The following is a 227652-nucleotide window of genomic DNA, read 5'->3' as shown; positions in this document are numbered from 1 at the left end:
CACTCTTCCGCGCGCTCCTGCGCCTGCGCAAAGGTCACCATCGGCTCTTCACCCCTCGGCCGAGACCGGGACGGCCTGCGCGAAGCCGCCGTCCACCATCAGGTTCGCCACTGTCTCCAGCTCCGGTGGATTCCCCGCGAGCCGCTCCAGGAACGCGTCGAAATCCTCACCGCACGGCAACAGCAACCGCTCCACCCGCTCCGCCGGCGGCCACGCGTCCTGGTCGCGGGCATCGTCGTACGCACAGAACCAGACCGTGCCGACACCGCCGCCCTTCACCTTCACCGCGACGATCCCGCCCTGGACGAAACCCACGCCCAGGTAATCCTTCGTCAGATGGTCCCGCAGACACTTGTTCACGTACACCAGGTCATTGACAGCAGCCTCGTCGCGCACCGTGAAGAACGGCTGGTCCACCAGCAGGCCCAACTCCGCGTCCAGCGCGGTACCGACCGGCGCGCAGCCACCCGCAGCCTTCAGGAACGACCGGTACGCGGCGGGCAGCCGGTACCCCAGATCCTCCTCGGCACCCAGAACCAGCTGCTCGCCCACCGCCACCGCACCCCTGGGCAGCCCGAAATGGACCGGCCGGGTGTCCTGCAACGGACGCGTACCCCGCTTGTTCTGGTCGACGGCCGCCGTCGCGAGCCCGCCGTGATGCCGCAACAGCGCCTTCACCTCGACCGGTACGAGTTCCAGCCGCCGCGCACCGGGCACGTGGTGCCAGGTCCAGCCGTGCGGCGTGGCAACAGCCGGGATCGTGTCCCACAACTCGTGCCCCGAAGCCGCCAGCGCGGCATTGGCCGACACATAGTCGGTCAGCCTCAACTCGTCGACGCCGAACCCCTCCGGAGGCTCCGCGATCTCCGCCGCCGCGCGCGCGTACGGCGAGAAATCCGGAAAACCGTTCCCGTCCACCCGCACCCCGCGCGGGTGGCGCGCGGCCCGGACCGGGTCCGGGAAGCTCACGAGCTGCCCGGCATAGGCCGCGTTCGGTGGCGCGGCTTGCTGCCCGAGCCGACCTGTCGTCATGGCGGTTGCCCCCTGCTGCGAATGGCGTGGAACGGACAGCCTATGCGGTGGTGCAAGAGGCGGTTCCGCCCCGTCACCGCACAGTCCGGCCCCCGTCCACCGACGTAACGGACGGTCACGTTCGAGTGACCCGCAGCCGACACACCACCCCGATCACAGGCCCCAGCTTCCCCATCCGGCGCCCCATTTGGCAGGCTGACCCCGCAACACGGGGGCGCGACACCAGCGGCAGCCGCCGCGGGGGTGGGAGGGGCAGCACGACCATGCACACCGCACAGACACCGCACACGCCACAGACAGCAACGTCACCGCAGACCGGAGCGCCGTCACCGCACACCGGGCCCGCCGGCGACCCACGCCTGCGCTGGAGCAGCACCGAAACCCGCCCGCCCGAACTCCGCCACCGCAGAGACGGCATCCTCCCCACAGTCGCCGCCGCACTCTCCGTCCGCGGCGCCGACACCCTCACCTCCACCGCGGGCAAGGCCGACCAGCCACCCACACTCCACCCGCTGGTCCACGACTTCCTCACCACCCTCACCAGCGGCCAGCGCGAACGCTTCACCGGACGCTGCCCCGAAGCGATCCTGCTCTCCCGCCACCTCACCGCCGTAGAAGGCAACCGCTCCAAACGAGCCTCCCGCAAGCCCCTCACCAACGGCGAGGCCCGCCGCACCCTCAAACACGCCAGAATCACCGCCCGCCACATCCGCGAGGACGGCGACCCCCTCCACGGCAGCTACGCACCCCCCTGCCGCTCCTGTACGGCGATGCTCGCCCACTTCGGCGTACGCGCAGTCGACCCGACCACCGAGAAGGGCTGAACCACCGCCGATGCCGCCGCACCCGCAGGACGCGCCGGACGCACCCGCCGCCACCAGCACCCGCTTCCCCGACACCGTGGACACCACGCTGCGCGAAGCCGGCTGGCTGCCCGGCCGCTGGGACATCCGGGGCGCCGAACAGTGGGCCGACACCCTGCGCGCCCACGTCTCACCCGCCGGCCACCAGCACGCGGTCTTCCCCGCAGCCGTCGAGGCCTGGGCCGAATTCGGCGGACTGCGCATCACCGGCCCCGCACCCGGCCGCCAGACAGCCCCCGCCCCGGTCCTGATCGACCCGCTCAGCGGCCTCCACCTCGCCCGCACCCTCGCCGACCTGGGCCGCGCACTCGACACCGAGATCGCCCCGCTCGGCGACGAAGGAGACGGACGGGCGCTGCTCGCCATCGACTCCGAAGGCCGCGTCTACAGCATCGACCACACCGGCGACTGGTACCTCGGCCACGACATCGACCAAGGCCTCATCGCCCTCATCACCGGACTCCAGGCAGTCAGACTGGGCTCGGGATAGAAAAAACACCGGGACCGAGGAAAGAAGCCACCCATCAGGCCCGTTCGGCCGGCCGCCGCTCCGGCAACACCGCCGACACCCGGAACCCCCCGGCCTCCGTCGGCCCCGACACGAAGACCCCGCCCAGCGCGGTCACCCGCTCCCGCATCCCCAGCAGCCCGTTCCCCCCACTGGGCAACCCGGCATCGGCCGCACCCGCGTCCGAAGGACCGTTCTCGACCTGCAGAGCCACCTCGGCCCCCCGATGCGCCAGCCGCACCCGGGTCTTCGCCCCGGCAGCATGCTTGTGCACATTCGTCAGCGCCTCCTGGACCACCCGGTACGCCGTCTGCTCCACCAGCGCGTCATACGCCCCGGCCTCGCCCTCCACCAGCAGCTCCACCACCATCCCCGCCGCCCGCGACTGCCCCACCAGCACATCCAGCGCATCCAGACACGGCCCGTCCTCCACCGCCGCCGCAGCAGCCGCCGCAGCCGCCACCCCGACCGCCGCCAGCGGCACCGCCGCCGGAGCCCGCACCGGCTCACCCGAGCGCAGCACCCCGAGCATCTCCCGCAACTCGGTCAGCGCCTGCCGCCCCATGTCCCCCACCAGCGCCGCGTTCTTCGACGCCTTCGCCGGATCCTTCAACGCCACCGCCTGCAGAGCCGCAGCGTGCACCACCATCAGACTCACCCGGTGCGCGACCACATCGTGCATCTCCCGCGCGATCCGCGTCCGCTCCTCGGTCCGCGCCCACTCGGCCCGCTCCTCGGCACGGTCCGCCAGCAGCGACAGCTCACGCTCCAGACTGTCCGCCCGCTCCCGCAGACTCTCCATCAGCCGGCGGCGCGCCCCCGTGTACAGCCCGAGCAGCACGGGCGGGGCCGTCAGCCCCAGCGACATGAAGACGGACCCGAGCACGACGAACAGCGGCCCCGGACTCCCGTCCTCGGCCCCCACACCGTGCCGCAGCCGCACGAACGTCACGATGAGCGTGCCGAGCGTCGCCATCACCGTCAGCGCACCGGTCAGCCGGCGCGGCACATCGGACGCGGCCAGCGTGTAGAGCCCGACGATGCCCATCAGGAAACCCATCTGGGCGGGCGTGGTGGCGACCGACACCAGCACCACACCGATCGGCCACCGCCGCCGCAGCACCAGTACGAATCCGGCCAACAGCCCGAACACCACCCCGAACGGCACGGGAAGCCCGGCCTGCCCGGAGAAATCAACACCCTCCAACGCACACTCAAGAGCCGAGACGACACCCAGCCCCACATCCAGCACGGCACTGCGCCGCCGTTCCCACCACCACCAGCCCCGGGTGGTCAGCCCCGTGGCCGTGGCGTCGTACGCCCCCGTTGCGGTCATGGCCACCAGCGTACGGGCGGGCGCACCCCTGCCCCACGAATTCCGATGTGGGAGGTTACGCGCAATACACCCGGATCACTCGATCCAGTGAATCGAGCAGACTTTCGAACCGGACGTCCGCATTCCGGACGAAGCTGTCCCTGTGACCGATATCCGCAACAAGAACAGCAAGTACTCCGACTTCGAGGAACTGCGCGAACAGGCGATCGCCCTGCGCCGGGAGGGGCTCAGCCTCCGCCAGATCCGGGATCGCCTGAAGATTTTCAACAACGACATCCTGCAGCGCCTCGTCAGGGGCGAGCCCGCCCCGGAATGGACGAAGCGCCCCAACGCCAAGGACGACGTACGGGCGAAGGCGCGGGAACTGAGGCTCCAGGGGATGACCTACGACCAGATACAGCTGGAGCTGGGGTGCTCGAAGAGTTCGATTTCACTGTGGGTTCGGGACCTGCCGAAGCCCGCACCTCGCTACACGGACGAAGAGCGCCACGCCCGCATGAACGCGGGCCTAGCCCAACTGCGCGCCACACAGGATCAGGAACGTCAAGAGACCAAGCGCTCCGCTTCAGACGCGATCGGCCGACTCTCCGATCGGGAGCTACTCATCGCCGGGGTCGCGCTCTATTGGGCCGAAGGCGCAAAGGACAAACCGTACCGGCGGAGCGAAGTCCTCCAGTTCATCAACAGCGACCCCAACGTGATCAAGCTGCACCTCCACTGGCTCGAACTCCTCGAAGTACCCCGCGACCGGATGCACTTCCGGGTCAGCATCCACGAATCGGCGGACGTCGCCGAGGCCGAGAGGTTCTGGGCCGACCTGGTAGGCATGGATGTCTCCGTCTTCAAGAAAGCGACCCTAAAGAAGCACAACCCGAAAACGACACGGAAGAACACAGCTGAGACGTACCGAGGCTGCCTGGTCGTCTACGTCACCAAAAGCGCCGAGCTGTACCGTCGCATGGAAGGTACTTGGTACGGCATAGTATTGGGTGCCGATCAAGCGGCCTGACCTTATGTCCGGTTTAGCTTGATTTCATCCCCCATGGTGTAATCAGGCAGCACTGCGAGTTTTGGTCTCGTATGTCCAGGTTCAAATCCTGGTGGGGGAGCAGCACAGCGCGGGGCCTGACCTACTTGGTCAGGCCCCGCCCCCATTTCCACCCCCCGGCCCCCCGGTATTCTGCGGGTATCCACCCACCCGCACCCGAAGGGCACCAACGTGAGCGCCACTCCCCCCCAAGGTCTCGGTTCCGCGCATACAGGGGGAGAGGCTCCCTCGGCCACCGCCGCCGCCGTCGTCGTTCTCGCGGCCGGTGCGGGCACCCGGATGAAGTCGGCCACGCCAAAGGTCCTGCACGAGGTCAGCGGGCGCTCGCTCGTCGGTCATGTCGTCGCCGCCTCCCGTGAGCTGGAGCCCGAGCAGCTCGTCGTGGTCGTCGGGCACGAGCGCGAGAAGGTCCAGGCGCATCTCGCCGAGTCCGACGCGGACGTACGGACCGCTGTGCAGGTCGAACAGAACGGCACCGGGCACGCCGTCCGTACCGCCCTCGAAGAGCTGGGCGCGGCTCCCGAAGGAACGGTTCTCGTCGTCTGTGGCGACACCCCGCTGCTCACCGGGGCGACCCTGGCGGCGCTCACCGCCACGCACACCGCCGACGGCAACGCGGTCACCGTGCTGACCGCCGAGGTTCCCGACGCGACCGGGTACGGGCGAATCGTGCGCGATCACGCCACCGGTGCGGTGATCTCGATCGTCGAGCACAAGGACGCTTCCGAGGCGGAGTTGGCGATCCGGGAGATCAACTCGGGGGTGTTCGCCTTCGACGGGCGGCTGCTGGCGGAGGCGCTGGGCAAGGTGCGCACCGACAACAGCCAGGGCGAGGAGTATCTGACCGATGTGCTCGGCATTCTGCGGACGGCCGGTCACCGGGTCGGGGCGTCGGTCGCCGGTGACCACCGGGAGATCGTCGGGATCAACAACCGGGTGCAGCTGGCGCAGGCGCGCGCCCTGTTGAATGCCCGGTTGCTTGAGCGGGCGATGCTGGCCGGGGTGAGTGTGATCGATCCGGCGTCGGTGTTCGTCGATGTGTCGGTGACTTTCGAGCCGGATTCGGTGATCCATCCCGGTACGCAGCTGCTGGGTACGACGCATCTGTCCGAGGGTGCGGAGGTCGGCCCCAACTCGCGGTTGAACGACACCGTGGTGGGTGCGTACGCGAGGGTGGACAACACGGTGGCGGACGGTGCGGAGGTCGGTGAGCACGCGACGGTGGGTCCGTACGCCTATCTGCGGCCGGGTACGCGGCTCGGTACGCGGGGCAAGATCGGGACGTATGTGGAGACGAAGAACGCCACCATCGGTGAGGGTTCGAAGGTGCCGCATCTGTCGTATGTCGGTGACGCGACGATCGGTGAGTTCAGCAACATCGGTGCCGCGAGTGTCTTCGTGAACTATGACGGACAGGACAAACACCACACAACGATCGGGTCGCACTGCCGGACCGGTTCGGACAACATGTTTGTGGCTCCCATCACGGTCGGGGACGGTGTCTACACCGCTGCCGGCTCCGTGATCACGAAGAACGTGCCGGCCGGTGCACTGGCCGTCGCCCGGGGCCAGCAAAGGAATATCGAAGGTTGGGTGGCCAGGAAGCGGCCGGGAAGTGCCGCCGCGCGGGCCGCTCAGGCCGCCTCTGAGGAGCCCGGTGCCGAAAGCTGACCGGAAACACGTGCGTTCATCTGCGCGTACCGTGATAGACGCATGCTCGGCTCATGGGCCGGGACTCCGGGATACGCCCCCGTACATACCGCCGGCTGGCTCGCCCAGCAGCGATCAACACGTCTGAGGAGACTGTGCTGTGACCGGGATCAAGACGACCGGCGAGAAGAAGCTGATGCTCTTCTCCGGCCGCGCCCACCCCGAGCTGGCCGAGGAGGTCGCGTCCCAGCTGGGGGTCGACCTGGTGCCGACTAAGGCTTTCGACTTCGCGAACGGCGAGATCTACGTCCGCTTCCAGGAGTCGGCCCGCGGCGCGGACTGCTTCCTGATGCAGAGCCACACGGCTCCCATCAACCAGTGGATCATGGAGCAGCTGATCATGATCGACGCTCTGAAGCGGGCCTCGGCCAGGAGCATCACCGTGATCGTGCCGTTCTACGGTTACGCGCGGCAGGACAAGAAGCACCGTGGCCGTGAGCCGATCTCGGCCCGGCTGATCGCGGACCTGATGAAGACCGCGGGTGCGGACCGTATCCTCACGGTCGATCTGCACACCGACCAGATCCAGGGCTTCTTCGACGGCCCGGTGGACCACCTGTTCGCGCTGCCGATACTCGCGGACTACGTGGGTGCCAAGGTGGACCGTTCGAAGCTGACCATCGTCTCGCCTGACGCCGGCCGGGTGCGGGTCGCCGACCGCTGGTGCGACCGCCTCGGCGCGCCGCTGGCCATCGTGCACAAGCGCCGCGACAAGGACGTCGCCAACCAGGTCACCGTGCACGAGGTCGTGGGTGAGGTGAAGGGCCGCGTGTGCGTCCTGGTCGACGACATGATCGACACGGGTGGCACGATCTGCGCCGCCGCGGACGCGCTGTTCGCGAACGGTGCCGAGGACGTCATCGTGACGGCGACGCACGGTGTGCTGTCCGGTCCCGCCGCGGACCGTCTGAAGAACTCCAAGGTGAGTGAGTTCGTCTTCACGAACACGCTGCCGGACCCGGACAATCTGGAGCTCGACAAGATCACGGTGCTCTCGATGGCGCCGACGATCGCCCGCGCGGTGCGCGAGGTCTTCGAGGACGGCTCGGTCACCAGCCTCTTCGAGGAGCAGGCGTGACAGCGGTCTGAAAGATCGATTTCTGGGACGGCCTCCCCGCCGGGTAGACTCACGGAGTTGCTCGGCGAGGGAGGCCGTACTTATTGGTACGGGACTCCGTTATCGACGCGCTCTTCGTAGCAGGCCGCGATACGTGGCCGGGTGACCCATCCTTTTTCGTCACCTCCGAGGAGTGCCACATGGCTGAGGTCAAGCTCACCGCTGAAGTCCGTACCGAGTTCGGCAAGGGCGCTGCCCGCCAGATCCGTCGTGAGAACAAGGTTCCCGCGGTCATCTACGGCCACGGTGCCGACACCGTGCACATCACCCTTCCGGGCCACGAGCTGATGATGGCGCTCAAGACCGCGAACGCGCTGCTCCGTCTGGACATCGAGGGCCGCACCGAGCTGGTCATCCCCAAGGCGATCCAGCGTGACGCCATCAAGCGCAACCTGACCCACGTCGACCTGCTCGCGGTCAAGCTGGGCGAGAAGGTGACGGTCGAGGTCTCGGTGCACGCCGAGGGCGATCTGGCGCCGGGCGCCAACCTGCTGGAGTACGTGCTGAACACCCTGACCGTCGAGGCCGAGGCCACTCACATCCCCGAGTCGGTCACCGTCTCGGTCGCGGGCATGGACGCGGGCGACTCGATCCTGGCCAAGGATGTTCCGCTGCCCTCCGGCACGACCCTTGCGACCGACGAGGACGCCGTGGTCATCCAGGTCGTGTCCGCGCAGGCCGAGGAGCCGGCCGCGGAGACCGCTGAGGCGGCCGAGGGCGCCGAGGCCTGAGCCTCGCGCTGATTTCCGCCGGCTTGTTCCGGCGGTCCGGGGTCTGCTGCCCTGAGTTCCCGGAGTGTGCTTGAAACCGCCGTCCGTGCCGCAAGGCGCGGGCGGCGGCTGGCTGTTCACCGGCTTCGCCGGCCTGCCGGCTCAACAGGTGGCCGGACACGTGCAGAGGGAGACGTGCAGATGACGACGCCCGACCCGACCGCTCCCTGGCTCGTCGTGGGCCTCGGCAATCCAGGCCCCGACTACGCGGCCAACCGCCACAACGTGGGTTTCATGGTGGCCGATCTGCTCGCCGAGCGGGTGGGGGGCCGGTTCAAGGCGCACAAGGCCCGCGCCCAGGTCGTGGAGGGCCGGCTGGGTCCGCCGGGTCCTGGGGGCACCTCCCAGGCCCTTAAGGCACTGGGGGACAACCGGCGGGTGGTGCTGGCCAAGCCGATGTCGTACATGAATCTTTCCGGTGGCCCGGTCACGGCGTTGCGCGATTTCTACAAGGTGGGGACGGCGAACATCGTGGCCGTCCATGACGAGCTGGACATCGAGTACGGGACGCTGCGGCTGAAGCTGGGTGGCGGGGACAACGGCCACAACGGTCTGAAGTCGATGACCAAGTCGCTGGGTCCGGACTACCACCGGGTCCGGTTCGGTATCGGCCGTCCGCCGGGCCGGATGCAGGTCGCGGATTTCGTGCTGAAGGACTTCTCGTCGGCGGAGCGCAAGGAGCTGGGGTACTTCGTGGAGCGGGCGGCGGACGCGGTGGAAGCGCTGATCATCGAGGGCCTCGACCGGGCGCAGACCACGTACAACTCCTGACGCTGTGGCCGGTGCGGCTCCTGGTCCGGCTCCCGATGGGTTGACCTGGCGTGGTCCCATGGCCAAGGATCGCGCCCCATGAAGCGGAGTGGTGGCGTCCTGCTGTACGCACGCCGGGCAGCCATGGGCTGTGTCGCGGTGCTGATCCTGGTGGCCGGTTTCTGGTCGTCGTGGGGTACGGCGCAGCATGTGATTCTGGCGAAGGGCCGTGATCACGGGACTCTGACGGTCGCCTCGTGTACGGGCGATACGTGCTCGGGGCCGTTTGTGCCGTCGGCCGGTTCGGCTGCGCACAGTGGTCTTGTCATCGACAAGTCGACGGCTGCGGAGAAGGGTGAGCGGCTGCCGGTGGTGGTCCGTCCGGGGAGCGACGAGGCGATCAGGACGGGCTGGGCGGGGGCGCTGCACGCGTGGGTGCCGCTGGGCGGTGCGCTGTTGCTGGCGGCGCTGGTGATCGGGGGCGGGCTGCGGATGACGCGTACGGCGTGGGCGGTGGGGACGGCGGGTGCGGGGCTGCTGGTGGCGGCGTTCGTGGCGCTGTGAGCAGTTCCCCGGTGTGCGTGGCCGCTGTGAGCGTTCCCCGGCGACCGGGGGCCCGGGGCGACGCGCGCCCGGGCCCCGGTCCCCGGTCCCCGGTCGGAGGTCACCCTGTGTTGCGCAGGCCCGCCGCGACTCCGTTGACGGTGAGCAGCAGTGCCCGTGCGAGTGTCGGGTCCGCCTCCTCGCCGCGTTCGGCCGCTGCCCGCTGGCGGGCGAGCAGGGAGACCTGGAGGTACGAGATCGGGTCGAGGTAGGCGTCCCGGATGGAGAAGGTCTGCTGGAGCGCCGGGTTGGTGTCGAGCAGCTTCTGGCCGCCGGTGATGCGGAGCACCTCTTGGACGGTGAGTTCGTGTTCGGCGCGGATGGTGTCGAAGATGTGCTTGAGCTCGTCCGGTACGAGGGTGTCGACGTAGTGGCCGGCGATCCGCAGGTCGGTCTTGGCGAGCGTCATCTCGACGTTGGAGAGGAAGTTGCGGAAGAAGTGCCACTGCTCGTGCATCTCGTCGATCACGGTGCCGGGGCCTGCCTCGCGCAGGGCCTTGAGGCCGGAGCCGACGCCGAACCAGCCGGGGACGATCTGGCGGGATTGGGTCCAGCCGAAGACCCAGGGGATGGCGCGCAGTCCGTCGAGCGAGACGCCCGAGCCGGGCCGGCGGGAGGGCCGTGAGCCCAGGTGCAGGTCGGCGAGCTGGTCGACCGGCGTGGAGGCGAGGAAGTAGGTCGGCAGGTCGGGGTCTTCGACGAGCTTGCGGTAGGCGGTGTGGGCGGCGTCGGAGACGACTTCCATGGCCGCGTCCCAGCGGGCGAGTGCTTCATCGGACTGGCGGGGCGCGGTGTGCAGTGCGGAGGCCTGCAGTGTCGCGGCGACGGTGAGTTCCAGGTTCTCGCGGGCGAGCGCGGGGACGAGGTACTTGTCGGAGATGACCTCGCCCTGTTCGGTGACCTTGATCTCGCCTTCGAGGGTGCCCCAGGGCTGGGCGAGGATCGCGTCGTGCGAGGGGCCGCCGCCGCGGCCGACGGTGCCGCCGCGGCCGTGGAAGAGCCGCAGCCGTACGCCGTAGCGGTGGGCGACGTCGCGCAGTCGTCGCTGGGCGCGGTGGATCTCCCACTGGCTGGTGGTGATGCCGCCGAACTTGGAGGAGTCGGAGTAGCCGAGCATGACCTCCTGGACGTCGCCGCGCAGGGAGACGAGGCGCCGGTAGGAGGGGTCGGCGAGCATTTCGTCGAGGATGACGTCGGCTGCGCGCAGTTCGTCGGTGGTTTCCAGGAGCGGCACGATGCCGATCTTGGCCCAGCCGCCGTGCAGGTCGAGGAGTCCGGCTTCGCGGGCGAGTACGGCGGCGGCGAAGACGTCGTCTGCGCCCTGGCACATCGAGATGATGTAGGACTCGATGACTTCGGGGCCGAAGCGTTCGAAGGCCTGCTTGATGGTGTGGAAGACGCCGAGTGTCTTCTCGCCTGCCGCGTCGAGCGGGGCGGGGCTGGGGGCGAGTGGGCGCCGGGACCTGAGCTCCTTGGCGAGGAGCTTCTGGCGGTATTCGCGGGGCATGTCGGCGTAGCGCCAGGACTCTTCGCCGAGCCGGTCGAAGAGCTGGCCGAGGGCGTGGTGGTGGGCGTCGGCGTGTTCGCGTACGTCCATGGTGGCGAGCTGGAGGCCGAACGCGGCGAGGGTGCGGATGGTGCGGTCCATCCGGCCGTCGGCGAAGAGTCCGCCGCGGTGGTCGCGGAGCGAGGCCTGGATGAGAGTGAGGTCGCTGAGGAGTTCGGAGGTGCCGAGGTAGTCGCGGCCGGTGCGGTGCGGGGTGCCCTTGGCGAGGCGTTCGCGGGTGTTGACGAGCTTCTGCCGGATGCAGGTGGCCTTGAGCCGGTAGGGCTCCTCGGAGTTGAGGCGCTTGTAGCGGGGGCTGATCTCGGGGAGGCGTTCCAGGTCGAGCTGGAGGGAGTCCAGGAGTTCCTGGGTGGCGCCGGTGTAGCGGATGGAGTTGGAGAGCAGGCCGCGGAGGTAGTCGATGAGCTCGATGGCGTCGGTGATGCCGTGTTCGTGCTGGAGGATCAGCACGTCCCAGGTGACGGCGGGGGTGACGTTGGGGTTGCCGTCGCGGTCGCCGCCGATCCAGGTGCCGAAGCTGAGGGGGCGGGTGCCGGCGGGCAGTTCGACGCCGACGCGCTCCAGTTCGGCTGCGAGGTCCTCCAGGACGTCGCCGACGGCCCCGGCGTGCAGTTCGTCAAGGTAGTAGATCGCGTTGCGCGCTTCGTCCGCGGGTTCGGGCCGTACGACGCGCAGTTCGTCGGTCTGCCAGATGAGGTCGATGCTTTCGGCGAGCCGCAGGTCGTGGCGGCGCCGGTCGGCCTCGATGACGGGGGTTTCCAGGAGCTCGGCGATGCGGCGCAGCTTGTTGAGTACGGAGCGCCGTGCGGCTTCGGTGGGGTGCGCGGTGAAGACGGGCCGTACGTTGAGGTTGCGTACGGTCGCGCGCAGGTGGTCGGGGTCTGCGTCCTTGAGCCGGTCCGCGGTGCGGGCGAGGAGCCCGCCTTCGGCGGCCCGTACGGCGCGCATCTCGCGGCCGCGGTGGACCTGCTCGGTGACGTTCGCCAGGTGGAAGTAGGTGGAGAAGGCGCGCACCAGCTTGGCTGCGGTCTCCAGGCCGGTGTCTCCGAGCAGCGCGGCTGCTGCTTCGCCGTCCTCGCGGGTGAGGGCGCGGACGCGCTCGACCAGTTCGAGGAGTTCGGGGCCCTCCTGGCGTACGAGGGTCTCGCCCAGCAGATCACCGAGGCGGCGGATATCGGCGCGCAGCTCGGGGCTGGCGGTCGGGGTGGGGGTCAGGTCGGCACTGCTCACAGGTGCGGCTCCTTGCAGTGTTGGCACGACTGGCAAAGGGGTCTGGGTGTCATTCCCAGAAGTCACAGAACGGACCGCGCTGTCCGACGACACGCACACAGGATAGGTGTCCGGTTGTCCGGCTCGCCGGGGCGTCCACGGCCCTCTTGCCGCGAGGCTGCTCGCTGACATACTTACGAGGCCGTAGGTTACGGAACCGTAGCCGGGCATCAGCCGCATTCCTCACCCCACGGGGGACGTCCCTTATGACCATTGGTCCCGATTTGATCGATGACGCCCAGACCCCGACCGGTCCCGTAATCCCGCGCGCCACACTGGGCGGGGACAGTAAGGGTTCCGTCGAGCAGTTCGGTCTGCTGCTCTTCATCATCGTGCCGTTTCTCGCTCTGGTCGCGGCGGTGCCGCTGGCCTGGAGCTGGGGCGGTGTGAGCTGGCTGGATCTGGGTCTGCTCGTGGTGATGTACTACGTCGGTTGCCACGGCATCACGATCGGATTCCACCGGTATTTCACGCATGGTTCGTTCAAGGCGAAGCGTCCGCTGCGGATCGTGCTGGCCATGATGGGTTCGCTGGCGGTCGAGGGGCCGCTGGTGCGCTGGGTGGCCGATCACCGCAAGCATCACAAGTTCTCGGACGCGGAGGGTGACCCGCACTCTCCGTGGCGGTACGGCGAGACCTTTCCGGCCCTGCTCAAGGGGTTGTGGTGGGCGCACATGGCCTGGATGTTCGACGAGGAGCAGACTCCGCAGCACAAGTACGCCCCGGATCTGGTCAAGGACCCGGTGATCCGCTGGATCTCGCGGAACTTCATCTACTGGACGGTTGTGTCGCTGGCGATTCCGCCGCTGGTGGGCGGTCTGGTGACGATGTCGTGGTGGGGCGCTTTCACGGCGTTCTTCTGGGGTTCGCTGGTCCGGGTGGCGCTGCTCCACCACGTGACCTGGTCGATCAACTCGATCTGCCACGCGGTGGGCAGGCGGCCGTTCAAGTCGCGTGACCGCTCGGGCAATGTGTGGTGGCTGGCGATCCTGTCCTGCGGGGAGTCCTGGCACAACCTGCACCACGCGGACCCGACGTCCGCCCGGCACGGTGTCCTGCGGGGCCAGCTGGATTCCAGCGCGCGTCTGATCCGCTGGTGCGAGCAGCTGGGCTGGGCGACCGAGGTGCGCTGGCCGTCAGCTTCGCGGATCGACGCACGGCGCAAGAGCGAGCTCACAGAGACGGCATGATGGCAGACGTGGCGATCGAAGGCAGCAGTACCAGCGGTAGCAGGAGCCGCCCGCCGGCGGCCCGGCGTGCGCGCCGGGTCCGTATGACCGGGAAGGAACGCCGCGAGCAGCTGCTGGACATCGGCCGCACCCTCTTCGCCGAGAAGGGGTTCGAGGGCACGTCGGTGGAGGAGATCGCGGCGAAGGCCGGGGTCTCCAAGCCGGTGGTGTACGAGCACTTCGGCGGCAAGGAGGGCCTGTACGCGGTGGTGGTCGACCGGGAGATGCGTCAGCTGCTGGATCTGGTGACGGGTTCGCTGACGGCCGGCCATCCGCGTGAGCTGTGCGAGCAGGCGGCTTTCGCGCTGCTCGACTACATCGAGGAGTACACGGACGGTTTCCGCATCCTGGTGCGGGACTCGCCGGTGGCGCAGTCGACGGGTACGTTCGCGTCGCTGATCAGCGATATCGCCACCCAGGTGGAGGACATCCTGGGGATGGAGTTCAAGGCCCGGGGCTTCGACCCGAAGCTGGCGCCGCTGTACGCGCAGGCGCTGGTCGGCATGGTGGCGCTGACGGGCCAGTGGTGGCTGGACGTCCGCAAGCCGCCGAAGGCGGAGGTGGCGGCGCATCTGGTGAACCTGGCGTGGCACGGCCTGGACGGCCTGGAGCCGAAGCCGCGGCTGATAGGGCACCGGAAGGGGTGATGGCCCCGGCCGCGCTCCGCAGGCCGTGGATCACCCGTTGTGATGACTTATCTGATTTCCGGCCGCTAACGTGGTGGCACAGGCAGAGAATCCCGCCTATGGGAGGAACCATGACCGCCGAGCCGCTCGCCGGGCACAGCTTCCGCTGGCCCGTGCCGCCCCAGGACGGATACACCGTGGACGACCTGTTCACGCTGCCCGGCCTCCCGCCGCACACCGAGCTGCTCGACGGGAGCCTTGTTTTCGTGAGTCCACAGCGGGATTTTCACAGCACCATGATCGACCTGCTTATGACGGGCCTGCGGCGTACTGTGCCCGGGCACTTGAAGGTCCGTCGGGAGATGACTGTCGTCCTGGACCGCCGCAACGGTCCCGAGCCCGATATCTCCGTCATCCGGGCCAGTGCGGTCACCGGCCCGGAGCAGACCAGCTTCGAGGCCGCGGACGTTCTGCTCGCCGTCGAGGTCGTCTCCCCCGACTCGGAGGCCCGTGACCGCGACACGAAGCCGCGCAAGTACGCGGCTGCCGGCATCGAGCACTTCTGGCTGGTGGAGATAACCGGCGAGAGCAGGCATCCGGTGGTGAGGGTGTACGAACTCGACCCGGTGACCAAGGCGTACGCGCTGACCGGTATCCACCACGACCAGCTCAAGCTCGGCGTCCCGTACGACCTGGGCATCGACATCACGACGGACGCGCTCGCCAGGCTCTGACCAACTCCTGGAAGGTGTCAGGGCCTGGTGATGTCCTCGCCGATGGCGAAGCCCTTTGCCGGGCCCTCCTGGATCACCGCGTCCGTGCCGTACGGGACGCGGTGCTCGTCCGTGTAGACGGCCTTCTTCGCGTCGGGCGAGGTCAGCAGGACGACCGTGCCGTCGCCGTCGTGGTCGTCCACCATGATGTAGAGCGGGATGCCCGCGCGAGCGTACTCGCGGCGCTTGCGGATCCGGTCCCGCTGCTCGTTCTGCCGGCCGGGCGAGACCACCTCGATGACCGCTGTCACTCCGGCGGCGTCGACTCCGAGGCCGTCCTCGTCGGGGATCTCGTCCAGGTCAGCCGGGGCGATGAAGATGTCGGGCACCCAGGACTTACGGCGGTGGATCACGTTGGCGTCCTGGTGAGGTACGTAGTCCTCGCCCGTCAGATGAGCGTCGAGCGCCCGACGGATGCGGCTGATGAGCACGGCATGACGCCGGCGGCCAGTAGGTGACACCTCGATGGACCCCTCGATGATCTCGGCCCGGTAGCCCTCGGGGAGATCCATGGCTTTCCACGCCTGCCAAAGGACCTCGTCCAGGTCGGAGACCGGGTTGTCGTCCACAGCCGGGGAAACCTCGTGTGCGAGAGCGGTCATCGTGAAGCACCTCCTCCATCAGTGTGGGCGCGGGCGCCACTGCGGCACAAGCGACACCGCCAAGCTGGGCACCTCAGCACCCCGGCGACACGGAACGCGATGTGATCACCCGAAAGGCTGACATGCGGGGAGGGAGAAGACCGTCAGGCCACCCGCTCCAGGAACTCGATCCGGTTACCCGCCGGGTCCCACGAGTAGAAGCGGCGGTGGCCCGGCAGGTCGGTATCCCAGACGATCTTCGCGCCCCGGGATTCCAGCAGCTGCCCGTACGCCTCGATACCGGTGACGCGCAGCGCCGGGTGGGCCTTCTCCGAGGGGCGGTGGCCCTCTTCCATGCCGAGGTGCAGCTGGACAGGGCCGGACTGGAACCAGCAGCCTCCCCGGGCGGCGAGCGCCGGGGGCTTGGGGATCTCCGTCATGCCGAGCACCCCTGTGTAGTACGCGCGGAGTTCGTCCTCCGTGCCGGGCGGGGCGGCGAGCTGGACGTGGTCGACGGCGGAGATCATCAATTCCTCCTGTGGGCGACAGCGAAGACGCGGCGGAACGGGAAGACCGTGCCGTGCGGGCCCCGCGGGTACGCCTCACGGAGCAGGTCGCGGTATTCGGTGAGGAAGGCGGCTGCCGCCTCCTCGTCGTCGGCGAGTGCGGTGAGGACCGGGCGCAGGGCGGTGCCCTTGACCCAGTCGAGTACCGGGTCGTCGCCGCTGAGGAGCTGGAGGTAGGTGGTTTCCCAGACGTCCGTGGTGCAGCCGAGGTCTGTGAGGCGGGAGAGGTATTCGGTGGGCTCCAGGACTGCTCCGGCGCGGTCGCCGACGCCGGAGAGCCGGGACTTCCAGCGCGGGGATTCGCGCAGTGCGGCGAGGATGGTGTGGCTGGGCGCGGTGAAGTTGCCGGGCACCTGGAAGGCGAAGGTGCCGCCGGGGGCGAGGGCGTCAAGCCAGTCGGGGAAGCGGTCCGCGTGGCCGGGGACCCACTGGAGCAAGGCGTTGGAAACGAGCAGGTCGTACGGGACGTCGGGGGTCCACGTGGTGGCGTCGGCGTGGGCGAAGCCGAGGCGGGGGCCCGCGTGCTGCTGGGCCTGCGCCAGCATCTGCGGGGAGTTGTCGAAGCCGGTGATCCGGGCGTTCGGCCAGCGGTCGGCGAGCAGGGCGGTGACGTTTCCGGCGCCGCAGCCGAGGTCGGCGATGGTGGCCGGGGTGCCGGGGACACGGCCCAGGAGGTCGAGGAAGGGGCGGGTGCGATGGTCCGCGTGGCGCAGGTACTGCTGCGGATCCCAGGTGGGTGCGGTCATGGGATCAGCATTCCCCGGAAAATCTCTTGATGTCAAGATAGTTGTCATCGAGAGAGTTGTTGCCGAGATAGTTGATACCAAGAGACTTCACGTCGACAGACCCTCTACACTGATCCACATGGAGGATGAGGTCGACCGGCTGGTGGCTGCGTGGCGCCGTGAGCGCCCTGACCTCGACGTGGAACCGCTTGAGGTCCTGAGCCGGGTGTCCAGGCTGGCTCGCCATCTCGACCGCGCCCGTCGGCTCGCGTTTTCTGAGCACAATCTGGAGCCGTGGGAGTTCGACGTGCTGACGTCGCTGCGCCGCGCGGGCGACCCGTACCAGCTCTCCCCGGGACAGCTGTTGACCCAGACCCTCGTCACGTCGGGCACCATGACCAACCGCATCGACCGGCTCGCCACCAAGGGACTCGTCGAGCGGCTGCCCGACCCCAGCGACCGGCGCGGGGTGCTGGTCCGGCTGACCGACGAGGGGCGCGACCGGGCCGACCAGGCGCTGGCCGGGCTGCTCGCCCAGGAGCGCGCCCTGCTCGCCGAGCTCTCGCGCACCCAGCGGGGTGAACTGGCCAGCCTGCTACGCCAGTTGACCGCCCCGTTCGACAACATCCCCGGGTAGGTCGGCCGGGCCCACCCCCGCGCGTCTCGCCAGCGCGACCGCGGCCAGTGTGGAGTGCACGCCGAGCTTCCCCAGCACGTTCTGCATATGCGTACGGACGGTGTGCGGGGAGAGGAAGAGCCGCTCCGCCACCGCCTTGCGCCCCAGGCCCGCGACCATGCACCGCAGCACCTCGCGCTCCCTGGGCGTCAGCGCCTCGACCAGCAGCTCGCCCTCGGAACGGTTCCGGTCGGCCGCGGTCAGCTCCCGCAGGACGCCGGTGAGCAGAGCGGGCGGCAGATACGTCTCGTCCCGCAGGACGCCCCGGACCACCGCGAGCAGGCGCTGGAGCGAACAGTCCTTGGCGACCCACCCCGACGCGCCGGTCCCGAGGGCCTGCGCGGCCCGGCGCGGGTCGTCCCGCGCCGCGAGTACGACGGTGCGCAGCGCGGGCCGGGCCGCGCGCACCGCGGCGGCCAGCGAGATGCCGTCCGCCGGGGGGCTTTCCCCGACGCCCGGGGCAGCAGCCGGGCGAGCGCCCCACCCCGCGGCGACGCCGAGATCGGCGTCGACGAGCAGTACGTGGAATGGGCGCCCGTCCGCCGCGGCCCGGTCCAGGCAGTGCAGCGCGGCCGGCCCGCTGCCCGCTGCGATGACCTCCACATCGGGTTCGGCGGCGAGGGCCGCGGCGAGCGACTCGGCGAAGATCCGGTGGTCGTCGACGACGAGAACACGGATATGACCCATATGACCCATAGAAACCCCCACGCCCGCGCACCGGCCCCCACCGGTGGCTCTGATTCAGCGTACGGGCGTATACCGGGCTCGTCCGGTGATTGGCGAACACCGGTGGGTGACGGGCACCGGTGGCCGCGTACCTCAGGACTTCCGGCCCGGCTCCCTCTGCCACCTCGATCGGTGCTGGATCGAGGTCGGGCGGCCGTTTCAGGGCGTGATGAGGATTCCGACGCTGGAGCCGCCGACGGTCGCGCTCGCGGTGATCTGGCCCGACGCGCTGACGCCTGTGCCCTTGTCGACCGTCATGCCGGCGGTGGCGGCGAGAGTGGTGAGATCGACCAGGCCGCTGGTGTTGTTCTCCGTGAAGCCCACGGCGGGGCTGCCGATGGACCCCACGATGTCGTCGTTGGGACCCACATCGGATCCTTCGCTGTCGCTAGGGATCACCGGCGCGGGAGGCGACCCGCTGAAGAACCGGGTTACGCCGGTGAGCCCGCCTCCACCGTCCGAGGTTCCGATGATCGTGCCGTTGTCGTTGATCCCGAACGCGCTGCTGTTGCCGAGGAAGCTGCCCGGATTGGCGGGGTCGGGGAGCAGAGTACCGAGATCCGCCAGGAAGCCCGATCCCGCCGTGCTGAGGAAGGCGCGCTCGACCGGGGTTCCGCTCGTGTCCAGAGAGTTGCTGACGCCCACGACGTCACCTTGACTGTTGATGCTCGTGGCCCGGCTCGTATCGGTCGTTCCGGACGCCCCGGCAAGGACCAGGGCGCCCAGATCAGTCATGGACGCCGTTGTGGGATCGAAGAGGAAGGCGTGCTCTGAACCCGTCGCGGAATCCGAAGCCCCCACGATCTGGCCGTTGTCGTTGATGTGGAGCGCTCGGCTGTTTCCGACGAAGAACCCGGGATTGCCGGGGTCGGGAATGAGGGTCCCCAAGTCCTGGATCCCCGCCGAGGTCCACAGGACAGCGCGGGTGACCGGGTTTCCGGAGGCGTCGAGCCCTTCGGACTCTCCGCAGATCACCCCGTTGGCGTTGATCGAGCGGGCTCGCGCCTTCCCGGGCGCACCTACTGTCGGCAGCGCCGGCAGCTGGGTCGGTGTTCCGGTCGTGCCGTTGGGCTGGGTGGGGTTCCAGACGTAGGCGAAGACGGTGTCTTCCTGGCCCACGACGGAACCCGTGGCGTTCAGGCCGTTGGCTTCGCTGATTCCGGTGACGGTTGCGGCGACCAAAGTGGTGACAGTGGCCATGGCTGTTCTCCTCCTGGTGTCCGAGGGTCAGACGTTCACAAAGGTCAGACGTTCACAGGAAGGGGGATGGCGTCCACGAAGACCGTGCGTTCGGTCAGTTCGACGGAGACGTCGATGTCCATGCGGTTGGCGGGAACGCTCTCCACCTCGCGCACGACCACCCGCAGCCGCCCGGCCCCCGGCGCGCGCGAGGGCGTCCCGGTCGGCGGACCGGCAGGCACGGGGGGCAGCGGCGTGAGTGTCTCGTTCAGTGTTCCCTCGACCTGGCACCCCGGGACCCGCGTCCAGGCCGGCAGGCCCGCCGTACCGGGGTCCGCCGCCAGCGAGGTGAGCTGGACGGAGTCAGCTCCCGCGCCCGGTTGCTCGGTGTACGCCTCCAGCGTGGCGATGACCCGGTTGACTGCAGGGCCTTGGGGAGCGAGGCCCGAGAGCGTCACCAGGACTCCGTCTGGGCCGCGTTCGAGCCGTAGGGCCCGGTCGGGCAGGAGCTGCACCAGGGACGTGCGCACCACCGTGGACAGCTCCAGCCCCGCCAGGCTCTCCTCCTGGTAGCGAGCCAGGGCCAGTTGCACGAACGGGCTGTACGAGGACGCGGCCACTCCCGGCAGGACCACATCGCTGAACCAGTGCCCGCCTTCCTCCGCCACCGGGAACCCCACCACGTCCACGTCGAGGTCGGGCCGGCCGGCGGGGTGGACACTCTTGGCCCCGGCTGCCTGTGTGACACACGACGAGGTCCGCACGATCCCGGACGGTCCCGGCGTGGACCACAGCGGATCTCTGGCCGTGCAGGTCAGCAACTCCGGGACCGTCAGCACGGGATCGCCGACGCCGGCCGCGTCGGGGCACACGACCAGGGCGAGCCTTTCGCCCTCCCCGGTCGTGAACCAGGGGCGGGCGAGCTCGACCCGCAGCCTGTCTCCGAGCCTGGTCCGTTCGACCACGTCCCATTGGTCGGGCACCTCACCTTGCCACAGGAAGGCGGGGCGCACCGAGAGGACCTGGGGCGGTACCGGCCGGGCCGAACTCGGCACACTCACCGGCCCCAGGGTCTGCGTCCTGACGAAGGCGTCGTCGGGTTCCTCAGCCGCGAAGAACTGCCGGAACCTGGTGACGGCGGTCATGTTGTAGCTCACCCGCCGGTGTCGCGTGTCGCCGAACTCGTGCCTGATCGTGGCGAGTTCGGAGTCGCGACGGCCGATCGCCAGCGAGGGGAGCCCCTGGGACATCTGCTGCGGGGCGGTGCTGTCGTTCACCTCCTGCCAGGAGGCGACGATGTCGAGTTGTGCTGTGCTCCCCGCATCGAGGGAGAGCAGCGGCGCCTGGTCGTGTGCCAGCACGGCGAAGGGATCTCCTTCGTTGCGTACGGGGGCGAGGTCGCCGTCCGGCGTCTGCAGCGGATGCCGTACCGCGTGGACCAGGGTCACGACATGGGGTGGGGTGACCATCGGGTGGCGGCCGTTGAGGACCGCTGATTCGGGCGAATCGTGGTCGCCGGGCGGATCCGGGACCGACGGGTCGGAGAGCCAGTTCTTGATCACGAAGTTGTCGAGGTCCTGCAGCTTCAGGTACGAGGCCAGCTCCACCGTGACCTGTCGTCCGGGGGCCAGGGCCAGCAAACCATCGTCGTTGGCCCAGCGCAGTTCAGGATCGCTGCCGGCGGCGCCCGGGACCAAGCGGAGTGACTTGGCGGCGAAGTTCGGCCATACGCCGGTCCAGTCCCTCGTGTCCGTCATCTGGTCGTCCTGCCCGGTCGGCTGTTCGCGTACGAAGTACACGGCCACGCCGGCGGCGAGCGGTTCCGGCAGTCCCGGGCCGTCCGCCTGCACGGCCCGCTGCACCAAGCCCGTCGTCTCCTCGTCCGATCCGTCGAGTCTGCCGTGCTGCTCGGCCAGATCGACGGTGGTGCGCGGTGGCAGGAGCGTGCGTTCGGCATTGTCCACGTAGGAGGTCGCTCCGAGATCACTGCGGATGACCAACTGGTCGATGCTGCCTCCGGGGCCCAACGCGTCCGGGTGGACGACCGGCTTCCCGTCCGCCCCGGTGACCACGAGGCCGTCGGGGGGTGGAATCTGCGGTGCCGGGAGCGGCTCATGGCGGGCGTACGGCGTCAAGTCGCTGAAACAGCGGTCTGCGGAGGGGTCATCGTGTTCCAGACCGCCCCCGGCGATGTCGGCGACGCGCAGCCGCACGCTGTACGACGTGTTGAAGCGCAACTCCGGCAGCGAGCCCGGCACGGGTTCGAACTGCCATGAGAAGTCGAAGGGAAGGGCCGGTGCGGGGTTCGGGGCCGGGGGCAGGGGTGCGCCCAGGGCCGGGCGCGGCACCGCCAGGCTCCAGCCGCTCCAGCGGCTGACGACCTCGTCTGCGCGCAGCTCGCCGGTGCGCTCGTCGCGGATGGCGGCGTTGGCCTTCACATGCCCTTCCTCAAGTTGCTGCGGACCGATCGGGTTCTTGTTGAGGAAGTACGTTGCGTTCCGCCGGCACAGTGACAGCGAGTCACCGGCCCCATGGAGCCTGACGTCCATCCGGTATCCGAGCACCAGGTCGTCCGCGGTCAGCGGGGGCCCGTCGCCGAGGTCGTCGCGCGCCGCGTTGGCCCGCGCCGCGTCGGAGCGCGCGGCGAAGTGCTCGGCTCGGTCGCGCCGCATGAGCAGCAGCCCCGCCGATCGCAGGGCGGGAAGCGTCGCGTCGTTGGCCGGCGGGGTCTGCCCGTCCGTCCTGTCCGTTGCGTAGGTGCGTGCGGCGTCCCGCAGCCGGCTCACGGCACCGTCGATGTCCACGGTGGCCACCTGCCAACGCGGATTCCCGGCCGGGTCCTTCACGTCCAGGTCGACCAGGCCTGAGCTGATCGTCGCGGTCGACGCGGGCAGGAACAGTCCGCTGTCGAGTTCGTAGGCCGTCCACGGCGAGACCACCTCGGGAGCGATCGTCGAGGCGGGCCAACGGACCCGGACGGCGCCCGGGGCGGTCGGGGTGGCGGGCGGCAGGCCCTTGTCGCCGGTGCCGAGGGTGAGTTCCGCGATCAGGCCGAGCTCGCGCAGGACGGCCGGGTGCTCGCGCAGCAGGGCGACAGCGCGGTGGAAGTCCATGGCGCTCCGCCCCGTGCGCGGCGGCGAAGGAGCGCCGTCCGAGGCGACCCCGTCGGGGGAGCCGACGTGCCAGGACGCCAGTTGGTCGTGGACGACGTCGGGTGTGGCGACGGCCTTGGCGGAAGTGGCATACGTCTTCTGGATGTTGTCGTGCTGCACCGTGGAGGGTTCGACGGTGGGCGGGTCATAGGTCGGCGGCTGCTGCCAGCCCCGTACGTCGACGGCACTGAAGAACTGCTGCCACACGTCTGAACTGCCGCTGCCTACCAGCGTGTACGGCACCTCACTGCCGCTGCCGTCGGGCCGACGCACCTCCACCGAGAGCTCCGCGTGGCCCAGCACCGCCGGCCAGTCCGCCAGCCCGTTGTCCTTGAGCGTGCCCTCGGTCAGTTGCGGGACGATCAGGATGCGCAGGGTGGCCTGCCCGCCGGTGACCGCACCGCCGGGCACCGCGATCCACAGCAGTCGACTCATGGGGTCCTCCGGTCGGTGAGTGCGTCCCTCGGGGTGGGGGCGAAGGCGGCTCGATAGGCCGTCCACGAAGCGGCCAGGGACGCCAGATCGGCGTCCTCCGCGTTCGGCGCGTCCGCGGCACGTGCCTGCGTCGGCGGCTCGGTGAACGCTCCGCCCGGCGGGCGCAGCCCTCCGGGCTCGCCGGCTACGGGCCTGGACGGTGGCGGGGGAGGCGGGGCGGGGTGCGCGGCGTTCGGATCACCTGCGAGGACCCACACCCCGCTGTCCAGCTCCACCGAGTCGGAGTACAGGGTGAGATCGATGTCGATCACGAGGGTGGCCCGGCCGGACAGCACGTTGGTGGTGTCGTCGTAGGCCAGTGTCACCACCAGTTCCACGGACACGGAGATCAGGCCCAGCACCTCGACTGTTCCACCAATACGGAAGAACCCGCTCAACTTGGCCTCTCCGCCGGCCAACTCGTAGCGCACACCCCCCATGGCGTGCACCTCGCCCCGGGCTACGCCGAAGTCCACGCCGACGACCGCCCCGAAGTCCAGCGACGCCTCCAGCCTCCGCAGCCCCGACTTGTCCATCTCCAGCTCGACGTAGCCGCCCCCGCCGAAGGCCATCACGCTCAAGGTGAAGGGGTGCTCGCGGCTGGCGAAGCCCAGCATCACCGAGACGGGCCGCCCGTCGAAGGGCACGAGAACCGCGGCCCGGAAAACCATCCCGTTCATCACGAAGACACCCGTCTCCACCGGAGGTACGGGGAGTTGGTAGCTCGCGACGATGTCCGTCCCGGTGACTTGGATGTCCGGACCGGCCTTGCCGAGGTCCACGGCTTCCTGGAGCTTCTGCAGGAGGAGGAGTTGGCCCTCGAAGGCGGCGGTCACGTGGTTCACGGCCAGGTCGGGTGCCTTCCCCGCGACCTGGCTGTACTTCAGCTCTCCGAAGTGCAGCGTGAGCAGCGCAGCCGCGCCTGGGGGCATCTCCAGGTCGAAGTCCGTCACGTCGCACGTGGTCGTGACGCTGTCCGCCGAACGCTCCACGGTGAGTTCCAGTTTCGACTGGGGTCCGCCTTTGAACGGGGGCTTGTCCTGCAGCGTGAGGTCGCCCCAGGTCATCTTGGTCGTCGGTGGTGTGTGGGTGAGGTCCGAGAGGATCTGTGGAGGACCAGTCAGTCCCGAGACCACGTCCCGCAGGTCGAACCCGAGCAGGGTGGCGCCGTCCGCGAGGACGTCCTTGGGGTCGGACGTGGTCAGCCCGGCCAGCTGGACGGGCCCGTGCTTGCGGGAGATTCCGTCGGCGACCAGATCGGGTGTCACCAGTCCGCCCGAGCGGTCGGCGACGCCCGAGAACGTGATCGGCAGTGTGCCTCCGGCCACCTCCAGCACGGCGTCCACCGCATCGCTTCCCTGCGCCAGGTAGTCCTTGGAGTAGGACAGAGCAGTGTCCTTCGCGTACTGCGCCAGGACCGCCGGAGGCTGGGGCGCGTCGCCCATGATGGTGCGCAGGGCGGGCATGCCGACGCGGACGCCCCAGGCCTGGGCGGCGGCGGATTCCGTAGCCGTCGTCGCGGCCGGCGGCAGCGCGTAAGGGTCGGGATCCGGCGTCCCGAGCCGGGGCCGGAAGGTGTCCTCGACGGGGTCCGGAACGCCGGCGATGTGGAGGGCGTGAACCTCGTGCAGGTCCCCCGGTGCCGGTGTGGCGGCGCCGATGAGGTCGACCGTGACGCCGGGGAGTTCGACGATGCCCTGGAGGGAGCTCTCGTAGGCACGGATCACCTCGCACTGTGCGGAGAAATCCCGCAACGAGGTGAACGCCGGGTAGCCCGATCCCCGGGGGAACCGCACATCGGCGTAGAAGACCAGCGGAAGTTCGAAGTGCACCTCTCCGGCGGCGCCTTGGCACCGGACGGGGAAGCGTATGGGCTCGCTCTCCTCGCCGGTCTGCCTGAGCGGCCAGAAGTACAGCGGCACGGGACGTGTCGCCGGGTGCTGCTCAGCAGCCTGGATCTCCGCGCTGAGCTGGTCGGTCGTGGCGATCTGGCTGAGGTAGTCGGCCGCGTCGCTGCTGCCGGGCGCCATGTCCTCGGCTGTCGGCGTGCCCGGCTGCCAGCCCATGTCCCCGCCGTAGATCCGTGCCCTGAGAGTCCTCATCCCGTAGTCCGCCTGCGCGAGTTCCTGCTCCAGTTCTTCGACATCGGAGGCCGTGCGCTCGACGGAGTGCCAGTCGGCTTCGAGGTCCGTGAACCGCAGGGTGGTGATCTCCACGTCGGAGAAAGGGAACGCGCGGGCGGCCTGGGGATCGCTGGGGGCGTGTCTGACCGGCTCGGTGACGGTGAGGATCTGCTGCGTGACCAGCTCGGCGGGCATACCGGAGCCGGGATCCACGACGCGGCGGGTGATCCGCTCGTACTGGGCGCGATGCCCCAGCGGGAACAACACGCCATGTTGCACGGTACGGACCACTTCGTCGCGGCCGAGCACCGCTTCGTGGTCCCAGCCGAAGGTTTCCCACTGCTGGTGGACCGTCAGAGAGCCCCCGAGAGAGCTCAACTCCAACCGCTGCGTTGCCGCGGGGTCGCCCTGCTGTGCGATGGTCAGCCGCTCCGCGACCGACAGGGGCGCCGTGAACTCGTCTGTGTGGGACGCGAGTTCGACGTCGAGGGGGCGCAGGGCGAGCCCCGCGTCTGAACCGTCGTCGGCCCGGCCGACCGCCAGCAGGCGGCTGCGCCAGAGCCCGACGGCGCCGACGTCGGTGGCGACAGGTTGCGAGCGGTGGTCGGATACGACGCCTGCGGCGCTGTCGCGGCTCTCCGGCGCCGACAGCAGCCGCCACGGCAGTTCGACCGCCGAGTCGTCGGGCGTCCACTGGCCGTCCGAGCGGGCCAGCGCGGTGCACACATCGAGCACCCGCTCGGCTGTGGGGTTGACGACGGTGCCGGCCGGCACCGAGAACGCCAGCTGGCTGGGCCCTGCCAGGCGCCCCTCGTTGAGGTCCTGGGGGCTGCCGATCGCAGGCCGGGTCTGTTCGCCGATGTGCTGGGGCGGAAAGGTGAGCACCAGCCGTGCGTTGTCATCCATGGAAACGAGCTCGGTTCCGCCGCCTGTGCGGCTCGCCTGCTGCTGGAACCCGGAGAACCGCACTCCCAGAATGACCAGGTCATCGGGCCGCACCAGAAGGAACTGAGCATCGGGTAGCCGAGGCCCCGGGGGAGGCGGGCGCGCCGGCAGGAGTGAGGCATCCAGCTGCTCCGAACCCCAGGTGACCGCGTCCGATGACCACCAGTGCAGCAGCGGGCCCGCAGCCGAGCGAGCGAAGACGTCGAGCCGGTCCGGGCCCCACGACACCACGCTGGGACATCCCAGGATCTGGTCCGAGCCGAGACGCTCCGGCCCCTCCCACACCTGCGAACCGGAGTTGAAGCGCCAGTGCACCGGGAACCCGTCCGTGTCACGGGCGAAGACGTCGACGTGCTCCGGCACGCGGGTCACGGCGACCGGGCCGCAGGCAAGTTGGCCTGCGGCGTTGTTCTCCGGCCCGAACCACCGTCCGCCGTTCCAGCCCCAGTGCACCCACCGTCCGTCCGGCTGACGCCCGATGATGTCGAGGCGCTCCGGTCCGAAGGACGCGACAGCCGGCGCTCCCGCCAGCTGTCCGCCCATGTCGACCGGAGCGGTCCACGCCTGCGCGTCGTCGGTCACCAGACCGGAGAAGGTGGAGCGCTGCAGTTTCCCGGAGTCGCCGGGGTAGAACACATCGAGCAGGTTGGGGGTGCGCGAGACCGCGCCGAGTTCTGCTCCGACGCCCACGATGTCGGCCCTGTGCGACCGGGTGCCCGGCGAGAAGCTCCAATGCCGCAACGCACCCTCGACCGAGGCGGAGAACAGCTCGTAGCGGTCCGTAGTAATCGGCAGGACCACCGGATCGTGACTGACCCAGCTGACTTCGATCTCCTCAGGCTCCCAGAAACCCTCGGCTGAGCTACGGCTGTAGAGGCCGTGATTCAGGTCGCTGTCCAGCTCAGTGACGAACAGGTGCAGGGAGTCGGGCCGCAGCGCCATGCCGACCGGAGCTGACAGCAGGCGGCCGCCCATGTTCTCGAACTGCCAACTGCCCTGGGCGTACTGCCAGTGGTGGAGGGAGGCGTCGTCCGCCCGGTAGAAGACATCGAGCAGTTGGTCACCCCCCGACAGGGCCGTGGTGTTGGCAAGTCTGGCGTCGGAGGGTGTGCTCACAGCTCCTCCTCGCACCTATGTGCGGCATCGGGATGGAAGAGGGAGGGTCGGCTTGTGTCCCCGCGCAGCGGCGAAAACCGGTGCGCGGGGTGCGTGCCCCGTTACGGTGCGGCGAGACCGGAGCCCGCGGCGGCGTCGTCGATGGCGCACGGCGACGCGTGCCGTCCCGGCCTTGAGATTCCCCCGTCATCCGCGCTTCCGGTCTCACTCCACCATTGCACCGGGGGGCGCGGCCCGCATCTGGGTGGGGTTGCCGGGCCGGCCGGCATTCGGCCCGTGGTGAAGGCGCCGCCGTTGACGTGGACCGGGAGGAATACGGCTTCTCAGCTCAACAGGTACCTCAGGACAGCCGGCGCGCCCCCGCCGATGCCGTGGCGGTGAAGATCCGCGGCGCGGTGTACCCGGCCTCGGCGAACGCCTCCGTCACCGCCTTGGCCACCGCCTCCGCGTGCACCTCCTCGACCAGCACGATCGCCGAACCGCCGAACCCGCCGCCGGTCATCCGCGCGCCCAGCGCGCCGCCCGCGTTCGCCGACGCCACCACCAGGTCCAGCTCGTCGCAGGAGACCAGCAGGTCGTCGCGGAGCGAGGCGTGGCCGTCGGTGAGGATCGGCCCGACTCCGCGTACGTCGCCCGCGTCGAGCAGCGCGACCGTCCGCGCCACCCGGTGGTTGTCCGAGACGACATGGCGGACGTAACCGCGCACCTTCGGGTCCAAGAGGCCGGAGGCGCCGGAGGGCTCGGAGGGCTCGGAGAGCTTCGCGAGCGCTTCGGGCAGCTGCGCGTACGGCACGTCGCGCAGCGCCGGGACGCCCAGGATCCGGGCGCCCTCCTCGCAGCCCGCGCGCCGTTCGGCGTACGCGCCGTCACCGAGGGCGTGCTTGACCCTGGTGTCCACGACGAGCAGCCGCAGCCCCTGCGCGGCCAGGTCGAAGGGGACCTGCCGTATCGAGTGGTCCCGGCAGTCGAGGTGCAGCGCGTGGCCCTCGGCGCAGCAGGCCGACGCCGTCTGGTCCATGACGCCGCACGGCACCCCGACGAAGGCGTTCTCGGCGCGCTGCGCGATCAGCGCCAACTGGTTGCAGTCCAGCCCCAGTTCGTACAGGTCGTTGAGGGCGAGCGCGGTGACGACCTCCAGGGCGGCGGACGAGGAGAGCCCGGCGCCGGTGGGGACCGTGGAGCTGAGGTGGATGTCGGCGCCCGTGACCGGGTGGCCCGCCTCGCGCAGCGCCCAGACGACGCCCGCCGGGTAGGCGGCCCAGCTGGTGTTGGTGAGCGGTTCGAGTTCATCGGTGCGGAGCTGCACGATGCCGCCCTCGATGTCCGCCGAATACAGCCGCAGTACGCCGTCGGTGCGCCGGGAGACCTGCGCGACGGCGGTGTGCGGCAGGGCGAGCGGCATGACGAAGCCGTCGTTGAAGTCGGTGTACTCACCGATGAGGTTGACGCGGCCGGGGGCGGCCCAGGTGCCCTCGGGGGCACGGCCGTACAGCTCCTCGAAACTCATTCCTCAGTAACTCCCCTGTGTACGGACGACTCTGTCCGGTCGGATGTGCGGGCGTTCTGCGCGAAGGCCCAGGCGTCGGAGACGATCCCGGCCAGATCGGAGCGCGAGGGGGCCCAGCCGAGCCGCTCGCGTGCGGTGTCGGCCGAGGCCACGAGCGTGGCCGGGTCGCCCGCGCGGCGGCCCGCGGCCCGCTCCGGGACGGGGTGCCCCGTCACCTTGCGTACGGTCTCGATGACCTCACGGACCGAGAACCCGCTGCCGTTGCCGAGGTTGCAGATCAGGTGCTCGCCGGAGGCCGCCGCGTCCAGGGCGAGCAGGTGCGCCTCCGCCAGGTCGGCGACATGGATGTAGTCGCGTACGCAGGTGCCGTCCGGGGTGGGGTAGTCGTCGCCGTACACCGAGATGGCGTCGCGGCGGCCCTGGGCGACCTGGAGGACCAGCGGGATGAGGTGCGACTCGGGGTCGTGGCGCTCGCCGTACGTCTTGTAGGCGCCCGCGACGTTGAAGTACCGGAGGCTGGCCGCGGCCAGACCGTGCGCCGCGCACTCGCCGCTGATCATGTGGTCGACGGCGAGCTTGGTGGCGCCGTACGGGTTGGTCGGCGCGGTGGGGGCGCTCTCCCTGATCGGTACGGTCTCCGGCTCGCCGTAGGTCGCGGCGGTGGAGGAGAACACCAGCGTGCGGACACCGGCGAACCGCATCGCGGCGAGCAGCGCGGTGGTGCCGCCGACGTTGTTCAGCCAGTACTTCTCGGGGTTGACGACCGACTCGCCGACCTGCGAGGACGCGGCGAAGTGCAGCACCCCGTCGTACGAGGAGTCGAGCCACCGGGCGGCGTCCTGGATGCGGCCCTCGATGAACGTGGCGCCCTCGGGTACGGACACCCGGAAGCCGGTCGAGAGGTCGTCGAGCACGGTCACCTCGTGCCCGGCCTCCAGGAGGTGGGCGGCCACGACACTGCCGACGTATCCCGCGCCACCGGTGACCAGATACTTCTTGCTCACTTGCTCGCTACCTCTCGCAGTCGCTCGGCCGCGGTCTCCGGCGGCACGTCATTCACGAAGACGTTCATGCCCGACTCGGAACCCGCGAGGAACTTCAGCTTGCCCGAAGTGCGGCGAATGGTGAAAAGCTCAAGATGCAGGGCGAATTCGTCCCGGTTGATGCCGTATCCATCCAGCTCACCGAAGGGCGCCTGGTGGATGGCGGAGATGTACGGCGTCGGGGGCTCGCCCGCCCCTTCCTTCCGGCCGCCCGGCCCGTCGAAGATCCGGTCGAAGCGCCTCAACAGTTCCAGATACATCTGTGGAAACTCTGTGCGCGCTTCGTCGCCGAGGAAGCGCAGGTCGGGTACGCGCTGCTTCGGGTAGAGGTGCACCTCGTACGGCCAGTGCGCGGCGTACGGGACGAACGCGACCCAGTGCGCGCCCTCCAGCACCACCCGGGAGCCGTCGGCCACTTCGCGCGCGACGGTCTCGTCGAAGAGGTTCCGGCCGCCACTGCTCTCCTGGAACGCGTCGGCCGAGCGCAGCATCAGCGCGGTGCGCGGGGTGACGAAGGGGTAACCGTAGATCTGGCCGTGCGGGTGGCCGAGGGTCACGCCGATCTCCGCGCCGCGGTTCTCGAAGCAGAACACCTGCTTGACTTCGGGGAGTTCGGCCAGCTCCGCGGTCCTGTCGGTCCAGGCCTCCAGGACCAGGGCGGCCTGTTCGGGGGTGAGATCGGCGAAGGAGGCGTCGTGGTCGGAGGTGAAGCAGACGACCTCACAGCGGCCGGAGTCACCGGCGAGTGAGGGGAAGCGGTTCTCGAAGACGGCGACGTCGTAGTCCGCGTCCGGGATTTCGCTGAGCCGTCCGTCGCGGGAGGGGCAGAGCGGGCACTCGTCGGCCGGCGGGTGGTAGGTGCGCTCCTGGCGGTGCGAGGAGATCGCGACCGCGTCGCCGAGCAGCGGGTCGGTGCGGATCTCGGACGCGGTGGCGACAGGGCCGAGCGGGCGCCGGTCCACGGCGTCGCGGACCACGTCGTCCCGGCCGTCGTAGTAGAGCAGCTCACGACCGTCGGCGAGACGGGTCGATGTCTTCTTCACTCTGGCGCTCCTCGCCCACTGCTACCTACCCAAACAGAACCGCACACAACAAACCACAACTCAACAGCACAGTCAATGGAGCGGGAGCAAGCAAGAGCAAGCGCTTTCATCAGGACATACCAACCAGCCCGATCACAATCAAACAAAGAACACCAGTGAAGTGTTCATTTTTTGAACACATGGGCGTAGGTTCCGCAGCGGAAAAGTTCTGGCAACGAAGCGAGTACTCATGCAATACCTGGCTGCCGGACTCCGGCTCCCCACGAACGGGCTCGACTACACGATTCTGGCGATCTACTTCATCGTGGTCCTGGGCATCGGATTCGCCGCCAGAGCGAGCGTGAAGACGAGCCTGGACTTCTTCCTCTCGGGCCGTTCACTGCCCGCCTGGGTCACCGGCCTGGCCTTCGTCGCGGCGAACCTCGGCGCGACCGAGATCCTGGGCATGGCGGCGACCGGCGCGCAGTACGGCGTGGCCGTCGTCCACTGGTACTGGATCGGCGCCATCCCCGCCATGGTCTTCCTCGGCCTGGTGATGATGCCCTTCTACTACAAGTCGAAGGTGCGCTCCGTACCGGAGTTCCTGCTGCACCGCTTCGACAAGTCGGCGCACCTGCTGAGCTCCATACTCTTCGCCTTCTCGGCGATCCTGATCGCGGGCGTGAACCTCTACGCCCTGTCGATCGTCGTGGAGGCGCTCCTGGGCTGGCCGCAGTGGGTCGCGATCGTCGTCGCCGGCCTCTTCGTCCTCGTCTACATCACCATCGGCGGACTCTCGTCGGCGATCTACAACGAAGTGCTCCAGTTCTTCGTCATCCTCGCCGCGCTGATCCCGCTCACCATCCTCGGCCTCAAGCGGGTCGGCGGCTGGGACGGCCTCTCCAACACCCTGACCAAGAGCCACGGCCATGACTTCATGACGGCCTGGGGCGGCACCTCGATCGGCCACGCGAACCCGCTCGGCGCGAACTGGCTGACGATCATCCTGGGCCTGGGCTTCGTGCTCTCCTTCGGCTACTGGACGACCAACTTCGCCGAGGTGCAGCGCGCGCTGTCCGCGAAGAACCTCTCCGCCGCCCAGCGCACACCGCTGATCGCCGCCTTCCCGAAGATGTTCATCGTCTTCCTCGTGATGATCCCCGGCCTGGTCGCCGCCGTCATCGCCCCGAAGATCGGCACGCCCGGCTCGGACCTGACGTACAACGACGCGATCCCGCTGCTGATGCAGGAGCTGCTGCCCAACGGTGTGCTCGGTATCGCGGTGACCGGTCTGCTGGCCGCCTTCATGGCCGGTATGGCCGCCAACGTCTCCTCGTTCAACACCGTCTTCACGACGGACATCTGGGCGCGGTACGTGAAGAAGGACAAGCCCGACGCGTACTACCTGCGCTTCGGACGGATGATCACCGCGGTCGGTGTGCTGGCCTCCATCGGCACGGCCTTCATCGCCGCCAGCTTCTCCAACATCATGAGCTATCTCCAGACGCTCTTCTCCTTCTTCAACGTCCCGCTGTTCGTGGTCTTCATCATCGGGATGTTCTGGAAGCGCGCCTCGATGAAGTCCGGTGTGTGGGGTCTGCTCGCCGGTACCAGCGCCGCGATGATCAACTACTTCTGGATCTACAAGCAGGGCATCATCGCCATCCCGACCGACCAGGGCGCCAACTTCGTCTCGGCGATCGTCGGCTTCGTCGCCGGTGCGGTCGTCATGGTGCTCGTGACGCTCTTCACCGCGCCCAAGCCGGTGGCGGAACTGGCCGGCCTGGTGTACGGGACGGAGTCGCCGGACGCGCCGGAGGTACCGGCCGAAGGCGACGACGCGTGGTACCGCAAGCCGGCCCTGCTCGGCTGGGGCGCGATCGTCCTCGCCGCCCTCTGCTACCTGCCCTACTCGCTCTGATCGGAGGCACCACCATGTCTGAACTGCAGAACGAAGTCTCCGAACTGGAGAAGAAGTCCGCGACGGCGGCCCGCCTCTTCGACATCCGGCGCATCATCGGCGGACTGTTCATGGTCTACGGGATCATCGTGACCATCGCCGGATTCACCGCGTCCGACGCGGAGCTGAAGAAGGCCCAGGGGGTCAACATCAACCTCTGGACCGGGCTCGCGATGCTCGCGCTCGGCCTGTTCTTCCTGGTCTGGCTGTGGCTGCGCCCGGTGGCGCCGCCCACGCCGGATGTCACACCCGCCGATGAGAAGACGCCGTAAGCCGTCAGCTGTAAAGGCCGTCAGGTGTACGCCGTAACCCGGCAGCTGTCAGCCGTCAGCCGTTACGGAAGATCCCGCATCGGCCGACCGAGGGGCCGGACTTCACTCCCGTGAGTCCGGCCCCTCCGGCTTCTCCGGCCCTCCGGGGCCGGCCGGCCGCGAACGCACCACCACGTGGTCGAGCAGCCCGGTGCGCGCCGCGAGCGCGGCGGCCTCAAGCCGGGAGCCGACGCCTAGTTTCACCAGGACCCGCTGCACATGCGTACGGGCGGTGCTCGGCGCGATCCGCATCCCGGCGGCGATCAGCCGGGTGTCCTCGCCCTCCGCGACCCGGGCCAGCACCTCGGCTTCGCGCGGGGTGAGCAGAGCCAGCAGCCGCTGCCCCTCGTCGTCGGGCTGCGCCACGGGGTTGAGCAGTTCCGTGAAGACGGCCTGCAGCAGCTGCGGCGCGACCGCGGTCTCCCCCGCGCAGGCCTGCGCCATGGCCCGCTCGACGCCCTCGATGCGCTCGTCGTGACGTACGTAACCGCAGGCGCCCGCGGCGAACGCGGCGGCGACACCGGGTGAGTTGGGCACCGGGCCCAGCACCACCACGGCCACCTGCGGCCGTTCCTTCCTGATCCGCGCGACCGGGTCGAAGACCCCGGGCTCGGCGGGCGTGGCCGTCCCGAACAGGCAGACGTCGGGCGCCCGGCTCACCACGAGGTCGGCCGCGCCCCCGGTGGGCGCGGCCGCTGCGAGCACCCGGTGCCCGCGGAGTCTCAGCGCCGAGGCGAGCGCCTCGGCGAGCAGTCGGTGGTCATCGACCACCATGAGCCGCACGCCCATGGAGCAGTCCCCCTGTTCCCCCGAGCCGGGAGCGCTCCCGGGCCCGGCTTTCCTGCCCCGGCAAGTTACACGCTTGTCCGGTGATGCGCGCCCCGGACGGGCATAGTGCGAGGCCCAGCTACCGCCGCAAGGCGTCCCGGGCACGCCGATGGGGGCGCCCCCATCGGCGGGTGCGCCCCCATCGGGTGTCCGGGACAGGCCCCGGGCGGCCTCGGTCAGCCCGGGCCGAACGCGATAGCCAGGTAGTGCTTCTCCGAGTCCGACGTGTAGTCGCTGATGGTGTCGTCGGCCAGATAGAGCCGGCCGTCGGTGAACCGGATCTCGGCGCTGTCCGCCAGGAAGCTGGACTCGGCGCCGCGGACCGCCTCCTGGCCCGGGTTGTTCAGCAGCAGGGTCTGCTTGAGGGTGGAGCCGTCGATCGAGACGACCTGGCCGCCCTTGTTGTACGGGCCCGTCTTGTACGCGATGACGTTGGAGCCGTCCATCCGTACGGGGTAGGCCGAGTAGCCCGCACCCGCGTCGGCACGGCCCGGGACCGCCTTGCCGGTGGCCAGGTCGAACGCGACGATCTCGTTGGTCTGGCCGATCGCGCCGCCGACGCCGTCGTGCTGCTCCGTCGGGACGTACAGCCGGTCGTCGCCCACCACCAGGTCGTTGCACTGCTCGACCGTGGTGCTGTCGCACTTGCCGCCGTACTTGTCCGCGTTGGCCGGGATCCGGGCGCGCAGCTTGCCGGTCTTGGCGTCGACGGAGAAGTAGTCCGAGATGCCGCTGCCGTCGCCCGCCGTGTCACCGACGTCGGCGGCCACGACCAGCGGGTCGGTGGAGACGATGTGGGCGTACTGGACACCCGACGGCATCTTGTACGAGGAGATCGGCGCGCCTGTCTTCGGGTTCAGGTTCTGAACGCTGACCTGCGGGCTGTCGTAGTCGCCGCACTTGCGGACGGCGACCAGGGTGGTGGCGCCGCCGCCGTATCCGGCGTCCTCACACTGGTCGGTGCTGACCTTGGGCAGCCAGCGCACCTCGCCCTTCTCCAGGCCCCAGGCGGCGCCGCCGTTGGTGCTGCCTGTGGCGACGGTGTCGCCGCCGAGGGTGACCTCGTCGACGCTGACCTTGCCGTCGCCGTCCTTGTACGACTTCTGCCAGAGGAGCTTGCCCTTGTCGAGGTCGAGCGCGGCGACCTCCGAGCAGCCCCAGAACTGCTTGGCCTTCGTCGGCACCTTCGGCTGGAAGGCGATGGCCGTCTTGTCGTCCTTGCTGACGTGGCTCGTCGCGGCGCAGAGCGGGCCCGGCAGCGGAAGCTTCCAGACCTGGGACCCCGTGACCGCGTCGTAGCCGTAGACCGCGTTGACGCCGGACTTCACGTACAACTTGTCGGTGGCCCAGGAGCCGTTGACGCCGGTGACGTCGCCGACCTTCGGGGCCGGCATCTGGAAGAGCACCTTGGAGTTGGTGTCGGCGGGCACCTTCTCCTTGCCGCCGCCTCCCTTGGCGGTGTCCCCACCTGTCTTGTCGCCGCCGCCCGTCGGGCCCGCGCTCGACACGTTGGGCTCCTTGTCGCCCTTGCTGGACGAGTAGACGAAGCCCGCGCCGACGATGAGCACGATCGCGACGACCGCGGAGGTGATGATCTTCGCGTCGATACCGAACTTCCCGCCACCGGAGCCGCCTCCCAGGCTGCCGCGCGGCGGCTGCATGGGCTGCGTCGTGTACTGCTGCTGCGCCGGTACGCCGGGCTGCTGCTGCGGAAAGCCGGGCTGGTGTTGCGGCGGGAAGCCGTACGCGGGGCCGCCGGGCTGCTGCTGCGGATAGCCGTAGCCGGGCTGACCCGGCTGCTGCTGCGGGTTCGGGTAGCCGTACACCGGGCCCTGCTGGGCCCCGGCCTGCGGCGGACCCGCGGGGGGCGGGGACTGCGGTGCCGGCGGGGACTGCGGTGCCGGCGGGGTCTGCGGAGCCTGGGGCGGCATCTGCGGCGGGACCGGCGGGGTGTTGGCGGGCGGGGTGTGGGCGGGCGGCGTCGGGGCACCGTATCCGCCCGCCGGGGAATCCTTGGGTGCGCCGTACCCTCCCTGCGGGGGCCCGTTGGGGGGCTGTGGCGGCTGGGGTGGCTGTGGCGGCTGCGTCATTGTTCTGCCTTCGTGGAGGGGGAGTTGAGGATCCGGGGGCAGCTCACTTGCCGAAGACCAGCATCGTCTTCTCGGTGGTGTCGCCCCTCTTGCCCCTGACCTGGCCCGACATCAGGAAGAACCGGCCGTCCTGGTAGGCGACCAGTTTCGAGAAGAAGGAGTTCTCGATGCTGGACGTCGACTCCGGGTTCTGGAGGACCACACTCGCCTTGCCGCCCGTCGACGGGATGCTGACGACCGCGCCGCCTCCGTCGTACGAGGGCTCCTTGTACGCGATGAGGTTGGAGCCGTCCATCCGCAGCGGCAGCATCGTACGGTCGCTGCCCGCGGGCACCCGCCACTTCTCCTTGCCGGTGTTCAGGTCGAAGGCGACCACGTCGTTCGCGCCGCTCTTCACCTCGGTCGGCAGATACAGCGTGTTGGCGTCGGCCGCCGTACCGACACAGCCCTGGAGGTCACGGTCGATGATCGACAGACCGCACTCGGGCTGGAAGCTGTCCTTCGTGGTCAGCTGGGAGCGCCGCGTTCCGTCGCTCTTGAGGACGGAGATGTTCCAGGACTTCTTCTTCTCGTTGGTCGAGTAGATGACCAGCGGGTCCAGCGAGTAGACCTTCTTGACCTGCCAGCCCGCCGGGAGCGGGAACGTCCACTTGGACTTGCCGGTCGACGGGTCGAGCTCCTGCACCTGCTCGGTCGCGTCCGGCTGGCTGTTCTTGGTGCACGACTCGATGGCGATCAGCTTGGCGCCGCCCGCGAACGCGTCCGGCTGGCACGCGCCCTGCATACTCCCGAAGATCTTGTGCCCGTCGCTGACCGAGAAGGCGCTGGAGGGCCCCATCCGGCTGGCGGTCACGGTGTCACCCGCGATCGTCAGCTCCAGGGAGCTCATGATGTCGAAGGCTCCCTCCTTGGGGATCGGCTTCTTCCAGCCCCCCTTGCCCGTCTTCAGGTCGATGACCTGCATCTGGTTGCAGTCGGCACGGTCGGTGTCGTCGCTCTTGTACGCGATGACGATCTTGTCGTCGGGAGTGGTCTGGTGGGGCGCGGCGCAGATCGCGTGCGGCGTCGGCACGCTCCACTTCTCCTTGCCGTCGTTCACCCCGTACGCGGTGACCTTCTTGTACATCGCGCGCACGACGACATCGCCGCTGAACCACATGCCGTAGTTCTGGGCGCCGTCCTGCGGCAGCGCGACCTTGTTGGTCTGGAGCCAGAGGACCTTGTCCTCGCCCGCCTTGCGCCCGGCGTTGAGGTCATCGTCGCCGGAGCGCCCGTTGCCGCTGCCGTCGCCCTGGTCGACGCTCGGGGACGTGGACGGCTTGCCGTCGATGTTCTTGCTGTCGCTCGCGACCGGCTTCTTGCCGCCGCCGCCGCTGCCGACGGCGAAGAAGACCCCGGCACCGACGACGAGCAGGCCCGCGACGGCCGCGCCGATGATGACGCCCGGCTTGCCCTTGAAGGGGTTCTTGCCGCCGCCCTGCGGCGGGACCGGCCCGCCCGGGTACTGCTGCGGGTAGCCGTAGGGGCCCTGCTGCTGTCCGTACGGACCCGGCGGCTGCTGGCCGTACGGGCCCGGCTGCTGGGGCTGCTGGCCGTACGGGCCCGGCTGCTGCTGCGGATATCCGTAGGGGCCGGACTGCGGCTGCTGCGGGGCCTGTTGCGGGTATCCGTAGCCGGGCTGCGGCCCGGACGGCGGCCCCGGTGGCGGTCCCTGCGGTGGTGCGGACGGCTGCCCCGGCGGCGCCTGGGGCGGCGGCGGCATCTGCGGCGGCTGGGCGGGTGGCGGCGGAGCGCCGAAGCCACCCGGCGGAGGATCCTGCGGGGCGCCGAAACCGCCCCGCGGCGGCTGCTGGTCGGGCGGCTGAGTCATCAGCACATACCTCTTCACGCGGGGTCCACTGCCCGACCGGCCTCCCCCGCAATTCCGGTGGTTACAGCAACCGGAATGGAGCGAATCGGGTGTGGATCCCACACATCAACGTCAGTCGAGCGGGAGTTCTTTCTATCACCCGGAGAACGGCGTGAGAGGGCCCGGTCCGCCCCTGTGCCCAAGGGAGAACCGGGCCGTGACGCCCTCGTTATGCGAGCCGCGCGGCAGGGCCGGGGGCCGGACGAGCGGCCCTCAGGCGTCCTCGGCGAGCTCCAGCCAGCGCATCTCCAACTCTTCGCGCTGACCGGCCAGTTCCCTCAGCTCCGCGTCCAGTTCGGCCACCTTCCCGAAGTCCGTGGCGTGCTCGGTGATCTGTGCGTGCAGCTTGCTCTCCCGGTCGGAGAACTTGTCCAACTGCCGTTCGATCTTCTGGAGTTCCTTCTTCGCGGCGCGGCCGTCCTTGGCGGACACCACACCGGGGGCCTCCTTGGCCACGGCCTGCACGGCGGCCGGGGTCTGCGCGTCGATCACCTTGCGGCGGCGCTCCAGGTACTCGTCGACACCGCGCGGCAGCATCCGCAGGCTCGCGTCGCCGAGCAGCGCGAAGACGCGGTCCGTGGTGCGCTCGATGAAGAACCGGTCGTGCGAGATCACGATCATCGAGCCCGGCCAGCCGTCGAGGAGGTCCTCCAGCTGGGTCAGGGTCTCGATGTCCAGGTCGTTCGTCGGTTCGTCGAGGAACAGGACGTTGGGCTCGTCCATCAGCAGCCGCAGGATCTGCAGGCGCCGCCGCTCACCGCCGGACAGGTCGCCGACCGGTGTCCACTGCTTCTCCTTGGAGAAACCGAACTGCTCGCAGAGCTGGCCCGCGGTCATCTCGCGGCCCTTGCCGAGGTCGACCCGGTCCCGTACCTGCTGCACCGCCTCCAGCACCCGCAGGGTGGGCTTGAGTTCGGCGACCTCCTGCGAGAGGTAGGCGAGCTTGACGGTCCTGCCGACGACGACCTTGCCCGCGGCGGGCTGGGCCTCGCCCTGGGTACGGGCCGCCTCCGCCAGCGCCCGCAGCAGCGAGGTCTTGCCCGCGCCGTTCACCCCGACCAGACCGATCCGGTCACCGGGGCCGAGCTGCCAGGTCAGATGCTGGAGCAGCAGCTTGTCCCCGGCCCGTACGGTGACGTCCTCCAGCTCGAAGACGGTCTTGCCGAGCCGGGCGTTGGCGAACTTCATCAGCTCGGATGTGTCGCGCGGCGGCGGCACGTCGGCGATCAGTTCGTTGGCCGCCTCGATGCGGTAGCGGGGCTTGGACGTGCGGGCGGGGGCGCCGCGCCGCAGCCAGGCCAGCTCCTTGCGCATCAGGTTCTGCCGCTTGGACTCCTCGGTGGCCGCGATACGTTCGCGTTCGGCGCGTGCGAAGACGTAGTCGCTGTAGCCGCCCTCGTACTCGTGGACGGCGCCGCGCTGGACGTCCCACATCCGGGTGCACACCTGGTCCAGGAACCAGCGGTCGTGGGTGACGACGACGAGCGCGGAGCGGCGGGCGCGGAGGTGCCCGGCGAGCCAGGAGATGCCCTCGACGTCGAGGTGGTTGGTGGGCTCGTCGAGCACGATCAGGTCCTGCTCGGCGATGAGCAGCTTCGCCAGCGCGATGCGGCGGCGCTCCCCACCGGAGAGCGGGGCGATGACGGTGTCCAGGCCCTGGGCGAATCCGGGCAGGTCGAGCCCGCCGAAGAGCCCGGTCAGCACGTCCCTGATCTTGGCGTTCCCCGCCCACTCGTGGTCGGCGAGGTCGCCGATGACCTCGTGCCGGACGGTGGCCTGCGGGTCGAGGGAGTCGTGCTGGGTGAGGACGCCGCTGCGCAGGCCGCCGTTGTGGGTGACCCGCCCGGTGTCGGGCTCCTCCAGCCGGGCGAGCATCCGGATGAGAGTCGTCTTGCCGTCTCCGTTACGGCCGACGACGCCGATACGGTCGCCCTCGGAGACGCCGAGTGAGACACCGTCCAGCAGGGCACGGGTGCCGTAGACCTTGCTGACGGCCTCGACATTGACGAGGTTGACGGCCATTGGCGCTCCTGGGACGGGGGTAGATCGATCTCCCAGGGTACGGCGCCGCGGACGGGCTCTTTGCGACGCCTCCTCCCTCCGCGTACAGTTTCCTGTACGTACAACTTTCCGTACAACCCGAGGAGGCGGCCTCCGTGCGGACCATGACGTACACAGAATCCCGTGCGAATTACGCCGAAACACTCAACGCGGTGGTGGACGATCGCGAGGAGGTCGTCGTCACGCGCGCCGGGCACGATCCGGTCGTGATCGTGGCCCTGGACGAGTACGAGTCGCTGAAGGAGACGGCCTACCTGCTCCGGAGCCCGGCGAACGCCCGGCGGCTGCTGGCGTCGATCGAGCGCCTGGAGAACGACGGCGGCACAGCGCGGGAGCCGGCCGAGTGAAGTTCGTCTGGGACGAATCGGCCTGGGAGGACTACGTCTGGTGGCAGGCCCAGGACCGGAAGATCCTCAAGCGCATCAACACCCTGCTGCAGGATGTCGCACGTAACGGCAACGAGGGCATCGGTAAACCGGAGCCCCTGAAACACGGGTTTCAGGGGTACTGGTCCCGCCGCATCACCGAGGAACACCGGCTGATCCACAAGGTGGTCGGCGGAGAGGTCCGGATCGCCGCCTGCCGCTACGACTTCGGGCGCTGACCCGGGCCTCTTCAGATCGGGGACCGGGGCGGTTTCCGGTCGCTTTCGTCCCCCTGCGGAGCCGGGTCCGGGCATCGGTCCGCGGGGGAAGGACCGGGCAGCAGGAGAGTCCGCCCCGGTGGGGAGCGGTCCCGCGTGCGGGCCTGCTGTCCGGTACAGGGCCGAAAGCCGTCTTGCGCCGGAAACGGGCTGAGACCTGTGCCTTGGCGCGCTCGTGAGCTGGACATGCTGACGTCGAACGGTTCTGACGGGAAAGCTAGCTACCTCTGGATATGAGGATTCATGGCTGTTTCTGACCAGCACCTCCGGACCGGCACGATCCGCGCGGCTGAGCCGCCGGAGGACTGTCCGGACAACGAACATTCCACGGCGCCCGGGAGAGACCAGCGGCACGGGCCGTGCGGACATCAGCGCGCGCACATCACCGACTCCCTTTTCCACGGCGGTGGTTACGCCACTCCGGCGAGCCGGCGGATCTTCTGCGACCGGTGCCGGCTGCAGCGCTGGCTGCAGGTGGAAGCGGCGCTCACGTCGTGCCAGGAGCGGCTGGGGATGGTAGCCCCGGACACCGCGGCGCAGGTGGCCCGCGCGTGCGAGCCGGGCCGCATCGACCTCGCCGCCCTGGCACCCGAGTTCCGGCGTACGGGCCACTCGCTGGTGCCGCTGCTGCGCGGCCTGGAGGCGGCGTGCGAGGGTGCGTCGGGAGAGATGGTGCATCTCGGGGCGACCACCCAGGACATCCAGGACACCGCGCAGGCGCTGGAGATGCGAGAGGTGCTCGCGGAGGTGGACGCCGGGGTGCGGCGCATGGCGGTGCTCCTGGCGGGTCTCGCGGTGGAGCACCGGGACAGCCTGATGCCGGGGCGCACACACGGCCAGCCGGCGCTGCCGATCACGTTCGGACTCAAGGTCGCGAGCTGGCTGGACGAGCTGCTGCGGCACTCGGAGCGGCTGGTGCAGTTACGCCCGCGAGTCCTGACGGCCCAGCTGTCCGGTGGTGTCGGCACCATGGCGGGGTTCGACGGGCGCGGGCGCGAGCTGCTGGAGCTCTTCGCCGGGGACCTGGAGCTGGAGGTGCCCGCGGTCGGCTGGCATTCCGCCCGGGACCGGGTGGCCGAGTTCGGGACCGCGCTGGCCATGCTCACGGGCACGCTTGCCCGGGTCGCCGACGAAATACGGGCGCTGTCGCGGCCGGAGGTCGGCGAGGTGTCCGAAGGCTGGGAGTACGGCCGGGTGGGCAGCAGCACGATGCCGCACAAGCGCAATCCGGAGCGCTCGGCGCAGGTGGTGCTGCTGGCCCGGCTCGCCCGCTCCAATGCCGCACTCGGGATCGAGAGCATGGTCCAGGAACACGAGCGCGACTCGCGCGGTCTGCGGATGGAGTGGGTCGCGGTCGCCGACGTCTCGCACTACACACTGGCCGCGCTGGGCACCCTGAACGCCGTGCTGTCGGGCCTGCAGGTCGACAGCGGACGGATGGCCGCGAACGCGCGGGCCGCGGCCGAATCCCTCTGCACGGAGGCGGTGATGCTGGCCCTGGCACCGTCGATCGGCCGGCAGAGCGCACACACCCTCGTGTACGAGCTGAGCCAGCGTGCGCAGAGCGAGGGCCGGCGGTTGCGCGACTGCCTGCTGGCGGACGCCACCGTCACCGCGCGGTTCTCCGTCGCCGAGGTGGACGGGCTGCTGGACCCCTCCCGTTATCTGGGTGAGTCACGTGAGCTGACCGACCTTTCGGTGGAGCGGGCGCGGGAGTGGCTGGCGGAGCCCGAGCGGTCCGGCGCCGCCCTCGCGGAGGGCCCGCGCGCATGACGGGGCTGCTGCGTTTCGACGGGGCCCGGGCGACCGAGGCCGACACGGAGGCACACACCGCCGACATGGTCGCCCAGCGCCGGCATCTGCGCGGGCAGCTGGACGTCCGGGCCGGGCACCAGGTGCTGGATGTCGGCTGCGGGCCCGGCTATCTGATATCCGAGCTGCGCCCGGATATCGGTCCCACGGGGCGGATCTGCGGCATCGACATCAGCGATTCCATGCTGGAACTGGCCCGGGAACGGTGCGCCACCGGCTCCGCACCGGGGGTGGTCGACCTGCGGAGCGGGCGCGCGGAGCGGATCCCCTTTCCGGACGCGACGTTCGACGCGGCCGTCGCCGTGCAGGTCTATGAGTACGTCGAGGACATCGAGCGCGCTCTGAACGAGCTGTTCCGAGTCCTGCGGCCCGGTGGCCGAGCGGTCGTCCTGGACACCGACTGGGACTCGCTGGTGTGGCGCTCGGCAGACCGCGGGCGGATGCGGGAAGTACTGGAACTGTGGGAGGACCACGTCGCCCATCCGCGCCTTCCCCAGCAGCTGGGCCCTCTGCTGCGCCGGGCGGGGTTCGAGGAGGAGCCCCTGACCACGCTGACCTTCGTCGACCGGGAGCTCGACCCGGGCAGGTACAGCTACTGGCAGGTCGGTTTCATCGAGGCGTTCCTCGCCGGCCACCCCGGGGCCCGCGCGGAACAGACCCGGGCCTGGAGCGGTGAGCTCCGTGAACTGGCGGCTACGGGCGAGTACTTCTTCAGTCTGGGCCGCTACGCCTTCACCCTGCGCAAGCCGGCCGGGAACTGACCGGGAGCGGTGAGCCGGAACGGGTGATCCGGAGCAGGTGAGCTGAAGCGGTGGCCGGCCGGCCGGGCGTCGTGCCGGTCACCGCCGCCCGCGCCCGCGCGAGCCCGGGCCGGGGTGTCACCCGTGCAGGCGCTCGAATTCGCGCAGGAAGCCGGTCAGGGCCCGGACGCCGTCCTCCGGCATGCCGTTGTAGACGGAGGCGCGTACACCCCCGACCGTCCGGTGACCGGCCAGCCCCATGAGCCCCTCGGACTCGGCCAGGGCAAGGAACTCGCCCGTCAGGGACTCGTCGCCGAGCCGGAAGACGATGTTGGTGATCGAGCGGTGCTCCGGGTGGGCCGTGGGGCGGTAGAAGGACGACCGGTCGAGTTCCCCGTACAGGAGAGCGGCCTTGGCCTCGTTGGCTCGCTCAACGGAGTCAAGACCGCCCTGGTCCCGGATCCACTCCAGGACCAGGGACAGGACGAAGACGGCGAAGGTGTTCGGTGTGTTGTCGAGTGAGCGTGTCCCGGCCTGGACCGCGTAGTCGAGCAGCCTCGGCGTGCCGGGCAGGGCCCGCCCGACCAGATCGTCCCGGACGGTGACCAGGGCCATGCCGGAGGGCCCCAGGTTCTTCTGGAATCCGGCGTACACCAAACCGAACCGCGTGTGATCGATACGGCGGGACAGGATGTCGCTGGTGGCGTCGGCCACCAGCGGTGCGGGCAGATCCTGCGGAAAGTCCTTCCACCGTGTGCCGTACACCGTGTTGTTGCTGGTCAGATGGATGAACGCGGCGTCATCCGGGCAGTCGCGCGCCGCCACGGCCGGTATCCGGTCGAATGCGGTGTCCGCGCTGCCGGCGACGGTCCGCGCGGTGCCGTAGCGCGCCCCCTCGCGACGCGCCTGCTGGGCGAACAGCCCTGTCTCGACGTAGCCGGCCGCGCGGGCGGCGGACCGGCCGAGCAGGTTGAGGGGGACGGCGGAGCACTGCATCCGCGCACCACCGTGCATGAAGAACAGGTGGTGGTCCGCGGGAAGTCCGCAGAGCCCGCGGAAGAGCGATTCGACGGTGTCCAGGATGCCGGTGAACCGCGGGCCCTTGTGGCTGATCTCGACGACCGAGGCCCCGTCCTCCGCATGGGCCAGGAACTCCTCACGAATCCGCTCCGCCACCGGGCGGGGCAGTGTCGCGGGCCCGGCGCAGAAGTTGTACGCGTACCGGGGCGGCGCGGCCGGTAACACGGCGGCTGACGGGGACTGCTCGGTCACGTCGTCACATCCTCAGCTTCTCGACCAGCGCCTCGATTCCCTCGGCGCGCAGACAGGCGACGGCGTCCGTCGCGGGGTTCGTACGGTCCCGCAGACGCCGGGCCAGTGGCTCCAGCTCCTCGGCCGGCGCGGCCTTCCCCCGCCGTAGTCCTTCCTCGGCGACGGCGAACGCCTGCTGCGCCCACTGGCCGATCGGGGCACCGGCCGCCTCGGCGTCCCAGCCGTGGGCCTGGACCTGGGGCATGGCCGCACGCGACAGGGCCAGGGTCCAGGGGCGGAAGAGCTTCTCGCACTGCTCGATGTTGTCCAGCCAGCCGAGGATCATGGCCAGCCAGGAGAAGGTCTCCGGCCGGCTCATGGTGGGCAGGTGCCGGACCTCGACGAAGGTGTCGCGCCCGCCGTTGTGCAGCACGGACTCGGGGCGCCCGGCCGCCACGGCTGCGAGGACTTCCGCGACGCTGCACGTCTCGTCGAGCCGCATCCGGACGCGTACCGCGGGCCAGTAGAAGACAAGGCCCGATGCCAGGTCGCCGACCGTGCACTGCAGGGTGCGCTTCGCACCGTGGAAGTCGACGAACTCCGCCTCGCCCGCGGCGGCGAACTCAGCAGTGGTCAGCTCCACGGCCATGGGCCGGTAGATCATGCCCGCTCTGGTCACCTCGAAGACGGGCGTCGCCCAGGCGTCCTGCATGTACTGCGCCAGACCGCTGTAGAGCCGGCGGGGGAAGAGCAGCCGGTCGGCGAAGAACGGGTTCGACTCGGCCAGCTCCTGGTAGCCGCGCATTCGCAACGACTGCCAGGGCTGCACGCGTTCGCCGAACACCGCGGAGTTCGCACCCCACGCGCACAGCAGCGGCGTCATGGAGATCAGGGTGTTGCAGACCGGGATCACATCGGACAGCGGCACATCGATGTTGAACTGGACAGCGGCGAACCCCGGCCACGCGTCGGACGCGTAGTGCCCGGGGAACCGCTCGGCCTGCGCCAGCCAGAACTGGTAGTGCCCCTTGTCCGCCAGATAGGCCCTGCCCAGCGTCTCGGTACGGGGCTGGCAGCCGTGTGCCAGTACGGACAGAGCCTCCGCGCCCAGGGCTGGGAGCAGCAGGGAGTCGAGAGTGTGGTGCCACGCCGACTTGGCGGCGGCGAAGCCCTCCTCCGGCGGGAGGGCCATCTCCACCGTGCAGAATCCGTAGTCGTTGCCCACGTCCAGCGTGCCGGAGCCGCGACGTGACCTGACGCCCACCACGGTCCCGCTCGTGGCGTCGGAGTAGGTGGAGAAGCCCTCCTGCCGGGCGAGCCTCCCGAACAAGGCCTGTACGGACCGCTCGTCGGCCGCCATGCCTTGGGCGTCGACGGTGGGCAGTTCTGACTCGATGCCAATTCTCACGTTCACGTACAAGCCTTTGCTCAGTGCCGGACGGTGTCGGAGCAGAGGTTAGAGTCCGGGGGTGCGACTCACTCAGCCACGGGGAACGTTTTCACGCTTTGTAGTGACTTCGAGTCCGTCGCCCACTGCGAGCATTTGGCTCTGCGCGTCGGAGAGTCCGCTGATATGACGGCGATAGCGTGCGATCACCTCGGAATTCTTCTGCGGCACCAGCACGTTGTCGGCCACGATCAGCCCGCCGGGGCGCAGTACCGGCCAGCACGCTTCGAAGTCCCGGATGTACAACTCCTTCCAGTGGTCGAGCAGTACGAGGTCCACCGGGCCCGGAAGGGACGGCAGCAGTTCGGGGGCTTCACGGGTGGTCAGTTCCACGTGGGCGTCCAGTCCCGCGGCCGTCAGGTTCGCGCGCTGCTCGTCCTGCTTGTCCTTGTCGACCTCGATCGAGTAGAGGCGCCCGCCGGTGGCGTGCACTGCCTCCGCGAGCCACACCGTGGAGTAGCCCACCGAGCCGCCGATCTCGACGACCGTCCGGGCGCCGACCGCCCTGACCAGCGTGTTCAGGAAGAGACCGACCTCGGGGCCCACGTCCAGCATGAAGGACCCCGCACGCTCGCGCAGCGCCGTGCCGCCGGCCTCGCGCAACACTTCGAGCTGCTGCTGCTCCTTGCGGGAACGGGCTTCGAGTCCGGCCAGCACCGCTTCGGTCCGCGGGCCGAGAGGGGGAACCGACGGCTGCATCAGGCGGCCCCGAAGAAGCGGCGTGCGTTGTCGCAGAGGATTTTGCGCTTCACCGCCCCGCTGAGATCGCCCCGTTCGGTCAGGGACGTCACCGCCCCGGGGAATTTGGCATCGAAGTGCGGGAAGTCGCTCGCAAACAGAAGGTTTTCCTCCAGGCCCTGTTCCACGAGCATCGGGAGCAGCGGGTCCTCGGGTTCCACGCCCAGATAACACTGGCGCTTGAAATAGGTGCTGGGCTTCTCCGGCAGCGGTTCGCGGTCCTTGGCGAACTGTTCGACGTGGTCGTCCATACGGTTCAGCCAGAACGGGGCCCAGCCCGCGCCGGTTTCCATGAAGGCGAAATTGAGAGCCGGGTACCGCTCCATCACTCCGCCCGTGATGAGCAGCATGACGGCCGCCATGTGCTCGAAGGTGTGGCTGACCAGATGGCCCTGCATGGTGTCGTGCGTACGCTCCGTACCGATGCGGGGAATGCGGGCGACGCCGAACCCTTCGTGGAAGCAGACCGCCATCCCGTTGCTCTCGCAGAACGCCCAGAGAGCTTCGTACACCGGGTCGTCGACATTGGTGCCGGCCACGGTATTGGGCCGCAGGATGACCGTACGGACCCCGTTGACGAGTGCCCGGCGTGCCTCGTCGAGGGCGAGCACGATGTCGTGCTGGGGCAGCGCGGCGACGGGAAGCAGTCTGCTGGTCTCCGCCGAGCAGTACTCGACCGCCCAGTCGTTGTACGCCTTGGTCACCTCATGGGCGAAGGCTGAGCTGCGCAGGGCGGGCAGGAGTCCCAGGACCTTGGAGGGAAAGATGTAGGCCTGGGATATCCCTTCGCGGTCCATCGCTGTGAGGCGGTCCTGCGGGTCCAGGCCTCCGCGCCGCAGTGCGTCGAGCACTTCCACGGTCGCCGGGTCGTCGAACGCCCAGCTGCCCGGCGTGTACGTGGCCCCCTGGGTGCTGCCGAACCAGGCGGCCTGGGTGGGCTTGCCGTGGAAGGTCGCCGACGGCCCTTCGATGACGCGGCCCTCCGCGATCAGCACGTCGTCCTGGTACTGCGGCATCCATGCCGCGTACTTCTCCGGAATCCTTCCGCGCCACCACTGATCGGAGTCGGGAAGGACGATGTGGCTGTCGGCATCGATTACCGGGTAGTCATGACGGGCGACCATGGACCACTCCTAGAGATCGTCTTGCGCTGTGCGGGACATGCACAGCGATGCGTGCGCACATGCCACTCCACTCCCAGGAGTGTTCATCCGTGCACGCTGCGTTCCCAGCTCGGTAGTCCGAGATTCTTGCCTGCCCACCGGAGCAGGGGGAAGAGGGCCTTTGGCAATGGCGCATCAATGGCGCGATTGCACCCCTTGTGTCTCGGCTTGTGTCTCAGCAGCCCGGTGGTAACCCGGCGGCGACCCGGCCGTCTCCCGGGTCGCTTCGGTAGCTCAGAGGACCGTCGCCCCCGCCACTCCCGACACCGCGACCCGCGCGGACCTGCACGTCCCCGACTCCAGCAGCTCCGTCGCGATCCGCTCCGCCGCGTCCGCGTCCTTCGCCAGGAATGCCGTCGTCGGGCCCGAGCCAGAGACCAGTGCGGCCAGTGCGCCGGCCGCCGTGCCCGCTGCGAGTGTGTCCGCCAGCGAGGGGCGCAGGGAGAGCGCGGCCGGCTGAAGGTCGTTGGACAGGGCGCCCGCCAGGGCCACCGTGTCGCCGGTGCGCAGTGCGTCGATCAGCTCCGGTGACGCCTGCGGCGGACCGGCGTCCGGGGTGAGGCGGTCGAACTCGCGGAAGACCGTCGGGGTGGAGAGCCCTCCGTCGGCCATCGCGAACACCCAGTGGAACGCGCCGCCCAGCTCCAGGGGCGTCAGCCGCTCGCCCCGGCCGGTGCCGAGCGCCGCTCCGCCGACCAGGCTGAAGGGCACATCACTGCCCAACTCGGCGCACATGCCGAGGAGTTCGTCGCGCGAGGCGCCCGTGGACCAGAGTGCGTCACAGGCCAGCAGGGCGCCCGCGCCGTCCGCGCTGCCGCCCGCCATGCCGCCCGCGACGGGGATGTCCTTGGCGATGTGGATGTGCACGTGGGGCTCGATACCGCGCCGGGCCGCGAGCAGTTCGGCCGCCCGCGCCGCCAGGTTCGTACGGTCCAGGGGGACCAGGTCGGCGCCGGGGCCGGTGCAGGTGATGCGCAGGGTGTCGGCCGGGACGACGGTGACCTCGTCGTAGAGCGACACCGCGAGGAAGACATTGGCCAGGTCGTGGTAGCCGTCGGGGCGCGCGCCGCCCACCGCGAGCTGGACGTTGACCTTGGCGGGGACGCGGACGGTGACGCCTGCGGTGTTCTCCGTAGCGGCGTTCTCCGTAGCGGCGTGGGCCGTGCCGTCGTGGACTGTCATGCCTTGCCCTCCGCGGCTGTCCTGCCCTCCGCGATCCGGGCGAACTCCTCCACCGTCAGCGACTCCCCGCGCGCCTGCGGCGAGATCCCGGCGGCGACCAGCGCGGCCTCGGCCGCGGGCGCCGACCCCGCCCAGCCGGCCAGCGCGGCGCGGAGGGTCTTGCGGCGCTGCGCGAACGCCGCGTCGACGACCGCGAAGACCTCTTCCTTGGTGGCCGTGGTCGCGACCGGTTCGGTGCGGCGGACCATCGACACCAGGCCCGAGTCCACGTTCGGGGCCGGCCAGAACACATTGCGGCCGATGGATCCGGCCCGCTTGACGTGCGCGTACCAGTTGGCCTTGACCGACGGCACCCCGTACACCTTGCTGCCGGGCTCGGCCGCGAGCCGGTCGGCGACCTCCGCCTGGACCATCACCAGCGTCCGCTCGATCGAGGGGAACCGGGCCAGCATCGTCAGCAGCACCGGGACCGCCACGTTGTACGGGAGGTTCGCGACCAGCGCCGTGGGCGGCGGGCCGGGGAGCTCGGTGACCTGCATCGCGTCGGAGTGGACGAGCGTGAAGCGGTCGGCGCGGGCGGGCAGCCTGGCCTCGACCGTCGCGGGGAGCGCACCCGCCAGCACGTCGTCGATCTCGACGGCGACCAGCCGGTCGGCCGCTTCGAGGAGCGCCAGGGTCAGCGAACCGAGGCCGGGGCCGACCTCCACGACGACGTCGTCCCGGGTCACCTCGGCCGTCCGGACGATCCTGCGTACCGTGTTGGCGTCGATGACGAAGTTCTGGCCGCGCTGCTTGGTCGGGCGTACGCCGAGCGCGGTGGCCAGTTCGCGGATGTCGGCGGGGCCCAGAAGGGCGTCGGAGACTTCGGAGGCCGCGGGTTCGGATACCTCGGGTTCAGTGCTGCTCACCCGTCAAGCCTACGGCCGCGCGGAGACCCCCGGGCGCGCGCTGGGCGCGCACCCCGCCCGCACCCCCATCGCGCCCCGCCCGCATCCCTGTCGGACCCGCTCACATCCCGCTCGCACCGGACCTCACACGGTGTCGCCGTCCAGGCCGAACGCCCGGACCGTATTGGCCATGATCGCGGCGGCCAGTTCGTCCTCGCCGGTGTTCCGCACCGCCGCCATCGCCCGCACCGTCACGGGAATGAGATACGGCGCATTCGGCCGGCCCCGGTAGGGGACGGGGGTAAGAAAAGGCGCGTCCGTTTCGACAAGGACGAGTTCCGTGGGGGCGACGGCGAGTGCGTCACGCAGCGGCTGGGCGTTCTTGAACGTCATGTTTCCCGCGAAGGACATGAAATAGCCGCGGGCCGCGCAGACTTCGGCCATTTCGGCGTCACCGGAATAGCAGTGGAATACGGTGCGGTCCGGAGCCCCTTCCTCCGCCAGAATGCGGAGTACGTCGGCGTGGGCCTCGCGGTCGTGAATAACCAGCGCCTTGCCATGCCTTTTCGCCATCTCGATGTGCGCCCGGAACGAGCGTTCCTGGGCAGCCACGCCCTCCGGCCCGGTCCGGAAGTAGTCGAGGCCCGTTTCGCCGACGGCCCGCACCTGCGGGAGCCCGGCCAGCCGGTCGATCTCGCCGAGCGCCTCGTCCAGGGCGCTGTCCCCGCCGGCGGCGCGGGACCCCTGCCGCGACCAGCCGTCCTCATCCCCCAGCACGATGCGGGGCGCTTCGTTCGGGTGCAGGGCGACCGCGGCGTGCACGTTCTCGTACGCGGCGGCCGTCTCGGCCGCCCAGCGGGAGCCCTTCACGTCACACCCCACCTGGATCACGGTGGTCACTCCGACCGATGAGGCCCTGGTCAGGGCCTCCTCCACGGTGGTGTCCTGCATATCCAGATGGGTGTGCGAGTCCGCCACCGGTACGGCGAGCGGTGCGGGCAGCGGCGGCGCGGAGTCCTTGCTCATGGCGCCCGATCTTATGGGGCACCTCCCACCTCCTGGGGCGGGGGGAGGGCCGCCGCGCGAAGCGCGATCCGCGGTGCCAGCGGCCTACTCGCCGCGGTGGAAGGGGTGCAGCAGGTCCCGGAGCTGCCAGTGGTGGCGCTCGCCGGGTGCGGGGGTCGCCCCGCCCGCGGGCTGGGCGGCTGCCGCGGACCCGGCCCCCCGGCGCGCTGTGTCCCGGGGCGCTCCGGGAGGCACGGACGTGACGCTGCCCGCCCCGGCAGGCACGGACGTGACGTCGTCCGTGTAATGGAGCAGATTCTGCACCGATGAGACCCGCCCCGACCTCATGATGCGTACGACGTGACCGCCGCAGTTCAGACAGTTCGGATTGGAAAGCGGCGAGGGCACCCGCTCGCCGTCGGCCCGGTATACGACAAAGGCCTCACCGGAAGCATTGACGTGGTGCTCAATCTCGTACGCCTGCTCCCAGCCATGGCCACACCGCATACAGGCGAAGGAATATGCCTCATGGGCGGTGCTTTCAACTATCTCACTCATGCCAGCTCCTCTTGTCCGCGGACAAGCCTTCCGAGGGGCGATTCCGTCCCACTTCCCAGTGGACGCCTCCGGCTCCCGGAATGCATCAGGTGCTGCCTACTATTGGACCGGTTTTGGCCTGCTCGTGGCCAAAGGGCCCGTGATCACGTTGCCCGCTTTGCCAAGCGCGCGGGTCCTTTGCCTCCCGGTGGCACGGGACCACCGAGCCGACGCCGTACGGCCACTCTCCGCCGCCGCACGGGCACCGTCCGGCACAGCGCGGGACGCGCTTTTCACCGCGCCCTTCACTGCCCCTTTGCCGCATCCTTCACTGCGTCTTTCGCCGCGTCCTTCGCCGCGTTCTTCGCCGCGACCACCGCGTCGAACACCTCCCGCTTGGGCAGGCCCGCGTCGGCGGCGACCGCGGCGATGGCCTCCTTGCGCCGCTCCCCCGCCTCCTCGCGCACCTGCACCCTGCGCACCAGCTCAGCGGGGTCGAGCTCCTGCGGCCCCGCCTCGGGGGCGCCCTCGACCACGACCGTGATCTCGCCCCGTACGCCCTCCGCCGCCCACTCGGCGAGCGCCTTGAGCGGCCCGCGCTTCACTTCCTCGTACGTCTTGGTCAGCTCACGGCAGACCGCCGCCCTGCGGTCGTCGCCGAAGACCTCCGCCATCGCGGCGAGGGTGTCGTCCAGCCGGTGCGGGGCCTCGAAGTACACCAGCGTCCTGCGTTCGGCCGCGACTTCGCGGAGCCTGCCGAGCCGCTCGCCCGCCTTGCGCGGCAGGAAGCCCTCGAAGCAGAAGCGGTCGACCGGCAGCCCGGAGAGCGCCAGCGCGGTCAGCACGGCGGAGGGGCCGGGAACCGCCGTGACCTTGATGTCCTGCTCCACGCAGGCGGCGACCAGCCGGTAGCCGGGGTCGGAGACCGACGGCATCCCCGCATCCGTGACCAGCAGCACCCGCGCGCCGCCGGTCAGCGCCTCGACCAGCTCCGGGGTGCGGGCCGTCTCGTTGCCCTCGAAGTACGAGACGACGCGTCCCGTGGTCTGTACGCCGAGCGCCTGGGTCAGCCGGCGCAGCCGCCGGGTGTCCTCTGCGGCGACGACGTCGGCCGTCGCCAGCTCCTCGGCGAGCCGGGGCGGCGCGTCCGACACGTCACCGATGGGGGTCCCTGCGAGTACCAGCATTCCTGTCACGACTCCATTCTCCCAGCCCCGTGCACACCACTCTCACAGTCGGGTTCCCTACGATGGCGCGGTGACGAGTACAGCGCCTCAAGCCCTGAAGGGCCACGACGCCGGGGAACAGCCACCCGCCTGGGGGCGCAGACTGCGCCGCTTCGGGTACGCGGACCCGCGCGAAACGGGTCTGCGCGAGCGACTGGTGCCGCCGTACGCCTCACCCGGGCCGCAGCTGTGGACCGTGCTCGGCCTCTCCCCCACCTTCGCCGAGCGGCTGCTGCGCTGGTCGGCCTGGGGCGGTCCGCTGCTGGTCACGCTGGTCGCCGGAGTACTGCGGTTCTGGCATCTCGGCAGCCCGCACGCCGTGATATTCGATGAGACGTACTACGCGAAGGACGCCTGGGCGCTGATCCACCAGGGGTACGAGGGCCACTGGCCGGACAGCATCAACAACGCGATCCTGGCCAACCCCTCGCACGTCTCGGTGCCGTCCGACCCCGGCTATGTGGTGCACCCTCCGATCGGCAAGTGGCTCATCGGGATCGGTGAGCACTTCTTCGGGTTCACGCCGTTCGGCTGGCGCTTCATGACCGCGCTGCTCGGCACGCTCTCGGTGCTGATGATCTGCCGGATCGGCAGGCGGCTGCTGCGCTCGACGTTCCTGGGGTGTCTGGCGGGCGCGCTGCTGACGGTCGACGGCCTGCACTTCGTCATGAGCCGCACCTCGCTGCTCGACCTGATCGTGATGTTCTTCGTCGTGGCGGCCTTCGGGGCCCTGCTGATCGACCGGGACAGAAGCCGGGCCCGGCTCGCCGCCGCCCTGCCGGCGGGCGAGGAGGGCGGGCTGCGGCCGGACAGCGGTGTCGCGAGCACGCTGCGGCTGGGCGCGCGGCCCTGGCGGATCGCCGCCGGTGTACTGCTCGGTCTGTCCGCCGCGACCAAGTGGAACGGCCTCTACGTCCTGGTCTTCTTCGCGGTGATGTCGGTGCTCTGGGACGTGGGCGCCCGCCGCACGGCCGGCGCCGTCCGCCCGTACCGGGCCGTCCTGCGCCACGACCTGCTGCCGGCCTTCGTCTCGACGGTGCCGGTCGCCGTGGTGACGTACATGCTCTCCTGGACCGGCTGGTTCGTGACCAAGGGCGGGTACTTCCGCGACTGGGCGAACCAGCGCGCCGGGCTCTCCCCCGACCACGTCAAGCTGCCGGTGCTCGGCACGGTCCATCTCCCGCAGTTCGACATGAGCTGGGTCCCGGCGTCACTGCGCAGCTTCTGGCACTACGAGGCCGAGGTCTACAGCTTCCACGTCAATCTGACGGAGGGGCACCAGTACCAGTCGAACCCGTGGAGCTGGCTCGTGGTGGGCCGCCCCGTCTCGTACTTCTACGAGTCCCCGAAGCCGGGTGCCGACGGCTGCCCGCGGGGCGGCGAGAGCTGCGCCCGCGAGGTGCTGGCCATCGGCACCCCGCTGCTCTGGTGGGCCGCGTGCTTCGCTGTCCTGTACATCCTGTGGCGCTGGGCCTTCCGCCGGGACTGGCGGGCGGGGGCCGTCGCGTGCGGGATCGCGGCCGGGTATCTGCCCTGGTTCATGTACCAGCAGCGGACGATCTTCTTCTTCTACGCGGTCGTCTTCGTGCCGTTCCTGTGTCTGGCCGTCGCCATGATGATCGGCGCGATCCTGGGACCGCCCGGGTCGAGCGAGCGGCGCAGGGCGGTGGGTGCGATCGGTGCGGGTGTGCTGGTGCTGCTGATCGTGTGGAACTTCATTTATTTCTGGCCGCTGTTCACCGGGGATGCGATCCCGCTGAGCGAGTGGAACAACCGGATGTGGCTGAACACCTGGATCTAGCTGGGCAGACGCGTAACGAGGGCCCGACAGTCTGTCGGGCCCTCGCAGTCGTTGTCGGTCGTTAGTGGTTGTCGTAGGTCGCCTTCGGACGGCCCAGGGACGGCCCGGCACAGGCAGACCGTGCGCCGGTCTTACCAGGACGTCTGACGACGGGACTTGCTGCTGTGGTTCGCTGCCGTGTTGGAACCGAGCGCGAAGAGGGCCGCTACAGCGACTGCGTCGAGGTAGACACTCACCGCTCTTGCGACCGGCGGCCACATGACCATTAGCACGACGATGATCACGATCACCCACGGATACTGCGGGCGGTTTGACAGATGCCTTGGGGCCTGGTTCAGACTCACTGTTGAACCTCCGGGTTCGCAGCCCACCACGTAGCCCTTTCTTCCAGGGCGGAGCCGCGTGGTGGGCTTCTGCTGTTACGAGCATGGTGCCTTGCGGATGGGCCCCTGCTTTCGCCGGCAGGCGACAACAGGACCCCCTCCTGACACCCTGTGAGTCATCTCTTTCATTGCGTGCGCAATAGAAAATCAGCCAGGCTAATCTGCCCTGGTCAGGGCGCTGAAAGCGTGACGCGACCAGGTCGGGAGCCGTGCATCTACACAGGTCGGGAGGATGCACTCTGCCTGCCGGGAGTTGCACTTTGCCTACCAGAGGTTGCTCGTAAATGTGGCCGAAAAGCGTCTACTTCTGTAGGGCAATCGTCAGCAGCGTGAGGCCGACACTTACCCATCCCCATCGCTCGACTAGATCCGATTCCGTCCAGTCAGCCGTCGGCCCACGCTCTGTAGGACCGACGTGGCCCCCTAGCGTCCAGGTTGAGCGCGCCACTCTTGTGCCATCCATGTCAACCGACTGGCGTGGCTCCCATACTCTGGTCCGCACCACCAATAGGCCCTTAGAACGGAGAGTGCTTCACGGATGGGACCGAAGTCGGCAAAGGTCTACGAAGCAATCCGCGCACGGCTCGCGTCCGGCGAGCTGGCGCCCGGCGACAAGCTGCCCTCCGAACGCACCATGGTGGACGAACTCGGCATCGGCCGCACAGCCCTGCGCCAGGTACTCGCGAGGCTCGTAGCCGAGGGGGCGATCGAGGTGCGAGGGCGAAGCTCGTACCGGATCCCCGGGGGCGGCAGCGTCACCCGCCCCGAGGGACTCGCCCCGTGGAAGATCCACGGAGAACGGACCCTCTATGACAACCGGTGGGTCAAGCTCGAACTCTGGGACGTCGAGCCCCCCGGCGTAGAGCGGTTCGAGCATCACGTGGTGAAGCTCAAGCACGTCGCAATCTCCGTCGTGCTGGACGATCGTGACCGTGTGCTCCTGCTCTGGCGGTATCGATTCGTTCCACAGCAATGGGGTTGGGAACTCCCCGGAGGGATCGTGGATCCGGGCGAGAGCGCACACGAAACGGCACTCCGCGAGGTCGAGGAAGAAACAGGGTGGCGTCCGACCCACCTTGACCACGCGGTGAGTTATCAGCCGATGGTCGGGATGGTCGACTCACCGCATGAAATCTTCGTAGGCCGGGGCGCTGAGCACGTGGGAGAACCCACGGACGCGGAAGAGGCCGGCCACGTCGAGTGGGTCCCACTGGCTGACGTGCCGCGCTTGATGGCTCAGGGCGACCTCATGGGCTCCGGCACTCTGGTCGGCCTGCTGCATGTACTAGCGAACCGCAGTGGGACCCCTACAACTCCTGCGTAAGGAGATCAATACGACGGCGATGCCGTACGGATCCCGTACGGCTAGCCAGCAGCCGCGCCGCGCGCAGGTGAGTATCGACCTGGTCGTACTCACCGCGCGCCAAGTGCGCCTGTGCGAGATCGCACCGGAGCCCCGCCTGTGCTCGGACGAACGTCGGGTCTACTCGCTCAAGAGCCCCGTACAGTTCGGTTACCGCGTCGTCGTCGCCCAGCATCGCAAGGACGTTGCCGCGCCATCTTTCGAGGTGCGAGCCATTGAGGAAGATGCTCAGCATGTCGGGGTCCCGGTCCTCCGCCCCGCCCGGAATACTCGCGGCCGCGGCGTCGAGCGCCCGCCTGCTATCGACCGGCAAACCCGCGCGGGCGCACACTTCAGCCTCTGTTGAGTAGAGCCAGGCCAGCAGGCGGGGGGAGCCTTGTCGGCCAAGGATCCTCTGTGCGTCGCGCACGAGATCGACCGCCAGAGCAGGGCGGCCCGCATCGCACAGCACGTACGCCTGCTCGCCCATCGCGTGAGCCAGATACATGGGGGCTTCTGCGTCCCTGGCGGCCCTCTTCGCAACCTCGTAGTGACGCCAGGCACGCTCAACTGCGCCAGCGTCCAGCCCCTGCCAAGCCGCCAAGGTGGAGGCACCGGCCAAGGCGAGTGCCACGGGCCGACGAGTCTCCGGCAGGACAGCAAAGTTCAGCGTTTCTTCAAGCTTGGCCAAGTGGCCAGCCATCTGGTCAACAAGACCCGATGAACCCATCTGACGGTCCATGGTCCGCAATAGCTCTGTCTGCGCGTTGAACGACTCCACCATGCTGCCGCCGATGCTGCTCGCCGTGTCGATCCGGCTGAGCAAGTCGTCATAGCCGTCCGCGGCTGGCGTCTGCAGAACTGTGGCTGAGGGTCTCAGCTCATCGTCCGTGACCCCGAGAAGGCGCCGCAGGATCACTGCATAGCGGTCCGAGATCACCCGCTTGCCGTTCTCCCACTCGGAGACGTACACACGCAGACTCGCGGTCGAAGCGACATCCGTTGCGTGCTGTCTGGCGTACTGCTCGATCTCTCGGACAAGCCGCTCCTGAGACCAGCCGCGTTTTTTTCGCGAGCCCCGAAGTCCTTCACTCACGTGCCACCGCCGGGCGATAGGTGCCGTCGCTGTCCAATCCAGCATGCACTACGTCACCGCAGGTCAACAGGGGTTAACAGGCCCCGTGTTAAGCGCTGTTGGCTACCGAACACCGCCCCTTCTGGAGTCTTCTGATTAGGCGCCAGCAAGGCGGAACGGCGGTGGAACCGTCGAACATCCTTGACTCTGGTGCGCACCAGATGCTTACCTATTGGTGCGCACCAGATGGACCCCGGTCCGAACGGGCGCAACAACTGCACAGCGTGATCCACCGCAGCACGACGGCCGTGAGGACACCGGCCGAGGCGAGTGGAGACCAGCCGATCGAGACCGGGCCCGGTGTCACAACCGGGCCCCACCCCTCCGAGTGGGGGACACGCAATCGGCTCTAAAGAACCGCACGGCCACCTTTGGCTGCACGACTTCCGGGCTTCGGCCCTCCCCCGGAACGAGCAGCGCCGTGCGAAGAGGACCGAACCCGTTCCACCCACCGTCTCCGCAGCGCATTTCTGCTGCTGCGGCCGGTTGCCTCCTCCGCCCGTCCGGCCGATACGGCCGTACGGGCGGGGCTGAGGGGAGCCGGAACCGATCCGGACCACATCAAGGAGTGATCAGCATGGGACGCCGCCTCAACAACTTCACCCAGGACGAGGTCGCCGGAGGGCTCAAGACACCGCCCGAGCACCACGGCCAGCCGATGCAGAAGCTGTCGTTCGAGCCCATCTACGAGTGCAACGGGGGCAGCAACGGCTGCAACGCGTCCGTCAGGACCAACATCACGTACGAGGAGAACGAGAGCATCAACCGCCTCAACGAAATGTAGTTCCGCCAACCGCCCCGATGGTCGCAAGGCCGGGTTCGACTCCCGACCGGGGCACTCCCCTTCACCCCTTCCTTCCTCCCAGCTCAGAGGAGATCCGCCATGCCCGAAACAACGGTTGAGATCGTCTCGTTCGGCTACCTCCACGGGGCGCCGCCCGCCGCGCACCTGACCATCGACCTGCGCCACCACTTCCGGGACCCGCACGTCAGCCCGGAACTGCGCTACATGACCGCAGCGGACGAGCCGGTCCGCACGGCGGTTCTCGGCACTCCCGGTATCGCCGCCCTGGTGGAAGCCACGGCCGCCGCGGTCGCCGGATTCGCCTCCGGTCCCAGCACCGGAACGATCGTCGTCGCCGACGGATGCGCCGGCGGCCGACACCGCGCCCCGACCTTCGCCATGAGCCTCGCCGCCCGCCTTGAAGCAGCCGGGGCCAGCGTCACCCTCACCCACCGCGACATCGGTGAACCCGTCGTCCAGCGCTGACGCACACGGCTCCACAGCCCCGAAGGTCGCAGGCCGGGTTCGACTCCCCGCCGGGGCACGGTCCGCACCACGCGGACATCACACACCCCTCAGGAGAAACGCATGTCTGCCAAGAAGAACGCTGCTCTCTCCCGCCTGACCCAGGCCGCCCGTATCGACAAGCGCCTGCAGGTCCCGTCGTCCGACCGCAAGGTGCAGGCCACCGCCAGCGAGGCCGGTGCGGCGGGTGCCACCCAGAACGAGATCAACCAGGCGTACCGCGCGGGCCGTCGCTGACAGCAGCAAAAGCCCCCCTCTGTCCCACCACCCCACGAACGGCGCGCGGCCCCGGTGCTGGAACACCGGGGCCGCATTTCGGGCCGTCTCACGGCTAGGAGAACACGACCCATGGAACACATCGTCACACTTCAGGACGCTGTTACTGCGTTCGCTCCGTTCATGGAGCCGACGGACGCGGAGCTGGACGCCATCGAGCGGGAGATGCCGGCCATCCTGGCCGACGTCGATCTGCTGGATGCGCAGATCATCACCCTGGACCACGCCCCGACCGAGCTGGACCACCAGCGCATCCGCAGGGCCCGTCGGCGGGTCCTCGCCGCACGGCGCGAGCTGGCCAACCTCGCCACGGCCCGGACGGGCGGTGCGGCATGAGCAACACCTTGAGCAAGACGCAGATTGCCGTGCTGAGTGCGGCGTTCCTGCCGATGCTCGCCACGGGCGCGTTCGGCGGCGTCGGCACCTACTCCAACATCAGCGGCGCCTACGGAACCGGAACCGCACTCGGTGCCGTCGCCGCCGGCGAGGGCGCCACCGCCGTCCTGGCGCTGGTTCTGCTGGGGCTGACCATGCTCGGTCAGTCCTCTCCCCGCGTCATCCGACTCGGCTTGTGGGCGCTTCCCGCAGCGGCGGCGTCAATGGCGGCGATGGCAGCCGACGACCTCGGCACCACGGTCATCTACGCCATCACGCCAATGGGTATGTGCGTGTCGGCTGAGGGCATGGCGTTCCTCGCCCGCCGCATCGCGGTCCACACCGAGGGGCGTGACGCTGAGGGCGAGCGGCGTGCGGTCGAGGTGGTGCAGCGGCTCGCCTATCACCGGGCGCGCGCCGCGAACCACCCCGATGGGAACGTTCGCAAGCGCTCGGATCGGGCGTCGTGGCGTCTGGCCCGCAAGGTCGGATCGGGAGACACGGGCCTCGGGTCGGCGTTGCTCGATGTGCAGCGTCAGCGCGTCACGGTCGGGGCTGACGCCGCGCTCGGAGCGATGTTCCACCTCGGCCCGGACGCCCTCCCCGCCGTAGCAGCAAATGCGGAGGAATCTACCGCGACCGTGAGGATTCGGTCTACGTCTGACCAGCGTGAATCGACCCGCGAACCGATCACCGCGAAAGCCTGGGAACTGCCCCGCCCGGTGGCGGTCGGCTTCCTGAAGTCGACCCTGCCGAGCAAGCCGGTCAAGGCCATCGAGTCGACGGTGGTCCGCCCGATCGTGAAGCGTGTGGTGCCTGCCGAGTCGAGTCAGCCGCGCCGCGCCACCGGCCGTGTCCCGGAGGCCGCGAAGTCGACCCGTCCCAAGCGCACGCCGGACCAGCTGCTGAGCGAGGCCCGTGTGGCAACGGCCGATTGGCCGGACGCCAAACTGACCGCCGAGGGCATCCGCCGCACCTTGCGCACGTCCCCGGCGAATGCCCGGATGCTGCGCGAGACGCTGCGAGCCGAGCGGGCCGCCTGATGGCCATCACCCATGGCAAGTGCCTCGCCCAGCCTGAGCCGCGCTCCGCGACCCTGCCCCAGCACATCTGGCGGTGCGCCCCCGAGGGCATGGCTACCCGCCGCCAGTTACGGGCCCTGGGGCTTCGCCCGGGTGGTCAGGGGGTGCAGGCGGAAGTGATCCGGCCGCGCTACCGGCGCGGCCCGCTCGTCGCCTACCTCTACCGCATCGACCAGGCGAAACCGGTCCGGCCGATGACCTCTCGCAAGTGGGGCGCGCTCGCCCTGGCGATGCTCGCCCGCCGCACCTGCCCCGAATGCCACCAGGACGCCGGGTACTGCATCCCGTCCTCGCTCGGCATGTGCGTGACCTGCGCCTACCCCGAAGAGCAGCGCGCCGCCGGAACCCTCAACTCTGCTGAAGGAGCACGTACAGCATGACCGAGATCAGTGTGTCCGGTCCGCCTGCTGAGGCGCCGGAAGACGAGACCGCGCGGGTCCTGCCGTTCCCGCTGAAGAAGACCACCTCCGCCGCTCCGGCCACTGCGCCCGAGGTGGGGGAGGTGAAGCCGGGTGAGTGGCAGGCCGAACTCCCCGACACCGACGACCCGGACGCCGAAGGGCTCACCGAGGGCGCGGAGGTCGACCCGCCCAAGACGGTGTATCCGCCGTCCGTGGCGGAGTGGATGCAGGCCAAGGACAAGACGCGCCTGCCGGTCCTGCCGGACTGGATGAAGCTCCCCGACCAGCGCACCGCCGTCCGCAAGTGGGCAGTGCGCCACTACTCGGCCATGGTCGGCTACCACGCGGTGCGCCTGCCGACCATCTACACCCCGAAGATCCTGTGGTACTCCCCGCGCGGCGCCTGGCGCTGGTCAACGGCGGTCGGGCGGTGGGTATTCGACGCCGAAGCCAAGTCGCTGCGCCTGGCCGCCGTGGCGAGCGAGGACGCGGCGGAGTACCTGCGTCTGTCTCACCAGCGCAACGACCGCGTCCGGTTCAGGGGCATCATCGCCGGACTGGGCACGTTCATCGGCCTTGCCGCCGCCCTGACCCTGTACGTCATGGCGCCGTCCTGGCTGCTGCTGTTGGCGGTGTCCTCGCTGACCACGGCGCTCGGGGCGGTCGGTGCGCCGGCGGACCGACCGCTGATCGACCGCGCGAAGGTGACCTTCCGCAAGCGCCGCCTGTCGTCGGACGTCGTCATCCGCGCCCACGAGGCGGCCAAGCTGACGGGCAAGGATCAGAACATCTCCTTCCCGCGGCCGATCGGCCGTGACGGCGACGGATGGCGGGTGGTAGTCGACCTGCCGTACGGCAAGACGTTCGAGGACGCGGTCAAGGCCCATGCCCGCCTCGCGTCCGGCATGGACATCGCCCCCACCCAGCTCTTCCTGGACAAGGACGAGACGAGCGGTCGACGCGTCTCGTACTGGATCGCCGACCGTGACCCGCTCGCTGTCCCGTCGGGTAAGTCGCCGCTGCTGGGGGCGACGCGGGTGGACTTCTGGAAGCCGTTCCCGTGGGGTGTGGACGAGCGCGGCAACCCCGTCATGGCGTCCATGCTGTGGATGTCGTTGCTGGTCGGGGCGGTGCCCCGGCAGGGCAAGACGTTCTCCGCCCGCACCATCGCCCTGGCTGCTGCCCTGGATCCGCATGTGCGGCTCCTCGTCTTCGACGGGAAGGCCTCACCGGACTGGCGCAGCTTCACCAAGGTCGCCCACCGCATCGGGTTCGGGATCGTGCCCCGTGACGGGTTCGACCCGGTGGAGCACCTGGTCAACTCCCTCATGGAGCTGAAGGCGGATGTGGAGGACCGCTATCACCGCCTGTCCGAACTCCCCTTGCACATCTGCCCCGAGGGCAAGCTGACCCCGGAGATCAGCCGGGACCCGAAGCTGAACATGCCGCTCACGCTGGTCGTCGTCGATGAGGTGCAGGAGTACTTGCAGCACCCCGTCCACGGCAAGACCATCCTTGACCTGCTCGTCTACCTCGCCCGGGTCGCGCCGGCGGTCGGTGTGTCTGTCCTGAACTCCACGCAGAAGCCCGACGACACTGCCTGCCCCTCCGTGCTCCGCGACCAGCACCAGGGCCGCTTCTCCCTGCGGGTGGGCTCCTGGCAGGTCTCCGACGTGGTGCTGGGCGCCGGGTCCTACTCCGAGGGCCTGGACGCCTCCAAGCTCCTGAAGTCCCACAAGGGTGTCGGCCTGCTCAAGGGCATGTCCGACGACTCGGGGATCGTGCGGACCTACCTGGCCAACGGGCGGGACGCGGAGACGATCCTGGACCGGGCGCGCGCCCTGCGCGAGGACCAGGGAACCCTGTCCGGTGACGCGGCCGGAGAGGTCAGCAAGAGCCGCAGTGCTGACGCGATCCTGGACGACGTCGCCGCCGTCCTCGGCCGCAGCGAGGACAAGGTGTGGTCCGAGACGGTTGTGGACCGCCTCGCCCAGCACAACGCCGACGCGTACGGCGAGTGGGCCGCACTGGAGGGCCGCGCGAAGGCCGACCAGCTCGCCGCCGCGCTGAAGCCCTACGGCATCAAGACGGACCAGGTGTGGGGCAAGACCGAGGCCGGTAAGGGCGCCAACCGGCGCGGTATCGAACGCCAGCACATCATCGACGCCGTCACCCGCCGTAACAAGAAGCGGGCCGAAGCCTGACCCCCGAGGTCGCTAGGTCTAGCAAGACCACTCGCTAGACCTAGCGACCTCGCTAGCGACCCAAACCGCACCTGATCAGCCCGCTAGCACCTAGCACCCCACCTGCGGAAACCCTCCAAACCGCCCGGAGAGGCCCCTCATGACCCCCATCGTGCTCGCTAGCGCCTGCCTCCTACTCATCACTCTCGGTTACACCGTCAAGTGCTGGCTCAGCCCCTTCGGTGACTGCCGGCGCTGCCGTGGCATGGGCTACGCCGTCCGCGTCGACCGCAAGGGCAGGGCCAAGCGCGGCAAGGACTGCCGCCGCTGCCAGACCACCGGCAAGCGCATACGCCTCGGCCGCCACCTCTACAACGTCAGCCGCCACACCTACCGCGCCGGCACCCACTGACCCCCGGAGGAACCCCCATGGTCATCACGATCCCGCTCGTCCTGCTGCTCGCCGCCGGCCTGCTGCTCCTCCTGCGCTTCAAAGCCCTCGGTGGCGGCGCGGCGGTGGTCGCCGTGCTCTTCGGCTTCTACCTCGCCTCCACCAACGCCAACGGCACCGTCAGCCACCTGGTCAGCGCCATCACCAACGCCATCCCGAACATCGGAAATTGAGGAGCCCGGCCATGAACGAACCCAGCGCCTACCAGCACCCCGCGACGGTCGTCGTGCACCGCCCTCAGCCCCTCGCCCTGCACGAGCCCAGCCCGTCGGCAGCCATGGACTTCTACGGCGCACGTCAGCCGGTGGTGTGGGTGCCCGACGCCTACGGCCGCATGGTCCCCATGCCCAAGCACCTCGCCCCAGCACCGGCCGCCCCCGCACAGCCGCGCGACCTCACCCCCCTCCCTCTCCTGGACCCCGTCGCGCAGCGCTTCATAGGCGCCGGACTCGGTGGCGGGGCCCTCGCGGCCGGCCTCGGCTACGGCATCGGAGAAGTCGTCAGCGCCGCCGCAGGAATCAGCGGCGGCGCACTGGTGTGGGTCGCCGTCATCGTCCTCGCCCTTCGGACCCCCATCCAGGCCATCAGCAGCGGCAAGGGCAGCACGGTCAACATCCGCAAAGCCGTCATCAAGCGCAACCGCATCTTCGGCTAGCTACGCCAAGGGCGGCCCCCGCATCTCGCCAAAGAACCGGGGCCGCCCTTGTCCACCTGCCACCAACAGACCTGTGGAGGTCACCAGCATGACCCATCCCACCGACATCCGGCGAGTGCCCATCCGGCCGCGCCTGCTCGACGCGTTCTGCTGCCAGGGCGGCGCCGGCAAGGGCTACGACGATGCCGGATTCGACGTGACCGGCATCGACAAGGACCCGCAGCCCCGCTACCCCTACCGGTACATCCAGGGGGACGCGGTCGAGTACATCCGCGCCCACGGCCATGAGTACGACGCCATCCACGCATCCCCGCCGTGCCAGTTCGACAGCGACTGCCAGCGCATCCAGGGCCGCGCCCACCCCGACCTCATCGCCCCCACCCGGGCCGCCCTGGAGTCCACAGGCCGCCCATGGGTGATGGAGAACGTCCGGGGCGCGCTGGCCAAGCTGAACGCCCCGGTGATGCTGTGCGGAGCCATGTTCGGCATGGCCACCTACCGCCACCGCTACTTCGAGACCAGCCCGGACGTCTTCCTCGGAGTACCCGCACACCCGGAACACATGGTGCGGCAGGCGAAGATGGGCCGCCCCGTACCGCCCGGCCACTACGGCCAGTTCGTGGGGAACTTCTCCGGCGTCGACCACGCCCGCCGCGTGATGGGCGTGCCCTGGATGAACCGCGACGGCATCCGCGAATGCATCCCCCCGGCCTACACCCTCCTCATCGGCACCCAGCTCCGCACAATCCGTCTGGCGGTGGCCGCATGAACGCCACCGTTCTCCCCATGCGCCGCCCCAACGGGCTGCGGGTCCTGGACCTGTGCTGCGGCGCAGGCGGCCTCTCGATGGGCTACTTCCTGGCCGGGTTCGACGTCGTCGGCGTCGACAACCGCCCCCAGCCCCACTACCCCTTCACCTTCCACCAGGCCGACGCCCTGGACTACCTGACTGTGCTCACCGCGTCCGGGGAGATCCGGGACTACGACCTGGTGCACGCCTCCTGGCCGTGCGAGCGCTTCGCCCGCGTCACCGCCTGGCGCGGCAGCCAGGAAAGCCACCCCGACCTCCTGACACCAGGGCGCCCCCTGCTCCAGGCATGCGGACAGCCCTGGGTCATCGAAAACGTCCCCGAAGCACCCCTGCGCCCCGACTACCTGCTCTGCGGAACCCAGTTCGGGCTCAACGTCCGGCGTCACCGGTCCTTCGAGACGTCCTGGGGCGGCGGCGGGGACCTGGTGGCGCCGTGCTGGCACCGGAAGTCCCTGCTCGCCTTCGAGCACAAAGGCGAGCGCGCCTACGCCGATGCCATGGGCTGCACCTGGATGAGCAGCGCCGAAGCCCGCAAAGCCGTACCCCCCGCCTACAGCCAGCACATCGGCCAGCAGTTCCTCACCCACGAAAGGCGGGCCGCCGCATGAACACCCTTCTTCTGGCTGCCGCTCTGGACGCCGCGGACCGTGGTTGGCACGTCTTCCCGCTCCGCCCCGGCGACAAGCGCCCCGCCCTGCATGGCGAGGCCGTCTGCCCGGGTCTCGGTGACTGCGCCGGGGGCCACCGCAAGTGGGAGCAGCGCGCCACCCTCGACCCGGACCGGATCCGCCGGGCCTGGTCCGATGGGCCGTTCAATATCGGCATCGCGACCGGCCCCTCTGGGCTGGTCGTCGTGGATCTCGACGTGCCCAAGCCCAACAGCAGTACGGGCACGCCTTCCGGCGTGACGACCTTTGAGGCGCTCTGCGAGCGCGCCGGACAGGCCGTCCCCGCCACATACCGGACCCGGACCGCGAGCGGCGGCCACCACCTGTACTTCACCGCCCCCGACGGGATCCGGCTCGGCAACAGCGCGGGCAAGCTCGGCAAGCTCATCGACACCCGGGCATGGGGTGGCTACGTCGTCGCCCCCGGAAGCATCGTCCACGGGGCCGCGTACGAGGTTCTCGACCCAGCCCCGGTACTTCAGTTGCCCCCGCGGCTCCTGGACGCTCTCAAGCCTCCGGAGCGCCCCGCACGGCCGGTCCGGCTGGCTGTGCCGAAGTACGGGAACCGTGCTGCCGATACCGCCCTGGAACGCGAGACAGCGGCCGTGGCCGCATCCCAAGAGGGCGGCAGAGAAGCCCAGTTGTTCGAGAGTGCGCGCAAGGTGGCCCGGTTCGTCGGGTGGGGCGACCTCACGCGCGACGAAGTGGAACAGGCATTTCAGAGGGCAGGTGAGGCGGCCGGGCTCCCGGCATCCCAGTGCCGCTCGACACTGCGCAGCGTCCTGAACTGGTCCATCCGCAACTGCCGGCCAAGGGAGACGGCATGAGCCCCCGGCCCGATTTCCCTCTGAAATGCCAACAGCTCGGACTCGCCGGACTCCCGGACGCACCCGAGCCCCGGCCCACCACGGCGCGGGCTGTCGTACCCCGAAAGTCGTCGGCCGAAGGCCGTCCCCTTCGATCTGTTCGCCCTGACCAGCAGGCGCCCACCGCCCCGGGCCAGCGGCCGCACGTGACCGCACTGCTCACGATCACCGCGCCCCCAAGCTGGTCGGCCATGCCGTCGGGGCGGTCCTGGTGCGCGTGCGGCTACGAACGCCACGCCATCGGCCGCGCCGCCACCCTCCAGCTCATTGAGAACCACACCGCGCACCGCGACCACTGCCCCCTGCTCGCCCCCGTGGAAGGGAGGAACGCAGCATGAGCACCCCCAACGAACTCGGCTCCGATCTCTGGGAAGGGTTCAACGACCTGACCCCCGAGACCATCACCGGCCCCACCTGGGACGAGCCCGTACCCCTGACCGCGCGCAGGCAACTGCCCGCCTTCCCCGTGCACGCCCTCCCCGCGTGGCTGGGGGACATGGTCGCCGGGGTGGCCGAGGAGACGCAGACACCGGCCGATCTCGCCGGGTGCCTGGCCCTGGGAGTCATCGCCACCGCCGCCGGCGGACGGGCCACCGTCTGTGTCCGCGGGCACTGGCGAGAGCCGGTGAACCTCTACACCGCCGTGGCCCTGCCCCCCGGTAACCGGAAGTCCGCCGTGTTCGCCCTGATGACCGGCCCGCTCCTCGCCGTGGAGAAGACACTCGTGGAACTGTCCGGCCCCGTGCGGGCCGAGGCGGAAACCACCGCGCGCCTCGCCAAGGCAGCAGCCGACAAGGCCGCGCAGAAGGCGGCAGGCGCCGAGCCCGGCCTACGTGACCAGCTCACCGCCGAAGCCGTCCAGCTCGCCCAGCAGGCCGACGAACTCAGCGTGCCTGCCAAGCCGCAGCTCATCGCGGACGACGTCACCCCGGAAAGCCTCGCCACCCTCCTGGCCGAGCAGGACGGACGCATCAGCGTCATGTCCGCAGAGGGCGAGATCTTCGACATCATCGCCGGACGCTACTCCGGAGCTCCCAACATGGGTGTCTTCCTCAAAGGCCACGCAGGCGACATGGCCCGCGTGAACCGGCAGGGCCGCGATCCCCAGCACATCGAAGCCCCCGCCGTCACCATGGCCCTGGCCATCCAGCCCGAAGTCCTCGACTCCATCGGCCGCGTCAAAGGCGCCGACGGACGCGGCCTGCTCGCCCGGTTCCTCTACGCCAAGCCCCTGTCCCTGGTCGGCTCCCGCAACCTCACCCCCGACCTCCTCAGCGAGGAAACCACCGCCGCCTACACCAGGACGCTCGGCGGCCTGACCATGGCACTCGCGGACTGGACCGACCCCGCCGTCCTCACCCTCAGCCCCGAAGCCGACGCGGTCATGCTCGCCTACCAGAAGGTCACCGAATCCCGGCTCGGCAAAGGCGGCAGCCTCGCCCCCGTCGTGAAATGGGCCTCCAAACGAGACGGAGCAGTCGCCCGCATCGCCGGACTGCTCCACCTCGCCGCCCACCCCGACAACGGATGGACGCTGCCGATCGAAGCCGCCACCATGGCCGCCGCAACCGAGCTGGGCGACTACTTCACCGCCCACGCACTCGAAGTCTTCGACGCCATGGGCGCCGACCCCGCACAAGAAGCCGCCCACCAAGTCCTCACCCACCTCAAAGACCAGCGCCTCACCGGCTTCACCAAGCGGGAACTCTTCCGGGGCCTCTCCCGCGGCGACTTCCCCGCCATGGCCGACCTCGACCCCGCACTGACCCTCCTCGAAGAACACGGATGGGTCCGGCAACAGCCCCAACCCCCACGCAGCGGCCGAGGACGGCCGCCCTCGCCCCGCTACGACAGCCACCCGAGCACCGCCCCGCCGCTCACCAGTGCGTGACGGAAAACCCCAACCCGCTGACAGAACTGACAGAAATCGTTGGAGCGGCCCCTGACCTGCGGTGATACCCGTTTCTGGCCTCGTGACAGAAATCAAAAGAAGTCCGACAGAAATACGGCATCCGCCACGCGCCCTCCAGCGGACGTCGCGTGACAGAAATACCCCGCAGCCATTTCTGTCAGATTTTCCGCGATTTCTGTCACGGGACCTCCAGACGAGAAAACCGCAGGCCAGGCCCCACGTCCACGAATTCTGTCAGTTCTGTCACGGGAAACCGGCCCCACCGTCCCGTAGGAGCCCCCGGTGACCACCACCCGCACCCCAGCACCCGACCCCCGCGCCACCCTCCGGGACGGCCTCCCGGACCGCTACCTCACCCCCGAAGACCTGGCCGCCATGTTCAGCCTCCCGAGCGTCGAAACCGTCTACGCATGGCGCAAGAAGCGCATCGGCCCGCCCGCCGTCCGCATCGGCCGGCACCTGCGCTACGACCCCCGCGCCGTCCGCGACTGGGTCGACACCCTCACCACAGACGACGACCTCGCCGCCTAACCCACCCCAGCCAGCAGGGGCACGACCAAACACCGGCCGCGCCCCTGCCCCGTCACACCCAGGAGCACGCCACATGGCAGGCCACATCCAGGACCGCTGGTACAAAACCGAAACCAGCCCCGACGGAAAGACGACCCGGACGAAGACCGATCGTCACGGCACGGGAATGCGGTACCGAGCCCGTTACGTCGGCCCGGACGGAACAGAGAAGAGCAAGTCATTCCCTGACAAGCAGAAGCGGCTTGCGGAACAGTGGCTCGTCACCACCGCCGCCGACATGTCGCGCGGCCAGTACATCGACCCCCGAGCCGCACGCATCACCTTTCAGCAGTTCGCTGAGAAGTGGGTGGCCACCCACACAACCGAAATCAACAGCCGGGAGGCCGCTGAGCGTCGACTCCGGCTGCACGCCTACCCGTACATCGGGAGTCGCCCGCTCGCCTCATTCCAGCCCGGCCACATCCGGACGTGGCTCGGGGAACTGGAATCCGTAGTCGCCGCCTCCTCCCATCGCCGTATCATCTTCGGCACCGTTTCGGCCGCCCTGAGTGCGGCTGTGGATGACACGCTGCTCGCCAAGAATCCCTGCCGGGCCCGGTCAGTACAGATTCCCAAAGCGAGTCCGCCACGGGTGGCTCCGTGGACATCGGCTCAGGTGTTCGCTGTACGCGCCGCTCTAGTCGAGCGCCTGCGGGCGACTGTCGATGTCGCAAGTGGATGTGGCTTGCGGCAGGGCGAGGTCTTCGGTCTCTCCGAAGATGAACTCGATTACGAAGGCGGCTGGCTCGGAGTTCGACATCAGCTCAAGCGGATCCGTGGCGAGTTCGTCTTTGCGCTCCCCAAGGGCGGGAAAGTCCGAGACGTTCCCCTGCCGAAAGCGGTAGGCGCTGCACTGCGCGCCCACTCCGAGCAGTTCCCCCCGGTCAGAGTGACGCTGCCTTGGCGCACGCCCGATGGGCCACTCGTGACAAAGACGCTTCTCTTTAGCGGAACTTCCGGCAACCACGTGCGGGTAAGTCACTTCAATGCCCACCTGTGGAAGCCTGCTCTGGCCGCTGCGGGCATCATCCCGGAACCGAAGGCGGGGGAGAAGTACGCATCGGCGTCTGAGGACGGCATGCATGCCCTGAGGCACTTCTACGCTTCCGTCCTGCTGGACGCCGGAGAGAACATCCGGGCCCTGAGTGCCTACCTCGGCCACAGCGACCCAGGTTTCACCCTGCGGATCTATACGCACCTCATGCCGAGCAGTGAGGGGCGTACCCGCTCGGCCGTCGACGCCCTGTACAAGGCACCTGCGGACCATGATCACGGCCCAGAGGCGGCCCAGTAGCCGAGCTTATGCCCTGGCCAGCGGCTAACCTGCTGGTCAAGGCGTAGAGCCCCCTCGGTAGCGAGACTTCATTTATTTCTGGCCGCTGTTCACCGGGGACGCGATCCCGCTGAGCGAGTGGAACAACCGGATGTGGCTGAACACCTGGATCTGACACCGGGACCGCACCGTTGTTTCCCGCAACTTGCCTCTGTGGTGCGGCCCATGGTCCCGGTCGGGTAACGACGCCCCGGGCGCCACCCGGGTCCCGTACGCTGCTGGACGTAACTCTGTTGAACATGTTCAAAGAGGCATGTCCAAAGGGGCTCCTGGGGAGGGGACGCAGCAGTGCGTAACGGGGTAAAGATAGGCATAGTGGGCGGGGCGTTCGCGGTGGTGGCCGGCGGGGTCGGCTACGGCGCGTACAACATCTGGAACGCGCTGGACGGTTCGCACGGCGGAGGCGACCCCACCGGGACGACCCAGGCCGCGCCCGCCCGCACCGGTCCGCCGACCGCGGACGAGATCAGTGGTGTGGCGAAGGACTTCCTCGCCGCCTGGGCGAAGGGCGACGCGGACAAGGCGTCTCAGCTGACCAACGACGCGGCGGACTCACAGCCTCTGCTGGCCGGTTACCGCGAGGACGCGCACGTCACGAAGGTGACCCTGACGCCCGGCGCGGCGTCCGGTGCGGAGGTGCCGTTCACGGTGCGGGCCACCATCTCGTACGAGGGCAGGACCAAGCCCTGGTCGTACACGTCGTCGCTGAGCGTCGTACGGGGTGTGACGACCGGCCGGGCGCTGGTGGAGTGGGACCCGTCGGTGATCCACCCGGACCTGAAGAAGGGCGAGACGCTCACCACGGGCGAGGCGGAGTCCGCGCCCGTCAAGGCCGTCGACCACAACGGCGCCGAGCTGACAAAGGCGAAGTACCCCTCGCTCGGGCCGGTCCTGGACGCGCTGCGGCAGAAGTACGGCGACAAGGCGGGCGGCAAGCCCGGCATCGAGACGTACATAGGGGCCACCGATTCCGCGGACAACACCGCCCCCGCCAGGACCCTGCTGACCCTCTCCAAGGGCACCCCCGCGCTGCTGCACACCACGCTCGACGCGGGGGCGCAGGCGGCGGCCGAGACGGCGGTGAAGAAGTTCGGCGAGTCGTCGGTGGTGGCGGTCAAGGCGAGCACCGGTGAGATACGCGCGGTCGCCAACAACCGTGACGACGCCTTCGACGCGGCGACGCAGGGGAAGCTCGCGCCCGGCTCCACGATGAAGATCATGACCGCCACGATGCTCATCAACAACGGCCTGGCCGCCGAGAAGAGCCCCATCCTCTGCCCGGAGTCGGTCATGTGGCAGGGGCAGACCTTCCACAATCTGGACAATTTCTCCATCGCCAACGGCACCTTGGAGCAGAGCTTCGCCCGCTCCTGCAACACCGCCTTCATCAAGCCGGTGGGCAAGCTGCACGACCGAGGTATCGCGGACACGGCCCTGCCGGACACGGCGAAGAAGTACTTCGGCATCGGCTCGGTGTGGAACGTCGGCATCCCGACCTTCGACGGCAGTGTGCCGCAGACGACCGGCCCCAACACCGCCGCGGCGATGATCGGCCAGGGGCTCGTCCAGATGAACCCGCTCAACATGGCGTCCGTCACCGCCACCGCCCGTAGCGGCGCCTTCCACCAGCCGGTGATCGTGCCCGGGTCGCTGCGCGAGGGGGACACGGCCACCGCACAGCCGCTGCCCGCCAACACCGCGCAGCAGCTGCGCGACATGATGCACACGACGGCGACGGCGGGTTACGGGACGGGCACCGTGGCGATGTCCGGGGTCGGCGGGTACAAGGGCGCCAAGACGGGCTCGGCCGAGGTCGACGCCCAGGGCAAGTCCAACAGCTGGTTCACCGGATTCAGCAACGACCTGGCGGCAGCCGCGGTCGTCCAGTCCGGCGGCCACGGCGGGGACGCCGCAGGTCCGGTGGTCGCAGCGGTGCTGGCAGCGGGGTCTTGACCCTCTTGACGGGTTCGCGTGGTACGTACACCGGACGTTAGCGTTACGGGCCATGAGCACTTCCGTACCCACTGCCAATGCCCGGTTCGCCGATGCGCCGCACGGACCGGACGAGGACGCGGGCGCCACCTCGGCCGATGTCCTGGAGCCCGCCGCGTGACCCCCCTGGTCATCCTCGCCGTCGTCATCGCGGCGATAACGCACGCCAGTTGGAACGCCATTGCCCACCACATCAAGGATCAGCTTGTCTCCTTCACGCTGATCTCCGGGGGCGGGCTGCTGGTCGGCGTGGCGGGCGCGCTGTTCGTACCCTTCCCGACGGCCGCCGCGTGGCCGTTCCTGCTGTTCTCGGCCGCGCTGCACGTCACGTACATGCTGCTGCTCATGCGGTCTTTCACCCTCGGCGACTTCGGCCAGATGTACCCGATCGCGCGCGGCACGGCGCCGCTCGTGGTGACCGTGCTGGCCGCGGTCTTCGTCCATGAGATCCCGAACGGATGGCAGTTGGCGGGGGTGGCGGTGGCCTGCGCCGGGCTCGTCGGCGTGGCCCTGTGGGGCCTGAAGGGATCCCGCCCGCAGTGGCCTGCGATCACCGCGGCGCTCGCCACCGGCCTGGCCATCGCCTCGTACACCACGGTCGACGGCGTCGGCGTCCGCGACTCGGGCTCCTCGCTCGGGTACATCGCCTGGCTGATGATCCTGGAGGGCATCGCCATCCCGGCGTACGCGCTGTACCGGCGCCGCGGCCGACTGTCCGCCCAGCTGCGCCCGCACGCTGCCACCGGACTGCTCGGCGGCGCGATGTCGGTGGTCGCGTACGGGCTGGTCCTGTGGGCCCAGACCCGCGCACCGCTCGCCCCGATCGCCGCGCTGCGGGAGTCGTCGATCATCGTGGGTGCGGCGATCGGCGCGCTCTTCTTCAAGGAGAAGTTCGGGGCGCCGAGGATCGCGGCGGCCGGGCTGATGGTGGTCGGTATCGGGCTGATGCTGCATACGGCTTAGCGTCTCGGTACGGCTCAGCGCCCGGACAGGCGTCGCCCGGTCAGCCTCGTCAGCAGCATCCAGGCCGCCCTCGGCCACCAGCCCGGCAGCGATATGGCGGGATACGCCGCGCCGCTGATCAGCCCATGCTTTTCGCGCCGTCCAGGGACTCGCGGATGATGTCGGCGTGGCCTGCGTGCTGGGCGGTCTCGGCGACGATGTGCATCAGCACCCGGCGGGCCGACCACTGCGCACCGGCCTCGAACCACGGAGCCTTCGGCAGCGGGTGACTGGCGCTCAGGTCGGGCAGCTTGGCGACCAACTCGTCGGTCCGGCGGGCCACATCGGCGTACTCGGCCAGGACACCGGCCAGCGTCTCACCGGGCAGCATCTTGAACTCGTCGGCCCGCCGGGCGAAGTCGGCCTCGGTCATCTTCGTGAAGTCCGGCATCGACGAAGGGCCTTCCAGAATGAAGGCCGCCCAGCCTCGCTCGACCGAGGCGACATGCTTGATCAGGCCGCCCAGGCACAGCTCGCTCGCCGTGGGAGCCAGCCCGGCCTGCTCGTCGGTGAGGTCGCGGGTGGTGAAACGCAGGAAGTGCCGCTGCTTGGCCAGCATCGCCAGCAGGTCGGCGACCTCGCCGGTCGCGGCGGGCGCCTCTGCCAGGTCCTGATGGTTGGTCGGCTCGTTGACGGTCATGAGGGTCTGCCTTCCGTTGTTCCTGTTCCTTCGGCCATGGACCACGCTAGAGGCCATAGAGGTCACCTCCTGGCCTACATCGCGACAACTCGCCGCCGGTACAAGGAAACCAAGGGTAAGGCGCTCAAGAAGCACGCGGGAAACACTCACCGCGGCGCGCGTTCCGTACGCGCACACCGCGGTGAGCGGCAGCCATCGGCTCAGCTCTGGGAGAAGAGCGTCCGCAGGGCGTCGAGACCAGCACCGTAGGTGCCGTCGCCGAAGAGCGACTCCACCTGCGGCACCACCTCGTCCGTGCCCTGGTACACGGCGGACCACCGGACCTCGGCGACGTCGGCGTGCGGGTGCACGGCGAGCGTCGCCACGAACTCGGCGACCGGCAACACCACCGGGGGCAGGAGGGCGTAGCTGTACCACCGGGCGTCTGGGTCGCGGTCCAGCAGGCGCTCACGGGCCACGATCCGGCCATCTACCGCGAAGACCCGTACGGCGCCGGGGACTGCGGGGTCCGCGTCGTCCTCGATGGTGGACGGCTGTATGTGAGGGTGCCAGTCGGCGAGGCCGCCGAAGTCGCCGATGGCCGCCCACACCTGGCCGGGGGTGGCCGCGAGCACGGTGGAACGCTCCAGCGTCCGGGGCTGCATGGATGTCTCCTCGTTACGGGCGGTCACCATGTGCGGTCACCGCGCAGGACCGCGTCGGCGCCGCCGTCGGCGAAGACGACCTGGCCGGTCACATGGGTGTTCTCGGGCGAGGTCAGCCAGGCGATCAGCGGGGTGATCTGCTCGGGGCGGGCGTAGCCGTGCAACGGCATCGGCACGGCCTGCTCGACCAGCTTCCGCATCTCGGGGTCGTCGAGCATCGGCTGGGTCATCGGCGTGACGATCACGCCGGGGCCGACGGCGTTGAGCGGGATACCCGCCCCGGCCCAGTCGTCAGTGATGGCGGCACGCCGGATCCAGCGGGAGACCGCGGCCTTGGAGGAGGAGTAGACGAGCTGCCCCTTCCCCCGGTCGACGGCCGCCCGGGAAGCGACCACGGCCGCCTCCTCGTCGCCGGCGAGTGCGGCGTCCACGATCGCGGAGTCGGTCGGGTGGACGGAGTCGATCGAACTGATGACCAGGGCCCGCGGATCGGCACCGGCGGCCAGCAGCGGGCGCAGCCCCTCCAGCGTGGCAACGGCGCCGAAGTAATTGATCTTGACGGTGAGCGGATCGGGCTGTGCGACGCCGGCGCAGGCGATGACGGCGTCGAGACGCCCGCCGTTCAGCTCCCGGGCCCGGCTGACCAGTACGGCCCGGCCTTCGGCCGTGGACAGGTCGGCGGAGATGTCGCTGTCCTTGAGATCAGCCCCGATGACGGTGTGCCCCCGCGTACGCAGGAGGGCCGTGGTGGCCTTGCCTATGCCGGAGGAAGCTCCGGTGACCAGATAGGTACGGGACATGATTCGCTCCTTCGCGTGCCCAGAAGTAAGGCGACTGCCTCACCAACGTACACCCACCATTAAGGCGGGCGCCTTACGGCCCATGACCTGCGAGAACAGGGCGGATGAGGGGATGAGGTAGGCCGCCTCACTCCGGGCGCCCGGCCGCAACCGCTTCAGCGGCACGTCCGTCCCCCGCCAGAGCGCACTCCGCCCAGACGACCTTGCCGGGCCCGACCCGCTCGCCGAATCCCCATGCGTCGGCGACCGCGTCCACCAGGCACAGGCCCCGCCCGCCAACCGCGTCCTGGTCCGGATCGGCCATGCGGGGAGGCACGGACGACGCGTCGTGCACCTCGATACGGATGCCGCGTCCGCGCTCGTCCAGCAGGAAGCGGGTCTCGATCTCCCGCCCCGGCGAGACCACGGCATGGCGTCCGGCATTGGTCAGCAGCTCAGAGAGGACGAGCGAAGCCGCGTCCGTAAGCGGCGCGAGGCCCCAGCCCTCCAGCGCTGTACGGAGTTCCGTACGCGCCCGAGCGACACAGGCGGGGTGCCGGCTCCACCGCCGTACGACTGCGCTCTCGGGGTTCCTGACGGTCGGTTCCATCACCGCACCACCACACCGTGCAGCGGGCAGGGCGGCCCGACCTCGACGCCGTGCAGGTCGAACCAAGCGATCCGGCTGTACTCCAGCCGCTCGTACGCCAGGGCGGAGAACGAGCCCAGGTTGGGCCGGAGTTGGTGGCCCAGCGGCAGATACGCCCGGCATACGAGGAGACGGCGGCGGCGGACCACGAGCGGGGGCGGCGGGGCGGGCCGCCGCCTGGCCGCCAGATTCAGGAATCGGACCGCCGGACCGACGAGACGGGCAATAAACTTGGGCATGTTGACGCTCCTGCTTGGCGTCGGCCGCGCCCCCGGACCGTTGCTGCGGTCGCGGGGGCCCCGTGCGTTCCTGTCGCACTGTGACGAATAACTCACAGCCTGTGGCTTGCGTCGCTACGCTTCTAGGGGTTTCGACCTGACAACGCGAGCTTCAAGTACAGGAGTTGGTCCACGTGTCCGGAGCACCCAAGTCGCGCTCGATCCGGCAGAAGTACGGCGAGGAACTGAGGATCCGACGCATCGCCGCCGGGCTGACACAGGAAGCGGTGAGTGAGGGGGTGGTGTGCTCGCCGACGCTGGTCAGTCACTGGGAGGCGGGGCGCCGCCTGCCCACGCCGGACGACGCGCAGAGGCTGGACCTGGTCCTGGGGACGGACGGGTTCTTCGCCCGCTGGCTGAAGGACCTCGACTCGAAATACGCGGAACACTTTGCTGCGGCAGCCGAGTTGGAGAAGCTAGCAAAAGAAATCAAGCAGTACGGGGCTTCACTCGTACCTGGTCTGCTTCAGACAGAGGCCTACGCCCGAGCGGTCCTCCGCGCGTACCGCCCGAACTACAAGGCGGAAGAACTTGACCAGCTTGTAGTCAATCGCGTTGAACGCGCGCGAATCCTCGCTGATCCGGTGGACCCCGTAATCTGGACCCTCTTGGACGAGGCAGTACTGCGGCGTCGGGTTGGTGGCCCGGCAGCCATGGCCACCCAGCTAGGCAAGATCGCGGACATGGCGGAGAACGGCCGCCTGCGTGTGCATGTGGTGCCATTCAAAGCCGGGGAACATGCACTCATGGAGGGCATGGTCTCCTTGATGAGTTTCGCTGACGCCGCGCCGGTGGCCTACGTCGAGGGACTGTGCACGGGCAGCTTGATGGACGATCCCGCACTGGTGAGCGAGTGCAGGGCGGCCTACGATCTTGTCCTGGGCGATGCGCTCTCATTCAAGGAGTCAGTGGCGCTGATCAGGGCGGTATCAAGGGAGCATGAACGTGACCAGCAGTGAGCTTGGCATAGCCGAAGCAACGGGCATGTGCAGGTGGCGCAAGTCCAGTTACAGCGGCGGCGGCAACGGCGACTGCCTCGAAGTGGCCGACGGATACGCCGACATCCCCGTCCGCGATTCCAAGAACCCTCACGGCCCGGCCCTCGCCTTCACCGCCGAAGGCTGGACCGCGTTCGTCTCCGCAGTGAAGACTGGGCGCATCACCCCGTAACGCGAACAGCCCTGGCCCGGGACCCGGTTGTCAGGGCGTTCGGTCCTGCTCTGTTCCCTCCCGGAGAGGTGCGTACATGACGACCGCCGGATCCACCGCGCCCCACGACATACCTACGCTCCTCTCAGCCATCCGCGCACGGCGCCAGGATCTCGCCGACACCGGGCTCCGGAGCGACCGGGACAACACCGATCCCTCGGGCAACCTGGCGCTCCTCTCGGAGCTGGGCGCCGCCCGCATACTCGTACCCGCCGCCTACGGCGGTCTGTGGGACGGGACGGCACTCGGCGGGATCGGCGCTTTCACCCGTGCCATCGTTGAGATCAGCGCCGGGGACGGCCCCACCGGCCAGAACTGGGCCACCACCGGGCTCGTCAGCCGCGAGATCTTCGACGAGAGCAGCGCGCTGCCCGAGGAGACCCGCAAGGAGCTGGCCGACCGGCTACTGAACAAGGGCCTGAGGCTCGTCGCGTCCAACGCCGAGACGGGCGTGAACGGCAAGGTCACCGCCCGGCCCGTGGACGGCGGTGTGGTCCTCGGGGGGACCAAGTCCTTCAACACCAACAGTGGCGGCCTCGGTATCGCCAACGTCGGATGCGTCCTGCAAGGAGAGCAGCCCGGCCCGCATCACGTGCTGGTGGAACTGGGCCACCCCGACGTCGAACTGCACGGCGACTGGGACAACATGGGCCAGCGCGGTACGCGCAGCCAGACCATCACCTATCACGACGTCTTCGTACCCGACGGCTGGCACTATGCCGCGCACACCCCGTCCCCGGCATTCCTCGGCGCGGTGATGCTCCTGCACTCCGGTCTGATGCAGGGCATCGGTGACGGCGCCCTCGACGCCCTGGTCCAGTACGTCCGCACGATGAAGCGCGGCGCGCTTCCCCAGTACGCCACCGCGGCCGATGACCCCCTGATCCTGCGGAGGGTCGGCGATCTGTCGAGCCGGCTGGCCGCATCCCGTGCGCTGTTGTTCGCCGCGGCCGACCGGATCGAGGCCGCCGACGACGACGACGTTGCCGTTACCTCGGTGGAGTGCTTCCGCGCCAAGGTCGCCTGCGTGGAAGCGTCCCTTGAGGCAGCCGGAAGTATGCACGAGGTGACCGGAGCACGAAGCACCTCGAACGCGTACCGGCTCGACCGCTTCTGGCGCAATGCCCGGACGTTCGCCTCGCACGACCCCATCGATGCCAAGAACGTCTACGTCGGCATGTTCGAGGTGACCGGTGAACTCCCGCCCCTCTCGACGCTATTCCGCATCTGATGCCGACGCTGATGCCGGTGGGCCCACGGGTGGAGCCGCTCCGGCTGGAAGTCCACCAGCATCTCGTCCCTGTGCCCGCTCCTGCCCTTCAGCGTCGGCTGCCATGCACTCGCGGAAGGAATGCTCTACCTGATGAAATTCACTGATGCCCCGCCGATTGCCTACACGGAGAGCATGCGCACGGGACATCTGATGGACGATCCGGCATTGGTCCGCGAATGTCAGACGGCTTACGATCTGGCCCTCAGCGATGCATGCCACACGCAGATTCACTGGCCCTGGCGAGGTCCGTAGCGGAGGAGCACGCACATGCGTCGAAGTAAGCAGGTCGTAACAGGCGCCACGCTCCTGCTGGGGTGGCGCAAGTCCAGCTACAGCGGCGCCTCCCAGGGCGATTGCCTGGAAGTAGCGGATGGGTACCGCCGCGTCCCCGTCCGCGACTCCAAGAACCCCCACGGCCCGGCCCTCTCTTTCCCCTCCGACGACTGGACCGCCTTCGTCTCCGCCGTGAAGGGCGGGCACCTGACCCCGTAACGCGCGCCCACCACCCCACGCCTGCACTCAAGCGGCGACGTTGAGTTTCTGCTTGGCCCGGTGGAGGAACTGGCGCGTGATCGGCTCACACCGCCGGGGTGCGAGAGCCGTGTTGAACTCGCGTACGTAGTCCTTGGCCCGGCTGGACTGGACGCGGGCGAGGAACCCACGACGTCTTCGAGGCCCCCGGCAGCCTGCACGAGGTGACCGGAGCGCGCAGCACGTCGAACACGTACCGGCTTGACCGTTACTGGCGCAACGCCCGCACGTTCGTCTCCCACGACCCCATCGTTGCCAAGAACGTCTACGTGGGCGTGTTCGAGGTGACCGGTGAACTCCCACCCCCTCTCGACACTCTTCCGCGCCTGATGCCCAGTCAGTCGTCCCGAGCGCCGCTCGCCTCTCCCGCTTGACCTGAGTAGACCTGTCTGTCTAATCTAACTGGATTAGACAGACAGGTCTACTCATGCTTCGGACGGGAATGGTCATGACGAATCGCTCGGTCGTCCCGGCGTTCAAATCGGAGCGCACCTCGGATCCGGCGCCCGCCGCCGCCGGATCCACTTCCGGATCCACTTCCGGATCCGACTCCGCTGCCGTATCCGCGCGGGGCCGCCGACTGCCGCCGAACGTGGCGCTGTACGCCCTCGCCTCGATCACCATCACGTTCCTGGCGGCCTCCAGCGCGCCGACCCCGCTCTACGCGGTCTACCAGGCCGAATGGGGCTTCGACCCGATCACCACCACCGTGGTCTTCGGCGTCTACGCGGTGGCCGTGCTGCTCGGGCTGCTGATCATGGGCAAGCTCTCCGACCACGTCGGCAGGCGGCCGGTGCTGCTGGCCGCGCTGGCGGCGCAGGCCGCCTCGATGGTCGTGTTCGCCACCGCCGACGGCGTGTCGGGGCTGATAATCGCCCGGATCGTCCAGGGACTGTCGACGGGCGCCGCGCTCGGCGCGATCGGGGCGGGGATGATGGACATCGACCGCCCGCGCGGCACGATCACCAACGCGGTCGTCCCGGGTATCGGCACGGCGTCCGGCGCGCTGGTCTCCGGCCTCGTAGTCCAGTTCCTGCCCGCCCCCACGCATCTGGTCTACCTCGGACTGCTGGCGGTCTTCGTCCTCCAGGCCGTCGCCGTCGCACTGATGGCGGAGACGGTCATCCGCAAGCCGGGGGCGCTGGCCGGCCTGGCGCCGGAGATCAAGCTGCCGCGCGCCGTACGCCGCCCGATGCTGGTGGCCGCGCCGGTGCTGTTCGCCGTCTGGGCGCTGGCCGGGCTGTACGGGTCGCTCGGTCCGTCCCTCGCACGGGAGTTGACCGGCTCCAGGTCCGAAGTCCTCGGCGGGCTAAGCCTGTTCGTGCTCGCCGGGGTGGCCGCCGTCTCGGTGCTGGTCCTGCGGAAGGCGGCGACCCGGACGGTGATGCTCACCGGCATCCTCGCGCTGATCGCCGGGGTGGCCCTCACCCTCGCCTCAATCCGCGGCTCCTCCCCCACCGGCTTCTTCGCCGGCACCGCCATCGCGGGCGTCGGCTTCGGCAGCGGATTCCAGGGCGGCATCCGTACGGTGATGCCGCTGGCCCGGCCGCACGAGAGTTCCGGGGTGCTGTCTCTGCTCTTCGTCGTCTCCTACCTGGGCATGGGGGTGCCCGCCGTGATCGCCGGGTTCCTCGTCGTCCACGCGGGCGGACTGACCGCCACCGCGCAGGAGTACGGCGTCGCCGTGATCGTCCTCGCGGCGTTCGCGTTGCTCGGACTGGTGCGCGGCGGCCGGGACGGGGCGACGGCCCTGCCGGGCGAGCGGGTCGGCGGCAACGCCTGAGGGGTGGCCTCCGGTCGGGACTCGGCCGGACTCGGCCGGAGGGGCGCGGCCGGGGCACAATGTAGACAGATCTGTCTGAAGGAGTGACCGTCATGGCGCGTGCCCAGAGCACCGCGAAGCCGTCGGCGCGTGAGCGCCTGCTCGCCGCCGCGAACGAGCTGTTCTACGCCGAGGGCGTGCAGAGCGTCGGGATCGATCGGGTCATCGAACACGCGGGCGTGGCCAAAGCGTCGCTGTACAACACCTTCGGCGGCAAGGAGCAGCTCGTCCGGGCGTATCTCGACACCCGGCATGCGGGCACCGCCGACCGGATCACCCGGGCCGTCGCGGAGCGCGACACACCCCGCGAGCAGATGCTGGCGGTCTTCGAGTCCCAGGGGCAGCAGTTCGACCGGCCCGACTTCCACGGCTGCGTCTTCATCCGCGCCGGCGCCGAGGCCAGCCCCGGCGGGCTGGTCCAGGAAGCGGCGAACGCCTTCCGCGGCTGGATGCGCGAACTCTTCACCCGCCTCGCCGCCGAGGCCGGCGCCGCCGACCCCGACACCCTGGGCCACCAGCTCCAACTCCTCTACGACGGCGCCGGCATCTCCGCCCTGATGGACCACGACTCCACGGTGGCCGCGACCTCCCGCGCGGCGGCGGCAGCCCTGATCGCGGCAGCGACGGGCGCATCCGCCGAGGCATGAGCGGCGCTCGGCACGCCGGCCGGGATCGCGAGGCTGCGTACCGGGCACCCCGCCCCGTAACGCGGGCCCGCCACCCCACGTGGAGTCCGACGCGCGCGCCGAGACGCTCCACCGAGCAGCCCGTTAATACCCGGATATGTCAGCCTTACTGTCATTATCGTCAGGCAGTCGACTGCCCCGGAGAGCCCGGGCAGCAGCCCTGAGGAGACGCTCTGATGTCAGCGGACGAGGCAGCCGCAGACCAGCAAGCCGCCCTGCTCGCAGACCCGTTCAAGCCGTTGCGGAACAGGGGCTATCTCAAGCTCCTCGTCGTCACCGCGCTCTTCGGTGTCGTGCTCTCGGCCGGTGCCTACGGTTTCCTGGTAGCCGTCCACGACCTCCAGGAGGCCGTCTTCACCGACCTGCCCCGCGCGCTCGGATTTGACAGTGCTCCTGTCTGGTGGCCGCTGCCCATGCTCGTGCTCGCCGGGCTGCTGGTCGCGCTGACCGTGCGGTACCTGCCGGGCAACGGCGGTCACCAGCCCGCCGAAGGGCTCAAGACCAAGGGCACCGCCCCCGCCGCCGAGCTGCCCGGCATCCTGCTGGCCGCCATCGCGTCCCTCGCGCTCGGTGCGGTCGTCGGGCCCGAGGCGCCCATGATCGCGCTGGGCGGTGGTGTTGCCCTCTACGCGTTCCGGCTGCTGCGGCCCGGCTCCACCGCGACGGAGCAGGGGCTCGTGGCGGCGGCCGGCAGTTTCGCGGCCATCAGTGCGCTGCTGGGTTCGCCGCTGGTGGGGGCCTTTCTGCTGATGGAGGCTTCCGGGCTCGGCGGGCCGATGCTCGGGATCGTGCTCGTCCCCGGGCTGCTGGCCGCCGGGGTCGGCTCGCTGGTCTTCACCGGGCTGGGCACCTGGGCGGGCTTCGGGGTCGGAACGCTGGTCATCCCGAACCTGCCCCACGTGGGGCGCCCCGACATCGCCCAGTTCGGGTACGCGCTGGTGATCGGGGTCGCCGCCGCGTTCCTCGGTACGGGGGTCCAGCGCGTGGCACTGCGGCTTCAACCGGGCGTGAACCGGCGCCGGATGGTGTGGGCACCGGTGATCGGCCTGGCCGTGGCGGGGCTGGCCATCGCGTACGCCGAAGGGTCCGGCAAGGCAACGTCCGACGTGCTGTTCTCCGGGCAGAGCGCGCTGCCGCACCTCCTGCTCAGCACCGGTTCGTACTCCCTCGGCGCGCTGGTGCTGCTCATCGTCTGCAAGAGCCTCGCCTACTGCGTGTCGCTCGCGGCCTTCCGCGGCGGCCCGATCTTCCCGGCGCTGTTCCTCGGCGCCGCGGGCGGGATCGCGCTGTCGCACCTTCCGGGGCTGCCGTTCGTCTCCGCCGCCGCGATGGGGATGGGCGCGATGGCGGTGGCGCTGCTCCGGCTGCCGATGACCTCGGTCATGCTGGCCACGCTGCTACTGGGACATGACGGCCTCACTGTCATGCCACTGGTGATCGTGGCGGTGGTGGTCTGCCATGTCATGTCGGCCCGGCTCACCCCGCCGGGCTAGTGCCTCGGCAGGCAGCGCTCCGTGGCGCCCTCCCAGACCGTCAGAAACGCCATTCGCAGGCATCCCGCGAGCGCCGGGTGCTCGATGAACAGAGTGGTGGTGGAGCCCGCGCCTGCCACCGGGTCGGGCATGTCACACAGCACCAGGGAAGAGTCGGCGACCACCAGCTTCAGCGGCAGTTCGGGGGTGAAGCGGGCCTGCTCCCCCGCGTCGGCGAAGCGCCGTATGTGCTCCACGGTCCCGGGGTTGTCCAGCGCGTCGCCGAGGTAGATGGCACGGACCGTGCCCCCTGCCCGGTGCAGCCGACGGACGACCTTGATGCCTTCGGCGTTCTCCTCGGGGGCGACGAACGGGGGTTTGCAGAAGGTCAACAGCTCGTGCTGGGCCTGCTGCTGGATGTCGGCGAAGCGCTCGCCGATCGCCTTCGGATCGCGCAGGATCTCGATGTAGTCCAGCGGGTCGGTGTGCACCCGCCCGTCGGACCAGACCGGCTGCAGCACGGCGGCCAGCCCCTCCGACACCCGCTCCAACCGGTCCACGGACTCGCGTTGCAGTGCCATCAGGCGGGCTACGGCCAGTTCCGGGGTGACCGCGGAATACATGGCGACCCGCCCGGGGTGGGCGGCAACGAGCCGACGCCGCACCAGTGCGTCCAGGACGTCGTAGACCCGCTGGCGCGGTACGTCCGCCTCGCGGGCCACCTCGGCGGCCGTGTACGAATCGCGCCTGATGAGAGCGAGATAGACACGTGCCTCGTACCGCGCCAAGCCGAGCGCCACCAGATCGCTGATCGGTCCTTCTTCCAACTCCATGGCAACACAAGGTATATGCCAGGGGGCACGAGTCGAGAGAAAGGCTTTACCAACGCCCGGTAGCCACTTGGGCAAGCGATTGAATAGCTTTCTTTTAGCCACCACTCATCGGGGTGGCACCAGTCGAGTGAACAGCGCCACCCTCAGGCTCCGCGGCGTTCTGTCCGGATAAATGCCTTGCCAGGTACGTTGTCATGCACTTGACATACGAGAAGACATACAACGCCCCCGGATGTCCGCCCGGACACCCAACCCCCCACGGAGGGCAGCTCCTTGAAATCCCATCGCAGAAACGGTCTGCTGCGCCGCGGCGCACCGGCCGTGCTGTCAGCGGTAGCACTCATATCCGGCGGCCTCGTTGCCGCCTCGCAGGCGTCCGCGTTCGCGACGACGGGCTCCGCGGCACCGGCATCCGCGGTGCACACGCACCGGCTCTGCTCACATCCGACCAAGCCCGGCTACATGGCGTGCAACGCCGTGGCCCGCACCGACATCAAGCAGCAGAAGTCGCTCGGCCACCACGCCGCCCCCTCCGGCTACGGCCCCAGCGACCTGCAGTCCGCCTACAACCTCCCCAAGGACGGCGGCGCGGGCCAGACGGTCGCGATCGTCGACGCCAACGACGACCCCAACGCCGAGCAGGACCTGGCCAGTTACCGGTCCCAGTACGGCCTGCCCGCGTGCACCACCGACAACGGCTGCTTCACGAAGACCGACCAGGACGGCGGCTCCAACTACCCGGCACCCGACGCCGGCTGGGCCGGGGAGATCTCCCTCGACGTCGACATGGTCAGCGCGGCCTGCCCGCAGTGCCACATCCTGCTCGTCGAGGCGAACTCCGCCAGCATGGACGACCTCGGCGCGGCCGTGAACCAGGCCGTCAAGCAGGGCGCCAAGTACGTCTCCAACAGCTACGGCGGCAGCGAGGACACCAGCGACACGCAGGCGGACGACCAGTACTTCAACCACCCCGGCGTCGCCATCACCGTGAGCTCCGGTGACAGCGGCTACGGCGTGGAGTACCCGGCCGCCTCCCAGTACGTCACCGCGGTCGGCGGCACCTCGCTCAAGAAGGACAGCAGCACGCGCGGCTGGTCCGAGTCCGTCTGGGGCACCAGCGCGGGCGGCGAGGGAGCGGGATCGGGCTGCTCGCAGTACGACGCGAAGCCGTCCTGGCAGAAGGACGCCGACTGCGCCAAGCGCGCCGTCGCTGACGTGGCGTCCGTCGCCGACCCGGCCACCGGCCTCGCGGTCTACGACACCTACCAGGCCAGCGGCTGGAACGTCTATGGCGGCACCAGCGCCGCTTCGCCGTTCATCGCGGGCGTCTACGCTCTCGCCGGCACCCCCGGCGCGAGTGACACCCCCGCCTCGTACCCGTACGCCCACACCGGCTCCCTCAACGACGTCACCAGCGGGGCCAACGGGTCGTGCAGCGACTACCTGTGCAAGGCAGGCCAGGGCTACGACGGCCCGACCGGCCTCGGTACGCCGAACGGCACCGCGGCCTTCACCAAGTAACCCGCCCCATCCGGCTCAACGCTCCCACGGGGGCGACACGGTGACCACGGCGACGTGAACACCGCACCGCGAACGCAGCGGGCCCGGACCGGCAGCCCCGGTCCGGGCCCGCTGGCACGCGGCCGGTCACCTCACGCATCTGCCGCCCGTCAGCGCAGCGAGTCCCGCAGCCCCAGGTTGCTGCTCAGCAGGCCGCCGTCCACCGGCAGCGTCACCCCGGTGATCCACGCGGCGTCCCGCGACGCCAGGAACGCGATCGCCGCCGCGATGTCGTCCGGCACTCCCACCCGGCCCAACGGGTAGTGTTTCGCGGCCTTTTCGAGGGCCGCCTCCGCATCGCGCGCCGCCCACACATCCGTGTGGATGGTGCCCGGCGCCACCAGGTTGACCCGGACCCCGCGCGGCGCCGCGTGGCCCGCGAGGGTCCGGGTCAGGCTGGTCAGGCCCGCCTTCGCCGCGCTGTACGCGTGGTTGCCGAAGTCCTGGGAGCCGTTGACCGAGCCGACGCTGACGATCGCGCCCCGTCCGCCCGCCGCCGCGAGATGCGGCATGGCGGCGCGCGAGACACGGAACGCTCCGCTCAGCGTGGCGTCCAGGTCGCGGTGCCAGGACGCGTCGTCCTCGTCCTCGAAGAGCGGGGCGTCCGGCGAGCAGGCGTACGCGTTGTTGACCAGGACGTCGAGTGCGCCGAACTCGGCCACCGCGTACGCCACCGCCGCCTCCACCGCGGACCGGTCGGTGACATCGCAGGTGAACGGCAGCGCGCCCGGCAGCGCCGCCGCCGTCTTCTCCGCGCGGTCGCCGTCCAGGTCGGTGACCAGGACGCGGGCGCCCTCGTCGGTGAGGCGGCGGGCGGTGGCCGCGCCGATTCCCCTTCCCGCGCCGGTGATCAGGACCGCGTAACCCTCGAACCGCCTCGTGGTATCCATACGCCGATCATGTCGCCGAGCGCACCGCCCTGACCAGGGCCTGGGCGCGAGGATCGGCGGTGACACCCTTCTGGAGCGCATTGGTCACATACCCCAGCGCGACCCCCGACTCCGGATCCGCGAAGCCGAGCGAGCCGCCCCGGCCGGGGTGCCCGAACGAGCCGGGGCCGAGCAGCGGGGCCGACGGGCCGTGCAGCATGAAGCCCAGGCCGAAGCGGGTGTTGACGACGAGTACGCGGTCCGGGCCGGACGACTCCTCGCTGCGGGCCAGGGCGAGGGTGGCGGGGGCGAAGAGGCGGTTGCCGTTGTCGACGTGGCCGATCATCGCGGCGTAGACGCGGGCCAGGGCGCGGGCGGTGGAAATGCCGCCGGAGCCGGGGAGTTCGGCGGCGCGGTAGGCTGGATCGTTCTCGTCGGGGAACGGCTCGATGGCGCCGAAGGCCCGGCTGGTCAGCGAGGACGGGTCCTGGTACGCGTCGCTGACGGACCGCTTCGGCTTGAGCTTGAGGCCGCTGCCGACCGGCGGCGCGGCGACGGTGCCGATCCGGCCGACGCGGTGTGCCTCCTCGGCGGGCAGGCCGACCCAGAAGTCGATGTCGAGGGGGCGGGCGATCTCCTCGGCGATCCAGCGGCCGATGGTGCGGCCGGTGACCCGCCGGACGAGTTCGCTCAGCAGCCAGCTGTAGGTCTGCGCGTGGTAGCCGTGCTCGGTGCCGGGCTCCCAGACGGCCTGCTGGGCGGCGACGGCGCGCGGGCCGGAGACCCCGTCGATGGCCTCGGCGGGGGTGAGGGGGCTGTCGATGAGGGGGACGCCGGCGCGGTGGGCGAGGAAGTGCCGTACGAGGGCGCGTTCCTTGCCGCCCGCCTTGAACTCCGGCCAGTACGTGGAGACCGGGGCGTCGAGGTCCAGCTGGCCGCGCTGGTGCAGGAGCAGCGGGACGGCGGCGGCCACCCCCTTGGTCGCGGACCTGACGACCTGGGCGGTGTCCAGGGCCCAGGGCTCGGCGCCGTCCACGTCCTTCGTACCGGCCCAGATGTCGACGACCTTGTGGCCGTCGCGGTAGACGGTGACGGCGGCGCCGCGCTCCGCACGGTGCGTGAAGTTCCGTACGAAGGCGTCCCGGACCGCCTCGAATCCGTCCGCCACTGTGCCCTGGACGTCCACCACGTCGCGCTCCCACATCTAGCTGTACGCCCGGACTGGCGTACAGGGTCCATGGTGCGGTGCGGCTCTGCCACTGAGTGCCGGGGGGGTGGGTCTTCCGTGTGACCCGGAGGGGTGGGTGTCCCGTGTGGCGGGAGGAGACGGCCTAGAGTCCGCTGCGTCCCGGCGATCTCACGGATGACCGTGCGGGCCCCGTAGAGGAAAGCAGGTCCCGCCATGCCGACCCCATCCGACCGTGCGGCCTCCCCGGCAGGGAAACCGGGCGGCACCCGGCGGTTCGCGGTGCCCGTGGTGGCCTTCGCCTTCTGGATCACGATGGTGGGGACCACCGTGCCCACGCCCCTCTACCCGCTGTACGAGAACGACTTCGGCTTCTCGCCCATCACGGTCACCGTGATCTTCGCCGTCTACGCGATCGGGGTGGTCGTCGGGCTTCTGACCTTCGGGCGGCTGTCGGACCAGATCGGGCGCCGCCCGGTGCTGGTGGCGGCGACCGTGCTGTCCGTCTGCGCCGCCGTGGTCTTCCTGGTCGCCCCCGATGTGCCGGTCCTGCTGTTCGGCCGGGTGCTCTCCGGTTTCTCCGCTGCGCTGGTGACCGGCGCCGGCACGGCCGCGCTCACCGAGCTGATGCCGGCGGACGGCAGGGTGCGCCCCGCCACGGTGGCGCTCTTCGCCAACATGGGCGGACTGGCCTGCGGCCCGCTGCTCGCCGGGGTGCTGGCCGATACGGCGCCCTCCCCGCTGCGTACGCCGTGGGCCGTCTCGCTCGTCCTCACGGCACTCGCCGTCGCCGGTCTTGCGGCCACCCCGGAGACCGTCCGCCACCGCACCGGCTTCACCTTCCGGCTCCAGCCGCTGCACGTCCCGGCGGAGATCCGCTCGGACTTCCTGCGGTCGGCGATGGTGACCGGGACCGGCTTCGCGGTGCTCGGGGTGCTCACCGCCGTGACCGGGCTGTTCCTCGGCGACGTGCTGCACGACACGAATCACACGCTCACCGGGGCCGTCGTCTTCACCGCGTTCGTCTGCACCGCGCTGGGACAGCTGCTGATCCGCCGGATCGGGTCCGGGTCGGCGCTGACCGTGGCCTGTGTGGGGCTGATCGCAGCGGCGGCGCTCATCGCGACCGCCATGGCGACCGAGACCCTGGCCGCGCTGATCGTCGGCGCAGCGGTGAACGGTCTGGCGACCGGTATCGCCATCGGCTACGGCCTCGGCACCATCACCACCCGCAGCGATCCGGAGCACCGGGGCGCCGCGGTGTCGACGTTCTTCGCGATCCTCTACACGATGCTCGCCGTCCCCTCGATCGGTGTCGGCGTACTGATCCACGCCACCAGCCTGCGGCCCGCCGGGGAGGTGTTCAGCTGCGCGGTGGCGCTGCTGGCCCTCGCCGTCCTGGTGAGCCTGGCGGCCGGCCGTACCCGGAAGGGCGCCGGCGCCTGACCGGCGGGGGCGTACCGCCTCTCGTACAGAAGGACCGGAGGCTGCGGATCCCCGACAGGCAGCGGCTCAGACCACCGCACGGGGATTGAAGCCGAACGGCAGCTCAAGCCGGTGCGCCCGCATCAGCGTCTCGTCCGCGAGGATGTCCCCGGTCGGGCCGTCGCCGACGATCACGCCGTCGCTGAGCACCACGGCGCGCGGGCACAGCTCCAGCGCGTACGGCAGGTCGTGCGTCACCATCAGCACCGTCACCTCCAACGACCGCAGGATGTCGGCGAGTTCACGGCGGGAGGCGGGGTCGAGGTTGGACGACGGCTCGTCAAGGACCAGGATCTCCGGCTCCATCGCGAGGACGGTCGCGACCGCGACGCGGCGGCGCTGGCCGTACGAGAGGTGGTGCGGGGGCCGGTCCGCGTAGGACTCCATGCCGACCTGGGTGAGCGCAGCGACGACCCGCGCCTCCAGCTCCGGGCCGCGCAGCCCGGCGGCGGCCGGGCCGAACGCGACGTCCTCGCGGACCGTCGGCATGAACAGCTGGTCGTCGGGGTCCTGGAAGACGATGCCGACGCGGCGCCTGATCTCCGCGAGGTTGGCCTTGGCGACCGGCAGCCCGGCCACCGAGACCGTGCCGGCGCCGCCGGTGAGGATGCCGTTGAGGTGCAGGACGAGCGTGGTCTTGCCCGCGCCGTTGGGCCCGAGCAGCGCGACCCGCTGGCCGCGCTCGACGGCCAGGTCGACCCCGAAGAGCGCTTGGTGGCCGTCGGGGTAGGCGTACGCGAGGCCGGCGATCTCCAGGGAGGGCGGGGCGGTGGGGGTCGTAGTCACAAGGTCCATCACAGGATCCATCCCAGCAGACAGACGCAGAGCGCGGCGACGGGGAGTGCCGCGGCGAACCGCCACTGGGCTCCCGACGCCGTCACTTCGTCGATGACGGGCATGGTCCCGGTGTATCCCCGGCTGACCATGGCCAGATGTACGCGTTCGCCCCGTTCGTAGGAGCGGATGAAGAGCGCCCCGGCCGACTTGCCGAGCACCCCCCACTGCCGTACGCCGCGCGCCTCGAAGCCGCGTGAGCGGCGGGCGATCGACATCCGGCGCATCTCGTCGGTGATCACGTCGCCGTACCGGATCATGAAGGACGCGATCTGCACCAGCATCGGCGGCAGCTTCAGCCGCTGGAGCCCGAGGAGCAGCGAGCGCAGTTCGGTGGTGGACGCGAGGAGCACGGAAGCGGCGACGCCGAGCGTGCCCTTGGCCAGTACGTTCCAGGCGCCCCAGAGTCCGGGCTCGCTGACCGAGAGGCCCAGGACGTGGACCTGGTCGCCTGGGACGACGAACGGCATGAGCACCGCGAAGGCCACGAACGGGATCTCGATGAGCAGCCGCTTGAGGAGGAACCCGGCCGGGATGCGGGCAACCGCGGTCACCCCCGCGAGCAGCACCGCGTACAGCGCGAACGCCCACATCGCCTCGCGCGGGGTGGAGACCACCACGATCACGAAGGTGAAGACGGCGGCGAGCTTGCAGTGCGGCGGCAGGTCGTGGACCGGGGAGTGGCCGTGCCGGTAGAGCTTGTGCGCGTGACCTGCGCCCATGTCAGACGGCTCCGGCGTTCGAGCCTGCCGGGACGGCCTGCGTACGGCGGCGGCGGACCGCCCAGAAGACACCGCTGCCCACGACGACCGTGGCGCCGACACCGATCAGCCCGGCGAGCCCGCCGGAGAGCCGGGCGTCGGAGATGTCCTTGACGCCGTAACCGGCGAGCGGGGAGTCCCCGGTGTGGTGCGGCTGCTCCTTGGCGTCGATGCCCTTGTCGTGGGCGACCTTCTCCAGGCCGTCGGGGCTGGCGGACGCGTAGAAGGAGACGAACCCGGCCAGTACGAGAGCGGTGATCAGCCCGATGCCCCAGATCTTGCGGGTGGACCGGGCGGACCTGGCGGCGGCCGGGACCGGCTCGGCGGCGGGCGCGTCGATGAGTTCGCCGCCCACCCGGAGCTTGAGCGGGGCGGTCAGGCCGCGGGCGCCGTGGACCAGGTCGGGGCGGACGGCGATCACGGCGCCCACGGTGAGTGCGGTGATCGCGGCCTCGCCGATACCGATGAGGATGTGGACGCCGACCATCGCGGTCAGCACCTTGCCGACCGGAACATCGGTGGTGCCGCCGAGTGCGTACATCGCGGTGAAGGCGAGCGCGGCGCACGGTACGGAGAGCAGCGCGGCGACGAAGGAGGCGGCGGTGACCGAGCTGCGGCGGCGGGGCAGCACCTTGACCAGGCCGCGGAAGACGGCGTACGCGACGACGGTCGTCACGATGGCCATGTCCGTGATGTTCACGCCGAGCGCGGTGAGCCCGCCGTCGGCGAAGAGGATGCCCTGCATCAGCAGGACGACGGAGACACAGAGCACCCCGGTGTACGGGCCGACGAGGATCGCGGCGAGCGCGCCGCCCAGCAGGTGTCCGCTGGTGCCGGCGGCGACGGGGAAGTTCAGCATCTGCACCGAGAAGATGAAGGCGGCGACCAGGCCGGCGAGCGGCGCGGTGCGCTCGTCCAGCTCACGGCGCGCGCCCCGGAGGCTCACGGCGATCGCGCCCGCGGCGATTACACCGGTCACCGCCGATACGGGGGCGTTGATGAATCCGTCGGGGACATGCATGTGGTGACTCTCTCCTCGCGATGGCGCACCGGCGGTGGTGAACCGTTCGATGATAGAGCCTTGTTGCGAATGGTTCGCAAGAGCGCCTCGGCCCCAGCTGCGGCTGCGCAGCGGTGGCCGAGCGGTGGCGCCCCTGCCAAAATATGGAACATTAGAATACAAATGGCCCTAAAGGGAACATTTGCTACATCACTAGATCAAGGGAGCGCACATGTCCCCCGCCGTCGAGGTGCCCGTACGAGGTCATGTCGTGACGGACGTCCCCGGCCAGTGGTCGGTGGTCTACATCGCGCTGCAGTACGACCCCGAGGGCGACCCCGGCGCCGTGCGCTTCCTCTTCCCCGGCGGTGGCGGCGAGTGGGTCTTCGCCAGGGATCTGCTCGAAGCCGGGCTGCGGACGCCGCGGCGCTCCGGCGACATCGGGATCTGGCCGTGCGGGCGGGCCCAGGTGGTCCTTGAGTTCTACTCGCCGGACGGGGTGACGGTGGTGCAGTTCGACAACGCGCCACTGATCCGGTTCCTGCGCAGGACCCATGCGGCGGTCCCCCAGGAAACCGAGCGGGCCGAGCGGGCCGCCCGCAGGGAAGCGCTCCGTGAGGACGCGCCCCAGGAGCAGCAGGAGGCCCCCCATGCCGTGGGGCATGGAGGGCCGCTGCGGACCTGAGTCACTCACTCAGGCGTCGATCAGCTCCCGCTGTGTCCGTTCCTCGATGTGCTTGTTCAGGCCCTCGCCCTCGACGTCCACGTTCGGCAGCGCCCGGTCAAGCCAGCGCGGCAGCCACCACGCCCGCTTGCCGAGCAGCGCCAGGACGGCGGGCACGATGGCCATCCGTACGACGAAGGCGTCGAAGAAGACCGCGATGGCGAGGCCGAAGCCGATCATCTTGATCATCGAGTCGCTGGCCCCGATGAAGCCGGAGAAGACCGCGATCATGATGACGGCGGCGGCGGTGACCACCCGCGCCCCGTGCTTGAAGCCGGTGACGACGGCCTGTCCCGGGCTCTCCCCGTGCACATACGCCTCCCGCATCCGGGTGACCAGGAAGACCTCGTAGTCCATCGCGAGACCGAAGACCACGCCCACCATGAAGATCGGCATCATCGACATGATCGGGCCGGTCTGCTGGACGCCGAAGAGCGAGCCGAGCCAGCCCCACTGGAAGACCGCGACGACCGCGCCCAGGGCGGCTACCACCGAGAGCAGGAAGCCGAGCGCCGCCTTGAGCGGCACCAGCACCGAGCGGAAGACCACCATCAGGAGCAGGAACGCGAGCCCGACGACGAGCGCCAGATACGGGACCAGCGCGTCGTTCATCTTCTGCGAGAAGTCGATGTTCATCGCGGTCGCGCCGGTGACCAGCACCGTGGCACCGGTGTCCGACTTGACCTGCGCACCCGCGTCACGGATGGAGTGGACCAGGTCCTCGGTCTTGGCCGAGGAGGGCCGGTCCTTGGGGATGACGCTGATCGTCGCGGTGTCGTGCGCCTTGTTGTAGAACGGCTGCGCCACCGAGACCACGCCGTCGAGCTTGGCGATCTTCTGGTGCACCTCGTCGACCGCGGCCTTGCCGTCGCTGACGCCCTTGACGTCGACGACCGTCGTCAGCGGACCGTTGAACCCGGGGCCGAAGCCGTCCGAGAGCAGGTCGTACGCACGGTGCTGTGTGGTGTTGGTGGGCTGCGCCCCGTCGTCGGGCAGGCCCATCTGCAGGGACGCGGCCGGGATGGCGATGGCGCCCAGGCCGATCACTCCCACGAGCAGCACCAGAACGGGGCGGCGCAGGACGACGCGCGCCCAGCGGGTGCCGCCGTTGGCCTTGGCCTCGGCGCCCGGCACCGGCGGGTTCTTCCGCGCCTTGCGTCCCACCACGCGCTTTCCGGCGAAGCCGAGCAGCGCGGGGATGAGGGTGAGCGCGATGAGGACGGCGATCACGACCGTACCGGCCGCCGCGAAGCCCATCTTGGAGAGCATCGGGATGTTCACGACGGCCAGGCCGACCAGGGCGATGACCACGGTGAGCCCGGCGAAGACCACCGCCGAGCCGGCCGTTCCGACCGCCCGTCCAGCGGCCTCCTGCGGTTCCCTGCCCTCGGCGAGTTCCGCTCGGAAGCGGGAGACGATGAACAGCGCGTAGTCGATACCGACCGCCAGGCCGATCATCATCGCCAGCGTCGATGTGGTGTTGCCCAGGTCCAGTACGTTGGCCAGCGCAGTGATCGTCGAGACGCCGATCCCGACGCCGATGAGCGCGGTCAGCAGCGGGAGGCCGGCGGCGATCAACGAGCCGAACGTCACGATGAGCACGATCGCGGCGAGCACGACACCGATGATCTCGCCGGAGCCGGTCTCCGGCATGGCCTGGAGCGCGTCACCGCCGATCTCCACCCTGTACCCGTTGTGCTGCGCCTTGTCCGCGGTGTCCTGGAGCGAGCTCTTGGTCTGATCGGTCAGCTCCATCGAGCTGACCTTGTAGGAGACCTGCACGTAGACGGTGCTGCCGTCCTTGGAGACGGCCTTCGCCTGGTAGGGATCGGTAACCGATGAGATCTGGTGCGAGCCGGAGCTCAGCTCCCCCTCGACCTTCTTGACCTCGGCCTTGTTCGCCGCGGATGTCATCTTCTCGCCGGACGGGGCCTTGAAGACGACCCGGGCGGTGGCCCCGTCGGCGCTCGCGCCGGGGAACCGCTGCCCCAGCAGGTCGAAGGCCTTCTGGGCCTCCGTGCCGGGTATCGAGAAGGAGCTTGCGGTCGCGGTGGCGGCTGAGGAGGCGCCGAAGCCGGCGAGCGCCAGCAGCGCCACCCACACCAGGGCGACATAACGGCGGCGCCGGAAGGCGAACCGTCCGAGCTTGTAGAGGTACGTGGCCACGAGGGCGTCTCCCGGTCAGGTCGGGTGGAAAAGGGCGTAAGGAACCAGCCCGACGACGAGAGCGGCGTGTCAGGTGGAGAGGTGTTCAGGTGTGTCAGGCGGTGGCCCGGATGGCGGTCACGGTGGTGACCAGTCATCGACCAGCCGTTGACCGTTGATCAGTGACTGCCTGATCAGGGATTGATCGGTGGCTGGGCGCCGAGAGCGGGGAGTACCACGGCGTCCAGATAACGGGAGAGGAAAGCCCGGTCGGCGGGCTGCTCCTCCAGCAGCTGACGGGCGACGAAGGCGCCCACCACCATGTGCGGGACAAAGTTCAGCGCGGGGTTGTCCGCACTGACCTCGCCACGCTCCACAGCGCGCTGCAACATGCGCTTGAGTCCGGTCACCTCGGGTTCGATCAGCAGCTCGCGCAGGGCCTGGAAGAGATCCGGGTTCTCATGCACGGCATGCATCAGACCCCGTATCAGGGCGGAGTTCCGCTCCATCTGGCAGTCGCCCTCGCGCGCCATCATGGACCGGAGGTCCCCGCGCAGTGAACCGGTGTCGACCTCGTCCATACGGACAGGTTTGTTGTTCCGCAGCGCCCTGGCGACCAGCTCCGGCTTGCTCCCCCACTGGCGGTAGAGGGTGGCCTTGCTGGACCGGGTACGGCCGGCGACGGCGTCCATGGTCAGGGCTTCGTAGCCGACCTCACGCAGCAGATCGAGCGTGGCCGCGTACAGCTCACCCTCGCGCTCCGGCGTCAGTCTGCTCGCCATCCCCGGCCTTCCCGAGCGAAACGGATTCGTACAGCTCGACGGTACGCCGCGCCCGAGCGAAACGACAACGTTTCGCATGTGGACTCGATCACGGTTGTCGGACCGGCATAAGGGGTCCGGTCCGAGGGCCGGTCAGAGGCGCCGTTCAAAGGTGCCGGTGACCGCGTGAGAGGTGTCGATCAGAGGTGCCGGTCCCCGGAGGGGCGACGCCACGAGTTGCCGGGCCTCCGCAGCGCGGAAAGCATTGAGGGGTGAGCCAAGCCGATGCGGGAGACGCCGCGTACCTCCGCTTCCCGAACCTCCATGGCGACCTGCTGTGCTTCGTGACCGAGGACGACCTCTGGGTCGCACCCCTCGACGGTGGGGCCGGGCGTCCCGAGCGGGCCTGGCGGATCACCGCCGACCGGACCCGCGTCGGCCAGCCGCGGTTCTCCCCCGACGGCGGACACATCGCGTACACGTCCTGGCGCAGCCTCGACCCGGAGATCCATCTGGCCCCCGTGGACGGCGGGCCGTCCCGGCGGCTGACGTACTGGGGCTCGCTCGACACCCGGGTACGCGGCTGGACGCCGGAGGGCGACATCCTGGCCGTGGCCTCGCACAACCAGCCGTTCTCGCACTTCAGCTGGGCCTACACGGTGGCCACCGACGGCTCGCCGGGAGCCAAGCTGCCCTGGGGCCCGGTCCACGACATCGCGATCGGTGACGTGGCCGGCGAGCGCCGCACGCTCCTGCTCACCGGCACGCCGCCGCACGAACCGGCCGCCTGGAAGCGCTACCGCGGCGGCGCCACCGGCCGCCTCTGGCTGCACGGCAAGCGGCTGCTCGCCGGGATCGAGGGGCATCTGGCCTGCCCGATGCTGGTCGACGGCCGGGTCGCCTTCCTCTCCGACCACGAGGGCATCGGCAACCTCTACTCCTGTCTGCCGGACGGCACGGATCTGCGCCGCCACACCGACCACGACAGCTGGTACGCGAGGAACGCGTCCACCGACGGGCACCGGGTGGTCTACCAGTGCGCGGGCGACATCTGGCTGGCCGACGACCTGTCGCCCGGCGCGGTACCGCGCAAGCTGGAGGTCCGTATCGGCAGCCCGCGCACCGGGCGGCGCGCCTACCAGATCCCGGCGTCCACCAACGTCGACGGCGTGTCCGTGGACGAGACGGGCCGGGCGAGCGCGGTCGTCGTGCGCGGCAGCCTGTACTGGCTCACTCACCGCGACGGCCCGGCCCGCACCATCGCGGACACCCCGGGGGTACGGGTCCGCCTCCCCGAAATGCTCGGCAGCGCGGGACGGATCGCGTACGTCACGGACGCGGAGGGCGAGGACGCGGTCGAGATCGCCTACATGCCGCGCGCTACCGGCGACCGGCCGCCCCGGCGGTACGCGGCGGGCGAGCTGGGCCGCGTCCTGGAGATGGTCTCGGACCCCGAAGGCGAGCAGCTGGCCATCGCCTCGCACGACGGGCGGCTGCTGCTGCTCCCGGTGGACGACGACCTGCCGGACGAGACCGTGGCCACGGCGCCGGGTGAAGCGGCGGAGGGTGAGGCCCAGGGAGGCGATCCGGCGAAGGACGCGGTGGCGGACGGTGAAGGGGCGGTCCCGCCGGGTGGTGGTGATGGTGGTGGTGCCGGTGTGGTCACCGAGCTGATCCGCTCCCTCAACGGCCCGGTGCGCGATCTGGCCTTCTCCCCCGACGGCACCTGGCTGACCTGGTCGCACCCCGGGGTCGGCCGCGCCCTGCGGCAGATCAAGATGGCGAAGATCGCCGGGCCGATGGCACCCACCATCGTCGACGTCACCAACGGCCGCTTCGAGGACGAGAATCCGGTCTTCACCAGCGACGGCCGCTATCTGGCGTTCCTGTCCTGGCGCGGTTTCGACCCGGTGTACGACGTCCACACCGGCGACCTGTCGTTCCCGCTGGGCTGCCGCCCGTACCTGGTGCCGCTCACCTCCACGACGCCCTCGCCCTTCGCGCTCTCCCCCGAGGGCCGCCCGGCGGCGGGCGGTCTCGACCCGGGCGACGACCTCGGCGACGAGAGCCCCGACGGCAGCAAGGTGCTGGTCGAGATCGAGGGCCTGGAGAGCCGGGTCACGCCGTTCCCGGTGCCCGCGTCGAAGTACTCCTCGCTCTGCCCGGTCAGCGGCGGCGGTCTCGTCTGGCTGCGCTGGCCCATCTCGGGCGCGCTCGGCGAGACCTTCGTCAACCCGGCCGACACCTCGGGCCGCCCCACGCTCGAACACTTCGCCATCGCCAGGGCCCGCAAGGCCGAACTCGTCGACCACCTGGACTGGTTCGCGGTCAGCGGCGACGGCAGCAGGCTGGTGGTCATGGACCTGGGCGAGCTGCGCGCGGTCCCCGCCACCGAGCCCGGTGAAGGCGACACCACGGTCTATCTCGACCCGCGCCGGATCCTGCACGATGTCGACCCGCCGTCGGAGTGGCGCGGGGCGTTCGACGAGGCGGGGCGCCTCATCCGCGCCTACTTCTGGGAACCCCGGATGTGCGGCATCGACTGGTCGGCGGTCCTGGCGCAGTACCGCCCGCTGGTCGAACGGGTCGCGTCCCCCGACGAGTTCGCCGATCTGCTCCGCGAGGTCCTGGGCGAGCTGGGTACCTCGCACGCGTACGTCACCGCCGCCCGCCGCAACGAGGGACCGCCGCACTACCAGCGGGTGATGGGCCTGCTGGGCGCGAACCTGGTGTGCCGGGACGGCGCCTGGGTGGTCAAGCGCATCCTGCCCGGCGACTCGTCGGACTCCAAGGCACGCTCCCCGCTGGCCGGTACGGGCATCCGCGACGGTGCCGTACTGACCCATGTCGACGGCCGCCGGGTGGACCCGCTCACGGGCCCCTACCCGCTGCTCGCCGCGGCGGGCGGCACCACGGTCGAGCTGACGTTCAGCCCGGCCGGCCGGGAGGGCGGATCGCGCCGGGTCGCGGTGGTCCCGCTGATCGACGAGCGCCCGCTGCGCTACCAGGACTGGGTGGCCAAACGGCGTGCTGTCGTACGGGAGTTGAGCGACGGCCGGTGCGGCTATCTGCACATCCCCGACATGGGCGGTTCGGGCTGGGCCCAGTTCAACCGCGATCTGCGCCTGGAGGTGTCCCGCCCCGCACTGATCGTGGACGTACGGGGCAACGCCGGCGGTCACATCAGCGAGCTGGTGGTCGAGAAGCTCACCCGTACGATCCTCGGCTGGGACCTCACCCGCGACGCCCAGCCCGTCTCGTACGCGTCGAACGCGCCCCGGGGGCCGGTGGTCGCCCTCGCCGACGAGGCCACCTCGTCCGACGGCGACATGATCACGGCGGCGTTCCGGCTGCTCGGAATAGGCCCGGTGGTCGGCCAGCGCACCTGGGGCGGTGTGGTCGGCATGACCGGCCGGCACCGCCTCGGCGACGGCACGGTGATCACGGTCCCGATGAACGCGGCCTGGTTCAACACGTTCGGCTGGTCGGTGGAGAACCACGGCGTGGACCCGGACATCGAGGCCCTGCGCACCCCGCTGAACTGGGCGGAGGGCCGCCACGGCCAACTGGACGACGCGGTCTGGACAGCACTCGACCTACTGGCAGCGAAGCCGGCGGCGGAACCACCGGACTACACGGAGGTCCCGGACAAGAGGCGACCTGAGCTGCCGCCGCGGAATTCAAGCCCGTCCGGGGGCGCCTCCCAGCGGTAGCTGGGGGAGATTGAGAACCGCGGGTCCGGGGGCAGCGCCGACGTGCACACCACCTGCACGGCCCCCACCGCACACCGCACCGCGAAAAAGCGCGCCCCCCAGTGGGGGACGCGCCCTCTCACAACTCGGCGTCAGGCGTCGAACTGGTCCCGGACCTGGTCCGCCGAAGCCTGGCCCCGCTCCCGCCGCGCCCGGTCCGCCACGTTCCCGCCGCGCTCGTTCATCTCGTCGTCGGGCCGGGCCAGACGCTCCGAAGCCTCGTCCTTCGCACCGCCCATCGGCTGCTTGCCCTGGTCGGCGAGCTTCTGTGCCTTGTCCTTGAACTGGTCCTTCATACCCATGAGGTTCACTCCCGGTGAAGTGTGAGGGGGGTGGAGGGCTGTGTCCTCCAGGCCTCGACCAGACTTACACGGCGGAACATTCACCGCATTTCGATCAGTTACGCTCCGTGCGCGCCTTCTCGTCCGCCACCCCGCCCGCGCCCACCAGCCCCCTGCTGATCCCGGCGAGCCGCGGCTCGAAGCGCCGCATCTCGCGCTGGCCGACCGTGCCGATCAGCGCGGGCAGGTACCCGCGTACGGACTGCATCCCGCGCAGCCACCACTGCGCGTACACATGAGAGGACCGCCGCTCGACCCCGGCCACGATCCGGTCGACGGCCGGGCCCAGCGGATAGGTGCGGTTGCTCGGCCACGGCAGCCGCTGCCGCAACTCCCGCATCACGTCGTCCTCGTCCGCGCCGCGCACCATGTCCGTGTCCGTCCAGGACAGATAGCCGACGCCCACCCGCACGCCCTTGTAGCCGACCTCGGCCCGCAGGCAGTGCGCGAAGGCCTCGACGCCCGACTTGGACGCGCAGTACGCCGACATCATCGGCGCGGGCGTGATCGCGGCCAGCGACGCGATCTGCAGGAAATACCCGCGGCTCTCCATCAGCACCGGCAGGAACGCCCGCGCGGTCACCGCCCCGCCCACCAGGTTGACCTCGATGACCCGCCGCCACGCCTCGGGGTCCGAGTCCACGAAGGGTCCGCCGGACGCCACCCCGGCGTTGGCCACGACGATGTCGACCTTGCCGAAGCGCGCCTTGACCTCCCGCGCGACGGCCGCCATCGCCGCATGGTCGGTAACATCGGCGTACCAGTGCGCGCTCTCGGTGTGCAGCCGCCCGGAGACCGCCTTCAGCTCGTCCGGTTCCAGGCCGACGAGCGCCACCTTCGCACCGCGCGCCGAGAGCTTGCGGGCCAGCAGCTCACCGACCCCGCGGGCGGCTCCCGTGACGACCGCGACCTGGCCCTCCAGGCTGTTCCTGCTCATACGGCCTTCTCCTTGTCCGTTCGCCGGCCGGCGGCCGGCTCCACCGGTACATGTGCGGCGGCCAGTTCACGCAGCAGCGCGCCGACCGCTTCGGGGGCTTCCACGGGGGTCATGTGCCCGACACTCGCCAGCTCGGTGAGTCCGGTGCAGTGCGGCAGCGCGGCGGCCAGCGCCCGTGCGTGCACCACCGGGGTGAGCCGGTCGGCCGTCCCCGCGACCACCGCGGTGGGTACGGTCAACTCCCGTACGCCGGCGTCCAGATCGAGCCCGGCGAGCACGTGCGACCAGGCCACCCGCGCCGCCCGGGGGCAGGCGTGCACGATACGCGCGCAGGTGGCCACCCGGTCCGGGGCCGAACCGGGTCCCATCGTCGCGTACTTGAGGATCCGCTTCGACATGGGCGTGACCGGCCCGAGCGGGGCGCGCGCCCCGAGTACCGCGCCCGTCAGCCGGGTCCGCAGCCGTCCGGCCCGCAACGGCAGCACGGTCGAGTCGGCGATCAGCCGCGAGCTGCCCGTACTGCACAACAGCACCGCCGCCGCGTGCTCCCGGAACCGGGGCCGCCCCGCAGCGGCCATCATGGTCATCCCACCCATGGAGTGGCCGCCGAGCACGGCCCGTTCACCCGGGGCGAGGGTGGCGGCGAGCACCGCTTCCACGTCGTCGGCCAGGATGTCCGTGGTGTAGCCGCGCGGGTCCGCGCCGGGCGTACGCCCGTGCCCGCGCTGGTCGTACACCACCACCCGGTGATCCGTCGCGAGCTCGCGGACCTGGGCATCCCAGAACCGGGTCGAGCAGGTCCAGCCGTGCGAGAGCACCACGGCGGGGGCGCCGTCGGGCCCGTACACCTCCACATGGATCCGTGCGCCGTCAGCGGAGACGGCGGTCAGCTCCCGCCCTCCGGAGCCACTCACACCGACTCCCGGTCAGCGGCGCGGCCTTGGCCGGCGGGGTCACCGGCTCGACCGCCGGCCTGATCCGCGACGCGGTCATGGTCCCCGGTGCGCTGGCGCACCAGGGTCTGGTCCGCACCGGCACCGGCCCCCGCCCGTACGACCTCGTACTCGCCGAGATCCACCGCGCGCGTGGCCTTGCGGAACTCGGCGGTGGTACCCGGCCAGATCGTGGTGTTGCGCCCGTTGGCGTCGAGGTACCAGCTGGTGCAGCCGCCGGTGTTCCAGACGGTCCGCTTCATCCGCTCCTGGACGCGCACGTTCCACGCGTCCACCGCCGAAGGCCGGGGGTCGAGCGCGACGCGTCCGCCCAGGACGTTCAACTGGCGCATGTAGTCGGCGAGATAGCTCAGCTGGGACTCGATCATCAGGATCATCGAGGAGTTCCCGAGGCCGGTGTTGGGGCCGATGATCGTCATCCAGTTGGGGAAGCCGACTGCCGTCGCACCGCGCAGCGACTGCATGCCGTCCTTCCACGCCTCGGCGAGCGTGGCGCCGTCGGCGCCCACCACCCGCTCCGCGATCGGCATGTCCGTCACATGGAAACCGGTGCCGAAGATGATGACATCCGCCTCGGTCTCGGTTCCGTCGGACGCCACCAGCGTATTTCCCCTGATCTCCTTGAGCCCGGACGCCACCACGTCCACGTTGGGCTGCGCGAGCGCCGGGTAGTACGAGCTGGAGAGCAGGATGCGCTTGCACCCGACCCGGTACGAGGGCGTCAACTTGGCGCGCAGTGCCGGGTCCTTGATCGACCGGCCGATGTTGGCCCTGCCTATCGACTCGATCAGACCGAGCTCGTTGGGGCGCTTGGTGAAGGCGCTGACCTGGAGCTCTCGTATGCTCCACAGCAGCCGCCTGCGGGCGGCGGCGGTGAAGGGCACCTTCCCGTGCAGCCACCGCTCGGCGCCGCTTATGGCACGGTCCATCCGGGGCATCACCCACGGCGGGGTGCGCTGGAAGAGGGTGAGCCGCCCGGCCTTGGGCTGGATCGCGGGCACGATCTGGATCGCGGACGCCCCGGTCCCGATCATCGCGACGCGCTTGCCGCGCAGGTCGTAGCCGTGGTCCCACTGCGCGGAGTGGAAGACCTTGCCGGTGAACGAGTCGAGCCCCGGGATGTCCGGCAGCTTCGGGTCGGAGAGCGGCCCGGTCGCGGAGACGACCACGTCGGCGGTCAGCGTTCCCTGCGCGGTCTCGATCTCCCAGCGCAGCTCACCGGAGTCCCAGCGCATCTTCCGCACCTCGTGGTCGAGGCGGATGTGCGGCCGCAGCCCGAAGGTGTCGGCGACGTTCTCCAAGTAGGCCCGGATGTGCGGCTGGCCGGAGAAGGTGCGCGGCCAGTCGGGGTTGGGGGCGAAGGAGAACGAGTAGAGGTGGGACGGTACGTCGCAGGCGCACCCCGGATAGCTGTTGTCGCGCCAGGCCCCGCCGACCGAACCGGCCCGTTCCAGGACGACGAAGTCGGTTATCCCCTCGCGGCGCAGCCGGACGGCGGCCCCCAGGCCACCGAATCCGGATCCGATCACCGCCACTCGTACATGCTCGTGCTGGGCCATGCTGCCGCCTCCCGCAGTACCCCTGACTCTGCCAGTAATCACTGGCACCGTTGGAGAGTAGAGCAGCTTCGTACTCATGGGTAGGGGGCAGACCAAGGAAAGTGCGCGCCTGTACGGCATAGGCTTCCGGAGTGGCAGAGGAGAGAACGGGGCGCGAGTACCGCATGGAGGAGCTGGCCGAAGCGGCCGGGATCACCGTGCGCACCCTGCGCTTCTACCGCGAACGCAAACTGATCCCGCCACCGCGCCGCGAGGGCCGCATCGCCTGGTACGACGAGCACCACCTGGCCCGGCTGCGCACGATCTCGGCCCTGCTGGAACGCGGCCACACACTCAGCGGCATCGCAGATCTCGCCGCGGCCTTCGAGAGCGGCCGGGACGTCGGGCAGCTGCTCGGTCTGGCCGCCACCGAGCCGCCGGCCTGGACGGAGGAGGAGCCGGTCCGGCTCACCCCGGAGCAGCTCGCGGACTACTTCGAGGGCGAGGTCACGGCGGAGAACCTGGCGGCAGCCCTGGACCTCGGCTATCTCGCCACGGACGGCGACGACATCATCCACATCAGCCGCCGCCTGCTGGACGTCTCGGCGGCTCTGGTCCGCCAGGGCGTCCCGCTGGCCGCGGTCCTGGCGGCGGGCCACGAGGTCCGCAAACACACAGAGGCCCTCACGGAGATGTTCTCCGCCCTGGTCCACACCCATCTGCGGGACGAGGACTTCGCGAGCGCGATGCAGCGGGTACGGCCGCTGGCGAAGGACGTGGTGGAGGCGGAACTCTCGATGTCGGTGGACCGGCGGATCCGGGCGGAGAAGAGCAACCCGGAGGCGGAGTAGCGCCGGCCGCGAGGCATGAACTTCCGTCGACGGATGTTCGACGACGTACGCGAGCCACCAGATCGAACTCGCCTCCGCAACGGACGTCGTCCATCACGACTGAGGCCCGCCGCCCCGCCTGCCGCCCTCCTGGCGCAGCGGGCGGGGCCCGCGCCCGCTGCGCCCTACAAGTCGTAGACGGCCGTCACCGGCGCGTGGTCGCTCCACCGCTCGTCGTGCGTGGCGGCCCGCTCGACCCACGCCTTGATCGCCTTCGCGGCCAGCCCGGGGGTCGCCACCAGGTAGTCGATCCGCCAGCCCGAGTCGTTGTCGAAGGCCCGCCCCCGGTAGGACCACCACGAGTAGGGGCCCTCCACGTCCGGGTGCAGCCCGCGCACCACGTCGACGTAGCCCGCGCCGTCCCCGGCGAAGACGCTCGTCAGCCACTCCCGCTCCTCGGGCAGGAAGCCGGAGTTCTTCTTGTTGCCCTTCCAGTTCTTGAGGTCGGCCTCCTGGTGGGCGATGTTCCAGTCGCCGCAGACCACGACCTCGCGGCCGTCGGCCGCCGCCCGCTCCCTGAGCCCCTGGAGGTACGGCAGGAACTCCGCCATGAACCGCAGCTTCTCGTCCTGCCGCTCCGTACCGACCTCGCCCGACGGCAGATAGAGGCTCGCGACCGTCACCCCGGGCAGGTCGATCTCGGCGTACCGCCCACTGCCGTCGAACTCCGCGCTGCCGAATCCGATCTGCACGCGCTCCGGCTCACGCCGGGAGTAGAGCGAGACACCCGCGCGCCCCTTGGCCGCCGCCGGGGCGTGCACGGTGAACCAGCCCTCCGGCTCGCGGACCTCCTGGGTCAGCTGGCCGGGCTCGGCCCGTACTTCCTGGAGGCAGATCACATCGGCGTCGGTCTGCGCCAGCCACTCCACGAAGCCCTTCTTGGCGGCGGCGCGCAGCCCGTTCACGTTTACGGTTGTCACAGTGAGCATCAGGGCACCTTACCGACCCCGGTCACCGCATAGATGTACTATTCCTTGCATGAATATACGGCCGGTCCGTTACGACCACCCCGACGCGGTCAAGCTCAACGATCAGGTCCAGCTCGAATACGCCGAGCGCTACGGCGACGACGGCGATGTCACCCCGCTCGATGCCACGATGTTCGACCCGCCCGCCGGGCTCTACCTCCTGGCGTACGACGAGAACGGCAGCCCGGTGGCCACCGGCGGCTGGCGGAACCAGGACGGGGCCGGCGCCGAGGGGTACTCCAAGGGAGACGCCGAGCTGAAGCGGATGTACGTGGTCCGCGAGGCGCGCGGGCTGGGGCTTGCCCGCCGGATCCTCGCCGCCCTGGAGGAGAGTGCCCGTGCGGCCGGCCGGACACGCATGGTGCTGGAGACCGGCGACCGGCAGCCCGAGGCCATAACGCTGTATACGTCGAGCGGCTACACGCCCTGCTCGCGCTTCGGCCACTACCGGGAGTACGAGAGCAGCCGCTGCTTCGCGAAGCCGCTCGCCCGGACCGCCGGGTGAGCCGCGCCACACCGAACCACCCCGTACGGAGCCGGCCCGGCGGCGCTCAGCCCTTCAGGGCGACCCCCACGTAGAACCCGCTCCGCTCCTTCTCGGGCGCGGGGCCGTCCTGGTACCACTCGGTCGCGGTCACCAGCCCCGGCGCGACGAGATCGAGCCCGGCGAAGAACGGCTCGACCTCCGTCCGGGTGCGCATGCGCAGCGGGATGGCGCCCGTGCGGTACGCCGTCCTGGTCTCGTCCTCCAGCTCCGGATGCTGGTCCGCCGTACCGTGCGAGAGCACCAGACAGCTGCCGGAGGGCAGGGCGTCCACCAGGGTGCGGGTGATGCCGTACGGGTCCTGGTCGTCGGGCAGGAAGTGCATCAGCGCGATGAGGGACAGGGCGACCGGCCGCTCGAAGTCCAGCAGTTCACGGGCGCGTTCGAGAATCAGCTCCGGCTCGCGCACATCGGCGTGGATGTAGTCGGTGGCGCCCTCCGGGCTGCTGATCAGCAGGGCCTCCGCGTGGCGCAGCACGATCGGGTCGTTGTCCGCGTAGACGACACGGGCGGCGGGCGTGACCGCCTGGACCACCTGATGCAGATTGGGCGCGGTCGGAATGCCCGTACCGACGTCGAGGAACTGGTCCACCCCGTTCCGCGCCAGCCACCCCGCCGCACGGTGCATGAAAGCCCGGTTCCGCGCCGCGTTGGCACGCGCCTCCGACGGCAGTTTCTCGCCGACCTGCTGATCGACCGGGTAGTTGTCCTTGCCGCCCAGGAGCCAGTCGTAGACGCGCGCCGGGTGGGGCCTGCTGGTGTCGATGAGAGGCTTGTCGCTGCCGGCGGTCACGGAATGCTCCTCGGATGTCGGGTACCGGGTACTGGACATCGAGTACCGGATCTTCGAATCGCTGGGCCTCCACGGTAGTCGGGCCCGCCCGCCCGCGCCCTCCGTCAGCAGTCGTAGCGGTGGGCCTACGGCATCCCGGGGCAGGCCGTACAGACGAAGAGGTACACACCGCCGAGGCCCCCCATCACCATGTGGTGCCCGATGTCGTCCACGACGGCCGGATCGGCGTCCGACCGCAGGAACGGCTCGCGGGTCGGCACCGACCTGGCCGCGCCCGGACCGCCGGCCGTGGGGCGATGGCCCGGGCCGGCGTCCGGGCAGGGTCCCGCCGTCCGGGTAAGACCGCGGAAACGACGAAATCCCGGCCGGACGGAAACCGTCTGACCGGGATTTCATGAACCGCTCCGGGATGAACCGGAGACGATCCTTGCGGTGGACCTGTGGGGATTTGAACCCCAGACCCCCTCGATGCGAACGAGGTGCGCTACCAGACTGCGCCACAGGCCCTTGCAACGAGTGAAACTTTAGCACCCCTGCCGGGGTGCTCGGAAATCCGCTCCCCCGCTGGTCACGGTTGCCCGCCCCGGCCGGGTCACTCGTTGGCCGCGCGCGGCCGGTCCTCGTCCTCGTACTGGTCGAAGAGGGGCGTACGCCCGCGCTCGCGGGGGCGGCGGGCCGCCGGGTTCTGCCGGTCCCGGGCGGCGGCGGCAGGGTCCGGGAGATCGTCGGCTGCCGGCTCGGGCACGCTGGACGAGCGGGCCGAGCTCCACGTGTCGGGGGCTCCCAGGTCGATGCTGCCCGGCGCCCGGGGCGCGACCGGTGCGGTGACGTACGTCGGCAGCGGTACCGGGACGGGCTCCCAGCTGTCGCCCCGGCCCCGGCCGCGCTCACGCTGCTGGTCGACCCACTCCGCGTGGTCCGTCTGCTCGACCAGGGCGCGGCGGCCGGCCTCCTGCGCGGAGACTGCCGGCGCGGGCTCGGGCTCGGGGTGGCGCGCTTCGGCGTCCGCGCGCTGTTCGGCCGCGCCCGCGCCGGGGCGGCGGGAGCGGTTCTCGCGCAGCCGCTGCGCGGCGGCCTCGGCCCTGCGCCGGTCCATCGTGAAGGCGAAGCGGCGCCGCTCGTGGGTCCGCAGGTACACGATGTACGTGCTCAGCAGCACCGCGGGCGCGGCGGGCGCCCAGAGGAAGCCCAGGCCGCCGACCGCTGCGACGATCGCGCCGAGGGTGAACGCCACGAAGAGCAGCACGGTGGTACGTCTGCGGCGGGCGAGCACTTTCAGCCGCCGGGCGCGCTCGGCGGCCGGGCCGTCGGCGGGACCGGTACGGCGCGCCTTCCGGGCGGGCCGCTCCTGGCGGGCCACCGGGGCGACCGGCTCCTCCGAGGACATGGCGAAGGACCGGACGTCGACGGAACTCGGGGAATCCGTCGCACTGTCCGGCACCACATCGTCGGGAACACCTTCACCGGCTGCGCGCTCCTGAAGCTCCCTGGCGTACCGGCGCTCCATTCCCGCCCGTCCGGACAGCAGCCGGATGGCGGTGCTGAAGCGTTCCGTCGGACGGGCCTCGTTCAGCTCGTCCTGCCTGCGGAGCCACATCGGCACCAAGTAGGCGGCCCAGGCCCCGACGATGACTGCGTAGATGAGGCCACTACTGCTCACCCTCACACCGTAGAGGGGTCCGCATGGGGCCATCTGCCAATTGGCCCGGTGTGTCGCACGATCCGGCTGATATCTCGAACTTTTTTTGTGATTGTTCGGATCAACAGTCGCCGAATGTGGGCGCGTTCACTTCGGACGATGCCCGATTGGCCACCCATTTCGAACACTTATTTTATTTAAGGGGTCTTCCGGCCGCTCCCGGACTGCGTCCGGAACGCTCCCCGGAACAGCCCCGGACAGCTCGCGAACAACTTCACGGCAGCTTCGGTGTCGTCCCCGGACGCGCCCGGCGCCACCTGTTGAGCAGCCCGTCAGGGACTTCTTCGGCGGTCAGCGCGAAGACCAGATGGTCACGCCAGCCCCCGTCGATGTGCAGATAACGCGGCCGCAGCCCCTCCTCGCGGAATCCGAGTTTCTCCACGACCCGCCGGCTCGGCTCGTTCTCCGGGCGAATGCAGACCTCCATGCGGTGCATGCCGACGGTGCGGAAACAGTGGTCGACGGCGAGCGCCACCGCGGTCGGCATGACGCCCCGCCCGGCGACCTCGCGGTCGACCCAGTAACCGACATGGCCCGAGCACATCGAGCCCCAGGTGATCCCGGCCACCGTGAGCTGCCCGACCAGCCGTCCCTGGTACTCGATCACGAAGGGCAGCATCCGCCCGGCGTGCGCCTCCGAGCGCAGATGGCGGACCATCTGCCGGTACGTGGGGCGCTGCGCGACCGGGCCGCCCGGTGCGGGCGGCGGAACGGTCGCCTCCCAGGGGCGCAGCCAGTCGCGGTTGCGCCGGTTCACCTCGCGCCAGACCTTCTGGTCCCGCAGTTTTATGGGGCGCAGGGCGATGGGGCCTTCTGCCAGTTCCACGGGCCACGGTGAGAGGTTCAGCTCATGCTCCCGGCGGGTCTGGGGTGGTCGCCGCCCCGGATCTGGTCCACGGCATGCACCAGCAGCCGTTCGAGTACGGCGAGTCCGTCGCGGACGCCGCCGGTCGAGCCGGGGAGGTTGACGACGAGGGTCGTGCCGGCCAGCCCGGCGACGCCCCGTGAGAGTGCGGCGGTCGGGACCTTGGCCAGGCCCTCGGCGCGGATCGCCTCCGGGATGCCCGGGATCTCGCGGTCGAGGACGCGCAGGGTCGCGTCGGGGGTGCGGTCGGTGGGCGAGATGCCGGTACCGCCGGTGGTGACGATGACGTCGTACGCCGCCGCGACCCCGGCGCGCAGCGCCTGCTCGACCGGATCGCCGTCCGGGACGACCTGCGGGCCTTCGACCGTGAAGCCGAGGCCGTTGAGCGCCTCGGCGATGAGCGGGCCGCCCCGGTCCGCGTAGACCCCCGCCGACGCGCGGTTCGACGCCGTCACCACGAGCGCGGTGTACGGCCGTGGCGTGGGCGGGGTGGTCGGCGTCGTCATGCTCCGGTCCCCTCCGGGTCCGCGCGGCGGTACGTGCCGGACTTGCCGCCCGTCTTCTCCTCTACCCGGACGTCGGTGATGACCGCTCCCTTGTCGACCGCCTTCACCATGTCGATCACGGTGAGCGCGGCGACCGTGACGGCCGTCAGCGCCTCCATCTCGACGCCGGTCCTGTCGGTGGTCTTCACAGTGGCGAGGATCTCGACCGCGTCGTCGGCGACGGTCAGGTCGAGCTTCACCCCGGAGACCGCCAGCGGGTGGCAGAGCGGGATCAGATCAGGGGTGCGCTTGGCGCCCATGATGCCCGCGATCCGGGCGGTGGCGAGGGCGTCTCCCTTGGGGACGCCCTCGCCCCTGAGCAGTTCCACGACGCGCGGCGAGACGAGAACCCGTCCTGCGGCGCGGGCGGTGCGGGCGGTGACGTCCTTCTCCGAGACGTCGACCATGCGGGCCGCACCCACTTCGTCGATGTGCGTGAGCCCTTGCTGCGTACTCATTGCTGTGGTGCTCCCGGTCAGGCCTGTGTGGTCAGACACGGTACCGCCACGGCGGCCCCCTCAGCCCAGGAGGACCACTTCCAGCTCCATGCCGGGCTCGGCAACGGAGGTCTCCTCGGGGATCACGAGCAGGCAGTCGGCATGGGCGAGAGCCGCGATCAGATGCGAGCCGGAGCCCCCGACGGTGGCGACGGTTCGCTTCTCCGCGTCGTACCGGCCGCGCAGGAACTGGCGCCGTCCGGCGGGCGAGCTGATCGCCTTGCCGGTCTCCAGGGTGGCGCGGACCGTCGGACGGCGGACGTTCCTCATACCCATCAGGGCGCGGATCGCGGGGCGCACGAACAACTCGAACGAGACATAGCTGGAGACCGGGTTGCCCGGGAGCGCGAGCAGCGGGGTGTGGTCGGGGCCGATCGAACCGAAGCCCTGGGGCTTGCCCGGCTGCATCGCCAGCTTGCGGAAGTCGATACCGCTGCCGTGCTCGTCCTCGTCGCCGACGGACGACAGTGCCTCCTTCACCACGTCGTACGCGCCGACGCTGACGCCACCGGTGGTGACCAGGAGATCGGCCCTGACCAACTGGTCCTCGATGGTGGCGCGCAGTGCGTCGGCGTCGTCGGTGACCGCTCCGACGCGGTACGAGATGGCGCCCGCGTCCCGGGCCGCGGCGGCCAGGGCGAAGCTGTTGGAGTCGTAGATCTGGCCCTCGGCGAGCACCTCGCCCGGCTGGGTCAGCTCGCTGCCGGTCGACATCACGACGACGCGCGGGCGCGGGCGGACCCGCACCGCGCCCCGGCCGACCGCGGCGAGCAGCCCGATCTGCGGCGGGCCGAGCACCGTACCCGCTTCGAGCGCGAGGTCGCCGGCGCGGACGTCGCTGCCGCACTCGCGTACGTGTGCGCCCGCCTCGGCCTGGCGGTACACGCGGACCTCGCCGCTCGCGCCCTCGGGTGCGCCGCTCGCGGCCCGCATGGTGGTGGCCGCTCCCCCGCCGGTGCCGCCGTCGGTCCACTCGACCGGTACGACGGCCTGCGCGCCGGGGGGCAGCGGGGCGCCCGTCATGATGCGGGCGGCCTCGCCCGGCCCCACTGTGGGCAGTTCGGCCATTCCGGCCGCCACGTCCCCGATGACCGTGAGGACGGCGGGGAACTCCTCGCTCGCACCCTCGACATCGACCGCGCGGACCGCGTACCCGTCCATCGAGCTGTTGTCGAAGGGCGGCAGCGAGACCTCGACCGTGACGTCCTCGACGAGCACGCAGCCCTGGGCGTCGGGCAGTTGCAGCTCGATCGGTTCGAGGGGGCGGACCGCCGCGAGGATGTCGGCCAGGTGCTCGTCCACCGACCAGATCGGGGTGTTGCTCACGTGCTACATCTCCTCGGTGACATAACGGCGAAGCCAGGCCTTGAAGTCCGGGCCCAGGTCCTCACGTTCGCATGCGAGTCTCACAATGGCACGCAGATAGTCGCCCCGGTCGCCGGTGTCATAGCGGCGGCCCTTGAAGACGACACCGTGCACCGGGCCGCCGGCCTTCTCGTCGTGGGCGAGCTGCTGGAGGGCATCGGTGAGCTGGATCTCGTTGCCGCGGCCGGGCTCGGTCTTGCGCAGTATTTCGAAGACGGCGGGGTCCAGGACGTAGCGGCCGATGATCGCGAGATTGCTGGGGGCATCGGCCACGGCGGGCTTCTCCACCAGATCGGTGACCTTGACCACGTCCGACTCACCGGTCGGCTCCACGGCCGCGCAGCCGTACAGATGGATCTGGGCCGGCTCGACCTCCATGAGGGCGATCACACTGCCGCCCTCGCGCTCCTGGATCTCCACCATGCGGGCCAGCAGCGGGTCGCGCGGGTCGATCAGGTCGTCGCCGAGCAGGACCGCGAAGGGCTGGTCGCCGACGTGCGGGGCCGCGCACAGGACGGCGTGGCCCAGTCCCCTGGGGTCGCCCTGGCGGACGTAGTGGATGGTCGCGAGGTCGCTGGACTCCTGGACCCTGGCGAGCTTCTCGGCGTCACCCTTGCGGGTGAGCGCCGACTCCAGCTCGTAGTTGCGGTCGAAGTGGTCCTCCAGCGGACGCTTGTTACGACCGGTGATCATGAGTACGTCGGAGAGACCGGCCGAGACGGCCTCCTCGACGACGTACTGAATAGCCGGTTTGTCCACCACGGGCAGCATCTCTTTGGGAGTGGCCTTGGTGGCCGGCAGGAACCGGGTGCCGAGGCCTGCTGCCGGAATGACAGCCTTGCTGATCCGGGGTGGCAACTGAGTCATACGCAGCACCATATCCGCTGGCTTCGCGGCGGAAGATGATGCTCCGGTTAATAGGTCCTCATACCCGAGGTAACGACAGGATTGCGAACTTTCCATGGTGCCCGCAAACTTCGACAAAACATCTCTGCGACGGCAACTCCTGGCCGCACGCGCCCTCCTGTCCCCCGATGACGTGCGATCGGCCGCCACGGTCCTCGCCGGGCACGCCGTCGCACTCCCGGAACTCGCGCGGGCGCGCACCGTCGCGGCCTATGTCTCGGTCGGCCGTGAGCCGGGCACCCGCCCGCTCCTGGACGCGCTGCGCGCTCGCGGGGTCCGGGTGCTGCTTCCGGTACTGCTGCCCGACAACGACCTCGACTGGGGCGCGTACGAGGGCGCGGACTCGCTGGTGCCCGCCGGGCGCGGGCTCCGTGAGCCGGACGGCGCACGGCTCGGCGTACACGCGGTACTCGACGCCGACGCCGTCCTGCTGCCCGGACTCGCCGTCGACGGGCGCGGGATGCGGCTGGGGCGCGGCGGCGGAAGCTACGACCGGGTGCTCGCCCGGCTCGCACGGGCGGAAGCGCACCCCGCCCTGGTGGTGCTGCTGTACGGCGACGAGGTGGTCGCACGGGTCCCGGAGGAACCGCACGACCACCCCGTACACGCGGTGGTGACCCCGGAAGGGATCCGCCGCTTCAGCGGCTGACCGCCCGGGTCACGGCTTGAGCACCAGGGTGTCGACCGTGCTCCTGTCCACGGCGCCCTTGCTGAACGACCAGTTGAGCAGTTCGCCGTTGGCCCACTTGTCCGTCTGGTCGGTGTAGTGCGCGCTGTACGCGTGCCCCGACTCCCCGGTCAGGTTGATCCACTGCGACTTGTCCAGGTCCTTGAGGTTCACGACCATCCGCATCGAGGGGACCCAGACGACGCCGTACCCGCCGGCCGCGTTCCAGCCGGTGGCGTCGACCGCCGCCTCGCCGCCGCCCAGGTTGAACGGGCCGCGGTTGAGCACCCGCTTGAGGATGCCGGGGCCGTCGGTGCCGAGCGTCTGGTTATTGAGCATCAGCTGGTGCAGCCGGCCCCAGTTCCAGGTGTCGACGTCCTTGCCGAGCTTGGCGGTCAGCTCCCAGCGGGCGTCCTTCATGGCCCGCCCGAGCAGCTCGTCGCGGTTGTGGGTGGCCTTGTCGAGACGGGTCTTCGGTGTCTTCCACCAGTCGCTGTCCGGCTTGTCGAGCAGCTTGCGCACGACCTCGAACCAGCGGTCGCCGCCATCCGGCTGAGCCGAGTCGGCCGAGCGCTCACCGCACTCCCGTACCAGCTTGTTCTGTTTGTCGGCGGGACCCGCGGCGCTGTCGGCGGGCGGCACATTGAGGCACTGGCCCTCGACCCGCAGCTCCTTGGGCAGCTTCTCGCCGAACGCCAGCTTGAGGACGTTGCGCCAGACCGCGTTGAAGTACGCGGCCGCCGCCGAGTCCGACTCCTGTGTGTAGTCCCAGCCTTCGAGGAGCTTCTGCGCCTGGCGGACGTACGGGTCCTTGATGTTCAGCTTCAGCAGCAGCGGGGTCAGCAGCTTGGCGATCTCGCTGCTGTTGTCCAGCTGCATCTTCTGCATGTCCTCGGTCGAGATCTTCCCGCCGTCCTTGGTCTTCGACTCGATGAGGTCGGTGATCCGCCGGCTGCGGGTGCCGTAGCCCCAGTCATCGGTGATCAGGTACGGGTACTTCTTCGGGTCGATCACGGCCTGGTTGGCGGTGACGATGTAGCCGCGCTTCGGGTTGTACTCGTAGGGCAGCTGGCCGAAGGGGATCGTGCCCTTCCAGGCGTACTTGGGGTCCCAGCCCGGAGCGGGCATCGTGCCGTCGTCGCCCTTGGAGCGGATCGGGATGGAGCCGGGCGCCTGGTAGCCGATGTTGCCCTTGGTGTCGGCGTAGATCAGGTTCTGTGAGGGGACGTCGAAGTTCTTGGCGGCGGCCCGGAAGCCGGTCCAGTCCTTGGCCTTGTCCAGGTCGAAGACCGCGTCCATCGAATTGCCCGGCTGGAGCGCGGTCCACTTGAGGGCCACCGCGTAGCCGTTGCCGCGGTCCGGGGCGGCCGAGGTCACGGGCGCCGTCTGGCCGACCTTCGCCAGTTCGGTGTCCCGGTCGGAGACCAGCGGGCCGTTGTTCGTCTCGCGTACGACGATCTGCCGCGACTTGCCGCCGGCGACCTTGATGGTCTCCTCGCGGGTCCTGAAGGGCTTCTCCTCGCCGTTGTACAGATAGCCGTTGTCGGTGACCTTCTCCAGATAGAGGTCGGTGACATCGGCGCCGAGGTTGGTGAAACCCCAGGAGATGTTCTGGTTGTGGCCGATGACCACGCCGGGCATACCGGAGAAGGTGTAGCCGGCGGCGTCGTAGTGGCAGCTGCTGGAGATGGTCCGGCAGTGCAGGCCCATCTGGTACCAGAGGGACGGCAGTTGCGGCGCCAGGTGCGGGTCGTTGGCCAGCAGCGGTTTGCCCGTGGTCGTCAGATCGCCGGATACCACCCAGGAGTTGGAGCCGATGCCGCTGCCGCTCGGGCCGAGCAGCGTCGGGATCTTGTCCAGGGTGTCCGAGAGCGAGGAGAGCTGCGACTGCATGCCCTGGACCGCGCCGGTCGCGGTGTCCGAACCGCCCACGGCGCCGCCCGGCTTCGCGTTCTGGTCGAACTTCCCGGTGACCGGGTCGATGCCGCCCTGCTGCACGATCGGCTTGTTCCGGTTGTACGGGTAGGACGGGTACAGGTCGCTGATCTGCTGGGTGCTCAGCCGCGAGGTCATCAGCGACCGGTCGATCTCGTCCTGCATATTGCCGCGCAGGTCCCAGGCCATCGCCTTGAGCCAGGCCACCGAGTCGACCGGCGTCCAGGCGTCGGGCTTGTAGTCGTTGGTGAGGTTCAGGGCCGCGTACTCGACGGAGATCTGCTTGCCGTCCTTGCCCTTCAGGTACGCGTTGACCCCGGCCGAGTACGCCTGGAGGTTCTTCTTCGTCTCCGGCGACAGCTTGGTGTCGTACTCCTGCTGCGCGACCCGGTGCCAGCCGAGCGTGCGCAGGAAGGAGTCGGTCTTGACCTGGCCCGATCCGAACATCTCGGAGAGCCGGCCGGACGTCATGTGGCGCCGGACGTCCATCTCGTAGAAGCGGTCCTGGGCCTGGACGTAGCCCTGCGCGCGGAAGAGGTCGGCGTCGGTGTCCGCGTAGATCTGCGGTACGCCGTAACTGTCCCGCTTGACGTCGACGTTGCCGGACAGGCCGGGGACCTTGATCTCACCGGTCGTCTGCGGAAGGGACGCCCGCACGGTGCTCACACCCCAGTACGCCCCGTACCCGATACCCGCGACGAGCGCCAGCACCACGACGATCACGATCAGCCTGGCGCGATGCCCTTTCTTCCTACGGGATTTCGTGCCGGGATTCGTGCCGGAAGGGGCGGCTGTGGTGGTGGCGGCGGGCATCGCTGTCCTTCGAGGGGCAGTGTGGTCTGTAGGTCCGACGGAGCGCTGGAGCAACCATAGGCGCAGCGCCTGTGCGTTAAGGACGCGGTATCCCCGATGGCATCGCACACGTAAGCGAAGCGTCAAGGAAGCGTCAAGGATTAGGTAGGGTAACGAAGTAACTGCAGGTGTACGAGGGAAGGAACGGCCACTGACTGTCCACCATCTCAACGAGCTCCTGCTCATCTGCTCGCTCGTCCTGCTGATCGCCGTGGCCGCCGTGCGCATCTCGTCGCGCAGCGGCCTCCCCAGCCTGCTGCTGTACCTCGGCATCGGGATGGCGATAGGCCAGGACGGCATCTTCAACGTCAAGTTCGACAACGTCGAGATGACGCAGGTGATCGGCTACGCCGCCCTGGTCGTGATCCTCACCGAGGGTGGCCTGGGCACCAAGTGGAAAGAGATCAGGCCGGTCCTGCCGATGGCCGTCGTGCTGTCGACGGTCGGCGTCGCGGTGAGCGTCGGGATCACCGCCGCCGGCGGGCACTACCTGGTCGGCCTCGAATGGCGCCAGGCCCTGATCATCGGCGCCGTGGTGTCGTCCACCGACGCCGCCGCGGTCTTCTCCGTGCTGCGCAAGGTGCCCCTGCCGGCCCGGATCACGGGTGTACTGGAGGCCGAGTCCGGCTTCAACGACGCCCCGGTGGTGATCCTGGTCATCGCGTTCTCGACGGCAGGGCCGGTCGACCACTGGTACGTACTGATCGGCGAGATCGCCCTGGAGCTGGCGATCGGCGCCTCGATCGGCCTCGCCGTCGGCTGGCTCGGATCGTGGGGGCTGCGCCGTGTCGCGCTGCCCGCTTCCGGCCTCTACCCGATCGCCGTGATGGCCATCGCGATCATGGCGTACGCGGCCGGTGCCATCGCGCACGGCAGTGGATTCCTCGCCGTCTACCTCGCCGCGATGCTGCTGGGGAACGCCAAGCTGCCGCACTGGCCGGCCACCCGCGGATTCGCCGAGGGGCTCGGCTGGATCGCCCAGATCGGGATGTTCGTCCTGCTCGGGCTGCTGGTGAGCCCGCACGAGCTGGGCAGCGACTTCTGGCCCGCGGTGATCGTGGGCCTGGTCCTGACGATGGTGGCGCGGCCGGTCTCCGTACTACTGAGCCTTGCGCCGTTCCGGGTGCCGTGGCAGGAGCAGACCCTGATGTCGTGGGCCGGGCTGCGCGGAGCCGTGCCCGTCATCCTGGCGACCATCCCGATGGTGTCCGGCATCGACGGCAGCTCCCGGGTCTTCAACATCGTCTTCGTGCTCGTCGTCGTCTACACCCTGGTGCAGGGGCCAACGCTCCCCTGGCTGGCCAGGAAGCTCAGCCTGGGCGAGGGCGCCGACGCCGCGGCGGACCTGGGCATCGAGTCGGCGCCGCTGGAGCGGCTGCGCGGGCATCTGCTGTCCGTGGCGATCCCCTCGGAGTCCCGGATGCACGGCGTCGAGGTCGGCGAGCTGCGGCTGCCCAAGGGCGCCGCCGTCACCCTGGTCGTCCGGGACGGCACGAGCTTCGTACCGCAGCCCTCGACGGTGCTGCGGCGGGGGGACGAGCTGCTGGTGGTGGCGACCGATCCGGTGCGCGACGCGGCCGAGGCACGGCTGCGGGCGATCGGCCAGGGCGGAAAGCTGGCGGGATGGCTCGCAAGTAGCGGTACCATGAACCGATCGGCTTGACCCGATTGACTTGATTGACCTGATTGACCAACTCTGCCTGATGCAGAGCTGGCGCGACCGTATGGCGGTCGAGGCACCCACCGTCGCGGTGCGTGCGCGGTATCCGCGCAGGTGTTCCGCACGACGAAACGGCCCGGCCTACCGCAGTTCCGCGCAAGAGGACAGCTCTCGGCAGCTCCCGTACGCATGCCTCCGTATGCCCGTACGACAAGGGGAGCGCGCTACCAGGCGGCAGAAAGGCCAGGCCGTGGTGTCCACGGTCTCCGAGACCCGTCCGGGGTACGGGCAGTTGTTGCGCACACCTGGCGCATGGACGTTCCTGCTGCCCGGTTTCGCCGCGCGGCAGCCCTTCGCGATGCTGACCATCGGCATTGTTCTGCTGGTGCAGCACACGACGGGGTCGTACGGCAACGCCGGCATCGTCGCCGCTGTGACCGGTGTCTCCATGGCGCTGTTCGCGCCGCAGAGCGGCAAGCTCGCCGACCGGCTCGGCCAGCGCGCCGTGCTGTTCCCCGGTGTCCTCGTGCACGCCGCTTCGGTGATCACCCTGACGGTGCTCGCGCTGGCGGGCGCCCCGCTGTGGGCGCTGTTCATCGCCGCTGTGCCGACCGGTGCTTCGGTACCGCAGGTCGGCCCGATGGTCCGGGCCCGCTGGGCCGCGAAGCTGGAGGGCTCGCCCCTCATGTCGACGGCCGCCGCCTTCGAATCGGTGACGGACGAGTTCACCTTCGTCATCGGCCCGGTGCTGACGACCGCGCTGTGCACCGGGATCCACCCGGCGGCCGGGCTGATCACCGAAGCCGCGCTGACCATGATCGGCGGCCTCGTCTTCGCTGCGCAGCGCCGGACCCAGCCCGCCGTCCGCGTACGTGACAACGGCCACACCTCCGAGCGGCATGTCTCCGCCCTGTCGGTGCCCGGCGTACGGGTGCTCGCCGTGGCGTTCCTGGGGATCGGCGCGGTCTTCGGCGGCATGCAGGTCTCGCTGACCGCCTTCGCCGAGGAGATCGGCCAGCCCGGTGTGAACGGTGTGCTGTACGGGGTCTTCGCCGCGGGCAACATGCTCGCGGGCATCGTCTGCGGCGCCGTCGCCTGGAAGATCGCCCCGAAGTCCCGGCTGCTGATCGCGTACACCGCGCTGGCCGTCACCGCGTCCGGACTCTGGGCGATGCACACGGTGCCGCTCATCGCGGGACTGGGACTGCTGGTCGGACTCTGCATCGCACCCGCGCTGATCAGCGGATACACCCTGGTGGACACCCTGGTGCCGACTTCGGCTCGTACCGAGGCCTTCACCTGGCTGACCGGTTCGGTGGCACTGGGACAGGCCGCGGCCGTCTCGGTGGCGGGCGAGCTGACCGACGCGTTCAGCTCAAGCGCCGGGTTCCTGGTGCCGATGGGCGGGACCGTACTGGCGCTGCTCACACTGCTGGCCCTGCGGTCGCGGCTGACGCCGCGCGACGCGGGACCGGGGGCGGAGCAGGGCTCCGAAAACGACACCGGGCGGGACGCCGGCCGCGGCTTCAAGCGCGGCACAGGGCGTGGGATCGGTCACCGAGTGCCGGTCTCAGTGGACTGATCCAGCGGAATACGTCACTATAGAACGTCGTTAGCACTCACTGAGTGAGAGTGCCAGGAGGAGCAAGTGCCGACCTATCAGTATCAGTGCACCGAATGCAGCGAGGGCCTCGAGGCGGTGCAGAAGTTCACCGATGACGCCCTGACCGTATGCCCAAGCTGTGATGGACGCCTGAAGAAGGTGTTCTCGGCGGTCGGCATTGTCTTCAAGGGCTCGGGTTTCTACCGGAACGACAGCCGTGGCTCCTCGTCGAGCAGCACGGCGGCGTCCTCCAAGCCCGCCGGTTCGTCGTCGTCCTCGTCGGATTCGTCCTCGGGCTCTTCGGGGTCGTCCGGTTCTTCGAGTTCGTCCGGCTCCTCGGGTTCCGACGCGAAGGCGGGAGCCTCGAAGTCGGCCGGCTCGGCATCGTCGGCATCGTCGTCGAGCAGCTCCTCCAGCGGCAGCTCGGCCGCCTGATACCGGTTTCCCGGAAGCCCCGCCGTCGTCCGACGGTGGGGCTTTCGGTGTGTCCGGGGCGCGTCCGGAGCCCCGGATAGTGTGACCGGCATGGTGAATGTGGCGAACTCGGCAGACCAGGCAACCGCGGGAGACACCGCGGTCCCCACAGCGGACATCGGGGTCATCGGCGGCTCCGGCTTCTACTCCTTCCTGGAGGACGTGACCGAGGTCGCGGTGGACACCCCGTACGGGAAGCCGAGCGACTCCCTCTTCCTCGGTGAGATCGCCGGGCGCCGGGTGGCGTTCCTCCCCCGGCACGGGCGCGGCCACCATCTGCCCCCGCACCTCATCAACTACCGGGCGAACATCTGGGCGTTGCGGTCCGTGGGTGTACGGCAGGTGCTCGGCCCGTGCGCGGTCGGCGGGCTGCGGCCGGAGTACGGGCCGGGGACGCTGCTCGTACCGGACCAGATGGTGGACCGTACGAAGGCGCGCCCGCAGACGTACTACGACGGCCAGGCGCTGCCGGACGGCAGCATTCCGAACGTGGTGCATGTATCGCTGGCCGACCCGTACTGCCGTGTCGGCCGCAAGGCCGCCCTCGCGGCGGCGCGCGGGCGGGAGTGGGAGCCGGTGGACGGCGGGACTCTGGTCGTCATCGAGGGGCCGCGGTTCTCGACCAGGGCCGAATCGCGCTGGCATGCGGCGATGGGCTGGTCCGTGGTGGGCATGACCGGGCACCCGGAAGCAGCCCTCGCCCGCGAACTGGGGCTCTGCTACACGTCGATGACGCTGGTCACGGATCTGGACGCGGGGGCCGAGGCAGGAGATGGCGTCTCCCACGACGAGGTGCTGATGGTTTTCGCCGCCAATGTGGACCGGCTGCGCACGGTGCTCTTCGACGCGGTGGCCGGGCTGCCTGCGGAGCAGTCGGATGAGTGCCACTGTGCGCGTGCGCTGGACGGAGTCGACCCGGGGATCAAGCTGCCCTGAGGGGGTGGGCGCTGCGGGACGGGCGCTGTCGGGTGGGGTGGGCGCTGCGGGACCGGCGGCTGATGCGGGGGGCGGAATGACCTGGGGAAGGCCGCGGGGGTGAGTGGGTTGTCCACAACTCGCGAGTAGTCCACAGCTCTCAGCAGGATGTCGCGGAACGCCGGATCGTGGGAGGAGCTCGCCCAGACTCCTCTTCACCAGGCGGTGGTTGCCATGATCCCCATGCCCGTACCGGTCGTGTCCGCGCCCGAGCCGCGCGGAGTGCCGCCGTTCGCCCCGCTGCGGGTGCACCCGGGACGGCACCGTATTCGGCGAGCTCTGGGGCGATGGCGCCGGACGGTGGTGGCGGGGCTGGTTCTCGCGGCTGCGGCCCTGGCCGCCTGGGCGCCACGCGATGCGGGGGGCGCGGAGCCCCCGGCCGGGGTCCGGGCCGACGCGCCCGCCAGGGTAGAGCCCCGGGCCGGTGCCGGGTCGGACGGTGCGGCGGAGGTGCGGGCCCGCGCGCCGGGCGCCCCTGCGGCCTCGGACCGCCCAGCTCCGGTGTCCGCTCCGGTACGGATTGCCGACGCGGCGACCGTGCGGCTGCTGGCCCCGGGCGACCACGTCGATGTCATCGCGATCGATGACGCCACAGCCGGTGACACCGCACCCGACGGCGCTTCGGTGGGGTCCGGTCCGCCGGGAAGGCCGCGGGTGGCGCGGGTGGTCGCTACGGGCGTCCGGGTGGCCGACGTGCCGGATGCGGGCGACACGGGCGGCGATGCCTCCCCCGAGACCGGAGCCCTCGTCGTTCTCGCTGTGCCCCGCTCGACGGCGACCGCGCTGGCGGCGGCCGGAGCCACGTCGAAACTGGAGGTCACCCTGTGCTGAATGCGGGTGCTGAGTCCACGATCCCTGGCGCCAGGTGCGGGTCAGATGTGGTGCGGCGGCTTCTCGTCGAGGAAGCGGGCCAGATCCGATGCGCTGCTCCCGGCGGACGACTGGTCGCCCCAGCCGTGGTCCGTATCGTCCGGGGACTGCTGGTCGAGCGGATCGTCGAAGACCAGCTTGGACACCGGCTTGGACACCGGCGTAGGGGTGGTGGTGGGCTTCGGCCCGGACTCCGGCGGCGTCGCGCCGGAGGGGGTCGCGGAGTCGCGGTCCTCGTCGTCACGGGGGGCGGCGCCGGAAGCGGGGGCAGTGCTCATACGGCAAGGGTACGGCGCCCGGCCGCCGTACCGCTCCGCCTGCCCCCCAGGGCCTGCGCCACATCCCGCGCCGGAGGGGGTCGCGGAGTCGCGGTCCTCGTCGTCACGGGGGGCGGCGCCGGAAGCGGGGGCAGTGCTCATACGGCAAGGGTACGGCGCCCGGCCGCCGTACCGCTCCGCCTGCCCCCCAGGGCCTGCGCCACATGCGGGAGGCAATGGGGCTCGGCCGGGAGCCGGAGCCGGAGCCGGGGCCTGGGAGGGGAAGGGGCTGCCGGGGGTGCAGCACAGGCAGCAGTGGTCCCATGGGGGGCATGACCGCAGCAGACCGCCAGTCAGAGCGCCGCGTGGACACGGCCCGTACAGCCGGCTCGCACACCACACCCGCACGCCCATCCCCCGGCATCGGCTCGGACTCGGACCCCGACCAGTCACCCCCGGACTCAGGCTCGGACTCGCTCACCGACGTGGACGGGCTGCGGGTCGGGCACGCGCGGGTCCCCGGTGAGCGTGCGCTGAGTGGCACCACTGTCGTCCTGGCTCCGCCCGGCGGCGCGGTCGCCGCCGTGGACGTACGCGGCGGCGGCCCCGGCACCCGGGAGACGGACGCCCTCGATCCACGCAATCTGGTGCAGCGCGTGGACGCCGTCGTACTGACGGGCGGCAGCGCGTACGGGCTGGACTCCGCTGCGGGCGTGATGGCCTGGCTGGAGGAACAGGGCCGCGGTTTCCAGGTCGGGCCCGACCCCGCCCAGGTAGTACCGGTCGTCCCCGCCGCGTGTGTCTTCGATCTGGGCCGCGGCGGCGACTGGCGGGCCAGGCCGGACGCGTCGACCGGACGCGCGGCCGTGGAAGCCGCGGCGGACACGGCGCCGGGCACGCCGGTCGAACAGGGCAGCGTCGGCGCCGGTACGGGCGCGGTGGCCGGCGGGCTCAAGGGCGGCGTCGGCTCGGCGAGCATCACGCTCGCGTCCGGCGTCACCGTGGGCGCCCTCGCCGTGGTCAACGCGGTGGGCTCACCGGTCGATCCGCTGACGGGTGTGCTCTACGGCGAGTACGGCCTGGGCCGGCCCGAATACCCCTCAGCGGCCGTCCACGAGGCGGCGCAGCGGCAACTGGCTCTGGCGCGCGAGCGCAATGCGCGCCCCCCGCTGAACACCACCATCGCCGTCGTGGCCACCGACGCCGAACTCACCCGCGCCCAGGCGCAGAAGCTGGCCGGAACCGCACACGACGGCCTTGCGCGTGCCGTGCGGCCCGTCCATCTCCTGCACGACGGCGATACCGTCTTCGCACTTGCCACCGGCACAGGGCATCGCCCCGACCTGAGCGTCCTCAACGAAGTGCTGGCCGCGGGCGCCGACGCGCTGAGCCGGGCCGTGGTCCGCGCCGTCCGGGCGGCGGAGTCGGTGGAGGGCCCGGGCGGATGGTTCCCGGCCCACCGCGACCTGTACGGGGCAGGGGCGGAAACCGACCGGACCTGACACAGCATCTACTGACTTACCGGACACGTGAGTTGGTGGGGCGCCCGGGAATTTTCCACACGCCCCCTTCGTTTTGCCGAACGAAGGCCACGTTGTCAGACCCAGGGGCTACGTTGAGTTCCGACCTCATGACTTGCCGCGACGGCCTGGAGTGACCTTGAGCCATTCGCATGAGACGACCGAGGAGCACCTCGCGCGACTCCTCGGCCGCGCACTGAACGCTTTCGAGCTGCCCGATGCCACCGTCGAGCGGCTCGGCTCCGCGCTGGCGCACAGCACAGCGCTGCACTCCTCGCACCACAGCTCGGGCGCCGGGCTGCACCGAGAGACGTACCGGCACACGTTCCTCCTCGCCGACGGCACCGATCTGGCGCTGTGGGAGCTGGTGTACGAGACGGGTACGGGGGCGGGCCCGCAGTACGAGCTGTATCCGGGCGAGGCGGAGGCCAGACTCGCCGTGACCCGGATTCGCGGGGCGGACGCCGCCGCGATGTTCCCGGACGACGATCCGGAGGACGACCTCGGGATCCTGACGGCGCTCCAGTCGGCGCCGCCGCCCGCGGTGGCGAGGACGTATGCGGCCGACCGGTCGGCCGATCACGCCCGCCGGGTGCTGCGCCGCGCGGAGAACCCGGACTGCCCCGGTGAGGACGTCGCCCGGCTGCTGCGTTCCGCGTTCGCCCATCAGATCAGCCAGGCCCTCGGCAGCCAGTGCCGTTTCGAGAGTGTCGGCCCCGCGGCCTTCACCCTCTACGAGCACGCCTTCCTGCTGCTCGACGGCCAGGAGATCAGCCTCTGGGAGGTGGAGCACACCGCGACGCCCGACGGGCGCCATATGTGCGAGGTGTATGCGTCACAGAGCGAGGCCCGCACGGCGATGGAGCTCCGCGCCCGCGTGCGCTGAGACCCGCACCACGGGGCTTCGCCCGCACCGCAAGGCCTCGTGCCGCCGAGCCTCGCTCGCGCCGTGCAGGGCTCAGTACCGCAGGGCCCAGGCCCACAAGGCCCAGTACCGCAGGGCCAGTACCGTAAGCCCGAGCGCCTCGGCGTCCCCCGCGGGCCCGGGCGCTCACCCCGTCATCGGTCGGCTGCCTCTGTTCCCGCCGCGCGGCCCAGCCGGGCCCCCAGCTCCGCCAGGTACTCCACGAGCTCGGGCGGGTGGTGCACGGTGAACTCCGCGTCCACCACCGTGAGTCGTAGCCCCAGCCACTCCAGCGAGTCCGCCACCGGGGCTCTGAGCCGGCAACGCCGTTCGCCCAGCACCTCGGGTGTGCCCATCACGTTCGGCAGCCGGGCCGCCACAAACTCCGCCGGGGCCTCGAAGGTGACGTCGAGATCCACCGAGGGCTGGCGCCGCGAAAGCGACTGACTGACGAACTCCGCCGCATCCCCCACAGGCAACTCACGCGGGACGAACCGCGCCCCGGTCGCGAAGGGCCGGCTCACCCGGTCGACCCGGAACGTACGCCAGTCCTCGCGGTCGATGTCGTACGCCACGAGATACCAGCGGCGCCCGGTGGAGACCAGCCGGTACGGCTCGACCAGCCGCTTCGTCTCCGTACCGTTCCCGGCGCGGTAGCCGAAGCGCAGCCGCTCGGGCCCGGTGGCCGCGCCCGCGATCACCGTCAGCGTGTCCGGGGCGACCGTCGCACCGTCGCCGCTGGTCAGCGGCATCGTGGCGGCCTGGAGTGTGGCGACCCGGTGGCGCAGCCTGGAGGGCAGCACCTGTTCCAGCTTGGCCAGGGCCCGTACGGAGGCCTCCTCGATGCCCTCGACCGCGTGCCCGGCCCCGGCGCGCAGCCCGACCGCGATGGCCACCGCCTCTTCGTCATCGAGGACCAGCGGCGGCATGGCCTTGCCCGCCACCAGCCGGTATCCGCCCTCGGCCCCCAGGGTGGCCTGGACGGGATAGCCGAGGTCGCGCAGCCGGTCGATGTCGCGCCGGACCGTGCGCCTGCTGACGTCGAGGCGCTCGGCGAGTTCACCACCGGGCCATTCGCGCGGAGTCTGGAGCAGCGAGAGAAGGTGCAGCAGCCGTACCGGAGTGTCCGTCATGCCAGTCAGGATGCCTGGGAAGTGGGACATAGATTGACCTATATGCCAAGTTGACTTCCCCGCATGATCCCAACTCCCCAGCCCACCAAGCTGGACGCACAAGCTGCGCAGAACGCGCCGGACGTACAAGACCCGCAGCCGGCCCAGACGGCGCGGGCCGCGCAAGCCTCGCAAGCCGCCCAGGCAGCTCAGGCATCACAGGCCGCGATCAGGGCGGACCGTCGCAGATGGCTGGCTCTCGCCATCGTGATGACAGCGGCCTTCATGGACCTCGTCGACGTCACGATCGTGAACATCGCGATCCCGTCCATCCAGAAGGACACCGGCGCCTCGTTCGGCCAGATCCAGTGGATCACCGCCGGTTACGCGCTCGCCTTCGCCGCAGGGCTGATCACGGGCGGCCGGCTCGGCGACATCCACGGCCGCAAGAAGCTCTTCCTCATCGGGATAGGCGGCTTCACGCTGGCCTCCGCGCTGTGCGGCTTCGCCGCCGGCCCCGAGCGCGACCGGGCCCGCCTTCGTCCACGCGTTCATGGACTCGCTGTGGTGGGTGGCCGGGGTACTCGGCGTGATCTTCCTGCTGATGTTCGCCCTGCCGAAGCGGGCGCCCGCGGCCGGCGGGGCGGACGGGGGCAGCGGGACGGACGCGTCAGCCACCGGCAGTGGGAAGGGCCGCGACAGGACCATCGAAGGGGACTCCAACTCAGGGGACTCCAACGCAGGCGAGGCGCCCAGGGAACCGGCGTTCAGCAGCGCCTGAGCGGACGGCCGCCGGTCTCGGAGCCGGCCCCCAGGTCAAGCAATCGCCGGACGGCGCCTCAGCAGGCGTCGTCCGGCGGTTGGGGTTCTGCCGATCGGGGTCCCGGCGGTCGGGGCCGGAACAGCAAAACTGCGTATCCAGTAGCCGGGTGACCATGCGGGCAGCTCACGCCGCCGCGTCGAAGCCCACATCGTCGGCCATCTTCTTCAGTTCGAGCAGCGCGTGCTTCTCGATCTGACGGATCCGCTCACGCGTCAGCCCGTGCTCCTTGCCGACCTCGGTCAGCGTCCGCTCCCGGCCGTCGTCGATGCCGAAGCGCATCTTGATGATCGAAGCCGTGCGGTGATCGAGCCTGCCGATCAGTTCGTCGAGCTCCTCGCTGCGCAGCAGCGTCATCACGGACTGCTCGGGCGACACCGCCGACGTGTCCTCCAGCAGATCACCGAACTGGGTCTCGCCCTGGTCGTCCACCGGCATGTTCAGGCTGACCGGGTCACGTGCCCAGTCCAGCACATCGCTCACCCGCTCCGGCTTGGTGTCCAGCTCGGCGGCGATCTCCTCGTGCTCCGGGTCGCGGCCGTGCTCGCGGTTGAATTCGCGCTGGACACGGCGGATCCGGCCCAGCTCCTCGACCAGGTGGACAGGGAGCCGGATAGTGCGGGACTGATCGGCTATCGACCGGGTGATGGCCTGCCGGATCCACCAGGTCGCATACGTCGAGAACTTGAAGCCCTTGGCGTAGTCGAACTTCTCGACCGCGCGCACCAGACCCGCGTTGCCCTCCTGGATCAGGTCGAGAAGCGGCAGACCTGCTCGCGGATAGCGGCGGGCCACCGCGACGACCAGTCGCAGGTTGGACCGGATAAAGACGTCCTTGGCGCGCTCCCCGGCGGCAACCAGCGCCTCCAGCTCGTCACGCGAGGCCCCACCCGCCACACTCTGCACGGAACCGTCGAGGATCCGCTGGGCGTACACCCCGGCCTCGATGGTCTGGGACAGCTCGACCTCCTTTTCGGCGTCGAGCAGCGGCGTACGTGCTATTTCGTCGAGGTACATGCCGACCAGGTCGCGGTCGGCGATCTCCCCGCCTACGGCGCGAACGCTGCTTGCCCTGTCGGATCGACGGGCGACGGCACGGGTTGCCATGCGTGCTCCCTAACGTGAGTAACGTGATGAGGTCGCGAATCAGTGGCTTGGTCAGGACTCGGCTTGGTCAGGACTCGGTGTGGTGCAGAACACCCTCTCCGGTGCCCTGCATCTGATGGAAACAACGACTGGAATCCGGACAGAATTCCCATGACCCGCTCTCTTTTTAGTGATCATGCAGTACCCTGTCCGGCCACCAAGGGAGAGCAGATGCTTTCGCAGCGTACGGAAACGCAGGTCAGGCCCGGCAAGGAGGCGGATCTCCAGGGCCTCACCGACCTCTACAACCACTACGTCCGTGAGACTGCGATCACATTCGACACGAATGTCTTCACCCCCGAGGAACGCCGTCCCTGGCTGCTCTCCCACCCTGAAGACGGGCCACACCGGCTGCTGGTTGCGCAGGAGGTACCGTCTGCCCGGATTCTGGGGTACGCAACCAGCAGCGCGTTCCGGCCGAAGGCCGCGTACGCCACCTCCGTCGAGGTGACCGTGTACTGCGCCCCCGACGTGGCCGGGCGCGGGATCGGCACGATGCTCTACAAAGCGCTGTTCGAGGCGCTGAGCGACGAAGATGTTCACCGGGCGTACGCCGGTATCACCATGCCCAACGAGGCATCAGCCGCACTGCACGCACGCTTCGGCTTCACGCCGGTGGGCACGTACCGCGAGGTGGGACGGAAGTTCGGCGTCTACCACGACGTCACCTGGTACGAGAAGGAGCTCGGCGGGAAGTAGTCCGGCGGAAGCAGCCGGGCGGGAAGCAGTTCATCGACAGTCCGGCGGAAGCGGCCCGGCGGCAATCCACCCGGGGCCCGGCGGGCAGGGCCCCGGCCGCCCCCTATCCGAACTGCACCGACCGCTTCGCCAGCCCCATCCAGAAGCCGTCGATCACGTCGCGCCGGCTCTCCAGCCCGTCCCCCGCCGCCCCGAGCGTCACGAACAACGGCGCGAAGTGCTCGGTACGAGGGTGGGCGAGCCGCCCTGACGGGGACTTGTGCTCGAAGTCGAGCAGCGCGTCGATGTCACGCCTCTCCAGCGCCTCCCGCCCCCAGGCGTCGAACTCGGCGGACCAGCCGGGGGTGCCCTCGTGCCGCAGCGCGGCCAGGTTGTGGGTGAAGAAGCCGCTGCCGACGATCAGCACGCCTTCGTCCCGCAGCGGTGCGAGCCTGCGCCCGATCTCCATCAGCTTCCGCGGGTCGAGCGTCGGCATGGAGATCTGGAGTACGGGTACGCCTGCGTCCGGGAACATCTCCACCAGCGGGACGTACGCACCGTGGTCGAGGCCCCGGTCCGGGACGTCCTGGACCGGATGACCCGCGCCGCGCAGCAGCTTCCGCACGCTCTCCGCCAGCAGGGGCGCACCGGGAGCGTCGTACCGGACCCCGTAGTACCGCTCAGGAAATCCCCAGAAGTCATAGACCAGGGGCACGGTCTCCGTCGCACCGAGCGCCAGCGGGGCGTCCTCCCAGTGCGCGGAGACCATCAGAATGGCCTTGGGGCGTGGCAGACCGGCGGACCAGTCGGCGAGCTGGCCAGGCCAGACCGGATCGTCGGCGAGCGGGGGCGCGCCATGGGAGAGGTAGAGGGCGGGCATGCGCTCGGGGGCGATGGCGGGCATGGGCGACAACTCCATTAATTGAAGTCTCAAGCATGTACTCGGGATCAGACCTTAGCCACATCTAGTTTAATATTCAAGAAAGAGTCGTACAGTGGAGCACATGACCTCGGCACCGCCCCCTGACGAACCGCGCTGGCTCAGCGAGGACGAGCAGCGCGTCTGGCGCGCGTACCTCCACGCCACCACGCTCCTGGAGGATCACCTCGACCGCCAGTTGCAGCGGGACGCCGGGATGCCGCACATCTACTACGGGCTGCTCGTGAAGCTCTCCCAGGCGCCCCGGCGGCGGATGCGGATGACCGAGCTGGCGATGGACGCGAAGATCACCCGCTCCCGGCTCTCGCACGCGATAGCGCGACTGGAGCGGAACGGCTGGGTGCGCCGCGAGGACTGCCCGTCCGACAAGCGCGGCCAGAACGCGGTTCTGACGCCCGCCGGCACGAAGGTGCTTGAGCGGACCGCGCCCGGCCATGTCGATGCCGTACGGCAGGCACTGTTCGACCGGCTCTCGCCCGAACAGAGCGGCCAGCTCGGCGAGATCATGCGGGTGTTGGCCGAGGGGCTCCAGCCACAGGATGAGGACGCGGATCTGCCCTGGCTCCGCTGACGCCTCCACTGCTGGGACATCCTGCGGAACCAGGGCAGACTTTCCGTAACCGGGACCGGGCAGACCTTCCGTGCCGGCGCGACCCGGTGACCCGGTGACCCGGTGATTCAGTGCGCGATCACCGGGATCCGCACCTCGTCCTCGACAGCGTCGGAGTCCGCGGAACCGGAGCCCGAGGCCGTCGGAGTGACCGAGGGGCGGCCTGCGTTGATGAACGTCAGCGCGATGACCGAGGCGATCGCGAGGATGCCGACCGCCACCCAGATCGCGTTCGTGTAGCCATGCACCAGCGCCTGGGCCTGGACCAGCTTCGGGTTGCCGCCGGCCGCCGCGTGCCCCACGAGGTACGCGGTGGTGGCGGAGGCGGCGATCGTGTTCAGCAGCGCCGTGCCGATCGCGCCGCCCACCTGCTGCGAGGTGTTGACCATCGCCGACGCGACACCCGCGTCACGCGGTGCGATGCCGTGCGTGGCGAGCGACATGGCGGGCATGAACGCCGTACCCATGCCGAGACCCAGCAGCACCACACCCGGCAGGATCACCGTGGCGTACGAGGAACCGACCTCGATACGGGTCAGCAGCAGCATCCCGACGGCCGCGACGGCGAAGCCGGGACCCATCAGGAACCGGGCGGGCACCCGGGTCATCAGCCGGGCGCCGATCTGCGTGGAGCCCGTGATCATGGCGGCGACCATCGGCAGGAAGGCGAAGCCGGTCCTGACCGAGGAGTAGCCCTGCACGACCTGGAGGTAGTACGTCAGGAAGAGGAAGAGACCGAACATCCCGATGATGGCCAGGCCGAGCGAGGCGTAGATGCCACCGCGGTTGCGGTCGGCGACCACACGCAGCGGCAGGAGGGGGGCCTTGACCTTCGACTCGACGGCCACGAACGCTCCGAGCAGGACGACGGTGGCGACGAACAGGCCGATCGTGACCGGGTCGGACCAGCCGTTGGACGCGGCGCGCGTGAAGCCGTACACCAGCGAGACCAGACCCGACGTGGAGAGCAGGACACCGGGGATGTCCAGCGGCGAACGGTTGCGCCCGCCGACGGGCTCACGGATCACGAAGTACGCACCGAGTGCGGCGACGGCCGCGAACGGGATGTTGACGAAGAACGTCCAGCGCCAGTCCAGGTACTCGGTGAGGAATCCGCCGAGCAGCAGGCCCACGGCGCCACCACCACCGGCGATGGCCCCGAAGATGCCGAACGCCTTTGCGCGCTCCTTGGCATCGGTGAAGGTCACGGCGAGCAGCGACAGCGCGGCCGGTGCGAGCAGCGCGCCGAAGACGCCCTGCGCGGCGCGGGAGGTCAGCAGCATCGCCTCGTTGGCGGCGGCGCCGCCGACAGCGGAGGCCGCGGCGAAGCCGAGCAGCCCGATAACGAAGGCCCGCTTACGGCCCCACAGGTCGCCGATGCGGCCACCGAAGAGCAGGAGCCCGCCGAAGGCGAGGGCGTAGGCCGTGATGACCCACTGCTTGTTGGCGTCCGAGATGCCCAGGTCGACCTGGGCGTGCGGCAGCGCGATGTTCACGATCGTCGCGTCGAGCACCACCATCAGCTGCGCCAGGGCGATGAAGACGAGTGCCTTCCAGCGATTGGGGTCAGGGAGCGATATGTCGGCGTTTTTCGGTATGGATTTTGACATTGATGTTGACATGGCGGTGGCCACCTAGGGGTGCGGAGAGGTCAGAACGGAAGTCGACAGAGCCCGCGGGCGTGCGTCTCGCGGTGTGCGTTTAGCAGGCGTGCTTTCAGCGGGTGTGCTTTTGGCGGGTGTGCGCTCCGGCGGGCGCCTCAGGCGCGTACGCGGGCGTCAGGCATCGAGGTCAGGCGTGCATCGGGCGTCCTGTTCAGGCGTCGTGATCAAACGTCGAGATCGAGCATGGTGTTCAACGGCGTGCAGGCTTCGGTGTGTTCGGGGTTCACAGCGTTCGTTCAGGCTTCGCTGTGTACGTTCAGGCTTCACTGCGTACGTTCAGGCTTCACTGCGTTCAACCGTCGGTGCGATCACGCGTGGAGCCCGGGCATTACGGCTGCGTCACGACGGACGACGCAGGTCTTCAAGAGTCGCCGGTGACCCAGGAAGTACCGTCCGCGCCGAGGCCTGAAGCCCGTCGAGGAACAGCTGCAGATGCCGGTGGACGAAGCGGTCGAGACCCAGACAGCCCGCGCCCGGCAGTGGCCGGGTGAGCTGGGAGAGAGCGACGAACAGATCCCCGACGGCGACATCGGAGCGCAGTTGCCCTTCCTCGCGCGCACGGCCCATGAGGTCCTCCACGGACTCCGCGAGCCGGTCGCGCGCCGCCATGATCTCCGTGTCCGCACGGTCGAAGCCGTCGGAGAGCATCGGGCACAGCGCACCGATCTTCTCTTCGGCAGCCGCGTGCACAAAACGGCGGAGAGCGGCGAAACTGTCGGGCTCTTCGGCGATGGCCGCCTCCACCTGGTCCGCGACGCGGGCCATGACGGAGAGAACCACATGCCGGAAGAGTTCGATCCGGTCGGGGAAGTTGCGGTAGAGCGTGGCGTTGCCGACGCCGGCCCGGCGGGCGATCTCGTCGAGCGGCACATCAGGCCCGTACTCCACGAACATCTCACGCGCGGCCGAAACGATCCGCTCCCGGTTGCGCAGGGCGTCGGCCCTGATGCGCGGCCGGTCGGCGGTGGCGGTTTCCACGGCGCTCCCTTCCCTTTCCCGATCTGGTTCTGGTTCGTTCCCGGTTCCGGTTTTCGTTCTGGTACCGGTTTGTTCCGGTCCCGGGTTCGTTCCCGGACTGTTCTGGTTCCCGTAACCGGGGAGGGTCTCCCCGGTTCTCTGTGACACCGGTGCAAACGGGGAAACGGTCCCCAGTTATTTCCCCCGTCGCATGTGACCCGCATCACGCCCCGAACGTCCGGAAATGTCCCCGATCGGCCCACCCAGCGCGCGCCCCCGCCTCGCCCGACACAGGGTGATCGAACGAGTGCAGCTCGGAACCGTCGGCTGCCGCGGCCCGAAGGCGAAGGCATGCATCAGACCCGCCCCAGGTCGAGCGGCAGCCCCTCCGGCCGTTCACGGCCCCCCCGCTGCCGGATACGATCCCCCCGCCGTCCGCTGGCCGTCGTCACCCTCGCCGTGCTCGCACTGGCCGCGCTGACCTCGGGCAGCACCACTCTGATCCAGCGGACCCCGGCGGGCGGCCCCGCGGCCACCACCGGCCGGCTCTCCGTACGCGCCGATCACGGCGGCTCCGCCGTAACGCTCGGCCCGTGCCGGATCGGCGGCGCGCTGGGCGTCCAGATGTCCGAGGGACTGCCCACCGCACCGGGCTACGCCCGCTCGACCGGCTCCATCCACGCCCTCACGCTCATGGTCGACTTCCCGGACGCGCATGGGTCCGAGCCCCCGATGAAGCGGTACGGCGAGTTCTTCCCACAGACCTCGAACTGGTACCGCACCAGCTCCTACGGGCGGCTCGACTACCACCCCGAGGCCCCCGTCAAACGCTGGCTGCGGATGCCGTCGCCGTTCAGCTCGTACGGAATACAGCGGGGCTCCCCGTACCAGCCTGGCTACCGGCGGCTCGCCCAGGACATCGTGAGGGCCGCCGACCAGCAGGTGGATTTCCGCAAGTACGACCTGATCAATGTGCTGGCCACGCCGAACGCGGGCCCCTCCGCGCTGGACACCGTGCTCTCGGTGACGTTCTCCGGCAATGACGAGGCGCCCGTCGCGGACGGCGTCAAACTCTCCAACATGTCGTTCATCTACAGCCGCCAGGACGACGGATCGGGTTCGTACAGCCACACCGGCTACCGCGTCCTGCCGCACGAGAACGGGCACACCTTCGGCCTCCCCGACCTCTACACCTCCAGCGGCGGCGGCTCGGTCGGGCACTGGGACATCATGTCCGAGGACTGGGGGGCCAACAACGACATGCTGGGCTGGCACAAGTGGAAGCTCGGCTGGCTGGACGACGACCAGGTCAGCTGCGCCTCGACACCCGGCACCCATGAGGCGGCGCTCTCCCCGCTGGAGACGCGGGGCGGCACCAAACTGGCGGTGATCCCGATGTCCGAGTCCGCCGCCTATGTGGTCGAGGTACGGACCCGGGCGGGCAACGACGACGCGGTGTGCCGCCCGGGGATCCTCGTCTACCGCGTCGACGGCGACGTCGACACCGGCCAGGGCCCGGTCTCCGTCCGGGACAGCACCCCGGACAGCGGCGGCTGCACCCTGCGCGCCAATGTGCAGGCGGAACTGTCGGACGCCCCGTACTCGGTGGGCCAGACCTTCACCGACGCGGCGCACGGGATCATCATCAACGTCACCGGCAAGGACAAGGCCGGGGACTACCGGGTACGCATCACCCGCTCCTGAGTCGCTCACCCCCAGCCTCCCCGGCGGATCAGCCGACGGGGATCAGACAGCCGACGGATCAGCCGGCCCGCGACACCTGCTCCTGGACGGGCCCGCGCAGCTCGCGCTTGAGCACCTTGCCCGTCGCGTTGCGGGGCAGCGGCTCCGCCCGTACGAAGACGTACGCGGGGACCTTGAAGGCGGCCAGCGACTCCCCGACGTGCGCCCGGAGCGCGTCAGGCGTGGCCTCGCTCCCGTCCCGCAGCTGCACCACGGCGGCGACCTCCTCGCCGAGGACCGGGCGCGGGACCCCGAGCACGGCCGCGTCGAGCACATCGGGATGCGCGTGCAGAGCGGCCTCCACCTCGACGCAGTACACGTTCTCGCCGCCCCGGACGACCATGTCCTTGATCCGGTCCACGACGCTGACCCGCCCCTCGTGGACGGTCGCGAGATCCCCGGTCCTGAACCAGCCGTCCTGGAAGGCGGCCGCGGTGGCCTCGGGGGCGTTCCAGTACCCGCGGACGAGTGCCTGGCCGCGCAGCCAGAGCTCACCGACCTCTCCGTCACCCAGCGCCCGGCCCGACCGGTCGGCGATGCGCACCTCGGTGGCGGGCGTCGGACGGCCGACACTCCCGGGGTGGGCGCGGTACTCCGCACCGAAGTTCGCCAGTACGCCCCCGCTCGTCTCGGTCAGGCCGTATCCGTTCCGGGGCTCGATCCGCCCGCCGTGCCGGGCCACGACAGTGCGTACGAGGTCGGGCGGGGCGGCCGCGCCTCCGGTGCTGAGCATGGCCAGACTCTCCAGGCCGTCGCCGCTGCGCTCGGCCGCTTCGAGCAGCTGCAGCGCGGTGGCGGGGACGCCCGCGTAGTACGTGACGCCATGCGTGCGGATGACGGTCAGGGCCTTCTCCGCGTCCCACTTCCGCATCAGGACGAGGGTGCCGCCCGCCGACATCGCGGCATAGACGCTGGTGAAGGCGGCCACATGGAAGAAGGGGAAGGTCATCAGCGCCACGGGCGCGGGCCCCTGACCGGGAACCGCGCCGCGCGACAGGGCGGAGGCGGCAGCGTGGTAGAGGGGGTTCATCATGGCGCCGACCTGCGCGAGATGCGTCGCCACCGCACCCTCGGGACGGCCCGTGGTGCCCGAGGTGTAGATGATCGTGGCGTCGTCCTCGGGGCGGATCTCCACATCGGGCGGGCCGAGGGCGGGATCGGCGGCGGGCAGCTCGTCATAGCGCTCGAACCGCTCGTACGGGCTGGGAGCCGCAGCTCCGGACGGACCCGGCCCCGTGCCGTCGGCCCGGCCCGGTCCCGTGCCGTCGTAGTGGAAGGCGACGATCCACGGCCGCACACCCCCGTTCGGCTCCGCCTGCCGCCCGGCCCACGGCAGGACCCGCCCCAGCCGCTCACCGTCGACCAGCAGCACGCGGGGCCGGCAGTCGTCCAAGGCGTACGTGAACTCGTCCTCGGTCCACCAGGCGTTGAGCGGTACGGCCACGAGCCCGGCCAACTCGGCGGCCCAGAAGGCGATCTGCCACTCGGGGTGGTTCCGCATCGCGACCACCGCGCGGTCACCCGGCACGAGCCCGTACACGTCCACGAACCGCCGGGCGAGCGCGGATGCGGCGGCGAAGAACTCGCCATAGGTGTACGTGCCGCTCTCGGCGACGAGGAACGGCTGATCCCCGAAGGCCCAGACGGCTTCGACGAACTCCCGCAAGGTGCGGGGCCCACTCGCGTACACCGGAGAACCGTCCTCCGCAGCGACCACGGCGAAGGGAGCGCCGGGGGCACGCAGCGCGGCTTCGACGGCGGCGGGGTCGGCGACGGAAGCGGCGGCGGTAGCGGGAGCAGGGGCAGCGGCCTGGGCGGCGGGGTCGGGGGAGGCGGTGGGGGGCTCGGTCTGCGGCACTGAAGACCCTCTCTAAGCGCTTGCTCAGTCCCCTGGGACGCTAGGCCCGCATCTGCACGGGGTCAAGAACACGCACTCTCCTCTGCCGTCTTCAACTCCGCTCAACGTGCGAACCAGGAGCATCCCGCATGGGCCGGAAAGGGCAGGGCACAAGAATCCCAGCAGGCCGCAGGCGGAGAGCGGCGACGGAATGACGCATTACACGGCCGTCCAGCAGGGACTCCGACAGGGACTCCGACTGGGACAGCGCCCGAAGGACCGATATGAGGCCACGAGGCCGCAAGCAGAATCCGAGACGAGCGAACCGGAGGCCGACCCAAGGGACAAACAGGGACAAATATCCACATCCATCCTCTCAACTGCCCTGAGGTGATTGAAGCCTCGGCATCCGGGCAGGAGCGGACATTGAACGGGGTCCGCTACTTGGGGAGGCTGAACAACATGACGCAGATGTCCGCGCCTGCCGCCACGACTGAGTCGGCGCCTGCTGAACCGGCGACTGCCGAGTCGGCATTCACGGCTGCCGCGTCGGCACCGCCGGAGGTAGGAGACCTGCCCTGGATCGAGGACGCGGGGAAGGTCGCACCGAAGGACGCGCGAACGCTTTCCAAAATCTTTTTCGACCAGCTCCAGGTCCTCGAAGAGGGCACGCACGAATACCAGTACGCCCGCAACACCCTTATTGAGATGAACCTTTCGCTGGTGAGGTTCGCGGCGAGCCGCTTCCGTCACCGGGGCAGCGGCGAGATGGAAGACATCAACCAGGTCGGCACCATCGGTCTCATCAAGGCCATCGACCGGTTCGACCTGTCTCGCGAAGTTGAATTCACCACATTCGCCGTTCCTTACATCGTCGGCGAGATCAAGCGCTTCTTCCGCGACACCAGCTGGGCGGTCCATGTACCGCGCAGGCTCCAGGAGTTGCGGGTCGAGATCGCCAAGGGGAAGGAACACCTGGCGGTCGAGCTCGACCGCGACCCGACCGTCGCCGAACTCGCCGAGCACCTGGAACTCACCGAGGAGGAGATCGTCGAGGGCATCGTCGCGAGCAACGGCTACACCGCCGGCTCGCTGGACATGCCCAACGAGTCGACAGGCGACGGCCAGGCCACCAAGAGCGGCCGCACCTTCGCCGACGTCCTGGGCGAGGCCGACCCGGCGATGGAGACGGTCGAGGACCTGCACGCCCTGGCACCGCTGCTGAGCAAGCTGGACAGCCGCGAACGCCGCATCGTGGAACTGCGCTTCGGCGAGGAGCTGACCCAGTCCCAGATCGGCGAGAAGCTGGGCATCTCCCAGATGCACGTCTCCCGCCTCCTGTCGCGCATCCTGAAGAACCTGCGCAGCGGAATGCTGGTCGAGGAGTAAACCCGCACGAGGACCCAGGAGAGCGGGGCGTGGCATGCCGGCCGGTCACAAGCCCGGGCGGCCCGCGCACACCACGCACCGCACACTGGGCCCGGGGCCATACCCGGGGGCCCAGGGGCGCTCCCCTCACCGTACGGGCCTAGTCACCGAACGACCCGCGGCCGGCGACGGCAGGACGCACAAGACCGGCCGAGTCGGCATCCGGTACCCTGTCGGGGTCGGTCGCTGGCCGACGGCTCGCCTTCGTAGCTCAGGGGATAGAGCACCGCTCTCCTAAAGCGGGTGTCGCAGGTTCGAATCCTGCCGGGGGCACCAATTCAGAGGGCCCCACATACCCATCTCGGTATGTGGGGCCCCTCTGACATCTACAGCTGACATCAACGAGCGCAGTCACTGCACGGCCGGGTCGCCTCCTGAGCCGGGCGGTCCATGGGGCTCATGGCTTCATGTGGGCATCGCAGAGCGCCGACCCGGTCGTCTGCGCGATCGTCTTCGCCGCCACCGCGGTCCTCGTGCTCGTGCTGAGCCGGTTAGTGAGGCGGGCCAAGGAGGTCGTCAAGGCGGCCCCGCCCATGCACCATCACCACCACCACCACTACAGCGGGCCGGTCACTCAGGACTCGCGGATTATCACCACGCGGACGAGCGGGGAGATCGACAGCACCCGTGACCGGACGGGTCGCTGAGTGGTGATCCGTCCTCGATTCGTACCGATCTCTGCGAAAAGTAAGTAAGCGCCCCGGGATAGCTGTACGTTCACCATCCCCCCACATCGCCATCACGAGAAACACGCGAGGGGAACCCCCATGTCTCAGAACGACCCGAACCAGCCTCGGCAACCGCAGTGGGGTGCCCAGCAGCCAGCCCAGCCGCCCCAGTGGGGGCAGCAGCCCAATCAGCCGCAATGGGGGCAGCCCGGCTATCAGGCGCCCCCGAAGCCGCCTAAGAAGCACACCGCCCGGAACGTGGTCATCGGCTTCGGTGGAGTCCTCGTCGTCCTCATCGTCATCGGCGCCGCCATCGGCGGGGGTGGCGGTGACAAGAAGAGCGATACCGCGAAGGACGCACCGGCGCCCGTGGCTTCGAAGTCTGGGGCGGCCCCCGCGAAGAAGGCTGATGCGAAGCCCGCGGCCAAGCCGAAAGCCAAGCCCGCCGAGAAGAAGAAGGTTTCCGACGTCGCCACGTTCAAGGTCTGGGGGAACGCCCCGGCCGGCGCCCTCGGGCCGATCGACATCACCTACGGCAGCGACACCGAGAACATTCAGGGCCATGGCGTGCCGATGACGAAGACGCTGAAGGTCAGCAAGGACGCGATGTACTACAACGTCACCGCGCAGCTGCAGGGCAGCGGAGATATCCACTGCTCCGTCACCATCGGCGGCAAGACGAAGACCGCGCACGCGCAGGGCGGCTACAACATCTGCTCAGCCCAGCTGTCGGGCGGGCTGTTCGGCGGCTGGTCGTAACCACCGGACCTGAGACCCGGACCTGAGACCGGCCCCGCTTGCCCCCGGCGCGGCACTTCGTGGACGAATACTCGCCGGCCTGACATCACCAACCGACATCAATCCCGCCGGACGGCAACGAACGGGCAGGGCGGCAGCTGTCCACGTCGGCAGATGCCTACGCCAGCAGATCGATGAGCCGTTCGCGGACGTTGTCCTTGCGCGTCTCCGGGTGCGGCACCAGCTTCTCCCGGTCGGCGGGGTCCCGGGCGAGGGCGTGCAGCCGTCCACCGCTGCGGGCCAGCACCAGGTCCCTGCTGCTGCCCGCGGTCTCGGCTGATCCCTGCGCCGTGTAGTCGGTGACGGTGATCAGCGCGGAGCGCTCCGACGCGGCGAGCACCGCCTCGGTGTCCGCTGACTCGTCGGGGTCAGCCGACGAGCCTCGCGGCAGCCACTCGGTGAGCACGTTCAGGGCCTCTTCGAGCTTGTACAGGCCCAACTGGTGGACGCCGAGCGCGTCGATGCGGACCATGAGACAGATCCGCTCGGGCTGGGGGAGCAACAGGATCCGCCACGGCTCCCCCGGACCCGACCCGGTCGTCCGGGCATCCAGCACCTTGCGGGCCCTCTGCTGGAACGCCACGGCGATGCCCAGGTCTCCCTGTACCTGGACCTGCTCGCCCGTATCGCCCGCCAGCAGCAGTTGGCGTGCCGCGAGCGAGCGGACGGCCTCGGCGATCACGTCGTCCGACGGCCTGGCCTCCAGGAAGTCCACGATCGCGTCCACGGCGGTGAGCTCCGCGATGGTGTACGCACCGAGCAGCACCGGTCCCGTGTTCACCAGGTTCACCACGGCCGACACCAGCCCCGAAGGGACGGACGCCTCCCCCGCGTCCGACGGCTTCCCCGCGTCCGCCGATGTCCCCGCGTCCGACGGAGTCGCAGGCGGAACATCGCGCTGATCGTCGTCGCTCATGACGGCCCTCCCGTCTGCAGCAGTCCCACCGCAGGCGGCACACGGCTCTCCCGGAGAACCGCGGCGGCGCTGCGTGAGAGGGTCTCGGTCACCCACACCCCGGAGTTGCCGAACAGCCCACGGCCCGCCCTGCCGGACAGTGACTGTCCCAGCTCACCGGCCAGGTCCTGCCGGTCCGGGGGCGGGAACCGGGCCGCCAGATCCGCGGAAACGGCAGTGACGTCGTCGGCTTCCTCGATCCGGTGCAGCGCCTGGGTCAGCAATCGCGCGACCGGAGGCGTCAGCGACGTCGGCACAGCGAGGAAAGGCACCAGATACATCGGGCGCCGCTCGGTCATCCGGGACAGGCCCCAGGGCCCGACATTGCTGCGCGTGATCCGGTAGACCACGTAGTCCATGAGGTGGCGGAGGTCGCTCACACTGGGCAGCTTCCGCCCGCCGAACGCGGCCGGTGTCTTCTCCAGCTGTACCCAGGTGCCCTGGGCGGTGCGCCCGTGCAGCTTCTCCCGCACCACGTCCCCGCGCATTCCGATGTCGGGGTAGAGCGTCTTGTCGATGTCACGGTGGTGGCTGGACAGCCGCTCGTGACTGACCTTGGCGAACCGCCAGTCCTCGTACAATTGAGGGTCGTCCACCAGCACATGGCCACCGCACAGCACGTCGTGCAACTGGGGCACCTGCAGCCCGTGGCGCTCCAGATCCGAGAGGATCGCCGCCTCCTCCGGGCTGAGCCGGCGAGCGGCCGCGACCAGCCCTTTCCGGTACGCCCCTGCCCGCGCCGTGATCTCGATCATGAGCCGGACCCGGGTACGCACCTCATCGGCCCGCCGGTCACGCGCACTGTCCGAAGCGGCCCCGCCGGGCCGCCTCAGGTGCGTAATCGCCGCCAATGAGTGCTTTCGCTCCACTTTGCCAGTACAGCACGGCAGGCCAGTGCACGCACCGGCTCAGCGGATCCCCGCGCGTACACCCGGCCCGGGGGGTGCGGCTGCGGCTGCCCGGTACCTCGCCCTGTGGTCGTTCGTGGGTTCCCACACCTGTCTGCATCCCGTGCAGTACCAGCGCCATCCGTCCGGGATCTTCGGCCCCGTGGTGCTGGTGTCCTTCCACAGCGGACGGGTCTCGCGGCAGTGGGGGCATTGCGGCGGTTTCGGCACCATGGGTAACTCCTCGGCTCACCGCTCAGCCTTGTGCCTCGGGCGCGGTGCGTCCTGCGGACTCGCCGCTGCCACCCGTACGGGCTACGGGGACCCCCTGCGTACTCAGAAGGGAGCTGTGGCGAGAACTGTGCCGCAGGAACGAGTACGTCTTGGTTCCGGCCTGCAGGAGGTTCGCGCACGCAAGCGCTGCCCACAGGCCCGTCAGGCCGTACGTGTCGGCCACCGGCACCGCCAGTGCGGCAAGTACCCCGAACCACACCGCCGTTGACACCAGACTCGGGCCCGTCCGTCTGAGGCCGACCAGGGCGAAGCCCGCCACGGCCTGCAGTGCGTCCGCGACCACCACCGCGATGACCAGGGGAAGCAGCCTCATCACCTGGTGACTGAGCGAGGCGTCCGTCGTGAACAGGCCCACGACAGGGCCTCGCAGTACCAGCAGCGCCGCTCCCAGCACGGTGACCGCGCTCAGCGCCACCCTGCCCCCCGCCCCCACACTGCGGCGGATCCTCCTGAGGTCACGCCTGGACGCGTAGTCGGCGATCAGCGGGACCGTGGACTGGCCGACCGCGACCGCCGCGGTGAAGATGACGTTCACCATCGACTCCGAGACGCCGTGCACGGCCGCCGCGTCCGTACTGATCCGGGCCGCGGCGAACGTCAGCACGCCCAGCACCGAGAACTTCACCAGGACCGTGCCGCCGAGCGGGACGCCCACCGCGGCCAGCCGCAGTACACGTCGCGGTTCGGGACGGCCGGGGTGCAGCGGCCGGCCCGCCAGTACCGTGCGCCGGCGCAGCGCGAGTTGGTTGAGGCCGGTGCTGATCAGGCTGGAGGCGACCATGGCCACGCCCGCGCCGGTCAGTCCATGGCTCGGGAGCGGGCCCGGGCCGCCGACCAGCAGAATCGACAGCGTGACGGATACGGCGGTTCCCACAAGACCCGAACGCATCACTTGCGCGGAGTGGCCGAGCGCGACCAGGACCGATGTGGCCGACCCGCCGACGGCCATCAGCAGCACACTGCCCGCCAGCAGCCAGGGCAGCAGCCCCAGTTGGTGGAGTACGGCGGGCTGTACGCCCCAGAGCCGGCCGATGAGCGGGACCGAGGCGACCACGGCCGCGCACAGCCCGCCGACCGCGAACGCCAGCCACATCCCGCTCCGTACCAACGGCAGCAGTTCGTCCGGGTCCTCACGGTGGGGCGTGATGAACGGCATCACCCCGCGCAGCGCCCCGGCCACGGTGGCGGTGGCCGGCCCGAAGACCGCCACCGCCACCGCGAACGCGGCCAGTGAGGCAGTCGCGTGCCGGCCCAGCAGCACTGTGTCGACGAGCGAACCCGCCGACGCCACCAGGGTGGTGACGTAGAGCGGAGCTGCGGTCCTCGCGATGGTCATGAACGCGCTGCGGTGGTGGCTCACATACGGGGATCCTGCCACTCAACGCGGCAGGGGGCGCGGAACATCACCTCGGGGGCAGCCCAGCGTCAGGGATGCCCCGAGTCGGGACGCCCCGGCGTCAGCTGCTGGCCGGGCCGCCCGCGGGCAGGGTGTCCTTCAGTTCGTCGGGGCACGGTGTCCCGCGCGGCAGTTGGTAGGGCGAAGCCAGGTGGTAGACACCGGCCTTCGGGGCGAGCAGTTCCGTCCACTCGTCGCCGTCCGCGTCCTTGTCCGCCTTCACCAGGCAGCCGTGCGTGTTGGCGAAGACCTTCGGCTGGCCCTCGTCGCGCCCCTGGGATGCCTGCGTCTCCTGCGGTGGCTCGACGCTCTTGCCCTTGTCATCGACCAGACCCAGCCACGGCGAGTACGGGACCCGGATCAGCACCCGGCCCCGCTTCCGTACCCGGACGGTCACCCCACCCTCCTCGGCGCGCTCCACGGTGCCCGGCGGGTCGGCCATCGGCGTCGGCCGGTCGACTGCGAACAGTTGCCAGTTGTCGTCGGCCCAGAGCCGCTTCAGATACGGCAGCCCGTCCTGGACGAGCTTCTCCTCCTGGCCCGCCCCGCTGTCCGGCGCGCCCTTGGGCAGTACGACGTACCGCACCGCCCAGCGGGCCAGCCAGGAACGGTAGTTGACGGAGTCGAGCGTGTCGTCGTAGAAGAGCGGGTTGCGCTCCATGTCGGCCTGGCGGTTCCAGCCGCGGGCGAGATTGACGTACGGGGAGAGCGCGGAGGCCTCCCGGTGGCTCTTGGCCGGGACGACCTCGACCCGGCCCTTGTCCGCGCTCCTCTTCTGGAGCTGGTTGACCAGCGGGGCCAGTTCCCGGGTCCAGGAGGCGGTGGGGGCGGTGCGCACCACGTCGTCGACGCTCTTGAAGCCGATCCACACATTGAGCCCGGCGAACGCGATCACCAGCGCGTACCACTTGCGCGAGTTCGGCACCGTGTACGGCAGCGCCGCGAGCAGCACCACCCCCGCGAAGAGCATCGGCAGCCGGGAGATGTTCGAGCCGATCTCCGAGTTGATCAGCCAAGTGAGCACGACCCCCAGCGCGTAGACCGCCGCGCCCGTACGGACCGTGCGCCACTCCTTCGGGACCAGGAAGAGGACGAGCACCCCGTACAGCAAGGGGAGCGAAGCCGTCCCCACCGACATCGGCTGGGTGCCGGAGAACGGGAACAGCCAGGCGGACAGCGCGACCACGGCGACCGGCGCTAGCCCCAGCGCGTAGGCGCCGGGCCGCCGCTTGTTGAGGAAGAGCGCGGCGGCCACCACGCCTAGGAAGAGCCCGGCCACGGGACTGCTCGCGGTGGCGAGCCCGGCGAGCGGTGCGGCGACCCAGGCTTTCGCCCAGCGGCGGGCGCGCCAGCGGTACGGCCAGCAGAAGACCGCGGCCACCGCGCCCAGCGCGAACATCGTGCCGAGGCCGAACGTGACCCGGCCGGACAGCGCGTTGCAGAGAAACGCGAAGTCGGCGGCGAGCGCGCACAGCAGCGGATTACGGACGGCTCGCAGTCGCACGAGGATCAGCGCGGTCAGCGCGGCCGAGACCGTCCCGGCGATCATCATCGTCGTACGGACACCGAGCACGGACATCAGATACGGCGAGACCACGCTGTACGAGACGGGGTGCATCCCGCCGTACCAGGCGAGGTTGTACGCGGACGCGGGATGGCGGCCGACGAACTCGGCCCAGGCGTCCTGCGCCGCGAGGTCGCCACCGCTGTTGGCGAAGAAGAAGAACCAGAGGATGTGCGCGACGGCGGCCACGGCGGTCGCGGTGAGGACGGGGCGTGCGGCCAGCCAGGTCCACGGCATCCGGTCCGATGGCCGCTGCCCCGGCCCGTCGCCCCGTGAGAGCAGGCGGGTGCGGCCCCCGGCACGGGGGCCCCCTCTGCCTTCTTCACGTGTCGGGTCTGCTGTGGTCACCAAGGCTCGCTCTCCTGCGAAGGAGGACGCAGTCCCCGCGCCCAGAGTTGCCCAGCGACGCTAACACGTACGAAACGGGCTGCCGCCGCCGGTCGTGAAGGCCGGCGACGGCAGCCCTGATACTCACTCGGACGCCTGGTCAGGTGCCGGAGCGGGCGTCCGGCCGGACACCCGGTCGGCTGCCCGGCCGGGGGCCCTGCCGGGTGCTCAGCCGACGCGGGTCAGCTTCGCTCCGAAGCCCGGCTCGGGGAGATCCTTCTGGAGGGCGACCGGGGCGGAGACCTTGCCCGGGCCGGAGCCGACGGTCAGCCGGCCCACGACCGTCCCGGCCTTCGCCGAGTGCGGAATCGACTTGCTGTTGCCGATCTTGATGTCGACCTTCAGGCCGGCCCAGCCTGCCGCCTCGAAGTCCTTGGTGGCGACGACCGGGGTCTGCCCGCCGAGCCCGTCATCGACATACCCGACGACCTGCCCCTTCTTCACCACGTTGTGCGAGGTGAGGGCGGACTCGGTGGCCAGCAGCGCTGTCTTGCTCACCGCGTTCACCGTGTCGATGATCGGCGTCTTGTGCTGCGAGAGGATCGCTCCGACGATGTACTGCGTCGTGCCGCCGACCTTCTGCTCCGCCGCGAAGAGCAGGCTGGCACCTGCGTTGGTGGTGGAACCGGTCTTGATGCCGAGCGAACCGTTGTAGGGCACCAGATGGTTGTAGTTGCCCCAGGTCTTGCCCGACGGGTCGGTCCAGCTCGGGAGCTTCGTGACGTCCATGAGCGCCGGCATCTTCACGAGCTCCTGGCCCAGCTTCACCTGGTCGGCAGCCGTGCTGACCGTGGACGCGGTCAGCCCCGAGGGGTCGGTGTACTTCGTCTGCGTCATGCCGAGCTTCTTGGCGGTGTCGTTCATCTTCTTCACGAACGCCGCTTCCGAACCCGCGTCCCAGCGGGCGAGCAGCCGCGCGACGTTGTTGGCCGACGGGATCATGATCGCGCTGAGCGCGTCCTTCTCGGAGAGGACGTCGCCCTTCTTGATGGTGTTCAGCGTCGACTCGTTAGCGCTCTTGTCGTAGTGGCCTTCCTTCTCCGCCGTGGCGTCGACCGGAATCGACGCGCCCTTCGCACCGGGCTTCATCGGGTGGTCCTGCATGATCAGGTAGGCCGTCATCGACTTGGCCATACTCGCGATCGGCACGGGCTTCTCGTCACCGAAGCTGTCCACGGTGCCGAGCCCCGCCACGGAGATCATTCCCTGGCCCTCGCCCGGCCAGGGCAGCGAGACCTTGGACCCGCCGAAGGAGTACGACGGTGCCGCGGTCAGGGTCAGACCCGGGTCGGGGAGCGGACGGACTGCCTGTACGACTGCAAAGATGATCAGCAGCAGGACCACCAGCGGTGTCCAGATCTTGAACCGGCGGACGACGGTGCGGACCGGGGTCTCCGGCGGGGCCGGCTTGTTCGTCAGCTCGGCGAGCAGGTCGAGCGGCGGCTTGGGCGGCAGCGGCTGCTGCCGGGTCGGCTCGACGATGCCCGGCTGCGTGGCACCGGCACCGCCGACACCGCCGACACCGACACCGCCGGCACCGGCTCCGCCGGCCGCTCCGGTGGCACCGGGGGCGGCGCTGCTCGCTGCCGGGATCTCGGCCGGGGGCTTGGCGGGCGACGGGACCGGGGCGGGCCTCTTCCGCTCACCGGGTACGTCGTCGGGCCGCAGCGGCACGAAGGTGCTGCGCTTCAGGGTGGTGGTGGGCTGGTCGACCGGGCGGGAAGGGACGCGGAAGATGCCAGTGGGCTGATCGACGGCCTCGTCGGCGGGCTTCGGGGCGGCCTCCTGACCGTCCTTCGCGTCATTCTTCGGGGGCTTCGCGCCGCCCTTTTCGCTGTCCTTCGCGCCGTCCTTCGCGTCGTCCTTCGGGGTGGGCTTTGCGTTTGCTACAGCAGGCTTGGCTTCCGGCTTCGCGTCGGGCTTGTCGGCTTCGGCCTCCACTTCGGCCTCTTCCCCGTCGGCGCCGGGTCCCGCGTCGGCCTTGGGTTCAGCCTTGGGTTCAGCCTTGGGTTCAGCCTCGGCGGCACCCTTGTCCTCGCCGTCGGAGTCGGCACCAGCACCACCGGGCGCCTTCGCGCCCCCGCCCGACGTGGCCGTGAGCGTGTCCGTGACCGTTCCGGTCGCCGTGTCGTCCGGCGCCTCGTCGGAGGCCACGTCGCCGTTCACCTCGGCGGGGCTCTTCGCGCCGCCTGGAGCGCCCGTGTGCGCCTCCGCGCCCTCCGGGGCGCCGTTGGGTGCATCGGGCACGGATTCGGCCCCGGAGGCGCCCTGAGCGTCCTCACCCGTCGACCTCGCGTCCGGATCCGCGTCACCCTCGTCGCCCGTCTCCGGCGTGTCGGCGGGAGTCGGGAGCTTCACGTGGGTCGCCGAGGCGTCCGCAGCACCGTCCTCACCGGATGCACCGGCCGCGCCGGATGCACCGGACACGCCGGCCGTACTGCCCGCGTCGGCCGCATCAGCCGCGCCACCCGCGTCCGCCCGATCCGGCGCCCCCGACGGCTCGCCCGCCGGCCCATCCGCCGGGTCGTCCGCCGCCGCGACCCACGCGGCCACCGCCTCACGCAGCCGTGCGTCGCCCGACTGCGACCCGGACACCGCGCTCGCTTCCGGATCCGGTACCGAGCGGAAGACCGCAAGCCTCGGATCGCTCGTATCGGGAGCCGTTCCCTCTGACGACTTCCGCTGCTCCGACTTGTCGGGGGACTCGCCCGCCACCGATGCCTCCTGGATACGCCGCGCGGGATTTCCCGCCTGTCCGAACCATCTACCAGTGTCCTGTGTGGGCGCTTAACCGCTGCACTGGACGAGAACGACATACATCTAGATTCCGGTACAAAACACCCAGGCGCCCTCGACAGACCAATGTGAGAGGGGTCACCCTGTCACTCATCCACGCGGGGAGGCATGGATGGGCAGGAGCCGCAGAACGATTCCGGAAGAGCTTCTACTGCTCGCTCTGGACCCGACCACGGGTACCACAGCGCAGCCGCAGTCGCTCGACCTCGGCCTGGCCGGAGCACAGCTAGTAGAGCTGGCTCTGGCAGGACGGATAGCCCCGGACGGGGATCGTATCGCCGTGGTGATGGCACGGCCGACAGGAGATCCAACACTGGACTCCGCACTGGAACTGCTGCGCAGGCGCGGCAGCCCGGTCCGGGCAGTGCACTGGATCGGCGGGCCCCGGCTGGGGCTCCGTCAGATTTACCTCGCTCATCTGGAGCGGTGCGGCATGGTGCATGCCGTGGCGGGCCAGATGTGCGGAGTGCTGCCGACGACTCGCTACCAGGCGACGGAGACAGCGATCAGCCGGGATATCAGGGCCCGGCTGGACAGTGCGATCCGCACCGGCGTACCGCCGGACCCGCGGACCGCGGCGCTCGCCGCGCTCGCTCACGCAGTGGGGCTCGGCAAGCACCTCTACCCCGGCAACGAGGGGCGCTCATCACGCTCCCGCCTCCGGGACTTGATCAGGCATGACCCCATGGGCGGTCTCGTGGCGCACGCGGTCATGGACGTTCAGAACGGTGCGGTGGCACAGCCGCGCCGTGCCGCACCGGCACCGGGCAACGCCGCGCCGATGCAGTCGCACCACGGGCCCATGGCCCGCGTGGCGGCGCACTGAGCCCAGCCGCACCGGGTGAGCTCAACCGCAGTACGAGCACCAGCATGAGCACCAGAGCCGCCGCACCGACGTCCCAAGGACCCGGTTCGGGAGCCGCAACACAAGCGCGCGGGGCCGGCACGTCGCCGGCCCCGCGCGCTCACTCTCTGGCCATTTCCCAGCGCAGCGCGTTGCATTGATGGCAATCTGCTGAGCAGTAAGACCTACCGGGCACATCGCGGTAGGGCTCAGCACGTTCAAAGCCGGAGGTGCAGTTCCCGTGGCGTCCAACGTCAATCCCACTGTCAGGCGGCGCCGGCTCGGCCAGGAGCTGCGCAGGCTCCGTGAGCTCAAGGGCATGACGGCCGAAGAGGTCGCCGAGCGCCTGCTCGTCTCCCAGTCGAAGATCAGTCGCCTGGAGAACGGCCGCCGCTCCATCAGCCAGCGCGATGTCCGCGATCTCTGCGGTGTGTACGAGGTCGAGGACCACCGGATCGTCGATTCGCTGATGCAGATGGCCAAGGACTCCCGCCAGCAGGGCTGGTGGCACGCCTTCGGCGACATCCCGTACAGCGTCTACATCGGCCTGGAGACCGACGCGGCCAGCCTGCGCGTGTACGACCCGCAGGTCGTCCCGGGGCTGCTGCAGACGAAGCAGTACGCCGAGGCCCTCATCGCCGGCGCGCTGCCGGAGACCGCCGTGACCGACATCGAGAAGCGGGTCCAGGTCCGGCTGCGCCGCCAGGAGCGGGTCAGCGCCGACGAGTCCCCGCTGCGGCTCTGGGTCGTGATCGACGAGTCGGCGCTGCTCCGGGTCATCGGCGACAAGCAGCTGATGATCGCCCAGCTGGAACACCTCGTCGAGCTGTCCCAGCTCCCCCATGTCACCGTGCAGGTACTGCCGTTCGCCGTGGGGGCGCACCCCGGCATCAACGGCCAGTACGCCATTCTGGAATTCCCGGACGCGGCGGACTCCAGCGTGGTCTACATCGAGGGCGTCACCAGTGATCTCTATCTGGAGAAGGCGCACGATGTGCAGAAGTACAGCGTGATGTACGAGCACTTGCGCGCGCAGGCCCTCAACGTGGACCAGACGCGGCAGTTCATCATGGATATCGCCAAGGGTTACGCGCGCTGAATAGCCGAGATGTCCGATTCCTGAATTCGGAGTCGGCACGGTACACCCCAGCGGCCCCGGAGCGGAAGACTGAACCGGCATAAGCCATCCGGTCGGGTGAACGGCCGTCTCGGACAGTGGAGTTCGCGAGTAGCGTCGATCACGCCACCGAGAACGGCGGCGCACACGACCACTGCAACCGGAGCGAACATGGCAATTCAGCAGGGTGCGACCGAGACCTGGACCAAGTCTTCGTATTCCACTGGAAACGGTGCATGCGTCGAGGTCAAGTCACCGCTCACTCAGGCCATCGCCGTGCGGGACTCAAAAGTCGCCGACGGCCCGTCGATCACCTTTGTTCCCGCTTCGTGGAACAGTTTCGTGAGCGAAGTGGGCCAGGGCGCGTTCACTCTCGACTGATCCCTGGGTCCCGTGATCACCCCGATCGTGAACGATCAGGACCAAGAGCCCTCTCGACTGGATCGCCGTCCCGGCCGAGGGGGCTCGGCTCTGACCGGCCGCCGTACCCGCCCGGTCAGCGCAGCTGGTCGGCGTGGACGTCAGCGCAGCTGATCGACGTAGCGGTCGGTGCCCGGCACGGTCGGCAGGAATGGCGCCACCAGCTCCACCCGTCCCAGGCCGCTCTCGGTCAGGTCGCCGTCGAGCCCGGTGAAGCGCTCTTCCCAGACCTCCCTGGGGTCTGCCTCCAGGAACCAGAGCAGCGTGAGCCGGGTGTCGATCCCCTCCACCTGCTTCACGTACGCCATCCGGTCGCCCGGCAGCGGTGTCGGCCGGAAGAGCGTCACCATCGCCGCCGGCCCGCCCGAGAGCCGCTTCGGCAGATGCTTCGCCCGCAGCCACTCCAGCAACTCGGCGCGCTGCTCGGGGCCTTCGGCGTCGATCACCTCGACGACCAGGCCCGCGTACGGATGGTCGAGCGCGTGGAAGTCGCGGGGCCCGGCGGCCCCGTCCCGGTAGACCGTCGCCTCGTGGTCCTGGAACGCCGTGAAGACATGCGTACGGTCCTGGTAGACCCGGCCGTCCCGGTTCAGCCGCTTGTTGATCCCGACGGTCCACTTCATGTGCTCGTCGTAGCGGCCCTCGGTCACCCAGTACGTCGTGATGTAGCAACCGGCCGTCACCGGCTGGGCGACCGCCGATTTCTCCGGGTAGCGCAGTTCCCGGAGTTCCCGGGTGGCGACCCAGCGACGCCCCGAGTACATCCAGGGCATCGCCATGGCACCGGCGTAGAAGTGGTCGTCCTCGTACCACCGGTTGTACGCGTACTCGTGGCCCGGATGGGGCTCCACCATGGTGATCAGGGCGTGGCCGGGCCGCACCCCGTAGGGCCCGACCGAAGCCAGCTCGCCGTACACCTCGCTCCGGGTGTCAGGGCCCGTACTGCCGCCGCCCGTACCCTCATCGACCGCCGCGCTCCCACTTTCGGCCCGTGACTTCTCACTCATCCGCGCCCCGCCCTTCCCTCTTCCTTCCACCACTGGACGGACCTACTCTGACGTTCCGTCAGGAAAACTGCCAGAGTCCGGAGGGTCCCACCATGGAAAGCCGTCCCACGGAGTCCCGACCCACGGAACCGCGGGACGCGGCGCTCGCGGGGAAGACCGTCGTCGTGTCCGGTGTCGGGGCCGGGCTCGGCCACCAGGTGGTCGCGGCCGTCGTACGGGACGGAGGCAACGCCGTACTCGGCGCGCGTACCGAGGCGAACCTCGTGAAAGCCGCCGCCGAGATCGACCCCTCGGGCACCCGGACCGCCCTCCTGCCCACGGACATCGGCGACGAGGCGCAGTGCGACGCGCTCGCCGCGCTGGCGGTCGAGCGGTTCGGCGGGATCGACGGGGTGGTCCATGTCGCCGCCATGGACGGCTACTTCGGCGGGCTCCAGGATGCCGACTTCGCCTCCTGGCAGCGCGTCATCGACGTAAATCTGCTCGGTACGCTGCGGATGACACGGGCCTGCCTGCCCGGGCTCAAGGCGCGGGGCGGGGCGGTCGTCATCATCGGGACACAGTCGGCGGTGGCCGCACCGTCGGAGGTGCATCAGGCCGCGTACGCGGCGTCGAAGGGCGCGCTCACCTCAGCCATGTACTCCATGGCGCGCGAGCTGGGGCCGCACCGCATCCGGGTCAACTCCGTGCTGCCCGGCTGGATGTGGGGTCCGCCGGTGCAGGCGTTCGTCCAGTTCACCGCGCACACCGAGGGCGTCCCCGAGGCGGAGGTACTCAGCCGACTGACCGGCCGGGTGGCCCTGCCCGAGCTGGCGACGGACGGCGACGTGGCGGACGCCGCGATCTTCCTGACCTCCGACCGCGCGCGGGCCATCACGGGCCAGTCGCTGCTGGTCAACGCCGGTGAACTGATGCGCTGAGCCGGCGCACTGAACTGACCTACTGAACAGCCCAGTCGGGCCTCCTCTTCTCGACCGCACGGGACCCGCATCCCGTGCGGTCCTGCCGTTCTGCCTCCGTGTGACTGCCGCTGGCGAAGTGCCCGCTCATGGTGTGGCCCCCGTCACTCCGAGAGCAACGGGTCCGGGAGTCAAGAGGACGTAAAATCGTTCTGCTTACTGATCTGCGTTCATACTTGTGATCGCTGACACCCTTGACCAGCCCTTGGCACAGAGGGTTCAATCCGTGAAGTCCCCGGTCCCGCACGGGGACACCGCCCGATCGACGTACTGGCGAAGCGTTTCCCGTTCATCGCGGTTCATCGAGATGAACTCAGTACAGGCGGACCCCTGGAGGGGGCACATGAACAGTCTCGACTGGACCGTGCTCATTGGTTACTTCGGCGTGATGATCGCGATCGGCTTCTGGTCCCACAAGCGTGTGGACAACGTGAGCGACTTCTTCACCGCCGGCGGCAGAATGCCGTGGTGGCTGTCGGGCATCTCCCACCACATGTCCGGCTACAGCGCGGTGATGTTCACCGGGTACGCCGGAATCTCGTACCAGTACGGACTCACATCCATGGTCACCTGGTCGCTCCCGATCGCCATCGGCATCGGGATCGGCGCGAAGCTCTTCGCGCCCCGGCTGAACCGGCTGCGCTCCCGGCTGCACGTGGCCTCACCGCTCGAATACCTCAAGGACCGCTACAACATCCAGACCCAGCAGGCGCTGGCCTGGTCCGGGCTGCTGCTGAAGATCGTGGACGTCGGCGCCAAGTGGGCGGCCATCTCCACCCTGCTCTCCGTCTTCACCGGCATCACCATCACCCAGGGCATCTTCATCACCGGCGTCATCACCGCCATCTACTGCACGGTCGGCGGGCTCTGGGCCGACGCGCTCACCGAGCTGGGGCAGTTCATCATCCAGTTGATCGCCGGTGTCGCGATGCTGGTCGCCGCCATGGGCAAGCTCGGTGGCTTCAGCGCCCTGTGGACGATCTGGGACAAGCTCCCCAGCGGCCACTCGGACCCGACGGCCGGCCCGTACACGGTGACCTTCCTGCTGGCGTATCTGTTCATCAAGACCTTCGAGTACAACGGCGGCATGTGGAACCAGGCCCAGCGCTACATGGCCACCGACTCCGCACGCTCCGCGACCCGTTCGGCCACGCTCTCCTCCCTTCTCTGGCTGATCTGGCCCGCCGTCCTCTTCTTCCCGATGTGGTGCGCGCCGCTGCTGGTGCACGCGCAGAAGCCGGACGCGTCGGACTCGTACGCGCTGATGACCGAGTCGCTGCTGCCGCACGGGCTGCTCGGGCTGGTCGTCGTCGGCTTCTTCTCGCACACGATGGCCATGTGCTCGTCGGACGCCAACGCCATCTCCGCCGTCTTCACCCGGGACATCGCCCCGGCGATGTTCCGGGCGGCCCGCGAGTGGAGCAGCCGCACCGGGCTGCTGGCCGCACGGATCTCGACGCTCGGCTTCCTCGCCCTGTCGATGGCGCTGGCGACCCAGATCAACTCGCCGACGTTCAAGGACATCATCTCGGTCGTCATCAAGTGGGTGGCCGGTCTGATGGGCCCGATCGCGATCCCGTTCATGCTCGGCCTGCTGCGCCCGTTCCGGAAGTCCGGGCCGACGGCGGCGCTGGTCAGCTGGGCCGCCGGGCTGCTCGCGTTCTACTTCACCAACTACCACCTGGACGGGTCCACCAACACGGATGTCGCCCTGGAGTGGCAGGTCTCGCTGCCGCTGGCGGTCTCGCTGGTGCTGTACATCCTCATCGGCTTCGTCAAGCCGGAGGACACGCCGGAGCGCGACGCGATCATCGCCAAGGTCAACATGGACGGCGATGACGACGGTGCCGGCCACGGTGGGGCGGCCGCGGCCGTACCGGCGCAGGGTGGCGCGGCAGAAGCGGAGGCGCTGGGCCGGCACGAGGGCGCGGACGGCTGACGGCTGTTGGCTGTTGGCTGACGGGGGGCGCGTCGGCCGGGCGTACGTCGCGGTTCCGGGCGTACGCCCGTCGCGGTTCCGGGCGTACGCCCGTCGCGGTTCCGGGCGAACGTACGCCGATGTGCGGGCGTAAGTACGCGCCGATACGGGTCCGCCCGACCGTCAGCCCCTCGGGTAGCGGGTCAGCCAGGCCGGTGTGGTGAGTGCCGGGCTGTGCAGCGCCGGCCCCTGGGTCATCTCCATCGAGAAGTCGTCGGCGAGCTGGAGCATCGTCGCACGTCCCTCCAGCTCCGCGACCCAGCCCGGCGGCAGCGCGGTCTCGCCGTGCAGGGCGCCCAGCAGACTGCCGCAGATGGCGCCGGTGGCCTGGGACGGGCCGCTGTGGTTCACGGCGAGGCGCAGCCCATGGCGTACGTCCTCGCCGACGAGGGCGCAGTACACCCCGATCGCGAGTGCTTCATCGGCCAGTTCGCCGTCGCCCAGCGACTCCACCCGTGTGGGGCTGGGCATCCCCTGGCGTACGGCGCCCAGCGCGTGCTGGAGGGCGTCGGTGACCGGCTGGTGACCGGGGTGCGGGGTCAGCTGCCCCAGCGCGTGCTGCACCGCCGCGTCGAGGCTCTCACCGCGCGCGAGCCCGTGCACGATGACGGCGTACGCCCCGGCGCTGAGGTAGCCGGTGGGGTGGCCGTGGGTCTGCGCGGCGCACTCGACGGCCAGTTGGAAGACCAGACCGGGCTCCCAGCCGACGAGCAGCCCGAAGGGCGCGGAACGGCTGACGGCCGACGCGTCGCGCGCCTCGGGGTTCCTGGGCTTGTCCAGGGTGCCCATCACCTCGTCGCCGAACCCGGCCAGACAGCAGCGTGCGGGGTCGCGGCGCGCGTACAGCCACTCCTCGCAGGCGAGCCAGCCGTTGTCCTTGCGGCGCTCGTCGGGCCCCCACTCGCGCTGGGTCGCCACCCACCGCAGATGGGCCCGGTACACGTCGGTGGGCGGATGCCAGGCGCCCGTGTCCCGGCGGACCTGCGCCCGTATCAGACCGTCGACCGTGAACAGCGAGAGCTGGGTCGCGGCCGTGACCGCCCCGCGTCTGCCGTACACGGCCACGAAGTCGGTGAGGCCCCCGGCGCCGTGGGCCTCGCGTATCGCGTCGAGCCCCTGCCCCGCGACCCCCGCCCCGAGCGCATCGCCGAGCGCGCCGCCCAGCAGGCATCCGCGCACCCGGCTGCGGAAGTCCTGCTGCTCGGTGCGGCCCCAGAGGGGAGTGGTTGATGCGCTCATGGCGAAGCACTCTAATTGAATCGGTTCCGGAGTGGCTCCGTCAGCCGGGCGGCCTGCGCTCGCGGACCAGCCATGGGAGCCCCCGCGACCTGCTCCTCCGGCAGCGGGGGCCCGGCCTCGGGGGCGGTATTCAGCGCTGCTGCGCCGGGAGATGGCGGACGAAGTCCAGTAGCAGGGTGCAGAACGCCGCGGGCTGTTCCAGCGGCGCGAGGTGCCCTGCGGCGGGGATGACCACAGTCCGGCCCGCGTCCAGGTCGCGGGCCAGTCCCTCGCCACCCTCGAAGAAGTCAGGCATGTCGTGTTCACCCACGCCGACCAGGGCGGGAGCGGTCAGTCTGCGCAGCGCTGCCGTTCCTTCGCCGAGCGGGTCCGGGGCCGATGACGGCTCGCCGTGGGTGAGCTGTTCGGTCAGCCGGCCGCGCAGCATACGGGCCGCGTGAGCGCGTACTTCGTCGGTCGCGCCGGCCGAGGTCCACGCCTCGACGCCGGCTGTCACCGCTGCGTCCAGGTCGCCGGCTGCGAGCGCCGCCCTTTCGGCGTCCCAGGCGGCTTGCAGACGGGGGGAGGCCGGCTGGTCGTGGGGGCGGTACCCGACGAGCACCAGACCCTCGACCCGCTCGGGTGCCGTGACGGCGGCCTGGAGCGCCACCAGGGCGCCGAGGGAGTTCCCGGCCAGGACGAAGCGGTCGGCGCCGAGGTGGTCGAGCGTGTCGAGCACATCCGTCCAGGGGGCCACCTCACGGTCGGCGGGTACCAGCGCATCGCCGTGGCCGGGCAGGTCCAGGGCGATGGCGCGCACGCCCGCCCCGGCGAGCAGCGGAAGGTGGGCGCCCCACATGGTGCGGTCGGTGGGACGGGCGTGCAGCAGCACGACGGGCCGGCCTCGGCCCGCCTCGTCGGAGGGAAGGAGCATGGCGAGCATCTTTTCTTCGGTGGAGACAGGGGGAATCGGAGAGGAGACGGGGGGAGACAGAGGAGAGACGGAGAGGGGAAAGCAGCCCGCTCACGGTGCAAAGGGGCGGCGGAGGCGGGGAGTTACCTATCGGAACTCTCCTTCCTCCGCAGGGGTGGTGGCCTGGCCCGGGGGCGCCTGACCCGTAGTGGCCTGATCCGTCGGGACCACTTCCTGTTCGGACAACCGGCCGAGCAGGACCAGGGCGTCGGCGGCGGCGCTGTCGGGTTCGGCGCTGTAGACGGAAAGGTGCTGCCCGGGGGCGCTGGTGACGGCGAGCGCCTCGAAGTGCAAACGCAGCTCCCCCACCCGTGGGTGCCGGAAATGCTTGTCCTCGTGCGTACGGGGACGGACCTCGTAGCGCGCCCACAGGCCCGTGAAGGCGGGACTGCGCACGCTCAGCTCGCCGACGACCCGCTCGATCCGCTCGTCCTGCGGGAACTGCGAGGAGGACGCCCGCAGATTGCCCACCGCAATACGCGCCGCGTGGTCCCAGTCGGCGTAGAACTCGCGCGCGAAGGGATCGAGGAAGATCATCCGCAGCAGGTTGTCGTACCGGGCGAAACCCCGGTACAGCTCACGCGCCATCGCGTTGGCCGCCAGCACGTCCTGCGCCGCCCCGACCACGAAGGCCGGCACATCACGCATGCCGTCCATCAGCCGCAGCAACTGCGGAGCGACGGTCGTCGCGGCAGCCGCCGTCCCGAAGACGGACAGACCCAGCCGGAAGAGATGGGCGGCCGCCGCGTCGTCCAGCCGCAGTGCCCCGGCGATCGCCCGCAGCACCTGCTCGGACGGATGCCGCTCGCGGCCCTGCTCCAGCCGGATGTAGTAGTCCGTGCTCATCCCGGCCAGCAGCGCCACTTCATCACGCCGCAGCCCCGGCACCCGCCGCGGCCCGTCGTCGATCAGGCCGACATCCGCCGGCGCGACCGCCGCACGACGGGCACGCAGGTAGTCACCGAGCTCGTTCTCGCTTTCCATGACGGCCACGCTAATCGCGGACGGCCGCAGGGGCGTGGGTGCGCTGCACCCACCCGGGTGTGACGGCCGGGCCCCATCCCGGGTGGCCGCAGCGCACCCTCCAACACCTGCGGCCGGCTCGCAGCGCCGGCGCTATTGACCAGTCACCGCGCCGCCGCCGACGCGGGCCGTGACCCGTGGATGTACTGGTCGGCCCAGGCGCTGATGATGTGGGCGGCTCGCTGCGCCTGTCCCCGTGCGGTCAGGAGATGGTCCGCTCCTTCGAGCGAGACGAAACTTCGCGGGTGCCGTGCCTCGCGGAAGATCTCCCCGGCGTTGTCGATGTCGACGGTGTCGTCGGTGGGTGAGTGCAGGACGAGCAGCGGCAGGTTCAACTCGCCTATCCGCTCGCGCAGACGGGCACGGCGGACGTCTTCGACGAAGGCGCGCTTGAGGACCAGGGTCCTCCCGCCGACGAACCACTCGTGCGCCCCCTCACTGAGTACGCGATCCAGGACCGCGTCGTACTGCCGCTCGACGTGGCTGGGGTCGACAGGCGCCCCGATGGTGGCGAGCGCCCGGACGCCGGTGGCCTCGGCCGAGGCGGCCAGGGCGGCGGCGCCTCCCCATGAGTGCCCCACCAACAGGTCTACTGGAGTCCCCCGCTCCGCCATCAGAGCCGCCGCACGGATCGTGTCCTGGACCTTGACGGTGAAGGAACCGTCCCCCCAGTCACCGTCCGAGTCTCCGATCCCGAGGTTGTCGTAGCGCAGCATTCCGATCCCTTCGCGTGCCAGCTGTTTGCTGACGCGCGAGGCGGCCGGCGAGTCCTTGCCGAGTGTGAATCCGTGCACGAAGAGCCCCCAGCCTCGGATCTCGCCCTCCGGCAGGTCGATCGCTCCTGCCAGTTCGGGGCCGACGGTGCTCTGGAATCTCACTTTTTCGGACATGTTGTGCTCACCTAGGCATGGACTGTTCGTGGGGCAGGGGAGACGAGGGCGACACCGGTGCTGCCGGGCGCCACGCACGTGACCGGGCAGGAGTCGTGACCGGCCAGGAGTGCGGGGAGCGCGATGCTTGTCGTTGTCGGCGCGTCACACGGCGGGCCGCTGAACGGAGGCCGGCTTCTGAACGGAGGCCGGGTTGGCCGCGAGCAGCGCGGTGATCTCATCGGCGAGGTGCGGGCCCAGCTCGCCCCAGCCGTCCTTGTAGCCGTAGACGCCGGCCAGCGTGCGGGCTTCGTAGTCGCCGTTCATGATCTCGATGTCGCCGGCCGTGATGAGCGCCGGGTGGGCGACGCCGACGGCCGCCGACACCTTCATCAGCTCCTTGCGCAGGGCGCGCAGGTAGACAGCGGCCCGGGTGGCCTTCGAGGTCGGGTCGAGACCGCGGGCCAGCCGCGGGTTCTGGGTCGCGACACCGGTGGGGCACTTGTCGGTGTGGCACTTCTGCGACTGGATGCAGCCGATCGACAGCATCGCCTCACGAGCCACGTTGATCATGTCGGCGCCCAGAGCGAAGGCGACCGCGGCGTTCTCGGGCAGGCCGAGCTTCCCGGAGCAGATGAAGGTCAGGTCGTCGGTCAGCCCCAGCTCGGCGAAGGTTCCGTAGACCCGGGAGAACCCCATCCGGAACGGCAGCGACACCGAGTCGGCGAAGGTCAGCGGCGCCGCCCCGGTGCCGCCCTCGCCGCCGTCGATGGTCACGAAGTCGACGCCACGGTCACCACGCGCCATCAGCGTGGCCAGCTCCTGCCAGAAGTCCATCTCCCCCACCGCGCTCTTGACCCCGACCGGCAGACCGGTCTCGGTGGCGAGCAGTTCGACGAAGTCGAGCATCGAGTCGACGTCGCTGAACGCGGTGTGCCGCGAAGGGGACGCGCAGTCCTTGCCGAGCGGAATGCCACGGATCTCGGCGATCTCCGGGGTCACCTTCGCACCCGGCAGCATCCCGCCAAGACCCGGCTTGGCGCCCTGGGAGAGCTTGATCTCTATCGCCTTGACCGGGGCGCCGGCGACCACTGCCTTGAGCTTGTCGAGGTTGAAGCTGCCGTCCTCGTTGCGGCAGCCGAAGTACGCCGTACCGAGCTGAAGGATGAGGTCGCCGCCGTTGCGGTGGTACGGCGAGAGACCGCCCTCCCCCGTGTTCTGCATCGCGCCCGCCAGCGCCGCCCCCTTGTTGAGCGCCGTGATCGCCGCGCCGGAGAGCGACCCGAAGCTCATCGCGGAGATGTTCACCACACTCGCCGGCCGGAACGCCTTGGCGCGCCCGCGCGGCCCGCCCAGCACCTTGGCCGATGGCAGGGGGGCCTGCGGGTCATGCGCGTCGGGCAGCGCGCCGGCGAACGTGCGCTGCTTCACATAAGCGTGACCCTGCGTGTGCTCGACGTCATTGTCGGTGCCGAACCCGAAGTAGTTGTTCTCCTCCTTCGCCGACGCGTAGATCCAGGTGCGCTGGTCACGGCTGAACGGACGCTCTTCGTCGTTGGAGGTCACGATGTACTGCCGCAGCTCCGGCCCGATCGTCTCCAGCAGGTACCGGGCGTGCCCGATCACCGGGAAGTTCCGGAGCAGCGCGTGCTTCTTCTGGACGAGGTCGCGGGCTGCCACCAGCGCCAGTGCTGTTGCGGTGGCGGCGGCGATGCTCCGGGCGCGCATGAACGTTCCTCTCGTCGATGCTCGATTCCATCGCCATGCGGTGGACGTCGTCGTGTCCTGTCGTGCCGGGCGCTGAGCGGTCGGCCCGTCCAAACGGGCTTCAGCGGGCTTCAGCGTCCGTCGGGAACACGGAACGTAATATTAGAGACCCGCATGGACGGGTCTGTGGTCAGGGTTGCCGGGCGGTCGGCGCTGGGCTGAGCCGCTACAGGCCGAATCCGCCCTGCTACGCGCCGACCGCTCCCTCCACCATGGGCGTTCAGCCGTGCCCGTTTCTCGTGGGTCCCGACGGACGCTGGATCACCGGCCAGAACATCCGGGCAACGGACGGCCTCGACTGAGACCCCGCGCACCCGGTCACTCCTTGCCCTCGATCCGCCCGCCCCTGCTGTACGCGATCCGGAGCACGTCCCCGAGCGACTCGGTGGCCCGGGTGAGCGCGAACCGTACGGCCCGCTCCCCCGCCGCCCGATCCGCCAGGACGGCACGCGAACCGGCGAGCACCACTTCCGCCGAGTCCATCTGCTGTTCCTCCAGATCGTCGGCCAGCCGGGACAGCAGGCTGCGCGGGTCGTCCGTGCTGAGGTAACACGGCATGCCCTCGGGGGTGGTCCACGGCAGCAACCGGAGCAGGGAGTCGGGCATGGTCAGCGCCTCACAGGGGGAATCGGAGGTTCGGCTCTTGGCTGAGGAGCGGCGATTACCGTTCGTGTCCCGATGATTACGTCCTGGCCCTACGCTCGGAAAGGGACGCGCGATTGCCTTCGCGCACGGCAACAGGAGGGGATCGATGACCGAACTCGCCGAGGCGGAAGAGGAGTCGGGGCGCGCGGCACTGGGACGTGCGCTGCGGTACCTGCGCGAGAAGGCCGGCCTGACGCTGAGCCAGCTGGCAGCCGAGACACGGTACGACAAGAGCTACCTGTACCGGCTGGAGGTGAGCCAGCGGCTGTCCAAGCTCGCGGTGATGGAGGACCTGGACCGGTATTACGGGACCGGGGGGCTGCTGGTACAGCTGTGGAAGGTGGCGCGGAGGGAGGTGTTCAAGGACAAGTACAAGGAGTTCATGCGGCTGGAGCTGACGGCTCAGATCATGCACAAGTTCACGCTGGGCATCCCCGGGCTGCTACAGACCGAGGCTGTGGCCCGCGCTCTGTTGTCCGGTGATCAGGAAACAGAGAGAGAAGCGGAGCAGGTGGAGGAGCAGGTCATAGCGCGCCTCGGGCGACAGCAACTGCTGTATCGCAACCCGGCTCCATCGGTCCGCATCATCATGGACGAGTACGCGCTTCGGCGCCCGGTCGCCAACCCTGCGGTATGGGAAGAGCAACTGGAGCACCTCATCGGGGTGGCGGAGTTACCGAAAGTCTCCCTCCAGATCCTCCCCCTCTCCGCAGGGGCCCATCACTTCATGCAGGGCTCCCTGACTCTGCTCTGGCAGGAAGATGGGAGCGCCGCTGCCTACACGGAAGGCAATCGGTGCGCGGAGTTGATGGAAGATCCGGCTGATGTGGCACGCGCCCGCCTGTCTTACGATCGGCTGCGAGATCTGGCGCTGCCCCCGTCCGACTCCATTGACTTCATCAAGGGCGTCCTGAAGGAGTACAGAGGATGAAGCGCACACACGACCTCTCCATCGCGACCTGGCTCAAGTCGAGTTACAGCGACGGAGGCGACAACAACTGCGTCGAAGTCACACACGACTACCCGGGCATCATCCCCGTACGCGACAGCAAGACCGCCCCCACCGGCCCGGCGTTGATCTTCCCCGGCACGGCCTGGACGACCTTCATCCAGAACGTACGGGAGGAAGCGCGGTAGCCGGTGGTCGGCAGAGCCTCGAACGTCAACCTCACGCAAAAATAAGGCAGATGCCATGGACGACCACATTCGAGAAGTATTCGACTTCATCGCCTTCACCGCCCGTCTGCGGGAAGTTGACCGGCACAACAATGCCACCTCGGCCAGGAAGGAGAGCGTGGCCGAACACTCATGGCACCTGGCACTGGTCAGCTGGATCCTGCACCGCGAGTTCGAAAGAGAATGCGGCCACTCCCTCGACCTGGAGAAAATGCTCAAGTTGTGCCTGATGCACGACCTCGTGGAAATCGACGCGGGTGACCCGTCGGCCTGGACGGCCCAGCACAACAAGGACAAGGCCCGGATCGAGGAGGAGGTGGCCCAACGGCGGTTCTCACCGCTCCCGGCCGGGCTCGGCGCCGAGTTCCTCGGCCTGTGGCACGAGTACGAGGAAGGGCAGACGCCCGAGTCCCGGCTCGTACGCGGAGTGGACCGGCTCAACCCCGCGCTGATGCGGTTCCTCACCGGTCAGGGCTGGCAGGACGTCGGCGCCGATGCTGAGGCCCTGGACCGACTCCAACTGCCCCGCGTCCAGGTGAGCGAGACCCTCACCGCCCTGTATCAGGAGATCAGGGAATCGGCAGTGGCCCACGGGATGCTCACCCCGGCGCCCTGACCGAAACCCCCGCCGGATCGCCTTCGTGAGGTTCGCCCGCCGACCGCTCAGCGCGCCGCAGCGCCGAACCACTTCGGCAGCGCGCTGAGCAGTTCCTGCTGGTCCTCGCCGACCCACGCCACATGGCCGTCCGGCCGCAGCAGCACGGCAGGCGCGTCCAGTTCCTCGCTGACGTCGGCGACATGGTCGACCCGGTCCGTAAAGCCCTCAACCGAGAGCCGGCCGGTCTGGTCCAGCAGCAGGCCGCGGCCCGCGTGCATCAGCCCGTACAGCCGGCCGCCCTTCAACTGCACGTCGCGCAGGCGGCGGCCGAGGAGCTCGTGGCCCTCGCCGAAGTCGTAACGGATCGCTGTCGCGATGAGTTTCTCGGTCAGGAGCCGGTTGACGTCGTCGAAGTCCATCAGTTCCGACACCAGTCGGCGCACCGCCTGGGCGCCCGGCTCAGTGGACATCAGCTCCATCTGGGCGCGGGTGTTGTCCAGTACGTCGGCCGCCACCGGACGCCGTTCGGCCTGGTAGCTGTCGAGCAGCCCATCCGGCGCCCAGCCGTTGATCTCGGCTGCCAGCTTCCAGCCGAGGTTGAACGCGTCCTGGATACCGAGGTTGAGGCCCTGCCCGCCGGTCGGCGGGTGGATGTGCGCCGCGTCCCCGGCCAGCAGCACGCGGCCGGTCCGGAAGCGATCGGCAAGCCGGGTGGCGTCGCCGAAACGGGAGAGCCAGCGCGGCGAGTGCGCGCCGAAGTCGGTGCCCGCGACGGCCCGCAGCTGCTGCTTGAACTCGTCGAGAGTCGGCGGGGTACGGTCCTCGGCCAGCCCATCGGCGGGCACGACGACGCGGTACACCCCGTCCTCGACCGGCCCCAGACCGAACCGGAGCTGGGTCTTGCGGACCTCGGCCATCACGGCGTCCACCGTCTCCTGCGGAGCGGTCACCTCCATCTCGCCGAGCAGCGTCTCGACCCTGGTGGGCTCACCGGGGAAACCGATGCCGAGCAATTTACGCACCGTGCTGCGGCCGCCGTCGCAGCCCACCACATAGCGCGCACGCAGCTGTGTGCCTCCCCCGGCGGCTACGCCCCCACTGCCCAGCTCGACGGTCACGCCCTCCCCATCCCCGTCTTCGGACTGGCTCAGCCCGACCACCTCGCAGCCGCGCCGGACCTCGGCGCCGAGCTCGGTGGCGTGCTCGGCCAGCAGGCGGTCGGTGATGGGCTGCGGGATGCCGAGGACAAACCCGTGGGCGGTGTCCAGCCGGCTGGGGGCCGGCTTGCGAATGGCGGCGAAGAAGCCGCCGAGCGGGTACTTCTTGCCCTCCGCGAGGAACCGCTCCAGCAGGCCGCGCTGATCCATCACCTCGATGCTGCGCGCGTGCAGGCCGAGTGAGCGGACATATCTGGCCGGCTCCGGCTCCTTCTCCAGCACGAGCACCTGTACGCCGTGCAGCCGCAACTCGGCGGCGAGCATCATGCCGGTCGGTCCACCACCGGCGACGATCACATCGATCATCAGAACCCCCAATTTCGCGCACACTGAATTCCTTGAAGCCGGATCCCCGGGTTCTGGCTTCGAGCGGCGATTCTCCGTCATGACCGGGGCCTTGCCGCAAGGCCCCCTGTGCGCTATACGTTAAGAAGGGCAAGGAGTGCGCATTCCTCCTCCCCCTCATCCCCCCTTCCTCTCCTGGCGTCGCGGGCGACCACGGACGCCCCGGACGCGAGAGCGACTACCCGCCGGGCAGTCCGACCGTCGACATCGCATCGACTCACCCGGAATGCTGGGCTTCCACTGAGCGCCGACGCCCCGTCACCCTCGCTCCCCACGCGGACCATCGATCACCGCGGGGACCGAGTGCCCGGGGTGACCCTGCTCGGCGACGCCTTCGTCGCCCGGGACGAGCAGGGCCGATGAGCCACTGAGGCGTGGCCCGCGCCTCAGTCCAGCACCGGCAGCAGCTCCGGGAGGTGCCCGTCCGAGGCGCGGGCCGCCTGCATGCGTTCCTCCGGCACCGGCCCGTACAGCGTGTTCCGGGCGCGGGCCGGGCGGCCCGCCAGGTCGGCGATGGCGATGAGGTCCTGGATCGAGCGGTACGAACCGTAACTGGAGCCCGCCATACGGGAGATGGTCTCCTCCATCAGCGTGCCGCCCAGGTCGTTCGCACCGGAGCGCAGCATCTCGGCCGCCCCCTCCGCACCCAGTTTCACCCAGCTGGTCTGGATGTTGGGGATGTACGGGTGGAGCAGCAGCCGGGCCATCGCCGTGACCGCGCGGTTGTCGCGGGCCGTCGGGCCCGGGCGGGCGATTCCGGCCAGGTACACCGGGGCGTTGGTGTGGATGAAGGGCAGCGTCACGAACTCCGTGAAGCCCTCGACCCCCTTGGCCAGCGCGGTCCGCTGGATCTCCGCCAGAGTGCGGAAGTGGCCGAGCCAGTGCCGGGGCTGGTCGACATGGCCGTACATCATCGTGGACGAGGAGCGGATGCCCAGTTCGTGGGCGGTCGTGATGACCTCGATCCAGGTCGCCGTCGGCAGCTTGCCCTTGGTGAGGACCCAGCGGACCTCGTCGTCCAGGATCTCCGCCGCCGTGCCGGGGATCGAGCCGAGGCCGGCCTCCTTCGCGGCGGTGAGCCACTCGCGGATGGACAGGCCGGTCCGGGTCGCGCCGTTCACCACCTCCATCGGGGAGAACGCGTGCACATGCATCCCCGGGACGCGCTCGCGCACGGCCCGCGCGATGTCGAAGTACGCCGTGCCGGGCAGGTCCGGGTGGATGCCGCCCTGCATACAGACCTCGACCGCCCCGACGTCCCATGCCTGAGCGGCACGGTCGGCGACCTGGTCCAGCGAGAGCGTGTACGCGTCGGCGTCCGTGCGCCGCTGGGCGAAGGCGCAGAAGCGGCAGCCCGTGTAGCAGACGTTGGTGAAGTTGATGTTCCTGGTGACGATGTACGTGACGTCGTCACCGACCACGTCCCGTCGCAGGTCGTCGGCGATCCCGGTGAGCGCGTCCAGTGCCGGGCCGTCCGCGTGCAGCAGGGCGAGCGCCTCGTCGTCGGTGAGCCGCGTCGGGTCCGCGGCCGCCTGGTCGAGTGCCTGCTTGACGTCGGTGTCGATACGGGACGGGACCATGCCGGGGGCCGCCTGCTCGCGCAGGGCGTCCCAGTCCCCGTACACCTCGTCGAAGTCGTCCCTGCGGTCGGACGTGCGGCCCTCGGTGTCGATGGTGGTGTGCAGGTCGGTGCGGCCGGTGGCGGTGAAGCCCTCGTCGGGCTCCTGCCAGGGCAGCCCCGACGGCTTGGCGCCCTCGCGGGCCAGACCGGTCTCAGGGTCGGCGAGCGCCCGCACGTGCGGCACGAGCCGGGGGTCGAGCCAGGGTTCGCCGCGCTGGATGAACTCCGGGTAGATCGTGAGCCGCTCACGCAGCTGGAAGCCCGCTCCCGCGGTCCGTTCGGCCAGCTCGTCGATGTGCGGCCAGGGGCGCTCGGGATTGACGTGGTCGGGCGTCAGCGGGGACACCCCGCCCCAGTCGTCGATCCCGGCACCGATGAGCAGCGCGTACTCGGCGTCGACCAGGTTCGGCGGGGCCTGGATGCGGGCGGACGGGCCGAGGAGGTGCCGGGCCACCGCGATGGCGGCGGCCAGCTCCTCCAGCTCGGCGTCGGGCATCGCGCGCATCGCCGTGTCGGGCTTGGCGCGGAAGTTCTGGACGATGACTTCCTGGATACCGTGGTAGGAGCGGGCGACCCGGCGCAGCTCGAAGAAGGCGTCGGCGCGCTCCTCGTACGACTCGCCGATCCCGATCAGTACCCCAGTCGTGAAGGGGACGTTGGAGCGTCCGGCGTCCTCCAGGACGCGCAGGCGTACGGCGGGCTCCTTGTCGGGCGAGCCGTGGTGCGGGCCGCCCGGCTCGCTCCACAGCCGGGTCGCCGTGGTCTCCAGCATCATGCCCATCGAGGGGGCGACCGGCTTGAGCCGCTGGAGGTCGGTCCAGGACATGACGCCCGGGTTGAGGTGCGGCAGCAGGCCGGTCTCCTCCAGGACCCGGATGGCCATGGCGCGTACGTAGGCCAGGGTGTCGTCGTACCCTTCGGCCTCCAGCCACTCACGCGCCTCGGGCCAGCGCTCCTCCGGCCGGTCGCCGAGGGTGAACAGGGCTTCCTTGCAGCCGAGCTCGGCGCCCTGGCGGGCGATCTCCAGCACCTCGTCGGGCGACAGGTACATGCCGTGGCCCGCGCGCCTGAGCTTGCCGGGCACGGTCACGAACGTGCAGTAGTGGCACTTGTCCCGGCAGAGCCGGGTCAGCGGGATGAACACCTTGCGGGAGTACGTGATGACTCCGGGCCGCCCGGCCGCCTCCAGACCGGCGTCCCGCACGCGCGCCGCCGATGCGGCGAGGTCGCGCAGGTCGTCGCCGCGCGCCTGGAGGAGGACGGCAGCCTCGGCCGCGTCGATGGCCACACCGTCCCTGGCCCGCCTGAGCGCGCGGCGCATGGCATTTGCGGTGGGTGCTGCGGGCTGCGGATCAGTCATGGACCGAGCATACGAGCGCGATTTCGCACTGTCTGCGGCGCCCGGCAAGCGGTGACGTGCTGTTATGCCAGGTGACCCACGGGGGCCACGGCGGCGGCCGGACCGCACGGCCGACCGCACGGGCCGCCAACTCCTCACGGGCTCCCGTTAATTCGAGTGATCAGCAGCAGACGGCCCCTGTACGGTGAGGGCACTTCATGCACCTCCCGGTGCGCAGGCCGTGGTTACTTCTTTGGGTGAAATGCCTTCGGGCATGCGGGCTCGATACCCGCAGAACCACAGCCCCGGTTCCGGCACACGTTCGGCGGCCTCACCGGCCAGGCGTTCCGCACGATCCCGCTCATCGAGTCGGGGCGCGACGCCAAGTGGCCCTGGGAGTAGGGGCGCCCGTTCCTTCGGCTACTCCCCGGCGATCCCCCGCACCCCCTTCCACGAAGGCTGCCGGAGAATCCCGTCGCGGGTCAGCTCCGCGTACCGCACCTCGCCCTCCAGGAGGGGCAGCACCCAGTGGACCCCTGCCAGTGACTGGGGCTGGGGCTGGGGTGCACCCGCCGCGAAGGGCGAGGTGTCGGCGGCGGCGGCCGTGAGGAGCGGCAGCAGGAAGCGACGTTGGTCGGTGGACAGGCCGGATCCGACGGCGCCGGCGTAGCGCAGGCCGCCGGGTCCGGGCATACCGACGAGCAGGGAGCGGGGCTCACCGCGGGTATCGGCCAGCCAGCCGCCGATCACGACGTCGGCCGATGGACGGAACTTCACCTTGATCCAGTCCGGGGACCGGCGGCCGGGCTGATAGCGGGAGGTCAGTCGCTTGAGGATGACGCCTTCCAGCTGCTGGTCACGGGTCCAGCGGATCCCGGCCGACGCGTTGTCCAGCCACGCGGGCGGTACGGCGACCGTGCCGTCGGCGGGGAGGTCGAGGCTCTCCAGCAGCCGGCGGCGTTCCAGGTACGGGAGGCCGGTCACCGGCGTGCCGTGGTGAACCAGGACGTCGAAGAGCATGAGAGTGACGGGGGTCTGTACGCGTGCGGCCCGGATCCGCGCCGGTCCGGCGAGCGTCATCCGCTGGTGGAGCCTGCTGAAGGACGGCAGACCCGCCGGGTCCAGGGCGACGACTTCCCCGTCCAGGACCACGGGCGCGTCGGCCACGAGCCCGGCCAGCGACGCGATTTCCGGGTATCGGGCGGTGGCGTCCGCCCCTGAGCGGGCCCGCACCGCCACCTCGCCGCGTACGTCGACGTGTGTGATGAGGCGCATCCCGTCCCACTTGACCTCCGCCGCCCAGCCGCTGAGGTCGCTGGGCACCGGGGCCTCGCCCGCCAGCATCGGAGCAAGCCTGCCTGGCTGGTCAGCCACTGTGGATCCCGGCAGTACGGCGTGTACCGGCCCGGCGGGTCACCCCGGCGGGGGTCACCCGGGCGCCGGTCACCCCGGAGCGGGTCACCCGGGCGCCGGCCACAGATCGGGACCGCCGCCGTGCCACTCGATGAGCGACGTGGTCGGGATCTCCGCTTCGTCGATGCCCTCCAGCCCGGCCACGCGCAGCAGGTCGGCTACATCCCTCCGACTGTGGGCCACGCCGAGGGTCTCCGTACCGGCTCGCACGCGACGCCCGCCTGACGGGTCCGGCGGGTAGACAATGACCGGCATCTTCATAGCTCCAGCGTGCTCCTGCTCCGCCGTTCCGGCACCCCGGGAGGGCGGCGCCCTCGCGGGGGCGCGGCATCGTCAGCGCTGCGCCAGCAGGTCGCGCAGTTCGGCGGCGAAGAGCTGCTCGGGGTCGATTCCCATCCCGGTGAAGTGGCCGGCGAGTTCCAGCGACAGGATGCCGTGCAGCCGGGTCCAGACGGCCAGGGCCCGGCGGAGGGCCGCAGGCGGGGCGGGGTGGCCGTGCGCCCACTCCCGGTGGTCTTCGAGGTGGGTCTCGAACGGCGTCGGCGGGTTGCCGGAGGGCAGCGCGGCGCAGGCGTCGAGCAGGGTCGCCATGATCTCGGAGGCGATGGCGGTGATGTCGTCGGGCGCGTGGTAGCCCGGGACGGGGGTGCCGTACACGAGGAAGTAGCGGTGCGGGTCGTCCAGGGCCCAGGCGCGCATCGCGTGCGCCGCCGCGGCGAGGTCCGGCTCGGTCTCGGAAGCGGCACGGACAGTGTCCGCGAGGCTCCGGTACGCCTCCCTGACCAGCTCGGTGATCAGCTCGTCGCGGCCGGCGAAGTACCGGTAGAGCGCGGGTCCGCTCATGCCCATCTGCTTGGCGATCGCGTTGAGCGAGAGCGCGGACGTCCCCGCCGTGGCGATCTGCTCCCAGGCGTGCTGCTTGACCTCCGCGCGGACCTGGGCGCGGTAGCGCTCGCGCGGGGTCGTCGGGTCCGGTACCGCCACCGGCCTGCCACCTCTCGTACCTTTGCGCACCTTTACGACTACAGCCGCACGGTCGGTTAGAGGCTATCAGGAAGGTTATCCACGCTCTCGTTCCTCTCGACGCCCTCGCCGCTTTCGACGCTTTCGACAGAAACAGCTCGGACGCCTCGGGAAGCAGCAGCTCAGACGCCCTCGAACTTCATCGACACAGCACCCTGGGGCGTCCGGCGGCAGACCGAGACCTTGCCCCAGACCTCGCCCTTCGGCTCCTGCAGAAGCGTGAGCGGCACCGGCTCCGCGGGGAGATCCAGGTCGTCGTCGGAGACGATCTGCGTGCGCAGGACGCCCGAGCAGCCGTGCGCGGAGAAGGCGAGCGTGGCCGCCACAGGCAGGAGGTGGCTGTGGACGACCAGTACCGCCTGTCCGCTGTACTTCGGTTCGTGGAGCACACCCACCAGCTTCCGCCCGGCCGCCCGCCACCGCACGTCGGAGAACCCGTCGGCCCCTCCCCGTACGCGCATCCGCCACGGAGGGCGCTCAGGTGGCCAGATACGGGGCGTACTCGTCCAGCACCTTCAGTATCGACGCCTCGTCCGCAGAGGGCAGTTGGAGCACGGCCTCCTCGATGCCCAGCTCCGCGTAGTGCGCCAGTTTCCCGGGGGTCGGCAGCACGGCGTACGGGACGACGTGGAGCGACGCCGGGTCGCGGCCCGCGTCCTGCCAGACCTGACGCAGTACGGGCATCGACTCACCGAGCCCCCGGCCTCCGATCGGCATCCAGCCGTCCGCGTACTCCGCGATGTACCCGAAGAGCTTCGGCCCGGCGGCCCCGCCGATCAGGGTGCGCACACTGCCACCCCGCGGTTTCGGATGGGCCTCGCTGGCCCGTACGGAGCCGAACTCACCCTCGTACGAGGTCGGTTCGGCCGCCCAGAGGGCGCGCATCAGTGCCACCCGGTCCCTGCCCTGCTCGCGGCGGCGCGTCCACTCCACCCCGTGGTCGGCGGCCTCCTCCTTGTTCCAGCCGAAGCCGAGACCGAGCGTGAAGCGGCTGCCCGAGAGATGGTCGAGGGTCGCGATCTGCTTGGCCAGGCCGATCGGGTCGTGCTGGGCGATGAGCGTGACGCCCGTGCCAAGGGCAAGGGTCTCCGTCACCGCGGCGGCCTGCCCCAGCGCGACGAACGGGTCGAGCGTCCTGCCGTACTCGGCGGGCAGTTCACCTCCCATCGGCCACGGGGTGGACCGCTCGACCGGGATGTGCGTGTGCTCGGGCAGATAGAGACCGGCGAACCCGCGCTGCTCCAGCTCCCGTGCCAGCCGTACAGGGGTGACGGTCCGGTCGGTCAGAAAGATCGTGGTGCTCAGCCGCATGACATCCGCCCTCATTCGCGCTCGTGTATCCGTGCCGTGGCCGCAGAGGTTATGGCGTACAGGGCGAGAATCCGAGCGCCGTGTCACGGTCTCCGGCCCGCCCCCTTCCCTTCTCGCCCGGTTCACGGCTGAATACCAGGGTTCAGCTGCACCCCTCGTGTCCCCCACGACCCCTGGAGCCGTTGGCATGAACCCTGGAGACCCGACCCCCGGCGAGCTGGGCCGGCGCGGACTGCTGGTGACGGGAGCAGCCGCCGCGCTTACGTTGGGAAGCGTGAGCTTCGCGAGCGCGGCGGACGGCGGTGGCGGCGCACCGCAGGGCGGCAGCCGGGGCGGCGCGGCACCGGCAGGAGGCACACCCCCGGACCGGACGAGGACCGTGCGCGGCACTCTGCCGCCCGGCTCGCCGGACTACGTCTATCTGCCGGTGGACGTTCCGGAAGGGGTCTGCGAGCTGGTGGTCTCGTACACGTACGAGAAGCCGGCCGTGCCCGCGGGGACCCAGGGCAACGCCCTGGACATCGGTGTCTTCGACGAGCGCGGTACCGACCTGGGCGGGGCGGGGTTCCGCGGCTGGTCGGGCGGCGCGCGCAGCGAGTTCTTCATCCGCGGGGACGCGGCGACCCCCGGTTATCTGCCGGGCCCGGTACGCGCGGGACGGTGGAACATCGCGCTCGGCCCGTACACCACGGCCCCCGACGGACTCCCGTACACCGTCACCATCACCCTGCGCTTCGGGCCGACGCCCGAGACGCCGAACCCGGTGTATCCGCCGGTACGCGCGAAGGGGCGCGGGCGCGCCTGGTACCGGGGCGACTGCCACATCCACTCCGTGCACTCGGACGGCAGGCGCACCCCGGCCGAGATCGCCGCACTGGCCCGGGCGGCGGGGCTGGACTTCATCAACACCAGTGAGCACAACACGAGTTCAGGGCACCGCGCGTGGGACGGGCTGTGGGGCGACGAGCTGCTCATCCTGACCGGCGAGGAGATCACCACCCGCAACGGCCATGTGCTGGGCATCTCCACCGACCACGGCACCTGGGTGGACTGGCGCTACCGCGCCCGGGACAACCGCTTCGGCCACTACGCCCGCGAGATCCGCCGCGCGGGCGGCCTGGTCGTCCCGGCCCACCCGCACGCGACCTGCATCGGCTGCAACTGGAAGTTCGGCTTCGGCGAGGCGGACGCGGTGGAGGTGTGGAACGGCCCCTACACCCCGGACGACGAGGTGTCCGTGGCGGACTGGGACAACACCCTGGTCAGCGGCGCGGGCTGGACCCCGGCGATGGGCAACAGCGACGCCCACAAGGACCCCGACCGGATCGGCACCCCGCAGACGGTCGTGCTGGCGGACGACCTCAGCAGGGACGCCGTCCTGGCGGGCATCCGCGCGGGTCGCTCGTACATCACCGAGTCCTCGGCGATCTCACTCACTTTCGGCGCCACGGGCGGCCGCGCGGCCCACGCGGGCATCGGCGACCGCCTCCGGGTGGCCGCCGACACCCCGGTCACGGTCCGCCTCGATGTCACCGGCGCCCCCGGCTGCACGGCGAACTTCGTCACGGACCAGGGCACGCTGTACACGACACCGCTGCCCAAGTCGGGTGCGGGCACGGTGGAATGGCGCACGACACCGGCGTACGCCACCTATGTACGCGCGGAGATCCGGCACGCCCCGGCGGCGGCCGGGCTGCCGGGGGCGCTGGCCGCGCTGACCAATCCGGTGTTTCTGGGGAGGTGAGGGCGAGGAGTGCGTGACCGCCGGGGCAAGCAGCGGTTCGCGTGCCCCCGCACAGCCTCACGGTGCAGCCTCCATCACCTCGCGTGCCCGCCGGGCGAACTTCTCCCGGCTCACCTCCACCGCGTCCACTGCGCGTTCGAGGCCGGTGCGGTAGTCGTCGTCCGGCAAATCTCCCTGAAGAACCCGCTCAAGGTAGGTCCGCAGGGACCGCACGTCCGACCACACGTTCACGGCCGCCACGGCCACGGCCTCCGGCCCCATGAGGTCGAGCCGTGCCTGTGACTTGTAGAGGGTGTGCACCGCGGTGCCGAGTTCCTCGACGGCCTCGCGCAGCGCGGGTGCCGGTGGCGGGCTGTCCCGGACGGTGGCCGGTACGCCGTCCTGGTGGGCGATGCGGTGCAGTACGGCGTCGACCGGCTCCGCGGCCTCAATGAAGGCGAGGTACACCTCGCGGCGTTCGCTCCTCAGCTCCCGGCCGTGCTCGGCCGTTCCTTGGTCGCGCGCCAGACGCCGGGCCGCCGTGGATGTCAGCCACGCGGTGCACAATGTGCCGAGTACGCCCACCCCCGCCCCGGCGAGGGCTGCCCATGCCTGATCCATGCGCCCATCCTTCTGCGGTCGGCCCCCGCACGAGTCCGTTTCCGCGGATCCGGCGGCCTCCCGGGGCGTGTCCGTCGGAACGATCCCGGTTCACGGAGCCGGAGGACGAACGAGAGGATTCAGAGTGTCGGACCGCGGGCCTAGACTCGGAAGAGTCGTCCGCACGTCACCCCGAGGGCGACCACGGGCCATGCTTGGAGGGCGAGCAGGTGACCGCGACCTCATCACACCCGTCGGGCGATCCGGCGGATGACCCGGCAGAGCGGTTCGCCTCGGAGTTACGGGCCCTGCGCCACTCGGCAGGTGGCCCGGCCTACCGTCAGATGTCCGCGCGTACGGGCCAGTCGTCCAGTGCATTGTCAGCAGCCGCCCAGGGCGGGCAACTGCCTCCCCTGGACGTGGCCCTGGCCTACGCCGAGGCCTGCGACGGGGACCGGGCGGAGTGGGAACGGCGGTGGCGGGCGGCGAGGGCCGAGGTCGTCATGACGCCCACATCAGCGACGGCACCGGCGCCGCCGTCGACATCGCCGACGGCGGCGCCGGGTCGTCGGTGGGCTGTCGGCGCTGCTGTCGGCGCCGGCGTGCTCGTATTGGCAGTCGTCGGCGGCGTACTCGCGAGTCGGCCGGGGCACAAGCCGCCACCCTCGGACGTGGCCGCGGCCTCCCGCTTCTTCACCGGGGACGACGTCTTCAACCAGCGGCATCCGCGGTCTCATCCGGCGCCCAAATCCGCCGAGTTGGTCGATGATCTGCTCACCCCGGGCCGGGCGCAGTTGTCCACCGGCACCGCCGGCCTTCCGGTGTACCGGGCCACTTCCACCACCCCGACCTTCACGGTCACCCCGCGCGAGCACATCGGTAGCTGGGGGCCCGACCCGTTCAAAGGCGTCGCTTTCCCCTGGGACACGTCGTGGAAGGCGCCGAAGCGCGAATGGACGGTGGTGATCACACCGGACGGGCGGGCATTGGAATGCTGGCGGATCAAGGTGCAGGGCGGCAGGCCGAGCTGTGAGTGGGGTGCCGTGTCCGACACCCGCCGTGCGTCGGGCGTCAGGAAGGGCCAGGCCACCGGCAGCGGCCTGTCGCGGCTCGCGGGAATGATCACCCGCGCGGACTGGAAGGCCGGCCGTATCGATCACGCCCTGAGCTTCGGCGCCCCTGACAACAACGGCCAGTACGTCTTCCCGGCCGTGGGGAGCGACGGCCGGAGGAAAGGCCGTTGGCGCGAGGGGCAGTTCATCTGGCTCGATCCCGCGTACGACATCGACGCCGACACCACGCTCAAGCCGTACGAGCGGATGGTCGCGAAAGCACTGCAGGAGTACGGCGCTTTCGACGTCAAAAACGCCGATACGTTCAGCTTCATGTCCGAGTACGGATCGAAGCCGCCGGGCGACTCCACTGGCACGTACGCACCCCTCACCGGCATCAAGTTCGCGAAGTACCTGCGGGTCGGCATGGTCTCACCCGCGTCGTAGGAGGTGGCATCGCCCACAGGATCGGGCCGAGCGCTCGATTGCACGGTCTTGACGAGGTGTCCTGGTCCGCGTATGCATCGACCTCGTCAGCCTTCTTGCCACTGTCAGGACAGCCGGCGGTATCACCGCCCACCCCCGGCCCTGTGGGCCGGGGGAGGGCCGGCCCCCCCCTACCCCGGCCAGACGATCGACTGGAGTTCGCTGTACGCGTGCAGGGCGTACGAGCCGACGTCCCGGCCCACTCCGCTCTGCTTGAAACCACCGAACGGCGCCTCCATGTTCCGGCCGATGGTGTTCACCCCCACGCCCCCGGCCCGCAGTTGCGCCGCCACCCGGAACGCCCGTGCCACGTCGCCGGACCAGACGTAGTCGAGCAGGCCGTAGTCGCTGTCGTTGGCCAGCGCGATGCCCTCCTCCTCGTCGTCGAAGGGGACGACCACGACGACCGGGCCGAAGATCTCCTCGCGGACGACGCGCATGTCGTTGGTGCAGTCGGCCAGCAGCGTGGGCGCAGTGTAGAAGCCCTTCTCGAACGTCGGCCGTTCGCCGCCCGCGACGACCGTCGCGCCCTCCTTGCGGCCGAGTTCCACGTACGACTCGATCCGGTCCCGGTGGGCCGCCGAGATCACCGGTCCGACCACGGTGCCCCGCTCGCCCGGGTCGCCCACCTTCAAGTGCGCCATGTAGGCGGAAAGTTGCGAGACCAGGCGATCGTGGATTCCGCGCTGGGCCAGTACCCGAGTGGGCGCCGTGCAGATCTGGCCGCTGTAGAAGGAGAAGGTCGTGCCGATCCCGGACACCGCCGCTTCCAGGTCCGCGTCGTCGAAGACCAGCGCCGCTCCCTTGCCGCCCAGCTCCATCAGCTGCCGCTTCATACCGCGGCCGCAGACCTCGGCGATGCGCCTGCCCACCACCGTGGAGCCGGTGAAGCTGACCATGTCGACGTCCGGTGAGTCGACGGCCGCCTCGCCCACCTCCGTACCCGTCCCGCTCACCACGTTCACCACGCCGCGCGGCACGCCGGCCTCGGCCAGCGCCTCCGCCATCCGGAAGACGGAGAGGGGGTCCTGCGGGGCCGGTTTGACGACCACGGTGTTGCCCATGGCGAGTGCGGGCGCGATCTTGCCCGCCGGGTTGGCCCAGGGGTTGTTGTACGAGGTGATGCAGGTGACCACGCCCACCGGCCGACGGGCGGCGAGCGCCCCGAAGACGCCCGCCCTGCCCATCGGGCCCGCCTCGTTGATCTGCGGTGGCAGGCCCTGCTCGACCGGTTCCAGGGCGCCCTTCGCATAACGCCGGAAACGTGCCACCCCCACACCGACCTGCATACCGCGCGCGGTCCCCGTGGTGGCGCCGCTCTCCGCCTGGGCGAGCGCCGCGTACGGTAGGAACTCCCGCTGCATGATGTCGGCGGCCCGGCCGAGGATCGCGGAGCGCTCCTCCGGCGCCGTCCGCGACCAGCCCGCGAAGGCCGCGCGGGCGGCGGCGGCCGCCGCGTACACCTGCTCGCGGCTCGCTTCGGGCGCGGGCCCCACGCTCTCCTCGGTGGCCGGGTTGATCACGTCGTAGTGCCCGCCGTCCGGCACGACCCACTCGCCGTCGATGAACAGCCCCTGCTCCTGACGTGCGTTCACCCGCTGCTCCTGCCCTGCGTTCAACGGGTCGCCACCGTCCTGGTGTCGCGGCCGGACCGCAGCACTGTGCCCGGCACCGCGCCGGTGATCTTGTCGTCCCGGATGGTCTCGACACCGTTGACCCGTACCGACACGATGCCGATCGCCCGTGAGTCGAGGCGGGGGCTGTCGCCGGGCAGGTCGTGCACGAGCGTCGCCGGGCCCGCCGCGATCCGCTCCGGGTCGAACAGCACCAGGTCGGCGTGGAAACCCTCCTCGATCCGGCCGCGCTCGCGCAGCCCGAAGAGCTGGGCGGGGTCGTCGGTCAGCATCTTCACCGCCGCTTCGAGGCCGACCAGCTTGCGGCCGCGCAGGCAGTCGCCGATGAAGCGCGTCGTGTACGGGGCCCCGCACATCCGGTCCAGGTGCGCGCCCGCGTCGGAGCCGCCCAGCATGACGTCCTCGTGCTCCCAGGTCTTGCGCCGCAGCTCCCAGGAGTCCGGGTCGTTGTCGGACGGCATCGGCCAGAGCACGGTGCGCAGCTCGTCGTTGGCGCAGATCTCCACCAGGCAGTGGAACGGCTCCTGCCCGCGCTCGGCCGCGATGTCCTTCACCACCCGGCCGCTGAGCCCCTCGTTGGCCTCGGAGTAGGTGTCGCCGATGACGTACCGCCCGAAGTTGGCCAGCCGCCGGAAGACGCCCGCCTCCTTGCTGTTGGCGTGCCGCAGCATCTCCGCCCGTACGTCGGGGTCGCGCAGTTTCGCGATCCGCTCGGGCACCGGGAGCCCCAGGATGTCGCCCCAGCCGGGTATCAGGTTCAGCGCGCAGAACGTGCCGAGCGACATGTTCATCGGGGTCAGGATGGGCATCGTGAGGGCGACGATCCGGCCGCCCGCCTCGCGCGCGCGATCGCTGGCGCTGAGCTGGCGCGGTACGCGTTCGGGCACGGCGGCGTCGATGGTCAGGACGTTCCAGTTGAGCGGGCGGCCCGCTGCCGCGCTCATCCCTACGAAGAGGTCGACCTCCTCGTCGCTGAACTGATCGAGGCAGCCGGCCACGATCGCCTCGATCTGGGTGCCCTCGTGCTCACCGACCGCCTTGGACAGAGCGAGCAGTTCGGCCGGGCCGGCGTGCCGGGAGGCGACGGGTTCGCCGTCGCCGTCGGAGTGGGTGGACGACTGGGTGGTGGAGAACCCCCAGGCGCCCGCCTCCATCGCCTCGTGGAAGATCCGCAGCATCTCGGCGAGCTGTTCCTCGGTGGGCTGTCCCCCGATCGCGTCCGCGCCCATCACGTGCCGGCGCAGGGCGCAGTGGCCCACCATGAAGCCCGCGTTGACGGCCGTACGGCCGTCCAGAGCGTCCAGGTACTCGGCGAAGGTCGACCAGTTCCAGGGGGCGCCCTCTTCGAGCGCGACCAGCGACATGCCCTCGACCTTGGACATCATGCGACGGGTGTAGTCGGCGTCTCCCGGGTGGTCCGGATTGAGCGGGGCGAGGGTGAAGCCGCAGTTGCCGCCCGCGACGGTGGTCACGCCGTGGTTCATGGAGGGGGTGGCGTACGGGTCCCAGAAGAGCTGTGCGTCGTAGTGGGTGTGCGGGTCGACGAAGCCGGGGGCGAGCACGAGGCCCGTCGCGTCCTCGGTGGTCGCGGCGGGTTCGGTGACGGTGCCGGGCTTCGCGATGACGGCTATGCGGCCGGCTCGGATGCCGAGGTCCGCGACGTACGAGGGGGCACCGGTGCCGTCCACGACTGTCGCTCCGCGGATGAGGTGGTCGAGCATGTGGTCTGGTCCCTTCTCTTCTGTGGCTTCCGGGTCTTCTGGGCGAGCGGGGGGGCGGCGACCGGGGGCGACCGGGGGAACGGTCACTCGTTCCGTCCTCAATCGCCGGACGGGCTTGAAATGACCGCCGGCAGGGTGAGGCAGACCGGATGCGACCCCGGCACGGAGCGCCGGTTCCGCCCTCAAACGCCGGACGGGCTTGAAGTGACGGGCCGGGCGGGCTGGAAATGGCGCATGGCTCCGGCCGGTGTGTACGGGAAGGCCGCTCCCCCGTACACACCGGCCGGAACCGGACGGCAGCCGTCCGGGATGGAGCCGCCGTCCGCCCCGAGGTGACGGTCCGGCCTACGCGCCGGCCTGCCGGAAACGGGTCGTCCGGTGGACCGGGTCCGTGTCGATCTGCGGGATGACGTGTTCACCGATGAGCTTGATCGTGTTGAGCGTGTCCTCCGGCGAGATCCCGATCGGCAGCCCGAACGACAGCTGGTCCGCCCCCGCCTGCTCCCACCGCTTGCACTGCTGGAGCACCTCGCCGGGGTCACCGCAGATCATCAGCTCCTCCGCGATGAGCAGCTCGATGATCTCCGTGCTGTACTCGGGCAGCAGCTCGGGCCACTCGGGTATGCCCTCGGGCCTGGGGAACGTGTCGTGGTAGCGGAACAGCAGCGACTGCAGGTAGTTGAGGCCGCCGCTGACAGCGATCTCGACCGCCTTGTCGTGGGTCTCGGCGCAGATCGCGGTCGAGGTCACCATGACGTTGTCGTTGACGAAGGCGCCGATCGGCTCGGCCTCCTTCACCGCGTTCTTGTACGACTCGACGACCCACTCCATGTCCGAGACCTTCTGGACGCTGAACCCCAGCACCCCGAGGCCCTTCTTGCCGGCCATGGCGTACGAGGAGGGGGACCCGGCCGCGTACCACATGCCCGGGTGCGACTTCCCGTACGGCTTCGGCAGGATCTTGCGCGGCGGCAGGGACCAGTGCTTGCCCTGGAAGCCGACGTACTCGTCCTGGAGCCACATCTTGGGAAACTCGCCGATGGTCTCTTCCCAGATCTCCTTGGTGTGGTTCATGTCCGTGATGCCCGGCATGAATCCGAGGATCTCGTGACTGCCCGCACCGCGCCCCGAGCCGAACTCGAAGCGGCCCTCCGAGAGGTGGTCCATCATGGCCACCTTCTCGGCGACCTTGACGGGGTGGTTGACCGGTGCCAGCGGGTTGAAGATGCCGGATCCGAGGTGGATGCGGTCGGTCGCGTGCGCGAGGTAGCCGAGGAACACGTCGTTGGCGGAGAGGTGCGAGTACTCCTCCAGGAAGTGGTGCTCGGAGGCCCAGGCGTACTTGAAGTTGGACTTGTCCGCCTGGATGACGTACTCGGTCTCTTCCATCAGCGCCTTGTGCTCGGCCTCGGGATCGGCCTGGGCGCGCTTCTTCGGTACGTATCCCTGCACAAAGAGCCCGAATTCCAAAGGGGTTCACCGTCCCTAGGTCTTGCCGCTTTTCTGACACATCGTCAGATTGCGGTGAAGTCGACTGTGGCACCGCACGCGAGGAGCGTCAATACCTGACGGCCAGTCAGGTAGGCGGAGCGCGCGGGTGTGTACGTCAGAAGATGCCGTACGTCAGAAGATGCCGTACGTCAGAAGATGCTGACCCCGGCCAGCCAGCCGCCGTCGATGACGAACGGCTGCCCGGTGATGTACGAGGAGTCCTCGCCCGAGAGGAAGAGCGCCAGCCTGGCCACCTCCTCGGGCCTGCCCACCCGCCCCAGCGGCACGAGCTTCCGGTAGAGCTCGTCCAGGGCCGCCGACGACTCCGCCGGATCCGCGTCCGGGTCGAGCTGGGCGGGGTTGCTCATAGGGGTGTCGATGGCGCCCGGACACATCGCGTTGACCCGGATGCCCTTCGCCGCCAGCTCCATCGCGGCCACCCTGGTCAGCCCGACGATCGCGGCCTTGGTCGCCGCGTACGAGCCGACGAACGCCATCCCGGTCAGCGCGGTGTACGAGGCGGTGTTGACGATGGTCCCGCCGCCCGCCGCCCCGATCTCCGGCGCGACCGTCCGGATGCCGAGGAAGGCACCGACCTGGTTGACCTGCACGACCTGCTGGAACTCGTCGAGCGGAGTTGTCACCAGCTCGTTGAAGCGCAGGATCCCGGCGTTGTTGACCAGCCCGTCGATCTTTCCGAACGTCTCCTTGGCCGCCTCCACGGCGGCATTCCAGTCCGCCTCCTGGGTCACGTCGAGCCGTACGTACGCGGCGGACTCCCCCAGCTCCTTGGCGAGCGCCGACCCCTGCTCGTCCAGCACATCGCCGAGCAGGACCTTCGCCCCTTCGGCCACGAAGAGCCGCGCCTCCTGTTCACCCTGTCCGCGTGCCGCGCCGGTGATGACGAAGACCCGCCCGTCGAGCTTGCCCATACCGCTCTCCCTGCTGATTGAGGTGCGGACCACTGACTGCTGACTGAAGTGCGGACTGCTGATCACTGGTTGAGGTGCGGAGCGACATCGGCGGCGAAGGCCGCCATCTGGTCGGTGAGTTCGGTGCGGCTCCGGCTGCGGAACCGCACCTGGATCTGGTCCACGCCCATCGCCGCGTACTCCCGCAGCGACTCGGCGATGGCGTCGGGCTTGCCGGTGAGGGTCCTGCGGCCGACCGGCCGGCCGGGTTCCCCCACGTACAGCGGCTCGGTGATGGCACCGATCTCGATCGGGTCCGTCACCCCGGCCGCCTCCCTGAGCGTGCGCAGCCGGGCGATCTGCGCGGGCAGCCGGTCCCGCGGGTCGCCCTGCGGCAGCCATCCGTCGGCCCGCTCGGCGGCCCGGCGCACGGCGGCAGGCGACGATCCGCCGACCCAGACGGGTACCTGGCGCTGAGCCGGTCTGGGCAGCTGGGCCAGTCCGCCGAAGTCGAAGAGCTCACCGTGGTGTTCGGGGTACTCGTCGGGCCCGAGTGCGGCCCGGAGCGCGTCGATGGACTCGTTCAGTACGGGTCCGCGCCCCGCGAAGTCGGCCCCGACGGCCTCGAACTCCTCCGGCACGTGCCCCGCCCCGACCCCGAGGATCAGCCGCCCGCCGCTGAGGTGGTCAAGGGTCGCGTACTGCTTGGCGGTGAGCAGCGGGTGCCGCAGCCCGAGGACGGCGACATGGCTCATCAGCCGTACCCGCCGGGTGATCCCGGCCAGGAAGCCGAGGGTGGCGACCGGGTCGTACCAGACGGTGCCCATGGCCTCGGCGAGCCGCCGCGGGATGGCCACGTGGTCGCAACCCGCGATGTACGCGAAGCCGGTGCGGTCGGCGGTGCGGGCGATCTCCGCGAGGTCGTGCGGGGTGGCGGCGGCCTCCCACGCCTCCGCGTAGATGGTGCTCTGGGACTGGATGGGCAACTGCATCCCGTAGACGAGCTGCCCTTCGGGAAAGACCCTTGGCATGGGTGGGACTCCTCCTGTGCGCCCTGCGAAAAGCGGCAAGAAATAACGTGACCTCGCACACTGCGGTGGCGACGAGCGGGCCCGGTCACCCCGCCCAGAGGCCGTCCTCGGTGAGGCCGAGGAGCTCGATCGCGTTGCCGCGCACGATGCGGTCCACCACGTCCGGGGCCAGGTGCCCCATCTGGGCCTCGCCGACCTCACGGGACTTGGGCCAGGTGGAGTCGGAGTGCGGGTAGTCCGTCTCGTACAGCACGTTCCCCACCCCGATCGAGTCGAGGTTCTTGAGCCCGAAGGCGTCGTCGAAGAAGCAGCCGTACACATGCTCGGTGAACAGCTCGGACGGCGGCCGGTGGACCTTGTCCGCCACTCCGCCCCAGCCGCGGTTCTCCTCCCAGACCACGTCGGCGCGTTCCAGGATGTACGGGATCCAGCCGATCTGGCCCTCCGCGTACATGATCTTCAGGTTCGGGAAACGCTCGAACTTGCCGCTCATCAGCCAGTCGACCATCGAGAAGCAGCAGTTGGCGAAGGTGATCGTGGAGCCGACCGCCGGCGGCGCGTCGGCCGATGTGGACGGCATCTTCGACGACGAACCGATGTGCATCCCGATCACCGTGCCGGTCTCGTCGCACGCGGCGAGGAACGGGTCCCAGTCGTCGGTGTGGATGGACGACAGCCCCAGGAACGGGGGTATCTCCGAGAACGCGACCGCGCGCACCCCGCGTGCGGCGTTGCGCCTGACTTCGTCCGCCGCGAGCCGCGCGTCCCACAGCGGGACGATCGGCAGCGGGATGAGGCGGCCGTGCGCCTCGGGGCCGCACCACTCCTCCACCATCCAGTCGTTGTACGCGCGGACGCCGAGCAGGGCCAGTTCGCGGTCCTTCGCCTCGGTGAAGGTCTGGCCGCAGAACCGCGGGAAGGTCGGGAAGCAGAGTGCGGACTGGACGTGGTTGACGTCCATGTCGGCGAGGCGGTCGGGCACCGAGAAGGAGCCGGGCCGCATCTGTTCGTAGGTGATGACTTCGAGTTTGATGTCGTCCCTGTCGTAGCCGACCGACGTGTCGAGACGGGTCAGCGGCCGGTGCAGATCCTCGTAGATCCACCAGTCGCCGATCGGCCCGTCGTCGCCCTTGGCGCCCATGACGGGGGCGAACTTCCCACCCATGAAGGACATTTCCTTCAGGGGCGCACGGACGATGCGTGGACCGATGTCCCGGTATTTGGACGGGAGCCGGTCCTGCCAGACGCCGGGAGGTTCCACGGTGTGGTCGTCCACCGAGATGATCTTCGGGAAAGTCTCCATGCTCTCCACCGTAGCGCCGATCTGACGAGCCGTCAGCTAGTGTTGCGGCTCTCGCTGCCGAAAGATGCGGCAATGATCCGGCGCGCCGGTTGGCGGAGAGCTTGTGGAGAGGCACCCCCAGAGCTGACGTACTCGCCATGAACAAGGCAAACTGGCCTGTGCGATACGAGCGGACGGGTGCGGACGGGGACTCACTGGTGCGGACAGGTGCGGACCGGACAACCACCCGAAGCAGCAGGCACGGGCAGGAGGCAGGGGCAGCTATGGACCGTGACAGCGGGCCGCGCGTACCGGGGCAGCGGACTCCGCAGCAGAACCGGGGCGGCAGGCTCACGTTCAGCGTGCTCGGGCCGGTGCGCGCCTGGCGTGACGGCGAGGCGCTGCCGTCCGGATCGCCGCAGCAGCGCGCGCTGCTGGCCGCGCTGCTGACCCGCGACGGCCGGACGGCCACCGCGGGGGAGCTGATCGACGCGATCTGGGGCGACGACCCGCCCTCCCAGGCACTGGCCGCGGTCCGGACGTACGCCTCCAGGCTGCGCAAGGTCCTGGACCCGGGGGTCCTGGTCAGCGAGTCGGGCGGGTACGCGATCCGGATACGGGCCGAGGCCGTCGACCTCCACCGCGCGCAGCAGCTGGCCGCGAACGCCGAGAAGGCCGCCGGCAAGGGCGACCGCACCACGGCGCGCGCCCTGATCGACGAGGCGCTGGAGCTGTGGGACGGCGAGCCCCTGGCGAACGTCCCGGGGCCGTACGCCGAGACCCAGCGGGCCGCCCTTGAGGAGTGGCGACTGCAACTGACCGAATCCCGGCTCGACATGGACCTGGAGGTCGGCTGCCACGCGGAGGCGGTCTCCGAGCTGACCTCGCTGACCGCCGCCCATCCGCTGCGGGAGCGGCTGCGCGAGCTGCTGATGCTGGCGCTGTACCGCAGCGGGCGGCAGGCCGAGGCGCTGGCCGTGTACGCCGACACGCGCAAGCTGCTCGCCGACGAGCTGGGGGTGGACCCCCGGCCCGAACTGGCCAGGCTCCAGCAGCGGATCCTCCAGGCGGACGCGGAACTGGCCCGGCCGGCCGAGGAGTCGGCTCCCCTCTCGCCCACCGCTGTACGTCCGGCGCAACTGCCCGCCACCGTGCCTGACTTCACCGGGCGGGCCGCCTTCGTACGGGAGCTGAGCGACCGACTGGGAACCGCCGAGGGCTCGGTGATGGCCGTGTCGGCGCTGGCCGGCATCGGCGGGGTGGGCAAGACGACGCTCGCCGTGCATGTGGCGCACGCGGCCCGGCCGCACTTTCCCGACGGGCAGCTGTATGTCGACCTGCAGGGCGCCGGATCGCGGGCCGCGGAACCCGAGGCGGTGCTCGGCGCGTTCCTGCGGGCGCTCGGTACGGCCGACTCGGCCATCCCCGACTCGCTCGACGAGCGCGCCGCGCTCTACCGGACCGCGCTCGACGGTCGCCGGGTCCTGGTGCTGCTCGACAACGCGCGCGACGCCGCGCAGATCCGCCCGCTGCTGCCCGGCACGGCCGGGTCGGCGGCCCTGGTCACCAGCCGCGCCCGGATGGTCGATCTGGCGGGCGCGCATCTGGTGGACCTGGATGTGATGTCGCCCGAGGAGGCGCTCCAGCTCTTCACGAAGATCGTCGGGGAGGAGCGGGTCGGCAGCGAACGCCAGGCGTCCCTTGACGTGGTGGCGGCCTGCGGCTTCCTGCCGCTGGCGATCCGCATCGCGGCCTCGCGCCTCGCTGCCCGCCGCACCTGGACGGTCTCGGTGCTGGCCGCGAAGCTCGCCGACGAGCGCCGCCGCCTGGACGAGCTGCAGGCGGGCGATCTGGCGGTGAAGGCCACGTTCGAGCTGGGGTACGGACAGCTGGAGCCGCAGCAGGCAAGGGCGTTCCGGCTGCTGGGCCTGGCGGAGGGCCCGGACCTCTCACTGGCCGCGGCCGCCGCCGTACTGAACGTGCCGGCCCGGGAGGCGGAGGACCTGCTGGAGTCGCTGGTCGACACCTCGCTCCTGGAATCGGCCGCGCCCGGCAGATACCGCTACCACGACCTGGTCAGGCTCTACGCGCGTTCCTGCGCCGAGCGCGACGAACAGCCGCCGGTGGAACGGGAGCTGGCGCTGTCGCGGCTGCTCGACTTCTATCTGGCGACGGCGGCCCGGGTGTACGCGATCGAGCGCCCGGGTGACCGGCTGGTCGACCACCTGGAGCCGACGAGGTACGAGGGCCTGGCCTTCACGGACCGGCACGACGCCCAGGACTGGCTGTACGCGGAGGCGATGTCCCTGCTGGCGTGCGTCCGCCAGTCGGCCGGCGCGCCCGGCACACTGCGGCGGTCGGTCGACCTGCTGTGGGCCGCGCTGGATCTGGCGGAGTCGGGGGCGAACTCGAAGGAGTACAGCTACGCGGCCGGCCTCCTGCGGGACGCCGCGCGCACCGCACGCGACGAGCACGCCGAGGGGCGGGCGGCCATCACGCTGACCTATGTGCACCATGTGGCCGGCCGGTTCGACCAGGCCGGACAGGACGCCGAGGAGGCGGACCGGATCGCGGTACGGACCGGGGACCGGCTGTCGGCGTGCTGGGCGGCCAATCTCCGCGGCATTCTGGAGTTCTACCAGGGCCACTTCGACGTCGGGACGGCGCAGACGCATCTCAGCCGGGCCGTCGAGGGGTTCCGGGAGTGCGAGGACATGGCGGGTGAGGCGAGCGCGCTGTGCAACCTCTCGCGGCTCCACCTCGTCACCGGGGACGTCGACAAGGCGGTGGCTCTCTCCCGGCAGGGCACGGAGATGTACGACCGCATGGGCCATGCCCTCAAGGGCGCCAACGGCCGCTACGCACTGGGGCTCGCGCTGACCAAGAGCGGTGAACTCACCGCCGCAGCCGACCGGCTGCGGGAGGCCCTGGAGGTCTTCCGCGACAGCCGGCAGCGGCTCTGGGAGGGCATGGCCCTCTTCCGGCTGGCCGAGGTCGACATCGCCGCTGACCGCTGCGCCCAGGCGGCGGCCGGGGCAGAGATGGCGCTGACCGTCCTGCGCGGCATCGGCGGCGAGTGGCGGCGCGGCAACGTCCTCACCGTGCTGGGCCGCGCCCTGAACGGCATAGGGCAGTCGGGCCGCGCCCGGGTCTGCTGGCTGGAGGCCCTGGCCATCTACGAGGAGCTCAAGTCACCCGAGGCGGACGAGGTGCGCGAGCTGCTGGCACCGCTGGCGGCGGCCTGAAACCGCGCATCGGATGGCCGGTCCACGCCCCGCAGCGGGCGTTCATCGTTTGTTTATCGCGACCCGACATTCTCATTCCACGACGAGCCGCCGCATCGGGGGGCAGGCGGTCGTCAGGAGGGGCCCCGCACCGGCGAACTAAGGTGAGCGGCCTGCGGAACGTCCGTCCGGCAGCGCTCGGGGGAGCAGCCGGACGGGCTTCAGCACCACAGACCTTCACGAACAGGGGAGTTGACCACCATGGCCACAGAGCCGCAGAACGACACCACCGTTGACCCGGACAACGCTCACGTCACGGACAAGCCGACCGCGGTAAAGCCCGCCAACGCGCACGTCACGGACAAGCCGACCGCGGTGAGCCCCGACAACGCACACGTCACCGACAAGCCCGCGTGATCTGAGACCTTCACGACGGGGCACGGGGGAATCGGGGGAACAGTGGCCGTGGTGGCCCGGAGGGGGAGCCACCACGGCCGCTGCCGTATGTCCGCACCCACCCGACCCTCCCGTAACGAGAGAGCTGCCATGACACTGACGAAGAAGCTGTTCGCCACCGCCGCCTTGGTGATCGCCACAGCGGCGGTGTCCGCGACACCGGCCCTGGCCAACGGCCATGTGACGAGCCCCGGCCCGTCTCACGCCCAGGTCCAGCCCACCACCGCGGGCCCGGCCAACGGCCACATCACCTCGGCCCCGCTGTAGCCACAAGCGGCCCGGGGAAAACCCCGGGCCGTCGGCTACGGGGGTCGGCAGCACCGCTGCCGACCCCACAGGCATCAGACGGACCGCACCAGGACCCGTGGGCCACAGAGCTTCTTCATGTCGTCCTCGTCCGAGGTGAACAGCAGAACGCCTCCGGCCTGGCGTTTCGCGATAACCGCCAGTGCCGCGTCCGTGGCGTACTTGTGACCGTGCAGCCCGGTCACTCCGAGCAGTTTGATCGCTTCCTCGGCCACATCCCGCGTGACCGGCTCCACGACCACCTGCGACCTCGCCCAGCCCCAGGCCGCACGCCCTACTTGGCCGTGGTATGCCTCAATCAGCGTCATCGAACTGGTCACCACGCGCATCCCCGACCGCTGCGCATCCTTGACCCGGGCCGCCATCGCCCGGTCTCCCAGCGCTGTCCGCGAAAGACCCTCGCAGTCCAGCACATAGCACCTGACGTCCATCAAGCAGCGTCCTGCTGACCAGCAACGTTGGCCGACTGGGCGGCGAAGTACCGCTCCGCCTCATGCCGCTCGGCCTCAGCAGCCGCCAGCTCCTCCTCAGTGACCGGACCATGCTCCTTCTCCAGCCACGCCACCAACTCACCCAGCCGGTCCCGCTCCCGCTGGCGTTCTATGGCTGCTGTGACATACGCGCTGAAGCTGCCGGGGCCGACCTCGCTACGGATCTCCTCGGCCAGTTCCTCCGGGAGTGTCACGGTGTACTTCTTGGTTGCCATACTGGCAATCATACCAACTGTGACTGAGCTCACACCCCGGGCGCGTGTCACTGCCCGTACGTCACCTACGCCCCCGCAGCTCCCCCTTCACCACCTTCCCGCTCGCGTTCCGCGGGAGTTCCGTCACGAACTCGACCTCGCGCGGGACCTTGTAGTTCGCCATCTCGCGGCGGGACCAAGCGATCAGATCGTCCGCCGTCAGCGTCGCGTCGGGGCGCCGGACCACGTACGCCTTGCCGACCTCGCCCAGCCGGCCGTCCGGGATGCCGACGACCGCCACGTCCGCTATGTCCGGGTGCAGACCGAGCAGTTGCTCTATCTCCGCCGGGTACGCGTTGAAGCCGCCCACGATGAACATGTCCTTGATCCGGTCGGTGATCCGCAGATTGCCCGCCGCGTCCAGGACGCCCACGTCCCCGGTGCGCAGCCAGCCGTCCGGCGTGAACGCCTCCGCCGTCGCCTCCGGGGCCTCGAAGTACTCCCGCATGACGTTGAAGCCGCGCACCAGCACCTCCCCCGGCTCACCGGGTGGCGCCGACACCCGTACCTCGGTGTCCGGGATCGCGCGGCCCGAGGTTGTGGCCACCACCTCGGCGCTGTCGCCCCCGCGGCACATCGTGACGATGCCGCTCGCCTCGGAGAGGCCGTACGCCGTGATCACCGTCGCGATGCGCAGCTCCGAGCGCAGCCGCTCGACCAGCTGGAGCGGGACGGCCGCGGCGCCCGTCACCACAAGCCGCAGCGCGCTCAGGTCGAACTGGTCGCGGGCCGGGTGGTCGAGCAGGGACTGGTGGAGGGTGGGCGGCCCGGGCAGTACCGAGATGCGTTCGGCGGTGACGTTGGCGAGCACGGTGTCCACGTTGAAGACCGGCTGCGGCACCATCGTCGCGCCCCGCATCAGACAGGCGATGATGCCCGCCTTGTAGCCGAAGGTGTGGAAGAACGGGTTCACGATGAGGTAGCGGTCGCCCTCGCGCAGCCCGGCCAGCTCGCACCAGATGCCGTAGCAGCGCAGGGTCTGCGCATGGGTGATGACGGCGCCCTTGGGGCGGCCCGTGGTGCCCGAGGTGAAGATGATGTCCGAGAGCGCCGATGAGTCGACCGCGTCCGCGCGGGCCCGTACCGCGGCGCCGGAGACGTGCTCGCCGCCCGCCAGGAAGTCCTTCCAGGTGCGGAAGGACTCCGGGGCGTCGTCCGACAGGACCACGACCTGCTCCAGCTGCGGCAGCGCGGGAAGCGGACCCGGACCGCTCCCGGTGCCCGCCGCGCGCCGCAGCGACGCCACGTACGAGGCGCCGAGGAAGGTGCCGGTCACGAAGAGCAGCTTGGCGCCGCTGCGCTCCAGTACGTACGCCGCCTCCGCGCCCTTGAAGCGGGTGTTCAGCGGGACCAGGACCGCGCCCGCCGTCACAGCGCCCAGTGCGGAGACGATCCAGTCGACGGTGTTGGGCGCCCAGACCGCGACCCGGTCACCGGCGTTCACCCCCGAGGCGATGCACGCGGCGGCCGCCCGCTCGACCCGCTCACCCAACTCCCGGTAGGAGATCCGGGTACGGCCGTCGACGACGGCCTCCCGCTCGCCGTACCGTTCGGCAGCGGACCGCACCAGCGCCGGAATACTGCCCCACTCCACGTCCCCGCGCATCGTCTGCCTCCCGCGACCAGTAGCCGACCGTCCGTAGCTGACTAACCGTCAGATTAGCGGTAGCCTTCCCCGCTGTCAGCAGTCATGACGTCCCCGGAGGTGGCGATGGCAGTGGCGACGCTCAAAGACGCAACGGCGATAGTCGGGATAGGCCAGACCACGTTCGCCAAGCAACTCCCCGAATCCGAGAAGGCGCTGGCCTGTCGCGCGATCCTCGCCGCTCTGGACGACGCCGGGATCGCACCGTCCGAGGTGGACGCGTTCTCCTCGTACACGATGGAGGACACCGACGAGGTCGACGTCGCCAAGGCCGTCGGGGCCGGAGACGTGACCTTCTTCTCGAAGGTCGGCTATGGAGGCGGCGGCTCCTGCGCGACCGTCGCGCACCTCGCGGCGGCCGTCGCGACCGGACAGGCCAACGTCGGCGTCGCCTGGCGCGCCCGCAAACGCGGCAGCGGCCCGCGCCCCTGGAAGAACACGGCTATCCAACTGCCCGCCCCCGCCCAGTGGACCCGCCCCTTCGGCCTGCTGCGGCCCGCCGACGAGATCGGCATCCTGACCCGGCGGTACATGCACGAGTACGGCGCCACCCGCGACCACCTCTTCAACGTCGCGCTCGCCTGCCGCAACCGCGCCAACCAGAACCCGGCCGCGATCATGTACGACCGCCCGCTGACCCGCGACATGTATATGACCTCGCGGTGGATCAGCGAACCGCTCTGCCTCTTCGACAACTGCCTGGAGACGGACGGCGCGCTGGCCTGCGTCATCGTCTCCGCCGACCGCGCCCGCGACTGCCGGCGCAAGCCCGTGTACGTGCACTCGGCAGCCCAGGGCCTGCCCGCCCAGCACCACGGCATGGTCAACTACTGGAACGACGAACCACTGACCGGGCCCTCCTGGACCGCGGCCCGGCATCTCTGGAAGCACTCCGACTTCGGCCCCGACGACGTCGACGTGGCGCAGATCTACGACGCCTTCACCCCGCTCGTCCCGCTCTCCCTTGAGGGGTACGGCTTCTGTGGACGCGGCGAGGGCGCCGGGTTCACCGAGGGCGGCGCGCTGGAGATCGGCGGCAGGCTGCCGCTCAACACGGGCGGCGGCGGGCTCAGCGAGGCGTACGTGCACGGCTTCAACCTCATCACCGAAGGCGTCAAACAGCTGCGCGGCACCTCCACCGCCCAGGTGCCGGACGCCAGTACCTGCCTGGTCACGGCGGGCGAGTGCGTCCCCACATCCGCGATCCTGCTGAGGAGTTGAGTCCCGATGCTCCAGCCGGTCACCGACGAGGACGGCGCACCCTTCTGGGAGTACGCCGCCCGGCACGAACTGCGCGTCCAGTCCTGCGCGGAGTGCGCCACGCTGCGCTTTCCGCCCCGGCCCTGCTGCCCGCAGTGCCAGTCCTTCGACAGCGAGTGGCAGCTGATGTCCGGGCGCGGGCGCATCTGGTCGTACGTCTTCCCGCACCCGCCGCTGCTGCCCGACTACGCGGCGCAGGCCCCCTACAACACGGTCGTGGTGGAGCTGGCCGACGCCCCGCACATCCGGCTCGTCGGTAACGTGGTCGCCGCGCCGGACGCACCACTGAACTCGGTGGCCCCCGAGCGGCTGCGTATCGGCGCCCGGGTGCAGGTCGCTTTCACCGAGGCCGACGGGATGACCCTGCCGCGCTGGCTGCTGGAGCGGCCATGAGCCTGCGCGTCGAGAGGAACCAGCAGACGGGCGTCGCGGTCGTCACGCTCGACCGGCCGGACCGGCTGAACGCCGTCGACCTGGAGACGGCGGGTGAACTGTCCGCCCTGTGGAGGGATTTCCGCTTCGATACCTCGGTACGGGCGGTCGTCGTCACCGGCGCCGGGACCCGGGCCTTCTGCACCGGAATCGACCGCTCGGCCGAGGTGCCGCAGCCGGCGTCCCCGTACTCCGTCGACGACCCGCTGATCGCGATCGGCCCGAAGGCCAACGACCTCTGGAAACCGGTGATCGCGGCGGTGCGCGGGATGGCGTGCGGCGGCGCGTTCTACCTGCTGGGTGAGGCGGAGTTCGTGATCGCGGCCGATGACGCCACCTTCTTCGACCCGCACACGTCGTACGGCATGGTCAGCGCCTACGAGACCATCTACCTCGCGCAGCGGATGCCGTTCGGCGAGGTCGCGCGGATGGCGCTGATGGGGACGGCCGAGCGGATCTCGGCGCAGCGGGCGTACGAGACCGGGTTCGTCAGCGAGGTGACGCCGCCCGGCGACGAGCTGGCCGCCGCGGTCGGCTGTGCCGAGACCATCGCCTCGTATCCGACGGACGCGGTGCAGGGGACGGTACGGGCGGTGTGGGCCGCGAAGGAGGGGGCCCGCGTGCAGGCTCTGGCGCAGGCCCCCCATCTGGTGGCGCTCGGCAACCTGCCGCCGGACCGGCAGTCGGCGCTGTTCGGCGCAAGGAAGGGCGGTGGTGGGTTCCGGGTGCGGTAGCGGGTGGCGGTAGCTGGTGCGGGCTGCCCGTCAGTACTGGGAGAGCACCGAGTCGACTCGGCACGTCGTGACCGAGTCCTCCGACGAGACCGACATCGGCACCCTCACCGTCGCGCTGGAGTTTCCGTACAACTCCACGACGGCCGCCCCCGTGTCGACGATGGTGCCGCCCTCGCCCAGGAAGCTCATGTGGACGCGGTAGCTGTGCCGCCCGCTCGCCGCCCTGGCCGACACCCGTACGGTCGCAACCGGATTGCCTTTCTTCGCGCAGGTCACCACGGTGCCGGTGGCGGAGGGCGCGGGCGCGGCCGTGCCGCTGCTCGAACCGCTCGTGGAGCCGGTCGTCGAACCATTGGTGCGGTCGTTGTAGTAGTGGTGGTGGCTCGTGGTGGAGCTGCTGTGGCTCTTGCTGCTAGAACAGCCGCCACCGCTGGAACTGTGGCTGTGGCTGTGGCTGCTGTGCCGCGAGAAGCCCGTCAGCGCGAGGACCACTCCCACCAGGACGGCACTGAACCTCAAACGTCGCATGATCATGTCATCTCCCCCATTCGGCCGACACCGTAACAGGAGGCGCCGCGCTGTGGTGGCAGGCGTCGCGCCCCCGGCGTAGCGTCGAAATCGAGATCCGGTGGAGGAGACCGAAGATGATCCGCACTGTCCTTGGCTCCCTCGTCGCTCTCGTCGGAGCGGCGGCCGCCGTATACAGCCCCTTCCGTAACTGGTACGACGGCCGCCACGGCAGCGAGTACCGCATCCAGGACCTGTTCAACGGCATCACGGCGACCAAGCCCGGCGACGCGGGCGGTTCCGTCCTGATCCCGCTCGCCTTCGCGGCGCTGATCACCGTGATCGGTATTCTGCTGCGCTCACGCCTGCTGGTGACGCTGGCGGGCCTGGTCACCATCGGCTTCACCGTGCTGTGGATGGTCCGCGTCGGCATCGCGCAGCACAGCCTGGTGCTCAGCTCCAACGGCAGCGGGCTGGGGCTCGGTGTCGGGTACGCGCTGATCGGCGGGGTGCTGATGCTCCTGGGGGCGGGGCTGATGCGGGGGCGGCGGGTACGGGCGGTTGCGCCTGCGCCTCAGCCCGAGCCGGTGCCCGGGCCTGGGCCTGGGCCCGAGGCGTGGGGTACGGGGGCTTATCCGGCCGCGTCGGCGTACGAGCCGACTGAGGTGGACCGGCCGATGGGGCAGCAGGTGGGCCGGCCGGTGGGGCAGCCGATCGACCAGCCGTACGAGCCGGGGGCCGAGCACGACACGTTGTCCTTCAGCTCGGCTGACCTGCCTGCGGACCTTACGGCTCCTGAGGAGCCGGGGGAGCGGGATAGTGGGGCCACGAGGGCTCGGCCGTCCGGGGAGTGACCCCCTTCGGACCCCCGGTCCTCCAGCTACCGCTGGGAGGGCCCCCAGGAGGACTTAATTCCGGCCTGTGCCCGTCCCCTTGATCGCGTCCAGGGCGTACACGCAACGGTCCTTGCTGCACGCGTAGACGACTCCCGCGCGGACCACCGGGGATCCGGTGATCTCGCCGCCCGTGGCCAGCTTCCAGCGGAGCTGGCCGCCGACCGCGTCCAGTGTGTAGAGGCAGTGGTCCGCCGAGCCGAAATGGATTCTGCCGTCCGCCACCACCGGCGCTCCGACCACCTCGCCGCCCGCGGCGAAGCGCCACTTGGGGGTGCCCGTCACCGCGTCCAGCGTGTAGAGCGCGCTCCCACTGCCCACATGGATGTTGCCCTGTGCGACGAGGAGCGGGTGGAGTGACTGCCGGGACTCGGTGGCGATGCGCCAGCGGTCCTTACCGGTCGCGGAGTCGATGGCGTACACCGTGCCGAGGTAGTCGGCGAGGTACACGCCTCCCCCGGCCACCGCGGGCCCGGGCGCGAAGGCCGGGGCCGACAGGAAGACCGCGGGGGCCTCGAAGTGCCAGCGGACCAGGCCGGACGAGCGGTCGACCGACAGGACCCGGGTCCCGGCCGCGATGTACACGCAGCCGTCTTCGGCCGACGTCACCCGGATGGGTACTCCCCCGCACGCGGCCGCGTCGCCCACCGGGTACGACCAGCGCTCAACTCCGGTACGGGGATCGAGCGCGAAGAGGCGGCCGTCCTTCCAGACGTACACCGTGTCCCCGTGGATCGCGGGCCCGGACTCCGGCGTCTCGAAATCCGTCTGGGCGCCTCTCAGCTCCCACAGCTTCTCACCGTTGGACGCCTCCCACGCCTGGACGCCGCCGCCCCGGGTGCCGGTGACGACCGTGCCGCGCTCGGCCTGGAGCGAGTACACCCACGCATCCGTGGACAGCCGCCACCGGTCGGTGCCGTCGGTGCCGTCCAGCGCGTACAGCGTCGGCCCGTCGGACGCGTGGATCCGGCCGCCCGAGACGGCCATCGCCCACGCCACGTCCTTGGTCTTGAACTGGCGCCGCCCGCTGCCCACATCGAGGGCGTGCACCTCGAACGAGGTGACGTACAGCAGATCGCCGTCGACGGCCGGGGTCCCCCAGACGTCGTTCGACATACGGAAACGCCACGGGCGCCAGCGGACGCCCTCATCGGGGGCCCGGGGCGGGGGCGGTGCGGCCGTCGGGGGCGCCGCCTCCGCCGCTTGCCGGCCTCCCGGGGCACGCACCCAGCCTGTCGCGGGCCCGGCGGACGCGACGGCGTGCGCGCGGGCCTCCGCCACTCGCGGCCCGGGACCGATCGGCACCTGTGAGCCGGGCAGCCGCACGGCCCCGTCCCGCCACCCGGACTGCGGCTGGGGCTGGGGATGCGGCTGAGCCCGGCTCTGCTGCGCGGGGGCCTGCTGCGCCTGCTGGTGGCCGGGCTGCGGCTGGGCCCGGGGCTGCTGGGGCGGCGGCTGCGGCGGTTCGTACGCCGGTCTCGGCGGCGGCGAGGGGTGCGCGGGCCTCGGCACCGCGGGCGGACGGCCGCCGCGCCGGGTCTCGATCATCGCGGTGGCCCTGGCCGGCAGCCAGGCGGAAGCGGTGCCGCTGTCGTCGCCGCCCGACGCGAAGAGATGCGGCGCCAGCTGCGCCTGGAGGTCCTCCGGACTGGGCCGCTGGGTGAACTCCTGCTGCATACACGCGTCGATCAGCGGCCGCAGTTCATCGGGCAGCCCCGTCAGGTTGGGGCCCTCGCGCAGCAGCATGAACACCGTCTCGACCGGGTTCGCCCCGTGGAACGGCGGATGGCCGGTGGCCGCGAACACCAGCGTCGATCCGAGCGAGAACACATCGCTCGCGCCCTTCACGTTGCGCGAGTCCTTGGCCTGTTCGGGTGACATGTATGCGGGGGTGCCCACGGCGACGTTCGTCATGGTCAGCCGGGTGTTGGAGACGCCGGACGCGATACCGAAGTCGATGACGCGCGGCCCGTCCTCCACCACCAGCACATTGGACGGCTTGAGGTCCCGGTGGACCAGTCCGGCGCCGTGGATCGACTGCAGGGCCTCGGCGATCCCGGCGGCCAGCCAGCGCACCGCCTGGGCCGGCATCGGCCCGCACTCATTCACTATTTCTTCGAGAGACGGCGCGGGTACGTACGCGGTGGCCAGCCACGGCACGGCGGCACGGGCGTCGGCATCGACCACGGCGGCCGTGTAGAAACCGCTGACGGCCCGGGCGGCCTCCACCTCGCGGGAGAAGCGGACACGGAACAGCTGGTCCTCGGCGAGTTCGGTCCGTACGGTCTTGATCGCCACGCGCCGGCCCGAGGCCGAGCGCGCCAGATAGACAAGCCCCATACCGCCGGCCCCGAGCCGCCCGAGCACCTCGAACGGGCCGATCCGCCTCGGATCGTGCTGCGTCAGCTGCTCCACCACGCGCCTGCCACCTCCCCGTACGGGCCCCGGGGAAGGGGGTCCGCGAAATACAGCTGAGTTCAGGGTCTCACCACTGGGCACCACCCGGCGGTGCGCACCCTGATTGTTCCTGGCTGACGTGCTCGTTGCGAACCCGGGGGCGGATCGGGGTGTCTCACCGCGATCCGGACATGACACCCACACGGGATCTGATAGGGCGCCCGGACAGGGCTGGTATATGGCACGCAGAGGGCTGGACATGGCGCCGCACGGACTGAATATGGCGGCGCACCGGGCTGAATGTGGTGCCCGTCACGGCCAGAAGTTGTTTGGATGAGTTGTCCACGGAAGTTATCCACAGCCTGTTGATAACAATATCAATCCTTCCCCAGCCCCTGCCGCTGCCGACGGGCCCTCCATTACCAGCCCGAACCCCATTTGCAGTCGGCCGAATCGCGCTCCGATCACCCCTCGGTAAGCTGACGGCATGACAGGACAAGTACGCACCGTCGACGGCCGCGTGGCCGGTCGGCGAGGCCAGGCGACGCGGCAGAAGCTGCTCGACTGCCTCAGCGAGATGCTCAGCTCCTCGCCGTACCGGGACGTCAAGGTCATCGACGTGGCCCGGAAGGCGGGGACTTCGCCCGCGACCTTCTATCAGTACTTCCCGGACGTCGAGGGCGCGGTCCTCGAAATCGCCGAGGAAATGGCCAAGGAGGGTGCGGGGCTCACCGAGTTGGTCTCCGGACGCCCCTGGACCGGCAAGGCCGGCTGGCAGACGGCCGAAGAACTCGTCGAGGGATTCCTCGACTTCTGGCGCCGACACGACGCGATCCTCCGCGTCGTCGACCTCGGCGCGGCGGAGGGGGACAAGCGGTTCTACAAGATCCGAATGAAGATCCTGACCTCCGTCACCAACTCCCTGACCGAGTCGGTCAAGGAGCTACAGGGGAAGGGCAGGGTCGACAAGGACGTCAGCCCGGCGGCGATGGCCGGCTCCCTGGTCGCCATGCTGGCCGCGGTGGCCGCGCACCAGAAGGGGTTCCAGACCTGGGGCGTCAAACAGGCTGAACTCCGCCCGAACCTCGCCCTCTTGGTCCATATGGGCATTACGGGTAAGAAGCCGACAAAGTAACCGCGGGGCGCCACCACGTCCTTCGTCCTGTCGCGCAGACGGCGGGCCACCGAGGTGGTCCGCCGTCCGCGTACCCGCAGCACGAAGCACGCAGCGCACACAGCCCGCGGCACCCAGCACGCGCCCGTCAGCGGCGCTCCAGACGGAAGAGCCGGATCTCCCGGTCCACCCGCGCCTCATATGCGGCGTACGGCGGCCAGAACGTCAGCGCCGTGGCCCACACCCCCGCCCGCTCCGCCCCCTCCAGGAGCCGCGCCCTGACCTGGATGTCCTGCCCCTTCCAGTTCACCTCCGCGTCCGGGTGCGCCAGCAGATTCGCCGTCCAGGCGGGATGGCCCGGCCGCCCGAAGTTCGACCCGACGAGGATCCAGCTGCGCGGCCACGGCTCGCGCTCCGTCCCGTCCCCCGGCTCCGTCTTCTCCGGCATGCACGCCAACGGCGTAACGCGCGGCAGACCGCTTCTCGCGCCCGTCGCCGTGAGGATCACCCCGGGCAGCATCTGCGCGCTGAGCAGCACCTTCCCCCGGGTCAGCCGGTGCACCGTACGGTCCACGGCCGGTATGACGTGGGGCGCGATCCTGGCGAACGTACGGGTGGACGACACCTTCTGTACCAGTCGGGTTCCGGGAAGCATCAGACCGCGACCGCCGCTCGCCCGGTGAAGAGCCCCGCACGCTCCGCCGCGTGCGCGCGCAGCCCGTGCACCGGCCCGAACAGCAGCTCGTCCGACGACGCCCGCTTGAAGTACAGCTGGATGTCGTGCTCCCAGGTGAAGCCGATCCCACCGTGCAGCTGGACCGCCTCGGACGCGGCGCTCCGCAGCGCTTCCAGCCCCTGTGCCAGCGCGAGCCCGCCCGCGGCCGGGTCCCAGGCCGCGTAGTAGGCCGCCGACCTGGCCGCCTGTACCTGCACATAGAGCTCGGCCAGGCGGTGCTTCACGGCCTGGAACGAGCCGATGGGCCGTCCGAACTGCTCACGCTGCCGGACGTGTTCGACCGTACGCTCCAGCGCCCGGTCCGCCGCGCCGACCGCCTCGGCGGCCAGCACGGCAGCCACCGCACACCCGGTACGGGCCAGCGCCTTCGGCACATCGGCAGCCCCTTGGCCTCTCTCACCGAGCAACTCCGCTGCGGTATCGCGTAGTTCGATACGGGCCTGCGGCCGGGTCGCGTCCAGCGCGGTCTGCCGTACCCGGGACATCCCGGCGGCGTCGGCCCGTACGAGGAAGAGCAGCGTGCGGCTCCGGGCGAACCCCCCGGTGTGCGCGGCGACCAGCAGGACTCCGGCGCTGTGACCGTCGAGCACCTGGTCGGCCTGCCCGTACAGCCGCCACCCGTCCTCGGTGGGCCGCGCCTGGACGCCACCGGCCCGGCCGCCGCCCGCCCAGTCGCCCGCGTTGTCGCCGAGCAGCCCGAGCGCGGGCCCGAGCGGCGCCGCCAGGGTGACGGTCAGCTCGCCGCGTGCGATGCCCGGGAGGAGCTCCGCGCGCTGGGTCTCGGTGCCGAGTGCGGTGATCAGCGGCGCGGCGAGCGCCGCCGTAGCGAACAGGGGGGACGGCAGCAGCGCCCGGCCCGTCTCCTCGCAGGCGAGCACCAGCTCGGCGGGGCCGCACCCCACACCGCCGTACTCAGCGGGGATCGCGAGGCCGGGCAGCCCGAGCTGTTCGGCGAGGACGCGCCAGAGCTCCTGGTCGTACCCGGCCGGGGTGGCCGCTGCGGCCTTGACCCCGTCCGGGCCGCAGCGTTTCGTGAGCAGTTCGCGCAGAGTGCGGCGGATCTCGTCCTGCTCCGCTGTGAAGGCGGCATCCATGAGCGGGCCCCTCTCCTGATCTGACGGCGCGTCATAGTAAAGCGCTCGGATCCAGATGCACAGAGTCGGCACGGGACACGTCCGACGCCATTGCCGCGCCGCCCCATTGCCACTCATCGGATCTGATGTACCGTCAGATTCATGTCCTCTGTCATATCTGCCCGGCCGCGGCGGCGGGTCGCCGTCGCCGGTGTCGCCCTGTCGGACTGCGGCAAGGTCGACGACGCCACCCCGTACGCCCTGCACGCCCAGGCCGCGCGCCGCGCGCTCGCCGACTCGGGCCTCGGCCGCGAGGTGATCGACGGCTTCGGCTCTGCGGGCCTCGGCACCCTCGCCCCGGTGGAGGTCGCCGAGTACCTGGGCCTGAAACCCACCTGGGTGGACTCCACCTCCGTCGGCGGTTCCACCTGGGAGGTCATGGCCGCCCACGCCGCCGACGCCATCGCGGCGGGCCACGCCAACGCGGTGCTGCTGGTGTACGGCTCCACGGCCCGCGCCGACATCAAGGCGCGGCGCCGTACGTCGAACCTCTCCTTCGGCGCACGCGGCCCGCTCCAGTTCGAGGTCCCGTACGGCCACTCGCTCATCGCCAAGTACGCGATGGCCGCCCGCCGCCATATGCACGAGTACGGCACGACGCTGGAGCAGCTCGCCGAGGTGGCGGTGCAGGCGCGGGCGAACGCGGCGACCAATCCGGACGCCCTGTACCGCGATCCGGTCACCGTGGACGAGGTGCTGGGCGGGCCGATGATCGCGGACCCGTTCACCAAACTGCACTGCTGCATCCGCAGCGACGGCGGCTGCGCCGTGCTGCTGGTGGCCGAGGACTACGTACCGGACTGCGCGAAGGCTCCCGTGTGGGTGCTTGGGGCCGGGGAGCACGTCTCACACACCACGATGTCGGAGTGGGACGACTTCACGGTCTCCCCGGCGGCGGTCAGCGGCCGGCTGGCCTTCGAGCGTGCGGGGGTCCGCCCGGCGGAGATCGACCTCGCCGAGATCTACGACGCCTTCACCTATATGACGCTGGTGACGCTGGAGGATCTGGGGTTCTGCGGGAAGGGCGAGGGCGGCGCGTTCGTGGAGAAGGGCCGGCTGCTGCGCGACGGCGAGCTCCCCGTCAACACCGACGGCGGCGGCCTCTCCGCCTGCCATCCCGGGATGCGGGGCCTGTTCCTGCTGGTCGAGGCGGTACGACAGCTACGCGGCGAGGCGGGCGAGGGCCGCCAGGTACACAAGGCGGGCGGCCGACTGCCGGAGCTGGCGGTCGCTTCGGGGACGGGCGGGTGGTTCTGCTCGTCGGGGACGGTGGTGCTGGGGCGGGGTTAGGGGCTGTCCGGCCCCTGGCCTGCCTCGCGTCAGTGGCTCTCCGCGACGGCCACCCGGCCCGACCGCAACGATGTCCGTTCCCCCGCCGGGCCGGCGAGGGTGTGCGTGAGGGCGAGGAGGGTGTCGTCCGACACCACCCGCAGGCCGTACTCCGCGAGCAGCGCGGCCATCGTCTGCGGCTTCCACAGCGAGCGCCACGGCTCGCCCGCCATGACGGAACTGCCGAGCACGCGTGTCAGCAGCCGCCCTGCGGCCGCTTTCACCGACGGCGCCTGGTAGTTGACGACGAGCGCGCTGCCCGGGGCCGTCCGGGCGGCGAACGCGGCCACCGTGGCGCGCACTTCGTCGCGTGTGAGGTACGGGACGACGCCCTCCCACAGCCAAGTCGTCGGCGCGGCGGGGTCGTGCCCGGCGGCGTCCAGCACCGCACCGAGGTCGTCGACGGCGAAGTCGACCGGCGCGAACCGCACGGACCGGGCGAGGGCCGGCAGTCCGGCGCCCTCCTCGGGCTCCCCGGCCGCCCGCTCGGCCTCGGCGAGGCGGGCGCGCTTGTCCTGCTGGGAGGCCGGATGGTCGACCTCCCAGACAGCTGTCCGGGAGAGTTCGGGCAGACGCCATGCGCGCGTGTCCAGACCGGCGCCGAGGATGACGAGCTGGCCGGTCACGCGGGCGCGCAGGGCCTCGTCGATCGCCACCGTCCGTGGCACGACCACCTCGGCGCACGCCCGCACACTCTCGTACGTGGTGCGTGCCCGCCAGCCCTGCGGCGGAGTACCCGCGCGCACCTCGTCCACCGGCGCACGCTCCGCGACGCCCAGCAGCCGGGCCGCCACCGGATCCGCGAACCGGCCGGCAGCAGCCCTGCCGTCCGCGGCTGCCCGCCCCTGGCAGACCAGCACCGCTGTCCTGCTGGCATCCCGTGCGCTCTCGCTCATGAAGCCGTATTCAACACCAGCCCCGGCCCTCCGGGCCCGCCGGGCGAAGGCCCCCGCTCCTCTACCCCTTCATCCCCGAGAACGCGATCCCCTGGATGAACTGCCGCTGCATCGCGACGAACACCACGATCACCGGCAGTGTCGCGAGCAAGGACCCCGCCATCAGGATCGGGTACTCGGTCAGGTGCGCGCCCTGGAGTGAGGCCAGGCCGGCCGACAGGGGCATCTTCGCCGGGTCCGTGTTCACGATCAGGGGCCACATCAGGTCGTTCCATGACCACAGGAACGTGAGCACGCCCAGCGCCAGCAGACCCGGCTTGGCCAGCGGCAGAGCCACTCGCCAGAAGACCGTGAAGGGGTTGGCGCCGTCCAGCCGGGCCGCCTCCTCCAATTCCTCCGGCAGGCCCATGAAGAACTGCCGCAGCAGAAAGGTGCCGAAGGCCGAGAACATCCCCGGGATCACCAGCGCCTGCATGGAGTCCAGCCAGCCGAGGTCCTGCATGATCTGGTACTGCGGCAGCAGGAACAGCTGCCCCGGCACCATCAGCACGGCCAGGAAGCCGAGGAAGATCACCCCGCGCCCGGGAAAGCGGATGCGGGCGAAGGCGTACGCCGCCATCGAGCACAGCAGCAGCTGCGCCCCGGTCCGCAGCAGCGCCATCACGGCCGTGTTCACGAACTGCCGCCCGAGCGGGACCGCGTCGAAGACCTTGCCGTAGTTCGACCAGTCCCAGTGCGCGGGCAGGATCGTCGGCGGCACCTGTACGGACTCGCCGAAGCTCTTGAAGGAGGTCAGCACCTCCCACACCAGCGGGAAGACCGTGACGACCGCGCCCAGCGAGAGCAGGACGTGCGCAGGCCACAGCCTGCCCTGGCGGCTTCTGTTCCGGGCACGGGAACTGCCGGTGTCCCGCGTCGCCTCACGCATAGTGGACCCACCTCTTCTGCAACCGGAACTGGATGGCGGTCAGCGCCATGATCAGGACGAACAGCACACAGACGATCGCCGCTCCGTAGCCGCGCTGGTTGTCGAAGAACGCCTTCTGGAAGAAGAGCATCACGACCGTCTGGCCCTCGCTGTAGGCCGGGTTCTGCAGCGCGTTCTGCGTGTTGCCGCCGATGATCAGATACACCAGGTCGAAGACCTGCAAGGACTGGATGATCGACAGCACGGTGGTGAAGAACAGCGTGGGGCTCAGCAGCGGCAGCGTGACCGAGAAGAACTGCCGGATGCGCCCGGCGCCGTCGAGCGAAGCCGCCTCGTAGTAATCGCCCGGGATGGACTGGAGACCGGCAAGCAGCAGGATCATGTTGTAGCCGACGGTCATCCACACGCCGACGACGGCGACCGCGAAGCGGATCACGTGCGGGTCCGACACCCAGTACGTGCCGTTGATGCCGATCGCGGACAGCGCGTGGTTGAGGATGCCTGCGTCGCCGTTGTAGAGCCAGCGCCAGACCACCGCGACCGCGGCGGGCATCGTGACCACCGGCAGGAAGTAGAACGTGCGGTACATGCCGGTGCCCGTCAGGCCCTTGAGGTTCAGCAGCACCGCCAGCACCATCGACAGCGGGATCCCCAGCAGCACGAGACCGGTGTAGATGCCGGTGTTGCCCAGCGACTGCCAGAACTCGGGATCGCCCACCAGCGTGCGGTAGTTGGAGAGACCGATCCAGCTGGTCCCGCCGAAGGCACCCCACTCGGTGAAGCTGTAGTACACCGTCTGCACCACGGGCCACAGGTAGAAGACCGCGAGGCCGATCCCGGCCGGGGCGATCAGGGCGTACCCCCACCACTTGTCCCGGTGCTGGAAGCGGCGCTCACGGCGGCGCAGCTCCCGCTGGTCCAGGCGGTCCTGGCCGGTGCGCTGCGCCGGTACGGCGGTTTCCGCACGCACATCGATACTCATCAGGACCGACCCCTTCTCTCCTGTGCGAGCAGCTGGTTCATCGCGTCGGTCAGAGAGCGGGTGGCCCCCTTCAGGCTCTCGGTCCCGCTCCACGCCTTGGCGAGCCACATCTGATCCTTGTGCTGCCAGGCAGCGGTGTTGGTCGACGTGGGGTAGAGCACCGCGTAATCGAGAGCGTCCAGGTGCACCTGGAGGTCGAACTTCGGCATCCCGGCCGCCCACGGTTCGGCCGTGCCGTTACGGGCCGGGATGGCCGTCCCGTACTTGCCCTGGAGCAGCGACGCCTGCTCACTGCCGAGGAACTGGACGAACTCCTTGGCCAGCTCCGGGTGCGGGGTACGTGCGTAGACGACGTTGGCCAGACCGTGCAGGACGGTGGCGCGGTGCCGGCCCCTGGGCATCGGCGCGACGTCCACCTTGGCCCGCAGCTCGGGGTCGGCGTAGAACGTCGCCGCGTTGTACGAGCACTCGTACGTCATGGCAAGCGTCCCGGACTGGAACATCTGGGTGGGGTCCGTGTCCGCCATCTGCTGGAGGGTCGGCGAGGCCCGGTAGCGGTGGATCAGGTCAATCCACAGCTGCAGCCCCTCAAGCGTGTGCTCGTCGGAGTAGCCGGAGCGCGTCTTGTCCTTGGAGATGACATAGCCGCCGGCCTGCGGTATCGAGTTGTAGTAGTTCTCCTGCTCGCGGACCGGAGCCCCGACGCCGTAGATCCCGCGCTTGCGGTCGGTGAGCCGCTGGGCGTTGGAGATCAGGTCCTGCCAGGTCCAGGACGCGTCCGGATAGTCGACCTTGGCCCGGTCGAAGATCTCCTTGTTGAACCAGACCGCGACCGTGTCGAAGTCTTTCGGGGCGCCGTACTGGACGCCTTTCCAGCGGTACAGCGAGATCAGGTCGGACGGGAAGTCGGCGGGGTGCACCACGGCGTCGGACCCGGTGGTCTCCAGCGGGAGCAGCTGCCCGGCGTCCGCGTAGAGCCCGAAGTTCGGTCCGTTCATCCAGAAGACGTCGGGAGCGACGCCACCGGTGCACGCGGTGCGGAGTTTGGTCCAGTACGTCCCGTTCGGGGTGAGCTGGACATCGACCTTCACGCCCGGCCGGGTGCGCTCGAACTCGCGCGCCGCGCGTTGCATGGCGGGCACCTGGTAGATGTCCCAGACGCCGTAGGTGATGCGCCCGCGCCGGGAGCCGCCGCCCGAGGGGGACGCGGAGGACGAGGAGGAGCAGCCGGTCGCGAGCGGAGCCGCCGCCAGCGTGGCGGCCGCCGCCGTGAGGAGAGAACGTCTGCGCACGCGGAACCTTCCTGGGGGTGGAGCTCCCACCTCGCCGCACAGGAGAGGCCGTGAAGCCGACGGAGGTCGTCTCGTGGGGACGTCTCCCCACAACCGGATGCAACGGACGCTATTTGCTCAAAGTTGATGGGTCAATGCCCCTTCCAAGCATCTTTACGCATCTGAGGCCTTCGGATCTGCTCCGAGCACGCCAAAGGGCGCCGCCAGAAATGGCGGCGCCCTACACAGTGCGCATGTGACGAAGGTCAGGCGGGGAGCTGCTCCACGAACGTCGTCCAGGCGGCCGGGGCGACCGTGAAGGTCGGGCCCTCGGGGACCTTGGAGTCCCGGATGTGGACGGCGCGGGGGTGCGCTGCTACCTCTACGCAGGCCCCACCCTCGTTGTTGCTGTAGCTCGACTTGCGCCAGTCGTAGGAGACTTCGAGGCACTCACCGCCCTCGTTGTTGCTGTAACTGCTCTTGAACCAGGCCAGTTCGGCGCTCATAGCTGATCCGCCATCCTCTCGATCAGTTCGGCGGACTCCCAGGGCGTATGCGCCTGGGCCCGCAGCTTTCCGAAGCGGTCGATCATTTGGTTGACCTGCTGCGGATTCGAGATCAACGTACCTCCCACCTGGCTTTCGTCGTAGGCCCAATTACGCCCGTCCGGCGTGCTGGCCAGCTGGAAAGGACCGTTCAGCCCCGCGTGCGCAGTCCTGTCCGTAGGCATCACCTGCACCATCAGATGGTGCATCGTCTGCATGCACTTCAGTACGTGCAGCATCTGGTTCCGCAGCACGGACTTCCCGCCGATGGGCCGTTGCAGCACCGACTCCTCGATGACGTACGCCACGATCGGCAGCGGGTCCCGGCTCAGCACCGCCTGGCGTTCCAGCCGGGCCTCGACATGCTTCTGGATCTCCGCCTCCGAGAACTGCGGGACGCGCTCCTCGTACAGCGCCTGGATGTACTCCTCGGTCTGGAGCAGCCCCGGGAAGAACATGTTCTCGTACGCGCTGATGCTGGACGCGATCTTCTCCAGCCGCACCCAACCCACGAACGTGCGCGGGTACTTCTCGTCCTCCATCAACGGGATGCACGACTTGAGCGCGCCCCGCGCGTCCAGCACCCCGTCCGCGTCCTTGAGGAAGCTCGTCGTCGGGATGCGCTCGCCGCGTTCGTACGCCCCGGCCAGTGACTCCGAGATGAGCAGCCGGTCGCCCACATCCTGTCTCGTCAGCCCCGCGCGGGAGCGGAAGTTCCTGATCAGGTCCCCTACGTGCTTGCGCGCCGGTGACGGCTGCGCCGCGTTCACTTCGCTCGGCTTACTGGTTGCCACAAGATCGCCCTGCCTTTCCACATCGTCCCGATGTGCACCCCATTCCTCTGGTCACGCTACGCAATCGTGCCGATGCTCGTAGGTATGACGACTGAAAATCTCCCCGATTGGGTACCGGCATCGGGGCACCAACTCCGCCTCACCGGAGTGCACTTCGATGCCATCCGCGTCCGGGGGGTGCGCGGCGAGGCCGTGCTGCACCATCTCGGCACGCTCACCGACGGGGCGCCGGGGCCCGTCGTACGGGAGGTGGCCGGGGGCCGGTGGACGTACTTCCTGATCCCGCCGGGGGCCTCGCACGAGTTCGACTGGCCGCCGGGGGTGACCTGTTACGGGCCCTCCGCGCGGGACCAGTACGTCGGGATCCCGGCGCCGAACGGCAACACGTATCCGCTGCACTGGCGCTGCGATCCTCCCGTGAAGGGAGAGTTCGTCGACCCGGAACTGCTGCACGCGGTGATCACGGCGCAGCTCTGCCGCGAGCCGGAGTAGGCGCGGGGGCGGGGGCGCAGCCGACAATGGCCCGTATGGACGACTTCACCGAGTTCCTGCACACCCTGCGGGTCTGGGACCTGCCCGAACTGCCGGAGTTCGATCCGGACACCGCACCCGCCGCTCCCCTCCCGCTCTTCCAGGAGTGGCTGCGTTCCGCGGCTGCCGCCGGTCAGCCCGAGCCGCACGCCATGACGCTCGCCACTGTCGACGCCGCCGGGCGCCCCGACGTACGGACGCTGATGCTGCACGGCGCGGATGCGCGCGGCTGGCACTTCGCCTCGCACTCCGGGAGCGCCAAGGGCCGTCAGCTGGCCGCGCGTCCGGAGGCCGCGCTCGGCTTCTACTGGGCGGCGCAGGCCCGGCAGGTCCGGCTGCGCGGGCCGGTGACCGCCGCGCCCGCCGCCGAGGGGCAGGCCGATCTGCACGCCCGCTCGACCGGGGCGCTGGCAGCCGCGCTCACCGGGCGGATGAGTGCAGTGCTGGGTTCACTGGGCGAGCTGGAGGAGGCATCGGCCGCCGCGTGGGAGTGTGCGCAGGCCGATCCGGAGGCGCCCGTACCGAGCTGGACGAGCTATGTGCTGGACCCGGCCGAGGTGGAGTTCTTCCAGGGCGACGCCCGCCGCTGTCATGTGCGGCTGCGCTACCGGCGTACGGAGAGCAGGGACTGGGCGCGCGAGCTGCTCTGGCCGTAGAGCGTGAGCGCGGCCAGCCTGCGGCGGCGGACCACGCGGCCCGCCAGCCCGAACCCGGCGCCCGCCAGCGCGAGCAGCGTGCCCGCCAGGACGCTCACGGCGAGCAGCAGCGGCATCGCCGGGTTGTCGATGATCCGGCCCCGCACCACCTTCACCGGCAGGGTGCCCGCCTGGTCGGCGAGGAAGTTCCGGGAGTCCAGCGCGTCGGCGCGGTTGTCGCCGAGGGTGAACATCCGGCCGTGCGGAACCAGGACGTCGTACGCGTCCGACGTGCCCTTGTCGCCGCCGTCGAGGTACGGCTCGTCCAGCGGTTCGCCGTTGAGCACCAGCTGCTTCCCGTCGAAGACGAGGTGGTCGCCGCCGAGCGCGATGACGCGCCGGAAGACGTCGGCGCCGTCGTACCGTTCCGAGGTGCGATAGAGCACCACTTCACCGTGGTGCAGGCCGCCGCCGTCGCTCTTCTCGATGGCCACCCGGTCGCCCTTGGCGTACGCCGGGGCCATCGAGTCGTCGTTCACGCTGACCGACTCGTACCCACGGAAGCCCCAGAGGGCGCCGGCGGCCAGAAGCAGGACGCCCAGACTGCCCAATACCCACCCAGTCACCGTCAGTCCACGCCCAGCGCCCATACCGGACCTCCTTCGTCATCTGTTCCTGCGTACGGCCCGCCGGGATCGTTACCCGGCGCCTCCGGTCACCGTGGGGTGGAGCTGGGGCCGGGATCGGGGCTGGGGTCGGGGCTGGGGTACGGGTCAGTGGCCAGCCGGGCGTGCTGATGCGCGTCGCGGTAGGTGCCGGGCCGCTGGGCCTGGTGCATCCCGTCGCGCCGGGTGCCCTCGTACGCGTAACCGCAGCGCTCCGCGACCCGGCAGGACGCCATGTGGTCCACGGCGTGGCGCAGTTCGATGCGGTGGATGCCCTCCTGCTCGAAGGCCCAGCGGGTGCAGAGCTCCACCGCGCGAGTGGCGATACCCCGGCCGCGCAGGCCGGGCAGCACCCAGTAACCCACCGCCGCCTGGCACATGTGGCGGTCGATGCCGGAGAGCCCGACGCCGCCGACGATCTCGCCGCCCTCGGCGACGGCGAAGTGCGCGAGCTTCCCGCTCAGCCATCCCTCGCTCCGGTACCTGATCGCTTCGCGGGCGTCGGCGAGGTCGGCGATGGGCCTCAGGGGGGTGTTCCAGCGCAGGTATTCGGGGTCGGTGACACCGCGCAGCAGCACATCGGCGTCCGCGGCGCCCCAGGGGCGCAGGCTCAGGCCGAGGCCGTGCACCTCCTGCTGGGTCCGTATGTCGGTCATGCGGCTATTCAACACGCGGGGGGTCGCGGCGGTGCCCGGGGGGCGTCGGCGGGCGGTACACCACCCGCGAGGTCTTCCACCCGGTCCGGGCCGCAGCCGCACGATGGCAGTCCGACAGCCATGCACGGGACACGGAGCGCCAGGCAGCCCGCGTCAGGACCGCTCGCACCGTCTTCTGGGAACCCGGCACACCCCTCAGCGCCCTGGCACAGATCCGCGCCGTGTACAGCGGTTTCAGCGTCCGGCATGCGGCTGTGTCACCGGACGCTGTACCGACGGGCTGAGCGAACCAAGCGAACCATCGGACGGCTGGACCCCACCAACGTCGCCACAAATGCCCAGGTGTCCTGTTAAGTGGTGGTACGGCTTTCGTGGTCAACCCTCCACTTGTACATGGCTGTTGATGAAGGCGGCCACCTGGTCGAGGGCTTGGGCGGCCTCGTCGACGGCCGGGGCGAAGCCCTGGAAGACGTGCGGCGCCCCGGGGAATGTCTGCAGGGTGACCGGGACGTCGGCGTGTGCGGCCCGCGCGGCCAGCCGCAGGGCGTCGTCGAGCAGGACTTCCCGGCCGCCGGCCTGGATCAGCAGCGGGGGCAGTCCGCGCAGATCGGCGTGGAGCGGGCTGGCCAGCGGGGTACGCGGATCCGCCCCGGCCAGGTAGTCGGCGGACCGGGTCTCCAGGGCCCGGCGGGTGACCGCCGGATCCACGTCGGCCCGGGTCGCCATGGTGGAACCGGACTGGGTGAGGTCCGTCCACGGGGACAGCACGGTCGCGGACGACGGCTGCGGCAGCCCCGCTTCCCGGATCGCCAGCAGCAGGGCAAGGGCGAGGCCGCCGCCGGCCGACTCGCCGGTGACAGCGACCGATCGGGCCGGGACGCCCCGGTCGAGCAGCGCACGGTAGGCGGCGAGGGCGTCGTCCACGGCGGCCGGGAAGGGATGCTCGGGGGCGAGCCGGTAGTCGACGGAGAGGGCGTCGGCCGCGGTGCGCCGGGCGATCTCGGAGGCCAGGCCGACACTGGCGGCGGCGGAGCCGATCGCGTAGGCGCCGCCGTGGAAGTAGAGCACGGTGCCGCCCGTCGGCTCGGCGGCGCCGGCGCGCACCTCCACGGCGGGCACCCCGCCCAGCTCAGTGGTGCGGCTACGGACATCGCCGGGCAGCGGCGCGCCGCCGAGCATCTCGTCGAAGACGCGGCGCATCTTCTCGACGTCGCCGCCCAGGTCCAGAGGCGAGTGCAGCAACAGGTCGGATATGGCGTCCAGCTGGCGGCGGGTCATGGTGGCTTTCCGATCGCGGTGGGGTGATGGGGGCTGGTACGGGTGCGGTGACGGGGGGCTCGGCGCGGCGATGGAGGCGCGTGGGCGCGGCGATGCGCGGTCATCGGGGCGGCGATGAGGGGGTCAGGCGATGCCGCCGTTGCTGAACAGCACCTGGCCGTTGATCCAGCGTCCGCCGGGCCCGGCCAGGAAGGCGACGGCCTCTGCGATGTCCTCGGGGGTGCCGAGACGCTCCAGGGGCGCGGCGGCGGCTATCCGGAGGATGAGTTCCTCGCTCTTGCCCTCGGCGAAAAGCGGCGTCGCGGTCGGCCCGGGGGCCACCGCGTTGACGGTGACGTCCCGGCCGCGCAGTTCGCGGGCCAGGACCAGGGTCATGGCCTCGACCGCGCCCTTGGCCGCCGCGTAACCGCCGTAGCCGGGCTGCTGGAGCCGGGTCACCGAGGTGGAGAAGTTGATCAGCGCGCCGCCGGGGCGCAGTCTGCGGGCGGCGAGCTGGGAGACCACGAAGGTCCCGCGGACGTTGACCCGGTGCATCCGGTCGAAGTCGTCCATCTCCATCTCGGCGAACGGGGCCAGCAGCATGATCCCGGCAGTGTGGACCACCGCGTCGACGCCCCCGAATCGCTCCTCCGTGGTGTCGAAGAGCCTAGCCATCTCGCCCGGCTCGGCGACGTCGCCGGGCAGGGCGACCGCCGTGCCGCCGACCGCGGTGACTGCCTCGACGACCGCCTCGGCTGCCGCCGCGCCGCCCGCGTAGTGGACGACCACGGCCATACCGTCCGCGGCCAGCCGACGCGCGACCGCACCGCCGATGCCGCCCGATCCGCCGGTCACCACGGCCACCCTGGGCCGGCCGGATCCGCGCTGCGACACCACGCCGTTCATGACTGCTCCTGATCCGGCACCCGTCCGGGTGCCCGCGCTGAGGGAGTTCGCGGGCCATCCGCCCGGCGACAGGATCAACCCTCTGCCGCGTGCGGGTATTTGTCTAATGCATCGTAAATATCTAGGTTATTCACATGGCGCATATTGAACGGGTCGATCTCAATCTGCTGGCTCCGCTGGCCGCGCTGCTGGAGGAGCGGCATGTCTCGCACGCCGCCGAAGTCGCCGGGATGAGCCAGCCAGCGATGAGCCGGGCGCTGCAGCGACTGCGGGACACGCTCGGCGACGAACTGCTGGTACGCACGCCGCGCGGATACCGGCTCACCCCGCGAGCCGAGCGCGTCCAGCGCCAGCTGCGGGCGGTCCTGCCACGGCTGGAAGGCCTGTTCGCCCCGGAGGAGTTCGACCCCGCCGAGGCCGCCGAGGCCTTCCGGGTCGCCGGGACCGACTACGCCCGGGTGTTCGCCCCCGCGGTCTTCCAGCGCGTCTTCCGGGAGTCGCCGCGCTCCACGCTGTACTTCCGCACCTGGCACGACGCCATCCACGAGGACCTCGACCGGGGCGTCGTCGACTTGATGTTCTACGCCAGGTCGGAGCCGGTCACCGCGCTGCACACCGAGCATCTCTTCGACGACCGGTTCATGTGCGTGCTCTCCGCCGACCACCCGATGGCGGGGCGCCCGGAGATCACTCTGGAGGAGTATCTGGACGCCACCCACGTGGTCGTCGGCACCACCGACGAGCGCCAGACCGCGATCGAGCGGCGTCTGGAGGACCTCGGGACACCCCGCCACGCCGGGCTGACCGTGCCCTACCACTCGCTGGCCGCGCTCTCTGTCCTGGGCACCCGGCTGATTCTCACGCTGCCCGCGCGCCTGCTCGCGCAGCAGCACCCTGGCCCCGGGATCCGGATCCTGCCCGCCCCCGAGGAGATCCGCCCGCTGCACTACCAGATGGCCTGGCACCCCCGGCTCGACGGCGACCTGGGGCAGCGCTGGCTACGGGACGCCATCCGCGCCGTCACCGCCGAACTCCCTGAGATGGCACCGGAGTTCCACCTCTGACCCGGCCCGAGTAAGACACTGCACAATGACGAGTCGCGCTGCCACCGCGCACTCCGAGGGTTTCCGGCACCTGCGAATGGGTTTTCACCGGCTGGATCTGTCCCGCCCGGTGAGGTGGGCTGCGCCCAGGAGGTACGCCGAGACGAGGTGGACGACGGCGGCCAGGGCGGGGCCGGGGAGCATGGCGGGGGAGGCGCTTCCGGCATTGATTCCGAGGTCGGCGGCTTCGACCGTGTCAGAGTCCACGCACGGCCTGCAAAAGGCGAACGAGCTTTTCGGTCGAGCAGGACCATGCCGGCGCCTGCCAGTTCCGCGCCACTAGCCCGGCGAGGAGACACGCGCCAAGACCCGACTCGACCACAACCCGTCCGGCTAGGACCCGTCGGCGCGGAATACCGGCACGCTGACGCCGGGGGTCAGTTCGCGGAACGTGACGTCCAGCGCCATCCCGATACGCAGCCCGTCCGCCTGGCAGTCGACGATCTCGGTCATCAGGCGTGGCCCCTCGGCCAGATCCACCACCGCCGCGACGTACGGGACTCGCTTCCCGAAGGGCGGCAGGTCGTTCCGGTGCACCACCGACCAGGTGTAGAGCGTGGCCCGGCCGCTCGCCTGCTCCCAGGTGACGTCGTCGCTCCAGCAGTGCGGGCAGAACTCGCGCGGGTAGTGGTGCGGCTTCCCGCACCCGCCGCAGCGCCTGATCAGCAGCCGGCCCTCGGCGGCAGCGGCCCAGTAGGGCGCGGTGAAGGTGTCCGGCTCCGGCAGATCGAACCGCGGGGCGGTGGCTGTCGTGGATGCGGGCGCGGGTGCGGGGTCCGTCAAGAGAAGAGTCCGATCGCGTGGTCGAGTGACCAGGTCTGCCAGGCCATCGCGCCGAAGGCGGCCAGGGAGATCAGCGCCATCATCGCGTTCTGCCCCTGCTCGGCCCAGTCGTGGATCATCAGTACGAGGTAGAGGAGGTTGAGCAGGAACCCGGCGACCAGCGCCACCGGGGTCAGGAATCCGACCACCAGGCCCAGACCGAGGGCGAGTTCCGCGTAGACGACGACGTGGGCCATGACCCGGGGCCGGGGCGCCACGAACCGCTCGAAGCCCCGCTTCACCACCGGCCACTTGTGCTTGCCCGCCACGTCCCCCGCCCAGGCGATGCCCGTACCGCGCTCGAACCAGGCCTTCTTGTCCTTGTGGCGCCAGCTCTCCAGCCACCACAGACCGAGTCCGATTCGGAGGACGGCGAGCCACTCGGCGCCACTGAGCCAGATCGAATGCATCGAATCCCCTCCGGTCGTTGCTCCCCATGTTTCTGACGGTACGTCAGTTCAACGGATGGAAGCCACTGCGCGCAAGAGGTGTGCATGCGTGATCAATTCGCAATCGCTTCTGCCCTTGACCGAGACCTATCAAGCGAACGGGCCATTACGCTCCGTTTCATGGACGACACGAAGGACGACCGGCCCGTCTACGTCATCGGGGCGGGACCGGGCGGACTGGCCGCTGCCGCCGCGCTGCGCGGGCGGGGCGTACGGGCCGTCATCCTGGAGAAGTCCACCGACGTCGGCGCCTCCTGGCGCCACCATTACGACCGTCTGCATCTGCACACCACCCGGCGGCTCTCGGCACTGCCGGGGCTGCCGATGCCGCGCTCCTTCGGGCGCTGGGTGTCGCGGGACAACGTCGTGCGGTACCTGGAGAAGTACGCGGATCACCACAGCCTGGAGACCGTCACCGGGGTCGAGGTCAGCCGGATCGACCGCGCCGACGGCCCGGGGTGGCTGCTGCACGCGACCGGCGGACGGGAGCTGACCGGCAGCGCGGTGGTCGTGGCCACGGGGTACAACCACACGCCCAGGGTGCCCGACTGGGCCGGTGAGGACACCTTCCACGGCGACCTGGTGCACGCGGGCGAGTACCGCGACGCCGCCCCGTACGCGGGCCGGGACGTGCTCGTCGTCGGGGCCGGCAACACCGGCGCCGAGATCGCCGTCGACCTGGTCGAGGGTGGTGCCGGGCGGGTACGCATAGCCATCCGCACCGTCCCGCACATCATCCGGCGCTCCACGGCCGGCTGGCCCGCGCAGCGCACCGGCATCCTGGTCCGCAGACTGCCGACACGGCTGGTGGACCGGGCCGGCGAGACGCTGTGCAGGATCTCCGTGCCCGACCTCTCCGCGCAGGGTCTGCCGCGCCCCGACACGGGCCTCTACTCCCGGGTGCGCGAGGGCGCGATCCCCGTACAGGACGTGGGTCTGATCGACGCGGTCCGCACCGGCCGGGTCGAACCGGTCGCGGCGGTGGACTCCTTCGAGGACGGCAAGGTCGTCCTGGCCGACGGCACCCGGATCTCACCGGACGCGGTGATCGCGGCGACCGGCTACCGGCGGGCGCTGGAGCCCCTGGTGGGACATCTGGACGTGCTGGACGCGCGGGGCAGGCCCGTGGTGCACGGCGGCCGCTCCCCCGCGCAGGCGCCCGGACTGTTCTTCACGGGGTTCACCAACCCCATCAGCGGGATGCTCCGCGAGCTGGCGATCGACGCACGCAAGATCGCGGCGGCAATCGTCCGGGGGTGAAGGATCCAGGGTGAGCGGGTGCGCGAGCCGGGGGAAGGCCTCCGTCCGAACGCCACCCGAAGCGAAGACGAGGAGACCGAGGATGTGCGCAGCCTGCGGCATACCCACCCACCTGGCGGACGCCGAAGCACTCGCGCCCACCGAGGCACAGCCCGCGGCCCCGCCGTCCGAGGCGCATCCCGTACCCGCGGCCGCCGAGGCGCAGCCCGCGGCCCCGCCGCCCCCGAGGTTCGCCGCGCTCCGCAACCGTGACTGTCGCCCGTACCTGTTCGGAGCGGCCCTGGCGATGATGGCCGACAACATCGAGCACGTCATCACCTACTGGGTGCTGTGGCAGACGTTCCACTCCCCGGCCCTGACCGGTTTCCAGGTCATCAGCCACTGGGTGCCGTTCCTGCTGCTCTCGATGTGGTTCGGCTCGCTGGCGGACCGCTACGACTGCCGCCGCATCATCCAGGCCGCGCAAGTCCTGTTCATGGCCGTCTCCGCGACCTGGGGCGTGCTGTTCCTGACCCACTCGCTGCACATGTGGGAGGCGTGCGTCCTGCTCGTCCTGCACGGTCTGGCCGGGTCGCTGTGGGGCCCCGGCGAGCAGCTGATGCTGCACGACTTCGTCGGCCCGGGCGAACTGCCCAGCGCCGTACGCCTGAACGCCACCTTCCGCAGCCTGGGCGTCCTCTTCGGCCCCGTGGTCGGGTCCGCTCTGCTACTGGGGCTCGGTCCCACGGCGGGCATTTTCGCCAACATCGCCTTCTACCTGCCGCTGACGCTCTTCCTCTTCCGCACCCGGTTCACCGGCCACACCCGCGACCGCCACAGCAGGCCACGGGTGGGGGTGCTGGAATCGGTGCGCGTGCTGCGGGAGATCGGCGCGAACCGCACTCTGGTCAGCATGATCATCCTGGGCGGCCTCGGCTCTTTCTTCGTCGGCTCCTCGCTCCAGTCCTCGATGCCGATCTTCGCCCATGACCTCGGCGCGGGCAGCGCCGGAACCGCGTACGGGGTGCTGCTGTTCGCCAACGGCGCGGGCGGGGTCGTCGGCGGCATCGTGCTGGAGGCCACCGGGTGGGTCAAACCGCATGTGCCGGCCGCCGTCCTCAGTACGGCCGTCTACGGCCTGACCAGCCTGTCCTTCGCCCTGACCGGCAGCTATCCGCTGGCACTCGGGCTGCTGCTGGTCGGCGGCGTCGCCAACCTCGCCTCGATGTCGATCGGCCAGACCGTCGTGCAGCTGATCGCGCCCGCCGCCGACCGTGGCCGGGTCCTCGGCGTGTACGCGATGTCCGCCAACGGGCTGCGCGCGGGCAGCGGTTTCACCGTCGGACTCCTGGGCGCCGCCATCGGCGTCCACACGTCCCTGGGCTTCAGCGCCGGCGCCCTCTGCGTCGGCACCGCAGCGGCCGGCCTGCACGCCCTGCGCGGTCGCCGGCGTACCACTACGGCCGACGCGGGGTAGGCGAGAACCGGCCGAGGAAGCCATGCCGCGGTATCGGCCGGTGGCACAGCGGGAAGCGTCCTATCACGAGTTACCGCGAGTATTTGCTTGCAGCACTGTTCCTGACGGGCCGTCAGTTCAGTAATCTGACTGGCAGTCAGGCACTTCGGCCATCGAGCAGGAGCGGGCGGAAACGATGCTTGGATCGACTCACGGCACCCTCACCACCGACTTCCATGCGCGCGTGGTGGCCTGCGGGGAGCAGCCACCCGCCGCCGTTCACGGAACAGCGGCAGCGGAAGGCGACCTGGACGTCAGCGGACGCCCGGTGTACTCCTCCGTACCGGACCTCGACCGGTTCTTCCGGCCCGGCTCGGTGGCCGTCATCGGCGCGTCCGACGCCGAGGGCCGCCCGAACACCGGGATCACCCGCCAGCTGATCGCCTGGTCGGAGCGGGTCGGAGCGACCCTCCACCCGGTGCATCCGACCCGTACGGCCGTCTTCGGCGTCCCCTGCTCCCCCACCGTGGCCGACCTGCCGGAACCGGTCGACCTCGCCGTACTCCTGGTCGCGGACCCGTTGCCGCTGATCCCCCAACTCGCCGACGCCAAGGTCAAGTTCGCGGTGGCCTTCGCCTCGGGCTTCGCCGAGACCGGCGAGCAGGGCGCGGACGCCCAGACCCGGCTGACGGCAGCGGTCGAACGCTCCGGGCTTCGGATGCTCGGCCCCAACACCAACCTGAACGCCTTCGAGAAGTTCCGCGACGACCTGGAGGGCCCGGCGGTCGCCCTGATCACCCAGTCCGGCCACCAGGGCCGACCGGTCTTCGCCATGCAGGAACTGGGCATCCGGCTCTCGCACTGGGCCCCCACGGGCAACGAGGCCGACCTGGAGACCTCCGACTTCATCTCGTACTTCGCCGAGCGCCCCGAGGTCGGCGCGATCGCCTGCTATGTCGAGGGCCTCAGGGACGGCCGTTCCTTCCTGCTCGCAGCGGACCGTGCGGCGCGGGCCGGGGTGCCGGTCGTGGCGGTGAAGGTGGGCCGTACGGAGACGGGGGCCAGGTCCGCCGCCTCGCACACCGGGAAGCTCACCGGCGCCGACCGGGTGGTCGACGCGGCCATGCGGCAGTACGGGGTGATCCGGGTGAACGGCCTGGACGAACTCCAGGACACCTCGGCCCTGCTGGCCCGCGCGCGGAAACCGCAGGCCGATGGCGTGGTGGTGTACTCGATCTCCGGTGGTACGGGGGCGCACTTCGCGGACCTCGCGACGGCGGCCGGGATCGGGCTGCCCGTCCTCTCCGAGGCGAAACAGGCCGAACTGCACACCTGGATACCGGAGTACCTGAACGTCGCGAACCCCGTCGACAACGGCGGCCACCCGGTCGGCGACTGGCGCGGCCGCAAGATCATCGACGCGATTCTGGCGGACCCCGGTGTGGGGGTCCTGATCTGTCCGATCACCGGTCCCTTCCCGCCGATGAGCGACAAGCTGGCCCAGGACCTGGTGGACGCGGCGGAGACCACGGACAAGCTGGTGTGCGTGGTGTGGGGCTCGCCGGTGGGCACGGAGGAGGCGTACCGCACGACGCTGCTCGGCTCTTCGCGGGTGGCCACCTTCCGTACGTTCGGCAACTGCGTCACGGCGGTCAAGGCGTACCTTGACCACCACCGCTTCACCAACGGTTACCGCTCCCCCTTCGACGAGGCCCCCCGCACCCCGTCGCCTTCGTTCCGCAAGGCCCAGGCACTGATGCGCCCGCACCAGCAGCTGAGCGAGCACGCGGCGAAGCAGCTGCTGCGGGCGTACGGCATCCGCGTTCCGCGCGAGCAGCTGGTGACCAGCGCGGCAGCGGCGGTCCGGGCGGCGGGGCAGGTCGGCTACCCGGTCGTCATGAAGGCATCCGGCGCGCAGCTCGGGCACAAGACCGAACTGGGCCTGGTGAAGGTCGGCCTGACGTCGGCCAGCCAGGTCCGGGACGCGTACCGGGAGCTGACCGACATCGCCCGTTACGAGTCGGTCGACCTGGACGGCATCCTGGTCTGCCAGATGGTGGAACGGGGTGTGGAGATGGTCGTCGGCGTCACCACCGACGCGCTCTTCGGCCCGACGGTGACGGTGGGGCTCGGCGGGGTACTGGTGGAACTCCTGGCCGATACGGCCGTACGCGTACCGCCCTTCGGCGAGGACCAGGCCCGCGCGATGCTGGCCGAACTCCGTGGCCACGCCCTGCTGGAGGGCGGAGTCAGGGGCGCGCCGCCGGCGGATGTGGACGCGCTGGTGGAGGTGGTGCTGCGGATCCAGCGGATGGCCCTGGAACTGGGCGACCAGCTGGCGGAGCTCGATGTCAACCCGCTGATGGTTCTGGGGCGGGGTCAGGGCGCGGTGGCGCTGGACGCGCTGGCGGTCTGCCGCTGAGGGGTGCCGGCTGCCCTGCGAACCCCGGGGGGCTCCACCCCCATCGATCCCTCCCCCCGAAAGGCATGCCCGTGACCACTTCGCCCGAGGAAGAAGAGATCCTCCACACCACGACCGACGGCGTCTCGACGATCACCCTCAACCGCCCGGCCGCGATGAACGCCCTCACCTGGGCCCAGCGAGAACAGGTCATCGGCCTTCTGGCCACCGCATCGGCCGACCCCGGCATCCGCGCGGTCGTCCTCACCGCCACCGGCCGCGGCTTCTGCGCGGGCGCCGACCTCCGGGGCGGCGGCCCGCAGGCCCCGGCCGAACGCGTCACGGGCGACGTGGCCCGCACGATCCGGCTCGGCGCGCAGCGCCTCATCGCGGCCGTTCTGGACTGCGAGAAACCCGTGATCGCCGCAGTCAACGGCACCGCGGCCGGCCTGGGCGCACAACTCGCCCTCGCCTGCGACCTCGTACTGGCCGCGGAATCGGCCAGGTTCATCGAGATCTTCGCCCGCCGCGGCCTCGTCCCCGACGGCGGCGGCGCGTATCTGCTGCCCCGCCTGATCGGCCCGCACCGCGCCAAGGAGCTGATGTTCTTCGGCGACGCGCTCCCGGCGGCGGATGCCGAACGCATCGGCCTGGTGAACCGGGTGGTCCCGGACGAGGACCTGCTGAAGACGGCCCACGAGTGGGCCGCCCGGCTGGCCCAGGGACCCACCCGCGCCCTGGCCCTCACCAAGCAACTGGTGAACGCATCCCTGGAGTCGGACCGCACCATGGCCTTCGCGGCCGAGGCCGCCGCCCAGGAGATCAACATGACAACGGCCGACGCGAACGAGGGCGTAGCGGCCTTCGTCGAACGCCGGACACCGCAGTACCGGGGGCGGTAGGCGGGGGCGGTAGGCGGGGGCGGTAGGCGGGGGCGGTAGGTCTCAGTCGGCCCGGGCATCCGCCGCCGCGAGCAGGGTCTGCTCGCGCTCAGGCGTGATGCCCTTGGCCTCCCGGCCGGTGCGGTCCTCGCCGAACGCCTCATCGAGCCCACCGGGGCCGAACAGCCAGGCAGCGGTGGAGTGGATGGACTCGTTGACGGGGCGGCAGTGCAGGCCCGCGGCGATGGCCTTGGCCGAGCTGGGCTTCCAGACCGCGGCCGTCTCCCCTTCCAGCGGGGCCCACAACGGCAGTTCCGTCCAGACGGTGATCTCATGCCCGGTGAGGATTTCCTCGTCCACCCACACCAGCTCCGCCTTGTCGCCGGTCGCGGCGGAGCAGGCGCCCAGGAACTCGCCCCAGGTAGCGTTCGCGGCCGTGCCGCTGACCATGTACATTCCGCTGTCCTCGGCCTCGATCCGGTCCAAGCCGAAGATCGCGATGTCGCGGACGTCGATCAGCTGCATCTCGCGGTCGGGCGCGCCCGGCGCAACCATACGGCCGCCTTGGGCGGCACGGCGCAGCCACCAGGTGAGGCGGCGGGCGCGATCGTGCGGACCGATGATCAAGCCGGGTTCAAGGATCAACGTGCGGCCCGGGAAGCGCTGCTCGACAACCATCTCGCAGCCGGCCTTGAGCTTGCCGTAATCGCCGTCGTCCGGGCCTGCGTCCGGATTGCCGTCGTGGCGGGACGAGCTCTCGTCCACTGGTTCGGCGGGCCAGCCGGGGCGGGCATTGATGGAGGAGATGAACAGATACGTCGGCGCGGATTCGGCCAGCGCCGCGACCGAGGCCCCGACCACGCGGGGGACATAGCCACAGACGTCCACGATCGCGTCCCAGGGGCCGGCCTCGACGAGCCGCGCCAGATCCTCCTCGTGCTCCCGGTCACCGCGCACGACCTGGACCCCCTCCAGATCGGCGTGGGTCTTGCCACGGTTGAACGTGGTCACCTCCCAGCCGCGCCGGAGCGCTTCTCGGACGAATGCGCGTCCGAGGAATACCGATCCACCGATCACCAGAAGTTTCATGCAGCCGAGTCTGCGTCTGCCGGAACCGACGCGGAACCGGAGTCTGCCGAAAGCCAAAGAGGTTGCGCCGCCCATGAACGCGTGCGATTACGAGGGCGGTTGGGGGCCCAGAGGGTGCCGGCACAGAGCCGTACCGGCGCAGGTCCTGACCGTGCGGCCCACGCCTGAACCGAGGCGATTGGGCACACATACTCGCAAGCACGCCGACGGCAGTCCCGCCCACCCGGCGGAGCGGGCCGTCGCGACCCCTTCCCACCTGACGCCCCGTCAGCTTCAATGGAATGGTGATGGGACACGCAGGGATGGCGGCCACCGCCGTCCGATACCTCAGGTCGGTAGGCGCCCCGACGGCCACCGGGCCGGTCGACCCACTCCCGCGCCCGGACCTTCGGGCGGTGGCCGACGACGAACGGATGCCGGTCGACCCGGGGGAGTTCCGCCGGGTACTCGGCCACTTCGCCAGCGGCGTCACCGTCATCACCGCGCACGACGACGAGGGCCCGGCCGGCTTCGCCTGCCAGTCCTTCGCGTCGCTCTCACTGGACCCGCCGCTGGTCGCCTTCATGGTGGCCCGTACGTCGACAACCTGGCCGCGCATCGCCCAAGCCGGGTCCTTCTGCGTCAACATACTCGGCGCGGATCAGGGCGGGCTGTGCCGCGCCTTCGCGGTGAGCGGCGCCGACAAGTTCTCCGGGGTGGCCCACGAGCCGGCCCCCGCTACAGGCTCGCCGCTGCTCACCGGCGTACCCGCGTGGATCGACTGCCGCATCCACGCCGTGCACACCGGCGGCGACCATCTGATCGTGGTCGGCCGGGTGGAGACCCTGGGCGGCGCGACCGAGGGTGAACCGCTGCTGTTCCACCGTGGAGCCTTCGGCCGCTTCACGGCCTGACCCCCTGAACGACGACCCCGGCCACCCCCGCCGATCCCGCCGCCCGGGGCCTCAGCACCAGGGCCATCAGCGCCGCCGCCGCGCACATCGCGCCCGACGCGTACCAGATCACGTCGTACGAGCCGAAGACGTCCCGCACCACGCCGCCCAGGTACGCGACCAGGGCCGCGCCCACCTGGTGGGAGGCGAGTACCCAGCCGAAGACGATCGCGCTGTCCTCGCCGTAGTGCTCGCGGCACAGGGCGATCGTCGGGGGCACCGTGGCGACCCAGTCCAAGCCGTAGAAGACGATGAACAGGACCATCGGCGGGTGCACGGACGGCGCGAGCAGCATCGGCAGGAAGAGCAGTGAGATTCCGCGCAGCGCGTAGTAGACCGCCAGCAGGCGGCGGGGCTCGAAGCGGTCCGTGAACCAGCCGGACGCGATCGTGCCCACGATGTCGAAGACCCCGATCACCGCGAGCAGCGACGCGGCGGCCGTCACCGGCATCCCGTGGTCGTGCTCCGCCGGGACGAAGTGCGTCTTCACCAGGCCGTTGGTGGACGCCCCGCAGATCGCGAACGTCCCGGCGAGCAGCCAGAACGGGCCGGTCCTGGCAGCCCTGGTGAGCACCCCGACCGCCCGCCTGGCCGCGCCGGTACGCGGCGGCGGCTTCGGTACGAACTCCGTTGCCCCGTAGGCAGACTGGCCCACGTCCGCCGGATGGTCACGCAGCAGCAGCCACACCAGCGGCACCACGGCCGGCGCGGCGAGTGCCACGGTGATCGCCGCGGGGCGCCAGCCGTGGTGCACGACCAGCCAGGAGAGGACCGGCAGGAAGACCAGCTGGCCGGAGGCGCCCGCCGCCGTGAGGACGCCGGTGACCAGCCCCCGCTTGGCGACGAACCAGCGGTTGGTCACCGTCGCCGCGAAGGCCAGCGCCATCGATCCGCTGCCCATGCCGACCAGCACGCCCCAGTAGAGGACTAGTTGCCACGCGGTGGTCATCCACACCGTCAGCACCGAACCCACCGAGATGACGGTGAGAGCGACGGCCACCACACGGCGGATCCCGAAGCGGTCCATCAGCGCCGCCGCGAACGGCGCAGTCAGCCCGTACAGCGCGAGGTTCACCGATATCGCGAGGCCGATGGTGGCGCGCGACCAGTGGAACTCCTCGTGCAGCGGGTCGATCAGCAGCCCCGGCAGCGAGGCGAAGGCCGCGGCGCCGATGATCGTCACAAAGGTGACCGCGGCCACGAACCAGGCGCGGTGCAGGCGCGGCCGGCGCCCGCCGGGCGGCGATGAGGTCAACAGCTCCTGCTCCTGGCGCTGTTCCTCCTGCCGCACGGGCTGCGGGACGGATGGTTCCGATGTCTGGGTCACGCCGCCAGCATCGCCGGGCGGGACCGGCCGTACGAGTGGCCCGATGGACAGCCTTCGCTACGATCGGGCCATGGCCTGGAGAGCCCAGGAAGCCAGAGCCGGTGCCGGTGCCAGTGCCGGCCAGCCGCCCGCTCCGTCCCAGGGAGGACCCCCGTGCCCCGCCCGAATCCGCGTCCGCACCGCGTCGTCGTGCTTGCCCTGGACGGGCTGCTCCCCTTCGAACTCGGCATTCCGCACCGCATCTTCAGCCGCCCCCGCGACCCTGCGGGCCGCCCGCTGTACGAGGTGGTGACCTGCTCGGTGCGCCCGCCGGGCCCGGTCCGTACGGACGCCGACTTCTCGATACTCGCCGAGTACGGCCCGGAGGAACTGGCCACCGCCGACACCGTCATCATCCCCGCCTCGTACGAACTGGGCCCGGTGCACGAGGAGGGCAGGCTGACGGACGAACTGGCCTGCGCGCTGGCCCGGATCCGGCCCGGCACCCGGCTCGTCTCCATCTGCACCGGCGGCTACGTACTCGCCGCCGCCGGATATCTGGACGGGCGTCCCGCCACCACGCACTGGTCGTCCGCCGCGCACTTCCAGCAGCTGTTCCCCGCGGTCCTGGTCGACCCGGACGTGCTGTTCATCGACGACGGCGACATCCTGACATCGGCGGGCGTGGCGGCGGGCATCGACCTCTGCCTGCACATCGTGCGCCGCGACCACGGAACGGCGGTGGCCAACGACGTGGCGCGCAAGACCGTCGTGCCGCCGCACCGGGACGGCGGCCAGGCCCAGTACATCGAACGCCCGCTGCCCGACGACCGGTCGGCGACGACGACCGCCGCCCGCGCCTGGGCGCTCTCCCGGCTGCACGAACCGATCCAGCTGCGGGACATGGCCGAACAGGAGTCGATGTCCGTACGCACCTTCACCCGCCGCTTCCGCGAGGAGGCCGGCATCAGCCCCGGCCAGTGGCTCACCCGGCAGCGGGTCGAACGCGCCCGGTACCTCCTGGAGTCCTCGGACCTGTCGGTCGACCAGGTGGCCAGGGACGCCGGCTTCGGCACGGCCCAGTCCATGCGCCAGCACCTGCAGGCGGCGCTGGGGGTCCCCCCGACGGTCTACCGCCGTACGTTCCGGGCACGGGCCACCGCATGACGCTAGGGGCTGTCCGGCGGATCATGTCGCCGACGCGGGGTTTGGAACGCCCTCCCCCAAGGCCCTAAGGGCCAGGGAGGTGCCCCCATCGGCGTTGTCGTCAGTTGCCGACTCCCCCAGCCTGCGGCCGGGGGGACCCCCACCGCGTCGACGCCCTCCTCCGCCTTGCAGCTGGACGCACCAAACCCCGCTCACCGGGACGATCAGGCACCGGTGCCCTCCTGCGACCTGATCCGCCGGACAGCCCCTAACCCACCACCCGGGCCCCCGGCCGCCCCGACCGCACCTGGAGCCGGGCGAGCGTGCCGGCCTTCGCCTTCTTGCTGAGCACTGTGTCCACCACCCGGACCTGGGCGTCCACCGACGACTCACCGATGTCGAAGAGGTGGTAGCCGCGGTGCGCGTCGATGACCTTCCAGTGCGGGTTGTCCGCCTTCAGCGGGTCCCACTGCTCGTGGAACACGGCTTGGTCCTGGTCCCCGTTGCTGGAGATCGACGTACCCACGAACTCCGCCCCCACCACGGCGGACTTCGGATCGGCGAAGTCCTTCTTCAGGTCACTGATCATCGTCAGATGGCGGTCACCCGAGAGCACCAGCGGGTTGCGCACCGACTGGAACTGCCGCATCAGCGCGTTCCGTTCGACCTGGTAGCCGTCCCAGGCGTCGTAGTACCAGAGCTTGCCCTTGCCGGGCATCAGATCGGTTTCGGCCATCATGATCTGGGAGGCGATGACGTTCCAGCGTGCCGGTGACCGGGTCAGCCCCTTCAGCAGCCACTGCTTCTGGGTCGCGCCCAGCATCGTGCGGGACGGGTCCTCGGCCCCCGCCTGGGTCGCCGCCTGGTCGGTGCGGAACTGGCGGGTGTCCAGGACGTTCAGCCGGACGAGCCGGCCGTAGTCGAAGCGCCGGTACATCTGGATGTGCGGACCGTGCGGCACCGACGTGGCCCGGACCGGCATGTGCTCGTAGTACGCCTGGTACGCGGCGGTCAGCCGGGCGACGAACGCGGCGTGCGACTGCTTCGCCGGGTCCTGCGGCACCTCGCCCGCGAAGTCGTTGTCGACCTCGTGGTCGTCGAAGGTCACCACCCAGGGCGCGTACGCCTGCATGGCCTGGAGGTCGGGGTCGGTGCGGTACTGGGCGTAGCGGTTGCGGTACTCGACCAGCGTGTACGGCTCGTCGTGACCGGTGTGGAGCCGTACGGAGCCCGCCGCCGGGGCGGACTCGTAGATGTAGTCACCGACGAAGAGGACCAGGTCGGGGTCCTGCGCGCGCATGTCGGCGTACGGCGTGAAGTAGCCGTGCTGCCAGTTCTGGCAGGAGGCGAGCGCGATACGGAGGCTGCCGCCGGCCGAGAGCGGCGACGGCGCGGTGTGGGTGCGGCCGACGGGCGAGATCTGGCCATCGCAGCGGAATCGGTACCAGTACCGGCGGCCGGGCCGCAGGCCCTTGGCGTCGGCGTGCACGCTGTGGGCCAGCGCGGGCACGGCCTGCTCGGTGCCGGTCCGGACGATCTTGGTGAACTTCGCGTCGTCGGCGATCTGCCACTCGACGGTGACGGGGACCGCGGGCATGCCCCCGCCGTTCAGCGGGTCGGGCGCGAGCCGGGTCCACAGCACGACCGCGTCAGGCAGCGGATCGCCCGATCCGACGCCGAGTCTGAACAGCCCGGCAGGAAGTTTCGGGGCCGCGGCGGAACCGGTGAAGACAGCCGCGCCGGCCGGGGCGGGTGTTGCGGCGGACGCGCTGCCGGCGAGCGGAAGCTGGGCGGCGGCGGCCACGCCGAGCGCGGCGGCCGATCCTGCGAGGAACCTGCGGCGGCCGGTGAGAGCGGAGCGTGCTGCGTCGTCTGCGGACATACGGATTGACTCCCTGGCTCCTGTGGGGTCTCTTGTCGCGCTTGAGGTTCACAGGGCGAGGTGGCCGTGGGGCTGAACGCCACGCATCGTGCGCATGACCGTTGCCGGAAGCGTCGGACCGCGGGCGCGAGATCGCGCCAGAGCCCTTGGGGCAACTGGCTCGTACGGGGTCGGGCCGGCGGCGGCAAACTGAATTCCGGCCGGATCGCGACTGCTCCGTACGAGAGGGAAAGTTGGCCCGAATGGGCAGTGGGAAGGAGTACTCCGGCCGCCCGGATCTCGTAAGGTGACCGCCCATGGCACCTCCCCCTGACGCTTCAGAAACGACCGCGGAATCGGCTACGGGCTCCGCTGTCGGACAGGCTGCCGACGCCCCCGCGGGCCCAGCCACCGGCACAGTGACGGAATCCCCCGCGGGCTCCGCTGCCGCCACAGCGACAGGGTCCGCCGTGGGCTCCGCTGTCGGCGTTCCTGACGACGCCACTGCTGCCGGTCCCGGGGCTCTGCCGCTGCCGTCTCTCTGGCGTGACCGGCGGTTCGTACTGCTCTGGTCCGCGCGGACCATCTCGGTCCTGGGGAACGGCTTCGCCCGGGTGGCGCTGGCGTTCGCGGTGCTCTCGCTGCCCGGCGCCACCCCCGGGCGGCTGTCGCTGGTGCTCGCCTGCCAGGCGTTGCCGCAGCTGGTCCTCATCCTGGTCGGCGGGGTGATCGCCGACCGGATGTCCCGCTCCCGGCTGATGATGATCTCGGACTGCCTGGGGGTCGTCGCGTACGGGGGTCTCGCCGCGATGGTGCTCACCGGGCACGCGCCGCTGACGGCGATGTGCCTGCTGGCGGTGGTGGCCGGAACGGCAAGCGCGCTGTTCGCCCCCGCGATGTCCGGCGTCGTCCCGCAGCTCGTCCCCGCCGCACAGTTCCAGCGGGCCAACGCCCTGCTGCGGGTCGGTATGAACGCTTCGATGGTGCTCGGGCTCGCGCTCTCCGGCGTGACCGTCGCTGGGTGCGGCGCGGGCTGGGCGCTCGCCCTGAACGCCGCGTCCTTCCTGGTGAGCGCGGGTCTCATCCGGGGGCTGCGGCTGACGACGACGGTGCGGGCCGCGTCATCCGGCATGGCCGATCTCCGCGACGGCTGGCGGGAGTTCGCCTCCCGGCAGTGGCTGTGGGTCGTGGTCTGCCAGGCCGCGGTCATGGTGGCGGCCGTCGCCTCGACGTCCGGGGTACTGGGACCGCTGGAGGCGACGGAGCACCTCGGCGGGGCCGGTGCCTGGTCCGCGATCGTCGCCGCGCAGGCGGTGGGCACGGTCGCGGGGGCCTCCTTCGCGGTACGGATAAGGGTCCGCCGCCCCCTGCTCGTCGCGGTCCTCGCGATCTTTCCGGTGGCGCTGCCGATGGCGCTGCTCGCCGCCCGTGCGCCGGTGTGGGTGATCTGCCTGGCGATGTTCTGCTCGGGCCTGTCCAGCGATGTGTTCGGCGCGCTGTGGGAGACCACGATGCAGCGGGAGATCCCCGAGGAGGTCCTCTCCCGGGTCAGCTCCTACGACTGGTTCGGCTCCCTCGCGCTGGCGCCGCTGGGGCTGCTGGTGGCGGGGCCCATCGCGGCGGTCGTGGGCACGAGGGCCGCGCTCGCCGGGTGCGCGGGGTTCACCGTGCTGGCCACGTGCGGGGCGCTGCTGTCGCCCCAGGTACGGACGCTGCGCGCGCCTGAGGGGAATGCGAGTTCAAGCCCCTCCGGCGCTTGAGGAGCGGGGTCCGGGGCGGAGCCCCGGAAAGGGTGCGGCCCCCGCTCAGAACGTCAGCACACCCCGCGCCACCTTTCCCCCTTCCGCATCGGCCACCGCCCCCTCGAAGTCCTCCACCGGATACGTCCGCGTCACCAGTTCGTCCAGCAGCAGCGCCCCTCGCGCGTACAGCCCCGCGTACAGCGGAATGTCCCGCTGCGGCCGCGAAGCCCCGTACCGGCAGCCCAGGATGGACTTGTCCAGGAACATCGACGACACCAGGAACGACGCCTCCGCCGTCGCGGGCGGGGTACCCAGCAGGATGGCCTGGCCGTGGCGGTCCAGGAGGTCGATGGCCTGGCGGATCAGCTCCACCCGGCCCACGCACTCGAAGGCGTGGTCGGCGCCCTTCGGGAGGATGTCCCGGACGCCCTCCGCCGACGTGAGGAAGTGGGTCGCGCCGAACTGCCGGGCCACCGCCTCCTTCTCCGGGTTCGCGTCCACCGCGACGATCACCGCCGCACCGGCGATCCGCGCGCCCTGAAGGACATTGAGGCCGATGCCGCCGGTGCCGATGACGACCACCGAGTCGCCGCGGTCGACCTTCGCCCGGTTCAGCACCGCTCCGACCCCGGTCAGCACCCCGCACCCGATCAGCGCCGCCGAGGTGAGCGGGATGGCGGCGGGGATCTTCACGGCCTGCACCGCCTTGACGACGGTGCGCTCGGCGAAGGCCGAGTTGGACGCGAACTGGTAGAGCGGATTCCCGCCCCGCGAGAACGGCCGGCCCGGCATCCCGATCGCCTTGCGGCACATCGTCGGCCTGCCCCGGTCGCAGTCCGCGCACGCCCCGCAGTTGGCGAGCGTGGAGAGCGCCACATGGTCGCCCGGGGCCACATGCTTCACCCCCGGCCCCACAGCCTCGACCGCCCCCGCGCCCTCGTGGCCGAGCACCACCGGCACGGGGAACGGAATCGTCCCGTCGATCACCGACAGATCGCTGTGGCAGAGACCGGCCGCCGCGACGTCCACCAGCACCTCGCCCGGTCCGGGATCACGTATCTCCAGGTCATCGACCACCTGGGCCTGCTTGCCGTCGAAGACGACACCCCTCATCTCGGCTCCCTCGGTAGGCCGAGCACCCGCTCGGCGATGATGGTGCGCTGGATCTCGTCGGAGCCGCCGTAGATCGTGTCGGCCCGGCTGAACAGGAACTGCCGTTGCTGCGCGTCGAGTTCGTACGGGCGTTCGGGCGCCCAGTCGGAAGGCCCGACGGCGCCGTGCGCCCCGCGCACCTGCACCGCCAGCTCCCCGAGCCGCTGGTGCCAGCCGCCCCAGAGCAGCTTGGCGACGCTCGGGGCGCCCGCGTCGTCCGTACGCCCCAGGGTGCGCAGCGCGTTCCACCGCATGGTGCGCAGCTCGGCCCACTGGCGTACCAGCCGGTCGCGCAGCACCGGGTCGCCGGTGGCGCCCGACGCGACCGCCGCGTTCACGACCTCCTTCAACTCCCTTGCGAAGCCGATCTGCTGGACCAGGGTCGACACCCCGCGCTCCAGGGCGAGCAGGCCCATGGCGACCTGCCAGCCGTTGCCCTCGCCGCCGACCACGCACGCGGCCCGCGCGCCGTCGAAGAAGACCTCGTTGAACTCGCTGGTGCCCGACATCTGCCGGATCGGCCGTACGTCGATCCGGCCCGGCTGGTCCATCGGGACCAGCAGGAAGGACAGCCCGTGGTGGCCGCGCGTGCCCGGTTCCGTGCGGGCCAGCACGAAGCACCAGTCGGCCTCCCTGGCCAGCGAGGTCCAGATCTTCTGGCCGGTGACGCGGTATACACCCTCGCTGTCGCGCACGGCGGCGGTACGGACCGCCGCCAGGTCGGAGCCGGCGCCCGGCTCGCTGTACCCCTGGCACCAGAGCGCCTCGCCGCGCGCGATCGGCGGCAGGAAGCGGGCCTGCTGCTCGTCGTCGCCGAAGGCGATGAGGGTGGGTGCGAGGAGGTTCTCGCCGATGTGGCCCACCCGGCCGGGGGCGCGGGCCGCCGCGTACTCCTCGGCCCAGACGACCTGCTGGGTCAGGGAGGCCCGGCGGTTGCCGAAGTCGCCCTGCCAGCCGATGCCGATCCAGCCTCCGCTGCCCAGCTCGCGCTCCCAGGCCCGGCGCAGCTCCGCGCCCTCGTGTTCGCTGCCGGGGCCGCCGGTGGCTTCGGCGGTGGCGAACTCGCCGGTGAAGTGGTCCGCCAGCCAGCCCCGCGCTTCGGCCCGGAACGCGGCGTCGTCAGGCCCGGGAGAGAAATCCACGTCGCGCCTCCCCTGCGTGACGGGCGGAACCGGGAGGGGCGGAACCAGGAGGGGCGGAGCCGCGACGAGCAGCGCCGTAATGGACGCCGCCGCCCCGAACCACCCCCTGCCCCTCACGCATTGGGCCGCTCCTTGGCCGCCGCCGCCCGCGCCATCGCCTCCAGCTGCGCGAGCATCGGCATCGGATCGACCCCCACCGTCCCCGGCAGGAAGTCGGCGATCCGCTCGGGTGTCCACGCCGCGCCCTCCGCGTACCCGGCGCGCAGCTCCCTCGGCTGGGCCCAGACCGCGATCTTCGGTCCCGCGATCGTGTACACCTGACCGGTGATCTTCTCCTCGCGGGCGCGGTCGGAGAGCAGGTACGTGACGAGCGCGGCCACGTCCTCCGGTTCGCCGATCTCCTTCAGCTCCATGGGGACGTTGGCGGACATCCGGGTCCTGGCCACCGGGGCCACCGCGTTCGCCGTCACGCCGTACTTGTTGAGACCGAGCGCGGCGCTGCGCACCAGCGAGATGATGCCGCCCTTGGCCGCGCTGTAGTTGGCCTGCGCGACACTGCCCTGGTGGTTGCCGCTGGTGAAGCCGATCAGTGTGCCGCTGCCCTGTTTACGCATCACCGCCGACGCCGCCCGGAAGACGGTGAAGGTGCCCTTCAG

At 70.2% G+C, this 227652-nt stretch carries 213 protein-coding genes, 2 tRNA genes and 1 pseudogene (2 of these 216 cut by a window edge); 100 read left to right on the top strand and 116 right to left on the bottom strand.

Annotation, left to right across the window (positions count from 1 at the left end; all coding sequences use genetic code 11):
• Positions 1 to 41: the 5' portion of an SUKH-4 family immunity protein gene (locus OG452_RS21265; protein ID WP_327297178.1), read on the bottom strand. It extends 2560 nt beyond the left edge of the window; 41 of the gene's 2601 nt are visible here — the first part of the coding sequence; the start codon lies at positions 39 to 41; its stop codon lies beyond the left edge, outside the window.
• A 7-nt stretch (positions 42 to 48) separates the two neighbouring features.
• Complete coding sequence (locus OG452_RS21260) at positions 49 to 1032, bottom strand: SMI1/KNR4 family protein (protein ID WP_327297177.1); 984 nt, start codon at positions 1030 to 1032, stop codon at positions 49 to 51.
• A 263-nt stretch (positions 1033 to 1295) separates the two neighbouring features.
• Between OG452_RS21260 and OG452_RS21255 the strand changes: the two genes are divergently transcribed.
• Both OG452_RS21255 and OG452_RS21250 read left to right on the top strand, forming a co-directional pair.
• Positions 1296 to 1856, top strand: coding sequence for a YwqJ-related putative deaminase (locus OG452_RS21255; RefSeq protein ID WP_327297176.1), 561 nt, complete (start codon positions 1296 to 1298; stop codon positions 1854 to 1856).
• Positions 1857 to 1866: 10 nt separating this feature from the next.
• The gene (locus tag OG452_RS21250; protein ID WP_327297175.1) at positions 1867 to 2385 is read left to right on the top strand and encodes an SUKH-3 domain-containing protein; all 519 of its coding nucleotides are present in this window, start codon (positions 1867 to 1869) and stop codon (positions 2383 to 2385) included.
• Positions 2386 to 2419: 34 nt separating this feature from the next.
• On the opposite strand, the gene OG452_RS21245 is transcribed toward OG452_RS21250, so the two are convergent.
• Positions 2420 to 3739 carry a sensor histidine kinase gene (locus OG452_RS21245; RefSeq protein ID WP_327297174.1) on the bottom strand — a complete coding sequence of 440 codons (1320 nt, stop codon included), beginning with the start codon at positions 3737 to 3739 and terminating at the stop codon, positions 2420 to 2422.
• 142 nt (positions 3740 to 3881) lie between these two features.
• Here OG452_RS21245 and OG452_RS21240 point away from each other — a divergent pair, with 142 nt between their 5' ends.
• The 6 genes from OG452_RS21240 to OG452_RS21215 all read left to right on the top strand — a co-directional run bounded on the left by OG452_RS21240 (position 3882) and on the right by OG452_RS21215 (position 9698).
• Positions 3882 to 4748 (top strand): hypothetical protein, encoded by an 867-nt coding sequence (locus OG452_RS21240; RefSeq protein WP_405561453.1) that lies wholly within the window; start codon positions 3882 to 3884, stop codon positions 4746 to 4748.
• 210 nt (positions 4749 to 4958) lie between these two features.
• A complete protein-coding gene (gene glmU / locus OG452_RS21235; RefSeq protein ID WP_327297173.1) occupies positions 4959 to 6458 on the top strand; it encodes a bifunctional UDP-N-acetylglucosamine diphosphorylase/glucosamine-1-phosphate N-acetyltransferase GlmU in 1500 nt (499 codons plus the stop codon).
• Positions 6459 to 6597: 139 nt separating this feature from the next.
• Positions 6598 to 7575 carry a ribose-phosphate diphosphokinase gene (locus OG452_RS21230; RefSeq protein ID WP_164266846.1) on the top strand — a complete coding sequence of 326 codons (978 nt, stop codon included), beginning with the start codon at positions 6598 to 6600 and terminating at the stop codon, positions 7573 to 7575.
• A gap of 179 nt (positions 7576 to 7754) precedes the next feature.
• A complete protein-coding gene (locus OG452_RS21225; RefSeq protein WP_327297172.1) occupies positions 7755 to 8345 on the top strand; it encodes a 50S ribosomal protein L25/general stress protein Ctc in 591 nt (196 codons plus the stop codon).
• A 180-nt stretch (positions 8346 to 8525) separates the two neighbouring features.
• Positions 8526 to 9155, top strand: a complete 630-nt coding sequence (gene pth / locus OG452_RS21220) for an aminoacyl-tRNA hydrolase (protein ID WP_327297171.1) — start codon at positions 8526 to 8528, stop codon at positions 9153 to 9155.
• A gap of 78 nt (positions 9156 to 9233) precedes the next feature.
• Entirely contained in the window at positions 9234 to 9698 is a 465-nt protein-coding gene (locus tag OG452_RS21215; protein WP_327297170.1) for a hypothetical protein, read from the top strand.
• Between the two features lie 100 nt (positions 9699 to 9798).
• Here OG452_RS21215 and ppc read toward each other — a convergent pair whose 3' ends face one another.
• Positions 9799 to 12534, bottom strand: a complete 2736-nt coding sequence (ppc, locus tag OG452_RS21210; protein ID WP_327297169.1) for a phosphoenolpyruvate carboxylase — start codon at positions 12532 to 12534, stop codon at positions 9799 to 9801.
• A 245-nt stretch (positions 12535 to 12779) separates the two neighbouring features.
• Here ppc and OG452_RS21205 point away from each other — a divergent pair, with 245 nt between their 5' ends.
• From OG452_RS21205 to OG452_RS21195, 3 genes are all read left to right on the top strand, one after another.
• A complete protein-coding gene (locus OG452_RS21205) occupies positions 12780 to 13763 on the top strand; it encodes an acyl-CoA desaturase (protein WP_327297168.1) in 984 nt (327 codons plus the stop codon).
• Positions 13760 to 14449: a TetR/AcrR family transcriptional regulator gene (locus OG452_RS21200; protein ID WP_327297167.1), complete on the top strand. Its 690-nt coding sequence runs from the start codon at positions 13760 to 13762 to the stop codon at positions 14447 to 14449. Before OG452_RS21205 ends, OG452_RS21200 begins: the two co-directional genes overlap by 4 nt.
• Before the next feature lie 110 nt (positions 14450 to 14559).
• Entirely contained in the window at positions 14560 to 15162 is a 603-nt protein-coding gene (locus OG452_RS21195; protein ID WP_327297166.1) for a Uma2 family endonuclease, read from the top strand.
• Between the two features lie 17 nt (positions 15163 to 15179).
• Here OG452_RS21195 and OG452_RS21190 read toward each other — a convergent pair whose 3' ends face one another.
• From OG452_RS21190 to OG452_RS21180, 3 genes are all read right to left on the bottom strand, one after another.
• Positions 15180 to 15803, bottom strand: coding sequence for a Uma2 family endonuclease (locus OG452_RS21190; protein WP_327297165.1), 624 nt, complete (start codon positions 15801 to 15803; stop codon positions 15180 to 15182).
• Between the two features lie 143 nt (positions 15804 to 15946).
• A complete protein-coding gene (locus OG452_RS21185; protein ID WP_327297164.1) occupies positions 15947 to 16309 on the bottom strand; it encodes a VOC family protein in 363 nt (120 codons plus the stop codon).
• Positions 16309 to 17094 (bottom strand): trans-aconitate 2-methyltransferase, encoded by a 786-nt coding sequence (locus tag OG452_RS21180; protein WP_327297163.1) that lies wholly within the window; start codon positions 17092 to 17094, stop codon positions 16309 to 16311. Before OG452_RS21180 ends, OG452_RS21185 begins: the two co-directional genes overlap by 1 nt.
• A gap of 118 nt (positions 17095 to 17212) precedes the next feature.
• Between OG452_RS21180 and tamR the strand changes: the two genes are divergently transcribed.
• The gene (tamR, locus tag OG452_RS21175; RefSeq protein WP_327297162.1) at positions 17213 to 17710 is read left to right on the top strand and encodes a MarR family transcriptional regulator TamR; all 498 of its coding nucleotides are present in this window, start codon (positions 17213 to 17215) and stop codon (positions 17708 to 17710) included.
• Here the strand turns inward: tamR and OG452_RS21170 are convergent.
• The 7 genes from OG452_RS21170 to galT form a co-directional block, all read right to left on the bottom strand.
• Positions 17669 to 18436: a response regulator transcription factor gene (locus OG452_RS21170; protein WP_327297161.1), complete on the bottom strand. Its 768-nt coding sequence runs from the start codon at positions 18434 to 18436 to the stop codon at positions 17669 to 17671. The genes tamR and OG452_RS21170 overlap by 42 nt on opposite strands.
• Before the next feature lie 198 nt (positions 18437 to 18634).
• A complete protein-coding gene (locus tag OG452_RS21165; RefSeq protein ID WP_327297160.1) occupies positions 18635 to 19675 on the bottom strand; it encodes a hypothetical protein in 1041 nt (346 codons plus the stop codon).
• A gap of 44 nt (positions 19676 to 19719) precedes the next feature.
• On the bottom strand, positions 19720 to 23241 hold the full coding sequence (locus tag OG452_RS21160; RefSeq protein ID WP_327297159.1) for a hypothetical protein: 3522 nt from the start codon (positions 23239 to 23241) through the stop codon (positions 19720 to 19722).
• On the bottom strand, positions 23238 to 27464 hold the full coding sequence (locus OG452_RS21155) for a hypothetical protein (protein ID WP_327297158.1): 4227 nt from the start codon (positions 27462 to 27464) through the stop codon (positions 23238 to 23240). Before OG452_RS21155 ends, OG452_RS21160 begins: the two co-directional genes overlap by 4 nt.
• A gap of 340 nt (positions 27465 to 27804) precedes the next feature.
• Entirely contained in the window at positions 27805 to 28971 is a 1167-nt protein-coding gene (galK, locus tag OG452_RS21150) for a galactokinase (RefSeq protein ID WP_327297157.1), read from the bottom strand.
• Positions 28968 to 29975, bottom strand: a complete 1008-nt coding sequence (gene galE / locus OG452_RS21145) for a UDP-glucose 4-epimerase GalE (RefSeq protein WP_327297156.1) — start codon at positions 29973 to 29975, stop codon at positions 28968 to 28970. Before galE ends, galK begins: the two co-directional genes overlap by 4 nt.
• The gene (gene galT, locus OG452_RS21140) at positions 29972 to 31057 is read right to left on the bottom strand and encodes a galactose-1-phosphate uridylyltransferase (RefSeq protein ID WP_327297155.1); all 1086 of its coding nucleotides are present in this window, start codon (positions 31055 to 31057) and stop codon (positions 29972 to 29974) included. Before galT ends, galE begins: the two co-directional genes overlap by 4 nt.
• A gap of 229 nt (positions 31058 to 31286) precedes the next feature.
• Here galT and OG452_RS21135 point away from each other — a divergent pair, with 229 nt between their 5' ends.
• Entirely contained in the window at positions 31287 to 32957 is a 1671-nt protein-coding gene (locus OG452_RS21135; protein WP_327297154.1) for a sodium:solute symporter family protein, read from the top strand.
• Positions 32958 to 32971: 14 nt separating this feature from the next.
• Positions 32972 to 33268, top strand: coding sequence for a hypothetical protein (locus OG452_RS21130; RefSeq protein WP_327297153.1), 297 nt, complete (start codon positions 32972 to 32974; stop codon positions 33266 to 33268).
• Between the two features lie 102 nt (positions 33269 to 33370).
• Here the strand turns inward: OG452_RS21130 and OG452_RS21125 are convergent, their stop codons facing one another.
• From OG452_RS21125 to OG452_RS21110, 4 genes are all read right to left on the bottom strand, one after another.
• Positions 33371 to 34096 carry a response regulator transcription factor gene (locus tag OG452_RS21125; protein WP_327297152.1) on the bottom strand — a complete coding sequence of 242 codons (726 nt, stop codon included), beginning with the start codon at positions 34094 to 34096 and terminating at the stop codon, positions 33371 to 33373.
• Between the two features lie 215 nt (positions 34097 to 34311).
• Positions 34312 to 36225 (bottom strand): outer membrane protein assembly factor BamB family protein, encoded by a 1914-nt coding sequence (locus OG452_RS21120; protein WP_327297151.1) that lies wholly within the window; start codon positions 36223 to 36225, stop codon positions 34312 to 34314.
• 43 nt (positions 36226 to 36268) lie between these two features.
• Entirely contained in the window at positions 36269 to 38095 is a 1827-nt protein-coding gene (locus tag OG452_RS21115; protein WP_327297150.1) for an outer membrane protein assembly factor BamB family protein, read from the bottom strand.
• Between the two features lie 252 nt (positions 38096 to 38347).
• Positions 38348 to 40156, bottom strand: a complete 1809-nt coding sequence (locus OG452_RS21110) for an ABC-F family ATP-binding cassette domain-containing protein (RefSeq protein WP_327297149.1) — start codon at positions 40154 to 40156, stop codon at positions 38348 to 38350.
• A gap of 134 nt (positions 40157 to 40290) precedes the next feature.
• Between OG452_RS21110 and OG452_RS21105 the strand changes: the two genes are divergently transcribed.
• The 4 genes from OG452_RS21105 to OG452_RS21090 all read left to right on the top strand — a co-directional run bounded on the left by OG452_RS21105 (position 40291) and on the right by OG452_RS21090 (position 43411).
• A complete protein-coding gene (locus OG452_RS21105; RefSeq protein WP_327297148.1) occupies positions 40291 to 40542 on the top strand; it encodes a type II toxin-antitoxin system Phd/YefM family antitoxin in 252 nt (83 codons plus the stop codon).
• Positions 40539 to 40799 carry a Txe/YoeB family addiction module toxin gene (locus tag OG452_RS21100; protein WP_327297147.1) on the top strand — a complete coding sequence of 87 codons (261 nt, stop codon included), beginning with the start codon at positions 40539 to 40541 and terminating at the stop codon, positions 40797 to 40799. The genes OG452_RS21105 and OG452_RS21100 overlap by 4 nt, the downstream gene beginning before the upstream one ends.
• A gap of 282 nt (positions 40800 to 41081) precedes the next feature.
• Positions 41082 to 42611, top strand: a complete 1530-nt coding sequence (locus tag OG452_RS21095) for a class-II fumarase/aspartase family protein (RefSeq protein WP_327297146.1) — start codon at positions 41082 to 41084, stop codon at positions 42609 to 42611.
• The gene (locus OG452_RS21090) at positions 42608 to 43411 is read left to right on the top strand and encodes a methyltransferase domain-containing protein (protein ID WP_327297145.1); all 804 of its coding nucleotides are present in this window, start codon (positions 42608 to 42610) and stop codon (positions 43409 to 43411) included. Before OG452_RS21095 ends, OG452_RS21090 begins: the two co-directional genes overlap by 4 nt.
• Before the next feature lie 117 nt (positions 43412 to 43528).
• Here the strand turns inward: OG452_RS21090 and serC are convergent, their stop codons facing one another.
• The 9 genes from serC to rsmI all read right to left on the bottom strand — a co-directional run bounded on the left by serC (position 43529) and on the right by rsmI (position 52796).
• Complete coding sequence (gene serC / locus OG452_RS21085) at positions 43529 to 44662, bottom strand: 3-phosphoserine/phosphohydroxythreonine transaminase (protein ID WP_327297144.1); 1134 nt, start codon at positions 44660 to 44662, stop codon at positions 43529 to 43531.
• A 4-nt stretch (positions 44663 to 44666) separates the two neighbouring features.
• Entirely contained in the window at positions 44667 to 46055 is a 1389-nt protein-coding gene (locus OG452_RS21080; RefSeq protein WP_327297143.1) for a glutamate-cysteine ligase family protein, read from the bottom strand.
• Between the two features lie 66 nt (positions 46056 to 46121).
• A complete protein-coding gene (locus tag OG452_RS21075; protein WP_327297142.1) occupies positions 46122 to 46787 on the bottom strand; it encodes an O-methyltransferase in 666 nt (221 codons plus the stop codon).
• Positions 46787 to 47950, bottom strand: a complete 1164-nt coding sequence (locus tag OG452_RS21070) for an amidohydrolase family protein (protein ID WP_327297141.1) — start codon at positions 47948 to 47950, stop codon at positions 46787 to 46789. The genes OG452_RS21075 and OG452_RS21070 overlap by 1 nt, the downstream gene beginning before the upstream one ends.
• A 273-nt stretch (positions 47951 to 48223) precedes the next feature.
• Positions 48224 to 49171 (bottom strand): 4-(cytidine 5'-diphospho)-2-C-methyl-D-erythritol kinase, encoded by a 948-nt coding sequence (locus OG452_RS21065; RefSeq protein WP_327297140.1) that lies wholly within the window; start codon positions 49169 to 49171, stop codon positions 48224 to 48226.
• Positions 49168 to 50079 carry a 16S rRNA (adenine(1518)-N(6)/adenine(1519)-N(6))-dimethyltransferase RsmA gene (gene rsmA, locus OG452_RS21060; protein WP_327297139.1) on the bottom strand — a complete coding sequence of 304 codons (912 nt, stop codon included), beginning with the start codon at positions 50077 to 50079 and terminating at the stop codon, positions 49168 to 49170. Before rsmA ends, OG452_RS21065 begins: the two co-directional genes overlap by 4 nt.
• A 123-nt stretch (positions 50080 to 50202) precedes the next feature.
• Positions 50203 to 51084, bottom strand: a complete 882-nt coding sequence (locus OG452_RS21055; RefSeq protein WP_327297138.1) for a TatD family hydrolase — start codon at positions 51082 to 51084, stop codon at positions 50203 to 50205.
• An 84-nt stretch (positions 51085 to 51168) separates the two neighbouring features.
• Entirely contained in the window at positions 51169 to 51621 is a 453-nt protein-coding gene (locus OG452_RS21050) for a hypothetical protein (protein WP_327297137.1), read from the bottom strand.
• Between the two features lie 284 nt (positions 51622 to 51905).
• Entirely contained in the window at positions 51906 to 52796 is an 891-nt protein-coding gene (rsmI, locus tag OG452_RS21045) for a 16S rRNA (cytidine(1402)-2'-O)-methyltransferase (RefSeq protein ID WP_327297136.1), read from the bottom strand.
• Positions 52797 to 52857: 61 nt separating this feature from the next.
• Here rsmI and OG452_RS21040 point away from each other — a divergent pair, with 61 nt between their 5' ends.
• Complete coding sequence (locus tag OG452_RS21040; RefSeq protein WP_327297135.1) at positions 52858 to 54627, top strand: dolichyl-phosphate-mannose--protein mannosyltransferase; 1770 nt, start codon at positions 52858 to 52860, stop codon at positions 54625 to 54627.
• Between the two features lie 131 nt (positions 54628 to 54758).
• On the opposite strand, the gene OG452_RS21035 is transcribed toward OG452_RS21040, so the two are convergent.
• Positions 54759 to 54917 (bottom strand): hypothetical protein, encoded by a 159-nt coding sequence (locus OG452_RS21035; protein WP_327297134.1) that lies wholly within the window; start codon positions 54915 to 54917, stop codon positions 54759 to 54761.
• Positions 54918 to 55548: 631 nt separating this feature from the next.
• Here OG452_RS21035 and OG452_RS21030 point away from each other — a divergent pair.
• A complete protein-coding gene (locus OG452_RS21030; RefSeq protein WP_327297133.1) occupies positions 55549 to 56334 on the top strand; it encodes an NUDIX domain-containing protein in 786 nt (261 codons plus the stop codon).
• Here the strand turns inward: OG452_RS21030 and OG452_RS21025 are convergent.
• Positions 56318 to 57448: a helix-turn-helix transcriptional regulator gene (locus OG452_RS21025; protein ID WP_327297132.1), complete on the bottom strand. Its 1131-nt coding sequence runs from the start codon at positions 57446 to 57448 to the stop codon at positions 56318 to 56320. The two genes, OG452_RS21030 and OG452_RS21025, sit on opposite strands and share 17 nt — an antisense overlap.
• A gap of 616 nt (positions 57449 to 58064) precedes the next feature.
• Between OG452_RS21025 and OG452_RS21020 the strand changes: the two genes are divergently transcribed.
• The 19 genes from OG452_RS21020 (at position 58065) to OG452_RS20930 (ending at position 73334) form a co-directional block, all read left to right on the top strand.
• Positions 58065 to 58271 (top strand): hypothetical protein, encoded by a 207-nt coding sequence (locus tag OG452_RS21020; protein WP_327297131.1) that lies wholly within the window; start codon positions 58065 to 58067, stop codon positions 58269 to 58271.
• Positions 58272 to 58370: 99 nt separating this feature from the next.
• Complete coding sequence (locus OG452_RS21015; protein WP_327297130.1) at positions 58371 to 58757, top strand: RapZ C-terminal domain-containing protein; 387 nt, start codon at positions 58371 to 58373, stop codon at positions 58755 to 58757.
• A 102-nt stretch (positions 58758 to 58859) separates the two neighbouring features.
• Positions 58860 to 59033, top strand: a complete 174-nt coding sequence (locus tag OG452_RS21010) for a hypothetical protein (RefSeq protein WP_327297129.1) — start codon at positions 58860 to 58862, stop codon at positions 59031 to 59033.
• 111 nt (positions 59034 to 59144) lie between these two features.
• Positions 59145 to 59408, top strand: a complete 264-nt coding sequence (locus tag OG452_RS21005) for a DUF6284 family protein (RefSeq protein WP_327297128.1) — start codon at positions 59145 to 59147, stop codon at positions 59406 to 59408.
• The gene (locus tag OG452_RS21000; RefSeq protein WP_327297127.1) at positions 59405 to 60490 is read left to right on the top strand and encodes a conjugal transfer protein; all 1086 of its coding nucleotides are present in this window, start codon (positions 59405 to 59407) and stop codon (positions 60488 to 60490) included. The genes OG452_RS21005 and OG452_RS21000 overlap by 4 nt, the downstream gene beginning before the upstream one ends.
• Positions 60490 to 60909 (top strand): RRQRL motif-containing zinc-binding protein, encoded by a 420-nt coding sequence (locus tag OG452_RS20995; protein ID WP_327297126.1) that lies wholly within the window; start codon positions 60490 to 60492, stop codon positions 60907 to 60909. The genes OG452_RS21000 and OG452_RS20995 overlap by 1 nt, the downstream gene beginning before the upstream one ends.
• On the top strand, positions 60906 to 63134 hold the full coding sequence (locus tag OG452_RS20990; RefSeq protein ID WP_327297125.1) for a cell division protein FtsK: 2229 nt from the start codon (positions 60906 to 60908) through the stop codon (positions 63132 to 63134). The genes OG452_RS20995 and OG452_RS20990 overlap by 4 nt, the downstream gene beginning before the upstream one ends.
• A gap of 139 nt (positions 63135 to 63273) precedes the next feature.
• The gene (locus OG452_RS20985) at positions 63274 to 63525 is read left to right on the top strand and encodes a hypothetical protein (protein ID WP_327297124.1); all 252 of its coding nucleotides are present in this window, start codon (positions 63274 to 63276) and stop codon (positions 63523 to 63525) included.
• A 17-nt stretch (positions 63526 to 63542) separates the two neighbouring features.
• Positions 63543 to 63737, top strand: a complete 195-nt coding sequence (locus OG452_RS20980) for a hypothetical protein (RefSeq protein ID WP_327297123.1) — start codon at positions 63543 to 63545, stop codon at positions 63735 to 63737.
• Between the two features lie 11 nt (positions 63738 to 63748).
• Positions 63749 to 64219, top strand: a complete 471-nt coding sequence (locus OG452_RS20975) for a hypothetical protein (protein WP_327297122.1) — start codon at positions 63749 to 63751, stop codon at positions 64217 to 64219.
• An 88-nt stretch (positions 64220 to 64307) separates the two neighbouring features.
• Positions 64308 to 64988: an SAM-dependent methyltransferase gene (locus tag OG452_RS20970; RefSeq protein ID WP_327297121.1), complete on the top strand. Its 681-nt coding sequence runs from the start codon at positions 64308 to 64310 to the stop codon at positions 64986 to 64988.
• Entirely contained in the window at positions 64985 to 65638 is a 654-nt protein-coding gene (locus OG452_RS20965; RefSeq protein WP_327297120.1) for a DNA cytosine methyltransferase, read from the top strand. Before OG452_RS20970 ends, OG452_RS20965 begins: the two co-directional genes overlap by 4 nt.
• The gene (locus OG452_RS20960) at positions 65635 to 66525 is read left to right on the top strand and encodes a bifunctional DNA primase/polymerase (protein ID WP_327297119.1); all 891 of its coding nucleotides are present in this window, start codon (positions 65635 to 65637) and stop codon (positions 66523 to 66525) included. Before OG452_RS20965 ends, OG452_RS20960 begins: the two co-directional genes overlap by 4 nt.
• A gap of 185 nt (positions 66526 to 66710) precedes the next feature.
• On the top strand, positions 66711 to 66902 hold the full coding sequence (locus OG452_RS20955; protein WP_327297118.1) for a hypothetical protein: 192 nt from the start codon (positions 66711 to 66713) through the stop codon (positions 66900 to 66902).
• A complete protein-coding gene (locus OG452_RS20950; protein WP_327297117.1) occupies positions 66899 to 68455 on the top strand; it encodes a YfjI family protein in 1557 nt (518 codons plus the stop codon). Before OG452_RS20955 ends, OG452_RS20950 begins: the two co-directional genes overlap by 4 nt.
• Positions 68456 to 68758: 303 nt before the next feature.
• On the top strand, positions 68759 to 69007 hold the full coding sequence (locus tag OG452_RS20945) for a helix-turn-helix transcriptional regulator (protein WP_327297116.1): 249 nt from the start codon (positions 68759 to 68761) through the stop codon (positions 69005 to 69007).
• Positions 69008 to 69080: 73 nt separating this feature from the next.
• On the top strand, positions 69081 to 70340 hold the full coding sequence (locus OG452_RS20940) for a tyrosine-type recombinase/integrase (RefSeq protein WP_327297115.1): 1260 nt from the start codon (positions 69081 to 69083) through the stop codon (positions 70338 to 70340).
• A 327-nt stretch (positions 70341 to 70667) separates the two neighbouring features.
• Entirely contained in the window at positions 70668 to 72332 is a 1665-nt protein-coding gene (locus tag OG452_RS20935; RefSeq protein WP_327297114.1) for a penicillin-binding transpeptidase domain-containing protein, read from the top strand.
• A 156-nt stretch (positions 72333 to 72488) separates the two neighbouring features.
• Positions 72489 to 73334: an EamA family transporter gene (locus OG452_RS20930; RefSeq protein ID WP_327297113.1), complete on the top strand. Its 846-nt coding sequence runs from the start codon at positions 72489 to 72491 to the stop codon at positions 73332 to 73334.
• A gap of 118 nt (positions 73335 to 73452) precedes the next feature.
• Here OG452_RS20930 and OG452_RS20925 read toward each other — a convergent pair whose 3' ends face one another.
• The 5 genes from OG452_RS20925 to OG452_RS20905 all read right to left on the bottom strand — a co-directional run bounded on the left by OG452_RS20925 (position 73453) and on the right by OG452_RS20905 (position 76324).
• Positions 73453 to 74013, bottom strand: coding sequence for a DinB family protein (locus OG452_RS20925; RefSeq protein ID WP_327297112.1), 561 nt, complete (start codon positions 74011 to 74013; stop codon positions 73453 to 73455).
• Between the two features lie 200 nt (positions 74014 to 74213).
• Entirely contained in the window at positions 74214 to 74657 is a 444-nt protein-coding gene (locus OG452_RS20920) for an SRPBCC family protein (protein WP_327297111.1), read from the bottom strand.
• 23 nt (positions 74658 to 74680) lie between these two features.
• Entirely contained in the window at positions 74681 to 75457 is a 777-nt protein-coding gene (locus tag OG452_RS20915; RefSeq protein ID WP_327297110.1) for an SDR family oxidoreductase, read from the bottom strand.
• 127 nt (positions 75458 to 75584) lie between these two features.
• On the bottom strand, positions 75585 to 76046 hold the full coding sequence (locus OG452_RS20910) for an ATP-binding protein (protein WP_327297109.1): 462 nt from the start codon (positions 76044 to 76046) through the stop codon (positions 75585 to 75587).
• Positions 76046 to 76324, bottom strand: coding sequence for a hypothetical protein (locus OG452_RS20905; protein WP_327297108.1), 279 nt, complete (start codon positions 76322 to 76324; stop codon positions 76046 to 76048). Before OG452_RS20905 ends, OG452_RS20910 begins: the two co-directional genes overlap by 1 nt.
• A 173-nt stretch (positions 76325 to 76497) precedes the next feature.
• Between OG452_RS20905 and OG452_RS20900 the strand changes: the two genes are divergently transcribed.
• The 9 genes from OG452_RS20900 to OG452_RS20860 all read left to right on the top strand — a co-directional run bounded on the left by OG452_RS20900 (position 76498) and on the right by OG452_RS20860 (position 83377).
• Entirely contained in the window at positions 76498 to 77322 is an 825-nt protein-coding gene (locus OG452_RS20900) for a helix-turn-helix domain-containing protein (protein ID WP_327297107.1), read from the top strand.
• Positions 77303 to 77533 (top strand): DUF397 domain-containing protein, encoded by a 231-nt coding sequence (locus OG452_RS20895; protein WP_327297106.1) that lies wholly within the window; start codon positions 77303 to 77305, stop codon positions 77531 to 77533. The genes OG452_RS20900 and OG452_RS20895 overlap by 20 nt, the downstream gene beginning before the upstream one ends.
• Positions 77534 to 77609: 76 nt before the next feature.
• Entirely contained in the window at positions 77610 to 78803 is a 1194-nt protein-coding gene (locus OG452_RS20890; RefSeq protein WP_327297105.1) for an acyl-CoA dehydrogenase family protein, read from the top strand.
• A gap of 120 nt (positions 78804 to 78923) precedes the next feature.
• A complete protein-coding gene (locus tag OG452_RS20885; protein ID WP_327297104.1) occupies positions 78924 to 79097 on the top strand; it encodes a hypothetical protein in 174 nt (57 codons plus the stop codon).
• Between the two features lie 15 nt (positions 79098 to 79112).
• Positions 79113 to 79337, top strand: coding sequence for a DUF397 domain-containing protein (locus OG452_RS20880; RefSeq protein WP_327297103.1), 225 nt, complete (start codon positions 79113 to 79115; stop codon positions 79335 to 79337).
• Between the two features lie 194 nt (positions 79338 to 79531).
• The gene (locus tag OG452_RS20875) at positions 79532 to 79750 is read left to right on the top strand and encodes a hypothetical protein (protein ID WP_442810163.1); all 219 of its coding nucleotides are present in this window, start codon (positions 79532 to 79534) and stop codon (positions 79748 to 79750) included.
• 74 nt (positions 79751 to 79824) lie between these two features.
• Positions 79825 to 81159: an MFS transporter gene (locus tag OG452_RS20870; RefSeq protein ID WP_327297101.1), complete on the top strand. Its 1335-nt coding sequence runs from the start codon at positions 79825 to 79827 to the stop codon at positions 81157 to 81159.
• Between the two features lie 92 nt (positions 81160 to 81251).
• Complete coding sequence (locus tag OG452_RS20865; RefSeq protein WP_327297100.1) at positions 81252 to 81845, top strand: TetR/AcrR family transcriptional regulator; 594 nt, start codon at positions 81252 to 81254, stop codon at positions 81843 to 81845.
• A 215-nt stretch (positions 81846 to 82060) separates the two neighbouring features.
• Positions 82061 to 83377: a chloride channel protein gene (locus OG452_RS20860; protein ID WP_327297099.1), complete on the top strand. Its 1317-nt coding sequence runs from the start codon at positions 82061 to 82063 to the stop codon at positions 83375 to 83377.
• Here OG452_RS20860 and OG452_RS20855 read toward each other — a convergent pair.
• A complete protein-coding gene (locus OG452_RS20855; RefSeq protein WP_327297098.1) occupies positions 83374 to 84189 on the bottom strand; it encodes a TrmB family transcriptional regulator in 816 nt (271 codons plus the stop codon). The two genes, OG452_RS20860 and OG452_RS20855, sit on opposite strands and share 4 nt — an antisense overlap.
• 462 nt (positions 84190 to 84651) lie before the next feature.
• Between OG452_RS20855 and OG452_RS20850 the strand changes: the two genes are divergently transcribed.
• Complete coding sequence (locus OG452_RS20850) at positions 84652 to 85710, top strand: S53 family peptidase (RefSeq protein WP_405565426.1); 1059 nt, start codon at positions 84652 to 84654, stop codon at positions 85708 to 85710.
• A 149-nt stretch (positions 85711 to 85859) separates the two neighbouring features.
• Here OG452_RS20850 and OG452_RS20845 read toward each other — a convergent pair whose 3' ends face one another.
• Together OG452_RS20845 and OG452_RS20840 are read right to left on the bottom strand one after the other, a co-directional pair.
• Positions 85860 to 86639: an SDR family NAD(P)-dependent oxidoreductase gene (locus OG452_RS20845; protein ID WP_327297096.1), complete on the bottom strand. Its 780-nt coding sequence runs from the start codon at positions 86637 to 86639 to the stop codon at positions 85860 to 85862.
• Between the two features lie 7 nt (positions 86640 to 86646).
• Positions 86647 to 87804, bottom strand: a complete 1158-nt coding sequence (locus OG452_RS20840) for a serine hydrolase domain-containing protein (protein WP_327299714.1) — start codon at positions 87802 to 87804, stop codon at positions 86647 to 86649.
• A 216-nt stretch (positions 87805 to 88020) separates the two neighbouring features.
• Between OG452_RS20840 and OG452_RS20835 the strand changes: the two genes are divergently transcribed.
• Positions 88021 to 89250: an MFS transporter gene (locus OG452_RS20835; protein ID WP_327297095.1), complete on the top strand. Its 1230-nt coding sequence runs from the start codon at positions 88021 to 88023 to the stop codon at positions 89248 to 89250.
• A 66-nt stretch (positions 89251 to 89316) separates the two neighbouring features.
• On the opposite strand, the gene OG452_RS20830 is transcribed toward OG452_RS20835, so the two are convergent.
• Genes OG452_RS20830 through OG452_RS20820 form a run of 3 tightly spaced genes read right to left on the bottom strand, consistent with a single transcriptional unit; the run spans position 89317 to position 91905 of the window.
• Positions 89317 to 90084: an energy-coupling factor ABC transporter ATP-binding protein gene (locus tag OG452_RS20830; RefSeq protein ID WP_327297094.1), complete on the bottom strand. Its 768-nt coding sequence runs from the start codon at positions 90082 to 90084 to the stop codon at positions 89317 to 89319.
• Positions 90084 to 90845, bottom strand: a complete 762-nt coding sequence (cbiQ, locus tag OG452_RS20825) for a cobalt ECF transporter T component CbiQ (protein WP_327297093.1) — start codon at positions 90843 to 90845, stop codon at positions 90084 to 90086. The genes OG452_RS20830 and cbiQ overlap by 1 nt, the downstream gene beginning before the upstream one ends.
• Position 90846: 1 nt before the next feature.
• Positions 90847 to 91905 carry an energy-coupling factor ABC transporter permease gene (locus OG452_RS20820; protein ID WP_327297092.1) on the bottom strand — a complete coding sequence of 353 codons (1059 nt, stop codon included), beginning with the start codon at positions 91903 to 91905 and terminating at the stop codon, positions 90847 to 90849.
• Positions 91906 to 92116: 211 nt separating this feature from the next.
• On the opposite strand from OG452_RS20820, the gene OG452_RS20815 reads away from it, so the two are divergent.
• Positions 92117 to 92569, top strand: a complete 453-nt coding sequence (locus tag OG452_RS20815; protein WP_327297091.1) for an SsgA family sporulation/cell division regulator — start codon at positions 92117 to 92119, stop codon at positions 92567 to 92569.
• Positions 92570 to 92578: 9 nt separating this feature from the next.
• On the opposite strand, the gene OG452_RS20810 is transcribed toward OG452_RS20815, so the two are convergent.
• Together OG452_RS20810 and OG452_RS20805 are read right to left on the bottom strand one after the other, a co-directional pair.
• Positions 92579 to 94774, bottom strand: coding sequence for an MMPL family transporter (locus OG452_RS20810; RefSeq protein ID WP_327297090.1), 2196 nt, complete (start codon positions 94772 to 94774; stop codon positions 92579 to 92581).
• Between the two features lie 173 nt (positions 94775 to 94947).
• On the bottom strand, positions 94948 to 95535 hold the full coding sequence (locus tag OG452_RS20805) for a TetR/AcrR family transcriptional regulator (protein WP_327297089.1): 588 nt from the start codon (positions 95533 to 95535) through the stop codon (positions 94948 to 94950).
• Between the two features lie 251 nt (positions 95536 to 95786).
• On the opposite strand from OG452_RS20805, the gene OG452_RS20800 reads away from it, so the two are divergent.
• On the top strand, positions 95787 to 99227 hold the full coding sequence (locus OG452_RS20800) for a S41 family peptidase (RefSeq protein ID WP_327297088.1): 3441 nt from the start codon (positions 95787 to 95789) through the stop codon (positions 99225 to 99227).
• 131 nt (positions 99228 to 99358) lie between these two features.
• Here the strand turns inward: OG452_RS20800 and OG452_RS20795 are convergent, their stop codons facing one another.
• The 4 genes from OG452_RS20795 to OG452_RS20780 form a co-directional block, all read right to left on the bottom strand.
• Positions 99359 to 99568, bottom strand: coding sequence for a hypothetical protein (locus tag OG452_RS20795; RefSeq protein WP_327297087.1), 210 nt, complete (start codon positions 99566 to 99568; stop codon positions 99359 to 99361).
• 94 nt (positions 99569 to 99662) lie between these two features.
• A complete protein-coding gene (locus tag OG452_RS20790; RefSeq protein ID WP_327297086.1) occupies positions 99663 to 100544 on the bottom strand; it encodes an SDR family oxidoreductase in 882 nt (293 codons plus the stop codon).
• Entirely contained in the window at positions 100541 to 101458 is a 918-nt protein-coding gene (locus OG452_RS20785) for an alpha/beta fold hydrolase (protein WP_327297085.1), read from the bottom strand. The genes OG452_RS20790 and OG452_RS20785 overlap by 4 nt, the downstream gene beginning before the upstream one ends.
• A complete protein-coding gene (locus tag OG452_RS20780; RefSeq protein ID WP_327297084.1) occupies positions 101455 to 103056 on the bottom strand; it encodes a flavin-containing monooxygenase in 1602 nt (533 codons plus the stop codon). Before OG452_RS20780 ends, OG452_RS20785 begins: the two co-directional genes overlap by 4 nt.
• A 164-nt stretch (positions 103057 to 103220) precedes the next feature.
• On the opposite strand from OG452_RS20780, the gene OG452_RS20775 reads away from it, so the two are divergent.
• On the top strand, positions 103221 to 103886 hold the full coding sequence (locus OG452_RS20775) for a MerR family transcriptional regulator (RefSeq protein WP_327299713.1): 666 nt from the start codon (positions 103221 to 103223) through the stop codon (positions 103884 to 103886).
• Between the two features lie 164 nt (positions 103887 to 104050).
• Here OG452_RS20775 and OG452_RS20770 read toward each other — a convergent pair whose 3' ends face one another.
• Positions 104051 to 104845, bottom strand: coding sequence for an exodeoxyribonuclease III (locus OG452_RS20770; protein ID WP_327299712.1), 795 nt, complete (start codon positions 104843 to 104845; stop codon positions 104051 to 104053).
• A 58-nt stretch (positions 104846 to 104903) separates the two neighbouring features.
• Between OG452_RS20770 and OG452_RS20765 the strand changes: the two genes are divergently transcribed.
• Complete coding sequence (locus OG452_RS20765; RefSeq protein ID WP_327297083.1) at positions 104904 to 105398, top strand: GNAT family N-acetyltransferase; 495 nt, start codon at positions 104904 to 104906, stop codon at positions 105396 to 105398.
• Positions 105399 to 105444: 46 nt separating this feature from the next.
• Here OG452_RS20765 and OG452_RS20760 read toward each other — a convergent pair whose 3' ends face one another.
• The 9 genes from OG452_RS20760 to galU all read right to left on the bottom strand — a co-directional run bounded on the left by OG452_RS20760 (position 105445) and on the right by galU (position 112068).
• Positions 105445 to 106230, bottom strand: coding sequence for an SAM-dependent methyltransferase (locus OG452_RS20760; protein WP_327297082.1), 786 nt, complete (start codon positions 106228 to 106230; stop codon positions 105445 to 105447).
• 125 nt (positions 106231 to 106355) lie between these two features.
• The gene (locus OG452_RS20755; protein WP_327297081.1) at positions 106356 to 106490 is read right to left on the bottom strand and encodes a hypothetical protein; all 135 of its coding nucleotides are present in this window, start codon (positions 106488 to 106490) and stop codon (positions 106356 to 106358) included.
• A 173-nt stretch (positions 106491 to 106663) separates the two neighbouring features.
• Positions 106664 to 106737: transfer RNA gene (locus OG452_RS20750), tRNA-Ala, on the bottom strand.
• 85 nt (positions 106738 to 106822) lie between these two features.
• Positions 106823 to 107890, bottom strand: coding sequence for a divisome protein SepX/GlpR (gene sepX, locus OG452_RS20745; protein WP_327297080.1), 1068 nt, complete (start codon positions 107888 to 107890; stop codon positions 106823 to 106825).
• Positions 107891 to 108143: 253 nt separating this feature from the next.
• On the bottom strand, positions 108144 to 108755 hold the full coding sequence (locus OG452_RS20740) for a GNAT family N-acetyltransferase (protein WP_327297079.1): 612 nt from the start codon (positions 108753 to 108755) through the stop codon (positions 108144 to 108146).
• 17 nt (positions 108756 to 108772) lie between these two features.
• Positions 108773 to 109300 (bottom strand): MogA/MoaB family molybdenum cofactor biosynthesis protein, encoded by a 528-nt coding sequence (locus tag OG452_RS20735; protein ID WP_327297078.1) that lies wholly within the window; start codon positions 109298 to 109300, stop codon positions 108773 to 108775.
• On the bottom strand, positions 109297 to 109797 hold the full coding sequence (moaC, locus tag OG452_RS20730; protein ID WP_327297077.1) for a cyclic pyranopterin monophosphate synthase MoaC: 501 nt from the start codon (positions 109795 to 109797) through the stop codon (positions 109297 to 109299). The genes OG452_RS20735 and moaC overlap by 4 nt, the downstream gene beginning before the upstream one ends.
• A gap of 60 nt (positions 109798 to 109857) precedes the next feature.
• Positions 109858 to 111162, bottom strand: a complete 1305-nt coding sequence (gene glp / locus OG452_RS20725; protein ID WP_327297076.1) for a molybdotransferase-like divisome protein Glp — start codon at positions 111160 to 111162, stop codon at positions 109858 to 109860.
• A 3-nt stretch (positions 111163 to 111165) separates the two neighbouring features.
• Positions 111166 to 112068, bottom strand: a complete 903-nt coding sequence (gene galU, locus OG452_RS20720; RefSeq protein WP_327297075.1) for a UTP--glucose-1-phosphate uridylyltransferase GalU — start codon at positions 112066 to 112068, stop codon at positions 111166 to 111168.
• 94 nt (positions 112069 to 112162) lie between these two features.
• On the opposite strand from galU, the gene OG452_RS20715 reads away from it, so the two are divergent.
• Positions 112163 to 112756: a 5-formyltetrahydrofolate cyclo-ligase gene (locus tag OG452_RS20715; protein WP_327297074.1), complete on the top strand. Its 594-nt coding sequence runs from the start codon at positions 112163 to 112165 to the stop codon at positions 112754 to 112756.
• A gap of 9 nt (positions 112757 to 112765) precedes the next feature.
• On the opposite strand, the gene OG452_RS20710 is transcribed toward OG452_RS20715, so the two are convergent.
• Complete coding sequence (locus OG452_RS20710) at positions 112766 to 115522, bottom strand: penicillin acylase family protein (protein WP_327297073.1); 2757 nt, start codon at positions 115520 to 115522, stop codon at positions 112766 to 112768.
• A 190-nt stretch (positions 115523 to 115712) separates the two neighbouring features.
• On the opposite strand from OG452_RS20710, the gene OG452_RS20705 reads away from it, so the two are divergent.
• The 5 genes from OG452_RS20705 to OG452_RS20685 all read left to right on the top strand — a co-directional run bounded on the left by OG452_RS20705 (position 115713) and on the right by OG452_RS20685 (position 121104).
• Complete coding sequence (locus OG452_RS20705; protein WP_327299711.1) at positions 115713 to 117224, top strand: potassium/proton antiporter; 1512 nt, start codon at positions 115713 to 115715, stop codon at positions 117222 to 117224.
• Positions 117225 to 117471: 247 nt separating this feature from the next.
• On the top strand, positions 117472 to 118803 hold the full coding sequence (locus tag OG452_RS20700) for an MFS transporter (protein WP_327299710.1): 1332 nt from the start codon (positions 117472 to 117474) through the stop codon (positions 118801 to 118803).
• Positions 118804 to 118869: 66 nt separating this feature from the next.
• On the top strand, positions 118870 to 119259 hold the full coding sequence (locus OG452_RS20695) for an FmdB family zinc ribbon protein (protein ID WP_327297072.1): 390 nt from the start codon (positions 118870 to 118872) through the stop codon (positions 119257 to 119259).
• Between the two features lie 90 nt (positions 119260 to 119349).
• Complete coding sequence (locus tag OG452_RS20690) at positions 119350 to 120234, top strand: S-methyl-5'-thioadenosine phosphorylase (RefSeq protein ID WP_327297071.1); 885 nt, start codon at positions 119350 to 119352, stop codon at positions 120232 to 120234.
• 222 nt (positions 120235 to 120456) lie between these two features.
• Entirely contained in the window at positions 120457 to 121104 is a 648-nt protein-coding gene (locus OG452_RS20685) for an RcpC/CpaB family pilus assembly protein (RefSeq protein WP_327297070.1), read from the top strand.
• 41 nt (positions 121105 to 121145) lie between these two features.
• Here the strand turns inward: OG452_RS20685 and OG452_RS20680 are convergent, their stop codons facing one another.
• Positions 121146 to 121421, bottom strand: a complete 276-nt coding sequence (locus OG452_RS20680) for a hypothetical protein (protein ID WP_327297069.1) — start codon at positions 121419 to 121421, stop codon at positions 121146 to 121148.
• 311 nt (positions 121422 to 121732) lie between these two features.
• Between OG452_RS20680 and OG452_RS20675 the strand changes: the two genes are divergently transcribed.
• Both OG452_RS20675 and OG452_RS20670 read left to right on the top strand, forming a co-directional pair.
• Complete coding sequence (locus tag OG452_RS20675) at positions 121733 to 122902, top strand: P1 family peptidase (RefSeq protein ID WP_327297068.1); 1170 nt, start codon at positions 121733 to 121735, stop codon at positions 122900 to 122902.
• 157 nt (positions 122903 to 123059) lie between these two features.
• A complete protein-coding gene (locus tag OG452_RS20670; protein ID WP_327297067.1) occupies positions 123060 to 123806 on the top strand; it encodes a DUF6227 family protein in 747 nt (248 codons plus the stop codon).
• Between the two features lie 173 nt (positions 123807 to 123979).
• Here the strand turns inward: OG452_RS20670 and OG452_RS20665 are convergent, their stop codons facing one another.
• On the bottom strand, positions 123980 to 124957 hold the full coding sequence (locus OG452_RS20665; protein ID WP_327297066.1) for a helix-turn-helix transcriptional regulator: 978 nt from the start codon (positions 124955 to 124957) through the stop codon (positions 123980 to 123982).
• A 249-nt stretch (positions 124958 to 125206) separates the two neighbouring features.
• Between OG452_RS20665 and OG452_RS20660 the strand changes: the two are divergent.
• Positions 125207 to 125458, top strand: a pseudogene (locus tag OG452_RS20660) (MFS transporter); the annotation flags it as partial.
• Between the two features lie 31 nt (positions 125459 to 125489).
• A complete protein-coding gene (locus OG452_RS20655; protein WP_327299893.1) occupies positions 125490 to 125717 on the top strand; it encodes a hypothetical protein in 228 nt (75 codons plus the stop codon).
• 165 nt (positions 125718 to 125882) lie between these two features.
• On the opposite strand, the gene OG452_RS20650 is transcribed toward OG452_RS20655, so the two are convergent.
• Entirely contained in the window at positions 125883 to 126863 is a 981-nt protein-coding gene (locus OG452_RS20650; RefSeq protein ID WP_327297065.1) for a sigma-70 family RNA polymerase sigma factor, read from the bottom strand.
• A 210-nt stretch (positions 126864 to 127073) separates the two neighbouring features.
• Here OG452_RS20650 and OG452_RS20645 point away from each other — a divergent pair, with 210 nt between their 5' ends.
• On the top strand, positions 127074 to 127601 hold the full coding sequence (locus OG452_RS20645; protein ID WP_327297064.1) for a GNAT family N-acetyltransferase: 528 nt from the start codon (positions 127074 to 127076) through the stop codon (positions 127599 to 127601).
• A 103-nt stretch (positions 127602 to 127704) separates the two neighbouring features.
• On the opposite strand, the gene OG452_RS20640 is transcribed toward OG452_RS20645, so the two are convergent.
• On the bottom strand, positions 127705 to 128484 hold the full coding sequence (locus tag OG452_RS20640) for a dioxygenase family protein (protein WP_327297063.1): 780 nt from the start codon (positions 128482 to 128484) through the stop codon (positions 127705 to 127707).
• 100 nt (positions 128485 to 128584) lie between these two features.
• Between OG452_RS20640 and OG452_RS20635 the strand changes: the two genes are divergently transcribed.
• On the top strand, positions 128585 to 129091 hold the full coding sequence (locus tag OG452_RS20635) for a MarR family winged helix-turn-helix transcriptional regulator (RefSeq protein ID WP_327297062.1): 507 nt from the start codon (positions 128585 to 128587) through the stop codon (positions 129089 to 129091).
• 107 nt (positions 129092 to 129198) lie between these two features.
• Here OG452_RS20635 and OG452_RS20630 read toward each other — a convergent pair whose 3' ends face one another.
• Together OG452_RS20630 and OG452_RS20625 are read right to left on the bottom strand one after the other, a co-directional pair.
• On the bottom strand, positions 129199 to 130740 hold the full coding sequence (locus OG452_RS20630) for an MFS transporter (protein WP_327297061.1): 1542 nt from the start codon (positions 130738 to 130740) through the stop codon (positions 129199 to 129201).
• Positions 130741 to 131133: 393 nt separating this feature from the next.
• Positions 131134 to 131772 (bottom strand): TetR/AcrR family transcriptional regulator, encoded by a 639-nt coding sequence (locus tag OG452_RS20625; protein WP_327297060.1) that lies wholly within the window; start codon positions 131770 to 131772, stop codon positions 131134 to 131136.
• 330 nt (positions 131773 to 132102) lie between these two features.
• Here OG452_RS20625 and OG452_RS20620 point away from each other — a divergent pair, with 330 nt between their 5' ends.
• Positions 132103 to 133455, top strand: a complete 1353-nt coding sequence (locus OG452_RS20620; protein WP_327297059.1) for a M6 family metalloprotease domain-containing protein — start codon at positions 132103 to 132105, stop codon at positions 133453 to 133455.
• 58 nt (positions 133456 to 133513) lie between these two features.
• Here OG452_RS20620 and OG452_RS20615 read toward each other — a convergent pair whose 3' ends face one another.
• Positions 133514 to 135352, bottom strand: a complete 1839-nt coding sequence (locus OG452_RS20615) for a class I adenylate-forming enzyme family protein (RefSeq protein WP_442810060.1) — start codon at positions 135350 to 135352, stop codon at positions 133514 to 133516.
• 441 nt (positions 135353 to 135793) lie between these two features.
• Here OG452_RS20615 and OG452_RS20610 point away from each other — a divergent pair, with 441 nt between their 5' ends.
• The 4 genes from OG452_RS20610 to OG452_RS20595 all read left to right on the top strand — a co-directional run bounded on the left by OG452_RS20610 (position 135794) and on the right by OG452_RS20595 (position 138186).
• A complete protein-coding gene (locus OG452_RS20610) occupies positions 135794 to 136720 on the top strand; it encodes an RNA polymerase sigma factor SigF (protein ID WP_327297058.1) in 927 nt (308 codons plus the stop codon).
• A gap of 239 nt (positions 136721 to 136959) precedes the next feature.
• Positions 136960 to 137035: transfer RNA gene (locus tag OG452_RS20605), tRNA-Arg, on the top strand.
• 131 nt (positions 137036 to 137166) lie between these two features.
• Positions 137167 to 137406: a hypothetical protein gene (locus OG452_RS20600; RefSeq protein WP_327297057.1), complete on the top strand. Its 240-nt coding sequence runs from the start codon at positions 137167 to 137169 to the stop codon at positions 137404 to 137406.
• Between the two features lie 120 nt (positions 137407 to 137526).
• Positions 137527 to 138186 (top strand): hypothetical protein, encoded by a 660-nt coding sequence (locus OG452_RS20595; protein ID WP_327297056.1) that lies wholly within the window; start codon positions 137527 to 137529, stop codon positions 138184 to 138186.
• A gap of 157 nt (positions 138187 to 138343) precedes the next feature.
• Here the strand turns inward: OG452_RS20595 and OG452_RS20590 are convergent, their stop codons facing one another.
• From OG452_RS20590 to OG452_RS20570, 5 genes are all read right to left on the bottom strand, one after another.
• Positions 138344 to 139141 carry a hypothetical protein gene (locus tag OG452_RS20590; protein ID WP_327297055.1) on the bottom strand — a complete coding sequence of 266 codons (798 nt, stop codon included), beginning with the start codon at positions 139139 to 139141 and terminating at the stop codon, positions 138344 to 138346.
• A complete protein-coding gene (locus OG452_RS20585) occupies positions 139138 to 139935 on the bottom strand; it encodes a hypothetical protein (protein ID WP_327297054.1) in 798 nt (265 codons plus the stop codon). The genes OG452_RS20590 and OG452_RS20585 overlap by 4 nt, the downstream gene beginning before the upstream one ends.
• A 388-nt stretch (positions 139936 to 140323) precedes the next feature.
• Positions 140324 to 141721 carry an MATE family efflux transporter gene (locus OG452_RS20580; protein ID WP_327297053.1) on the bottom strand — a complete coding sequence of 466 codons (1398 nt, stop codon included), beginning with the start codon at positions 141719 to 141721 and terminating at the stop codon, positions 140324 to 140326.
• Between the two features lie 97 nt (positions 141722 to 141818).
• The gene (locus OG452_RS20575; protein ID WP_327299708.1) at positions 141819 to 143558 is read right to left on the bottom strand and encodes an MFS transporter; all 1740 of its coding nucleotides are present in this window, start codon (positions 143556 to 143558) and stop codon (positions 141819 to 141821) included.
• 318 nt (positions 143559 to 143876) lie between these two features.
• Positions 143877 to 146423: a D-alanyl-D-alanine carboxypeptidase gene (locus OG452_RS20570; RefSeq protein WP_327297052.1), complete on the bottom strand. Its 2547-nt coding sequence runs from the start codon at positions 146421 to 146423 to the stop codon at positions 143877 to 143879.
• A 193-nt stretch (positions 146424 to 146616) separates the two neighbouring features.
• Between OG452_RS20570 and OG452_RS20565 the strand changes: the two genes are divergently transcribed.
• From OG452_RS20565 to OG452_RS20555, 3 genes are all read left to right on the top strand, one after another.
• The gene (locus tag OG452_RS20565) at positions 146617 to 147330 is read left to right on the top strand and encodes a GOLPH3/VPS74 family protein (RefSeq protein ID WP_327297051.1); all 714 of its coding nucleotides are present in this window, start codon (positions 146617 to 146619) and stop codon (positions 147328 to 147330) included.
• A 259-nt stretch (positions 147331 to 147589) separates the two neighbouring features.
• Positions 147590 to 148447 carry a helix-turn-helix domain-containing protein gene (locus tag OG452_RS20560; protein WP_327297050.1) on the top strand — a complete coding sequence of 286 codons (858 nt, stop codon included), beginning with the start codon at positions 147590 to 147592 and terminating at the stop codon, positions 148445 to 148447.
• A 189-nt stretch (positions 148448 to 148636) separates the two neighbouring features.
• Positions 148637 to 148846: a DUF397 domain-containing protein gene (locus OG452_RS20555; protein WP_327297049.1), complete on the top strand. Its 210-nt coding sequence runs from the start codon at positions 148637 to 148639 to the stop codon at positions 148844 to 148846.
• Between the two features lie 140 nt (positions 148847 to 148986).
• On the opposite strand, the gene OG452_RS20550 is transcribed toward OG452_RS20555, so the two are convergent.
• Positions 148987 to 149892 (bottom strand): hypothetical protein, encoded by a 906-nt coding sequence (locus OG452_RS20550; RefSeq protein ID WP_327297048.1) that lies wholly within the window; start codon positions 149890 to 149892, stop codon positions 148987 to 148989.
• A gap of 92 nt (positions 149893 to 149984) precedes the next feature.
• Between OG452_RS20550 and OG452_RS20545 the strand changes: the two genes are divergently transcribed.
• Together OG452_RS20545 and OG452_RS20540 are read left to right on the top strand one after the other, a co-directional pair.
• Positions 149985 to 150812, top strand: a complete 828-nt coding sequence (locus OG452_RS20545; RefSeq protein ID WP_327297047.1) for an SDR family oxidoreductase — start codon at positions 149985 to 149987, stop codon at positions 150810 to 150812.
• 382 nt (positions 150813 to 151194) lie between these two features.
• A complete protein-coding gene (locus tag OG452_RS20540; RefSeq protein WP_327297046.1) occupies positions 151195 to 152790 on the top strand; it encodes a sodium:solute symporter family protein in 1596 nt (531 codons plus the stop codon).
• 162 nt (positions 152791 to 152952) lie between these two features.
• Here OG452_RS20540 and OG452_RS20535 read toward each other — a convergent pair whose 3' ends face one another.
• The 6 genes from OG452_RS20535 to OG452_RS20510 form a co-directional block, all read right to left on the bottom strand.
• Positions 152953 to 154068 carry an ADP-ribosylglycohydrolase family protein gene (locus OG452_RS20535; RefSeq protein WP_327297045.1) on the bottom strand — a complete coding sequence of 372 codons (1116 nt, stop codon included), beginning with the start codon at positions 154066 to 154068 and terminating at the stop codon, positions 152953 to 152955.
• A gap of 130 nt (positions 154069 to 154198) precedes the next feature.
• Positions 154199 to 154981 carry an alpha/beta fold hydrolase gene (locus tag OG452_RS20530; protein WP_327297044.1) on the bottom strand — a complete coding sequence of 261 codons (783 nt, stop codon included), beginning with the start codon at positions 154979 to 154981 and terminating at the stop codon, positions 154199 to 154201.
• 126 nt (positions 154982 to 155107) lie between these two features.
• Positions 155108 to 156004, bottom strand: a complete 897-nt coding sequence (locus tag OG452_RS20525) for a helix-turn-helix domain-containing protein (RefSeq protein WP_327297043.1) — start codon at positions 156002 to 156004, stop codon at positions 155108 to 155110.
• Between the two features lie 143 nt (positions 156005 to 156147).
• Complete coding sequence (locus OG452_RS20520) at positions 156148 to 156933, bottom strand: alpha/beta hydrolase family protein (protein WP_327297042.1); 786 nt, start codon at positions 156931 to 156933, stop codon at positions 156148 to 156150.
• Between the two features lie 144 nt (positions 156934 to 157077).
• Positions 157078 to 158640: an FMN-binding glutamate synthase family protein gene (locus tag OG452_RS20515; RefSeq protein ID WP_327297041.1), complete on the bottom strand. Its 1563-nt coding sequence runs from the start codon at positions 158638 to 158640 to the stop codon at positions 157078 to 157080.
• A gap of 357 nt (positions 158641 to 158997) precedes the next feature.
• Positions 158998 to 159285, bottom strand: coding sequence for a hypothetical protein (locus OG452_RS20510; protein ID WP_327297040.1), 288 nt, complete (start codon positions 159283 to 159285; stop codon positions 158998 to 159000).
• 145 nt (positions 159286 to 159430) lie between these two features.
• On the opposite strand from OG452_RS20510, the gene OG452_RS20505 reads away from it, so the two are divergent.
• The 3 genes from OG452_RS20505 to OG452_RS20495 are packed head-to-tail and all read left to right on the top strand — an operon-like array spanning position 159431 to position 161116.
• A complete protein-coding gene (locus OG452_RS20505; protein WP_327297039.1) occupies positions 159431 to 160255 on the top strand; it encodes a helix-turn-helix domain-containing protein in 825 nt (274 codons plus the stop codon).
• Positions 160252 to 160461 (top strand): DUF397 domain-containing protein, encoded by a 210-nt coding sequence (locus OG452_RS20500; protein WP_327297038.1) that lies wholly within the window; start codon positions 160252 to 160254, stop codon positions 160459 to 160461. Before OG452_RS20505 ends, OG452_RS20500 begins: the two co-directional genes overlap by 4 nt.
• Positions 160462 to 160516: 55 nt before the next feature.
• The gene (locus OG452_RS20495) at positions 160517 to 161116 is read left to right on the top strand and encodes an HD domain-containing protein (RefSeq protein ID WP_327297037.1); all 600 of its coding nucleotides are present in this window, start codon (positions 160517 to 160519) and stop codon (positions 161114 to 161116) included.
• A 47-nt stretch (positions 161117 to 161163) separates the two neighbouring features.
• Here the strand turns inward: OG452_RS20495 and rox are convergent, their stop codons facing one another.
• The 7 genes from rox to OG452_RS20460 all read right to left on the bottom strand — a co-directional run bounded on the left by rox (position 161164) and on the right by OG452_RS20460 (position 169367).
• Positions 161164 to 162621 (bottom strand): rifampin monooxygenase, encoded by a 1458-nt coding sequence (gene rox / locus OG452_RS20490; RefSeq protein ID WP_327297036.1) that lies wholly within the window; start codon positions 162619 to 162621, stop codon positions 161164 to 161166.
• Between the two features lie 425 nt (positions 162622 to 163046).
• Complete coding sequence (locus OG452_RS20485; RefSeq protein WP_327297035.1) at positions 163047 to 165641, bottom strand: bifunctional FO biosynthesis protein CofGH; 2595 nt, start codon at positions 165639 to 165641, stop codon at positions 163047 to 163049.
• A gap of 399 nt (positions 165642 to 166040) precedes the next feature.
• Positions 166041 to 166994 carry an ATP-dependent DNA ligase gene (locus OG452_RS20480; RefSeq protein ID WP_327297034.1) on the bottom strand — a complete coding sequence of 318 codons (954 nt, stop codon included), beginning with the start codon at positions 166992 to 166994 and terminating at the stop codon, positions 166041 to 166043.
• Between the two features lie 84 nt (positions 166995 to 167078).
• Positions 167079 to 167216 (bottom strand): hypothetical protein, encoded by a 138-nt coding sequence (locus tag OG452_RS20475; RefSeq protein ID WP_327297033.1) that lies wholly within the window; start codon positions 167214 to 167216, stop codon positions 167079 to 167081.
• A 150-nt stretch (positions 167217 to 167366) separates the two neighbouring features.
• Positions 167367 to 168017, bottom strand: coding sequence for a TetR/AcrR family transcriptional regulator (locus OG452_RS20470; RefSeq protein ID WP_327297032.1), 651 nt, complete (start codon positions 168015 to 168017; stop codon positions 167367 to 167369).
• Positions 168018 to 168178: 161 nt separating this feature from the next.
• Positions 168179 to 168445, bottom strand: a complete 267-nt coding sequence (locus tag OG452_RS20465; protein WP_327297031.1) for a hypothetical protein — start codon at positions 168443 to 168445, stop codon at positions 168179 to 168181.
• Positions 168446 to 168533: 88 nt separating this feature from the next.
• The gene (locus OG452_RS20460; protein ID WP_327297030.1) at positions 168534 to 169367 is read right to left on the bottom strand and encodes an LLM class F420-dependent oxidoreductase; all 834 of its coding nucleotides are present in this window, start codon (positions 169365 to 169367) and stop codon (positions 168534 to 168536) included.
• Positions 169368 to 169554: 187 nt separating this feature from the next.
• On the opposite strand from OG452_RS20460, the gene OG452_RS20455 reads away from it, so the two are divergent.
• A complete protein-coding gene (locus tag OG452_RS20455; protein WP_327297029.1) occupies positions 169555 to 171111 on the top strand; it encodes a CehA/McbA family metallohydrolase in 1557 nt (518 codons plus the stop codon).
• A gap of 57 nt (positions 171112 to 171168) precedes the next feature.
• Here the strand turns inward: OG452_RS20455 and OG452_RS20450 are convergent, their stop codons facing one another.
• Positions 171169 to 171711: a hypothetical protein gene (locus tag OG452_RS20450; protein WP_327297028.1), complete on the bottom strand. Its 543-nt coding sequence runs from the start codon at positions 171709 to 171711 to the stop codon at positions 171169 to 171171.
• Positions 171712 to 171920: 209 nt separating this feature from the next.
• On the opposite strand from OG452_RS20450, the gene OG452_RS20445 reads away from it, so the two are divergent.
• A complete protein-coding gene (locus OG452_RS20445) occupies positions 171921 to 173189 on the top strand; it encodes an XRE family transcriptional regulator (protein ID WP_327297027.1) in 1269 nt (422 codons plus the stop codon).
• 170 nt (positions 173190 to 173359) lie between these two features.
• Here OG452_RS20445 and OG452_RS20440 read toward each other — a convergent pair whose 3' ends face one another.
• From OG452_RS20440 to OG452_RS20415, 6 genes are all read right to left on the bottom strand, one after another.
• Complete coding sequence (locus OG452_RS20440; protein ID WP_327297026.1) at positions 173360 to 174823, bottom strand: aldehyde dehydrogenase family protein; 1464 nt, start codon at positions 174821 to 174823, stop codon at positions 173360 to 173362.
• A gap of 20 nt (positions 174824 to 174843) precedes the next feature.
• A complete protein-coding gene (locus tag OG452_RS20435; RefSeq protein ID WP_327297025.1) occupies positions 174844 to 176583 on the bottom strand; it encodes an N-acyl-D-amino-acid deacylase family protein in 1740 nt (579 codons plus the stop codon).
• 345 nt (positions 176584 to 176928) lie between these two features.
• Positions 176929 to 178053, bottom strand: a complete 1125-nt coding sequence (locus tag OG452_RS20430; RefSeq protein ID WP_327297024.1) for an LLM class flavin-dependent oxidoreductase — start codon at positions 178051 to 178053, stop codon at positions 176929 to 176931.
• 170 nt (positions 178054 to 178223) lie between these two features.
• Positions 178224 to 179006, bottom strand: a complete 783-nt coding sequence (locus tag OG452_RS20425; protein WP_327297023.1) for an SDR family NAD(P)-dependent oxidoreductase — start codon at positions 179004 to 179006, stop codon at positions 178224 to 178226.
• A 62-nt stretch (positions 179007 to 179068) separates the two neighbouring features.
• Positions 179069 to 180016, bottom strand: coding sequence for an LLM class F420-dependent oxidoreductase (locus OG452_RS20420; protein WP_327297022.1), 948 nt, complete (start codon positions 180014 to 180016; stop codon positions 179069 to 179071).
• Positions 180017 to 180101: 85 nt separating this feature from the next.
• Positions 180102 to 181319, bottom strand: a complete 1218-nt coding sequence (locus tag OG452_RS20415; RefSeq protein WP_327297021.1) for an amidohydrolase family protein — start codon at positions 181317 to 181319, stop codon at positions 180102 to 180104.
• 263 nt (positions 181320 to 181582) lie between these two features.
• On the opposite strand from OG452_RS20415, the gene OG452_RS20410 reads away from it, so the two are divergent.
• The 3 genes from OG452_RS20410 to OG452_RS20400 all read left to right on the top strand — a co-directional run bounded on the left by OG452_RS20410 (position 181583) and on the right by OG452_RS20400 (position 185245).
• Positions 181583 to 184543: an AfsR/SARP family transcriptional regulator gene (locus OG452_RS20410; RefSeq protein WP_327297020.1), complete on the top strand. Its 2961-nt coding sequence runs from the start codon at positions 181583 to 181585 to the stop codon at positions 184541 to 184543.
• Between the two features lie 240 nt (positions 184544 to 184783).
• Positions 184784 to 184939, top strand: coding sequence for a hypothetical protein (locus OG452_RS20405; protein ID WP_327297019.1), 156 nt, complete (start codon positions 184784 to 184786; stop codon positions 184937 to 184939).
• A 129-nt stretch (positions 184940 to 185068) separates the two neighbouring features.
• Entirely contained in the window at positions 185069 to 185245 is a 177-nt protein-coding gene (locus OG452_RS20400; protein WP_327297018.1) for a hypothetical protein, read from the top strand.
• A gap of 74 nt (positions 185246 to 185319) precedes the next feature.
• Here OG452_RS20400 and OG452_RS20395 read toward each other — a convergent pair whose 3' ends face one another.
• The 3 genes from OG452_RS20395 to OG452_RS20385 all read right to left on the bottom strand — a co-directional run bounded on the left by OG452_RS20395 (position 185320) and on the right by OG452_RS20385 (position 187635).
• Positions 185320 to 185715 (bottom strand): hypothetical protein, encoded by a 396-nt coding sequence (locus tag OG452_RS20395; RefSeq protein WP_327297017.1) that lies wholly within the window; start codon positions 185713 to 185715, stop codon positions 185320 to 185322.
• On the bottom strand, positions 185715 to 185990 hold the full coding sequence (locus OG452_RS20390; RefSeq protein WP_327297016.1) for a hypothetical protein: 276 nt from the start codon (positions 185988 to 185990) through the stop codon (positions 185715 to 185717). Before OG452_RS20390 ends, OG452_RS20395 begins: the two co-directional genes overlap by 1 nt.
• A 61-nt stretch (positions 185991 to 186051) precedes the next feature.
• A complete protein-coding gene (locus tag OG452_RS20385) occupies positions 186052 to 187635 on the bottom strand; it encodes a FadD3 family acyl-CoA ligase (RefSeq protein WP_327297015.1) in 1584 nt (527 codons plus the stop codon).
• Positions 187636 to 187719: 84 nt separating this feature from the next.
• On the opposite strand from OG452_RS20385, the gene OG452_RS20380 reads away from it, so the two are divergent.
• The 3 genes from OG452_RS20380 to OG452_RS20370 are packed head-to-tail and all read left to right on the top strand — an operon-like array spanning position 187720 to position 190100.
• Positions 187720 to 188895 carry a lipid-transfer protein gene (locus OG452_RS20380; RefSeq protein ID WP_327297014.1) on the top strand — a complete coding sequence of 392 codons (1176 nt, stop codon included), beginning with the start codon at positions 187720 to 187722 and terminating at the stop codon, positions 188893 to 188895.
• A 6-nt stretch (positions 188896 to 188901) separates the two neighbouring features.
• On the top strand, positions 188902 to 189327 hold the full coding sequence (locus OG452_RS20375; RefSeq protein WP_327297013.1) for a Zn-ribbon domain-containing OB-fold protein: 426 nt from the start codon (positions 188902 to 188904) through the stop codon (positions 189325 to 189327).
• Positions 189324 to 190100, top strand: coding sequence for an enoyl-CoA hydratase/isomerase family protein (locus OG452_RS20370; RefSeq protein WP_327297012.1), 777 nt, complete (start codon positions 189324 to 189326; stop codon positions 190098 to 190100). Before OG452_RS20375 ends, OG452_RS20370 begins: the two co-directional genes overlap by 4 nt.
• 30 nt (positions 190101 to 190130) lie before the next feature.
• Here the strand turns inward: OG452_RS20370 and OG452_RS20365 are convergent, their stop codons facing one another.
• On the bottom strand, positions 190131 to 190634 hold the full coding sequence (locus tag OG452_RS20365) for a hypothetical protein (RefSeq protein WP_327297011.1): 504 nt from the start codon (positions 190632 to 190634) through the stop codon (positions 190131 to 190133).
• Between the two features lie 110 nt (positions 190635 to 190744).
• Between OG452_RS20365 and OG452_RS20360 the strand changes: the two genes are divergently transcribed.
• Positions 190745 to 191461 (top strand): hypothetical protein, encoded by a 717-nt coding sequence (locus OG452_RS20360; RefSeq protein ID WP_327297010.1) that lies wholly within the window; start codon positions 190745 to 190747, stop codon positions 191459 to 191461.
• A 54-nt stretch (positions 191462 to 191515) separates the two neighbouring features.
• On the opposite strand, the gene OG452_RS20355 is transcribed toward OG452_RS20360, so the two are convergent.
• Positions 191516 to 193918, bottom strand: coding sequence for a serine/threonine-protein kinase (locus tag OG452_RS20355; RefSeq protein ID WP_327297009.1), 2403 nt, complete (start codon positions 193916 to 193918; stop codon positions 191516 to 191518).
• Positions 193919 to 194384: 466 nt separating this feature from the next.
• On the opposite strand from OG452_RS20355, the gene OG452_RS20350 reads away from it, so the two are divergent.
• Complete coding sequence (locus OG452_RS20350) at positions 194385 to 195032, top strand: TetR family transcriptional regulator (RefSeq protein ID WP_327297008.1); 648 nt, start codon at positions 194385 to 194387, stop codon at positions 195030 to 195032.
• A gap of 127 nt (positions 195033 to 195159) precedes the next feature.
• Here OG452_RS20350 and OG452_RS20345 read toward each other — a convergent pair whose 3' ends face one another.
• Positions 195160 to 195666 (bottom strand): nitroreductase family deazaflavin-dependent oxidoreductase, encoded by a 507-nt coding sequence (locus tag OG452_RS20345; RefSeq protein WP_327297007.1) that lies wholly within the window; start codon positions 195664 to 195666, stop codon positions 195160 to 195162.
• Positions 195666 to 196841, bottom strand: a complete 1176-nt coding sequence (locus OG452_RS20340) for an acyl-CoA dehydrogenase family protein (RefSeq protein WP_327297006.1) — start codon at positions 196839 to 196841, stop codon at positions 195666 to 195668. The genes OG452_RS20345 and OG452_RS20340 overlap by 1 nt, the downstream gene beginning before the upstream one ends.
• 141 nt (positions 196842 to 196982) lie before the next feature.
• Between OG452_RS20340 and OG452_RS20335 the strand changes: the two genes are divergently transcribed.
• On the top strand, positions 196983 to 198170 hold the full coding sequence (locus OG452_RS20335) for a thiolase C-terminal domain-containing protein (RefSeq protein ID WP_327297005.1): 1188 nt from the start codon (positions 196983 to 196985) through the stop codon (positions 198168 to 198170).
• Positions 198171 to 198199: 29 nt separating this feature from the next.
• Here OG452_RS20335 and OG452_RS20330 read toward each other — a convergent pair whose 3' ends face one another.
• From OG452_RS20330 to OG452_RS20305, 6 genes are all read right to left on the bottom strand, one after another.
• Positions 198200 to 199105 carry a class I SAM-dependent methyltransferase gene (locus OG452_RS20330; RefSeq protein WP_327297004.1) on the bottom strand — a complete coding sequence of 302 codons (906 nt, stop codon included), beginning with the start codon at positions 199103 to 199105 and terminating at the stop codon, positions 198200 to 198202.
• 61 nt (positions 199106 to 199166) lie between these two features.
• Entirely contained in the window at positions 199167 to 200033 is an 867-nt protein-coding gene (locus OG452_RS20325) for a carbohydrate ABC transporter permease (RefSeq protein WP_327297003.1), read from the bottom strand.
• On the bottom strand, positions 200026 to 201015 hold the full coding sequence (locus OG452_RS20320; RefSeq protein ID WP_327297002.1) for a carbohydrate ABC transporter permease: 990 nt from the start codon (positions 201013 to 201015) through the stop codon (positions 200026 to 200028). The genes OG452_RS20325 and OG452_RS20320 overlap by 8 nt, the downstream gene beginning before the upstream one ends.
• Positions 201015 to 202307 (bottom strand): ABC transporter substrate-binding protein, encoded by a 1293-nt coding sequence (locus OG452_RS20315; protein WP_327297001.1) that lies wholly within the window; start codon positions 202305 to 202307, stop codon positions 201015 to 201017. Before OG452_RS20315 ends, OG452_RS20320 begins: the two co-directional genes overlap by 1 nt.
• Positions 202308 to 202552: 245 nt before the next feature.
• Positions 202553 to 202792: a DUF397 domain-containing protein gene (locus OG452_RS20310; protein WP_327297000.1), complete on the bottom strand. Its 240-nt coding sequence runs from the start codon at positions 202790 to 202792 to the stop codon at positions 202553 to 202555.
• The gene (locus OG452_RS20305; protein ID WP_327296999.1) at positions 202789 to 203625 is read right to left on the bottom strand and encodes a helix-turn-helix domain-containing protein; all 837 of its coding nucleotides are present in this window, start codon (positions 203623 to 203625) and stop codon (positions 202789 to 202791) included. Before OG452_RS20305 ends, OG452_RS20310 begins: the two co-directional genes overlap by 4 nt.
• Positions 203626 to 203709: 84 nt before the next feature.
• Between OG452_RS20305 and OG452_RS20300 the strand changes: the two genes are divergently transcribed.
• Together OG452_RS20300 and OG452_RS20295 are read left to right on the top strand one after the other, a co-directional pair.
• Positions 203710 to 204117, top strand: a complete 408-nt coding sequence (locus OG452_RS20300) for a hypothetical protein (protein WP_327296998.1) — start codon at positions 203710 to 203712, stop codon at positions 204115 to 204117.
• Between the two features lie 26 nt (positions 204118 to 204143).
• Positions 204144 to 204812, top strand: coding sequence for a pyridoxine/pyridoxamine 5'-phosphate oxidase (locus OG452_RS20295; RefSeq protein ID WP_442810058.1), 669 nt, complete (start codon positions 204144 to 204146; stop codon positions 204810 to 204812).
• On the opposite strand, the gene lepB is transcribed toward OG452_RS20295, so the two are convergent.
• The 4 genes from lepB to OG452_RS20275 all read right to left on the bottom strand — a co-directional run bounded on the left by lepB (position 204761) and on the right by OG452_RS20275 (position 208275).
• Positions 204761 to 205441 (bottom strand): signal peptidase I, encoded by a 681-nt coding sequence (gene lepB, locus OG452_RS20290; RefSeq protein ID WP_327296996.1) that lies wholly within the window; start codon positions 205439 to 205441, stop codon positions 204761 to 204763. The genes OG452_RS20295 and lepB overlap by 52 nt on opposite strands.
• 65 nt (positions 205442 to 205506) lie before the next feature.
• On the bottom strand, positions 205507 to 206112 hold the full coding sequence (locus OG452_RS20285; protein WP_327296995.1) for a GNAT family N-acetyltransferase: 606 nt from the start codon (positions 206110 to 206112) through the stop codon (positions 205507 to 205509).
• Between the two features lie 375 nt (positions 206113 to 206487).
• On the bottom strand, positions 206488 to 207390 hold the full coding sequence (locus tag OG452_RS20280) for an alpha/beta hydrolase fold domain-containing protein (protein ID WP_327296994.1): 903 nt from the start codon (positions 207388 to 207390) through the stop codon (positions 206488 to 206490).
• A gap of 123 nt (positions 207391 to 207513) precedes the next feature.
• Positions 207514 to 208275: an SDR family oxidoreductase gene (locus OG452_RS20275; RefSeq protein ID WP_327296993.1), complete on the bottom strand. Its 762-nt coding sequence runs from the start codon at positions 208273 to 208275 to the stop codon at positions 207514 to 207516.
• Positions 208276 to 208409: 134 nt separating this feature from the next.
• Between OG452_RS20275 and OG452_RS20270 the strand changes: the two genes are divergently transcribed.
• Entirely contained in the window at positions 208410 to 209339 is a 930-nt protein-coding gene (locus OG452_RS20270) for a LysR family transcriptional regulator (RefSeq protein ID WP_327296992.1), read from the top strand.
• An 84-nt stretch (positions 209340 to 209423) separates the two neighbouring features.
• Here OG452_RS20270 and OG452_RS20265 read toward each other — a convergent pair whose 3' ends face one another.
• The 3 genes from OG452_RS20265 to OG452_RS20255 all read right to left on the bottom strand — a co-directional run bounded on the left by OG452_RS20265 (position 209424) and on the right by OG452_RS20255 (position 210610).
• A complete protein-coding gene (locus tag OG452_RS20265) occupies positions 209424 to 209585 on the bottom strand; it encodes a hypothetical protein (protein ID WP_327296991.1) in 162 nt (53 codons plus the stop codon).
• Between the two features lie 126 nt (positions 209586 to 209711).
• Positions 209712 to 210161 carry a Zn-ribbon domain-containing OB-fold protein gene (locus OG452_RS20260; protein WP_327296990.1) on the bottom strand — a complete coding sequence of 150 codons (450 nt, stop codon included), beginning with the start codon at positions 210159 to 210161 and terminating at the stop codon, positions 209712 to 209714.
• Positions 210158 to 210610 carry a DoxX family protein gene (locus OG452_RS20255; RefSeq protein WP_327296989.1) on the bottom strand — a complete coding sequence of 151 codons (453 nt, stop codon included), beginning with the start codon at positions 210608 to 210610 and terminating at the stop codon, positions 210158 to 210160. Before OG452_RS20255 ends, OG452_RS20260 begins: the two co-directional genes overlap by 4 nt.
• Positions 210611 to 210769: 159 nt before the next feature.
• Between OG452_RS20255 and OG452_RS20250 the strand changes: the two genes are divergently transcribed.
• The 4 genes from OG452_RS20250 (at position 210770) to OG452_RS20235 (ending at position 216647) form a co-directional block, all read left to right on the top strand.
• Positions 210770 to 211909, top strand: coding sequence for a flavin-containing monooxygenase (locus tag OG452_RS20250; RefSeq protein ID WP_327296988.1), 1140 nt, complete (start codon positions 210770 to 210772; stop codon positions 211907 to 211909).
• Positions 211910 to 211991: 82 nt separating this feature from the next.
• A complete protein-coding gene (locus tag OG452_RS20245; protein WP_327296987.1) occupies positions 211992 to 213365 on the top strand; it encodes an MFS transporter in 1374 nt (457 codons plus the stop codon).
• Positions 213366 to 213540: 175 nt separating this feature from the next.
• Positions 213541 to 215766: an acetate--CoA ligase family protein gene (locus OG452_RS20240; protein WP_327296986.1), complete on the top strand. Its 2226-nt coding sequence runs from the start codon at positions 213541 to 213543 to the stop codon at positions 215764 to 215766.
• 65 nt (positions 215767 to 215831) lie between these two features.
• The gene (locus tag OG452_RS20235; protein WP_327296985.1) at positions 215832 to 216647 is read left to right on the top strand and encodes an enoyl-CoA hydratase/isomerase family protein; all 816 of its coding nucleotides are present in this window, start codon (positions 215832 to 215834) and stop codon (positions 216645 to 216647) included.
• Between the two features lie 42 nt (positions 216648 to 216689).
• On the opposite strand, the gene OG452_RS20230 is transcribed toward OG452_RS20235, so the two are convergent.
• Complete coding sequence (locus OG452_RS20230) at positions 216690 to 217715, bottom strand: NAD-dependent epimerase/dehydratase family protein (protein WP_327296984.1); 1026 nt, start codon at positions 217713 to 217715, stop codon at positions 216690 to 216692.
• Between the two features lie 302 nt (positions 217716 to 218017).
• Here OG452_RS20230 and OG452_RS20225 point away from each other — a divergent pair, with 302 nt between their 5' ends.
• Complete coding sequence (locus tag OG452_RS20225) at positions 218018 to 218608, top strand: flavin reductase family protein (RefSeq protein WP_327299707.1); 591 nt, start codon at positions 218018 to 218020, stop codon at positions 218606 to 218608.
• Here OG452_RS20225 and OG452_RS20220 read toward each other — a convergent pair.
• A complete protein-coding gene (locus OG452_RS20220) occupies positions 218598 to 219974 on the bottom strand; it encodes an MFS transporter (RefSeq protein ID WP_442810057.1) in 1377 nt (458 codons plus the stop codon). The genes OG452_RS20225 and OG452_RS20220 overlap by 11 nt on opposite strands.
• Positions 219975 to 220127: 153 nt before the next feature.
• On the opposite strand from OG452_RS20220, the gene OG452_RS20215 reads away from it, so the two are divergent.
• A complete protein-coding gene (locus OG452_RS20215; protein ID WP_327296983.1) occupies positions 220128 to 221120 on the top strand; it encodes a GlxA family transcriptional regulator in 993 nt (330 codons plus the stop codon).
• A gap of 247 nt (positions 221121 to 221367) precedes the next feature.
• Here the strand turns inward: OG452_RS20215 and OG452_RS20210 are convergent, their stop codons facing one another.
• Complete coding sequence (locus OG452_RS20210; RefSeq protein ID WP_327296982.1) at positions 221368 to 222981, bottom strand: alkaline phosphatase D family protein; 1614 nt, start codon at positions 222979 to 222981, stop codon at positions 221368 to 221370.
• 449 nt (positions 222982 to 223430) lie between these two features.
• Between OG452_RS20210 and OG452_RS20205 the strand changes: the two genes are divergently transcribed.
• Positions 223431 to 224720, top strand: coding sequence for an MFS transporter (locus OG452_RS20205; RefSeq protein WP_327296981.1), 1290 nt, complete (start codon positions 223431 to 223433; stop codon positions 224718 to 224720).
• A 45-nt stretch (positions 224721 to 224765) separates the two neighbouring features.
• Here OG452_RS20205 and OG452_RS20200 read toward each other — a convergent pair whose 3' ends face one another.
• The 3 genes from OG452_RS20200 to OG452_RS20190 all read right to left on the bottom strand — a co-directional run.
• The gene (locus OG452_RS20200; protein ID WP_327296980.1) at positions 224766 to 225815 is read right to left on the bottom strand and encodes a Zn-dependent alcohol dehydrogenase; all 1050 of its coding nucleotides are present in this window, start codon (positions 225813 to 225815) and stop codon (positions 224766 to 224768) included.
• On the bottom strand, positions 225812 to 226996 hold the full coding sequence (locus OG452_RS20195; protein WP_327296979.1) for an acyl-CoA dehydrogenase family protein: 1185 nt from the start codon (positions 226994 to 226996) through the stop codon (positions 225812 to 225814). Before OG452_RS20195 ends, OG452_RS20200 begins: the two co-directional genes overlap by 4 nt.
• Before the next feature lie 113 nt (positions 226997 to 227109).
• Positions 227110 to 227652, bottom strand: partial view of an SDR family oxidoreductase gene (locus OG452_RS20190; protein WP_327296978.1) — the 3' portion only. The gene runs 372 nt beyond the window's last position; 543 of the gene's 915 nt are visible here — the last part of the coding sequence; the start codon falls outside the window, past its right edge — the gene reads right to left on this strand; it ends in the stop codon at positions 227110 to 227112.

Source organism: Streptomyces sp. NBC_01197, assembly GCF_036010505.1.
Lineage (GTDB): Bacteria > Actinomycetota > Actinomycetes > Streptomycetales > Streptomycetaceae > Streptomyces.
Note: the sequence above shows the minus strand (reverse complement) of the source record. Positions and strands in the feature narration are given on the sequence as shown.

Bases quoted from the DNA above. Each gene is read 5' to 3' on its own strand.
- OG452_RS20395 (WP_327297017.1), bottom strand. From the start codon at position 185,715: ATGGACGTCAGGTGCTATGTGCTGGACTGCGAGGGTCTTTCGCGGACA.
- OG452_RS20495 (WP_327297037.1), top strand. From the start codon at position 160,517: ATGGACGACCACATTCGAGAAGTATTCGACTTCATCGCCTTCACCGCC.
- OG452_RS21110 (WP_327297149.1), bottom strand. From the start codon at position 40,156: ATGGCCGTCAACCTCGTCAATGTCGAGGCCGTCAGCAAGGTCTACGGC.
- OG452_RS20250 (WP_327296988.1), top strand. From the start codon at position 210,770: ATGGACGACACGAAGGACGACCGGCCCGTCTACGTCATCGGGGCGGGA.
- OG452_RS20630 (WP_327297061.1), bottom strand. From the start codon at position 130,740: ATGTCAAAATCCATACCGAAAAACGCCGACATATCGCTCCCTGACCCC.
- OG452_RS21065 (WP_327297140.1), bottom strand. From the start codon at position 49,171: ATGACAGTCCACGACGGCACGGCCCACGCCGCTACGGAGAACGCCGCT.
- OG452_RS20835 (WP_327297095.1), top strand. From the start codon at position 88,021: ATGCCGACCCCATCCGACCGTGCGGCCTCCCCGGCAGGGAAACCGGGC.
- OG452_RS21075 (WP_327297142.1), bottom strand. From the start codon at position 46,787: ATGCAGCCGTCGGTTCCCCCTCTCGGCCCGCGGACCGAAGCGGTGCTG.
- OG452_RS20575 (WP_327299708.1), bottom strand. From the start codon at position 143,558: ATGCCGTGGACCTGGCTGGCCGCACGCCCCGTCCTCACCGCGACCGCC.
- OG452_RS20780 (WP_327297084.1), bottom strand. From the start codon at position 103,056: ATGGCCCAGCACGAGCATGTACGAGTGGCGGTGATCGGATCCGGATTC.
- OG452_RS21125 (WP_327297152.1), bottom strand. From the start codon at position 34,096: ATGGGCGTGCGGCTCATGGTGGTCGATGACCACCGACTGCTCGCCGAG.
- OG452_RS21255 (WP_327297176.1), top strand. From the start codon at position 1,296: ATGCACACCGCACAGACACCGCACACGCCACAGACAGCAACGTCACCG.
- OG452_RS21215 (WP_327297170.1), top strand. From the start codon at position 9,234: ATGAAGCGGAGTGGTGGCGTCCTGCTGTACGCACGCCGGGCAGCCATG.
- OG452_RS20685 (WP_327297070.1), top strand. From the start codon at position 120,457: ATGCCCGTACCGGTCGTGTCCGCGCCCGAGCCGCGCGGAGTGCCGCCG.
- OG452_RS20235 (WP_327296985.1), top strand. From the start codon at position 215,832: ATGCCCGTGACCACTTCGCCCGAGGAAGAAGAGATCCTCCACACCACG.
- OG452_RS20970 (WP_327297121.1), top strand. From the start codon at position 64,308: ATGACCCATCCCACCGACATCCGGCGAGTGCCCATCCGGCCGCGCCTG.
- OG452_RS21185 (WP_327297164.1), bottom strand. From the start codon at position 16,309: ATGATCTCCGCCGTCGACCACGTCCAGCTCGCCGCCCCGCCCGGCACG.
- OG452_RS20690 (WP_327297071.1), top strand. From the start codon at position 119,350: ATGGTGAATGTGGCGAACTCGGCAGACCAGGCAACCGCGGGAGACACC.
- OG452_RS20610 (WP_327297058.1), top strand. From the start codon at position 135,794: ATGACGCAGATGTCCGCGCCTGCCGCCACGACTGAGTCGGCGCCTGCT.
- OG452_RS20915 (WP_327297110.1), bottom strand. From the start codon at position 75,457: ATGTCCCGTACCTATCTGGTCACCGGAGCTTCCTCCGGCATAGGCAAG.
- OG452_RS20885 (WP_327297104.1), top strand. From the start codon at position 78,924: ATGCTCTACCTGATGAAATTCACTGATGCCCCGCCGATTGCCTACACG.
- OG452_RS20410 (WP_327297020.1), top strand. From the start codon at position 181,583: ATGGACCGTGACAGCGGGCCGCGCGTACCGGGGCAGCGGACTCCGCAG.
- OG452_RS20880 (WP_327297103.1), top strand. From the start codon at position 79,113: ATGCGTCGAAGTAAGCAGGTCGTAACAGGCGCCACGCTCCTGCTGGGG.
- rox (WP_327297036.1), bottom strand. From the start codon at position 162,621: ATGATCGATGTGATCGTCGCCGGTGGTGGACCGACCGGCATGATGCTC.
- OG452_RS20200 (WP_327296980.1), bottom strand. From the start codon at position 225,815: ATGAGGGGTGTCGTCTTCGACGGCAAGCAGGCCCAGGTGGTCGATGAC.
- OG452_RS20285 (WP_327296995.1), bottom strand. From the start codon at position 206,112: ATGACCGACATACGGACCCAGCAGGAGGTGCACGGCCTCGGCCTGAGC.
- galU (WP_327297075.1), bottom strand. From the start codon at position 112,068: ATGACTCAGTTGCCACCCCGGATCAGCAAGGCTGTCATTCCGGCAGCA.
- OG452_RS20830 (WP_327297094.1), bottom strand. From the start codon at position 90,084: ATGGACCTTGTGACTACGACCCCCACCGCCCCGCCCTCCCTGGAGATC.
- OG452_RS20540 (WP_327297046.1), top strand. From the start codon at position 151,195: ATGAACAGTCTCGACTGGACCGTGCTCATTGGTTACTTCGGCGTGATG.
- OG452_RS20980 (WP_327297123.1), top strand. From the start codon at position 63,543: ATGGTCATCACGATCCCGCTCGTCCTGCTGCTCGCCGCCGGCCTGCTG.
- OG452_RS21090 (WP_327297145.1), top strand. From the start codon at position 42,608: ATGACGGGGCTGCTGCGTTTCGACGGGGCCCGGGCGACCGAGGCCGAC.
- OG452_RS20590 (WP_327297055.1), bottom strand. From the start codon at position 139,141: ATGAGCGACGACGATCAGCGCGATGTTCCGCCTGCGACTCCGTCGGAC.
- OG452_RS20385 (WP_327297015.1), bottom strand. From the start codon at position 187,635: ATGCGCGGGGACGTGGAGTGGGGCAGTATTCCGGCGCTGGTGCGGTCC.
- OG452_RS20820 (WP_327297092.1), bottom strand. From the start codon at position 91,905: ATGCATGTCCCCGACGGATTCATCAACGCCCCCGTATCGGCGGTGACC.
- OG452_RS20345 (WP_327297007.1), bottom strand. From the start codon at position 195,666: ATGCTTCCCGGAACCCGACTGGTACAGAAGGTGTCGTCCACCCGTACG.
- OG452_RS21225 (WP_327297172.1), top strand. From the start codon at position 7,755: ATGGCTGAGGTCAAGCTCACCGCTGAAGTCCGTACCGAGTTCGGCAAG.
- OG452_RS20225 (WP_327299707.1), top strand. From the start codon at position 218,018: ATGGCGGCCACCGCCGTCCGATACCTCAGGTCGGTAGGCGCCCCGACG.
- OG452_RS20365 (WP_327297011.1), bottom strand. From the start codon at position 190,634: ATGATCATGCGACGTTTGAGGTTCAGTGCCGTCCTGGTGGGAGTGGTC.
- OG452_RS20585 (WP_327297054.1), bottom strand. From the start codon at position 139,935: ATGATCGAGATCACGGCGCGGGCAGGGGCGTACCGGAAAGGGCTGGTC.
- OG452_RS20950 (WP_327297117.1), top strand. From the start codon at position 66,899: ATGAGCACCCCCAACGAACTCGGCTCCGATCTCTGGGAAGGGTTCAAC.
- OG452_RS20795 (WP_327297087.1), bottom strand. From the start codon at position 99,568: ATGGGTATGAAGGACCAGTTCAAGGACAAGGCACAGAAGCTCGCCGAC.
- OG452_RS20210 (WP_327296982.1), bottom strand. From the start codon at position 222,981: ATGTCCGCAGACGACGCAGCACGCTCCGCTCTCACCGGCCGCCGCAGG.
- OG452_RS21165 (WP_327297160.1), bottom strand. From the start codon at position 19,675: ATGGCCACTGTCACCACTTTGGTCGCCGCAACCGTCACCGGAATCAGC.
- OG452_RS20985 (WP_327297124.1), top strand. From the start codon at position 63,274: ATGACCCCCATCGTGCTCGCTAGCGCCTGCCTCCTACTCATCACTCTC.
- lepB (WP_327296996.1), bottom strand. From the start codon at position 205,441: ATGGGCGCTGGGCGTGGACTGACGGTGACTGGGTGGGTATTGGGCAGT.
- OG452_RS20665 (WP_327297066.1), bottom strand. From the start codon at position 124,957: ATGACGGACACTCCGGTACGGCTGCTGCACCTTCTCTCGCTGCTCCAG.
- OG452_RS20920 (WP_327297111.1), bottom strand. From the start codon at position 74,657: ATGCAGCCCCGGACGCTGGAGCGTTCCACCGTGCTCGCGGCCACCCCC.
- OG452_RS20415 (WP_327297021.1), bottom strand. From the start codon at position 181,319: ATGGAGACTTTCCCGAAGATCATCTCGGTGGACGACCACACCGTGGAA.
- OG452_RS20965 (WP_327297120.1), top strand. From the start codon at position 64,985: ATGAACGCCACCGTTCTCCCCATGCGCCGCCCCAACGGGCTGCGGGTC.
- OG452_RS20735 (WP_327297078.1), bottom strand. From the start codon at position 109,300: ATGACGACGCCGACCACCCCGCCCACGCCACGGCCGTACACCGCGCTC.
- OG452_RS20420 (WP_327297022.1), bottom strand. From the start codon at position 180,016: ATGCCAAGGGTCTTTCCCGAAGGGCAGCTCGTCTACGGGATGCAGTTG.
- OG452_RS20375 (WP_327297013.1), top strand. From the start codon at position 188,902: ATGCTCCAGCCGGTCACCGACGAGGACGGCGCACCCTTCTGGGAGTAC.
- OG452_RS21015 (WP_327297130.1), top strand. From the start codon at position 58,371: ATGCCCGAAACAACGGTTGAGATCGTCTCGTTCGGCTACCTCCACGGG.
- OG452_RS20600 (WP_327297057.1), top strand. From the start codon at position 137,167: ATGTGGGCATCGCAGAGCGCCGACCCGGTCGTCTGCGCGATCGTCTTC.
- OG452_RS20435 (WP_327297025.1), bottom strand. From the start codon at position 176,583: ATGCTCGACCACCTCATCCGCGGAGCGACAGTCGTGGACGGCACCGGT.
- cbiQ (WP_327297093.1), bottom strand. From the start codon at position 90,845: ATGGGCGCAGGTCACGCGCACAAGCTCTACCGGCACGGCCACTCCCCG.
- OG452_RS20535 (WP_327297045.1), bottom strand. From the start codon at position 154,068: ATGAGCGCATCAACCACTCCCCTCTGGGGCCGCACCGAGCAGCAGGAC.
- OG452_RS20650 (WP_327297065.1), bottom strand. From the start codon at position 126,863: ATGGCAACCCGTGCCGTCGCCCGTCGATCCGACAGGGCAAGCAGCGTT.
- OG452_RS21180 (WP_327297163.1), bottom strand. From the start codon at position 17,094: ATGACCGCACCCACCTGGGATCCGCAGCAGTACCTGCGCCACGCGGAC.
- OG452_RS20325 (WP_327297003.1), bottom strand. From the start codon at position 200,033: ATGCGTGAGGCGACGCGGGACACCGGCAGTTCCCGTGCCCGGAACAGA.
- OG452_RS20390 (WP_327297016.1), bottom strand. From the start codon at position 185,990: ATGGCAACCAAGAAGTACACCGTGACACTCCCGGAGGAACTGGCCGAG.
- OG452_RS20715 (WP_327297074.1), top strand. From the start codon at position 112,163: ATGGTGCCCGCAAACTTCGACAAAACATCTCTGCGACGGCAACTCCTG.
- OG452_RS20555 (WP_327297049.1), top strand. From the start codon at position 148,637: ATGGCAATTCAGCAGGGTGCGACCGAGACCTGGACCAAGTCTTCGTAT.
- OG452_RS21130 (WP_327297153.1), top strand. From the start codon at position 32,972: ATGTCTGAACTGCAGAACGAAGTCTCCGAACTGGAGAAGAAGTCCGCG.
- OG452_RS20890 (WP_327297105.1), top strand. From the start codon at position 77,610: ATGACGACCGCCGGATCCACCGCGCCCCACGACATACCTACGCTCCTC.
- OG452_RS20270 (WP_327296992.1), top strand. From the start codon at position 208,410: ATGGCGCATATTGAACGGGTCGATCTCAATCTGCTGGCTCCGCTGGCC.
- OG452_RS20230 (WP_327296984.1), bottom strand. From the start codon at position 217,715: ATGAAACTTCTGGTGATCGGTGGATCGGTATTCCTCGGACGCGCATTC.
- OG452_RS21195 (WP_327297166.1), top strand. From the start codon at position 14,560: ATGACCGCCGAGCCGCTCGCCGGGCACAGCTTCCGCTGGCCCGTGCCG.
- OG452_RS20815 (WP_327297091.1), top strand. From the start codon at position 92,117: ATGTCCCCCGCCGTCGAGGTGCCCGTACGAGGTCATGTCGTGACGGAC.
- OG452_RS21005 (WP_327297128.1), top strand. From the start codon at position 59,145: ATGGAACACATCGTCACACTTCAGGACGCTGTTACTGCGTTCGCTCCG.
- OG452_RS21000 (WP_327297127.1), top strand. From the start codon at position 59,405: ATGAGCAACACCTTGAGCAAGACGCAGATTGCCGTGCTGAGTGCGGCG.
- OG452_RS20455 (WP_327297029.1), top strand. From the start codon at position 169,555: ATGAACCCTGGAGACCCGACCCCCGGCGAGCTGGGCCGGCGCGGACTG.
- OG452_RS20350 (WP_327297008.1), top strand. From the start codon at position 194,385: ATGACAGGACAAGTACGCACCGTCGACGGCCGCGTGGCCGGTCGGCGA.
- OG452_RS21030 (WP_327297133.1), top strand. From the start codon at position 55,549: ATGGGACCGAAGTCGGCAAAGGTCTACGAAGCAATCCGCGCACGGCTC.
- OG452_RS21020 (WP_327297131.1), top strand. From the start codon at position 58,065: ATGGGACGCCGCCTCAACAACTTCACCCAGGACGAGGTCGCCGGAGGG.
- OG452_RS21050 (WP_327297137.1), bottom strand. From the start codon at position 51,621: ATGAGTGAGATAGTTGAAAGCACCGCCCATGAGGCATATTCCTTCGCC.
- OG452_RS20995 (WP_327297126.1), top strand. From the start codon at position 60,490: ATGGCCATCACCCATGGCAAGTGCCTCGCCCAGCCTGAGCCGCGCTCC.
- OG452_RS20300 (WP_327296998.1), top strand. From the start codon at position 203,710: ATGACGACTGAAAATCTCCCCGATTGGGTACCGGCATCGGGGCACCAA.
- OG452_RS20845 (WP_327297096.1), bottom strand. From the start codon at position 86,639: ATGGATACCACGAGGCGGTTCGAGGGTTACGCGGTCCTGATCACCGGC.
- OG452_RS20310 (WP_327297000.1), bottom strand. From the start codon at position 202,792: ATGAGCGCCGAACTGGCCTGGTTCAAGAGCAGTTACAGCAACAACGAG.
- OG452_RS21115 (WP_327297150.1), bottom strand. From the start codon at position 38,095: ATGACTCAGCCGCCCGACCAGCAGCCGCCGCGGGGCGGTTTCGGCGCC.
- OG452_RS20400 (WP_327297018.1), top strand. From the start codon at position 185,069: ATGACACTGACGAAGAAGCTGTTCGCCACCGCCGCCTTGGTGATCGCC.
- OG452_RS20275 (WP_327296993.1), bottom strand. From the start codon at position 208,275: ATGAACGGCGTGGTGTCGCAGCGCGGATCCGGCCGGCCCAGGGTGGCC.
- OG452_RS20865 (WP_327297100.1), top strand. From the start codon at position 81,252: ATGGCGCGTGCCCAGAGCACCGCGAAGCCGTCGGCGCGTGAGCGCCTG.
- OG452_RS21095 (WP_327297146.1), top strand. From the start codon at position 41,082: ATGGCTGTTTCTGACCAGCACCTCCGGACCGGCACGATCCGCGCGGCT.
- OG452_RS20925 (WP_327297112.1), bottom strand. From the start codon at position 74,013: ATGACCGTCAACGAGCCGACCAACCATCAGGACCTGGCAGAGGCGCCC.
- OG452_RS20245 (WP_327296987.1), top strand. From the start codon at position 211,992: ATGTGCGCAGCCTGCGGCATACCCACCCACCTGGCGGACGCCGAAGCA.
- OG452_RS20595 (WP_327297056.1), top strand. From the start codon at position 137,527: ATGTCTCAGAACGACCCGAACCAGCCTCGGCAACCGCAGTGGGGTGCC.
- OG452_RS20450 (WP_327297028.1), bottom strand. From the start codon at position 171,711: ATGGATCAGGCATGGGCAGCCCTCGCCGGGGCGGGGGTGGGCGTACTC.
- OG452_RS20905 (WP_327297108.1), bottom strand. From the start codon at position 76,324: ATGCCCAAGTTTATTGCCCGTCTCGTCGGTCCGGCGGTCCGATTCCTG.
- OG452_RS20775 (WP_327299713.1), top strand. From the start codon at position 103,221: ATGGAGGAGCTGGCCGAAGCGGCCGGGATCACCGTGCGCACCCTGCGC.
- OG452_RS21070 (WP_327297141.1), bottom strand. From the start codon at position 47,950: ATGGTCGCCCGTCATGACTACCCGGTAATCGATGCCGACAGCCACATC.
- OG452_RS20855 (WP_327297098.1), bottom strand. From the start codon at position 84,189: ATGGAGTTGGAAGAAGGACCGATCAGCGATCTGGTGGCGCTCGGCTTG.
- OG452_RS21205 (WP_327297168.1), top strand. From the start codon at position 12,780: ATGACCATTGGTCCCGATTTGATCGATGACGCCCAGACCCCGACCGGT.
- OG452_RS20520 (WP_327297042.1), bottom strand. From the start codon at position 156,933: ATGTCCGAAAAAGTGAGATTCCAGAGCACCGTCGGCCCCGAACTGGCA.
- OG452_RS20990 (WP_327297125.1), top strand. From the start codon at position 60,906: ATGACCGAGATCAGTGTGTCCGGTCCGCCTGCTGAGGCGCCGGAAGAC.
- OG452_RS20280 (WP_327296994.1), bottom strand. From the start codon at position 207,390: ATGACCCGCCGCCAGCTGGACGCCATATCCGACCTGTTGCTGCACTCG.
- OG452_RS20405 (WP_327297019.1), top strand. From the start codon at position 184,784: ATGGCCACAGAGCCGCAGAACGACACCACCGTTGACCCGGACAACGCT.
- OG452_RS20330 (WP_327297004.1), bottom strand. From the start codon at position 199,105: ATGAGCGAGAGCGCACGGGATGCCAGCAGGACAGCGGTGCTGGTCTGC.
- tamR (WP_327297162.1), top strand. From the start codon at position 17,213: ATGGAGGATGAGGTCGACCGGCTGGTGGCTGCGTGGCGCCGTGAGCGC.
- moaC (WP_327297077.1), bottom strand. From the start codon at position 109,797: ATGAGTACGCAGCAAGGGCTCACGCACATCGACGAAGTGGGTGCGGCC.
- OG452_RS20805 (WP_327297089.1), bottom strand. From the start codon at position 95,535: ATGGCGAGCAGACTGACGCCGGAGCGCGAGGGTGAGCTGTACGCGGCC.
- OG452_RS21190 (WP_327297165.1), bottom strand. From the start codon at position 15,803: ATGACCGCTCTCGCACACGAGGTTTCCCCGGCTGTGGACGACAACCCG.
- OG452_RS20510 (WP_327297040.1), bottom strand. From the start codon at position 159,285: ATGCCCGACTCCCTGCTCCGGTTGCTGCCGTGGACCACCCCCGAGGGC.
- OG452_RS20710 (WP_327297073.1), bottom strand. From the start codon at position 115,522: ATGCCCGCCGCCACCACCACAGCCGCCCCTTCCGGCACGAATCCCGGC.
- OG452_RS20635 (WP_327297062.1), top strand. From the start codon at position 128,585: ATGACCTCGGCACCGCCCCCTGACGAACCGCGCTGGCTCAGCGAGGAC.
- OG452_RS20360 (WP_327297010.1), top strand. From the start codon at position 190,745: ATGATCCGCACTGTCCTTGGCTCCCTCGTCGCTCTCGTCGGAGCGGCG.
- OG452_RS20680 (WP_327297069.1), bottom strand. From the start codon at position 121,421: ATGAGCACTGCCCCCGCTTCCGGCGCCGCCCCCCGTGACGACGAGGAC.
- OG452_RS21250 (WP_327297175.1), top strand. From the start codon at position 1,867: ATGCCGCCGCACCCGCAGGACGCGCCGGACGCACCCGCCGCCACCAGC.
- pth (WP_327297171.1), top strand. From the start codon at position 8,526: ATGACGACGCCCGACCCGACCGCTCCCTGGCTCGTCGTGGGCCTCGGC.
- OG452_RS20380 (WP_327297014.1), top strand. From the start codon at position 187,720: ATGACGTCCCCGGAGGTGGCGATGGCAGTGGCGACGCTCAAAGACGCA.
- OG452_RS20500 (WP_327297038.1), top strand. From the start codon at position 160,252: ATGAAGCGCACACACGACCTCTCCATCGCGACCTGGCTCAAGTCGAGT.
- OG452_RS21120 (WP_327297151.1), bottom strand. From the start codon at position 36,225: ATGACGCAGCCGCCACAGCCACCCCAGCCGCCACAGCCCCCCAACGGG.
- OG452_RS20655 (WP_327299893.1), top strand. From the start codon at position 125,490: ATGGACTCGCTGTGGTGGGTGGCCGGGGTACTCGGCGTGATCTTCCTG.
- OG452_RS20640 (WP_327297063.1), bottom strand. From the start codon at position 128,484: ATGCCCGCCATCGCCCCCGAGCGCATGCCCGCCCTCTACCTCTCCCAT.
- OG452_RS20895 (WP_327297106.1), top strand. From the start codon at position 77,303: ATGAACGTGACCAGCAGTGAGCTTGGCATAGCCGAAGCAACGGGCATG.
- OG452_RS20505 (WP_327297039.1), top strand. From the start codon at position 159,431: ATGACCGAACTCGCCGAGGCGGAAGAGGAGTCGGGGCGCGCGGCACTG.
- OG452_RS21260 (WP_327297177.1), bottom strand. From the start codon at position 1,032: ATGACGACAGGTCGGCTCGGGCAGCAAGCCGCGCCACCGAACGCGGCC.
- OG452_RS20850 (WP_405565426.1), top strand. From the start codon at position 84,652: ATGGCGTGCAACGCCGTGGCCCGCACCGACATCAAGCAGCAGAAGTCG.
- OG452_RS20240 (WP_327296986.1), top strand. From the start codon at position 213,541: ATGCTTGGATCGACTCACGGCACCCTCACCACCGACTTCCATGCGCGC.
- OG452_RS20960 (WP_327297119.1), top strand. From the start codon at position 65,635: ATGAACACCCTTCTTCTGGCTGCCGCTCTGGACGCCGCGGACCGTGGT.
- OG452_RS20550 (WP_327297048.1), bottom strand. From the start codon at position 149,892: ATGAGTGAGAAGTCACGGGCCGAAAGTGGGAGCGCGGCGGTCGATGAG.
- OG452_RS20565 (WP_327297051.1), top strand. From the start codon at position 146,617: ATGGGCAGGAGCCGCAGAACGATTCCGGAAGAGCTTCTACTGCTCGCT.
- OG452_RS20860 (WP_327297099.1), top strand. From the start codon at position 82,061: ATGTCAGCGGACGAGGCAGCCGCAGACCAGCAAGCCGCCCTGCTCGCA.
- OG452_RS20425 (WP_327297023.1), bottom strand. From the start codon at position 179,006: ATGGGCAAGCTCGACGGGCGGGTCTTCGTCATCACCGGCGCGGCACGC.
- OG452_RS21055 (WP_327297138.1), bottom strand. From the start codon at position 51,084: ATGAGCAAGGACTCCGCGCCGCCGCTGCCCGCACCGCTCGCCGTACCG.
- OG452_RS21200 (WP_327297167.1), top strand. From the start codon at position 13,760: ATGATGGCAGACGTGGCGATCGAAGGCAGCAGTACCAGCGGTAGCAGG.
- OG452_RS20370 (WP_327297012.1), top strand. From the start codon at position 189,324: ATGAGCCTGCGCGTCGAGAGGAACCAGCAGACGGGCGTCGCGGTCGTC.
- OG452_RS20975 (WP_327297122.1), top strand. From the start codon at position 63,749: ATGAACGAACCCAGCGCCTACCAGCACCCCGCGACGGTCGTCGTGCAC.
- OG452_RS21160 (WP_327297159.1), bottom strand. From the start codon at position 23,241: ATGAGTCGACTGCTGTGGATCGCGGTGCCCGGCGGTGCGGTCACCGGC.
- OG452_RS21135 (WP_327297154.1), top strand. From the start codon at position 31,287: ATGCAATACCTGGCTGCCGGACTCCGGCTCCCCACGAACGGGCTCGAC.
- OG452_RS20335 (WP_327297005.1), top strand. From the start codon at position 196,983: ATGTCCTCTGTCATATCTGCCCGGCCGCGGCGGCGGGTCGCCGTCGCC.
- OG452_RS20320 (WP_327297002.1), bottom strand. From the start codon at position 201,015: ATGAGTATCGATGTGCGTGCGGAAACCGCCGTACCGGCGCAGCGCACC.
- OG452_RS20255 (WP_327296989.1), bottom strand. From the start codon at position 210,610: ATGCATTCGATCTGGCTCAGTGGCGCCGAGTGGCTCGCCGTCCTCCGA.
- OG452_RS21010 (WP_327297129.1), top strand. From the start codon at position 58,860: ATGTCTGCCAAGAAGAACGCTGCTCTCTCCCGCCTGACCCAGGCCGCC.
- OG452_RS21245 (WP_327297174.1), bottom strand. From the start codon at position 3,739: ATGACCGCAACGGGGGCGTACGACGCCACGGCCACGGGGCTGACCACC.
- OG452_RS20620 (WP_327297059.1), top strand. From the start codon at position 132,103: ATGCATCAGACCCGCCCCAGGTCGAGCGGCAGCCCCTCCGGCCGTTCA.
- galK (WP_327297157.1), bottom strand. From the start codon at position 28,971: ATGAGTTTCGAGGAGCTGTACGGCCGTGCCCCCGAGGGCACCTGGGCC.
- OG452_RS20790 (WP_327297086.1), bottom strand. From the start codon at position 100,544: ATGAGCAGGAACAGCCTGGAGGGCCAGGTCGCGGTCGTCACGGGAGCC.
- OG452_RS20515 (WP_327297041.1), bottom strand. From the start codon at position 158,640: ATGCGCGCCCGGAGCATCGCCGCCGCCACCGCAACAGCACTGGCGCTG.
- OG452_RS20645 (WP_327297064.1), top strand. From the start codon at position 127,074: ATGCTTTCGCAGCGTACGGAAACGCAGGTCAGGCCCGGCAAGGAGGCG.
- OG452_RS20525 (WP_327297043.1), bottom strand. From the start codon at position 156,004: ATGGAAAGCGAGAACGAGCTCGGTGACTACCTGCGTGCCCGTCGTGCG.
- OG452_RS20675 (WP_327297068.1), top strand. From the start codon at position 121,733: ATGACCGCAGCAGACCGCCAGTCAGAGCGCCGCGTGGACACGGCCCGT.
- OG452_RS20910 (WP_327297109.1), bottom strand. From the start codon at position 76,046: ATGGAACCGACCGTCAGGAACCCCGAGAGCGCAGTCGTACGGCGGTGG.
- OG452_RS20870 (WP_327297101.1), top strand. From the start codon at position 79,825: ATGACGAATCGCTCGGTCGTCCCGGCGTTCAAATCGGAGCGCACCTCG.
- OG452_RS20530 (WP_327297044.1), bottom strand. From the start codon at position 154,981: ATGCTCCTTCCCTCCGACGAGGCGGGCCGAGGCCGGCCCGTCGTGCTG.
- OG452_RS20460 (WP_327297030.1), bottom strand. From the start codon at position 169,367: ATGCGGCTGAGCACCACGATCTTTCTGACCGACCGGACCGTCACCCCT.
- OG452_RS20545 (WP_327297047.1), top strand. From the start codon at position 149,985: ATGGAAAGCCGTCCCACGGAGTCCCGACCCACGGAACCGCGGGACGCG.
- OG452_RS20340 (WP_327297006.1), bottom strand. From the start codon at position 196,841: ATGGATGCCGCCTTCACAGCGGAGCAGGACGAGATCCGCCGCACTCTG.
- OG452_RS20940 (WP_327297115.1), top strand. From the start codon at position 69,081: ATGGCAGGCCACATCCAGGACCGCTGGTACAAAACCGAAACCAGCCCC.
- OG452_RS20295 (WP_442810058.1), top strand. From the start codon at position 204,144: ATGGCCCGTATGGACGACTTCACCGAGTTCCTGCACACCCTGCGGGTC.
- OG452_RS20485 (WP_327297035.1), bottom strand. From the start codon at position 165,641: ATGACTGATCCGCAGCCCGCAGCACCCACCGCAAATGCCATGCGCCGC.
- OG452_RS21170 (WP_327297161.1), bottom strand. From the start codon at position 18,436: ATGGGTCATATCCGTGTTCTCGTCGTCGACGACCACCGGATCTTCGCC.
- OG452_RS20765 (WP_327297083.1), top strand. From the start codon at position 104,904: ATGAATATACGGCCGGTCCGTTACGACCACCCCGACGCGGTCAAGCTC.